A 230686-nucleotide genomic window follows, 5' to 3' on the forward strand; every position below is an offset into this window, starting at 1 on the left:
CGGAGGAAAAGGGAAAAACCCTGATCGCCGTAACTCGTCAGCTTGCGACGAAGACCGCTCGACATTGTTTCTCCCTCGTCCCTTAAAATTCATCTCAAGCCTAGTGAGATACACAGGATTGTCAATAAAGAACATGCCGCTGCATCCTCCCCTATGATCGCCTCATCGAAATTTCATAGATAAAACTGTAGGTAATGAGAGGTTTTTCGCCTTTTTTCCTCCAGTGTGCATTGGCTTTGTCAAAAATGGAGGCTAGATTATCGATAAAGTGATGTGGGATGGCTCATGGCAGAGGTTAAGCGAAGGCGCATCGGGATTATCGGGGCCGGCTGGGTCAGCGAATATCATCTGCCGGCATGGATGAAGCAGTCGGCACGCGCTGAAGTGGTCGCAATCGCCGATCCTTCCGCGGATGCGCGGGCGGCCAGAGCGAGGACTTTCGGCATTGCCCGGGACTATGCGAGCGCGGAAACGATGCTGGCAGAAGAAGTGCTTGATTGCGTCGATATCTGCGCGCCACGCGAGGTGCATGTGGAGCTTGTGCGCCTGGCGGCAGCAAGAGGCGTCGATATCATCTGCCAGAAGCCCCTGGCGCCCGATTTTGATCAAGCGGCCGCTCTTGTCGCCGGCCTGCCCAAGTCGGCCCGCCTGATGGTCCACGAGAACTGGCGGTTTCGTGCCTATTATCGCCATCTGAAGGCCTGGCTGGACGAGGGGCTGGCAGGGGATATCAGGCAGGTCCAGTTCGAGTTTTTCTCAAGCGGCATGATCGCCGGTGCCGATGGCAATAGACCGGCTCTCACCCGCCAGCCGTTTTTCCGAACGCAGCAGCGTTTGCTGGTGATGGAGGTGATGATCCATCATCTCGATACCTTGCGTTATCTGCTCGGCGAGATGGAGGTAGTCGCCGCGCGTCTCGAACGCAGCAACGACGACATTGTCGCCGAGGATGTTGCGTCAGTCGTTCTACGCAGGCTGGACGATGGGGTCATCGTCACGGTAAATGCCAATCTCGCCGTTCATGGTGCGCCGCCGGCGCCGCGTGATCATTTGCGGATCTTTGGGACGCGGGCAACGCTGGAATTGGAAGGAAGCCGTCTTTCAGCGAAGGGCTATGTTCAGCGCGAGGAAGAGTTCGATGCGGATGCCGTTTATCAGGGCGCTTATGATGCGACGATCGCGCATTTCCTCGATGGACTGGACGGCCACGTGACGATGGAAACGATGCCCGCCGACAATTTGAAGACGCTGGCTTTGGTCGAAGACATCTATCGGCTGAGCGGGTTCGACGCCCAGCATAAACCGCGATAAAATGACCCGCCCGCCGGAGGAGCTATTGATGCAGACGCGCGATGACATCCCTGAACAAGAGATCGAACACGACGATCTGAGCATTGCGCGTGCGCTCGAAGAGGACATCATCTTCGGAAGGCTGGCGCCCGGCGCCCGGCTGACGGAGGATACACTGCTCGCGCGCTTCCACGTCACCCGCCATTTCGCCCGCCAGGCGATTGTCCAGTTGGAAACGATGGGCATCGTCGTGCGCGAGCGCAACAAGGGCGCGACCGTCCGTTCACTGACATCGCGGCAGGTGCAGGAGATCTACGACGTCCGCGAACTGCTCCAAAGACAGGCGGCACTCTGGATTCCGCTGCCGGCGCCTGATGCGCTGATTGCCGAACTGATGGCATTGCACGAGGAGCATGGCCGGCACATCGAAGCTGGATACCTGCGTGGCGTGCATGAGGCCAACGACAGATTCCACCTGACGCTCTTCGGTGCCTGCGGCAATTCCCATCTCGTGCAGTCGATCGAGCTTTACATGCGCCTCAGCCTGCCCGTGCGCGCAAACTCGATGTCGAGCAAGGAATCGCTGCAGATCTCGCATGAACATCATCGGTTGATGATCGAGATGCTGAAGGGCAGGGACAATTGGGTTTTGGCACAGCTCTGTGTCGATCACCTGCAGCCGAGCAAGAAGCGCTATCTTGCTTATGTAAGCGAGAACTGAGGTTTGTTTCTTTTCAGAGGGTGACGGAGCGCAACCTGGAGGGTTGCGCTCTCTTTCTCCTGCCGCCTCACCAATCCAGGCGAAGCAGAGACACGCCCTGACGCGGAAGGGAGAAGTTCAGATCGATCTTGCCGTCCTTCACTGAAACCGATGCCTTGTCGTCGATTTGTGCGAGCTGGCCGGAGGTCTCGAGCTTGGCGTAATCGCCGCCGCTTATTTCCTGTGGCTTGCCCATTTCCTTCCAGATGCGGAAGGCGTTGGAATGCTGCTCATCCATCCGGAAATGCTTGAGCGCGCCTGGGCGGCTGCCCCAGCCATCGATGGAAAGGCTGACTTCAGCGGTGGGGCCGGCCTCGTCATCGTCATGATAGTGCCAGACGAGAACCGAAACGCCCTTGTCGTCACGTGTCGCCACGACATTGACATCAGGCTTGTCGCGGACGCCGTGGCTCATGATGTCCTCGATATCGCGACGATAGTCGCTGTCCGATTCCAGCCACTCACCGCCGAGCTTGCCGAGCATGCGGAAACCGTTCAGCACAGCCTTGTCGACGCCGTTTGTGGCCAGATCCCGAAAGCCGTCGAAATAGGGCTGATCGTCGAAGAGGAACGCCCAGGTCACCGCCCCTTCAATTTCGATATTGGCTCGGCGCGACAGTTCGTAGGTGCGGATCATGCTCTCGACGACATAGACGCCGTAGAGCGGGCCGTTGCGGTAGCCGTTCTGTGGGTGGACGCGCGCGGAGCAGGCTGCGCACCCCTCAGGATCGGATTCGCCGATGACGACCGGCAGGTGCCGCAGTTCGGGGAACTCGTTGATGATGGCGAGGTTGGCTTCGATATCACGCAGCTGCTTGTGCAGGCCCATGCGTACGTGGCCTTCGTAGATGACCGGATTGCCCTTGGCGTGGAAAGCAATGAAATCGAGCGGTGACTTGTTTTCGACCACATGGCGGAGGAAAGCGCGCAAGAATGTCTGTGCCCTCTCATTGGCAAAGGCGCCGCATGTGTGCGGGCCGCCGACACGTGCCTTCGGCAGGGCGCGCTTCACCGCATGCGCGCTCGCATAATACATGGCGCAGAATTCCGGGATCGTGCCGGTCCAGTAATGGCCGTCGGGTTCGTTCCATACCTCCCAAGGCCAGGAGGAGACGACGTCTTCACCATAGCGGTCGGCGAGGTGGCGCGCCCAGGCTTCGATCAGGTCGCCCCACTTCTTGAGGTCTTTCGGCGGAGCCGTCCAGCCGGTGGTGATCGTCGCGTATTTGTCCGCCGGCTCCCAATGATGCTTGTAGGGTCCGTCGAAATCGGAAAGCGCTTCCGGCGTGAAGCCGATCTGGATCAGCGGGACGTTGCCGGCCTCGACATAAGTGTCGAAGATCTGGTCGATGATCGTCCAATCATAGACAGGATTGCCGTTGGCGTCCTCGGTATAGGCATTGGTCGAGCCCCATTTCAACGCCGGCTTGCCGTCACCGCTGGTCAGCAGATTGTGCGCGCGGATGTGCGGGGCGGTGGCGCTGAGCGCCGACAATTCCTTCAGGAGCTTCTTGCCATGCGGAGAATAGGTGTAGTTGGGCTCGTCATAACCGAACCAGTTCCACAGCGGCTTATAAGGCCCTGTCGGCCTCCCGGCGTGAACGTTGATAGTCACGTCATAGGAACTCGTCATCGTCTTTTCCTCTTGAACGGTCACGCCTCAGCCTCCTCCTGAAGCCCGACCGACCAAATTGTGATGAAGCGCGGCTGTCTTGGGAGGGCGCCGCGCTCGTCGCAAAAACTAAGCGAAATGGCCATTTTGTCAATAATATAAAAAGACGACGCTTATCTTAAGATGAAAAACCTCGAAAAATGCAGGATTTTCCGGCATTGTCGAAATTACTTGTTGCTGTCTGCGCAAAAATTGTCGATAAATAGAGAGGCAAAGTTTTTCGTCTGGAGGAGACATATGGGTCTTAATGCCCCTGTGCAGACGCTTTTGCCGGTACGCGATCGATAACGGTTTACGGGAAGAGCCCGCCCATGCGGGCCGAAGAGGAGGAGCGTCCGATGAGGTTCCCTAGATTTGCAGTCATTGCCTTATTGTCTCTCGCCGCTCTGCCTGCTTACGCGCAGGATTTCATTGCCGGCATCCCGCGCAATGAAACCCTGATCATTCAGGGTACGCCGCAGCAGAATGCCGACTGGTTCAACGTTTGGGCGCCGGGTGGCGGCGCGGCGGCCAATCTCAACGGCCTGCAGCAGCTCACCACCGACACGCTCTGGTTCATCAATCCGGAGGGCGGGCCGGATGCCTGGCAAAACGCGCTCGCCGCCGAGCCGCCTGCCTACAATGCCGATTTCACCGAGATGACGGTGAAACTGCGCAAGGGCATCTACTGGAGCGATGGCGTCGAATTCACCAGCGACGACGTGGTCTATACGGTCCAGACTCAGATCGACCATCCGGGCATGTCCTGGAGCGCGCCCTTTACCGTCAATATCGCCAGCATGGAAAATCCCGATCCGCAGACAGTGATCTTCCATCTGAAGAAGCCCAATTCGCGATTCCACACGCTTTTCACCGTGCGCTGGAACGCCGCCTGGATCATGCCGAAGCATGTCTTCGAAAAGGCAGGCGATCCCTTGGCCTTCAAGAACAATCCCCCGGTCTCGCTCAGCGCCTATGTGCTGCAGAGCTATGACAAGGGCGGCAACTGGACCATCTGGAAGCTGCGCGACGACTGGCAGCGCACCTCGATCGGCATGGCCGCCAAGGAGCCGCCGCAGGTGAAATATGTCGTCTATCGTGCCGCCGGCAATCCGGAGGCCCGCGTCATCGAGCAGCGCAATCATAATCTCGACGTTATCAACGACATGGCGCCCGAGGGCATGTTCGCCATGATGCGTGACAGCAAAAGCGTCGCCTCTTGGCTGAAGGGTTTCCCCTACGCCCATCCGGATCCGACCCTGCCGTCCGTGTTACTCAACACCAAGAAGCCGCCTTTCGACAACAAGGATGTGCGCTGGGCGCTGGCACTGATGATCGATATCCGTGCTGTCGCACTGGGTTCCTATCGCGGTGCCGCCAATCTCGCTGCACTTGCGACGCCGCCGACGGGCTCGGCGCTGGACGCCTATTACGCGCCGATGCAGGAGTGGCTCACCAATTTCGAGCTCGATACCGGCAGCCGCAAGATCAAGCCCTACGATCCCAATATCTCCGCTCAGATCGCCACGATGGTGCGTGGCCAGTGGGGCGACCAGATCCCGACCGATCCGAAGCAACTGCAGCGCACTTTCGGCTTCGGCTGGTGGAAGCAGGATGTCCAGGCTGCCGCCGAGCTGCTGCAGAGGGCCGGCTTCAAGAAGAGCGGCAATCAATGGCTGAAGCCTGACGGCAAGCCGTTCACGATCCGCCTGCAGGTCGAGGGTGATGCCATTCCGACGCTGGCACGCGCCGGTACCGTCATTGCCCAGCAATGGAGCCAGAACGGCATTGCGACGAAGGTGGATGTTGCCGGCCCGACCAATGGCCAGCGGCTGTCCACCGGCGATTACGAGGCGGCAATCTACTGGAGCATCGAAACCTGGGGCGGCCATCCGGACCTGTCCTTCTTCCTGGACAGCTATCATTCGGAATTCATCAAGCCGCTCGGCCAGATCCAGCCGCCGCGCAACCTGCAGCGCTGGCAGGATCCGCGTCTCGACGACCTGATCGTGAAAAATCGGTCCATCGCCTTCGATTCGCCTGATGTCACCAAGGTCGGCCAGGACTTCCTGAAACTCGCCGTCGAGGAGATGCCGATGATCCCGCTGATGGCCTACAACAAGTTCGCACCGTTCGACACGACCTACTGGACCAACTATCCAAGTGCCGAAAATCCGTATTCGGCTTCCGGCCCGAACTGGTCGAACATCCGCTACCTGGTAACCGGCCTGAAGGCCAATCCTGCGGCTCCCAAGAACTGATCGCGTCGATATGGGGAGTGGCCGAGCTGTCGGCCGCTCCCCCTCTGCTCTTTGCATGCTACTGGAGGGTGAATGCCATGAATGGCTTTCTGATCTATGCGGGCAAACGTTTCCTGCAGTTCCTTTTCGTCGTCGTCACCGGCATCACACTCGCGTTTCTCATTACGCATTTCTCTCCGGTCGATCCGGTGGAACAGACCGTGTCGCTGCTGACGAGCTTCGGCTCGACCGACCCGCAGGCCGTCGATATCCTGCGCCAGTCGCTGCGGGAACTCTATGGAACCGGCGGTCCGCTCATCGACCAGTATCTCACCTTCTGGGGGCGGGTGCTGACAGGCGATTTCGGCCCGTCGCTGTCGTCCTTCCCGACACCGGTCATGACCGTCATCGGTCGCGCCCTGCCCTGGACCGTCGGCCTGCTGACGCTCGCGACCATCATTGCCTGGATCATCGGCAACCTGCTCGGCGCGCTTGCCGGCTATTTCCGTGACAGCCGGCTGCTCAAGCTTGCCGGCATCGTCATCATGGCGATGCAGCCGATCCCCACCTATATTGTCGGCCTCAGCCTCGTCATTCTCTTCGGCTTCATCTGGCCGATCCTGCCGATCAGTGACGGCGCACAGGTCAATCTCGCGCCGGCCTTCAGCTGGACCTTCATCAGCTCGGTCATCGAACACGGCATATTGCCGGCACTGACGCTGGTGCTCGTCGGCATCGGTGGCTGGTTCATCTCCATGCGCTCTCTGGTCTCGAACATCGTCACCGACGACCATGTCGTCTATGCCGAACTCGGCGGCGTGCGCTCGCGCAGCATCTTTTCACATTACGTGGCCCGCAACGCCATGCTGCCGCAGGTCACAGGTCTGGCGCTCAGTCTCGGCAATGTGTTCGGCGGCGCCGTCATCGTCGAATTCGTCTTCAACTATCCCGGTATCGGCAAGCTTCTGATCTCGGGCATCTATTCCGGCGACTACAGCCTGGTGCTCGGCGTCACCAGCATCGCCATCATTGCCGTCGCCGCGGCCGTCTTCGTGATCGACATCATCTATCCGCTGATCGATCCGCGCGTGAAACTGGGATAACCGCGATGTTCAAGATCCTCAGAGACCTGCTCCGCTATAACAAGGAATTCCTGTTCGGGACGATCCTGATCCTGATCATTGTCGGGTTGATCGTCTCCTCCTTCTTCTCGCCTTATGACGAGAATGCCATCTATGTCGTGATCCCCGACATGCCGCCGTCGGCCGAGTTCTGGCTCGGCACGACGTCGCGCGGCCAGGATGTCTTCTGGCAGATCGGCGCCTCGCTGCGCAACACGCTGCTCTTCGGCATCATCGTTGCCGTCATCAGCCGCCTCATTGCTCTCGTCGTCGGCCTGGTCTCCGGCTATGTCGGCGGGCGCACCGACCAGATCATCATGGGCATCAACGATACGCTTGGCGCACTGCCGAACATCCCGATCCTTTTGCTTCTGGTCTTCGTGCTGCGGGACCAGATGACGTGGTCGATGCTGGCGATCGTCGCAGCCCTGCTCGGCTGGACGCACGACAGTCGCCTCATCCGCTCCGTCGCGCTGTCACTGCGGCATCGTGAATTCACGCGCCATGCGGTATTCTCCGGCATGCGCACGCCGCAGATCCTCGTTCGCGAGCATCTTCCCTATGTCATGCCGATCGTCTTCTTCACGACGATGAACAACCTCATCTGGGCGATCGGCCTGGAGGTGACGCTTTCCATTCTCGGCTTTTCCGACATTAACCGACCGACGGTCGGGGGCATGATCTATTGGGCCAATGCCCATTCCGCCATGGTGGCCGGTGTATGGTGGTGGATCGCCTTCCCGATGCTCTTCGTGGTGATCCTCTTCCTCGGCCTCTTCATGCTCGCCATGTCGGTCAACGAATATATCGATCCGCGCTCGCGGCTGGCGCGGATGGGAGCCTGAGACGATGCAGAACCTTTTGAGGAAAGCGCCTTTGACCCTTGTCGAAAAATCCCGGGACACGCTGACGATCGACGGGCTGAAATGTTACTACGTCAACGACTATTTCGGCGTCCGTCGCGAGATCCGCGCCGTCGACGATATCAGCCTGACGGTGCGCAAGAACGAGATCTATGGCATCGCCGGAGAATCCTCGAGCGGCAAGACCTCGCTGATCAAGACGCTTGCCGGCGCCATCCGCCCGCCGATGCGGGTTGTCGGCGGCACGGTCAATTTCAACTTCGGCGGAGAGCCGATCGATGTCTATGGCGAACCGCAGAAGATGCGGGCCGCCCGCTGGCGTCATCTCTCCTATATCATGCAGGGCTCGATGAACGTGCTGAACCCGGTCAGGCGGGTGAAACACGCCTTCAACGATTTCGCCTTCCGGCACATGAACCTCGATCCCGTCGCTTTCCGCCAGCGGGTCGAGGCGCATCTTGCCCGCCTGCATCTCGATCCGCGTGTGCTCGAAGCCTTTCCGCACCAGCTTTCCGGCGGCATGCGCCAGCGCCTGACGATCGCGCTCGCAACCGTCTGCGAACCGGAATTCATCATTGCAGATGAGCCGACAACGGCGCTCGACGTTATCGTGCAGCAGGATGTCCTGGCGACAATCAAGGACGTGCAGACACGCATGCATTCCTCGGTCATCTTCGTCACCCACGATATGTCCGTCCACGCCGCGATTACCGATCGGCTGGCGATCATGTATGCCGGGCGACTTGCCGAGGAGGGGCTGACCCAGGCGATTTTCGACAATCCGCAGCACCCCTATACCGCCCACTTGATCGGCAGCCTGCCGCGCATCGGCGATACGAGAACGAGACGGAGCCTGCAGGGTAAACCGCCTGCACTCTCCGATCCTCCATCGGGGTGTCGTTTCCATCCACGGTGCCCGATCGCCGTCGACCGATGCTCGAAGGAGGTGCCGGTTATGCAGCCGAGTGCCACCGGCGGGCGTGTGGCCTGTTTCAGGGCAGGGGAGTACAAGATCCAATGAGCGGCGAGCATCTTCTCGAGCTGAACACTGTCAGCAAGTTTTTCCCGATCGGCGGCTTCTTCTCGCGCGCCAAAATGACGGCGGTCAACGAGGTCAGCTTCGCGCTGGAAGCCGGCCGGCCGGAAATCTTCACAATCGTCGGCGAATCCGGCTCCGGCAAGTCCACGCTCGCCAAGATGATCCTCGGAAGCGAGATGGCCGACCGCGGCACGATCCGCTTCGACGGGTCAGACATTGCCGGAATCCGCAGCCGCAGCGCCCGCGAGGCCTTCATGGCGGAAGTTCAGCCGGTTTTCCAGAACCCTTTCGAGGCTTTCAATCCGCTGACGCGTATTGACGAATATCTGTTTGCCACAGCCCATCGTTTCAAAGGGGCGAAGAGCCGCCCTGAGCGCGAAGCGCTCGCCGATAAGGCCTTGCAGCGTGTCGGTCTCTCTCTGGCCGAAATCCGCGGCCGTTACTCACACGAACTGTCGGGTGGTCAGTTGCAGCGCGTTGCAATTGCCAGGGCGCTCATTCCCGAACCGAAGCTGATCATTGCCGACGAGCCCGTTTCGATGGTGGATGCGTCACTGCGGATGTCGATCGTCAATCTCTTCCGCGAACTGCGTGACACGCTCAAAGTGTCGATCATCTACATCACCCACGATCTGGCGACGGCCTATTATATTGCCGACAGGGTTATCATCATGCGCAAGGGCGCGGTGGTCGAGAGCGGCGACGCGCGCACGGTGCTGGACAATCCGCAGCACGAATATTCGATCGCCTTGAAGAACGCCGTGCTGCCACCAGATCCCAGCGAGGCATCGGCAATCATTAGGGCTCGCGAAAAGACCGACAAAGCATTCCATACACTTTCCGATCAAATGGGGGACAAAGCATTTCTTCATCACTGATGATGAGGACAGTCGCCGATTGCTACCCGGCTGATCATCAGCCAGACATTGTAATCGCACCTATGCGATACGGTTGCGGCGCTACCAATTGCTCACAACATTTGCCGTTCGTAGCGCCATCGCGGCAACTGTCAGAGAAGGGTTTACTGCAGCAGACGTGACCAGGCTGCTGGCGTCGGTCACGAAAAGATTCGGGTGATCGAAAGCACGCCCGAATGGATCGAGCGGCGCCGTTGCTGGATCATCTCCAATCCGGATCGTTCCGCATTGATGCGACGTCGTGTTCCGATCAAACGGTCGCCAGAGCGTCATCTGGAACCCGGCAGCCTTTAGGCGTTCGGTCATCTTCTTTCTGAGGAGATCATGAGCCTTGAGGTTAGACCGCTGCCAGTCGAGAACGAGCCGATCTCCGTCCAGCCGGATACGGCTGTCCGGGTTCGGAAGGTCTTCGCTCATGAGCAGGATGTCGGCGGAGTGCTTGGCCCACAGGTTCAGCAACCATTCGGGAGCCCATTTGACGTTTGCCTTCATCACCGGGGCGGTGACGCGCCCGAACAGTTGAACATGCCCAAGAGGCGGGCCCTTGGCACCATCGTCCAGGTAGAAGTCGTTGGCGCTGAAGGTTTTCTGGTAAACGCTGTCGTTGTCGAACTTGCGGTCATACGCCAGCAGCGCCGTCAGATTGTGGTTCATGAAATGGCGGCCAACGGCACCTGATCGGTTCGCAAGACCCTCGTCGGATGATGAAAGTAGGATTTTTGTTGAGCGGACAGCCCCCGCCGCAAGGACAAATGTCTTCGCCTTCATTCGCTTTAATTCACCGTTCTGCCGGTATTCAACCTCGGCAATCGAACGACCGTCAGCACCAACAACAAGACGCAGAACTTCAGCGCCACTTTCAAGGCGGACATTGTCGTGCGCAAGTGCCGGGGTGAGGGCGCAGGTCTCTGCATCCATCTTGCCGGTACGGGCATCGGGAAATGCATCCCACGGAGTCTTGCCAACTGAAAGCCACCGGTCGATATCCACCCCGAGTGGCAGGGAGGCTGGATGCAGGCCGACCTTTTTGAAACGTGCCCGAAGCTCGGCAATGGCCGGTTCGTCTGGTACGGCCGGAAACTTGTAGCTGCCGGAATGCCGTGGTTCTGTTGGATCGTCGCCCAGCTCGCCACGTACGTTGAAGAGGTCCTCGGCTTTTTGATACCATGGTTCCAGCTCGTCATATCTGAACGGCCAGACTGGCGTAGTCCCTTCCAGGTGCTGAACGCCGTCGAAATCCTCAGCGCGATAACGCATGAGGACGGCTCCGTAGAATTTCGTGTTCCCTCCGTGATAATAGTAATTGCCCGGGCCGAACGAATTGCCCGCCTTGTCGTACCAAAGCTCATCAGTTCGAAAGTACCCGCGCTGAAAAATTGCCCGCGCGTCCCGGTTGTTCGGATGTGCGGGAAGCTGGTGCCCCTGTTCCAGGATAACAATGTTGGCGCCGCTGGGAGCGAGCGCGTAGGCCATACACGCTCCTCCCATACCGGACCCGATGATAACGATGTCGGGCGTCTTGCTCATGATCGATTTCTCTATGCGTGAATTTCGATTGCGGGCGAATGATGTCAGACGGCCACCGGAACTCGCGCACCTGATCGCCCGGATTGTACTGCAGCAAGCCCGGTTGCGAGAGACCACAGACCATCGTCGCCACTCGCAGCCGGCTTCCCGGTCCCCGCGACTGCTTCGTTGAATGCCCTCAGTCCGCGCTCGTACAGGTTCCCACGGTCAATGCTCAGCTTTTCCTCGCCAGCCTCGGTACGAAGCAGAACCTCGCCGATGGGATCCTGAGTCATGCAATCCGTGCCAATCAGCGACCCCTCTGTCCCATGGATTTCAAGGCTCGTCGGTGCATACTTCGTCGTGAACGCGTCGTGGGTATGCGCGACCAAACCGCTCTCGAACTCGATCAGCGTCATCGCGCCGTCCTCGACGTCACCTTTCGCAAGTGTGCCGGTCTGCGTCATGCAGAGAACGCTCTTCGGGTTATCACCCAACAGGAAGCGCAAGGAGTCGACATCGTGCGTGGTGATGTCCAGGATGACGCCTGCGCCTTTCTCGCGGTTCGTCAGACGCCAACCTTGCAGGAATTCCGGCAAATAGCGGGCATGAGCGACCTTGGCGAACAACGGACGTCCGATCCGTCCAGCCGCGATAGCCTCACGCATCGCCAAGTGGGTGCCGGAGTTCCTGAGGTGATGGTTGGTCGCGAACACAACGCCAGCGTTCTTCGCGGCTTCGACCATCTCCTTCGCTCCGGCATAGTCCAAGGCCAGCGGCTTCTCGCACAGGACGTGCTTGCCTGCCTTGATGGCGGCCAGGGCCTGAGGAACATGCAGCTCGTTCGTCGTGGAAATGTAAACCGCATCAATGTCGCCGCTTAGCAGCTCGTCCATATCTGTGGTGCCGAGAGGGATGTGCTTCAGGGCGGCAAAATCCCTGGCTCGTTCCGGAGACGACGAGAGAACGGAGGCGACCGTACCGCCGGTGTTTCGAAAAGCGGAGATCATCCAGTCCCGTGCAATGAATGTGGCACCGATCAGGCCCCAGCGAATGTTGGTCATGTTCTTCTCCCTTGATATTTTAGCCCAGGTTCTCTTCGGTTTCTGCGTCGAAGAGCATTGCCTGGTTCATGTCGAACAGGAACTCAGCTCCGGCGAGCGCCTTCTGGTCATCTTCCCTGCCGAGCCGGGCGGTCAGCTCGTGGCCCTGCCACCGAATAACGGCGAGCGTGTCAGGCCCGGTCGGTTCGAGGACCTCGATATGTGCATTGACCGATTGGAGACCGGGCCGCGTTGTCGGCGTGATAATACTTGATTCGATTGCCTCGGGACGCAGACCCAGGATGACTTTCCGGGCGTCGCGGAGGGTCGGAGCTATATGGTCTGGAATGATCAGCTTGGCGGTAGGGCCACCTTTGCTGTCACCAATCTCGAATGTTCGGCTGCTCGGATCAAAGCGACCTGGAATGAGATTGATCGCGGGCGAGCCGATGAACGATGCCACGAAGGTGTTTGCAGGCTTGTTATAGACCTCTTTCGGCGTGCCGATCTGCTGGATCACACCCTTTTTCATGATGACAATGCGCGTTGCGAGCGTCATCGCCTCGATTTGGTCGTGGGTGACATACACAATCGTCGCCCCCAGCCGCTGGTGCATCTTTTTCAGCTCGGTCCGCATCTCCACCCGCAGCTTGGCATCGAGGTTGGAGAGGGGTTCGTCGAACAGAAACACCTTTGGACTGCGCACCAAGGCCCGACCCATTGCCACGCGCTGGCGCTGGCCACCGGATAGCTGCGCGGGCTTGCGGTCGAGGTACTCAGTTAGTTGCAATTGGGCGGCGACGCGCTCGATCATGGCGTTACGTTCTTTGACCGGAACCTTCTGCATTTCCAGCGCGAAGCCCATATTCCGGCGCACGGTCATGTTCGGGTAAAGCGCATAGGATTGGAACACCATCGCAATGTCGCGATCCTTCGGTCGTTCCATGGTGATGTCCCGGCTGTCGATCAAAAGCCGACCGCTGGTGATGTCGGAAATTCCGGCAATGGCGCTCAACAAGGTGGATTTGCCGCATCCGGATGGCCCGATCAGCACCAGGAATTCGCCGCTCTCGACCTGGATGTCGATGTCTTTGAGAACGTGCAATGCGCCATAGTTCTTGTTCACGTTCTCGATGTTCAGTGCAGACATTGGTTTATCCTTTCACGGCTCCGGCCATCAGGCCGCGTACGAAATGTCGACCGGCCAGCACGTAGACGAGGAGCGTTGGAATTGCGGCGATCAGTGCGGCAGCCATGTGGACGTTGTATTCCCGGACGCCGGTGGAGCTGTTGACGAGATTGTTGAGGGCAACCGTCAGTGGCTGTGTGCCGCTCGCTGAAAACGTCGCCCCAAACAGGAACTCGTTCCAGATGTTGGTGAACTGCCAGATGACGGTCACGACGAGAACCGGGATCGAATTCGGCATGATGATCTTCGACCAGATTTGGAAGAAGCCAGCTCCGTCGACCGTTGCGGACTTCACCAGCTCCTGGGGGAAGGCGACGAAGCTGTTGCGGAAGAACAGGGTCGTGAAGGCCAAGCCGTAGACGGTGTTCACGAGGATGAGGCCGGGCGTCGATGAGGCGAGTTGCAGGACGCCAAGGGTACGTGCCATCGGCAACAAGACGATCTGGAACGGGATGAAGCAGCCGAACAGGATCAGCGCGAAGATCACATTCGCACCTCTGAATTTCCAGAGGGCGAGGGCGTATCCGTTCAGTGCCCCAATCGCGGTGGAGATAGCGACTGCCGGGATGACCATCTTGACCGAGTTCCAGAAATACGGAGCCATTCCGCCGCAGCTCATGCCGATGCAGGCTTCAGACCAAGCCTTTACCCAAGGTGCAAACGTCGGTGCTGTTGGTAGAGCAAGCAAATTTCCGGCCCGGACTTCGTCCAGGGTCTTGAATGACGTGATGACCATGATGAACAGCGGGAGCAGGTAGACCGCTGCAAACAGCCCAAGGACCAGAAACAAAATTAGTCGGCCGATACTGAGGGGTATTTTCCGGGTTGCTGTTGCGTCATGCATCACGCTTGTCTCCCCGGAGTTCGGAATAGAGGTAAGGCACCATGATCGCGGCCATGGTCGCGAGCATCATGATGGCGCTTGCCGCACCCACGCCAATCTGGTTGCGCGAGAACGTGCTCGAATACATGAAGGTGGATGGTAGTTCGGTTGAATAGCCGGGACCGCCATTCGTCAGGGCGATCACCAGGTCGAAGCTCTTGATCGCGAGGTGCGTGAGCAGCACGATCACCGTGATGAAGGCGGGTCGAACGATGGGGATGATGATCTTGAAGTAAATGGTCATTAGGCTTGCACCGTCGAGGCGGGCCGCATTGATCACCTCATCGTTCACTCCGCGAAGCGCCGCCAGGAACGTCGCCATCACGAAGCCGGAGGACTGCCAGACGGCGGCAACGACGAGGCAGTAGATGGCGTAGTCCGGTTGAACGATCCAGTCGAAGCGGAAGCTCGTCCAGCCAAGGTCGTGCATCAGTTTCGGAATGCCGAGACCCGGATCAAGTATCCATTTCCATGCGGTGCCAGTGACGATGAATGAGATGGCCATCGGATAAAGGTAGACCGTGCGCAAGACGCCTTCCGCCCGGATGCGCTGATCCAGCAGAATGGCGAGGAGCAGTCCAATCACTGTCGAGAATAGCACGAACAACGGACCGAAGATGAAGATATTCTCGACCGCAACGAACCAACGCGGCGTCGACCACAGTCGGATATAGTTCTCAAGGCCAACGAAGGTGTAGTTCGGCATCATGCGCGACGCGCTGACGGAGAAGTAGGCCGTCCACAGGATGTAGCCGTATACAAAGAAGAGCGAGATCGCGAACGTAGGGGCCACGACCAGTTGAGGCAGCGCGTTTTCGAACGAAAACCGTCTTTTTGGCGTTGCTGCGGTCTGGCTTGGCGACGACGTCGCCAAGCCTTTCCCGCTATGTGTAGCGATTTCCGTCATTGTGCGTTCGCGACAGCATCAACGAGCTGGGCTGCAGCGTCCTTTGAACTCATGTCGGAGTTGAAGAAGTGCGTGACGACGTCGAGGTAGGCCCCAACGACAGCCGGCGGTGCTGCGTGGTTGAAGGTCATGCTCGGCATGAAGCCGCCCTTCGCGAGCGCCTCCTTGCGGTCGTCGATGGACTTCTGGCCGCAGGCGTCAATGCCGGGTACCGAGGCATCGGTGCGGGCAGGGATGTTGCCCTTGATGATGCTGTATTCAGCCTCCACCTTCGGGTCCATCAGGACGGAGGCGAAGGTCTCCTGGGCCTGCTTGTCAGACTTCGAGTCCTTGAACATCGCGAACTGGTTGGTCAGGAACACAACATCCCCTTGCGTACCCGGATAGGAGATGCAGGTGATGTCCTTGCCGGGCGTAAGCCCGGCGCTGGCAAACTCGCCCTTGGCCCAGTCGCCAATGATCTGCATCCCGGCCTTTTCCTGCGTGACCATGGCGGCTGCCAGATTCCAGTCGCGATTGGTGAAGTCGCTGTCGACGAGACCCCGAAGCTCGCGCAACTGGTCGAACGCCTTGACCATCGTGTCGCTGCCGAGTGCTTCCGGGTCGAGATCGACGAAGGCCTTGCGATAGAAATCAGGTCCGCCGACCGCAAGAACCGCACTGTCAAACACGACGCCCTGCTGCCAAGGTTGCCCACCGATTGCCAGCGGCACAACACCGGCTTCCTTGAATTTCTTACCCAGCTCGATGAGCTGTTCAAAATTCTCGGGAGCCTTGCCGCCTACCTTCTCCATCAGCTTGGTGTTGATCCACACCCAGTTTGCGCGGTGCATGTCGAGCGGCGCAGCCACGTAGTGGCCGTCATATTTCGAGAATGCCTGCAGTTCCTTTGGAATGACCGCATCCCAATTTTCCTTGGCAGCGACGTCGTCGAGCGACATCAGAGCGCCGGTCTGTGCCCAGTCGGCGATTGCAAGACCAAGGAGCTGGACCGAGCCAGGCGGATCGCCAGCCTGAACGCGGGCTCGAAGAGCGGTCATCGCTGCGTCGCCGCCGCCGCCAGCGACAGGAGCGTCACGCCACTGGACTCCTCTGTCCTCGACGGCTTTCTTCACGACCGCAAGAGCGGCCGCTTCACTGCTGGATGTGTACCAGTGCTCCACTTCCACGTCGGCTGCGTGAGTGACCGTTGTCGGGATCGCTGTCGACGCAGCCAGGAAAGCTAGCAGCGTAAGCTTGTTTAGAATATTCATTTCTCCACCCTCTATTATGCGCGATGCGCTTGTTTTGCCGAGTTGAACTCGGCCCTCCAGTCGTCAACGCAAAACGTTTAGGTTCGTGCGTCGACGAAATTTGATGTGTCAGAGAACCTTCGCGAAACGCGGTGGCTGAACGGTCTTGCCGAGCACGGTGAACTTCGATGCTCCCCCTGCGGCCGGGATGTTGTTGGCCAGGCTGTTGATGTTGGCGTAGGCCAGCGTCGCGAATTTGACGGCTTCTTTGAACTGCGGCGGGATGCCGTATTCGTCCGAGGTGACCAGTTCGAGGCGGTTGAGGTGGCCAGCAAGGCGCTTCATCAGGAAGGCGTTGCGGACACCGCCGCCGCTGGCGATGACCTTCGAGACTTCGTCCACACCGACGACGTGCTCTCGGATCGAACGTGCAATCGAAATAGCGGTGTATTCGGTGAAGGTCGCCAGGATATCCTGTGCAGACAATGACTTGTACTCCGTGAGAACCGCATCCGCGTATTCAGCACCGAAGTCACGACGCCATGCGCTGCGGGGAACCGGCCGCTTGAAGAAGTCATGAGACATCAAGTAGTCGAGAAGCGGTTGATTGATTGTGCCCTTTGACGCTTCTTCGCCGTTGGCATCGTAGGACTTGCCGAGGAGAACCTTGCAAGCGTGATCGAGCATCACATTGCCTGGGCCGGTGTCGAACGCCATCATCTTGGAGCGGTCGGCCTGTGCGAACTGGCAGTTTGCGATACCGCCGATATTGAGCGTTAGCACTGGGCCAATGTCACGGAACGCAACGAAGTCGAGGTACTGCATCAACGGAGCGCCAGCGCCTCCAAGCGCGTGGTCCGACGGACGGAACTGCGTGACGGTCGTCACATCGCAGGTCGCTGCGACAATGGCGGGTTCGCCAATCTGAAGGCCACAAGGGAAGGGGCCGTCCTGCCAACGGGAGAGTACGTTCTCACCGTCCGCATAGTTCTTCAGTTCCTCGAAGCGAGCAGGCTCCTGATAGATCGTCTGGCCGTCGTAGCCGATCACCGCAACGTCTTCCGGCTTCAGGTTCATCTCCCGCATCAGCGAGCGGGCGCATTCCGCGTAGACCGCGCCGGTCGTGTAGTTGAGACGGCAAAGCTCGAAGATGCTCAGCTTGTTGTCGAATGCCCGCAAGACCTCGTCCGCGACGGCTTCCGGCCAGTCATAGCTGCGGCCATCAAGGAATTTCGGGCGTGACGGATTACCGTCTGAAGCGAGATCGATCTCGACTGCGACGACATCGATGCCGTCGAAAGATGACCCGCTATTTAGACCTAGCGCAATTACCATAAACGTTTAGCTCCCTTGGCAAGTTTTGACGCACCTGTGCGTCGATTTGAATTTCTATTTTCGGCGTGAGAGGTGAGCGGAACCGCAGCCACAAGACTGTCGGATACGCAAATTTGGCTTCAGGACGACGGACTGACCGTCCTTGTGCCCATCTTCCTTCAGGGCTCGCAGCAGGAATGAGCCAGCCGCGCGTCCGATTGTCTTGATGTCCTGGTCGACCACCGTGATCGGCGGATCGAGCATCTCAGCCCATTCGAAGTCGTCGAATGCAACGACGGCCATGTTTTTGGGAATGGAGACGCTCAGCGAACGCAGCGCTTCGAAGATGCCGTGCAGTAGGACTGTGTTAGACGCATAGAAGACCTCCGGCCACTCGCTGCGCGGGCGCTCGACGAGATAGTGCATCACCGCATCCCTGGACGTCGCACTTGAGTTCAGCCCTTCCAGAACGTCGACGGAGCACCCAGCCTCAGTTGCTGCTGCCTCAAAGCCTTTCTGGCGGGGCTCGCGGCTGCTCCAGGTGCCGGTGTGGCCAACAAAGGCCCAACGCTTGTAACCATGGCCAGCGAGGTGCATGCCCATCTCGAAGCTGCCTAGATAACTATCTGAATTTACAGACGAATATTGATCGAAGCCTTCAGGTGTTGTGCAGTCGACGAATATGAGCGGGACGCCCCAAGCCGCCAACGCCTTCATGTTGGCCTGGCTGAGGTTATACGTGACCACGACTGCCGCCACACGTTGAGCCATGATCGAGGCAACGAACCGATCTTCCCGAGACTGGGAATAGCTGCCGTTCAGAATGGCGTCCATCGTGATGCAGCTGTAGCCATCCTGCTCAATCGCGGATTCCAGGCTACTGACCAGCACTGCGTAGTACTGGTTTGCGATGTTGGCCGTAAGAACCGCGACGACGGTGCTTTGTGGGCTCTTCAAGTTGCGAGCGTGATGATTGGGGACGTAGCCAATTTGAGCGGCTATCTTTAAGACGCGCTCACGAGTCGTCTCGGAGACGCCAGTCCCACCGCTCAACGCTTTCGACACGGTGTATATCGACACCTGTGCCGCTGCGCTGACATCATGTAGGGTAGGCCTCTGCGACACGTAATGCTCCTCCAGCCAAAACGTTTAGCATGGATCGCATCTTTTCGCTTGGTAGTCAAGGATGCGCAACTCGCATTTGCTTGATCGCTAGGCGGTCGCCGCAGTGTTCGCTCCTTCGCGCCGCGCACCGTGGGGCAGCTCCAAATTCTAGAACTTGCGCGAGCAGGAACGGAGGGCATCGCCAACTCGTTGATAGCTGATCGATAGCATGGAGACGTTTTCGCATATCGCTATCTGACTTCGAGTTTCAGGTCTCGTTCATCTCGGGGTGCACTTCATGCTCGATGATTGGGTGGGTCCCGGCATGGACAACCCGAGGAGTTTCCATGCCGCTTTACGCATCATCGGGGATTAGATCATGCCGCCTCTGACTTCTGTGGAGCCGACACCTTGGCCCAAGGATTGGGCGGGAATGCGCCGTTGACGGCGAAGTCGCCGATCTGGCGGCCGCGATAGATGAGGGGATTGTGGGAGGCGATCGTGCGGGCGTTTCGCCAGAAGCGATCGAGACTTCTCGTGCGGCTTATAGCCGATGCGCCCAGCCCCCCGAAAAGGGCGGTCGTGGCGTCCAGGATCTGCGTCGCGGTGGAAATCTGTGCCTGGTAGACCTCGATCTCCAGCCGGGCCTGATCCTCGTCGGTGGCCGTGCCGGCAGTCAGCTTGTCGAAGAAACGTTGCGATGCGGCTGCGGCATGGAACGTCGCGCTGTTGGCACCATAGACTTTTGCGACGACATCGCCCACCACCTGCAGAATTTGAGGATCCTGCTGGGCGGCATCGCCGTTCCCGTGTGCATAAGTGCGCCGACGTTCGGCCAGATAGGTCGCGGTTTCCGCCGCGGCTGCGCGTCCGATACCTGAAAGCGTGGCGAGATGGATCAGTTGGTAGACGGCGGCGATGTGTGCCGCGCGGCCGACCGCAGGATAAATCTCGGACTCCTCTATCACGACATTCGCGAACCGCGCCGTGCCGCTTGCAGTCAGCGACTGGCCGAACCCGTCCCAGTCGTCGATGATCGTCACGCCATCCCGCCTGGTCGGAACGAGCACGGTGACAAGATCGTTGCCGCGATTGGCGGTAACATGGATCCAGTCGAGATAGTAGGCGCCGGTCGTGTAGTATTTCTCGCCGTTCAGCCGAGACGCGCTGCCGCTGCCGGTGACCTGCGTCGCAAAGCTACCATGTTGGGACTTCCCCGGTTCGGTGTGCGCCGGGGCAAACAGATCGCCGCGCGCCGCAAGTTTCAACCATTGGCGCCCCCAGTCGGTATCGGCCTGCGGCAGAACGATCTCTATGAAGCCGAAATGGCCGCGCAATATCTGCGCGAGATTGGAGTCGGCTTCAGCGAGCTCGGTCAGAAGTGCAAACAGCGTCGTCAAGCTCGTTCCGAAGCCGCCGAGCGGTCTCGGTATACGCAGCGCACCGAATCGGCTCTGGCGAAGCAGTTCGACGGCATCGTGCGGCAGACCTCGTTCCCGGTCCCGGGTGATCGCACCCTTTCGGATTTCTTTGAACACCGGTCGGAAATGGGCGGCCAGCGCCTCGAAATCCTCGGTCGGAACATGCGGCCAGACAAACCTCTTCTCGGTCATGATCACTCCATTGTGGTTGTCTGGTGACTCTAGAGAGCGGCGAACTTCACGCTAAGAATGTAAATTCTATAGTTATTATAGAAAATAGAATTGGATCCCTTATTGCTCCGGATGTATGCCCTATGATTGAGCCTCCGCAGACGCGAAACATCATAATCCCGGGCAGGCACGTCGTCCTGACGTCAGCCTTGATGATCTCCAACAAAGAAAAGGCTCCCTCGTGACACGTCGCCTCATTTACAACGGCTTCCTTCACCTCACGCCGAACCATCACAGCCATGGCTACTGGCGCACGCCGGAAGGGCAGGTGCAGTACGGCTACAGCAAGCTGGAGCCCTATGTTCACGTGGTGAAGACGCTCGAGCGCGGCCGCTTCGATACACTGTTTATTGCTGACGTGTCTGGCGTCTACGATTTCGAGCACACGATCCGCGCCGGCTCGCAGTTTCCGTCCGCCGATCCGATCACCATCCTCTCGGCGCTAGGGCTTGCGACGGAACATCTTGGCCTGGCGGTGACAAGCAACATCATTCAGAGCCATCCCTTCGCCTTCGCGCGGCAGCTTTCCTCGCTCGATCATTACACCAACGGCCGCGTCGGCTGGAACATCGTGACCAGCTACCTGACCAACGGTTTCCAGAATTTCGGCTACGATTCCATCGTGCCGCATGATGACCGTTACAAGTGGGCGCAGGAATATCTCGACGTCACATACAAGCTCTGGGAGCATTCCTGGGAAGACGGCGCGGTGCTGCACGATGCGGCGACCAATCGCTTCTTCGATCGAGATCGAATCCACCGCATCGATCACGTGGGCGATCATTATCGGGTCGCAGGCCCGCATATCGTCGAGCCTTCGCCGCAGCGCACGCCGGTTCTCTTCCAGGCTGGAAACTCTACAGCCGGGCGCGAATTCGCCGTGCGCAATGCCGAGGTCACCTTCCTCCCGTCCGTGACGCCGGAAGCTGCCGCGCACGACATCGCGATCCTCGACGATCTCCTGCGCCATAACGGTCGCGATCCGTCATCGCTGAAGAAGATCGTGACGCTGTCCACGGTCATCGGTTCGACCGAGGAGGAAGCAAAACGCAAGCAGGCCTATCTGCACGACAACACGGATTTCGCCGCCTTTCAGGCCTTCCTCAGTGGCAGCAGCGGCATCGATTATTTCAACGTCCCGCCAGAAACGAAGATTGGCGACTTGAAGCGGCAATACGAGGCGAGCGAGCATGTCCGCAGCGGCTTCCGCCGCCTGATCGACGCCAATCCGAACCTCGATCTCGATTCCACCTGGGGCGACCATCTCGTCAAGACGGCGCTGCTACCGGGCCGCTTCGCCGGCACGCCGGAGCAGATCGCCGACGAGGTGCAGCGCTGGGCCGATGCCGGCGTCGATGGCTTCAATGTTGTGCCGATCACCACTCTCGGCTGGTGGGACGAATGGGTCGACAACGTCGTCCCCGTTCTGCAGGCGCGCGGCCTCGCGCAGACCGAATATGCCCCAGGAACGCTGCGCCAGAAGCTGTTCGGCAACGGCGATCGTCTGTCCGACGACCATCATGCACGCAAGCTGACACTCGACGCGCCGCCAGCCAGAACGCAGGCGGCAGTGGCTTGAAACGATTTCTCTTAGGGCATTACGGGCAGATTCCATGACAATCAGACGCATCACCATGATGGCGGCCTCGCTGGCTGCAGCAACAACACTTAGTATCCTCGTGCTTGCGCAGAGCACCCGCGCAGAGGAGCGCCTCGAAGGCGGCACGATTATCTATGTACATGAACAGGAACCGCCCTGCCTCTGGGGCGGATGGGTGCAGCAGGCCTATCTGTCGCGCCAAGTCTTCGACTATCTGGTTAGCTACGACAACGGGCAGATCCGGCCCTGGCTTGCGACCGACTGGAGCGAATCCAAAGACCGCAAGACGATCACCTTTCATCTTCGCAAGGACGTCGTCTTCACCGACGGCGACAAATTTAACGCCGATGCGGTGATTGCCAACTATCCGGCCTGGGAAAAAGGCATCGGCTGGCACGGCTTCACCTACATGAAGGGTTTTACCAAGGTTGACGATTCGACGGTGGAACTGCATCTGTCGGACCCCAATCCGGAGATCTACAACGTGTTGGCCAACGGCCACTACGGCTTCCAGTCGCCGAAGTCGCTCGCCAACAATTCCAGCGAACAGAAGTGCTTGACCCCGGTGGGCACCGGCCCGTGGAAGATCGAGAAATGGACACGCGGCTCGGGCATCAGCTTCCTGCGCAACGATGCCTATCAATGGGCGCCGGCTAATGCGCATCACAACGGCCCGGCCTATGCCGAGCGGTTGGAATGGAAGTTCGTGCCCGATGCTACGACGCGCTGGGGCGCGCTGATCAGCGGCCAGGCGAATGTCGCCTACCAGCCGCCGTCGGTGCAATGGAAGGCGGCACAGCAGCGCTTCCAGACACTGGATTTCGTCGCGACCGGCCGTCCGCAGGGGCTGTCGTTCAACGTCGCACGCCCGCCCTTTGCCGATCAACGCGTCCGACAGGCCTTCACCTATGCGATCGACCGCAAGAGGATTGTCGCGGCGGTGTTCAAGGGGGCCGTGCCCTACGAAGGAAATGGTTCGCTGAGCAAGACCACGCCGCTCTACCTGAATGTCGACGACGGCTACACCTTCGATGTCGACAAGGCGAACGCGCTGCTCGATCAGGCCGGTTGGTCCAAGCGGGATGCCATGGGCTACCGGGTGAAGGACGGAAAGGTGCTGGAAGCGCGACTGCCGTTCAACCAGGCGATCATCGATTCCGAAGGCGCTATCGCGCTGCAGGCGATCCAGGATCAGGTGAAGGCGGTCGGCTTCAAGGTTGACCTCGTGCCGCTAACCCAGACGGAAGGGTTTGCTGGCGCCTATTCGAAGCCAGATCAAAAGGAAATCAGCTTCGGCTACTGGGTCTGGCCGTCGCCGAACATTCTCGACATCGTCTATAACCACCAGCTAAACGGCCGGCCGAACGGTAACAATACCAGCTTCTTTAACGACGAGGCGGTCGAGGCAAAGATCATCGATGCCCAGCGCGAAGGCGACCCTGCGCTACGCAAGGCCAAGTTCGATGCGCTCCAGCACTGGTTCTCCGACCAGGCGGTTGCGATCGGCGTCTACAATTTTACCTACAACGTCGCCGTCGACAACAGGCTGAAGGGCCTCTGGCAGGACCAAGGCAACGGCCTGTTGAACTTCAACGACGCCTATTTCGTCAAGGAGTGAGCGATGACGGTCCCGTCCTCCATCACAGACTCGGAGCCGGGGACGCGTGTCTCCCGGCGCCAGCGGGAAGCGGCCGTATGGCGGATGCTCCTGTTGCGACTCGCTTCCGCCCTCTTCGTGCTGTGGGGTACGGTGACCGTGACCTTCCTGGTGCTGGCGATCCTGCCGGGGGACCGTGCCACGATCCTGCTCAACATTACCTCGGGTCAAGCGATCGAGCGTACGCTCGAGGAACTGGCGCCAATCAACGAGCGCTATGGCTTCGACCGACCGATCGTCAGCCAATACGTGCATTATGTCTCAGGATTGCTGCATGGAGATCTCGGGACCTCCTACGAGCTGCAGCGGCCGGTTATCAACGTCATTAGCGAGCAGATCGCGCCGACCTTCACGCTTGCCTTTTCCGCCCTTGTGCTGGCCTGGCTCTTCACGGTGCCCTGGACGCTACTCACCGCAGGCAATGGCAGACGTGTTGGCGCATTCGGTGCGGCGGCCGAGACCATCATGGCCGGCCTGCCGCAATACTGGATCGGCATCCTGCTGCTCATCGTCTTTGCGATTCAGTTGGGCTGGTTTCCGGTGATCGGCGGCACAGGCTTTGCCGATACCGTGCTGCCCACCGTAACGCTGGCGATCCCACTTGCGGGCTTCATCGGCCAGTCAATTCGCAGTGAATTCGACCGCACCATGCAAGAGCCCTTCGTGCTGTCGGCACGGGCGAGGGGCATGAGCAGCGGTGGCGTGCGGGCGCGCCACGTCCTTCGTCATGCACTCATTCCGGCTATCACGCTGAGCGGTTGGGCGATCGGTCACCTCCTGTCTGGCACGGTGCTCGTCGAGACGGTGTTTGCCCGCCCGGGCCTCGGCTCAGTATTGGTAAATGCCGTGAGCAACAAGGATTTCGCGCTGGTTTCGGGGATCGTGATCCTCAACGCGTTTTTCTACGTCGTCATCAACCTTATCGTCGATCTCATCTATCCGATCGTCGATCCGCGGCTCAGAGGCACGATATGACCATAGATACGATCGATCACGTTCAAGCCATCAGGAAGCGACAGGCCGTTTCCACTACAGCACTTGCTTGGGCCTCGACCCTTGCTAGGCTCCCGCTCTCGGTGACGATCTCCGTCCTGATCGCGCTGTTCTTTATCCTTGGGGCGCTTGCCCCGTCACTCCTTTCGACGCACTCCCCCTTCGATACAGATCTGCTTGGCGCCTTGACGCCTCCTTCGGCGGCGCATCTGCTTGGCACCGATGATATCGGTCGCGATCTCTACAGTCGCATCGTCTGGGGCACGCGAGAATCGCTATCGATCGGCCTCGGTGTCATGGCGGTGGCGATGACTGGCGCCATGGTGCTAGGCTTTTCCGCGGCGCTTGGACCGCGCTGGATAAGTGAGCCGATCAACCGTTTCATAGAAGTGCTGCTTGCCTTCCCGACGCTGCTTTTGGCGCTGCTCTTCGTGGCGCTGCTTGGCGCGTCCGCGACGAGCCTGCTGATCTCGGTCGGGATCGGCACGACGCCCGGTTATGCGCGACTGATCCGGGCGCAGGCGCTCAAGGTGCGCGGCTCCGGTTATGTCGAGGCGGCGATCGCGCTCGGCCATGCGCGCCGGACGATTTTTCTGCAGCACATTCTGCCCAATGCCTTCCGGCCGCTGGTGGCGCTCGTCGCGCTTGGCATCGGGCAGTCGGTGGTCTGGGCGTCCGGCCTATCCTTTCTCGGGCTCGGTGTGGCACCGCCATCGCCAGAATGGGGCGCACTTCTGGAAGCGGGCAAGGCCAATATCACTTTTGCCTGGTGGTTGGAGATCTTTCCCGGTCTCGCCATCGTGCTCGTGGCGCTCTCGTTCACACAGATTGGGCGCTACATTCAGGATCGCATGGAAGGAAGCCGTTGATGACCGCATCTGCCGCAGCTCTGGCTGCCGAGCCGGAAGGCACTGAAACCATCCTCGCGGCGCGCAACCTAAACGTCTGGTTCTCAGACGAGGATGGCAAACGCAAGCATGTCGTGAAGGGCGTCAATCTCGACCTTCGTCGAGGCCGCTGCGTTGCCCTCGTCGGCGAGTCCGGTTCGGGCAAGAGCGTTACGGCGCGCGCGCTGATCGGCCTCGCTGGGAATGGCTCGATCGTCGAGGCCGATAGGCTTGAGATCGAAGAGGAGACCTTGCTTGGGCGTAGCGACGCCTGGTGGTGGCGGGTTCGCGGATCGAAGGTCGGCTTCATCCTGCAGGATGCGCTTGTTTCGCTCGATCCACTGCGGCCGGTCGGGAACGAGATCAATGAGGCGCTTTCCCTGCATGGCTGGGGTACCCGCGCCAGCCGCCGAGAAAAGGTGTTGCAGGGCCTCACCGAAGTCGGCGTGCCGGAGCCGGAATTGCGTGCTCGGCAGAGGCCTGGCGAACTGTCCGGCGGCCTGCGCCAGCGCGCCCTGATCGCGTCGGCGATCGCGCTGCACCCAGATATCGTCATTGCCGACGAGCCGACGACGGCGCTCGACGTCACCGTTCAAGCCCAGGTGCTCGAGGTGCTGCGACAGATGCTGGACCGCGGTACCAGCGTGATCCTGATCAGCCACGATCTCGCCGTCGTGGCGAAGCTCGCCGATGTTATCTTAGTGATGAAGGGTGGCACGATCGTCGAAGCCGGCGAAAGCGACGAAATTCTAAGCCGACCGAAGCATGCTTATACGCGGCAGCTCCTGAACGCCATTCCAAGCGAACACACCAAGGGAACGCGGCTTGCCGCGATCGACCGCATCCCGGCGCGCGTCCTCTTCTCATCCAGAACCCCTGCGCCCACGGAAAGCGCGCCGCTTCTCGACGGGCGCAACCTGGCCAAAAGCTTTCGCGGGCCGGATGGCCTGGATCGCACCGTTGTGAACGATGTGTCCTTCACGCTTGGGCGTGGCGAGACGCTCGGTATCGTCGGCGAATCAGGGTCGGGCAAGAGCACGCTCGCCCGGATTGCCCTGTCGCTCGAAGTGCCGGACCGCGGCGAGGTGAGCTTCCTCGGCCAGCCATGGAGCCATGCCGCATCGGCCAAGCAGCGCGAGATACGCAAGCGCATCTCGGTTGTCTATCAGGATCCGCTTTCGTCCTTCGATCCGCGCTGGCGCGTATCCCGAATCCTGACCGATGCCATTGTGCTCGGCGATCCGGCGCAGGCCTCGCGCGCCCGGGATCGAGCTGTGGAATTGCTGGAAGCGGTTGGGCTTGGCGCGACGCAACTCGACCAGTGGCCGTTGCGCATGTCCGGTGGGCAGAGGCAGCGCGTCGCGATTGCCCGCGCGATTGCCACCAATCCGGAAGTCGTTGTGTTGGACGAAGCCGTATCCGCGCTCGACGTTTCCGTCCAGGCACAGATCCTAGATCTGCTTTCGGACCTGCAGGCGGAGCTTGGAGTCAGCTACCTGTTCATCTCCCACGATCTTGGTGTCATCCATCACATGAGCGACCGTGTGCTTGTCATGAAGGACGGCCGCGCGGTGGAACAGGGGACGGCGGACGCAGTGTTTTACGATCCCCGCCACCCGTATACACAAAAGCTGCTGCAGTCCCTGCCGCGGCTGGAATATGCGAAATTGCGCGAGTCGATTGATGGATCGCGTTGAGAGTGGGGTCTAATCCGCACTTGCGAAGATCGATAGGCCGGTCTGGGCGTTATGCGCGTTGACCCGGCTGGACATCTCACACATTTCGTTGATCTTCCCGAAGGTGCTTCACCGGCCAACATCGCGTTCGAACGGGCAGATTCCGATTGCCTCTTTGGTCATGGCTCGGAGGTGCTGAGCGGCGTCGATTTGCCGAGAAACGCTTCTTCTAGCCGCGAGTCCTAGGGCTGGGAAGGGTACGTGGTGGGGTGGCAATCGGACGGGAATGCTTTCTGCGTGGTATCGAACGCCGCGCTTGCCGCCACCCGCGCCGAAAGCCGAACGGCCGAAGTTGTCTTCTATAATCCTCCCGGGGCCGAAAAGCCGGATGACTATCAATCGCGACTAGCGACCGCGTGCCGCCTTTGGATAGTTGATCTGCAGATAGGACAATAAAAGCTCGGTCGTGAACTTCAGCTCCTGCATGGCAAATTTTAATCTCTCAGGAGCGGCAGCAACCTGTCTCCCTGCCGTCTGATTTCCGCGAGGTAGGGCGTATCCGAGAGCACGAAGTGCGAAATGCCGAGATCCCGGTATTTGCGCAGCGACGAAGCGACATCTTCGGCCGAGCCGACCAACCATGTCGTTCCAGCGCCGCCGCCCCCAAATTTGCCGGGCGCGGTATAGAGGTTGTCGTCGAGCACATCGCCGCGCTCGTGCAAGTCCAGGAGGCGGCGCTGGCCGACCGCGACGGAGCCACGGTGGTCCTGCCAGCTCCCGCCCTGATTTGCGGCCATGGCGGCAACCTTCTTTTCGGCATCCGCCCAGGCTTCCTCGCGCGTCTCCCGCACGAGCGTGGTGATCCTCAGGCCGAACTCCAGTGGCGCAAGATCGCGGTCGAGATCACGGCTCAGGCCCTTTAGTTTGTCGATTCGTTCCCTGACACCGTCGAGCGGTTCCCCCCAGAACAGCTGGACGTCCGCCTCGGTCGCGGCGACCTTTTCCGCCGCCTCCGAGGCGCCGCCGAAATAGAGCTTCGGGTGACGGCGGTTGCCGTTTCCGGCAATGCGCGGCTGGACAGTCGAGCCGTCCACCCGGAAATGCTGGCCCGCCGCGCTGACATTTTCTTCCGTCCAGAGGCGGCGCACGAGGCGCATGAATTCCTTGGTGCGCGCATAACGATGGGCCTGATCGCCTTCGCTGTCGCCATAGGCAGCGAGATTGTCCTGCCCGGAGACGATATTAACGCGGACGCGGCCGCCGCTGAGGTGGTCGAGCGTTGCCGCAGCAGAGGCGAAGTTCGCCGGGCGCCAATAGCCGGGACGGACAGCGATCAGCGGCTCGAAGGTCGTGGTGCGTGCTGCAAGCGCCGCAGCAACCGTAAACGTATCCGGCCGTCCCCAGCCGGTGCCGATTAGCGCGCCTCTCCAGCCGTGATCCTCCAGTGCCTGCGCGTGCTCTGTCAGCGTCTCCAGGCTGTTGTGACCGACGGTGGCGCTGTCGCCGCGGTGACCGGCCTTGATGTCGTTCGGTATGTACCAGAGAAATGCGGAGCTTTTGGTCATGCCTATGCCTGCTGATTAATCTGCTGAATGACGCGAAGTTGCGCCTACTTGAGCGCGAAGCCCAGCTTTCGGATGACGCGCTTGAGAGCGTGGCGGCCTTTCAATGCTGCGACGGTTCCGATGCGGTTGCCGACCTGTTCGGTCCAGTCGATGCGCGGCATTCCCTGTTCCGCCTGGAAGGTTCCGAGTGCCTTGTTATATGCGTCGAGGGCAGCCCGGTGCGCTCCCGGATTGTAGCGGTTGCGATGGACGATCGTTTCCTGGCCCAGCCGTGGCTTGACGTCGGCAGGTTTGGCCGGATCGGGATAGCCGACCGTCAGGCCGAAGACCGGGAACACGCCGTCGGGCAGACAGAGTTCGCGTGCAACGGTTTCCGGATCATTGCGGATGGCGCCGATGTAGCAGGTGCCGAAGCCGAGGGATTCGAGGGCCACAACGGCGTTCTGCGCGGCAAGCGCGGCATCGACGACGCCGAGCAGAAAGCTCTCCACATAGTCGAGACCATCAGCCGTGCCGCCCCGCGTCTCAGCAATGTCGCGTGGGCGGGCGAGATCGGCCAGCCAAACCAGAACAAGGGGCGCCTGGGCGATCTGACGCTGATTGCCCGCAACGGAATTCAGGCGGTCCTTGATGTGCTTGTCTTCGACAACAATCACGCTCCAGGCCTGGAGGTTCGACGAGCTAGGCGCCGATTGGGCCGCTGCGATGGCAAGCTCGATCATATGTTCGGGCAGGGCGTGTGGGAGATAATCGCGCACGCTGCGGTGAGACAGGATTGCGCCCAGAGCCTCGTTCCATTCTCCCGACAAATTTCGATCACTGCGATATCGGCTCTTCGCAAGTGCAAGTAACCTGTCTTTTTGCGGCGCGATAGGCGCTGACAAAGTCATTCACGTCTCCTTGGACGGTATGCGGGCCGCGCCCGTGAGCTGGAACATGCCCGCTCCGGAGCCGCGGTTCCAACTACAAAAGTTCCTTCAGCACCATCTAAATAGAATATAATTTCTATAGATAATATTTTTTTGCCTTAGCCTGAGTGCTCTTTCGAACCGGAGCTTGAAATGGCTGAACGAACGCAACTTAAGCTTGGCGCGTTTCTCTACCCTACCGGACACCACATCGCCGCCTGGCGTCATCCGGATGCGCAGGCGGATGCAGGTTCCAATTTCGCTCATTATGTGGAGCTGGCGCAGCTTGCCGAACGCGCCAAGTTCGATCTGATCTTCATGGCCGATGGCGTTGGAACGCGGGGAACCGATATCGAGGCACTGAGCCGGACGGCGACGCGTTATGTCGCGCAGTTCGAGCCGATCACGCTGCTCTCGGCGCTTGCTGCTGTGACGCGCAATATCGGCTTCGTAGCAACAGCCTCGACATCCTTTAACGAGCCCTATCATATCGCCCGCAAATTCGCTTCGCTCGATCACATCAGCGGCGGCCGCGCAGGGTGGAACCTCGTCACTTCTTCCAGCGAACACGAAGCGCATAATTTCGGTCGCGATGAGCATTATGCCCACGGGGAGCGCTACCAGCGCGCCGAGGAATTCGCCGATGTCGTCACCGGGCTGTGGGATACCTGGGAGGAGGGCGCCTTCCCTCGCGATAAGCAGAGCGGCCTCTATTTTGATCCCGAAAAGCAGCATGTCCTCAATCATAAGGGCAAGTTCTTTAAGGTCCGAGGGCCGCTGAACGTCGCGCGTTCGCCCCAAGGACATCCAGTGCTCGTCCAGGCAGGCTCTTCCGAGCCCGGCAAGGAACTCGCTGCGCGCACTGCAGAGGTCGTCTTTACCGCGCATCAGACATTCGATGACGCCCGGACCTTCTACGCCGATCTCAAGGGTCGGCTAGGCAAATACGGCCGTCACCCGGATGATCTGAAGGTGATGCCCGGCATCTTTCCTGTCATCGGCCGCACGATCGCCGAGGCGGAAGAGAAGTTCGAAGAAATACAAGAACTGATCCATCCTGTTGTCGGCCTGGCATTGCTAAGCGGCATGACCGGTGGTGTCGATCTTTCCACCTATCCGCTTGATGGGCCGGTGCCGGCGCTGCCGGAGACCAATGCCAGCAAGAGCCGCCAGCGCCTGCTGCTCGATCTCGCTCATCGTGAGAACCTGACGATCCGCCAGCTCTATCTCAGGATTGCTGGTGCGCGCGGTCACCGGCAGATCGTCGGCACGCCGGCGCAGATCGCCGACGAGATGCAACACTGGTTCATCGAAGGTGCGGCTGATGGTTTCAACGTGATGCCGCCGCATCTGCCTGTCGGCCTTCGCGATTTTGTCGAACTCGTGCTTCCGGAACTGCGCCACCGCGGCCTGTTTCGCAGCGAATATGAAGGCAAGACGCTAAGGCAGAATCTGGGGCTGCGCACGCCTCAGCATCCGGCATCCGCCCCTCTTGCAGCCGAGTAGGATCACCATGAGCATCGCCCATCTCCAAGCCGATCACGTCACCCGCCGCTTCAAGATCGGCAGCGACACGCTGACCGCACTCGACGACGTCAGCGTCGACGTCGCCAAGGGCGAGTTCGTCACCATCGTCGGCGCCAGCGGGTGCGGAAAATCAACCCTGCTGCGGCTGCTTGCCGGCCTCGATGTGACGACCGCAGGGCGCATCCGCCATGGCGGCAACGAGGTTCACGAGCCGAGCCTCGACCGCGGAATCGTATTTCAGGAGCCGCGGCTCTTTCCCTGGCTAACGGTTGAGCAGAATGTCGCGCTTGGCCTCCTGAACACCAAGCTTCCAAAGGTCCGCAAGGCCGAGCTGGTGCACGAGCATCTCGAGCTTGTCGGCCTTGGCGGCTTTGCCACCGTCTATCCGCATCAGCTTTCCGGTGGCATGGCGCAGCGCGCCGGTATCGCCCGCGGGCTGGTCAACCGTCCGAACGTTCTGCTTCTGGATGAACCTTTCGGTGCGCTCGACGCGATCACCAAGGCTCGGCTGCAGGACGAGCTTCAGGAAATCTGGGCCAAGGAAGGCATCACCATGGTGCTCGTCACCCATGATGTCGAGGAGGCCGTCTATCTCGGCGACAGGGTGGTGGTGATGTCGCCGCGCCCCGGCCGGGTGCGCGAAATCATTCCGGTCGCGATCGATCGGCCCCGCCGGCGCACATCGGCGGCGATTGTCGCGGCGCGCGACGAAGTGCTCAATAGCCTGCATGCCACCGGCGAAGTCATCACTCCGGCAGCCTCGCGTCCGCTGCGGGCGCCCGAACAGGATCGGCCGCGGCCGGCGATCGCCATTGCACGATAAGCATCAACGGAGACCATCATGAAACGTACGACCTTCACCCGCCTGGCCGCTGGCCTCGCCATTATCCTTGCCGCAACGGCGACGTCCGCGCGGGCGGAAGATCCGCTCGTCATCCATGTCGGCTATGCCGCGATCGGCGTCGACAACCGGCCCTATGCGGAAGGCACGTCGGCTGCGACCGCGCGCGCCGGCGAATTCCTGGAGAAGGAATTTGCCAATGATCCGAGCATCAAGATCGAGTGGACCTTCTTCAAGGGCGCCGGTCCAGCCGTCAACGAGGGCTTCGCCAACGATCAGCTCGATTTTGCCTATCAGGGCGACCTGCCGGCGCTGATCGGCCGCGCCACCGGGCTGAAGACCAAGTACCTACTGGCAAGCGGTGCACGCAAGCCGCTCTATCTCGCCGTCGCCAAGGATTCCGGCATCAAATCGATCGAGGATCTGAAGGGCCGCAAGATTGCCCTGCAGCGCGGCACCAACGGCCACCTGGCGGCGATTAAGATCCTGGAAGCGCATGGCCTGACCGAACGCGACGTCCAGGTCGTCAATCTCGATAGCGCCGGCACCGTTGCAGCCCTGACCAGCAAGGATATCGACGCCGCTTTCGGCGACACGCAGCTGATCAATCTCGCCGCCAAGGGTGCCGCAGATGTCATCTATACGACCAAGGGCGATGACCCGCGCTTCGGCCGCAACGCTGGCATCATCGGCCGCGAGGCCTTCATTGATGCCCATCCCGAAATTACCCAGCGCGTCGTCGACGCTTTCGTCAAGGCCGCAAAGTGGTCGTCCGACGAGCCGAACCGCGCGGCGCTGTTCGAGCTCTGGCACAAGTCAGGCACCGCAATCCCTATCCTCGAAGAATATTTCAAGGGCGACACGCTGGCCTACCGCAATTCGCCGCTGATCGATGATCTCCTGGTATCGCAGTACTCGGAGCAGGCGGCCAAGAGTAAGGAATTCGGGCTGATCCGTCGTGAGGTCGATCTCAAGGGCTGGTTCGAACCGAAGTATCTCGACAACGCGATCGAGCGTCTCGGCTTCAAGAACTTCTGGCAGGCCTATGGCGCCGACGGCAAGCCTGTCGCGTCCTGATCTTACAGACTGAAAGACCCGGCATGGCAATCGATGTGGAGTTTGAAGGGGACGTGCGGCGGCGCAAATGGTCGCAGCATGCCGCTGTTCGCTGGATCATCAGGGGAGAGGCATTTCTTTTCCCGCTTGGTCTGATCGCCCTTTGGTGGATCGCATCGGCGCGTGGCTGGTTGCCGGAACAAATCCTTCCGGCACCCGCCTATGTCGTCGAGACCGGGCGCGACATGATCTCGACCGGCGAGTTGTTCTACCATGCCGGCGTCAGCCTGCGCCGCGTCGTCTTCGGCTTCGGGATCGGCGCCTCTCTTGGCATGGTGCTGGGAATTGCCATGGGTCTGTCCCGGCGCTTTGAAGACTATGTCAGACCGATCTTCCTCGCCTTTGCGCAGATCCCGACGCTCGGCTGGATTCCGCTTCTGATGCTGCTCGTCGGTATCGAGGAAACGCTCAAAATCATCATCATCGCCAAGGGCGCTCTGGTGCCGGTAACCCTGAACACCTTCTCCGGCATTCGCAGCGTTCCGGCCAAATATCTTGAGGTCGGGCGGGCGTTGCGCTTCAGCCGCCGGCAGACGTTGCGGCTGATCATCCTCCCAAGCGCCGTGCCGTCGATCTTCACCGGTATTCGCTACGGTCTGACCCATGCCTGGACGTCGCTCGTCGGCGTCGAGCTGCTGGCGTCGTCGGAAGGTCTTGGATACCTGCTGGTATGGGGCCGCCAGATGTTCTGGCTCGATACCGTTATCATCGCCATGCTCGTCATCGGCATCATTGGCTTTGCCATGGATCGCGGACTGGAAGCGTCCGAGGTGCTGATCCGGCGCTGGAAGCGACAGGCTGAGGACTGAGAGATGGAAGAGACATCAAACTTCGTCCGCATCCGCCGGGGATTGACGCTGCCGCTTCTGCTGCTTCTGACATGGGAAGCCTCCAGCCGCTTCGGCTTGGTCGATATCCGTTTCCTGCCGCCGATCGAGGACGTCATCGTTACCGCGAGGCAGGAAATTATCGACAACGGCTTGGTGGGCCAGCTTGGCTCGAGCCTGCTACGCAACATAGCAGGCTTCCTGATCGGTGCTATGCTCGGCATCAGCTTCGGTACGCTGCTAGCTGTCGTCGACATAGCCGATCGGCTGCTCATGCCGACCTTCAACGGCATCAAGCAGATCTCGCTGCTTGCCTGGATCCCTCTGATTTCCGTCTGGTTCGGCTTCGGCGAGCAGGCGAAAATCGTCTTCGTGGCGCTCGCGGCCTTCATTCCGATTGCGCTGAACACGCATGACGGCATCAAGGATGCGCCGCGCGAACTGGTCGAAGTAGGCCATGCGCTGCGTTTCAATTCCTGGCAGCGCATCAGTCGGATCTACCTGCCGGTCGCCTTGCCGTCGATCGCGACGGGTATCCATCTCGGCCTGATCTATTCCTGGCTCGCGACCGTTGGGGCGGAATATTTCCTTGCCGTCGGCCCCGGCATAGGCGGTCTCGTCATCGCCGGCCGAGAACGCTTCGACATGGCCCTTGTCATGGTCGGCGTGATCATCCTCGGCATTGTCGGCTTTGTGTTCAACCGGCTGGCGGGGGCTCTCGAGCAGCGCTTGTTGCGATGGCGGGAGTGATGGACAACTTCGGTTGCGCTCCATCGATCAGACCTCCAACTATCTCAAAATCCGAGAAGTGAATGACTGCATGCAAGAGGACGCTCGACTTCCGCTTGAGGATATTGGCGAGAGTGTAGGTCTTGCAAAAAAACCATGTCGGCGGCGTGTCGTGAACCTGGAGCACAGCGGCGTTACAAGCGACGTGTCGCGCTTCTCGATGCCCAAAGGGTGAACGTTGCTGTCACTGTCTTCGTCGCGATCCAGGCAGGCGAATATTGCGCAGAATGTATCTGCAGTGTTCTCAGCCGAGTGCTTGAAGTACACGACCCGCTTGCCACCTGAGTACTGCTAATCACCTGGAGCCAAAGTAAAAGGCCAAATGCATTCGATAGATCGACGGCGTTAGAATCTGTTCTTTTTAACGAGGTGTGCGAGAGCGGCTTGATTGGTCTTTTTGACGTCGTGCGCGGCGGAATACGGTTGGATTTCAGCAGTTTCAGTGCGTGATCATTGCTCGCTATGGCATAGATCCGATCGTGAAAGTCGTGGTTCAGTTTGAGCGCCTCGACGTAATCGCCTTCCGCTATCTTCTGACAACGTTCTTTCTCCAGCATCCCAGGCCCATTCATGCACTGATACGTCTCTTTTATGCAAGCCATACGGCTCCGAGAACGATTAGATCGTTTTTAAATCATCGAGGCTCTGCTGATGCGCTATTCCGCTTTTTCGCTCTTACTTAATGGTCTCAAGGGCAACAAGACCTGGAAACCGGCCTGGCGCGACCCACAGCCAAAGCACCATTATGACGTGATCATTCTTGGCGGCGGTGGCCACGGTCTGGCGACTGCCTATTACCTTTCAAAGCACTACGGCATCACCAATGTCGCTGTGCTGGAGAAGAGCTACATCGGATCGGGCAATGTCGGCCGCAACACGACGATCATCCGTTCCAACTATCTGCTGGAGGGCAATAATCCCTTCTACGAATTGTCGATGAAGCTCTGGGAGGGGTTGGAGCAGGACTTCAACTTCAACGCCATGGTCTCGCAGCGCGGGGTGCTCAACCTCTTTCATTCGGATGCCCAGCGCGACGCCTACACGCGGCGTGGCAATGCCATGCGCCTGCACGGCGTCGATGCCGAACTTTTGGATCGCGCGTCGGTGAAGACCATGCTGCCCTTCCTCGATTTCGACAATGCCCGTTTCCCGATTCAGGGCGGCCTCATTCAGCGGCGCGGCGGCACGGTGCGCCATGACGGCGTTGCTTGGGGCTATGCTCGTGGTGCCGACAGCCACGGCGTCGACATTATCCAGAATTGCGAAGTCACCGGAATCCGACGCGAGGCCGGAGAGGTCGTCGGCGTGGAAACAACGAGAGGCTTTATCGGCTGCGGCAAGCTTGCTTTGGCGGCCGCCGGAAATTCCTCCCGAGTGGTGGAAATGGCGGGCATTCGGTTGCCGATCGAAAGCCATGTCCTTCAGGCCTTCGTCTCGGAAGGTCTGAAACCCTTTATCGACAATGTCGTCACTTTCGGTGCGGGCCATTTCTATGTCTCCCAGTCCGACAAGGGTGGCCTCGTGTTCGGCGGCGATCTCGACGGCTACAATTCCTATGCGCAACGCGGCAACATGGCGACGGTCGAACATGTTGCCGAAGCAGGCAAGGCGATGATCCCGGCGCTTTCGCGCCTGCGCGTCCTGCGCTCATGGGGCGGTATCATGGACATGTCCATGGACGGCAGCCCGATCATCGACAGGACGCCGATCGACAATCTCTACCTCAATGCCGGCTGGTGCTATGGCGGTTTCAAGGCAACACCCGCCTCCGGACTCTGTTTCGCCCATCTTCTGGCGCGTGGAGAGCCACATCCGACCACTCGCCAGATGCGGCTCGACCGCTTCGAGCGTGGCTATCTGATCGACGAAAAGGGCCAGGGCGCCCAACCCAACCTGCACTGATGCGTCGAAGCTAAGGATATAGACATGGCGAGCCTCGTCACCTGCCCGCATTGCGGCGCCAGACCCAAGGAAGAATTCACCGTCAAGGGTGCGGCACTCACCCGCCCGGCACCAGACGCAGCCCAGGATACATGGTTCGACTATGTCTACCTGCGCGACAATCCGCGCGGGCGTTATGACGAATACTGGCACCACACATCCGGCTGCCGCCGCTGGCTGGTCATCACCCGCGATACCGCAACCCATGAAATCTATGAGAGCCGCGACGCTGCAGACCGTCGAGAGGTGAGCGCATGACCCCCTATCGACTTTCCACTGGCGGCCTTATCGACCGCGCAAGGCCCGTCTCTTTTTCCTTCGACAAGCGACGGATGGTCGGCTTCCAGGGCGACAGCCTGGCATCGGCTCTGCTGGCCAACGGCCAGTTGCTTGTCGGCCGCAGTTTCAAATACCACCGTCCGCGAGGCCTGTTGACGGCAGGTTCTGCGGAGCCCAATGCGCTGATGACGATCGGTCAGGGTGGACGTACCGAGCCCAATACCCGCGCCACCATGCAGGAACTCTATCAGGGTCTGGAAGCCCGAAGCCAGAACCGCTGGCCTTCGCTCGATTACGACATCGGTGCGATGAACAGCCTTCTGTCGCCGTTTCTCAGTGCCGGCTTCTACTACAAGACCTTCATGTGGCCGGCCGGCCTATGGGAAAAGCTCTATGAACCCTTCATCCGCCGCGCCGCAGGCCTTGGACGCGCGACATACGAAGCAGATCCAGACACCTATGAAAAGCAATGGTCCCATTGCGACCTTCTGATTATCGGCGGTGGCGCAACTGGCCTTGCGGCGGCCCTTGCAGCCGGCCGCAGCGGTGCAAGGGTCATCATTGCCGACGAGGGCTCGCGGCTGGGTGGTGGCCTCCTTTCTGAGACCGCAACCATCGACGGCAAGACCGGCCCGGCACTCGTGACCGACATGCTTGCCGAACTTGCATTACTCTCGAATGTCATCGTTTTGCCGCGCACCACTGTCTTCGGCTGGTATGACGGCAATGTCTTCGGCGCGGTGGAACGGGTCCAGAAGCATGTGGCCGTGCCCGCGGCTCACCTGCCGGTCGAACGGCTCTGGCGCATTGTTGCGACCGAGACCCTGCTTGCAACTGGTACCGAGGAGCGGCCACTGGTCTTCGGCGGCAACGACATCCCGGGCGTGATGATGGCCGGCGCCATGCGCAGCTATCTCAACCGCTACGCGATCGCTCCCGGCCGCAACGTGGCGATCTTCACAACCAATGACAGCGGTTACGCGCTGGCGCAGGATCTCGAGGCAGCGGCAATCCTGCCCGTCGCCATCATCGACAGCCGGACCGGACAGGTGCCGGCCTCCTATCGCGGCAAGGCACGTGTCATCACCGGCGGCATGGTCAGCGACGCTTCAGGCGGCAAGGCATTGTCCTCCATCACCGTACGCCACGGCAATGGAAGCGAGAGGCTTGCGGTCGATGCGATGGCCATGTCGGGCGGCTTCAATCCGATCATCCACCTTGCCTGCCATCGTGGCGGCAAGCCGCAATGGTCGGATGAGCATGCGGCTTTCATGGCCCCGGCCGATCTCGCCGGGCTTGCTCTCGCCGGCGCCTGTGATGGTATAGACGGCATAGCCGCCTGCCTTGAGCATGGTGCGAAAAAGGCGGTGGAGCTTGTCGCAAGACACGGTTTCCAACCGGTAGAACACCACTTCGGTGACGTGTCGGGCGAAATCCCCGCAGGTCTCGCAAGGCCGCTCTGGACCATTCCGGGCATCACCGGCAAGGCCTTCGTCGATTATCAGAACGACGTCCATCGCAAGGATCTCGGCCTTGCCGTGCGGGAAGGCTATGGCCATGTGGAACTTGCCAAACGCTATACCACCAGCGGCATGGCGACCGATCAGGGCAAGCTTTCCAATGTCAACGCGATCGCACTGCTGGCGGAAGCGCGAGGCATCTCGCCGGCTGAGGTCGGCACGACCACCTTCCGGCCTTTCTACGCACCGGTCTCCTTCGGTGCCCTGACCGGCGGTTCCGATGGAAAGCATTTCCAGCCGGTCCGTAAATCGCCGTTGCATGACTGGGCGAAGAATAACGGCGCCGTCTTTGTCGAGACAGGCCTTTGGTACCGTTCCTCATGGTTCCCGCGTGCCGGAGAAACAGGCTGGCGCGAAAGTGTCGACCGCGAGGTGAAGAATGTCCGTATCAATGCCGGGCTCTGCGACGTTTCCATGCTGGGAAAGATCGAGATCACCGGCGCGGATGCCGGCGAATTCCTCAACAGGATCTACTCCAACGCCTTCCTGAAACTCCCCGTCGGCAAGGCCCGCTATGGACTGATGCTGCGCGAGGACGGGATGATCTACGACGACGGCACGACGAGCCGCCTCGAGGAGACCCGCTATTTCATGACGACGACGACGGCCTATGCAGCTGGCGTTATGAACCATCTGGAATTCTGCGCCCAGGCGCTGTGGCCGGATCTTGATGTGCGTCTTGCCTCGGTGACCGACCAATGGGCGCAGATGGCGATCGCCGGCCCGAAATCTCGCCGTATTCTTGAGGCGATCGTCGACGCTGACATTTCCAACGAGGCATTCCCCTTCCTTGCCGCATCCGAGGTCTCCCTCTTCGGCGGCAAGCTCCATGGCCGTCTGTTCCGCATCTCGTTTTCGGGTGAACTGGCCTACGAACTTGCTGTTCCCGCAGGCTATGGCGAAAGCGTCGCCGACGCGATCATGGACGTCGGACGGGAACACGGGATCCAGCCATATGGCGTCGAGGCGCTTTCCGTCCTGCGCATCGAGAAGGGCCATGTCACCCATAACGAGATCAACGGCACCGTTGTGCCTTCCGATCTCGGCTTCGGTAAGATGGTCTCGACCACGAAACCCGATTTCATCGGCAGAAGAATGCTGGATCGTGAAGGCCTGAAAGACCCGGACCGTCACCAATTGGTCGGCGTCATGCCCCTCGATCCAGCGGTCGGGTTCCGCAGTGGCTCGCATATTCTCGCCAGGGACGCCGAGGCAAGGCTGGAAAACGATCAGGGTTATGTCTCGTCCAGCTGCTACTCGCCGCATCTCGGCCACGCGATCGGGCTCGCGCTCGTGCGCCGTGGTGCCTCAAGGCACGGCGAAGAGGTGCAGATATGGAACGGCCTACGCGGCGAATTCACCGCCGGCAAGCTGTGTAATCCGTGCTTCTACGATCCCGACAACACCAAACTGCATCTCTGAGACAAGGAAATTCACATGACTGAATTTCGTATAGTCGCCCGCGCCGCATTGGCTGGGCGTCCGGCCATCGTACGCACTGGCGTCCGTATTGAGGCCCTCCCGGATAGTACAATCTTGCAGATCATGTCGCGCGTTTCAGCAGATGAGCCGAGCGAGATATATGCCGATGCCTCGGCTGCGGGGCTCTCGCTGAGGCCTATCGCGCCGGGTCAATGGCTCGCGGTCAAGGATGCCGTTTTGCAGAAGGATCAGATCAGCGCATTTGCCGATATCCTTAAACCACGAGCCGATGTGGTCGATCAAAGCCATGGCAGGGTCAGAATACTTGTCTGCGGCCCAATGGTCACACGAGTTTTAGCCAAAGGGACTGCTGTCGATTTGTCGCTATCGCAGTTCCCGGTAGCCCATGCTCTGCAAACACTGTTTGGCCATATCGGTGTTCACGTAACGCGTACAAGCCAAGATGATTTTGAGCTGATTGTTTTGCGCGGCTTCGCCGAGAGCCTTTGGGATGAGCTTGCCCGGATGAGCCTGGAATTCAGTTGATTCACCTAAACAGGACCTTGAGCATGACCAATGTTATCGACGGCAAGGCCGTTGCCGTTTCGGTTATCGACGCCGTAAAAGCCCATCATGCCGTCTTAGAGAGCGAAGAGGGAAAAAAGGCAGGATTGGCCGTGGTGATTGTCGGTGATGATCCTGCCAGCCATGCCTATGTCGGCGCCAAGGGGAGAATGGCTAAGGAATGCGGCTTCCATTCGATTCAGCACACGCTGCCTGATGTGACCAGCCAAGAGGAAATCCTGGCCCTTATCGCTCGTCTCAACGATGATGATGGCGTTCATGGCATTCTCGTCCAGCTTCCTCTGCCACGACATCTCGACAGTGAAGCCATAACTCAGGCAATCAAGCCCGCAAAAGACGTGGATGGCCTGCATGTCGTAAATGCTGGAAAGCTAGCGACCGGCGACCTGGTGACAGGCCTTCTGTCCTGCACGCCGGCAGGCGCAATGCACCTGATAGCCAAAATCCACGGCAAGGATCTATCGGGATTGAACGCTATCGTGATCGGACGCTCCAATTTATTTGGCAAGCCGATGGCGCAACTCCTGCTCAATGCCAATGCAACGGTTACTATGGCTCATTCGCGCACGAGAGATCTTCCGTCCCTTTGCGTCCAGGCAGATATCGTCGTTGTCGCTGTTGGCATGGCGGAATTGGTAAAAGCTGAATGGCTGAAGCCCGGCGCAACCGTGATCGATGTCGGAATCAATCGGGTTCCGGCGCCCGAGCGCGGTGAAGGAAAAACGAAACTGGTCGGCGATGTGGATTTCGCAGCAGCAGCAGAAATCGCCGGATCAATTACGCCGGTTCCTGGCGGTGTCGGGCCGATGACCATAGCCATGCTAATGGCAAACACCGTAATCGCGGCTTACGGGCATTTTGGAAAGCTTCGACCGGAAATGTAGGGTGTCTTCCGGATAACCTCACCGTATCGCTGCACCATCTATGGATGACGATTACAGTCTCGAAAAATCTCCGCCAAAAATCCATGCAGCGGAAATAAAATGCACGGAACGAGTCATTTCGCCGAAGAAGGAAAAAAGGAGGCAGCCTGATGTAAGGACGCCGATTGCACGATAGCAATGTCTTGATGCATGAGGGAGCCATGGACACTACCGAGCTCAAAGCTACTCAGACAATTGGATTTTTTCTTACCGAAAATTTCGCTTTGATGTCGTTTGCGTCGGCAATCGAGCCGCTGCGGGCGGCAAACCTGATTGCCGGCATATCGCTCTATGAAGTTGTCCTGTTATCTATTGAAGGGCGGCCAATCACAAGCTCAGCCGGCCTTCCTGTTGTCTGCCAAGACCTGGATGATGTCGGCGGGAAATGTCACACGATATTCGTCTGTGCTGGCGGCAATTCGGCAGATTGGGTATCTTCCGTCGACGCTTATCCATCTCTTCGAAAATTTGCGCGCCAAGGCGTTCGATTAGGTGGCATTTCAAGCGGGTCTTTCATTCTGGCGGCAGCCGGGCTGCTCGAAAAGCGCGACTTCACAATCCACTGGGAGCATGCTGGTGTTTTGAAGGAAGCCTATCCGCATCTATCTCCTCGGCAGACCCGCTTTGTGATCGATATGGACAGGGTCACCTGCGCAGGTGGGGTTGCTCCACTTGATATGATGCATGCGATTATCGCCGAGCGCATGGGCGAGCACTTCGCAAGACGCGTCAGCGATTGGTATTTGCATACTGCGGTGGCGGAGCCGGGTGCTTCACAACGAGCGTCTGCTGCAGAGCGTTTTGGTACCCATCATCCGGCATTGCTTACGATTTTGGAGAAAATGGAGGCAACGATAGAGCAGCCGCTCGACCGCAAGAGAATGGCGCAGGTCGTAGGTATGAGCATTCGGCATCTGGATCGTCTGTTTGCCGAAAATCTGAATTCGAGTTTCCTCGAAACATACAGGTCCGTTCGTCTCACCCATGCGCGCAGGCTGCTTGAGCAAAGCCCGCTATCTATCGCCCAAATCGCATTCGCTACCGGCTTTTCCAGCGCAGGTCATTTTTCCCGTACATTCGGCATTCAGTTTGGTGCCACTCCGCACGTTTACCGGAAAAAATACTCGGCGCGATAGGACAAGCGTTTCAGGCGAGCCGTTAAAAATGTCCAGTGTAGGACATGGATGGAGACGCTCACCGAATAAGCATGAATGAGAGCTGGCGATGCACCACTAGAGGGCGGCGCGTATTTGACCAGACCCAGGGCGCGAACCGGCATGCTTTCTTTGCTCAAGATCGATTTGAACCTGACGGCCGATCTCTGCGGTGCCGTGCTGCTTGATACGCGCAAGGTGGCACGCTCCTTGCAACGCTTGGAGACCCCTTTAGCAAATATCAATGGTGGCGCAATTGAACGGACATCTCGCGGAGAATTTTGAACTGGAGCGCAGGTTCGTCTTCTTTGATGCAGACAAGGAGCGCACCGCCGACTCGAAATTCTTCGATCGCTTCAGCTCGAACGAACGGCAGGCCGTCAAGGATGCTGGGCGTCGTATGATATTGCGCCCGGGCCACAAGTTGTTTCGCCAGGGCACGAAACACGGCGGTATCTACATCGTCGAGAGCGGACGAATCCGTACCCACTTCACGGCCCGATCAGGGAAAGACATTACCCTGGCATATTGGGGCGAAGGCCACTTTGTCGGAGGTCCCGAGGTTTTTGGTCGCGGCCGCCACATCTGGTCCGGCACGACGATAGAGGAAACCAGGGTCCTCTATCTCAGTGGAGACATACTGGAAGATTTGATGATGCGGTGCCCTTCCGTCGCAATGTCCGTGATCGACGGGTTGATCCTGAAGGGACGAGCGTTCTCAAATCTCGTTCAGCTTCTGGGAACGCGCACCGCCGGTGCGCGGCTGGCTACCCTGATGATCAATCTATGCGAAACGTATGGCGAGCCCTCTGATCTGGGCCTCTCCATTGGCCACCGCTACACACATGAAGAACTGGCCAGCATGATCGGTGTAACCCGTCAATGGGTGAGCACGACGATTAGCAAGCTTCGTTCCGATGGTATTCTCGCCACGCGTGGCAAGGAGGTTTTCATTGTTGATCTCGCTCGCCTTGCATGCGTCATCAGGACTGTGTGCACGTCTGTAGCAGGATTGATACCGAGGCGTAGAAGCTGATCGCCGACTTCCTCGCATGGCGCGACCTTGATTATCGCCTGTTCGAGAAAAATGGGTTTGTCCACCGGGAGGTAGCGGGGGACAGAATTGCGCCAGGTGTCGCCACTGTCCACCATGAAATTGCCGTCGGGGTGCTGGATCAGGTAGCAATATATCGGCAACGGAGGCGTCCAGTTGGTGTCAGCGAACATGTCGCTCTTGCGCATTTTCGCGTCGTGTCCCTCTATCCCGGCGACTTGCAAGGTTTTGATGGCGACCGTGCCCGTCTTAATGGCAGTTATCCTGATCATCTTGTTTTCACTCCCGCATATTCGTAACAGTTTGCATTGCAATCAGTCCGCAGATGCAATCTGCGTAAATATCTTCCCTTCCAGTCTCGTCCTGCTGTCCGGGTCATGTGCAAACTGGGTGATGACCGGGTGTTTCCGACATAAGTCGCGTAGCCTGCGCGTCGAGTCCTTATGAGCTGCATAGTCACCTGCTACGCCGTCAACAATTCCCGCGACCAGCGCCTGTTCGCTATAGGCGGCATCGCCTGCGATCATGACGAGATGATCGTCCTATTCTATGATGACTGACTGGTGACCGGCAGTATGGCCTGGGGTGGGCACGATGCGAACCCTGCCATCTTTCGTCAGTCTGGTACTGCGCTCGAATGTTTCCCATGCACCGTCGCTATGGGTGATGCGTGTCGGATTGAAGCCGGCAGGGTAGTGCATGTTGAGAAATCCGCTCAGCGGGCCATTCCAAGCAAGCGCTGCTTCTGCTTCCGTCGCGCTCAACACAAACTCACTGTTGGGGAAGCTCGGGATGCCGCCAGCGTGATCCCCATGCATATGGGTCATGATGACCCACCGAACGTCTCGTGGATCGAACCCGAGAGCCCGGATCTGCTCTCCAGCCTCTTCCTTTGGATTTACCCAACGGCGTTCGCAAGTGAGCATGAACGGATGCCACCAAGGCTGGTAGTGATAGAAATTGGCCCGGGAGCTTTCTCCGGTGTCGATCATGATCAGCCCTTCTGGATGCTCCACCAGCCAGCAGCCGATAGGCAGGACCGGGCTCCAGCTCTTATCCCGCAACACCGCGATGGTGCGCTCGCGTCGAGAGATGCCATTTGAAATCTGATGCTTGCTCTTGATCTGCACGTCACCGGTCTGGACATAATGGATCTTCATCGGTAAATCCTAAAGCAACATATGTTGCGTTAAGAGATAAATCCGTCGCGGATTGGAGTCAATGAAGGATAATCCAGAATCGAAGGTCGAGCGTGCGACTCGGCCAGGTGGCCGTTCGGCGCGTGTCAGGGAAAATGTTCGCGCGGCTGCCCTCATGGAGTTGCGAGCCAAGGGGTTTGCGGGATTGTCCCATCGCGCGATTGCCGCCCGAGCCGAGGTCGACCCCTCCACGGTATATCGGCGATGGCCAACCAGGATGCGGCTCATCACCGACTTGATCGTCGGCCTATCCGATCATGAAATATCCGTTCCAGACACAGGCGATCTGGCGCTCGATCTTTCAGCATATCTAAATCAGGTGATAGAGCTAATCTCTGCACCTGAAATTCGAGCGCTTGGCAATGCTCTGCTGCAGGCCTCGTCAGATGAAGATGAGGATGTCGACAGCGCATTGAAGCTGCTTTGGGGAGAGCGTTTTGCGCGTGCCGCGATAATTTTCGACCGGGCAATCGACCGTGGCGATCTCCCAGCGCATGTGGAAGTTCATCTTATGATCGAGCTACTGGTCGCGCCGACTTGGTTTCGCATCTTGGTAAGCCGGCAACCGCTGGACGATCGATTTATTGAGACTTGCGTTGGCAATGTCATGATGGTTCTGCAGCGCGGAACGAATGAGCGCGGCAAATCGTGAAGGCCTTTTAGGGCTCGACTCCTACTCAACAGCGACAAGCCGACTTTCATTATTTCGTCGTCTCGCGGTCTCGTTCTCTAAGGGCAAAGTCGTTGCCGTCGGACGGATGAGCCACGGTTGGCGGCATTGCCACTCGGATGCAAAGTTATAATTGTTGTTGACCAACAACAATGTTTATGACAGTTTGAACCTGTTCCAATATCCGGGAGGGGAGTTTGAGTGTGAGCAATTTTGCGGATTTCGATGTGTTGGTGGTTGGTGCGGGATTTGCAGGTCTATATGCAATCCATCGTTTCCGCCGTCAGGGACTGAGCGTAAAGGTGTTCGAGAAGGCGCCAGAAGTTGGGGGGTGCTGGTACTGGAACAAGTACCCCGGCTGCCGTTGCGATATCCCCAGCGTCGATTATTCCTACGGCTTCAGTCCTGAACTTGATCAGGAATGGACATGGCCCGAAGCTTATTCCAAGCAAGCGGATATCCTGAATTACATTAAACACGTCGCTGACAAGTTTGATTTGCGCAAGGACATCCAGTTCAATTCGGAAGTCACTGCAGTTACGTTCCTTGACGATCAGAGGCTGTGGGAGATCACGACCGCAGACGGCGAGAAGACAACGGGCACCTATTGCGTGATGGCAACCGGAGGCCTGTCTGTTCCGACGAAGCCAAAACTGGCGGGCGTGGATACTTATGCAGGTCTCGAACTTCACACGGCAGCTTGGCCGGAAGGCGTTGACCTCAAGGGAAAGCGCGTCGGGATCATTGGAACCGGCTCGTCCGGGGTGCAGGTCGTTCCTGAAATCGCTCCCGAAGTTGAACACCTATATGTGTTTCAACGAACTCCTGCTTATGCAACGCCGGCATTTGAACCCACCATGACGCCAGAGATGATGGATCGGGTGAAGGCGAATTATCCCAGGATACGTGAAACGCAGCAGTTCACACCTCGTGCAGTCGCGAATTTCAACGCGCGCACGGGAGCCTTCGCGCCGCTGCCTGATGACTTCCTGACACAGGGTGGCCGCGTTGATTTTCGTGGAACAAGCGGCGGCAATATCAAGGGGTTGACGACGGAGGAGCTCGCCGAGCTCATCAAGAATTATGGTATCGGTCACCTTCTAAACTTCCAGGATATCTACTTCGATGAAGAGTCCAATGAGAAGGCAAGTGATATATTTCGGGGCTACGTGAAGTCGTCTGTTCGGGATCCGGAAACGGCTGACAGTCTCACTCCGAAGAACTATGGGATTGGCTGTAAGCGGCCCGTACGCGACCGCAGTTACTACCAAACGTTCAACCGCGACAACGTCACCTTGGTTGACCTCCAGAAGCAGCCACTTGAAGAGGTGAACCCTGCCGGCATCCGTACCAGTGCAAATCAGTACGACCTCGACGTACTGATTTACGCAACGGGATTCGACGCGCTGACCGGCGCTCTGCTGAAAGCCAACATTACTGGCAGGGGCGGACTCAAGCTCACTGAAAAATGGCAATACGGTCCGGTCGGTTATCTTGGCCTGCAAATTGAAGGTTTCCCGAACCTGTTTGCTGTTACAGGGCCAGGCAGTCCTTCAGCTTTGGCAAACATGGTCGTTGGTATCGAGCAGCACATCAACTTCATCGCGGACTGCCTCGCGTTTATGAAGGAAAAACACTACGCCGAAGTCGAGCCGACCAAAGACGCGGTCGATGAATGGGTCTCGATCTGCAACAAGCTCGCAGAGGGTACGAGCTATACCGCTTCTGGATGCAAATCATGGTATCTCGGAACGAACATCCCGGGGAAGCCTCAGGTATTCATGCCTTACATCGGCGGATATCACATATTCAAACAGCATTGCGACAATGTTGCCAGGAATGACTATGCCGGATTTGCTTTCAGATAAACGATTCCATTATTGATATTTATCGACCTGCAGAGGGCTGGCTCATGGATGGACCGGCTCTCTGTTGTGTCATTTAAGGATAGCCAAGGCCCATGAGATGCTCACTCAGGGCTGGAGCAGCGCGTCAACCGCATCAAAAAGTGTCGCCTTGACGGCCGAAATGTCTATCGCCTCGGGTTTTATCAGAGACTGCATCGTCACGCCGCGTAACAGAGCGACGATTGCAATCGACGCAGAAGGCACATTGAGGTTCTTGTTGAACTCTCCAGTTGCCTGACCATCCTTGATAATTTGGACGAACCTGGCACGCAACACATCGTCATGCTGAGCAAGCTGCGTGAGTGCTTCTGGAGTTCCCCCTAGCGCTTCCCCCATCAATACATACAGCGGTCTCAGCCGGCCTTTCCGGCTGCGGATCTCTTCAAGATACGTTTCGATGTACCGCCGAAGCGCATCTCTGGGCGAGGTTGCCAACGACAAACTGTCGAGACGCTCCTCCTTGAAGGATTTAATTATATGCTCCAGTACGGATTGCAGCAGACCTTGCTTAGATCCGAAACGCTGACTAACGAGGGTGCCCGTGTAGCCCGCAGCGGTGCCAACCTCGATCAATGAGGTTCGGTGGTAGCCCTTGGTGGAATAGAGCTCAATCGCTTCCTCGATGATCCGCCTTTCGGACTCAGCACGCCGCTCTTCCTGCGATCTTGATTTTTTTTTGACGGCTTCCACGAGTGACTTAGGTCCATGATCTAAAAACCTAAAGCTACAGAACTTTATGCTGGACAACAACCTTTCGACATCTCGTTGGTATCCAGCCGAACGACCTGTATCCACAGCGGCGCTGCCCGAACGCCATGAAGGCCCCGCAGAACCATCTTACAAATCGATTGCAGCGCGGATGAAGGTCGACCCTACACTAGTTGACTGATGGGGTGGATCCGTCGAGCAGGCATCATACGCCGATGCCGGCCGGAGGGGCTCCACCGCACGGAAGGCGTGTTCTTCGAACACTTCATCAAGGAACACGCGACGAACAAGGACGTGTTCACGCCGAGCCTGTTGGAACTTTATGCGAAATAACGGCGGCATGGGCCAATTCAGATTGTCGGGTGTCGATCATCTCGGCAATCTTGCGAAGGGGCGCCCTGCCTGCTGCCATGGCCGCGGTCCGACCGTCGTTGGCTCCGGCCAGATAGTGACGGTCATTGGAACTGATCGCTTCCGATATGTATCTGGCAGCAGGTCTGTCGCCAAAGGCATCATTCTCGCCAAGCGATCACGCCATCTCGGTTACAAAGTGATCGCGATGGCGCCGCACTTTCTTCAGATTGACAAGCCAGTCACCTTCGGCGGCCCTGTATCCGAGCGGCAAAATAACGACGCTGCGCAGCCCCTTGGTTTTCAGATCCAAAATTTCGTCGACGGCATCGGGCTCGAAACCTTCCATCGGCGTGGCATCGATCTCCTCGAAAGCTGCCGCAATAAGAGCCGCGCCGAGGCCGATATAGGCCTGCCGCGCCGCAGCATCGAAGTTGGCCGCTTTACCGCGATCGGCGACGATGCCGAGCAACATCTGGCGATAGTTTTCCCAGCCCTCGTTCTTGAAGCCGCGGACGTCGTTGGTCAGGTCGAACATCATGTTGATCCGCTCTGCGGTCATGTCGTCCCATGCGGCGAAAACCATCAGATGTGAGCATTCGGTGATCTGCGACTGGTTCCAGGCCGCGGCTTGAATCCTGGCACGGATCTCCGGATTGGTAACGATCAACAACTCGAATGGTTGGAGTCCGCTCGTGGTGGGGGCTAGACGTACGGCCTCGATAATCCGTTCGAGTTTATCGGCAGCGACGATTTTCGTCGGATCGAATTTCTTGGTGGCGTAACGCCAGTTCAGTCTGTCAATCACAGTTGTCATTTCGGTTTCCGTTTTTGGATCATTGTCGATCAGGTGGAGCCAAGCCACACGTCTCCTGCCTATGGGAGTTTGGATACCATGGGTTCGACGTCGCAAAAATCCTTGTCCTGTGCAGAACAATGCTGCAAGGCTTGCAGCAATGACCGTATTGCGCAGGGCGTTAAGCAGGCTTACCTTGCGTTATGGATCAGATTAACGGACGAGCTGATGAGCTCGCGGCTTTGCTCGCAGTCGCACGGGAAGGCTCATTTGTTGCAGCGGCTGCCGCCTTGCAACGCCATTCCACGGTCATTTCTAAACGTGTCGCCGCGCTCGAGCGGCGCCTGGGTGTTCGGCTGATCGAAAGGACAACAAGGCGACTGAAGATAACGGAAGCCGGTGAGCGGCTTGTGGATCGCCTGCAGATCGCGGCAGACATCATTTTCGAAGCCGAGCAGAATGCCGCTGCTGACGCCATCGAGCTACGAGGCAGGTTGCGCATTGCATTGCCGGCTGCGATGGGCCGGCAATGGCTCGCTCCGATTCTTCCCGACTTCGCGCGTCGCTATCCCCGGCTTGAAGTCGAGGTCGACTATGCGGAGCGTTATGTCGATCTGGTCGGAGAAGGTTTCGATGTTGCCCTGCGCATCGGCGCGCTGGGCGACAGTCGGTTGGTGGCCCGCAGACTTGGCGAGCACAAGATTGTCCTCGGCGCTTCGCCGCAATATCTGGAGCATCACGGGGTTCCCTTGTCGCCGGCCGATCTCGCGGATCATAATCTGCTGCGTTACACCGGGCCGGTCTCAACGCCAGAATGGCGGCTGCGCAACGGCAATCTGCGCGAGTCGGTCTTTCCAACGGGGAATTTCCGGTCGAATGACATCGGCGCGCTGCTGGAAGCTGCACGTCAAGGTATCGGAATAGTCGGCTTTGGAGACTGGTCGATGGCGCGTGACTTCGCGACTGGCAAGCTCGTGCGCGTCCTGCCGCATTGGTCTTTCGAGGTCGACGAGGGGATTTATCTCGTCCGTCCGTCCGGGCAATTCACGCCTGCGCGAACCGAAGCCTTTATCGAATGGGTGCTCGCACTTTTTTCTGATGGCCTTCCGTGGCATACAGATCTGCCTGCTCTACAAACAAGCTGAACCCAACCGGATTGTCACGGTCTGCTGCGTGCTGTGAAACGAGGAATAAGGCGCTGACAGCGACACCGAAGGATCGCAGCGCGCCTCTGCGAGCAACATGATAGCCGCGTTCGACTGTTTGGCTGACGAGGTGGTGGCTGTTAGAATGGCATAACGCCGAAAACCAGAATTTTCGGCGTTATGCTGGCATTTTTCCCGGCAGCTGAAATCGTCATGGCGTTGATTCTTGGACGAGCCGGCCACTTCTACGACTTACCCACCGCTTCCAGAGGGTGATATTCAGAGTTGGCCTTCCAAGGCCAGTTCACGCGTGCGTTTGAGAGTGGATAGCAGCGCGGCTTTATAACCCTTGTCGCTATCGAACTGCGCCTGTTCGGCCTGTTCCTCGGGGCCGCCTGGTAGCTTGCCGCGCAGGCCGATATAGCAATAGAAGCGAAGCTGCAGCGTGCCGGCCTCATCTTCGTAGAGTTCATTCACGATCGCACCTTCGCGTGGTCCCGAGGCTTGGAAGAACGTTACCTTGTGTTCTGGCTCCAGAGCGATGATCTCGCAAATATCCGTTCCGCCGATTGTGACTTCGCGGACAAAATGCGTGGGGCTTTCCTCAAGGACGTCGCAGCGGGTGCAAAGTCCCGCCGGGAGGAATAGGCGCGCATCGCGCGCCTTGAGTTCCAGGCCGGCCCACACCTGTGCACAGGTGAGTGGGGTTTCGCCTTCGGGGTTCACAGCAACGGTGGCCGTGGAATAGATCATGATCGATTTCCTCTTCGTTGTGTGATGATGGAGAGTTCAGGCCGAGGCTGCGAGCTGTGAAGCGAATTCGCGATAGACACGCAGCGGGCGGCGCAGAATCCGGGTCAGGCGTTCAACATCGCCAGCTTCGGGGATCATGCCATCGCTGACATAGCGTTCCGCCATCAAACGCATCTCATAGGCCATCCACTTCGGCATGATATTGGCCAGGTTCCGCTCGAAACCAGTCGGATCGTCACCGCCGTATGCAATCGGGCGTCCCAGGGTTTCCGTCCAGATGGCTGCGAGATCCGCACCTGTCAACGTATCCGGACCGACCAGATTGATCGTTTCGGTCGGCAGCTTTTCGGCGGCCTGATCGCGGCGGAGCAACTCGATCGCCGCAACCTCGGCGATATCTCTCACGTCGATCATGGCAACTCCCTTTCCGCCGATCGGCATCGGATAGACATCGTAGTTGAAGATGACATCCTTGATCATCAGGTCGTTTTCGATAAAATAGGCCGGCCGAAGGATCGTTGCGCTGAAATTCATCGCTTCGAGCATGCGCTCCGCACCGTATTTCACGGCGAAGTGTGGAACATTCACAGCGCGGTCGGCGTCAAACACCGAGAGAAATACAACTCTGTCCACACCTGCCTCGTGCGCAAGGTTCAACGTGATGATGGCCTGAGTGAATTCGTCGCCCGAGACGGCATTGAGCAGGAAAAGCGTTCTCACCCCGGTGAACGCGTCGCGCATTGCATCGATATCGAGAAAATCACCCTGCCGGACCTCTACCTCGGGCGGAAAATTTGCCTTGGAAGGATCGCGCACAAGGATGCGGACATTCGCGCCGCGCTTGTTGAGTTGCTCTACGACGTGGCGGCCGACTCGACCTGTTGCACCTGTCACGAGTATCGTCATTTCGTTTCTCCGTTATACGGTGTTGAAGACGGCTTCAATATGAATGGTTCACAGGCGGTCCAATAGTCGTTAATAATAGACACCTCGTCTCACAGATGGAACGATTAAGATGGATCTGCTTGCCCTCGCCGACTTTGTCACTGTTGCACGTCACGGCGGGTTCGGACGTGCCGCCCGAGCCTCAGGGCGCCCGAAGGCAACACTTTCTCGCCGCGTAACGGAACTCGAGGCCAGCCTCGGGTTGCGTCTCTTCGAACGAGGCGCGCGGATGCTGAAACTTACGGAGGAGGGAAGGATGCTGCACGAACGCGCCGGCGCCCTGCTTACCGAAATAGACGAGACCGCGGCAGCCATCGCATTTGGTGGCGGTAGCCCACGTGGCAAATTACGGATCAGCGCACCCATGCTTTTCTCGCAGACGGCGATGGGTAAGATCGCTGCTCAGTTCGCACTTCGATATCCGGAGATCAGACTGGAGATCACGACAGAGGATCGCGCTGTCGACATGATTGAAGAAGGTATCGATCTGGTGATCCGGGTCAATCCGGATCCAGATGACAATCTTGTCGGGCGGGTATTCCTACGCGATGGCTTGGCAATTGTTGCTGACCCGCGCGTACCGAAGCCTAGTCCTGGTGTCGCCGTACCCGTGGTTGTTCGCAGTTCCATCGCCCCGGCCACGACCTGGGGCATGACAACATCCGATGGACGAACCGACCTTATCGTAGACCCGGTTCTCTCAGTATCGTCATTGACCATGGTTCTGGATGGAGTGCGGCTGGGGGTTGGCGCAGGGCGCCTTCCTATCTCCTTGGTTAGCCATGACGTGCAGGTTGGAAGGCTGGTTCTTTGGGGAAATGTGGATGGCCCTGAAACTGAGCTTTGGGCTCTTTATCCGTCACGGCGCTTGCTTAGCGCGCGGGTATCCGCCTTTCTCGATTTTCTGAAAGAGGCTTTTCCTAATGGCACTTCCGCGGAACTCGCGGCCTATCTTTCCAAGTAGCACCTGTAGGCTGTGTGCACCTCATGGACCGGGCCATTCCGCAGATGTAGCGAAGCAACGCAGGGAAGGTTCGGCAACGTCGTGTTTGGTGACGCTGCGTCATGTCGCATGAGGCATCATATGATCACGTATCGGATCCGCTCGCCGTCTCTTCGAGGGCCGCCTCCGGGATATCGTCGAAGGAAGCGTAGTTCAGATTATAGAGCCGCGAGTAGAGCTTGCGGTTTTTCATCAGTTCCTGATGGTTGCCGCTCTCGATCAGCTCGCCGTTCTGCAGCACGATGATGCGGTCGGCCTCGCGGATGGTTGCCAGCCGGTGGGCGATGACGAGGCCGGTGCGGTTCTCGAGCAATTTCACCAGCGCCTTCTGGATCAGCATCTCGGTGTAGCTGTCGATATTGGCCGTCGCTTCGTCGAGCACCAGAATCTTGGCGTCGGCGACCAGCGCGCGGGCGAAACTCAGCAATTGGCGCTGGCCGAGCGAGAGATTGCCGCCGCGTTCGCCGAGCATGCTGTCATAGCCCTCGGGGAGCCGTATGATGAAGTCGTGCGCGCCGACCGCCTTGGCCGCCTCGATCACCTGCTCGCGCGTGGCCTCCCGTTTGTGGTAGCGGATGTTTTCGAACACCGTGCCGGTGAAGAGGAAGGGCTCCTGCAGCACCATGGCGATCTGCTCGCCAAGCGAATCCTGCGTCAGGCTGCGCACGTCATGGCCGCCGACCAGGACCTGGCCCTGCTGGACGTCGTAGAAGCGGTGGATCAGCGACATGCAGCTCGACTTGCCGGATCCCGTCGGACCGACCAGCGCGACGGTTTCGCCAGGGTTCACCTTGAAGCTCACATGCTTCAGCACCGGGTGGCTCGGATTATAGCCGAAGACGACGTCCTTGAATTCGACCGAGCCGTCCATGTCCTTCGACAAGGCCGTGGCATCGGGCGCGTCCTTGATGTCGACAGGCACGTCGAGCACCTCCGTCAGCCGCTGGCCCGAGGCCATGGCGCGCTGCATGACGGAATACTGCAGGGTCAGCGAGCGGATCGGGTCGAAGAAGCGCTGGATATAGAAAAGGAAGGCGACGAGCACGCCCACATCGAGCGCCTGGTTTAGCACGCGGGCGCCACCGACGACGATGACGAGCGCCATGGCGACGCCGGTTAGCGAATCCACGATCGGCACCATCACCTGCGCGTAGCGCGCCGCCGTCAGGTGGGCATTGAGATTGGCCTTGGCCTTGTCGTCGAACAGCGTGAAATTGACGCCCTGCCGATCCATCCCCTGAACGGCGCGAACGCCGTGGATCGCTTCCGCAAGCGCGCCGGCGGCGATCGAATTCATCTCATGCGCGGCCATGAAGGACTTTCGCGCCAAAGGAAGCCAGAAGAGGCGGACGATGAAGAGGATCGGCAGAACGGAAAGCGTCAGAAGGCCAAGCTTGAAGTCGAGATAGAGCATCACGAAGACGATGCCGAACAAGAGCGTGATATCGCCGACGGAGAGAACGGAGGTTTCGAGAAATTCCTGCATCGAGTTCACGTCGCCCTGCAGCCGCGACATCAACCGGCCGACCTCGGTCTTGTCCATGAAGGATAGCGAGACCCGTTGCAGGTGCGAGAACATCGCCTTGCGGATATCGAAGAGCACGTCTTCCGCAACGCCGCCGACCAGCGTCTCCTGCGCGTAGCTCGCGACATAATTGATCAGGATCGCAACGAGGAATGCGACCATTGACCAGAGCAGCGCGGAATGACCGACATCAGGCTTCATGCCGTGGTCGATCGCATAGCGGATGATGAGCGGGATAAGCAGCTGCATGGCCGTAAAGGTCAGGACCGCGATGACGGAGAGGATGACCTGCCGCCGATACGGACTGACGAAAGCCCAAATGCGCTTGATGATGTTTCCGTCGAAGGCCTTGCCGAAGATTTCCTCCTCGACACGATGCGAACCGACCACGGCGCGGGGAGGGCGCCGGCCGTCCTCGCGAACGTCGGAGCGCTCGGTTTCCACTTCCTCGGCCATATCGTTCCTCCTGCAGCAGTTCCGCTTTTCTTCGAACCGCGAAACAGCTCAATCCTTTGTTTGCACGCAATTCCGGACAGAAAACCGCTTCGCACTTTTCCTGGACTTGCTTTAAGCGCTCTTCACGTCGTCGCCCGGCCGCACCTGCAGGTCGTAGAGCGCCTTGTACTTTCCGCCCGCCGCCAGAAGCTCTTCATGGGTGCCGCGTTCGACGATCTCGCCGCCCTCGACGAAGAGGATCTGATCGGCATGCATCAGCGAGCTCAGCCGGTGCGCGACGATGACGGTGACGCGGTCGGCCGCGTATTTGCGCATGGCGGTGCGGATGCGTTGCTCGGTGGCGGCGTCGATCGCCGCGGTCGAATCGTCGAAGACCATCACCGCGGGCTTCAGCATCAGCGCCCGGGCGATGGAGAGCCGCTGCCTCTGTCCACCTGAAAGCGATACGCCGCGCTCGCCGATGACGGTATCGTAGCCGGTCGGCAGGCCAAGCACGTAGTTGTGCAGCTGCGCACTCTCGCTTGCCCGTTCAATGCGGGGTTCCTTCGCCCAGGGGTCGCCATAGGCGATATTGTTCTCGATCGACGTCGTGAACAGGAAGGAATCCTGCTGCACCACCGCGACGGCCTGGCGCAGCGACTGCAGCGTGACCTCGCGGATATCCTGGCCGTCGATCGTAATCCTGCCCTCGGTCACGTCGTAGAAACGCGGAATGAGATGGGCGAGGGTCGACTTTCCGCTGCCGGGAGGGCCGACGATGCCGATCGTCTCGCCGCGTTTGGCCTCGAAGGAGATATCGTGCAGAACCTCGTGCATGGGCGAACTCGGATAGGCGAAGCTTACGTTTTCGAAACGCAGTGTCCCTTCCGTCCGCCGCAGCTCCTTCGCCTGCGGCGCATCGCGCACGGCGATTTCGAGATCGAGCAGGTTGAACAAGCGCGTGCCACAAGTGGAAGCGCGGGCGAATGCGTTGACCATGAGGCCGAGCTGGCGCACAGGCATCTGCAGGATCGTCATGAAGGTCAGAAAGGAGGTGAGGGTACCGACGGTCATTTCGCCCGACATGACCTTGCCACCGCCAACCCACAGCACAAGTCCCATGGCGACAAAGAAGGAGAAAGTCATGGCGCTGGTGTTGACGACACGGATTCCGACGCGCCGGTGGGCGAGCGCAAGCGCGGTCTTGGAAGCCGCCTCGAACTTCATCAGCTCATAGGCCTGCGCGGCGAAAGCGCGGACGACGCGGATGCCGCCGAGGTTCTCTTCCATGATACGCGTCAGCACGGAGAGCTTCTCCTGAAGATCGAGCCATGTGGCGCGCAGGCGCAGTTGCGTGACGGACGAGCGCCAGGCGACGAAGGGCACGAAGCTCAGGGCCAGCAGGCCGAGCACGACATCGGTCGACAGCAACATATAGGCGCCGATCCCGATCAGGATCGTCAGCAGGATCATCCGCACCAGTGCGGTCGAGAAATACATGCGCACGCCTTCGAGATCGAGCAGGCCGATCGTGATCAGGTCCCCGGAGTGGACGCTGTCGTGAAAGCTGAAGGAAAGGCGCTGGATCTTTTCGTAGCAGGCGAGCCGGAGCTCGTAGCCCATGTGATGGCCAACGCTTTCGCTATAGTAGTTCTGCACCATGGTGAACATGCCGCGCAGCACGCTGGCGCCGAGCAGCATCAGAGCTGTGGTGAGCAGCGCGTCCTGCGCGATCTGCCCGGCCGCCCCGCCTTCAAGTGCTACCTGCGTGTGATCGACGGCCTGACCGAGCAACCGCGGGATCATCAGCTGGAATGCGGAAGCAACGAGGGTCGCGCCGATGGCGAAGCCCGATTGCCAAGGATGGCGGAAGGCCATGGCGGTAATGCGGACAAGCGTAAAGAGGCCCTTGCCCCAGCCGGCCGCACTGACATGCGCCATCGAAGCCGAAGGCTTCGCCGCATGTATTGACGCATCGCTGCTCACGGTATTGTTCCACGTATTCTTGCGGTCGGATGATGGATCCGAGAGATGGCATTTCAGGAAGGGAATGGTTAGCGCGCTTACTTTTGCCGATTCCAGCCGGGCGTTCAAGTCAATAATTCACCAACTGGTTATTTTAGACCGAAACGGTCTCGCATGCCGTCAATTCGTCCTCGGCGAACACCACGGCCGGGCAGTTTCCCTCTGATTTATAGGTGTAAAAACAGATGGTTGCATATAGATCCGTCGAGACCTGAAAATAAAGCGCTTGCGCAAATGTCGTTTTGGCGCTCTGATACACGACCAGTTTGATAGACAATTGCATTGAGGGAAAGCCGACATCTTGGCGCCCTGATGCGTAGCGGCCGAGCGTTTCCGGGCCGCTTGAACCTGCTCAACGCGTGAGGGTATTTCCCGCGTTGAAACCTTGATCGACACACAAACGATGCGGGCAAAGCCGCAAGGGAGTTGCGATGACGGTTCAGGGAATTTTTTCCGCTAAATCGAACGGCGCCGCGCGGATATCGGCGGTGCCGCGCATTGCCATAATCGGCCGAGGCTTTTCGGGCATGATGACGGCGATTGCACTCATGAAGACGGTGCGTACGCCGTTTCACCTGCAGCTGTTCGATCCGAGCTCATCGGTGAGCGGCGGACAGGCGCTGTCGTCGAGCAGATCATCGACGATCCTCAACACCCGTGTTCGCGATCTCTCGGTCGAGGTCGGCGATGCTGACGACTTCAACGACTGGCTCTGTAGCAACGCGGAATTCCGGGCCGCCGTGCCCGCCGCGATCCCCGGGTTCCGCCAGATCTTCGTTCCACGCGAAATTTTCAGCGACTACGTCTACCAGCGATTCTCCGAAGCGCTTGCCGCCCGCAAGGACATCACGGTCCAGGTGTGCAACGAGCCGGTCGTGACGATCCGCAGGAGCCATGGCGATCGGTTCCTGCTCGAGAGTACCAATCCGGCCAATCCTCTCTTCGATACGGTCATTTTCGCGACCGGCTACGGCCTGCCGTCTCCCGAGGCATCCGAAATGGAGCCTTCGCCGATCCGGGCGCAGCGGCTCGTTGCGCGTCCGCATACGGTGCTGCTCGGCAGCGGCATCAGGGTCGTCGATCAACTGCTGCAGCTTCGCGACGGCGGCTATACCGGTCAGGTCACGATCCTGTCGCGACGTGGATTCCTGCCGCAGAGCCACACGCCGAATTCGGCCGATCCGCTCTTTCCGGCCGAGGCTGTGCCGAGTGATCTGCGCGACATCGTCCGCTTCATCCGCGAGGCATGCCGGGAGGCGGACGAGCAGGGGCGCAGCTGGCAATCGGTGATGAACGGTCTGAGGAAACATGCGCGTTCGCTCTGGCGGTCGCTGCCGGCACGACAGAAGCACCAGTTCAACCGGCATCTTCGGGCCATCTACGACAGTCACCGCAACCGTCTTCCGGAAGCGATGCATGCGCGCCTGCGCGGCGAACTTGCCAGTGGCAACACCGTCCTGAGGCGCGGGGTCGCGGGCAGGCGGGGTTTGAGTGGGCTCTTTTTCCGCGCCGCCGGCAGTTCGGTGGATGAGGTCATCCACGCCGAACGCATCTTCGACTGCCGATGCCAGGCGCCGAATCTCGACACTCCGTTGATGCGGAGCCTGATCGAGCAGGGGCTGGCACAGCCGGACGAACTGGCGCTCGGCCTTGCCGTCAACCAGCGCGGCCAGCCGTGCCTGGAGGACGGCGCGACGGTCGACGGCCTGTTTGCGATCGGGCCGCTCGGCCTCGGCAGCCTGCCGGATATCGACCTCGTGCCCGAAATCGTCAGCCAGGCCTATATGGCGGCCGATTTGGTTGGCGAGCGCTTCTATCCGAAGAGCAAGGTCGGCTGATCAGGCGCGGCGGGCTTTCAGTTCGCTGCGGATCACGTAGACCAGAAGGCCGGCGACCATGATGGCGATGGCGAACCAGGTGATCGCATAGGACAGGTGACTGTTGGGGAAAACGACCTGCGTCAGGCCACCCTTGGGATAACCGCCCGGATTCTCGGTCGCGTCCGCGTCGATGAAATAGGGTGCGACATCCGATACGCCGCGCTTGGTGGCGATGGCGTGCACGTCGCGGGAATACCAGCGATCGTCATTGGGCGCATTCGAGCGGATGAAAGTGCCGCCCGGTTCGTCGAGGCGTAAAAGACCGGTGACCGTGATCGGGCCTGAAATCTGCCCTTCCGCGCGGGAATTCGGATCGCGCTTTTCGGAGGGGACGAAACCGCGGTTGATCATCACCGACGTCCCGTCTGAAAGCGTCAGCGGCGTGATCACCCAGTATCCGGCGCCGAGCGCGGTGGACGCGTAGACGTAGCTTTCCTTGTCGTTCCGGAGAACGCCCTCAGCCGACACGCGACGATATTCGTCGTCGGCGCGGTTGATCGCGGCCCAATCCGCCTTGGCGGGCGCCGTAACCGGCTCCGCGTGGATACGCTGGTCGACGCGGGCGATGAGGTCGCGTTTCCAGGCAAGCCGCTCGACCTGCCAGACGCCAAGCGCCGAAACTGCGCAGATGATGAAAACAAGAAAGCCGCAGAAAATCGTCAGCCCTATGCGCGAACGCTGGCGGGGGGCTTCGTCAATATTGGGAGTCGTCATTGTCTAAAACCACTTGAAACCACAACGGGCGGCTTTCGCCGCCCGTTCCTTGATGCCGGTTAAGGCATGTTCTTCATCATTTCGGGGTTCATCGGCATCATATTGGTGTTGAGGTGATGCATGACCCAGAGCGAACCTGACAGAGCGATGACGACGAGCAGGATCGTGAACAGCAGAGCCATCAACGTCCAGCCACCCTCGGAGCGCGGGTTCATGTGCAGGAAGAAGATCATGTGGACGACGATCTGGATGGCGCCGAGGCCCATGATCCAGGCAGCCGTCACGGCTGGGCTGGAGAACACTTCGGCCATGACCAGCCAGAACGGAATGGCCGTCAGGATGACCGACAGCACAAAGCCGATCATGTAGCTCTTGAAGGTGCCGTGACCGGCCTCGTGGCCGTGGCTATGGCCGTGATGCGCTTCGTGAGCGTCCTCATGTGCGGGTGCGTGCGGCGAACTCATCCGAGTACTCCCATAAGATAGACAAAGGAAAAGACGCCGATCCAGACCACGTCGAGGAAGTGCCAGAACATCGAAAGGCACATCAGGCGGCGGCGATTTTCCGGGATCAGGCCGTGCATCGAAACCTGGACCATCAGCGTAACCAGCCAGATGATGCCGAAGGTGACGTGCAGACCGTGGGTGCCGACGAGCGTGAAGAAGCCCGACAGGAAGGCGCTGCGGCTCGGGCCGGCACCTTCATGGATCAGGTGCGCAAACTCGTACAGTTCCAGTCCGATGAAGGCGAGGCCGAAAAGACCGGTCACGCCGAGCCAGAACAGCGTCTCGGCCTTCTTGCCGTGGGCCATCTGCAGCATGGCGAAGCCATAGGTGATGGACGACAGAAGAAGCATCGAGGTGTTGATCGCCACCAGCGGCAGATCGAAGAGATCCTTCGGCGATGGGCCGGCCGCATAATTGCGGCCGAGCACGGCGTAGGTTGCGAACAGGATCGCGAAGATCAGGCAGTCGCTCATCAGGTAGAGCCAGAAACCCAGATTGGTGCTGTTTTCCGGGTGGTGCTCTTCCGTCACGTAGAATTCGGGCTTTTCAGCCGTATCGATTGCAGTCTTGCTCATGTCTTACACCTGCCCGGCAAGCAGCTTGGTGCGCTTGTCTTCGGTTTCGATGACTTCTTCCACCGGGATGTAGAAGTCACGATTGTAGTTGAACGTATGCGCGATGGTGACCACGAGCGCGGCAACCGCTGACAGGACGACCAACCACCAGATGTACCAGATCATGGCGAAGCCGAAGACCACGCTGATCGCGCCGAGGATGACACCGGTGCCGGTGTTCTTCGGCATGTGGATCGGCTTGAAGCCTTCCACCGGACGCTCATGGCCGCGTGCCTTCATGTCGTACCAGCTGTCATGGTCGTAGACGATCGGCGTAAGCGCGAAGTTGTAATCCGGCGGCGGCGACGAGGTCGACCATTCCAGCGTACGGCCACCCCACGGATCGCCCGTGGTGTCGCGAAGCTGGTCGCGCTTCAGGAAGCTGACGACGAGCTGGATCAGGAACGAGCCGATGCCGAGCGCGATCAGGAATGCACCGAAGGCAGCGATGATGAACCAGATCTGCAGCGACGGATCGTCGAACTGCGACATGCGGCGGGTAACGCCCATTAGGCCAAGAACGTAAAGCGGCATGAAGGCGAAGTAGAAGCCGACCAGCCAGAACCAGAAGGACATCTTGCCCCAGAACGGATCGAGCTTGAAGCCGAAGGCCTTCGGGAACCAGTAGGTGACACCGGCCATCAGACCGAACACCACGCCGCCGATGATGACGTTGTGGAAGTGGGCGATCAGGAACAGCGAGTTGTGCAGCACGAAGTCGGCCGGCGGGATAGCGAGCATGACGCCGGTCATGCCGCCGATGACGAAGGTCACCATAAAGCCGATCGTCCAGAGCATCGGCACTTCGTAGCGGATACGACCGCGATACATCGTGAACAGCCAGTTGAACATCTTTGCCCCTGTCGGGATGGAAATGATCATCGTGGTGATGCCGAAGAACGAGTTGACGCTTGCGCCCGAACCCATGGTGAAGAAGTGGTGCAGCCAGACGAGATACGACAGGATCGTGATGACGACCGTTGCGTAGACCATCGAGGCGTAGCCGAACAGGCGCTTGCCGGTGAAGGTGGCGACCACTTCGGAAAAGATGCCGAAAGCGGGCAGCACGAGGATGTAGACTTCCGGGTGACCCCAGATCCAGATGAGGTTCACGTACATCATCGGATTGCCACCAAGGTCATTGGTGAAGAAGTTCGTGCCGGCATAGCGATCGAGCGACAGCAGCGCAAGCGTTGCGGTCAGGATCGGGAACGAGGCGACGATCAGCACGTTGGTGCAGAGCGAGGTCCAGGTGAAGACGGGCATCTTCATCATGGTCATGCCGGGCGCGCGCATCTTGACGATGGTGGCGATCAGGTTGATGCCCGACAATGTCGTTCCGATACCGGCGACCTGCAGGCCCCAGATATAATAGTCGACACCGACGCCGGGGCTATATTCGACACCCGACAGCGGCGGGTAGGCCAGCCAACCGGTACGTGCGAATTCGCCGACGAAGAGCGACATCATGATCAGGATCGCGCCTGCCGTCGTCATCCAGAACGAGAAGTTGTTCAGGAAGGGGAAGGACACGTCGCGGGCGCCGATCTGCAAGGGAACCACGAGGTTCATCAGGCCGGTCACGAACGGCATGGCCATGAAGAAGATCATGATGACGCCGTGGGCGGTGAAGACCTGGTCGTAGTGATGCGGCGGGAAGATGCCGGGATTGCCGTTGAAGGCCATCGCCTGCTGGGTACGCATCATCAGGGCGTCGGCGAAGCCGCGCAGCAGCATGACGAGCGCGAGAATGACGTACATGATGCCGATCTTCTTGTGATCGACGCTCGTCAGCCAGTCTTTCCAGAGGTAGGTCCAGAGTTTGAAGTAAGTGATCAGACCGAGCACCGCTATGCCGCCGATGGCCACCGCCGCGAACGTCGCGACGAGGATCGGCTCGTGATAGGGGAAGGCTTCGATCGTCAACCGGCCGAAGATCAACTTCAGTAGGTCAGGATTGGAAAACATGGAGTAACCCGTTCATTGGTGTCTTTTGGACGCAAAGCGCCAGGTTGAATTAGTTGCTAGGCGCAGGCGTCGTTGCGTCCGACGACGGCATTGCGTGGCCGTCATGCTGCATGTTCATGGCGGGAGCTGCCTCGGTGGCGGGCTTGGCTTCCATGCCGGGCATGTTGTCCATGCTATCGGCGCCATGGGCCGCACCCTCAGCACCAGGCGCGTGAAGATTGATGTCGATCGGCTCGCCGTCGAACTTCAGCTTGTCGCGGTTTTCGTGGCTTTCCTTGCCGCCGCCGCCCATCATGTCGATGTGCATCATCTCGCTGGCGCACATCTTGCCCGGTTCGGCGCACATGTTGACGATCGCGTTGAAGAGGTCGTTGTCGGCGCTCGCGAAGTAGCGGACCGGCTCGCGTTCGCTCGGACGGACCAGCTTCATGTAGGCGTCGCGGTTGAGCGCGGTGCCCTGGTTCTTGACCTGGGCGACCCAGGCGTCGAAGCCCTGCTGGTTGAAGCCGTGGAACTTGAAGCGCATGTGCGAGAAGCCCGGACCGCTATAGTTCGCGGAGAAGCCCTGGTAGACGCCTTCCTTGTTGATGACGGCGTGCAGCTTCGTTTCCATGCCGGGCATGGCGTAGATCTGGCCGGCCAGCGCGGGGATATAGAACGAGTTCATGACCGACGACGACGTGATCTCGAAATTGATCGGAACGTCGACCGGTGCGGCCAGTTCGTTCACCGTCGCGATGCCGAGTTCGGGATAGAAGAACAGCCACTTCCAGTCGAGCGCCACGACCTGAACGGTCAGCGGCTTCATGTCGGCGGGAATTGTGCGCTCCGCATCGATGCGATCGAGCGGGCGGAAAGGGTCGAGCTTGTGGGTGCTGATCCAGGTGATGGCGCCAAGAGCGATGATGATCGCAAGCGGGGCGGACCAGATGACCACTTCGAGACGCGTGGAATGATGCCATTCCGGATCGTAGGTGGCCGATGTGTTCGACTGACGATAGCGCCAGGCGAAGAACAGCGTCAGACAAATCACGGGGATGATGATCAGCAGCATCAGCAGCACTGACACGATGATAAGGTCGCGCTGTTGCACGGCGATATCGCCCGAAGGCGACATGACCACCAGATCGCATCCCGCCAGCGCCAGAAGCAGCGGCAGAATCACGAGATGGCGGGAAAACTTCGACAGTTTTTGCACGTCTCTATGCTCTTGTTGTTTTCGTCCCTTCTGCGACTAAAGCACTGTAACTGATAGCAACATGAGGTGTTTGGTCGCAGCGCAGCAGAATTGCCGCACTGCGGGATACGACGGACCGCAGCGGTTGTCAAAACGTAGACGCAGCCGGGATGGGATTTTTTGATCCGATCCACTTTTGAGCTGCTAATATATCCCGGCCTTGCTCGATGGCCACCTTGGACGCGCTTATTTCACGCCTCGGACGAAGTTTTTTTGATCTAGCTCAAGCTTTCGAAGTTTTCTGCGAACTATTTCGCGTGGCCGGACTTGATAAGCGTGACAGTTCGTTCAAAATCTCTGTGAGGCGCTTTGCCGCAAGCGCCTTAACGAGGGAGGCGTTTTTACATGGCAAATGCAACGCACTACGGTCCGTCGTCGACATCAATGGAGCGCGACGCCCGCCAAATTCATTCCGACAAGCCGGTATCACCCAGCAGTATTGCGCTTGGCGTGATCATCGGACGCATGTCCGAATTCTTCGATTTCTTCGTCTATGGCCTGGCATCCGTGCTGGTCTTTCCGCAACTCGTCTTTCCGTTCGCGCCGGATCGCTTGACGGGGACGCTCTATTCCTTCGCGATCTTCTCGCTTGCGTTTCTCGCGCGCCCCGTAGGCTCCGTCGTGTTCATGACGATCGACCGGCTTTATGGACGCGGCACGAAGCTGACGATCGCGCTATTCCTGCTCGGCGGATCGACGGCGTCGATCGCATTCCTGCCCGGCTATAACGAGATCGGCGTCTGGTCGATCGCGCTGCTGGCGCTCTTCCGCCTGGGCCAGGGCTTTGCCCTCGGCGGCGCGTGGGATGGACTGGCGTCGCTACTGGCGTTGAACGCGCCGCAGAATCGCCGCGGCTGGTACGCGATGATTCCACAGCTCGGCGCACCGATCGGTTTTGCACTTGCAAGTATTCTATTCGGATACTTCATCGCCAACCTGTCGTCGGAAGATTTCCTCAGCTGGGGTTGGCGCTATCCGTTCTTCGTCGCCTTCGCCATCAACGTGGTCGCGCTCTTCGCACGCCTGCGCCTTGTCATGACCAAGGAGTTCGGCACCGCGCTGGAACAGCACGAGCTCGAGGCGGCGCCAATCCGTGACGTCATCCGTGTGCACGGTCGGGACATCCTGATCGGCGCATTCGTTCCGCTGGCAAGCTTTGCGATGTTCCACCTCGTGACGATCTTCCCGCTGGGCTGGATGAGCCTTTACGGCAACCAGCCGATCGGCGAGTTCATGGTCGTGCAGACGATCGGCGCGATGGTCGGGCTCTTGGCGATCATCGCCTCCGGCATGATCGCCGACCGGATCGGCCGGCGCGGGCAGCTGGCGGTCTGTGCCGTGCTGATCGCGATCTTCAGCTTCGGCGGTCCGATCATGCTCGGTTCTGGTTCGGGCGGCCACGATGCCTTCGTGATCATCGGCTTCGGCGTGCTCGGCCTGTCCTTCGGCCAGGCCACCGGTTCGATCTCCTCGCGCTTCGGCCGCGGCTATCGCTACACCGGTGCTGCCTTCACCTCGGACCTCGCCTGGCTCGTCGGCGCCGGCTTCGCGCCCCTCGTGGCGCTCAGCCTGTCCAGCCGCTTCGGCCTGACGTTCGTCGGCTACTACCTGCTGTCGGGCGCGATCTGTACGCTGGCCGCCCTGGCCTTCAGCAAGGCGCTTGAACAGCGCGACTGATGTTGCCACAGATAGCGAAAGCCCGCCTGAAGTCACATTCAGGCGGGCTTTTTGCATTTTACTTGCAGGCTTCCAGGGCGCGGGTTCTAGTTCACCGGCTCCGGCTTTTTTGCTGAACGGGCGGCGGTCAACTCCGCCGTCGTGTGGTTCAGGCGGTCGGCCAGCACGCGCATGATCTCGACGGCCATCTCGGGAAAATCGCTGAGCAGCTTCAGGAAGTGTTCCTTGCTTATGCGCAGGACCTCGAGCGGCGAGGTGGCCCGGACCGTGGCGGTACGGGACACATCACAGAGAATGGCGATTTCGCCGACGATGGAATTCAGCTCCACATCCGCGACCTTGATGTCGCCTGCGGGGGAGTGAACCAGAATATCAGCGGTACCCGATAGCACCACATAAGCGGCATCGCCGGTATCGCCCTGATGGAAAAGATCCTGCCCTACATTGTAGGTCATCCGGTCGGAAGTGAATGCCAAAAGCTTGAGTTTGGCCGGTGCGATCCTGGAAAAGATCGGCACCCGCCGCAGCATTTCGACTTCATCTCTCAACAGCATGAGCGTACTTACCCCTTGCGGCGCTTCTCAACCGGTGCGCCCGCCAGAATCTGCCGCGCCCACCCGTGGGCGCCTATATCGCCACTGCCACTACGATATTACGATAACAGTTCCTTGAACATACCGTTTTGTTCGGAAAGTTCGGGAAAGTTGCCGGCTTCGGCCAATACACCCCTGTCGAAAACCAGGATTCGATCGAAAATCTCCGCCAGCTTGGCGTTCGAGAGCACCCAGATGATCGCCGGCCGCTCTCCTTCCGTGTGCAGATTCTCCACGACGTTGTGCGTGATCTGATCCTGAACGCGCTGGTCAAGCGCCGAAAGCGGGCGATTGAAGATGAAGTAGTCCGAGCGCTTCAGAAGCGAACGGGCGAGGTTGAGCTTCTGCCGCTGCACCATCGTAAGACGCTTGCCGCCGGAGCCGACGTCGAATTCCAGTCCGATGGAGAGCACGTCGTCGAAGAGACCGAGGCGATCAAGCAGTTCACCCATGATGGCGCGGATGCGGTCGGATGCATCTGCCTGCTGGTAGGCGATGCGGCCGAAGAGCACGTTGTCCATCAGGCTGGCGGAAGAGATGAAATGCTCGGGATCGTAACGTTCGATGACGGCGGCGAGATCATCCGGGATATTCTCGTGGAACTGCTTGCGGGCGCTGACGATCTTGTCCATCAGCTCGTTGCTCAGAAGACCGAAACGATGCCGCGGTTCGATATAGGCGAAGCTCAGGCGGATGATCGCGGACCGTTCTTCCGGTGCCGCGTCGTCGAACTTCCGGCTCTGCAGTTTCTGCAACAGGGCTTGGTACGTCGGAATATCATCCGGCGTCATGAAGGTCAGCTGCTGGAAGAACGGATGGTCCGGCGGCAGGTCGTGGAAGAGTTCGACGGCGTTTTCCGCGATCTCCAGACCCATGGCATAGAGATCGTTGCTGAGGCCGGTATCGCGGAACAGCGTCTGGAAATAGGGGTGAGCGGCGAGCCGCCGGTTGTTCATCATCGGCCGCCGCATGGAGCCGAAGAGCAGGTTTTCGCCAACGGTAGCCTGGACGTTGTAGGCATCGAAATCGAACGGCACGACGATATTGCCGAGGCCTGTGTCCTGCATCTGCTTTCGAAGCGCGGCGCGCAGGTCGACGATATGCGAGGCGAGCGCCACGTGGACGTCGGTATTGACGGTCGATCGCAATGCAAGATCGAGGATGTCCTGCGAAATCAGCACGGCGTCGAGTACCGGGCGGATCGCTGCCAGCAGGTCTTCCGGCCCGGTGGCGCCGGCCGAATTGTAATCGACCCAGTCGCTGTTGAGGTCGAGCGTCGGGTTGCCGGCTTTCACGGCCTCGGCAGCGTGCCACTTTGCTTCCGTTGCCATGCGTTCGTCATAGGCAGGCTTGGTCAGCGGCGCATGCTTGAGACCATAGAGCAGATTGTCGCGCAGCGTACCGTGGAAGAAATAGGTATCCGCCGACGCGTAGGACATGCGCCGGCCGGTGATCGATTCCGGCAGTTCGAGCAGGTCATGGCCATCGATCGTGACGCGACCGGAGTCGGGCCAGGTGATGCGGCCGAGCGCTTCGGCAAAGGCTTCGGCGCCACTGCTGTTCGGACCGACCACGGCTACGGTTTCGTTGGGTTTGATCTCGACGGAAACATGATCGACCAGGCGCGCGCCGCTGTCGTCGCTGAGCGTGAGGTTGGTCACGACCAGCGGCGCCGTCAGGCCGACGACGGCTGCGGTCGGGATGTCGTGGATCTTGCTGTCGATCAGCGGCTCGATGTTGAACTGCTCGTAGACCTGCTGATACTTCACCTGCACGTCCTGGCGCATCTGGTCCCAGTCGATCAGTTCCTTCAGCGGGCCGGGAAGATCCTTGTAGGCGCTGATGACGGCGACGAGCTGCCCGATATCGAGCCGGCCCTGCAGTGCCAGATAGCCGCCGATCGCGTAGAAGAGAAATGGCGTCACCTGGGCAAGGAAGTTGTTCAGGAATTTGACCAGAAACTTCCACTGGTAGAGGTCGTAGCGGATCGAGAAGATCAGCCCCAGGCGGGTGGCGATATCGGCGCGTTCGAGGTTCGACGTGTCGTTGCCGTGGATCGTGCCGATACCGTCGACGATTTCGCCGACGCGGCCGGAAAGCTCGCGCGCGGTCAGCTGGCGCTGGCGGCCCAGTTCGAGCAGGCGGCGCCGCATGCGCGGGATGATGACGGCCTGAACGCCGACGATAGCGGCGGCGATCATGCCGAGCCAGAAGTTCTGGACGATGATGAAGGCGAGCGCCGTTAGCGCCTGCCCGCCGAGCAGGGCGGGCGCCACGAAGGCGTCCCCGGTGAAGCCGCCCATCGGCTCGACTTCATCCTTGATCATCGTCGCGATTTCGGCGGACTTCACGCGCTTGAAGTGATTGGGCGGGAAGCGCAGCACCCGGTCGATCAGCTCGAAACGGATGCGGCGGAGCATGCGCTCGCCGAGCCGGCCCTTGTAGGTGTTGATGTAGAACTTGAAGAGGCCGTTGAGCACGACCAGTGCCAGGAACACCAGGCTCAAGGCCATCAGCATCTGCTGGCGACCGAGCGAAAATCCCTCGAAGAACTCGACATGACCGATCAGCGGCAAGTCGTAGGCGAGATGCATGAACTTCTGCGTCGCACCTTCGCCTTCGAAGCCCGATCCCTGGATCGGTCCGTTGACGATCTGCTTCGGCAGATCGAAGGAAAGGAAGTAAGGGATCATCGATACGGCGACGACAGTCAGAATCCAGAGCTGCTGCAGCCGGGTATTCGACCAGATGTACCGCGCGAGGCTTTTTTCCATTGCTAACCGTCAGTTGCCGGGAATTCGGGCAATGGACCTGTGGCTGGGACGGGAAAGAAATGCCACGAACAGGACCATGCAACCGGACTACCGGATATCATAACGAAAACAACGCAGACGGCTTGCACCCCGTTGCGTCGAATCTCGCCGGAAAGGCATTTATATCATAGGAATTTCATAAAGCGCGAGGGGTTCAGCCAATCATCGAGCGAATGATCGCGGCGGTTTTCTCGGCACCGTTGAGATCAAGTAACACCTTGGCTGTTCGCCGCGACGCAAGCGCGTCCTCGACGGCCTTACCAACCAGAGCGGGTGTAAGCTGGCCCTCCGGTAACACATCGGCAAGGCCCAGCGCCTTCAGGCGCTCGGCGCGCACGGTTTGCTCGGTCTCTCCGCCGGCGACGAAGGGAATGAGGATGGCGCGGCAATCCGTCTGCAAGAGGTCGCCGACGGTATTGTAGCCCGCCTGCGAGATCGAAACCCGGGCCCCACGCAGCAGCGAGGGAAAGTCCTTGCGGAAGCGTACGAGCGTCGCGTTCGGCGGTGTCATTTCCGCGAGCGCGGCGAAATCCGCTTCGGCGAGGTTGGGGCCGCTGACCAGAAGCCACTTCAAATCGGACGGCAGATTAGAGGCGGCATCGCAGGCCGCGCGCAGCAGATCGAGCCCGACGGCGCCTCCGCCCGCGGAAGCGATCACGTCGAACACTTCCGTTGGCTCCGGCGCGCGTGGCGCGACCACCATGCCGGTATAATGGACCTTGGCCGCGATCTCGCTCGTCAGCGGAAACGTATCCTGCAACTCGACGAAGCCGGGATCGCCGTGAACCAGGATGCCGTCGAAATGCTTTTGCACCAGCGCCACGGTTTCCTCGTCGCGCCCCGGCTTGCGATTTTCCTGCAGGATGTCGCGCACCGAGCTCAGCAGCTTCGGACGCGGAGTGGCGTTTTCGATCGCGTCGAGCAGCGGCAGCAGTTCGAAGCGCATCTGGCGGCGGCCGAACGGGAAGGCCTCGATGATGACCACATCCGGGCTGGCGTCGCGGAAAGCCTGCAGCAGCAGGTCACGGCGCCTTTCCAGAAACGCGCTGTCCGCCGCGACGCCATTGGCATCAGCAAGACCGGAAAAGCCAGCATTGCTGGCAACCACCGGCGGCAAGGCAATCGTCTTGACGCCGTCGCCGGGAAAGCCCGGAACGGGAAGGCCGCCGGTCACGACCGTAACGTCGCAGCCGTCTTTGGCGAGCGCATTGGCAATGCGGCTGGCGCGGGCGATATGCCCGATCCCCAAGAGATGCTGGACGTAGAAGAATACCTTGGGAGCGCTCATGATGCCCTCTGCCATTCCTGTTCGAAGAGTTCGCTGAGCTGCCGGATGCTGGAGTGATAGTCGAAATGCTCGCGCACGCGTTGTTCGGCGGCATCGCCAAGCTTTGATCGCAATGCCGGGTCGCGGATCGTTTCCAGAAGCGCTGCTGCCAGCGCTTCTGGGTTTTCAGGCGGCACGATCAGGCCGTTCTCGTGATCCGCCAGCAACTCGGGGACGCCCGATACCGCGGTCGATACACAGGGCAGGCGCTGGCTGGACGCCTCGACCAGGACATTCGGCAGCCCGTCGCGATCGCCGTTTGCCGCGATGCGGCATGCGAGAACGAAGAGGTCGGCGCTGCGGTAGTGCTCGAGGACCTCCTCCTGCGCGAGTGCGCCCTTCCAGGTGATCTTGTCGGCGAGTCCGAGTTCCGTGGCGAGCGTCTTCAGCTTCGACAGGTTATCGCCGCCGCCGATGTGCTCGAACCGCCAGTGCAGGTCGGCCGGAAGCAGGGCGAGCGCGCGCAGCAGCGTGTCGTATCCCTTCTTCTCGACGGCGCGGCCGACACTGAGGATCAGCGCCGGCTTGTCAGGATCGCTGCCGTCAGCCTGCGACCGCGTGCCGGCGAAGTGGCCGAAGCGGGCGAGATCGAGCCCGTGATAGCTCAGATGCACCGCATCCGGCCGCGATGTCAGCGTCCGCATGTGCTCGTAGCCGCTGCGGGTGCAGGTGACAGCCCAGCGTGCACTGGAAAGCTTCTCGTTCAGTTCCCAGTCCGGCGAGGTCCAGATGTCCTTGGCGTGGGCCGAACAGGTCCACGGCACCCCGGTGATGATGCTGGCATATTCCGTGACCGATGCTGGCGTGTGGATGAAGTGGGCGTGGAGCCAGGCGCCGTTATCAGGCCATTCGCGGGCAAGCACCAGCGCCTGGCCGAGCCGACGGAAGCGGTTGCGGGAGATATCGCGCGGCAGGTCCTTGAGGAACCGCCTGAGCAGAGCGCCAAAGCCCGGCCTCCTGAATCCGGCGAACAGGCCTTTCAGCACGCGGATGGGTTCCTCGTGGAGATATTCCGGGAGATAGACGACGCGCGCCTTGATCTCGTCGTGCACCGGATGCCGCTTCTTGTCGGTCGGCCGGCGCATCGAAATGAGGGTCAGGTCGAACCCGGCCTTTTCCAGCCCAAGCAGTTCCTGCGCGATGAAGGTCTCCGAAAGGCGAGGGTAGCCCTTCAGGACAACGAGTATCCGGCGGCGGTGCGGCAATGCTGTACTCTTCACTCGGCGCCGACGACCGACAGGTGCCGGCCGCGATTGTCGAGCCAGTGGCCCACGGTCTGCGAGATGTGGTTGAGACCCTCGAGCTGCATGTTGGAGCCGCTCCTGGATGGCGGCAGGCGATCCGGCAGCCGCTTCAGCGCGTCGGCCATGACCGCCGGATCAGCCGACTGGTCCGGAAGCAGCATGTCGACGAGGCCGAGTTCGCTGGCGCGCTGCGCCCGCAGCAGCTGCTCCTCGCGCGGCTTAACGCGCGGCACGATCAGCGCCGGCTTGTCGAAGGAGAGGATCTCGCAATAGGTGTTGTAGCCGCCCATTGCTACAACTCCCGTTGCGCCGGCAATTAGCTCTTCCATGTTGTTGTCGAATTCGATCACCTCGATATAGGGGATTTTCGCGCCCTTGCCGACAAGCCGGGTCCGCTCGGCGGCCGGCATGTACGGCCCGAGCACGACCAGTGCCTTCTGCTCGAGGGTCGGATCGTGTTCGTAGGCGTTCATCACGTCCTCGACGAGATCGGATCCATCGCCGCCGCCACCCGTGGTGACGAGGATGTAGTTGTCCGTGCGGGCGTTGATCGAGGTCTTGTTGGTGGACACGCTGCGCTGCAGGAAACCGACGAAATCCATCTTGCGACGAACGCTTGGCGGCACATCGAGGCCGACAAGCGGATCGTAGAAATCCGGCGGGCCGTAGACCCAGACGGAATCATAATACTGGTCGATCTTCTCCATGATGCCGTTTCGCTTCCACTCGGCATCGAGCAGGTGCGGGGCGTCCATGATTTCGCGCAGGCCAAGCACAAGGGTGGCGCCACGGGCCTTCAGATAGGCGAGCGTGTCCTCGACTTCGCCCTTCAGGCCCATCGGTTCCTTGTCGACGATGAAGATGTCGGGCTGAAACGTCTCCGCCGTGTGGCGGATACTGGCTTCGCGCATCTTCAGCGTCTCGTGCAGGTCGATGTGGCTTGCCATCGACGTGTATTCGCCGTTGCGCAGCTTGATGACGCTGGGGATCTTCACGAAGTCGACGCGGGCGCGGTAGTCGAAGGCACCGGCGATCGTCGCCCCCGATATGATCAGAATATTGAGGCCGCGATAATCCTCGACGAGTGCGTGCGCGATCGTGCGACAACGGCGCAGATGGCCGAGCCCGAACGTATCGTGGCTGTACATGAGGATGCGGGCATCTTCCAGGCGCCGGGCCATGGTCAATCCTTCTGGGCTGTATGTCATACGAGCTCCGTCGATCTCAACTGGCCGCAAGGGACCGGGCAAGCCGTGGGGCTGCCGGCTATTTGTAGGGATCTGCCGCATCGCGCAAGCCGTCTCCCAGAAAGTTGAACGCCAAAATCACCAGGACAACCGGTATAATCGGAAAAAGCAGCCACGGGTAGAAGGCAATGACGCTGACGCTCTTCGCCTCCGTCAACAGGATGCCCCAGCTGGTGATCGGCGGGCGAAGACCAAGCCCCAGGAAGCTCAGCGCGGTCTCGCCGAGGATCATTCCCGGGATGGAAATCGTTGCCGAAGCAATGAGATGCGACATGAAGCCGGGTACGAGATGCCGGCCGATGATGCGCGGCGTGCTCGCTCCCATGAGCTGCGCCGCCTGTACGTAATCTTCTTCACGCAGCGCGAGAAGCTTCGAGCGCACGGCGCGGGCGAGCCCCGTCCAGTCGATGATGCCGAGGATGACCGTGATCCCGAAATAGATGACGATCGGGCTCCAGGTGACCGGCATGATCGCCGCCAGCGCCATCCATAGCGGCAGGCTTGGCAGCGACTGCAGTACCTCGATCAGGCGCTGGACGATGAGATCGAAGACGCCGCCGCGGTAGCCGGCAAGACCGCCGATGACGATGCCGAGGCAGAAGCTGATGGCGATGCCGATCAGGCCGATGGTGAGCGAGATGCGCGCGCCGTAAAGAATGCGCGACAGCACGTCGCGGCCAAGGCGATCGGTGCCGAGCAGGAACATCTGACCACCCACCGCCGGGCAGACCAGATGCCGGTCGGAGGGAATGACGCCCCAGAGCTTGTAGGCGTCGCCGCGGCAGAAGAAACGGATCTTCTGCACATCGTTCGGCCGGTCGGCGTAGAGCCGGTGCAGCGTATCAATGTCGAGCGACATGCTGCGGCCGTAAACGAAGGGGCCGACGAACTTGCCCTCGTTGAAGAAATGGACGCGTTGCGGCGGCGAATGAATGAATTCGACGTTCTTGGTGTGCAGGCCATAGGGGGCCAGGAACTCGACGATGATGATCGCCAGATAGACCAGAAGCAGGAAGATGCCGGAGGCGAGCGCAAGCTTGTGCCGCTTGAACTTCCACCACATCAACTGCTTCTGCGACGCGAGATGGATGCGCGACTGCGTCGACGTCATCGATTCCGTCGCGAACGGATCGAACGGCGCCGTCGAGACATAATGCGGCATCGGCGCGCCGGGCGGGGGCAAGGGCGACATTATTTGGTGCTCCTGCCTTGAAGACGGATGCGGGGATCGAGGAAGCCGAGCGCGATGTCGGAGACGAGCACGCCGATCACGTTGAGGAATGCCAGGAACATCAGGAACGAGCCGGCGAGATACATGTCCTGGCTCTGCAGCGCCTTGATCAGCATGGGGCCGGTGGTCTCCAGCGACAGCACGATGGCGACGATTTCGGCGCCGGAGATGATCGAGGGAAGGATCGAACCGATATCGGCCACGAAGAAGTTCAGTGCCATGCGCAGCGGATACTTGATGAGCGCGCGCAGCGGCGGCATGCCCTTGGCGCGGGCGGTCACCACATATTGCTTCTGCATCTCGTCGAGCAGGTTGGCACGCAGGCGCCGGATCATGCCGGCAGTCCCCGCGGTGCCGACGATGATCACGGGGATCCACAGATGCGACAGGATCGAGCGCGCCTTTTCCCAGCTCATCGGCTCGTTCAGGAACTTCTGGTCCATCAGGTGGCCGATCGAGACGCCGAACCAGATGTTGGCGAAATACATCAGGATCAGCGCCAGCATGAAGTTCGGAATGGCGATGCCGAGCAGGCCGAAGAAGGTCAGGCCGTAGTCGCCCCAGCTATACTGGTGCGTGGCCGAATAGATGCCGATCGGGAAGGCGATCAGCCATGTCAGCAGGATCGTCGAGAAGGACACGAGGATGGTGAGCCACAGGCGGTCGCCGACCACCTCGGAGACCGGCAGCTGGTACTCGAAGGAGTAGCCGAAATCGCCGTGCAGCATGCCGCCGACCCAGTAGAAATAGCGGACGATCTCGGGCTTGTCGAAACCGTATTGCTTTCGGAGTTCCTCGATCTCCTGCAGGTTGGCGCTTTCGCCCTGCGCGCGCAGCTCGGCGATCTGGCTTTCGAAGAAGTCACCCGGCGGCAGTTCGATGATGGTGAAGACGAGCGCCGAGATGATGAACAGCGTGGGCACCATGGCGGCGATGCGCCAGAAGATATAACGCAGCATCGCTCAGGCCTCCTTGAACCAGAAGCTGTCCGGCATGTAGACGCCGAAGAAGGAGGTCGGGTCGAAGCCGTAGAGGGCCTCTTCCGGCACGTTTTGCAGCTTCGCGGATCTGAGGATCGGTTGCAGCGTGCTGTTGATCAGCCCGATGGAGAAGACCTGCTGGGTGTAGATCGACAGCATCTGGTGCCAGATGGTCTCGCGCTCCTCGAAATGCGTGGTCGCGCCCCATTGGTTGAGCAGATCGACGAGCTGTTGTGCTTCCGGCAGGTCCGGCGCGACACCTTCTTGGCCGGCCGAGAGATAGTACATGCCCCACAATGGCCATTGCAGCTGGTCGTCCAGCGTCGGCGCAAGCTGCCCCGGCGACATGTCGGCGGTGGCAACGCCGTTCTCCATGCCGAACCAGATCGACATCATGATCGTCCCGCTCATGGCGCGAGAGCGGAAGATGTCGCGCTGCGAGGTGCGGGTGAAAAGCGCGATGCCGACCTCGCGCCAGTGATCGCGCACCAGTTCGAGGACGTCGGTGTCGAGATTGCTTTCGCCCGCCGTCTCCACGGTGATCTCCGCGCGTCGTCCGTCCGGCAGCAGGCGGATGTCGTCGTCGTCGCGCTTGTCGAGCCCGAGTTCGTCGAGCATCCTGTTTGCAAGCTCCGGGTCGTGGGCGGTAAAGGCGTTGGCGTATTCCGGCTTGAACAGCGGGCTGTCGGGCAGCACGCTGTCGGCGCTTTCCTTGCCGAGGCCGTAGAAGGCGACCATGTTGATCTCGTGCCGGTTGACGGCAAGCGAGAGAGCGCGTCGGAAATTGGCTTCGCGGAACAGCGACCGCCAGACCTTGTCGGCGCAATTGAGGTTGGGTTGCAGCGCCACGCGCGAGCCGCGCGTCTGCTTCCAGAGGTTCACCTTGACGGGGAAACGTTTCTCCGCGTCCTTCAGGAAGGTGTAGTCGTTGAAGTCGACGCCTGTCGACTGCAGGTCCGACTCGCCGGCGCCGGCCTTGGCAGCGATGATCGAGGAGGAACTGACGCCCACCACGAAGCGATCGATATAGGGCAGCTGCTTGCCGTTCTCGTCGACCCGATGGAAGAACGGATTGCGCACGAAGACGAACTGTTCGGCCGGCGGCGCGGTGGTGTTCTGCCAGGGATCGAGCGTCGGTAGCGCCGGATTGTCCGGCCGCGAGGCGCGGGCCATCTTGATGTGAAGGTCGACCCACTTCTTGACCCGGTTCTCCTTCATGAGCGCCGAAAGCCGGAAATCGTCCTGATACTTCTTGTGGAACTGCTTGAGGTAATGGCCCGGCCCGTAGATGACGAGAGGCAGGGGACCGGCCAGCGCCGGCATGAAATTCGGGTTGGGCTTGTCCCAGCTGTAGCGGACGGTGACCGGATCGATCACCTCGAAGCGCGGCAGCTCGCCGTGCGGGCGAAGCTCCAGCGCACCGCCACCAGGCGTGAGATCGCTGTTCAGGATTACGTCTTCCCACCAATAGCGGAAATCGTCGGCGGTGAACGGTGCCCCGTCCGACCAGCGATGACCTTCGCGGAGGTGGAAAGTGAAGACGGAATCTTTTTCAGAGGTGAATCCGGCAAGGATATCCGGTTCGAACTTCAGGTTTTCGGCATAGCCGACAAGCCGCGAATACCCGTAGACCGTCATGTAGCGAATGTCTTTGGCGCTGCCGATGATCGTGCGAACCGTGCCGCCATAGACGCCGGGTTCGCGGCCCATCGCCTTCATGTTGACGATCCGCGGATGCGTCGGCAACCGATCCACCATCGGCGGAATGCGGTCGGCGCGCAGCCAGTCGCGCAGGAATTCGGGTTCAATGTCGCGATCGGCCGCAGCATTCAGGATGGATGGCGTGATCGCAGAGCCGATCAGCCCGCCGAGAAAGGTGCGCCGGCTTACCATGAGCGCAATTCCTTGACATCAGCGCCTTTGCGGGCACGCACCAGATGGCCGTTGCCGAGGTCGGCATAATCGAGTTCCGAAGCGTCGTCGTGCTCGGCGGTGAAGGTAATCCCCCAGTTCTGCTTGTCCGCGGCGCCGTTCCTGCGCAGCGCCTCGAAATCGAGCGGCCGGTTGAGATCGGGGAAGGGGACGGCCGCCAGAAGCGACTTGGTATAGGGATGTACCGGATCGCGCAGGATGATCTCGCGCGGGGCGATCTCGACGATGCGTCCCTTGCACATGACGGCGATGCGATCGGCCATGTAGTCGACGACGGCGAGATTGTGCGAGATGAAGAGATAGGTGAGCCCCAGCTCCTTCTGCAGGTCCTTGAGCAGGTTCAGGATCTGCGCCTGAACGGATACGTCGAGCGCCGAGACCGGCTCGTCGAGAATGATAAGCTTCGGGCCGAGCGCCAAAGCGCGCGCGATACCGATGCGCTGGCGCTGCCCGCCGGAAAAACTGTGCGGATAGCGGCTGAGGTAGCGCCGGTCGAGACCGATGGCGCCCATCAGCGCCTCCACACGCTGCTTGCGCTCGGCGCTGTCGCCGCGATCGTGGATCTCAAGCGGTTCGCTCAGGATGTTGCGCACGGTCATGCGCGGAGAGAGCGAGGACACCGGGTCCTGGAACACCATCTGGATCTTGGTGCGCATCTCCTGCAGTTCGTCGCCCTGGACGGACAGGACGTCCGTCACCTTGGTGCCGTCGTTGAAGATCACGGAACCGCTGTCGGGCGTGATCGCGCGCATGAGGATCTTGCTGACGGTCGTCTTGCCGCAGCCGGATTCACCGACCAGGCCAAGACACTCGCCGCGCAGGATGTCGAAGCTTACATCGTCCACGGCGCGCACCGCGGTTGCCTCGCGCGTGCCGAAAAGGCCGCGATTGCGCGTCTTGAAGCTCTTGGTGAGGTTGTTCACCGACAGCAGCACCTTGGGGCCTTCCGCCTTGACCTTTTTCTTGCCGATCAAAGACTCCAGATTGACGGGCACGTCGCGCAACGCCTTCAGCCGCTCGCCCGGCTTCATGTCGAAGTGCGGAACGGCCGCCATCAGCCCCTTGAGATAGGGATGCTGCGGATTACGGAAGATGGCATCGACCGGCCCGGCTTCCATGATCTCGCCGTGGTAGATCACCACCACTTCGTCGGCCATGTTGGCGACGACGCCGAGATCGTGGGTGATGAGCAGCATCGCCATGCCGAGCTTGTGCTGCAGGTCGCGCAGAAGTTCGAGGATCTGCGCCTGGATCGTAACGTCTAGCGCGGTCGTCGGCTCGTCGGCGATCAGGAGCGCCGGCTTGCAGATCAGCGCCATGGCGATCATCGCGCGCTGGCGCATGCCGCCGGAAAGCTCGAAGGGGTACATGTCGAAGGTGCGATGCGGATTGGCAAAGCCGACGAGCCCCAGCATCTCCTCGGTGCGCTCGCGCGCTTCCTTCTTGTCGGCATCCGTGTGGATCAGCAGCGCCTCGCTGATCTGGTTGCCGACGGTGTGCAGCGGCGACAGCGACGTCATGGGCTCCTGGAAAATTGTCGCCATGCGACGGCCGCGCAGGTCCCGCATCTCGGCGCTGTCGCGCGAGTAATGCAGGATATCCGTCGTCTTGCCGTCGAGCGGATCGGAGAACAGGATCTTGCCCTCGGCCGTGGCCGGGTTGGGAAGAATGCCCATGATGCTCTGGCTGATGACCGACTTGCCGGAGCCGGACTCGCCGACCAGCGCCGTCACCTTGCCCGGAAGAATGCGGAGATTGGCGCCCTTTACGACACGCAGGCGATCCCCAAAGATCGAGAAGGAAACGTCGAGATTCTCGATGCGTAACAGATCGGACGCGGCCGCCATGCCAATGAAATTCCCCAGCTTTTATTGTTCCCGATCAGGCACACTATCGTACCGTCAACTGGGTGTCCAGTTGATGACAGACGCCTGCCAATCGCCGCATTTCATACGGTCGGGAAAAATAAGGCTCTGGATGTTATCCGGCGTATAAATGCCTCTATTGAACGAACGTCTCGGGCGCCGGTTCCTTGGCCTGCTTGCGCGCGTCACGATGCAGCAGGATGACCTGCTCCGCTTCCGAAAGGCCGTTCTGCGCGATCTCGTCGAAACCGTCCGCAACAGGCATGGCGGGTGCCGGGGGGCGCGGTTGCAGCACGGTGACCTTCTGCCGGACGCCGCGCAGCTTTTCTTCGCCGAGCGTCGTCCACTCGCCGCCGCAATAGCCGGCGAAGGCCTGGCTCGCCACGACCTCGCGCGAATATTTCTTGGTCAGCGATTGCAGGCGCTGCACTTCGTTGACGGCCGATCCGAAGGCCGAGAACGTCAGCCGATCCTTCAAGCCGACATTGCCGAGCATGACGTTTCCGACGTGAAGGCCGATCCCGTAGGAGATCTTGTTGAAGCCCTTTTCCGCACGTTCGAGATTGAGCTCGGCGACCCGCGCCTGGGCTTGATGAACGGCGGAGAGCGCCGCCTGACAGGCCATTTTCGACGGGTCCTTGTGGCGCCCGCAGGGATAGACGGCAAGGAAACCGTCGCCGAGGAAGCTCAGGATCTCGCCGCCGTTGCGGTTGAAGGGGGCGGCGATCGCATCGAAGAACTGGTTGAGCGTATCGATATAGGCCTGCCGCCCTTCCTTTTCGGCATACATGGTGGATTGCCGCATGTCGCCCATGACCAGCGCCGCGCGAATGGTCTCGCCGTCACCGCGACGGATCTGGCCGTTGAGCACGCGCTTGCCGGCATCTCCGCCGAGGTAGGTGGTCAGCATGTTGTTGGCGAGTTTGCCGAGAACGGCCATCTTGGCGGCCACTGCCAGATGGTTCTGCATCCTCAATAGCGCATCGATCATGTCGTCGGAAAAACCGCTGTGGCTGTCGGTCGACCAGGAGCCCATCATCCCCTGCACCGAACCGTCGCCGAATGGCTGGACGAAGGCGAGATAATCGGTGATGCGATCCGCGCGCAGATCGAGAAAGACGGGGAATTCCGCCGGTCCGTCGGCCGGGATGCGGCGGCGGATGTGCTGGAGATTGTTGTCGAGCAGATAATAATAGGGGCTCTTCAGGAATCGTTCCGGCTTCTGGCCGGCGGCGTGCCGATAGCCCTCGATGGTGACGCCGCTCGATCGCTTCCAGGTGAAGCTCAACGCATCGTAGAGCGGATGCAGCATAGAAAACGTCAGATGCACCCGGGCAATCGGCAGGCCGGCGGCGGCAATCCGCTCACAGAAACCGCGAACGATGGTCTCCAGATCGTCGCCGGCCAGAGACGAGTTCGTCAGCCATTCCGCGACCTTGTCCAGAAGAATGGAAGAGACGCTGGTTTCGATGGTGCCCATTCTCGGTATGATCCTCATGATGCACCCATCCTTCAAAAGCGTCGGATACCCGTCCGCGGCATCGGTTGCGCGAGACGAGGGCGAGGATGGGCGGGTAATATTCTTGTGTCAACGATCCCGCCGGAAAACCGGCGAAAAGTCCATTTAAGCCGTTGATATATCGGCAGGAACGGTGCTTGGAGTCAGTAGGTTGTTATCCTGTTTAGATAGGTGCGCGCCCGTACCCTAACAATGGTGCCGGAGGATTTTTTCGGCCTTCAGATGCAGTGCCGCGGGCGGCGAGTCTTTTGGGCAACAGTCGCCTTCCGGCCGTCGAGCGGTCACGATCGCGTCAGGCGACCGCTTAGGGGGCACGTGCCGCGGGTTTCAATCGGCGCGATCTTGCATTAGATCAGGGCTCCATATCGCATTCAGATGAGACCAGCCTTGGCCAGTTCCTCCGCCTACGAAACGCTCTCGAAGAAGATTGAAGACCGCGCCGCCCGCGCCGGCGTCATAGGTCTGGGCTATGTCGGCCTGCCGCTGGCGATGGCGATCGCGCGCAGCGGCTTCGCGGTTACCGGTTTCGATATCGACCCGAAGAAGATCGTCGCGCTGGATGCCCGCAAATCCTATATCGACGCCGTCGGTGATGCGGACCTTGCTGTCGAGATCGACGCCGATCGGTTCGGCGCCACCACCGATTTCGCGGGGCTTGCGGCTTGCGACGTCATCGTCATCTGCGTCCCGACGCCCTTGACCAAGCACCGCGATCCGGATCTCTCCTTCGTCGAGGCGACGGCACGTGCCATCTCCGAGCATCTGCGCCCGGGGCAACTGGTCGTGCTGGAATCGACCACCTATCCCGGCACCACCGACGACGTGGTCAAAGTCATTCTCGAAAAGACCGGCCTGCGTTCCGGCGTTGATTTCTTCATCGGCTTCTCTCCCGAGCGCGAGGACCCTGGCAACCAGCATTTCAACACGGCGACCATCCCCAAGGTCGTGGCCGGTGACGGCCCCGAGGCGCTGGCGGTGATGAAGAGCTTTTATGGTGCTGCGGTGAAAACGGTGGTGCCGGTCTCCTCCAACGCGACGGCCGAGGCGGTGAAGCTCACGGAGAACATCTTTCGTTCGGTCAACATCGCGCTGGTCAACGAACTGAAGACCGTCTACGCCGCCATGGGCATCGACGTCTGGGAAGTCATCGACGCCGCCAAGACCAAGCCGTTCGGCTACATGCCGTTCTATCCCGGCCCGGGGCTCGGCGGCCACTGCATTCCGATCGATCCTTTCTATCTCACATGGAAATCGCGCGAGTACGAACTGCCGACGCGCTTCATCGAGCTTGCCGGCGAGATCAATTCGGCGATGCCACGCTATGTCGTCGGCAAGCTCGCCGAGGCGCTCGATATTCGCGCCGGCAAGGCACTCAGCCGCTCCCGCGTTCTGGTGCTGGGCCTCGCCTACAAGAAGAATGTCGGCGATATCAGGGAGAGCCCGTCGCTGCGGCTGATCGAGATCATCGAGGAGCGCGGCGGCAAGGCGGATTACCACGATCCGCATGTCGGCGAGATTCCTTCGACGCGCGAGTACCAGGCCCTCAAGGGGCGCAAGTCGGTCGATCTCAGCGCGGAAGCCGTGGCTGGCTATGATGCCATTCTGGTCGCTACCGACCATGACGGCGTCGACTATGCAGGCCTGGCCGAAAACAGCCCGCTGATCGTCGACACGCGCAACATCTTTGCCAAGCTCGGCCTTGCGGGCGAGAACATCGTCAAGGCGTAGGGCTTTGCTGTCATTCGATTGCCGGACAGCACGAAACCCCGCGCCGGAGAGCTCTCCGCGACGGCATGGCAGGCTGGGAATGGGCAGGCAACGTTGGGTATGAGGTAGTAGTGTCAGGCGGTGTCGCCTGCCCGATCATATCAAGGCTTCCGGATATCCAGACCGACAGGAGCGTCTCTCGGCCTTTCGCTTCCGGATGGACGGGAGATCCTGACGACCTCTCCATCCACCTCTCAACAACCATCACCGGACGCCGGGCTTGCGCCCTGATTTGTCAGATCCGGTTCGCGACCCGGCTCCCTGTCCAATGACGTCATCAGTATGGGATCACTGACAGACACGGGGACGGATGGGGACGATGCAATCGGCAATCGATTGAAATCGAAGAGATATTTTTCGCCACGCAAGATTGTTATCACCGCGCGACGTCGCAAACGGTGCAGCTGTTGCAAGGCTCAGGGCAACCGCAGGTTCTGCCCGCCGATCCAGGTCGAGGCGATATTCGCCTTCGACGCGGTGTAGATGATTTTCTGCAGGATCTGCTCGCCGGCATCGAGTTCGTCGAAGAGCCGGACGGAGCCCTTCTCCGCCTTCGTATCGATGACGATGGCATCGAAGAGGTAACCCGGCTGGAACTGGCCGACGGGAAGATCGAGCGCCACGCCGCCGCCCGTGGTGGCGATATAGAAGGCGTCGCGGAAATCGATCTGCGCCGGGCCGAATGTCGCCCGGGCCTCGCCGCCGAGATTGGGATCGACGCCGCTTTCCAGCGCCCGCGACATCAGGATGGCGCCGCGGCAGTTTTCCAGCATCGAAGCGCTGGGACCGCCGGAGATATCGGTTCCGAGGCCGACGTGCACGCCTTTGTCCAGTGCCGCGCGCAAGGGGAAGACGGCGTTGGCGAAATAGACATTCGACAGCGGACAATGCGCGACCGCCGCCTCGCGGGTGCGGACCCGCTCCATGTCGTCCGACGTGAGGAAATTCGCGTGGGCAAGCACGCTGCGGCGACCGAGAAGGCCGAACTGGTCAAGCATCTCGGCATCGGTCTTTCCGTGCCGCTGTTTTACGTAGCCATGCGCCCAGTCGCTCTCGGAGCAATGGGTCTGAACGTGGCAGCCGCACTCCCTGGCAAGCGCGCCCAGCCCTTCGAGGGTGGCGTCGGTGCAGGAGGGAATGAAGCGCGGCGTGATGACGGGCAGCACGCGACCGTCGCCATTATCCGGGTGAGCCCTGATATAGTCGATCAGCGAACGCGTACCTTCGATCGCAGCCTCTGGCGAGGCATCGCGATAGTAATCGGGACACTCGTCCGCGTTATCCATGGCGACCTTGCCGACCAGCGCGCGCTGGCCTTTCTCAAGACAGACATCGACCAGAACGCGCGTCGCGTCCTGATGGATGGTTCCAAAGTAGAGAGCGGTCGTCGTGCCGTTAGCCAGCAGGTCGTCAACCAGAAGGTTATAGCTCCGCTTGGCGAAGGCAATGTCCTCGTAACGGGCTTCGAGCGGAAAGGTGTATTTCTGCAGCCAGACCTCGAGCGGCACATCGAGCGCGCTGCCGAGCTGCGGATATTGCGGTGCGTGGACATGGAGGTCGACGAAGCCCGGGAGCAGGTAGGAGCCGGAAGGAAGCGTGACCAGTTCGCCGGTGTCTTCGCGGGCATCTCGGATTGTGCGGTAGTTCGGATCGCTGGGGCGATGCACGGCTCTGATCGCTCCGTCGGCGCCGATATCGATCAGGACATCGTCCAGAACGTCGATCTTACCGCGTTCCGGCGCATGAAAGCCGGAGGCGCAGAGCGTCTTGTTACGCAAATCCACTGCAGTATTCCCAAATTCACTCAATTGCCGGCTGCCCGCGCGTGATCAGCCACGGGTTGAAATCTACCGCGCTTTTCCGTGGCGTCCATGCCGGAAGCCGTGCGTTTTTCGCGGGGCAGCCTTGCGCCGCTGGTCTGGACTGTCGTTTTACGCCGACATTGCCGTGGTGCCGTAGGTGATGCCTTTCTCCTTAAGCCAGCGGCGGTAGGCGATCGAACTCGCATCGGCGCGCGTCGGGATTTCCGCGCGAGCCTCCATCGGCAGCAGCGACGGCCGCTGGTTCTCCAGAATGATGCGGTCCTGCAGGAAGATGAGCTGCTGGAAGTGCACGAGTTCCGTTGTCGTCGAGACGTCGTCGATCAGGAACATGACCGGGTGGGCAATGCAGCGGTCCGGGTCGAGCGGTTGCACGAAGAGGCAGATCACGTCGCTGCGGTTGGCGGAATTCGGGCATGTCTTGTAAAGCAGCGTCGTGAAGGGCGTCATGACGCGGTAGATGTAATCCGTCATGATGCCATCCGTCGCCGACAAAGCCGCCTGCGGCTGGAAGAACTGGCAGTTGGTCGCCCAGACCTCATCCACGTCGCGGCGGATCTCGGCATTGTAGTGCATGACCTCGGTGTGCGGCTCGGCGCCCAGGATGTCCGTATGGACGAATGGAAAGTGCGCCATGTCGAGAAAGTTCTCGATGATGCGAAGGCCGGATGCCTTGACCATGACCGCGCCGCAGTTGACCACCCGGCGATCGTCCTCGTCGGCTTCCGGCAGCGCGAAAAGCCCTTTGTTCGGTTTTCCCAGCGTCGCCCACAAGAGACCGAAGCGCTTGAGGATCGCAAGCGGCTCGGCACGGCCGGCGGCCTCGACCACGATCGTTCCGTCAGGCGATCGGTCGATTGCAAGCTCGCAACCCAACAGACGCGTTGTCGTGCGGCCGACGGCGAATTCCTTTTCGGTGCCGAGCGGATACCATTCGTCGAGGGCGGCCTGGTCGGAACACTGGTTCATGGAAACTCGCTTTCTTGGGAAGGAGGTGTGCGGTGGTCACAGTCTGATGGTTCGCCGGACCGCCGTCCACCTCTAATTGGCGCTGAAGCGTTCATCGGACGTCTCGATAATAGGGAACGCCGATCGCCGCCGGAGCGGCCATGATCCTGCGCATCCGCTGCCAGGCGAGAACCGGCACGATGATGAAGGCCATGGTGCCAAGATAGGGCAGCATGGAGAGAAACGCGGGTGCGACCGGCCATCCGCGCGCCTGCCCGACAAAGCCGAGCGCGGTGATGAAGCCGAAGAGCAGGCCGGACAGGACGGCCGGGACCGGCCGGTAGCCCGCGAAGATGACGAGCGCGACGGCGATCCAGCCGCGACCGGCGACGACGCCATCCGACCAGGACGGCACGAAGGTCAGCGTCAGATAGGCGCCGGCGCCCGCCGCCAGCGCCGAGCCGGCTGTCACGTAGGCAAAGCGGATGAGATTGACCGGGATGCCCGCGGCATCGGCGGCCGCGGGATTCTCGCCGACGGCTCTGAGGTTAAGCCCGTGCCGGGTGCGGAACATGATGTAGCTCAGGCTCACCGGGAGGATGATGAAGATGAGGTAGAGCAGGACGTTCTGCGAGAAGAAGGCGGGGCCAAGAACTGGAATCTTGCTCAGCAGCGGCATTTCGAACGGCGCGAAGGTGGCGCGCGCCGGCATGCCGGAATAGGCGCGGCCGATGGTGGACGCGATGCCGCTGCCCATCAGCGTCAGCGCCAGGCCGCAGAGAACCTGGTTGGCCCGCAGGATCACGGTGGCGAAGGCGAACAGGGCGCCGAACAGCGCGCCGACGGCGAGCGCCGCGACGAAGCCGATCGTCGGCGACGGGATCGCGGCGACGGTGGCGATGGCGGTGAGCGCGCCGAGCGCCATCAGTCCTTCGACGCCCAGATTGACGACGCCGACACGCTCGGCAAGCACTTCGCCGAGTGCTGCAAGGGCAAGAACGCCGCCCGCGAGGAAGGCCGTGGTGAAGAGGCCGGTCAACAGATCCATGGTTCTCTCTCCTCAAGCCTTGTCGCGGGCGATGCGGTAATGGGCGAGTTCGTCGCCGATCGCGGTCAGAAACAGAATAAGGCCGGTGATCGCCAGCACGGTCGAGGTGGTCAGCCCCTGCGTCTGCAGGATGATCCCGGAGTTCAGGATGAAGGCCATCAGGGCCGCCGAGAAGATGACGCCGACGGCGGAGCTTCGCGCCAGGACGGCGACCATGATGCCGAGATAGCCGTAATTGTTGGATATGCCGCCCTGCAGCCGATGCACCGTTCCGGCGACTTCCAGCATGCCTGCGAGGCCCGCGACCGCGCCAGACAGCAGCATGACCGTGATCAGATGCCGGCGAACCGGCATGCCGGCATATCTCGCCGCCGACGGGTTGGAGCCGACGAGGCGAACTTCGTAGCCCCAGCGGGAATAGGAAAGCAGGGCGGCTACCAGAAGCGCCACGAGGATCGCGACCGGCAGGCCCCAGTGGATCGAGCCCCACAGTTCCGGAATTTCCGCCGACAGGCGCGGCGTCGCCGAGTTCGACATCTTGTCGCGCCAGGCGCTCGTCGAGACGAAATAGACAAGCAGGATCGCCACGAAGTTCAGGAGAAGCGTGGTGATCAACTCGTTGACGTTGGCATAGGCGCGGGCGAGCGTCGGCACGAGAATCCAGATCGCGCCGCCGGCGAGGCCCGCCAGGAACATAAGAACGAGGATCAGGGCCGGCGGCCCCGGGACGAAGAGCCCGATGACGGCCGCAGCGAAGGCGCCGGCGTAGAACTGGCCCTCGGCGCCGATGTTCCAGGCGCCGATCTGCTGCGCGACGGCAACCGAGAGGCCGGTCAGGATCAGCGGGGTCACGAGGACGCCGAGATCCTCCATGCCGAAGCTTGAACCGAAGCTGGCGCTGACGACTTCGAGCGCAAGTTCGATCGGATTGGCGCCCGACAGCGCGAGGATCGCGCCCGCGAAGACCAGCGCCAGGACGATGGCGATGGCGCGGGCTGCGAGAGCGACGCCCGGCGAGGCAGAAGGCAGGCGCTGGAGACGGAAGGAACCAGCTGCCATGCTACGCGACCTCTCGGGCCTGAACGCGCCCGCCCATCAGCAGGCCGATCTCGTCGATATCGGTCTTGTCGTTGTCGACGATGCCCATGATCTTTCCTTCGTAAAGCACGGCAATGCGGTCGGAGAGGTTGAGAAGCTCTTCCAGTTCCTCGGAAATAAGAATGATGCCGGCGCCGGCGTCGCGCAGTTCCACGATGTAGCGCAGCATCGTGTTGATGGCGCCGACATCCAGCCCGCGGCTGGGATAGGCGGCGATCAGCACTTTGTGGGCGATGCGCATTTCGCGACGGGCCACGAGGCGCTGCTGGTTGCCGCCGGACAGGTTTCGGATCGGCATCGCGAAATCAGGAATGGCGACATCGGCCGCGCCGGCGATCTCCCTGGCAAGCGCTGCCGCGGCGCCGGGGCGATAGCTTCCGCCCGAAGACACTGGCGGCTTCTTGTATTCGCGCATCACGGCGTTGGCCGTGATGCTGAGCGCAGGGGCCAGGCCGCTGTGCAGCCGGTCTTCCGGAATGTGACCGATACCGCTCTCCGCGAACGCCGCCGCATTGCTCCGGTCGACCGGCCTGCCGTCGATCAGGATGCGTCCCGAGCTGGCGGCGCGGATACCGGTCAGCACCTGGCTGAGCTCGCGCTGGCCGTTGCCCGCGACACCGGCGACGCCGACGATTTCGCCGGCCCTGACATCGAGCGAGATGCCGTGCAACGCCGCCCGGCCGTTCTCGTCCAGTGCCGAGACATTTTCCAGCGACAGGACAGGCTCGGCCGACATGGGTGCAGCGCCGGCCGGGCGGCCGCGCATGTCCGCCAGCACGATGTCGCGGCCGACCATCAGCTTGGCCAGCATGCGCGGGTTGCAGTCGGCGGTCGCTTCCGTAGCGATCTTGCGTCCGCCGCGCAGGATCGAGATGCGGTCTGAAATCTCCAGTACCTCGTCGAGCTTGTGGCTGATGAAGATGACGGCGTTGCCGGCAGCTACGAAGGCGCGCAGCGCCTTAAAGAGCTCGCGCGCCTCGGCCGGGGTGAGCACGGCGGTCGGTTCGTCGAGGATGAGCACGCGCGCCTGGCGGGCCAGCACGCGCAGGATCTCGACGCGCTGCTGCTCTCCCGTCGAAAGATCGCTGACCCGGGCGCCGGGCCGTGTCTGAAGGTTGAATTTCTCGGCGAGCGCCTGGGTGCGCTGTTCCAGCACCTGCGCGGAAGCACGGCGCGGCGTCTCGGACCAGCCGAGGTGGATGTTTTCGGCGACGGTGAAGGCCTGCACCAGCTTGAAATGCTGATGCACCATGCCGATGCCGGCGGCGATCGCCTGCAGCGGGGTGGCGAATTCCTTCGCGTAGCCATCGATGATGATTTCGCCCGCGTCCGCCTGGTAGATGCCGGTGAGGATATTCATCAGCGTCGATTTCCCGGCGCCGTTCTCACCCAGCAGTGCATGGATTTCGCCGGGCATCACGTCCAGATCGACGTTCTCGTTGGCGATGACGCCTGGAAAGTACTTGGCGATGCCCTTCAGCTGAACGAGAGGCGGGGTGCCCGGAGGGGGCGAATAACGGGTCGCATTTTCAGTCATGGAATGGCACCGGAGCGTGAAGGCTGTAAGCCCGGCCGATCCTGGGCGGCCGGGCTCTTGGCTTGGGAGGCCAGATCAGGATGTCAGGCCGGTGACGCCTTCGACCGACCAATCCCAGTTGTACAGTTCGAGCTCGGTCATCTTCTGGCCGGCGGCGACGCGCACCTTGCCGGTGGTATCCTTCAGTTCGCCGGTGAACGGCGACCAGCCTCCCATGATCTTCTCGCGCACGGCATCGGCGGCGGCGGCAACATCGGCCGGAACCTTCTCGCCCCATGTATCGCGGTCCACACCGGCGCCCATGGCGAACAGCTGTTCGCTCGGCGTCCAGGTGCCGGCAAGGCGCTTGCCGACCTGATCGACATAGAACTTCTTGAAGTCGATGAGGATTGAGGAGACATAGGAGTTCGGGCCGTAGCGACGGATGTCGGTGTTCCACATCGCAGCCCAGACGCCGCGCTTTTCAGCGACCTGCAGATAGCCCGCCTCATCCATGATGCCGAACAGGAAGTCGCAGCCGTTGTCGATCAGCGCCGTGCCGGCCTGCGTTGCCGCCTGCGGGTCGAACCAGGAGTTGATGACGATCGTCTGCACGGTGGCATTCGGGTTGACGGTGCGCGCGCCCATCAGGAAGGCGTTGGTCGAGGCGTATACGGACGCGACCGGGAAGGAGGCGACGTAGCCGAGCTTGCCGGTCTTGGAGAGATGGCCGGCGGCGACGCCGAGAACATAGGTCGGGTACCAGTGGGCGAGGTAGTACCAGCCGAGATTGTCCATCGTGATGTGGCCGTTGCATTCCATGAAGGCAACGTCCGTCGCGCGCTTGACCACTTCATGCAGGAAGTCGCCGTTCGAGGATGTGTCGAAGATCATGTTCGCGCCTTCCGACACGAACTGGCGGTAGGTGCGCGTCGCGTCTGCCGAGTACGGGATGTTCTCGACCTCGAGGATCTTCTTCAGCTTCGGATAGGCTTCCTTCACCGCCAGCAGGCCCTGGTGGTGCGACCATGTCCAGCCTTCGTCGGAGATCGGGCCGACGTGGCCGAAGCCGATGACGGCGTCTTCTTCCTTGATCGCCGGCAGCGGCGAAGCGGCCATTGCCTGGCGGGCGAGGCCGGCCGGCAGCATCATCGCGGCGGCACCCGCCGCGCTCATGTTCAGGAATCCGCGGCGGGAAAGCGTACGCAAGTCGATCATGGTATCCCCTCTGTTTTTTGACGCGGCGGACCGCGCGGTTTGGCTTGAACACTTCGGTTCTGGTTTGTTCGACGCAACAATTATGCCAGTTGCCGACCGCCCATCACGCTCTCGGGATCCGGCCGGCAGAGCGCCATTTCATCGACCGGAGTAGAAATCCGGAACGGTCGCTCCCAAGCCGAGGCGGCAAGGCAAACGCAGAGTGACAAAGGGGAAATGTTCCGAATAGAGCGAATTTTCGGATGATATGGTTGCGTTAAAAGCAACAGCCTGGGGCGTGAAGCCACTTGAATTTGACGTCAGACAATGCCTAGAATGCACAAAAGTAAAGCATGAGTATTTTTTGTGCATGTTGATGCAAATGTGGACGCGGGATGAGGCAGGCGCAGGCGATGAGCAAACAATGTCCGGCATGATTCAGACGGCGCGTTTTACGTTTCGGGGGCAAATGATCGGCCAGAGCTTCACCGAATTCGCCCTGCATCGCGCGCGTCGGCTCGATCTGGAGATCGGCGTCGGCTTCTGCGACGCGGCACAAGCGACATTTTCCGTGAGGGGGCAGGAGGATCTCGTCGATGCGTTCGAGATGGCCTGCAGCCTCGGCCCTTATGATTGCATCGTATTAGAGGTTGAGCGCGCGGCGGCGTGACAAGGAGCATGATCATGAAGTTGAGTGAGGGGTGGGTGCCGGTTGCGCTCTCGTCGTCGATCGAGGCGGGTACGTCGGCCGGCGCGGTGGTCGAGGGCAGCGAGATCGTTGTCTGGCGTGACAACAGCGGCAAGGCGCATGTCTGGGAGGATCGCTGTCCGCACCGTGGCATGCGAATGAGCTTCGGTTTCGTGCGCGGCGATCACATCGCCTGCCTCTATCATGGCTGGCAATATGATACGGCCGGCCAATGTCGCTACATTCCCGCGCATCCGACGCTCGATGTGCCGCAGACGATCAAGGTGCCGACCTATCTGTCGCAGGAAAGATACGGGATCATCTGGAGCACGACGGAAGCAGAGAGCGTTCTGCCAGAAGCCGGGATCGACGGCGAGATCACGCCGGTGCGAAGCCTCTATGTCGATCGCGAAGTTTCTGCCGTCCTCGCCGCCTTCGAAAGTGCCGGGATGGTCAAGCTCTCCGACGAGGTCGGCACGCTTGCATCCGGTGGCGATGTCCTGCTGCTGGCGTTCCAGTCGGTCTCCAGCGAGAAGACCGCCGTGCATATCGTGATCGCCGGATCACCCGCCGTCTATGGTGGCGCGAAACAGAAGCACTACGCGCAGTGGGCGGAAGGGCTTCGCTATGCGCTCGAACAGGATGCTGCCATGGTGGAGGTCGCCTGATGTCCGGGATCACGCTCTACAACTATGAGCTCGACGAGCAGAGCTACCGCGCCCGCCTTGCCCTTTCGATATTCGGGCTCGAATGGACGACCATCGCCGTCGACATGTTTCCCGGTGCCGAGCAGAAGAAACCGCATATGCTGGCGCTGAACCCGCTGGGGACCTTGCCGGTCATCCAGGCCGGCGATCTCGTTCTGTCAGGAACGTCGGCGATCCTGCTTTATCTGGCTAAAACGCATGACGCTTCGAAACGCTGGCTTCCCGAGGAGGGCGCCGCATTCGGCTCGGTCGCCAAGTGGCTCGGCTTTTTCGAGACGGCCCTGGCGCCCGCCGTCGAGGCGCGGCTGCAGTCGCTCTTCGACACGCCCGGCGATGCGACGTCTCTGCGCCAGGCCGCGCGCAACGCGTTCCGGATCATGGACGATCACATGACGGCGCGTCATTTCGATGGCAAGGAATGGTTCGTCGGCGACGGGCCGACGCTTGCCGATCTCGCGCTCTTCCCTTCCTTCGCGCTCAGCCGTGACTTTGGCGTGGATCACGACGAATATCCGGCGCTGCGCCGCTGGATCCGCCGCTTCCGCACGGTGAAGGGCTTCCACACCATGCCCGGCATTCCCGATTATCATTGATTCCAAGAGGACGCTTTCATGAGTACGCTGACCCGCTTCTCCGTTAAGCCGTTGTCGACACTGACGCGGACGCTGGCCGATGTCGCCTTTGCGCGGCGGGATCCCGATCTTGTCATCCGGGGCGCGCGCGTGCTGTCGACCTATTCGGAGCGCATCCTCGGCGACAGGGAGATTTGGGTATCGAACGGGCGGATCGCCGCCGTGAAACCCGCGGGCAGTTATCGCGGCGGTTCCGCGAAACTCTACGACGCGCGAGGCGGCATCATCGCGCCGGGGCTTGTCGATCCGCATATCCACATCGAATCGAGCATGGTGACGGCCTGCGCCTATGCCGAGGCGGCGCTTCTCAACGGCACGACGACCATATTCTGCGACAGCCACGAGATCGGCAACGTCATGGATGTCGCCGGTGTCGAAGCGATGCTGGAGGACGCTCGCCATGCGCCGCTCTCCATCTTCCTGACGGTTCCGAGCACCGTTCCGGCCACATCGCCGGCGCTCGAGACCGCCGGCGGGGACCTGACGCCCGAGAAGATCGCGGCGTTGTTCGACCGGTGGCCGGAAGCCGTGGCGCTGGGCGAGAAGATGGACTTCGTGCAGGTGGCGATGGGCGACGAGCGCAGCCACGCGATCCTCGCCGCCGCCCTGCAGCGCGGCCGTCCCGTCTCCGGCCACGTCTATGGCCGCGAATTCGTTTCGGCCTATGCGGCTTCGGGCGTGACCGATACGCATGAGGCGATCGATCGCGAGATCGCCGACGATCTGCTCGAAGCCGGTATCTGGCTCTTCCTGCGCGGTGGACCGCCGACGACGCCGTGGCACAGCCTGCCGCATGCGATCAAGACCATCACCGAACTCGGCGCCTCCCACAAGCGTATCGCCGTCTGCACCGACGACCGCGACGCCGACGACCTCCTGCAGTTCGGTCTCGACTGGGTGACCCGCGAGGCGATCGCGGCCGGCATGACGCCGGAACAGGCCTGGGCGATGGGATCGCTGCATGGCGCGACACGCTTCGGCATGGAAAACGAAATCGGCGGCCTCGGCGGCGGCCGGCGTGCCGACCTCGTGCTGCTCTCCGACGACATGACGCCTGTCAACACATGGTACGGCGGCGAGCTGGTTGTCGAAGACCGCAAGGTGACGCCTGTCCTCGAAGAGGCGCTGTCGAAGCCTTATCGCTATCCCGATGCCGCCTATCATACCGTCAAGCTGCCGAAGCAACTTCAACTGACGCCGGACCTGCCGACCGAAAAGCTGATCGCCCATACGATCAAGACGGAGCTGCCCGGGATCACGCTCGGTCACGAAAGGGTCGTGCTTGAGCCGGCCAACGACTGGCAGACCCATTTCGAGCGGCATGGCCTCTGCTTCGTGACCGTCGTCGAGCGCCACGGCAAATCCGCGGGCAATGTCGGCCATGGCCTGCTGCACAGCTTCGGCCTGAAGAGGGGCGCGGTTGCCTCGTCGGTCGGGCATGACAGCCACAACATCATCATTGCCGGGACCAACGAGGCCGACATGCGGATCGCGCTCGATGCGATCGAGGAAAAGCAGGGCGGCGTCTGCGTGGTCATGGACGGCAAGGTGACGGCCATGGTGGCGCTGCCGATCGCGGGCCTGCTGTCCGATAAACGGGTGCACGAGGTGGCCGAAGAGGTGAAGGCGCTGAAGGTCGAGTGGGAAAAGGCGGAGTGCACCATCGCTTATATGGGCTTCAACCTCATCCCGCTCTCGGTCATCCCCGAAATCCGCATCACCGACAAGGGGCTGGTGCTCGTGCCTGAGATGGATATCCAGGCGCTGTTCGAGACGATTTGATGGATCCCTACCGCCTTGGCCTTGTCGCGACACGCATCCATTATTTTCAGCTGGTCGCAAGGCTTGGGTCGATCCGCCAGGCCGCGCAAGCGCTCAATGTGGCGCCGTCCTCGGTCAGCCGCATCCTGCGGCAACTGGAGGAGGAACTGGGCACGCCGCTGTTCGAGCGTGTGCGCCAGCGGCTGAAGCTCACCAGCGCCGGCGAACTGATGCTCTACCGCGCGCGCCTCAGCCTGTCGGAGCTCAACCGGGCCTGCAGCGAAATCAACGACTTGCATGGTCTGCATCGCGGAACGGTATCGGTTGCCGTGATCGAGAGCGTTTCGCGCGGCGTGATGCCGGAAGTCCTGCAGGAACTCTGGCAGCGGCATCCCGGCATATCGGTGAATGTCCGCGTCATGGGTTCGCAGCAGGCGGCCAATGCCGTGGCGGAAGGGGAGTGCGATCTGGCCGTCGTCTTCGACATCAAGGTGCCGCGCAATGTTCGACGCATCGCAACAGTGTCGTTGCCTCTCGGCGTGCTGGCGCTGCCAAACAGCCGTTTTGCCGCCAAGAAAGAACTCAAGCTGTTCGATCTGGCGGGCGAGCGGGTGATCCTGTCGGATTCCAGCCTGACGCTCGGCAGCTGGATCGAGGAGGCGTTCAGCCGTTCCTTCGTCGATCTCACGCAACGCGCCCGCACCAACTCGATCGGGCTGATGGTCGACCTCGCAAGGCGCGATCTCGGCACCATTTTGCAAACCCGGGTCGGCATCGAGCAGGAGATCGCTCAGGGCACCCTGACCTTCGTGCCGCTGCGCGATCCCAAGCTCAACGCCCGCAAGCTGATGCTCTTGTCCCGCTCCGAAAAGGAGATGTCGGACGCGGCCTCGGCGCTCGGCAAGCTCTTGTCGCAGTCGATCGAGCGCTCGGGCGAGAGCGGAATGTAGATGTTGCGTCCAGCGCATCACGTCGATCAAAAAACAAGGACTATTGCGAACACCTGCGGCTTGTCACTTTCGCTTCGAAATGAGGACGCACAATGAAGAAATCCGCAGTCGATGCCGTCATCCGGGGTCTTAAGAAAGCAGGCGTGAGCATCGTTTGCTATCTCCCCGATTCCCTGTTCAAGGAACTCTATCCGGCGCTCGATGCCGATCCCGATATCCGCACGATCCGGGTGACTAACGAGGGCGAGGGCGCCGCCATCTGCGGCGGCGTGTTTCTCTCCGGCAAACGCGCGGCGCTGATCATGGAGAATTCCGGTCTGCGGGCCTCGGTCGAGCCGCTCGCCCGCATGGGTCTCGGCGCCGGCATTCCCGTCGTCATGCTGATGAGCTATCGCGGCGAGCTCGGCGAAAACAACTGGTGGGCCATTCCCCACGGGATCACCATGGAGCCGGTGCTGGACGCCTTGCGCATTCCCTATCGCGTGGTGCGCGAGGAGGAGGCGATCGAGCGCGCGATCACCGATGCCTACGACTGGTCCTACGCCGCCTATTACCATTCGGCCATCGCGCTTGGCGGGGAGATCGTTCGATGAAGCGCTTCGATTGCATGACGGCGCTCGCCGCCCGCCTGAAGGACGAACTCGTCATCCTGTCGCTCGGCGGCAGCGTCGACGAATGGTACAACGCCGCTCCTCACATGCGTGAGGCCAGCCTCTTCCAGCAGCAGCTCGGCTGCGTCACGCCGCAGGCGTTCGGACTGGCGGCCGGGCTGCCGCACCGCCGCATCGTCTCGCTCGACACGGATGGGGGCATGATGTTCAACCTCGGCATCCTGGCGACGCTCGGAAACGAGCAGCCGAAGAACCTTCTGGTCGTCGTCTGGGACAACGAGATCTACCAGTCGATCGGCGGCCCGCCGACCCATACCGCCTTCGGCCGCGTCGATATCGCGGCGATCGCCCGGGGTTGCGGCGTCGAGAATGCCTATACGGCGCGTACTGTCGAGGAATTCGACGCGCACTGCGCCGCGGGGCTTGCCGCCGATGTCCCCTATGTCATCGTCGCCAAGGTCTCGGGCACGATGCAGCCGGATATCAAGCGCAAGCACAGCGACGGCCGCGAGGACAAGTATATCTTCGTGCGCCATGTCGAGGCCACCGAAGGCATCGTCATCATGGGCCCGAGCGAGCACAACTAGGAGCGCCGAAGCCGATGTCCGTGCCGATCGTACCCAGGAAACCCGTGGCGCGCGCCTACGACTATATCGTGGTCGGCGCGGGGTCCGGCGGGTGCGCGGTCGCCCGTCGCCTGATCGATGGCAGCGACGCCACCGTTCTCGTCATCGAGGCCGGGCCCGCTGGCATCGGCATTCCGGAGATCGACAACCCCGCCGCCTGGGTGCCGCTTGGTCGCGGCACCTATGACTGGGGATACGACTACGCACCGAACGCCGCTGTCAACGGTCGCACCATCGGCATTCCCCGCGGCAAGGTGCTCGGCGGATCGAGCAGCATCAACGCGATGATGTGGTATCGCGGTGATCAGAGGGACTACGACGGCTGGGAAGCCGGCGGCGCCGAAGGCTGGTCGTTCAAGGATGTCCTGCCGTACTTTAAGCGATCAGAAGACTGGGAAGGCGGCGAGACGGAATGGCGTGGCGCGGGCGGCCCGCTGCGCATCGAGCGCAGTCCGTCGCTGCATCCGGTGGCGCAGGCGATGATCGACGGATCCGGCGAACTCGGCATTCCCATCATCGACGACCCGAATGGCCCCGAGAACGAGGGCGCCAGCCGCGCGAACCTGAACATCGCCAACGGCCAGCGCTGGAGTTCCGCCCGAGGCTATCTCTGGCCCATCCTCTACAACGAGCGACTGACGATCCTGACCGATGCGCTGGCAATCGGTCTCGGCATCGAAAACGGCCGCTGCGTGTCGGTGCGTTATGTCGCTGAAGGCGACTTGCATGAGGTCAGGGCAACCAGCGGCGTTGTTCTGGCGCTCGGCGCGCTCGATACGCCACGCCTGCTGATGATGTCGGGGATCGGTAATCCGGCGGAACTGAAGCGGCTCGGCGTCGATGTCCATCTCGGATTGCCGGGTGTCGGGCAGAACCTTCAGGATCACCCGCTGGTTCAGGCCTGCGTCTTCCGCGCCAGCCGGCCGCTGGGTCCGCTCAGGGACAATGGCGGCGGTGCCGTCATCAACTGGAAGTCTTCGGCGTCCCTGCAGCAGCCCGATCTTCATGCCTTTCCGGTTCAGGGCAACAGCGCCGAGCCGCGTATCCGCGAACTCTACGATCTCTCCGGCGATGTCTTCTCGATCGGCTGCGGCCTGATGCGTTCGACAAGCGTCGGCTACATGCGGCTGCTGTCGGCGGCGCCCGGCGGGGCGATGGAAATCCAGCCGAACTATCTCGCCGAGAAAAGCGATCTCGACGCGCTGGTCATTGCCGTCGAAACGATGATGGAGCTTGCCGCGACCAGAAGCTATGCCGACTGGTTCGGCGGCTATGCCGCGCCCGCCCGCCGGCTCTCGCGGGCCGAGATCGTCGACTACATCAGGGACGCCTGCTCGACCTTCTTCCACGTCAGCGGCACCTGCAAGATGGGCAAGGACGACATGGCGGTGGTCGACAGCAGGCTGCGCGTTCAGGGCATCGAGGGGCTGACGATCGCGGATGCCTCGGTGATGCCGGTCATTCCCACCTGCCATACGCATGCGCCGGTGACGATGATCGGCGAACGCGCCGCCGACTTCCTGCTCGGAGCGGCTTGAAACTTGCATGGTTGAAATGAATGCGAAGCGGAGTGGACAAGACATGACCGACAGGCAGATCATCGCCGGCGACTATCTTCTGACGATGGACGCGGCAAACCGCGTCATCCCATCGGGCGCGGTCCTGATCGCGAACGGTCGGATCGAGGCGGTGGCTCCGCTTGATGCGCTTGCCGCGGCCAATCCCGATGTGACCGTGAAGCGGGTAGCCAATTCGGTGATCATGCCGGGCCTCGTCAACGCCCACGCCCATTCGGGCTTCCTGCGCGGCACGGCGGAGCACCTGCCGGTGTGGGACTGGCTGACGCTGCATATCAACCCGATGCACCGCGCGCTGCAGCCGCACGAGGCCGAAGCCGCGTCGTGGCTGTGTTATGCCGAATCCGTGCTTGGCGGCACCACGACCATTGTCGACATGTGGCGGTTCATGGAAGGCAGCGCGAAGGCCGCGAGCGCGATCGGCAACCGCCTCGTCGCCGTTCCCTATGTCGGCGAGCATCCCGAATACAGCTACTTCGACACGCTCGACATGAACCAGGCAATGATCGAGACCTGGCATCGCAAGGCCGATGGCCGCATCAACGTCTGGGTCGGGCTCGAGCACCTGTTCTATGCCGACGAGGCCGGCCAGCGGCGTGCGATCGAACTCGCGAAGAAATACGACACCGGCTTTCATACACACTGCAGCGAAGCGGAGATCGAACTGGCGGAATTCGACAAGCGCTACGGCAAGCGGCCGATGTACGCGCTTGAAGACCTCGGTTTCTTCGAGACGCCGCGAACGATGATCGCGCATGGCGTCTGGCTCGACTCGGCGGAAGTCGAATTCATTTCCAAATACAATGTCTCCATCGCCCACAACCCGGTGAGCAACATGAAACTGGCGAGCGGCATCGCGCTGGTCGGCGAGATGCTGGCGGCCGGCGTTCCCGTCGGGATCGGCACGGATGGCGAGAAGGAGAACAACAACTTCGACATGTTCGAGGAGATGAAGGTCGCCTCCCTGCTCGGCAAGTTGAAGGATCTCGACGCGGCGGCGATGGACAGCTGGGACGTGCTGCGCATGGCGACGATAACAGGCGCGAAGGCGATCGGCCTGGATCACGAGATCGGCTCCCTGGAAGTCGGCAAGCGCGCCGACCTGATCGCGGTGCGCACCGACACGCCGCGGATGACGCCGCTGTTCGGCGAGGGGCCGTATTTCAACCTGCAGCACAATCTGGTTCACGCCGTGCGCGGGGGCGATGTCAGCCTGACCATGGTGGAGGGCAGGGTCCTGGTCGAGGATGGCGTTCTCCAGACCGGCGACATGGCCGAGATCATCGCCGAAATCCACCGCATTGCACCGCCACACTTCGCCCGCCGCGCCGCCTGGCTCGCCGAAAACCGCGAGGGCACGGCGCAGTGGACCAAGGCCTGAGGAGACATCCATGGCAAAGACCACCGACAAGGCAGCATTGAACGAGTGGTACGCGGTCGAAACATCAGGCGATCTCACCGCGAAGCCTGTCCGCACGCGTCTGCTCGGACAGGATATCGAGCTCTTTCGCCGCGAGAGCGGCGAGGTCGTGGTGCGTGAGGTCGAGGCAGGCTGGCCGGTCGGGCCGGCCCTGCCGGTCGAGGAACGGTACGGCTGCATCTGGACGACGCTCGGCCACCCGAACAAGGGCATCTTCGACATTTCCGAAGCGCACGAGGCGGACCGGAGGTTCGTGCCCTGTGGCTGGGTGAAAATGCGCGCTTCGGGTCTGCGGGTCGTCGAAAACTTCCTCGACATGGCGCATTTCCCTTTCGTCCATGCCGATATTCTCGGCTCCGAACCACATACCGAAGTGCCCGGCTATCTGAGTGAGATCCGCCGTGACGTCGATGAGGTGTGGGCCACCAACTGTACCTTTTTCCAGCCGCGCATCGCCGCGACGGAAAGCGAAGGCGCCTTCGTGCAGCTGACCTATCGCGTTCCGAGCCCCTTCGTGGTCATGCTCTACAGGGTATGTCCGACGGCCCCGGACCGCCTCGATGCCATCGCGCTATTCATCCAGCCGCTGGAAGAGGATCTTTGCCGCGCCCAGCCGGTGATGTATCTGGTCGACAGCTCCTCGACGCAGACCTCGCTGCTCAACTTCGAGCAGGTCATCTTCCTGCAGGATCGCATCATCGTCGAGAACCAGCGCCCGTTGCTACTGCCTCTGGAGCCGCGTCAGGAAATCCCCACCCGCGCCGACAGCTCCTCGGTTGCCTACCGTCGATGGCTCAAGGAGAAGGGCGTTCGCTTCGGGACGACGATGGGAGCGGGCTGAGCATGCGACCGTCGCTCGACGTGCTTCATCCCCGATCCGTCGACGATGCGCTGCGCATGATGGCTGATCGTGCCGACGCGCGTTTCGTCGCCGGCGGCACGGCCCTGCAGCTGGAATGGGCGAAGGGGATCGCCAAGCCACGGCATCTGATCAACCTCGCGGGAATCGAGGGGTTGGCTGGCGTGTCGGAAGAGCCGGGCATCCTGCGCATCGGCGCTCTGACGCTGCTGGCGAACCTTTGTCGAAGCAGCCTCGTTGCCGATCGATCGCCGATACTGGCCGCGGCGGCGGCAACGGTAGCGGCTCCGTCCGTGCGCAATCTGGGCACAGTGGGCGGAAACATCGCGGGTCGATCGGGTTGCCTTTTGCCGGCACTGCTGGCCCTCGATGCCGAGTTGGAAATAATGACGGCGAGCGGCTCAAGACGTGAGGCGCTGGTCGCCTGGCTGCAGCGTGACCCGGGCGCCGCCGACATCATCGCGGCGGTGCGCATCGCATCTTTCGTTGGGGCATGCAGGTGGACGCACCGGAAGATCGGACTGCGTGCGGCATTCACGCCAAGCGTCATCGGCGTCGCCGGCCTTCTTGAGCTCGACGGCGAAACGATCTTGAGCGCCCGCCTTGTCGTGGGTGGCGGCATCGTTACGCCTGCGCGGCTGCCAGAGGTGGAAGAGCGGCTGCGAGGAGCGCGATATCAGGCGATCGACTGGGAGGATGTCCGGGCCGCGCTTGCCGCCGGGATTTCCGCGCCCGAGGACGCCTTCCGTACGGCGCGCTATCGCAGCGCGGTCGCTGCCAACGCCTTGGCCTATGGCCTCGGCGGCCTTCCCCCGCACGGGAGAGTGGAGGCGCCGAAACAGATCGCCGGTCAGCCGCCGATGGGCGAGATCAGGATCGGGCATGTCGAGCAGCCGCAACGCTGGCATGTCCGTCCGGATATCGCGCCCAAGGTCTCCGGAACGCTGAGCTATCTCACCGACAGGCGCGAGCCCGGGATGCTGGTTGGCCGTATCCTGCGTGCCGGCCGGCCGCATGCCCGCATCATTTCGATCGACACAAGCGCCGCCGAAGCCATGCCCGGCGTCGCTGCCGTGGTCACGCATCGCGATGTGCCCGGCCAGAACGCATTCGGCATCGTCGTGCAGGACCAGCCGGCCTTCTGCTTCGACAAGGTGCGCTATAGCGGCGATGTGGTGGCCGCCGTTGCGGCGGTGGATGCGACAACCGCCGAGGCGGCCCTTGCGGCGATCTACGTTGCTTACGAGCCGCTTGCCGTCGTCGACGATCCCGAACAGGCGCTGAGCGACGATGCGCCTGATGTCCATGCCGGCGGAAATCTACAGAGCGTCCTGCATTTCGCGAAGGGCGATATCGAAACCGGTTTTGCCGCCGCCGCGCATATCGTCGAGCGTACCTACACCACATCGCGGCAGATGCACGGCTTCATGGAAACAGAAGGCGGATATGCCAGCGTTGATGACGACGGGACGCTTGCCGTCTTCGTCGGCGGCCAGCATGGCGCGCGCGACCGGCTGCAGCTTTCGCGCATTCTCGGAATGCCGGAGGAGCTGATACGCGTGGTGACGAGCCCGACCGGCGGGGCGTTCGGCGGCAAGGATGAGCTCACGGTCCAGCCGGCGCTTGCGCTGCTTGCGATCAAGTCGGGGCGGCCGGTGCGCATGCAGCTGTCGCGTGCGGAATCGGTCGTGGCGGGCATACGCAGGCATCCGATGAAGATCCGCATGCGTACGGCGTGCGACGCCGAAGGCCGGTTGCTGGCGCAGGAAGTGGATGTCTTGGCCGATGCGGGGGCCTATGCCTCGCTCGGGCCGGGCGTTCTGGAAACCGCGATGGAACACGCCGCCGGTCCATATGTCATCGACAACGTCGCGACGCGGGGCCGCCTTGTCTACACCAACAACGGTGTGTGCGGCGCCTTCCGTGGCTTCGGGGCCAACCAGATGACTTATGCCATCGAGTGCCAGATGGACCTGCTGGCCGAGCTTTGCGGCCTGACGCCGATCGAGATCCGCCGCCGGAACCTGCGCCAGCCGGGCAGTCCGGGCTATCTGGGCCAGGTCGTGGCGCCTTCGGAGCGATTGTCGGAGATGCTGGCGGCCGCGGCGGCTGATCCCTTATGGCACCGCGCGGCCGACGGGGGTGGTCCGGAGGAGATCGTCGGCGTCGGGGTGGCGCTCAATTACCAGGGCAACGGTCTGGGGTCGGTGGTCCCCGATCCGGCAGGCGGACGGTTGCGCCTGACGGAAGATGGAATGATCGAAGCTGCTTACGGTCTCGACGAGATGGGGCAGGGTCTCCTGACGTCGATCAAGGCGGCCGTCGCAAAAGCGCTTGGCTGCGCCCGCGACGATGTCCTTCCTGTGATCGGCGACACGAAGCTTGCGCCGGATTCCGGCTCGACGACGGCGTCTCGGGGCGGCTACGTCGTGTGGAGGGTTGCCGATATGGCGGGCCGAACATTCACACGGGAACTCCTGCAAGCGGCCTCGCAGCTTCTGCAAAGGCCGGCCGAGAGCCTGCGGCTGTCATCGGGTGGTCTCGTCGACGCCCATAGCAACAGCGGAGAGCTGTTGCTCGGATACCGCGAGCTGGCGCAGTCGCTCGGTACCGACAAGCGCCCGTCCGTGACCGTCGATTTCGCCTTCCCGAAGACGGACTACGACGCCGGCAACGCCCGCTATATCTTCGCCTTCGGCGCCTGTCTCGTGCGGGCGGCCGTCAACCGCGTCACGGGCATGGTCCGCGTTCTCGATATTCACCAGCACACCGCCGCAGGGCCTGTCATCGATATCGCCGCCTATCTCGGGCAGATGGAAGGCGGGGCCGTTCAAGGACTTGGTTTTACGCTCACGGAAAACGCCGTAATGGTCGGTGGCGAATACGTGACCGCCAATCTCGACGGCTACATGCTGCCCGGCATACGCGACACCGCGCAGCGGATTTCGGTGTTCGCGCTCGAGGATCTGGATGCCGGCGATGAACTCGGCCCGCGCGGCGCCGGCGAGCTCGGCATCGGCGCGATCACCCCGGCAATCGCCAACGCCGTCGCCGATGCGATTGGCTACAGGCCGCTGAAGATCCCGTTTGCCCCGGAAGGCATTCTCGATGCTCTGGGGAGAGGCCGATGAGCGACGCCGGGAACATCAAGGTTTCATTTCACCTCAACGGAACCGAGCGTCACCTTGAGGTTGCCCCGGAATATCGCCTCGCGGACATTCTGCGCAATGATCTGTCATTGACGGCGAGCAAGACCGGGTGCGGCATTGGCCGGTGCGGCAGCTGCATGGTGCTGATGAACGGCCGGGCGGTGAACGGGTGCCTGCTCATGGCCTGGCAGCTGGAAGGCGCCGATATCGTCAGTCCGGAAGGGCTGGATGCATTTGCGACAGCGCGGATCGTGAAGGCAGCGCTGGTGGAGGAAAATGCGTTTCAGTGCGGCTACTGCGCGCCGGGTATCACCGCGACGCTGACGGCTCTCATTCTCGAACACCCGTTCGCCGGCGAGGCGGATATCATTGCAGCCCTGGAAGGCAATATCTGTCGCTGTACGGGCTATCATTCCATTATACGCGGGGCACTGGCCGCTGCCGAGCGATTGCGCGACCAACCCCATACCGGAGAGCATGCTTATGACCTTGACCGTAGGATCAATCGAGCCGTCCAGCCAAGCCGCCAAGGCGTTCCTGTCGAGATCGCGCCAGAAGCTGCTGATTGACGGAGAATGGATCGACGCCGCCTCCGGCTCGACCTTTGCGACCCATGATCCGGCCACCGGGCGGCATCTGGCCGAGCTGGCCGAGGCGGGCTCGGTCGACATTGATGCGGCCGTGGCTTCGGCGCGGCGAACCTTCGGGGGCGAGGCATGGCGGGGGATGACGCCGTCCGCGCGGGGCAAGCTCCTGTGGCGGATCGCCGACCTCATCGACGCGCATGTGGACGAGCTCGCGGAACTGGAGACGCTCGATCAGGGCAAGTCACTGAAGACGGGGCGATTTGGAGAAATTCCGGCCTCCGCCGAGCAATTCCGCTACTTCGCGGGTTTTGCCACCAAGATCCTGGGTACGACCATCCCGACGTCGATCGGATATCAACCGGCGGGCAAGAAGATATTCGCCTACACCACGCGCGAACCGATCGGCGTCGTCGCCGCGATTACTCCGTGGAACTCCCCGATGCTGATGGCGGCGATGAAGCTTGCGCCGGCACTGGCGGCCGGTTGCACCATTGTGCTGAAGCCTGCCGAAGAGACGTCGCTTACCGCGTTGCGTCTCGGCGAACTCATGCTGGAGGCGGGGTTGCCTGCCGGCGTGGTCAATATCGTGACCGGCCTCGGCGAGACCGCGGGCGCGGCGCTGACGGGGCATCCCGATGTCGACAAGGTCGCCTTTACCGGATCGACGGAAGTCGGCAAGCTGATCGTCGGTGCCGCGCGCGGAAACCTCAAGAAGCTGACGCTGGAGCTCGGCGGCAAGTCGCCGGCGATCGTCATGCCGGATGCGGATATGGTTCTCGCCGTGCCCGGAATTGCCCGCGGCATCTTCGCGAATGGCGGCCAGGTGTGCGTTGCCGGTTCCAGGGTCTACGCTCATCGCAGCGTCTACGAGCAGCTGGTGGAGGGACTGGCGGCGGAGGCGGACAAGCTGAGGCTGGGACATGGGCTCGATCCGCTGACGGATCTCGGGCCCCTGGTGAACAGGAAGCAGGCCGATCGCGTCGCGGGGTTCGTTTCCGAAGGCACGGAGATGGGCGCCGAGATCGTGGCGGGCGGGTCGCAGCTCGGCGATGAGCAAACCTTCTACCGACCGACCGTGGTGACCGGTGTCCGGCAGGATATGCGGATGATGCGGGAGGAAATATTCGGGCCCGTCGTCGCGGTCACGCCTTTCGAAGAGGCGGATGAGGCGATCGCGTTCGCCAACGATTCTCTCTACGGTCTTGCCGCCAGCGTGTGGACGGCGGATCTCAGCAACGCGCATCGTCTCTCGGCGCGGGTGCGTTCGGGCACGGTGTGGATCAACTGCCACTCCTATTTCTCGCCGGAGCTCCCGAAGGGCGGACACAAGCAATCCGGCTGGGGCTACGAGAACGGCGCGCCGGGGCTTGAGAATTATCTGGAGCTGAAGACTGTCTGCGCCGTGATCTAGAGCAATTTCAGGAAAAGTGCGAAGAGGTTTTCCGTCCGGAATTGCGTGAAAACAAGAGGATAGAGCTGTTCCGCGACTTGAGGAAAAGCGGAACTGATCTAGGGAGCCGGACGGTATCGCGCCGTTGTCATCATGTGATAGCGTCCTTGTCCGATACGTCCGGTCTGGAGCTTGCCGGATGAATGGAGGCATGGACGTGACATTTCCCCTTTTCGATCTTGCCGGAAGACGCGCGCTGATCACCGGTTCGTCGCAGGGCATTGGCTTTGCGCTTGCACGTGGACTTGCGCAGCACGGCGCGTCCGTCGTTCTGAATGGTCGCAACCGATCGAGGGTGGAGGAAGCCGCCTCGGTGCTCAAGGATGAGGGCCATGACGCCGTGGGGTGCGACTTCGATGTCACGGACGGCGATGCGGTAAGGCGTGGCATAGATAGTCTGGAGGCGGATCTGGGGCCGATCGATGTTCTTGTAAACAATGCCGGGATGCAGTTTCGCGCGCCGCTGGAGGATTTTCCCGCGGATCGCTGGCAGCAGTTGCTGACGACCAACGTCTCGAGCGCCTTCTTTGCCGGGCAGGCCGTGGCCCGGCACATGATTCCGCGCGGACGCGGAAAGATCATCAATATCGCGTCGGTCCAGAGCGAACTGGCACGTCCGGGCATAGCGCCCTACACCGCCACCAAGGGCGCGATAAAGAACCTGACCCGCGGAATGTGCGCGGACTGGGCGAAGCACGGGCTGCAGGTGAATGCCATTGCGCCGGGCTATTTCAAGACGCCGCTCAATCAGGCGCTTGTCGATAGCGAGGAGTTTTCCTCCTGGCTCGAGAAACGCACACCCGCGGCACGGTGGGGCAATGTCGAGGAACTCGTGGGCGCGGCAGTCTTCCTCGCCGGCAATGCGTCTTCGTTCGTCAATGGGCACACGCTCTATGTCGACGGCGGCATCACGACCTCTCTCTAACATTGGCTAGGTTTTCGCGCCAAGCCGCCGGGAAAGCGTGCTGGCGCAATCGACCACATAGGCCCCCAAACGCTCCATCGCTTCGGGAGTGGCATGACTGGAGTGCATGCTGAGGGCGAAGCCGCCGACCGCGTTCTCGCCGGAAAAATCGAAAACCGGCGCGCCGAGGCAGATCATCCCCTGGCGAACCTGTTCGTTGTCGATGGAGAAGCCACGCTGCCGGGTCTCCTGCAGTTCCCGCTCCAGCGCGTCCAGCGAGGCCACGGAATTCGACGTCAACGCCGCCGGCAAGCCGTCGGGGTAGAGGCCAAGCGCAACGCTGTGCGGCATCGTGCTCATGATCGCCTTGCCGGTCGCGGTGAAGGCGGCAGGCAGGCGCATGCCGTTGCGGAAGGTTATGCCGAGCGGATCCTCGCCGTGGCGCGACGCGATATAGACCACCTCGTTGCCGTCGAGGATCGTCAGCGTCGCAGTCTCGGTCTTCAGGCCGGGCACGCAATCCCACAGGCGAACGAACTCGGCCACCATGTCGGACTTGGCGATGAAGGCGTTCGCCCAGAGCATCACATGACCGCCGATCCCGAATCCCTGGCCCTTGCGTTCGAGCAGGCCCAGTTCGATCAATGTGCCGCAAAGCCCGTGGACGGTGCTTTTCGCCAGCCTCAGCTCGCGCGCGATGTTGCTGACGGTTGCGGTCTCTCCGCTGGCGGCCACGAGATCGAGGATGCGCGCGGCGCGTTCGACGGCCGGAGCCGTACTCTTCGTCTCGCGTGCTGTGTCGATGTCGCTCACCTGCGTCGATCTTTCCCTTGCGCTTCAGTGATAGCGATTGTACAACATGTCGAACATTGTTCAATAGGTTGAACGATGAGACGTTTCCCTAATTCATGAGTGTCTCAATGCATTCATGATCTCGCAAGCGAGGACATATTCGATGCTGGAATCCATCAAGGCGGCCGGTTGGCTGAGAGAGCAGAACATCGTCGGCGGAAAGTGGATCGCGGCCGATGGCGGGGAGACGATCGAGGTCAACAATCCTGCGACCGGCGAGATCATCGGCACAATCCCGAAATCGGGCAAGGCCGAGACCCGGCGTGCGATCGAAGCGGCAAGTGCTGCTTTTCCCTCCTGGTCGGGACAGACCGCCGCCGAGCGTGCCGCCCTTTTGATGGAGATGGTGCGGCTCATTCGCGACAATGCCGATGCGCTCGCGCAGATGTTGACCCTCGAGCAGGGCAAGTCGCTGGCCGAGGCCAAGGGCGAAGTGATGATCAGCGCGGCCTATGTGCAGTGGTTCGCGGAAGAAGCAAGACGGATCAATGGCGAGGTCGTGCCGTCGCCGTGGAAAGATCGCCGCATTCTCGTCGTTCGCGAACCGGTCGGTGTGGTTGGCGCGATCACGCCGTGGAACTTTCCGTTCTCGATGATTGCCCGCAAGCTCGGCGCCGCACTGGCCGCCGGCTGCACCATCGTCGTCAAGCCCGCCGAGTTCACGCCCTATTGCGGGATCGTCTGGGGCCTGCTGGCCGAAAAGGCCGGCATTCCCGCCGGAGTGGTGAATATAGTCACCGGCGCATCGGCGGAGATCGGCGGGGAGCTCACCTCCAACCCCATCGTCCGCAAGATCACCTTCACCGGTTCGACGCGTGTCGGCAAGCTGCTCTACGAACAGTCCGCCGGCACGATGAAGCGGCTGTCGATGGAACTCGGCGGCAACGCACCTTTCATCGTCTTCGATGATGCCGATCTCGACCGCGCGGTCGATGGCGCGATCGCCGCCAAATACCGCAATTCCGGCCAGACCTGCGTCTGCACCAACCGCTTCTACATTCAGGACGGTATCTATGACGCCTTCGCCGAGAAGTTCGCGGCCAGGGTCAAGGCGCTGAAGGTCGGAAACGGTTTCGACAAGGGAACCGAGCAGGGGCCGCTCATCAACGAGGCGGCCGTGAAGAAGGTGGAAGAACACGTCGCCGACGCGCTCTCGAAGGGCGGCAAGGTCCTTGTCGGCGCCAGGCGCCATGCGCTCGGCGCGACCTTCTACGAGCCGACCGTCATCGCCGATGCCACCGCCGATATGGTCGTGGCGCGCGAGGAGACGTTCGGCCCGCTTGCCGCGCTCTTCCACTTCAAGGATGAGAGCGAAGCGATCGCCGCGGCCAACGCCACCGAGTTCGGGCTCGCCGCCTATCTCTACACCCGCGATCTCGCCCGGACGTTCCGGGTGTCGTCGGCGCTGGAATACGGGATGGTCGGCATCAACGAAGGCATCATTACCTCGGAAGTCGCCCCGTTCGGCGGCGTCAAGGACAGCGGCATGGGACGCGAGGGTTCGGTCCATGGGCTCGATGACTACCTGAACATGAAGTATCTCAGCATCGGCGGCCTGTAGGCCGTCCTTCACGTTGTCACAGAGCCGCCGGCCGTCGGTCTGCGGCTCTGGCGGGCACCACAGCATTCCTTGTATTTCAGGCCTGAACCGCAGGGACAGGCGTCACTGCTGCGGCGCTGCAATCGGCCGATCAGCGGCAGCAGCAGCGCCGACGGAACGATCCTGGCCGTCAGCGCCGCCAGTTTCGCAGACAGGCCGGGGATGACCAGCCGCTTACCGGCCTTGAAGCCGCGCCATGCGTGCTCCGCCACGTAATCCGCATCCGCCTTCGGCAGGCTCTTGAACAGCCACGAGCGGCCGGCGCCTGATTTCTCGAGGAATTCGGTGGCGACGGGGCCGGGCGCCACGCAGGTCACGGTCACGCCCGTGCCGCGCAATTCCTGGTGGAGCGCCTCCGAGAACGTGCGCACGAAGCCCTTGCTGGCATAGTAGAGCGCCATGCCCGGACCTGGCGTGAAACTCGCGATCGAACCGAGGTTGATTACGCCGCCGCGCTTGCGCGCCACCATCTCGGGCAGGAAGTGAAGCGTGAGTTCGGTAAGCGCCCGGATGTTGACATCAACCATCCCAAGCTGCTCACCGATCGGCAGCGCGGTCGCGGCGCCGCGAAGGCCGTAGCCGGCGCTGTTGACGAGAACGTCGCAGAACAGACCGTTCGCGCTTAGGAAGTCTCTGAGCGACGGGACAATGTCCCCGGTCGTCAGATCGAGCGCCAGTGTCAGAGGTTGTCCGCCAGCCTGCCGCACCTCGTTCGCGGCGGCTGCCAGGGCATCGCCCGAGCGCCCGAGCAGCACCACGGCACCGCCGCCGCGCGCCGCGACCTTGGCGATCGCCCGGCCGATGCCGCGCGATCCGCCGAGGACGACGACAGCCGGTCTCGTCTGGTCCGGGTTCATGAAGCCTCTCCTGAAATTGTCATGACGGAGGACGATTCCGTTTCCGCGAGACGGCGCAGTTCCTGGGTCACCTCGCCGTTCAGTATGGCCTCGAACCGCTCCAGCGCCCGCGCCACATTTGCGCCATCCATGACCCGGTGGTCATAGTGGATCCGGACGGTAACGGACCCGTCCTCATCGATCGGGCCGTAATTGAAGATCGTCGTCAGCGGCGTGAGCGGATTGAGCGATTCGGCGCCAAGCCCGGAATAGACGGAAAGCTGGAAAGTGCCGAAATACCGGCCCCGCTTGCGGCCGATGTTCAGCCCCAGCCACATGATTATCCATCGGATCGGCCCGGGGGCGCGCGCAATCTTCAGTGCGCGCCGGAATTCCTTGATATCGAGCACCGGGCGCGTTCTTGCGGCCTGCATCAGCGCGCCGATCTCTGAGATCGTGCGGCGTTCCGGGGCCTTGATGGTGCTGAGCAGCACGGCACGCTCGCCCTCATATTCCCGCTCGTGCGCGACGGATGCCACGCTTTCGGGATACTCATAGAGATGCGGTCTCGGAAATTTCACATAGGCGCGCCGCAGGTCCGGCGTCTCGCGCGAGAGCAACGCATAGCCCTTCAGGAAAAGGGCTGTCCATGACGGCTTGGCGATGAGAGCCCGTCTGGCGGCAAGCAGGGGCGCGAGGTTCATGCGGCGCTGCACGGTGACCCTCGGCACCTTGATGGAAAACCGCATCAGATCCCCGACGAGACGGCGGGGCGCCGAAAGCTTGATGGCTCGGCCTCGCATCGTGCACCTCTAGTAGAGATAAGGAATCAGTCGCTTCGTTCTCTGCATGTAGTCGCCGTATTCCGCGCCGAAGATCTCCATCATCATGCGCTCTTCCTTGTCGACGCGCAGGAAGAACAGGATCGCGAAACCCAGCAGCCCGGCAAGGCCGGCGAACCAGTTGGGAATCAGAAAAGCCTGGCCGATGCCCATCAGCATGAAGGACGTGTACATGGGATGGCGTACGAAGGCGTAGGGCCCGCCCGAGATCAGCTTGTGCTTCTCTCGGATCTCCAGCGTGATCGACCAGTTGCGGCCAAGTTCCTTGTGGGTTCGGCGAAACACCCACATCGCGGAGAAGAACACGACGGCGCCGACGATCACTGCCCAGATATGGGCCGGGTGATCAAGTGCTCTCGGGACGCCCGTCGCCACGTAAAATCCCGGAATGACCGCAAGTCCGACGAGCGCCGAGGCAAGCCCCACGGCCTCGTTGCCCGAGCGCCTGCTGCTGACCACACGCACGCGTTTGGCACGACGCTCGAACGGAAAGCGAATGACGTACCACGCAATGATGCCAAGAACCCAAATGCTCTCCCCAGCCGCAGCTACCGACATGCTCAATTCAGGTCACCGGTGCCTTTCCGTATTTGATCACCAACGTGATCGTCCACCCTAACCGCCATTCATCTCCCGAAGCTTGGTGATGAATTGCTGTGGCCGCAGCCATATCCCCGGTGCTTTATAGCCCATGGAGCGCGCGATGTCCGCGACAAAAGCGTTGCAGTTGTACACGGATGCCTGCCAGAACTTCGATTTCGCCTTGAGTTGCCGGATATAGGCGACCGTCTTGTTGTACTCCGCCTCGGTCAGCATCACGCGCCAGCTGGCGGAACGGTACTGTTCTTCAAGGTCGCCATCGCTTGCGCCGGTTTCCGCGGGCACCGGAATGAAGTGTCCGATGACATAGGGCGCGGCATCAAGCGAGGCCGGTGCAAGGCCGGCCACCTCTTGGGTGGCCGCGCCGCCGGATTTGTTCAAGCGGCCGAAGATCACGTAGGAATGACCGTAGGTCAGCGCATAGCGTGATCGGAACTCGATATAATACCGGTTTTCGGTGTTCTTCGTATTGGTGTAGGCGGGAAGGGCGCTGCCTGCGTAATTCGATACGAAACGGGGCTGTGGTGCCTTATCTTCCGATTGACATCCCGCGGTCGCGAGCGCGAGCAGAATGGCGAGTGATAGCCGACCTGTCATGCGTTGCATCCTAAGCTCTATCTCCCGAGCCTTAGGGAACATGAAGCGCGACGACGGCCCTTGGCATTCACCGACGGTGAGACCAGCCGCGAGCCGGTCCAGCCCCAACTGAGAATCGCTAAGGAAGGGCCGTGAGGCCCTTCCTTGTTGGTGAAGGTCAGTGCTTACTTATAAACGGGTGCCGGTTCCGCAGCGACTGGCGGCGGCGCCTTACCTTTGCCCTTGCCGATAGAGCCGCAGGCGCTCAAGCTCACCGCGGAAACCAGGGCAACAATCACGATTAGAATTCTGCTCATCAGTAGTCCTCTCCTAAGCACGGAATAGATTATCGAAGGCAACGATTCCACTTATAGCGACAAAGCTCGTATATTCCAAGAGCTTAAAATATTGCTTGCTTAATTGCTGGGCGTTTCCGAGTGGCCAAGCGCCACCCCCACGTGCAAAACTGTATCGATTCGAGCCGGATGTTTCCGTCTAAATGACCAGCACCCGTGTGCCGACCGGGGTGCGGCGATAGAGATCCACGATGTCGTCGTTGGTCAGACGCACGCATCCGTTCGATACGGCCTGTCCGATCAGCCATGGCTCGTTGGTTCCGTGCAGCCGGAACATCGTGTCCTTGCCGCCGCTGTAGAGATAGAGCGCGGCCGCGCCGAGCGGATTGTTGGGGCCACCGGGCACGCCGCCGGCATATTGGGCGAGACGCGGCTTGCGTTCGATCATGCTTGCGGTGGGCGTCCATGCCGGCCATTCGGCCTTTCGGCCGATCGTTGCAAATCCCTTGTAGGTCAGGCCTTCCTCGCCGACGGCGACGCCATAGCGGGTCGCCCATCCATCACCCTCGACGACGTAGAGAAAGCGTTCCGAGGTGTTGACGACGATCGTACCGGCAGGCTCGCTGCCGTCATAGCGGACACGGCGGCGCCGATAGCGCGCGCTTACACCCGGAGTGGAAGAGAAGGGATAGTAGAAAGGTTCGGTCAATTGACGCATCGTCGACGTGCAACCGGACGTCAGGAGAGCAGCGGCGCCCAGCACAAGCGCTCGGCGCGTCATATGGGAGTTGTCCATGTTTACCTGCTGTCTATGAATGTGCCCTTATATTTCGATTCTCTTTAGCACTGCCCGCGGTTTCGGCCAAGTCTTGGCGAGAAGAGTGGTTGACGAAGGCGGAAGAACGATAGCTTTGGTTCGGCCGGACAGGCATGTTTGAAGACGGCCCAAGAAGAGTAGAATGAAAGGGCGTGGCGTTGAAATACGGGGGAAACCTGCGTCTACTTCAACCGGAAGCATTATCCGGCAGTACTTCCCAGCCGGGAACTGAAGCATTGCTAAAACTCGAAAATGCTGAAAATTCTTGCGGTAAGCGTCTGTCTCTGCTCGATTATGCAACAGCATGCAGGGAGGTGGGACCATGGAGCTAGGCTTCGAAGGTAAAGTCGCGGTTGTGACCGGCGGCGGTTCGGGGATCGGGGCTGCAATTTCTCGCAGGCTTGCGCAAGAGCGTGCGGAGGTAATTGTCGCGGATGTAGATGCCGCCAAGGCGGGCGCCGTTGCTGAGGGCATCCGTGACGCCGGCGGCAAGGCGCACGCCTTCACGGTGGATGTCACCGATCCCGAAGCCGTGCGGGAAATGATTGCCTATGCCGTTCGCGAATTTGGACATCTGCATATGGCTGTGAACAATGCCGGTGCGCACTGCGCCCGCACTGCGACCGCCGACTGCGCGATCGACGTCTGGCGGACGACGATCGACGTCAACCTCAACGGGGTCTTCTACTGCATGAAGTACCAGATCCCCGCCATGCTTGAGGGTGGCGGCGGCGCCATCGTCAACATGTCCTCGGTTCTTGGTGCCGTGGCACTTCCCTTCACCTCGGCCTACACCGCCGCCAAGCACGGCGTGCTCGGGTTGACCAAGGTGGCGGCGATCGAATATGCGCGGCTGGGGGTGCGGATCAACGCCGTCGGCCCCGGCTGGATCGAGACGCCGATGCTCTCTGAACATGCCGACGCGGCGAACTCACGACGGATGGCTGCCCTGCAGCCGATGGGGCGACGCGGCCAGCCGGAGGAGGTCGCGGCGCTGGTTTGCTTCCTGCTTTCTGATCAGGCGAGCTTCATCACCGGCAGCTATTATCCGGTGGACGGCGCCTACACCGCCCACTAGCGGGCGGTGTCCGTCAAGCGTTCAGGCGTCTGCGGGTACTGGCTGTCTTGCGAGATTGCGGTAGCGCGCACCGGGATGCGGCGCCTGCAACCTCGGACCGTGGCCGGACAGTTTTTCGCGCAGGGTGCCCTGGCGATAGTCCTTCTTGTAGACGCCGCGCTTCTGCAATTCGGGCACGAGCAGGTCGACCGCGTCCTCGAAGCTCTCGGGCGTGATGGCATAGGCGAGGTTGAAGCCGTCGACATCGGTATCCTCGACCCATTCCTGCAACAGGTCGGCGACGGTCTGCGGCGAGCCGACGAAGACCGGGCCGAAGCCGCCGACGCCCACCCAGTCGGCCATTTCGCGCACCGACCAGACCTTGTCCGGGTCGATCGTCGTGAAGGTCTCGACGGCGGATTGCACCGCGTTGGTGTAGCGGTGGCGGAGAGGTTCGTCGGGGGAAAACTGGCCGAAATCGATTCCAGTCCAGCCGGAAATCAGCGTCTGCGCCCCCTCGAAGGAGGCGTAGCGGCGATAGTCGTCGAACTTCTTCTTCGCTTCCGCATCGGTCTCGCCGAGGACGACGGTCTGTAGGTTGAAGGCGAGGATTTCGCGCGGGTTGCGGCCGGCACGTTCGGCTGCCTCGCGGACATTGGCGACATAGCGCTTCAGCACCGGCTTGGAGGGTGCGGCGACGAAGATGCACTCGGCATGCTCGCCCGCGAAATCCTTGCCGCGGCTGGAGGCACCGGCCTGGTAGAGCACCGGCGTGCGCTGCGGCGAGGGTTCACTGAGGTGAATGCCGGGCACCGTGAAGTGCTTGCCCGAATGACCGATCGGGTGGACCTTTTCTGGATGCGTGAAGATGCCGGCGGCGCGATCGCGAACGACGGCGTCGTCTTCCCAGCTGCCCTCCCAGAGCTTGTAGCAGACCTCCAGATATTCCTCGGCGAGATCGTAGCGGTCGTCATGCTTCGTCTGCGCGGATTGCCCGATGTTGAGCGCGCCGCTGTTGAGATAGGAGGTGACGATGTTCCAGCCGACGCGGCCCTTGGTCAGATGGTCGAGCGTCGAGATGCGCCGGGCGAAGGTATAGGGGTGCTCGAAGGAGAGCGACGCCGTCAGGCCGAAGCCGAGGTGCTCCGTGACATAGGCCATGGTCGGGATCAGCTGCAGCGGATCGTTGACCGGCACCTGCGCGGAATGGCGCAGAGCAGCATCGACATTGCCGTGCAGCACATCGTAGACGCCGAGCACGTCGGCAATGAACAGGCCGTCGAACTTGCCGCGCTCCAGCGTCTTTGCCAGATGAACCCAGTAGTCCATGTCCTTGTAGGTCCAGGACTTGTCGCGCGGATGGCGCCAAAGCCCTGGCGACTGGTGCCCGACGCAGTTCATGTCGAAGGCGTTCAACCTGATTTCACGGCTCATGTCATTCTTCCTGCGTATTGTCTGGGCGCGCGCCGATCAGGCGCCGCCGGTCTTTCTGTTGATGAAGCTGAAGGCGAGAACGGCGAAGATGAGCGTGCCGGTGCCGACCTGCTGCCAGTAGAAATTTAGCCCGGTGAGCAGCAGCCCGTTGGCGACGATGCTGAGCAGCAGCACGCCGAGAACCGTGCCGGCGATATTGGGGCGGCCGAGCGGCGAAAGCGTCGTGCCGATGAAGGTCGCGCCGATTGCGTTCAGGAGAAACGCGTTGCCGGAGGAGGGGATGTAGACGGTTACGGTGGCCGTCAGGATCAGGCCGGCAATGGCTGCGACCGCGGCGGTCAGAATGAACGTCACCGCGACATGCCGGCCAAGGCCGATGCCGGAATAGCGCACGACGCTCGGCTGGATGCCGATCGCGAGTACCACGCGGCCGAAGCGCGTGCGGGCGAAGATGAATGCGGCGGCGGTAATGACGACGATCGCGATCAGCAGCGGCAGCGGAAAGCCTGATATCGTGCCGTGGCCGATGAAGCGGAAGGCGTCGGGCACGCCCGATGGCGGCAGATAGACCGGGTTGCCGCCATTCGTCAGCAGTTGCTGGACGCTGCGGCCGATGAACAACGTTCCGAGCGTCGCCAGAAATGGCGAGACGCCGATCCCCGAGATCAGCACCGCGTTGAACGCGCCGACGATCGCGCCGGCGGCAAGGCCGCCGAGCAGGCCGATTGCAACCGGCTGCCCTGCAAGGACCAGCGAGACGAAAGCGAAGCTCGCGAAATCGACCGCCGTCCCGACCGAGAGATCGATGCCGCCGGCCGATACGGCGAAGGTCATGGCCACGGACACGATCGCGAGCAGGGTGAAGTTGTTGACGAGAAGGCTCTGCAGATTGCGTGCTGTCAGGAATGTCGGCGTCGCCAGGGAGAAGGCGGCAACGACGGCGACGAGCGCCAGGATCAGCCCGTATCGCGCAAGACCGGAAAGCACACGGTGATGCCAGGGCGCAATGGGAGAATGGGAAGCTGAAAGCGACATGGTCAGATCTCCCGCTTGCGCAGCAATGTCGTCGCCGAGACGACGATCAGGATGAGAATTCCCTGGACGCCGCTGACCAGCGTGCTGGAGAGGTTCAGCAACTGGAAACCGTTGACGAGGAGGCCGACGAGGAGCGCGGAGAGCAATGTGCCTGATATCGTCGGCACGAGCCTGCGGGAGAATACCGCGCCGAGCAGGGCCGTGACGACGACGGGCAGCAGCATCTCGCTCGATCCCGTCGTGCTGCCACTCAGGTAGGACACCGACAATATGCCGGCGATGCCACCGCACAGGCCACTCGCCAGGAAGGCGCCGGCGAGCAGGCGTTTCAACGGCAAGCCGGCGGCGCGCGCGGCATCCGGAAACTCGCCGATTGCATAGAGCCGGAGGCCAAGCGGCGTGTATTGGATGATTGCGATTACCACGGCGGTGAAGCCGAGCAACACATAGGCGAGAACGGGAATGCCGAGGGCATCGGAGGCGGACAACGCCGTCAGGAAATCGGAGGATGCGGGAACGACGGTGTTCTGGGTGAGCACGAGTTCCAGGCCCGCCACGACGTTCATGACGGCGAGCGTGGCAAGCAGCGGCACAATGCCGGCGAAGACGACGGCGGCGGCATTGACCGCGCCGATCGCCAGTCCCGTCAGCAGGCTTGCGGCAACCGCTGCGGGGTCACTGTAGCCGAGCTGCGTCACCGTCGCGTAGACGGCGGCACTGAGACCCATATTGGCGGCAAGTGACAGGTCGATCCCGCCGGTGACGACATTCGCACCGCCAGCGATCAGCACGATGGTCAGGCCGATCGCCAGCACGCCCGAGATGGCCGATTGGCCAAGCACGTTGCCGATATTGCCGACGCTCAGGAAATACGGCGCGGTGAGCGAGAACACCGTGAGGATGACCGCGAAGGCGATCAGCGAACCGAAGCGCAGCGATGCCGCCGCCAGATTACGTGCCGAGCGTTCCTTGCTCTGCCCAGCGGTAAAGTCGGCCAGATCGCCGATGTGGATGTCAGCCGACATGGCGCAATCTTTCCGAAGCGCCGGTCGATTCCGCCAGTACTTCATCCGTTGTGGTTTCCGAAGAGATGAATTCGCGCGTCACGCGGCCGCGAAACAGGACCAGGATCCGGTCGGTGATGCCGATCAACTCCGACAGGTCCGAGGAGAGAACGATGATGCCGGCGCCGCGTTCGGCAAGCTCGCCGATCAGCGTGTAGATCTCGACCTTGGAGCCGATATCGACGCCGACGGTCGGCTCGTCGAGCAGGTAGATTTCCGAGTGGCGGCTCAGCCACTTTGCAATCGCCACCTTCTGCTGGTTGCCGCCCGACAGCGTACGGACCAGCGCATCGCGGCCGGCGGTCTTGATCTGAAGGCGCTTGATGAGGTCGTCGCTATCGCGCTTTTCGCGCCTGCCGTTCAGCACGCCCAGGCTGGTGTAGCGATCAAGGCTGGCGAGCGTGATGTTCTCGGCGACGCTGAGGTCTAGCGCGACGCCGTGACCCCGTCGATCTTCCGGAACCAGTGCGATCTGCCTGTTGACCGCAGCCTGCGGCGTGGGGCCCCGGTCGGCGGTTCCCGCAACCTCTATGCGGCCGGACTGTGCGCGTTCAAGTCCGAACAGCGTGCGCACCAAATCCTTGGCGCCGGAGCCGAGCAAGCCGGTGATCCCAAGCACCTCCCCACGCCGGACGGTGAAGCTCACGTCGGAGAAGCGGTTCGTCGCGGTCAGTCCCTCGACCTTCAGAAGGTCCTCGCCGAATTCGACCCTTCGTTTGGGAAACATGTCGGCGATATCGCGCTCGACCATCAGGCGGGCGATGGCGTTCGCCGATGTCTCGGCAATCGGCGTCGCGGCGACGTCGATGCCGTTGCGCAGCACGGTGACGTGGTCGCAGAGGTCTTCGATCTCATTCAGATAATGCGAGATGTAGATGATCGTGACGCCCTCGTCGCGCAGGCGGCGGATCAGGCGGAAGAGGATGTCGGCCTCGCGCCGGACAAGGGCCGCGGTCGGCTCGTCGAAGACCAGTACCTTGGGACGATCGAGCAAGGCGCGGGTGATCTGGACGATCTGCTTCTCGGCGGTCGAGAGCTCGCCGATCAGGGCGTGCGTGGGCAGCTTGATGCCGAAGTAGTCGGCCAGCGTCTCGCTCGCCTGTCGCTGCATCTTGCGACGATCGAGGAACGGTGTTCCCGGGAGGCGTGGTTCTCGCCCGAGAAACAGCGCTTCGCCGACGGTGAAGGTCGGAACGAGCAACCGGTCCTGGTGAATGAAATGGATGCCGTGTGTTTCGGCGAGATGCGGCGTGAGGTGCGCGATCGTCTCACCCTCGATCTCGATCGTGCCTTCGTCCTGCTGGTGCAGGCCGGCGAGGATCTTGATCAGCGTCGACTTCCCCGCACCGTTCTGTCCGACGAGGCCGTGGATGGTGCCGCGTCTGATCGCCAGCGAAGCGCCGGCCAGCGCCTGCGCGCCGCCGAAGCGCTTCACGATGCGGTCGAAGCGAATGATGTCGTCAGGCCGCTTGGCGGGCCGCGGAGCAAGTATTGCCGTCATGTCGGGAACCCCAGTGGAGACGAGGGTGAGGCGGCGGCTGCCGCATCACCCGTCCGCAATCAGCCGATGCCGAGCTTCTTGGTGATGTCGTTGACGTTGGCCTTGTTGGCGAGCAGCGCCGGCACGTAGGTTTCGCGCGGCAGCGTCTGGCCGGCGAGCAGCCTGGCGACATTGCGGATCGCCGTGCGGCCGATTTCGGCGGGCTGCTGCGCGGCATTGGCACCGGCGGGCGAATTCGGGTCGGCGACGAGCTGCAGGACCTCGGGGCTGCCATCGACGCCATAGGTGCGGATCTCGGTGCGGCCGGCAGCCGCAAGCGCCTGGGTGGCGCCGAGCTGGGGAATATCCCAGGCCGACCAGATGGCCTTGATCGAGCCCTTCTCGGGGTACTTGTTGAGGATCGCGGTGATCTGCGTGAAGGCGTCCTGAACCGTGTTCGGGATGACGTCGCGCAGTTCCGGCTGAATGATCTTCACCTTCGGGAAATACTTCACGACATTGACCAGCTGGTCGTAGCGGATCGCGCAGGGTGTCACCCCGTAGAAGCCGTTGAAGACCACGATGTTGCCTTCGGCGCCGATATCGGAGACCAGCTGCAGCGCCAGATCCTTGCCGATGCCCCAGTTGTCCGAGGTCGTGTTGTTGATCGAGTTGGTGGAGCCGACATCGACCGTGAGAACGGGAATGCCCGCGTCGCGTGCCTTCCTGAGCCAGGGGTCGATGACGCTGAGCGTGCCGAGAATCTGGACGATCGCATCGGGCTTCTGGGCCACCAGCGTCTGCAGCTGGGCTACCAGCTTGCCGTCATTGCGGCCGGCATCCACCGCGATCGGTTCGCCGCCGAGCCGCTTCACTTCCTCGATCTGGGCATTGTAGGCCTGCAGGTCGAAATAGTGGTCGGTGCCGGTGGCGCTGATGGCGATGCGCTTGCCCTTCAGGGAGAGGCCTTCGTCGTCCGCTGCACTTGCCGTGCCTGTCCCGGCAAGAAGGCTGGTGCCGGCAAAGGTGGCGCCCGCCACGGCGGCGAACTTCAGGATTTCGCGGCGGCCCAGGCCTGCAATGGTGTGCTCAGTCATTTCGATGTCCCTCGATGATTAATGTCTATAGAATAAGTAGATTAAATCGGATTGAGAGAAACGCTTTTCCAAAAGGCGACGGTAAGAGGAAATGAAGCGGGGGAAGACGAAACGCCGACAGACGTTTTCCGCTACGGCTGGCTAAGGTCCGAACGAAGCGCCAGGCCAGATGATGAAACGGGTCCGGCTTGGCCAGCTTGCAGGTTGGGATCGTGCGGGCGGCGGCGCCGCGATCGCGCCCGCGGCGCCCGCGCTTCATTACAGCACTCTCCGTCATGGGTGTTCGTTCAGGGGGTGGCGCGGCCGAGGCCGTATGTGAGTGCGAGCGCGCCCGCCAGAACGGCGCCCTTGACGAAATCCTGGGTGTAGTAGGGGGCATTCAGCATCGTCAGGCCGTTGAGCAGGACACCGACGAAGACGGCGCCGACAATGGTGCCGAGCACGTTCGGACGGCGGAGCCCCATGACGGTGAAGCCGATCAGCGAGGCCGCGACGGCGTCCATGAGCAGCGAGCCGCCCGAAGACACGTCGCCGCGCCCGACGCGGGCGGCAACGATGATGCCGCCGAGCGAGGCGAGCGTTCCGGAGATGACGTAGGCCAGCGTCTTCAGTCGTGTCGTGGAGGCCCCGGCCAACCGGGTGGCGACTTCGTTGCCGCCGGTGGCAAACAGCAGCCGGCCGATGCGCGTGCGCTCCGTCAGGATATAGAGAACCACCGCGACGAGCAGCATCAGGACAACGGCGACCGGAACGGTGCCGGCGATGCTGTAGCGGCCAATCAGCAGGAAGCGCGGGTCGTAGACGCCCGGCGCGGCCGAGCCGTCGGGCAGGATCAGGCCGGCCGAGATCGAACGGCCTGCGGTCGGGATCAACTGCAGGCCCGAGAGCAGGAACATCATCGACAGCGTCGCCAGCAGATCCGGCACTTTCAATCGGACGATGACGAAGGCATTGATGAGGCCGATAAGTGCACCGAAGGCGAGAACCAGCGGAACGGTGGTGAAAGCATCGAGGCCGAGCACGATCATCGCATAGCTGGCGGCCATGACGCTGGAGGCGGCGACGGCACCGATCGAGAGATCGAAGCCGCCGACAGCGAGCGTGACCGTGACCCCGGCGCCGAGGATTGCGACGACCGACACGGCCTGCAGGATGCTCATCAGGTTGTTGATGTTGATGAAGGCCGGTTGCGCAACGGTGAAGCCGATCACCAGTGCGATCAGGAGCAGGAACACCGCCCCGGAGCGGATGATCGCCGCCAGCCGGTTCAGAAACGCGCCTGCGCCCTGCGGCGAAGGTCTCTCGCCAATAGTTTCATCCTGGATGGAGCTCATGCTGGAATTCCTTCGGCAGCGGTTTGGTCTTCGTGTTCTTGTGCAGGGCGAACGCTATGGTGATCGACGACGAGGATGCGATCGGCGACCTCGAAGGCCTCTTCCGGATCGGAAGTCGCAATCAGCGTGGCGCGATCACTCCGCGCCCTGATGGCCTCGATGATGTCCTGCCGGGCGCCGACGTCGACCCCCTGGAACGGCTCGTCGAGCAACAGCAGCCGGCTCGGCTCGGCTTCCCAGCGGGCGAGTACCGTTTTCTGCTGGTTGCCGCCGGAAAGGGTCCAGATCGATGCATCGGGACCGGAGGCCTTGATGCGCAGCCGCCTGATCGCCTTCTCCGCCTCGCGCCTCTCGCGGTTGCCCCACAGGAACCCATGCGGGTACCATGTGCGCAGGTGCGGAAGACTGATCGTCGCCGCCACACTGTTTCCCGGCCATGACGGAGGCATGAGGGAAGAATGGTGCCGATCCTCGGCCGCCATGACGACGCCGGCGCCGATGGCAGCCGCGGGGCCGTTCGGTTGGTACGGCTGCCCATCAAGTGTCATCGTGCCCGAGGCCAGCGTTCCCGTGCCGAAGATGGCCGACAGCAGTCGGCTCTTGCCGGCACCGAGCACGCCCGTGATGGCGACGACCTCGCCCTCGCGGATGGCCAGGTCGAACGGGGCGCTGGTGGCAAGAAGTCTGGCACCGGTCATCTCGAAGATGACACGACCGCTTTCAGGTCGTGAACCCGGCCGGGCCGACTCCAGCTTGCGACCGATCATCGTCTCGATCGCCGCGCTGAAGTCTATCGGCCTCTCGAAGGCGCCGACGACACGGCCACCGCGCATCACCAGCGCCCGATCGGCGATGGCCTGCAAGTCGGCGGTGCGGTGCGAAATGTAGAGCACGGCGAGCCCCTGCGCACGCAAGCGCAGCAGGATCTCGAACAGCCGCTGGCTTTCCTCGATCGACAGGCTGGCCGTCGGCTCGTCGAGGATCAGCAGATCCGCCTTGTTGGCAAGGGCACGGGCGATAGCCACCAGCTGCCGGTCGGCCGCTCCGAGGTCCGCGAAATCGCGATCGAGCGGAAGGGCGAAGCCTGCCGCGTCGAGCATCGCCTTTGCCCGCGTGCGTACAGCGCGTCTCGAAGTGAAGAACGGCTCGCTGCGGTCCGCAAACCGGTTGAGCAGCAGAACATCGGCGACCGTCAGCCCCGGCGCTCCGATAAGGTCGGTCGATTGGTGCACGGTCACGATACCGCGCGTCGCGGCCTCCGCCGGCGTTCGCGCCACATAGGGCCGACCTCGGAGGGTCACGTTCCCGCCGTCGGCGGAAAGCACGCCCGACAGGATTTTCACGAGCGTCGATTTGCCCGCGCCATTCGCGCCCATGAGGGCAACTATCTCGCCACGGGCTATCGAAAGCGAGGCGCCGGACAGCGCACGCGTCGATTCAAAGCGGCGGGTCAGATTTTCAACGGAAAGCAGAGACATGGCCGGGCTAATGATCTGGATGCTGGTGTCGACGGTTGCGGTCAGCACATCGTCTTGAAGTGAGTGCCGTGCCCGCATCGCCGACAAATTGCGCCGGAACCGAGCCGGACAACAGGCAAAGTGTTTCTTGCCCCGAACGCAAATCGCACAAAGTTTTCCCGCCGTTCAAAAATATCGAACCAATTTATCTACTAAAAAGGTAGAAAATACCACCTAATGAAAATGCGGAGGAAAGCCGCGGACAACTTGATCTTTTTAGGAGCGCATAATGAAGACTTTCAGCCGCCTGGCGCTTTCTGCCGCCGCAATCTCATTCGTCGCCCTGGGTGCTGCCAACGCCGAAGGGCTGGCCGGAGCGCCGGCGCCCTTCGACAAGGGGGGCGTGAAGCTTGCCCTGATCAGCTACATCTCCGCCGGCGATTTCTTCCAGGCCTATCAGGCCGGCGCCGAGGCGCAGGCGAAGGCGCTCGGCATCGATCTCCGCATCTTCCCCGGCCGCCAGAACGCCGCCGAGCAGCGCGAGCAGATCCTGCAGGCCGTCAATCTTGGCGTTCAGGGGATCGTCGTCGATCACGGCTTGCCGGAATCGCTTGGCGACGTCGTGCAGCAGGCGCTCGACAAGGGCGTGAAGGTTGTCGCCTTCGACGTCAACTTGAACAATCCGAAGATACCCCAGGTCGAGCAGAGCGATCATGAGCTTGCCAGGCAGGCGCTCGAACAGGCAGTGAAGGAGAACGGCACGAACTTCAATGCTGGCTATGTCTATGTAGCCGGTTTCGCGCCGCTCGACCGCCGCAACGAGGTCTGGGAGACATTCAAGGCCGACAACAAGGGCGTCGTCGAGAAGGCACGCTTCGGCAATGTGAGCGATACGACCGCGACATCAACGGCGGACCAGGCGAAGGCGGCGCTGACGGCCAATCCCGACATCAGCGTCGTCTTCGCTCCCTATGACGAATTCGCGCGTGGCGTGAAGCTGGCTGCCAACGACCTCGGCATCGCACCCAAGCTGAAGATCTATTCCGCCGATGTTTCCACCGCCGATATCCAGGAGATCACCGAGGAGGGAAGCCCGTGGGTGGCGACCGTCGCGACCAATCCGGCTGTCGTCGGCGCCGTATCCATTCGCGCCGCGGCCCTGCAGATCGCCGGTGAGGATGTTCCGCACAACATCACCGTGAAGCCGACGCTGCTGACGCAGGAGGCGCTGCGGTCGGCGAACGTCAAGACAATCGAGGACCTGGCGAAGAAGTTGCCCGAGTTCAACACCAGCGACGTGGTCACTGCGCCCTGGATCCCGGCGAAGCTTTTCTGACAGCAGACATGCAAGGCCGGCGGCTTGCCTGTCGGACCGCTCTATCTCAATGGGAGTTTTTGATGAGCCAATCCAATGTCATCCACGTTGCCAGCCGAGGCGCGACGAGAGCCGAGCTTTTCGCGCGAGCGGAGGAGATATCAGCCGACCTCGCGCGGCGTGGGGCCGAGCTCGATCGTGACGGTCGGCCGCCGCTCAACGAGATCGTCAAGCTCAAGAACGCCGGGCTGCTCAATGCGCTGCACGCGCCTGGCATCGGCGGCGGCGGGCTCGACTGGGTCGACGGGCTGCAGCTCGTACGCATTATCGCGCGTGGGGAAAGCTCTATCGGGCAGCTGCTCGGCTATCACTATGTCAACAGCCAGTACGTATACTGGGCGATCGAGGATGCGGCCAGGGCCAATGCTCTTGGGACTGAAACGGTCACCAAGGATCTCTACTGGGGCGCCGCCGTCAATCCGCGCGACCCCGGCCTTACGCTGACAAAGCGTGGCAACGGCTACGTGCTGAACGGCAGAAAATCCTTCTCCACGGCGGCGCGAATATCGGACTATATCAACGCCAATGCGACGCTTGACGGAAAGATCGCGAGCTTCGCGGTTCCCACCAACCGGCCGGGCTATATCGCCAATGACGACTGGGACAATATCGGCCAGCGTCTTTCCGACAGCGGTAGCGTCGAGTTCCGTGATTTCCCTGTCTATGAGGAGGATCTGATCGGCACGCCGGTGGAGGAGGGCACCGCGCCCAACGTGCTAGCAAGCTTCAATACGCCTTTGATCCAATTGGTTTTTGTGAATTTCTATCTGGGGACGGCGGAAGGCGCATTGCGACAGGCGGTCGACTATGTGCGCACGACCACGCGCCCCTGGGTCACGTCGGGCGTCGCCCGCGCGCAGGACGATCCCTATATCCTCGAGCGCGTGGGAGAGTTCACCGCGTCGCTGAAGGCATCCGCGGCACTGGCCGATCGGGCCGCCGCCGCGGTTCAGGCCGCGTTGTCGCGAGGTGCAGAAGCAACAGCGCGCGAGCGCGGGGAAGCGGCGGCGGAAGCCTACGCCGCCAAGGTGCACGCGACGAATGTCTCGCTCGATATCACCTCGCGCGTGTTCGAGCTGACCGGCGCGCGCTCGACGGCAGAGCCCTATCGTTTCGACCGCTACTGGAGAAACGTGCGGACGCACACGCTGCACGATCCCGTCTTCTACAAGGCCAGGGAAGTCGGCGACTTCGTGCTCAACGACAGGATACCCGAGGTCAGCCTCTACAGCTAAACAGCGGTCCTCCCGACGCTGCGAGCCCCGCCGCATCTGATGCGACGGGGCTCTTTCGTGCTTGTCAGAGCGCGCCGCTTCTCGGGGGCTTGACGCCGTTCAAGTGGTAGTTGCCGACCACGTGGTATTTCCAGCGTACAGGATCGTGCAGCGTGTGGGTGCGGGCGTTTCGCCAGTGCCGGTCGAGATTGAGGCCGGTGCCGGTGGCAGCCGTGCCGGAGAGCTCGAACAGGGTGTTGGAGGCGTCGAGCGCGATTTCTGAGGTCAACACCTTGGCCGCTGCAACCGCGAGTGTCGCCGTAACCACGTTCTCCTCGGTGGTCTCGATCTGGGCGATATCGACCTTAATGCCGGCGCGCTCGACGAGCGCGGTGGCGGCTTCCAGCCGGATGGCGATTTCGCCGACCTTGGATATCGTCAGCGGGTCTTCGGATGCCTTGTCGACGCCGCTGTTCGTCCACGGCCGCGACCGCGTGTTTACGAAATCGAGCATGTCGGCGAAGGCCGCGCGGGCGATGCCGAGATCGATGCCGGAATGGATGATCTGGCCGACGGAGCCAATGGTCGTCGGCCGCTCGAAGCCCTTGTGGTGAAAGACGACGGCATCCGCCTGGACATAGACATTGTCGAGAACGGTTGTGCCGCTGCCTGTCGTGCGCTGGCCAAATCCGTCCCAATCATCAATGATCTCAATGCCTTCCGTGCCTTTCTGCACAAAGGACATCGTCAGGTTCTCGTTTTCGTCGAGCGCGAATATGGTGACCCAGTCGGCGAAAATCACGCCGGTGGAATAGAATTTCCGCCCGTCGATCCGGTAGCCGAGTCCGTCCTTGCGGATGCGGGTGTTGTAGTGCCCGACCGTCTTCGTACCGCGCTCGGACAGTGCGTTGCCGAACCGGTCGCCGGCAAGGGCACGGGTGAAGAAGAACTTCTTCTGCTCCTCGCTGCCATCCGTTCGCAGCGCTTCCAGAATGTAGAAGTGGTTCTGCGGAATCTGTCCGATCGATCCGTCGGCCTCGGAAAGTATGGCCGTCACTTCGGCCAGTACGACGTTGGAGACGTCGAGACCGCCATACTCCGCGGGTACGGTTATTCCGAGCAGGCCGGATTGCGACAGCGTGTCCAGTTCCTGGAACGGAAGAATGCGATCGGCATCGCGCTTCGAGGCTGCCAGTGCGAATTCGCCCGCGAGCCTGCGCGCGGCGGCCAGCACCTGTTCCTCATTCGCAAGACGTGCGGCGGTCGGGCGGATTCGGGTGGCGTCAAGTTGAACAACTTCCATTTTTGTCTCCCATCGGATGTCCTCCGAGAGGTGCAAGAGTGGCAAGTGAAAGAAAAGAACATTAAAACTATAAACTATTAGAATAACGAAACGTCTTTCTCATCCCGTGGAATGGCTTTCATTAGCCTTCCGGCATTATCGCTGTGAGAGCAGCGGTGTTGATTTCTAGCATAAGGCGTTTCACGTAACTGTGTATCGACGCAGCACTTTTCGTTCTTTAGTCCGGCCGTCGTCCAGCAAATGCGGCGGACCAAAGCCTCCCAAGGCTGCAACCGCGGTCGGTCACCTCGCTTCGCCACGAGCGGGTGCCGATTGCGGTTGTCGAGGGCCTGGTCAGCGCCCCTGAAGTGCTGCCCACAGCTTGTCCGTCGTTCCTCCGTCGAACTTCGCTTCCGCCAGCATCTGGTCGGAGAACAAGGTACCGTTGCCGAGGTCGGCGCGGCGGTCCCTGACGTGGTCGAGGATGGTGCCGGTCTGCAGATCGATCCGCATGCTGTCGCTGATCGTGCCTTCCTTCGAAGTGCCCCATATGCGGATGTCGATCGATACGGTTCCAACCGGCGGCCGGCCGATGATCATGCCGCCGTGGGTCATGCTCATCCAGTCAGGCAAGGCGCGGCCATCGGCAAGGGTGACACTGAAGGTCGCGTCTTCGACGTCGCCGCTCGATTTCGGCATGATGTAGAGGTAGTCCTTGTGGAAGATGGTATCCACCGTGAACCACGTGCTGTCCTCACCCACACCGGCCAGATGGATGTTCGACCCGCCCTTGAAGAAGCCGATATGCAGATCGTCGAGACGGCGGCCGCTTTCGATCCAGTCCGCGATCTGATGTACCGCATGAAGCACCGCGCCCTCGCGAGGCAGCGATCCTATCCCGTTCAGAGGTTGCGCCGCATTGATCACGCTGTCGATCGGGCCGTCGGCGGTGATGTCATCGGAGATGGCGCCGAGATCGTCGAGCACGTCCTGCATGCCGGAGCCCAGGCCATCACCATCGTCGTCGAAGTCAGGTCCTCCCGGATCGTTGGGGTCGACAGGGAACTGAACGGGTGGATCCCGCTCGAGCGGCGGGCGCTCCGCCGGCGGCTCAGCGCTGCCCACCGAGATGTTGACGGTATAGGTCGACGTCGCGTCACCGTCGGAGACCGTGAAGGTAAAGCTGTCGGCGCCTTCATATCCCGAGGCCGGCGTATAGGAGTAGGTGCCGTCGGGATTGATCGTGAGGGTCCCGTGCGCGGGGTTCGAGCCGACGCCGTAGACGACGGGTGTTCCCTCGACGTCGAAGGCCGGCGGCAATCTGCCGGTGACGGTCTGGTCGCGACCGGCGGCAATCGAGGTGCCGGAACCGACCGGCGCATCGTTGACCGGCGTGACGGTGACGATCACCCGGTAGACCACGGTCGCCCGGCCGTCGCTGACGGAGTAGCTGAACTGGTCGGGGCCGTTATAATTGCGGTCGGCGATGTAGGTGTAGCGGCCGTCCGCCATGATGGTGACGGTGCCATGCGCCGGATTCCCGGCAAGGCCGTAAGTGACGGCGTCTCCGTCGGGATCAGTGGCCGTGGGCAGACGGCCCATGAAGGGCGTGTCCTCGGCGACCGTCAACGCGCCATCCTGGCCGACCGGCGCGCCATTGGCGGCGCCGACAGAGACAGTGACGGTATAGGTCGAAACGGCGCTGCCATCCGAGATCGTGTAGGTGAACTGGTCGGTTCCCGCGAAGCCGGGCGCCGGCTGATAGGTGTAGGTGCCGGTCGGTCCGACCGTGACCGTGCCATGCGCCGCCTGGGCGCCGAGGCCGTAGGTCAACGGCGAGCCTTCGACGTCGAAGGCCGGCGGCAGGTTGCCGGTAGCCGTCGTGCCCTGTTCGGCGGAAATCGAGGTGTCGGAACCGACGGGCGCATCGTTGACGGCGCTGACCGTCACCGTGACGCGGTAGACGTTGGTCGCCGAGCCGTCGCTCACCGAATAGCTGAAGCTGTCCGTGCCGTTGAAGTTGGCATTGGGGACATAGCTGAAAGTGCCGTCGGCATTGACCCGCACGGTGCCATGGCCGGCGGCTGCCGCCAGGCCGTAAGTGACGGCGTCGCCATCGGCGTCGGTTGCCGGCGGCAGGGTTCCCGAGAAGGCCGTATCCTCGGCCAGCGAGATGGCGGTGTCGGCGCCGACCGGTGCGTCGTTGACGGCGCGCACGGAGACGGTGACGGTATAGCTCACCGTCTCCGTGCCGTCCGACAGCGTGTAGGTGAACTGGTCTGGGCCGGAGTAGTTCGCGACCGGCGTATAGGTGAAAGTCCCATCCGGATTGACGGTGACCGCGCCGTGAGCGGCCGGCGTTCCGAGGCCGTAAGTGACGGTGTCGCCATCGGCGTCCGAGGCCGGCGGCAGCGATCCGCTGAAGGATGCATCCTCGGAAACGGATATCGCGAGGTTCGATCCGGTGGGCGCATCGTTCTCGGCGCCGACATTGACCGTGACGGTATAGACCGATGTGACCTTGCCGTCGGAGATCGCATAGGTGAACGTATCCGTGCCGTTATAGTTGGCATCGGGCGTATAGGTATAGCGTCCGTCCGGCTGGACCGTCGCCGTGCCGTGGCTCGCCCCGGTCTGCAGCAGGTAGGTCAGCGGATCGCCGTCGGCATCGACCGCGCGCGGCAGGCTTCCGGCAGCCGTCCCGTCCTCGTCGACCGTTATCGAGACGTTGCTGCCGACAGGCGCGTCGTTGACGGCGGTTACGGTGATCCTGACTGTATAGGTCGAGACCGCTTCTCCGTCCGACACCTGGTAGGTGAAGCTGTCCGCGCCGTTATAATCGGCGGCGGGAACATAGCGGTAGCTGCCGTCGGCATTGACCGTAACCGTGCCGTGCTGCGCCTGGGTGCCGAGCGCGTAAGTCAGTTGGTCGCCATCAGGATCGCTGGCCGCCGGCAGGACGCCGTTGAAGGGGCTGTCTTCCGAGACGGTAATCTCGGTGTCCGAGCCGACGGGCGCGTCGTTGACGGATGTCACGTCGATCGTCACCACATAGGTCACGACATCGAGGCCATCGGACACGGTGTAGGTGAAGCGGTCGGCGCCGTTGTAGTTGGCGGCGGGGCGATAGCTGTAGGTGCCGTCGGCGTTGACGACAACCGTTCCGTGAGACGGTGCCGCGCCAAGGCCGTAGGTGAGCGGATCGCCATCCGGATCGGTGGCAACGGGCAACCGGCCGCTTGCCAACCCGTCTTCCGCCACCGTGATCGTGGCATCCGAGCCGCTCGGAGGGTCGTTGACCGCGCCGACGTTGACCGTGACGGTGTAGGTGACTGTCTCGGTGCCATCGGAGATGCTGTAGACGAAACTGTCGGCGCCGTTGTAGCCGGGAGCCGGCGTATAGCTGTAGCTTCCGTCGGCACGCACCACGGCAACACCATGCGCGGCCTGGGTGTCGAGACCGTAGGAGACGGTGTCACCATCGGCGTCGGAGGCGGGCGGCAGCTGGCCGCTCACCGTCTCGTCTTCCTCGACTGAGATCGAGGTGTCGGAGCCGACGGGCGCGTCGTTGACCGATGTGACGGAGAGCGAAATCGTATAGGTCGAGACGGTCTTTCCGTCGGAGACGGTGTAGGTGAAGCTGTCCGCGCCGTTGTAGTTCGCGGCCGGCACATAGCGATAGCTGCCGTTGGCATTGACGGTGACCGTGCCGTGCTCGGCTTGGCGGCCGAGGCCGTATGTCAAGCTGTCGCCGTCAGGATCGGTGGCCACGGGCAGCCGGCCGTCGAGAGGCTGGTCTTCGGTCGCGACAGCGGTTCCGTCGGATCCCACCGGCGCGTCGTTGACGGCTGCAACCGTCACCGAGATCGTCACCGTCGTCACGCCGCCCTGACCGTCGCTAACGCTGATGTCGAAGCTGTCGCTGCCGTTGAAGTTCGTGTTGGGCGAATAGAGATAGCGCCCAACCGCGTCGATCGTTGCGGTGCCGTTGCGGGGGCCGGATGCGACGGCGAAGCTCAGCGGATCGCCGTCGGGATCGGTCGCCGAAACCACACCCGAAACCGGCGTGTCTTCCTGCGTCTGGATCAAGGAACCGCTGGCGACCGGCGGATCGTTTTCCGCGGCGAGGATGATGGTCGCCTGATCGGTGTCGGTCTGAGTGCCGCCCGCGCCGCTATTGCCGCCGTCGCTGGTGATCATGGTCAGCGTAACCGGCGCATTGGAGTTGGTTGCCGGCTGATAGACTGGCGCGGAAGTACCGGCAAGGTAGGCGTTTATGTCGGCCAACCGGCCGGTCAGCGTCAGCGCGCCCGAGCCGCTGCCGGTCACCTGGACGTTGCCGCCCGCAAGCGCGCTCAGCGTTCCCGCATCGACCCGTAGCGTGACGGTCATGACGCCTGTCCCGGCATCGACGTCGGAAATCGATATGCCGGTGAGCGGCAGCGGCGTGTCCTCGGTACCATTGAACGTTGTCGGCAGGCTGTTCACCGGGGCGTCGTTGACAGCGGTGACGGTGCCAGTGACTTGGCCCTGTGCGGACAGGCTGCCGTCGGAGACGGTGTAGTTGAAGCTGGCGTTGCCTGTGTAGTCAGGTGCCGCCGCGAAGGTCAGCGTGCCGTTGGCGTTGAGTGTGACGGTGCCGGAGGCGAGCGTGACGCTGCCGCCGGGCGAGATTGCCTGACCGTCGATCTCGGTGATCGAAAGCGTGTCGCCATCGGGGTCGCTGTCATTCGCGAGCACCGCGATGGTGGTTTGGCCGTCCTCGGTCACGGTGAAGCTGTCGTTGCCTGCGACCGGTGCGTCGTTGACCGATGCGACAGAGATGGTCGCCGTTGCGGTATCGGTTCCGCCATTGCCGTCCGAAATCCGGTAGACGAAGCTGTCGGTTCCGTTGAAGCCCGGTGCCGGCGTGTAGGTGAAGGTGCCGTCGGGACGCAGGACGAGCGTCCCGTTCGCCGTCGTGCTGACGAGCGAGACCGCCAGCGGATCGCCATCCGGGTCGCTATCGGCGCCGTTGCCGTTGTCGGCAAGGACCGATCCCGAAAGCACGGTGTCCTCGTCGACCGAAAACTGGTCGTTGACCGCTGTCGGTGCAGGGTTGGTCACGGTCCAGGCGAAGCTGCGGGCCGCCGTTCCGCCGACGCCGTCGTTTGCCCTGACGGTCACCGTGTATGTGCTGCTGCCGGTCGCGCCCGAGGCATCGGGCAGTATCCTGCCGGTGATGTCGCCCGTCTGCGCATTGAAGGCGAGGCCCGGCGGCAGGCCGGTGACGGTGAAGGTCAGCGGACCGCCGTCGATGTCGGTGAACTGCGCTCCGGCGGCGACCGAGACTGTGTCGCCGTCGAGGCTGGTCTGCGGCGGCAAGGCCGGTGCCGTCGGCGCGTCGTTGGTACCGGTGACGGTGACCGTCAGCGTCGCGGTCGCCGTGCCGCCATGGCCGTCGGAAATCGTGTAGGACACCGAGGCGGTCGCTGTCTGGCCGGCGGCCAGTCTGTCGAAATCCGCTCCCGGATCGAATGTGTAGGAGCCATCGGCCGCGATGCGGAAGGTACCGCCGCCCTGGCCGGGCACCGCAGCGCCAACGCCGCCGCTGGCTGCACCCACGCCGACCACCGTCAGCGTGTCGCCATCCGGATCGCTGTCCGCGCCGGGTCCGCCGACGATGACGTTGCCGGATACAGGCGTGTTTTCACTCGTGCTGGCCGCGTCATCGGCAGCAACAGGCGCATCGTTGACGGCGCCAACAGAGACTGTGATCGTGGCGACGGCGCTGGCGCCGCCGGGGTCGCGGACGATCACGGTGAAGCTGTCGGTGCCGTTGAAGTTGGCGTTGGGCGTATAGCTGTAGGTGCCGTCGGCGTTGACCACGGCCGTGCCGTTCTGCGCGGCGGTCTGAAGCCCGTAGGTAAGCTCGTTGGGCGCATTGTCGGCATCGGTCGCCGCAAGCTGGCCGGAAGCGGCTCCATCCTCGTCGACGCTGACCGCAACGTCGGCAAGCACCGGCGCGTCGTTGACGGCACCGACATTGACGGTGACCGTGTGGGTGACGACGGCCCGACCATCGGAGATCGTGTAGGTGAAGCTGTCGGTACCGTTGAAATCGGCGGCCGGCGTATAGGTGTAGAAGCCGGCGGCATCGACCGTGACACTGCCATGGCTCGGTTGCGTACCGGCGCCATAGGTCAACGTATCGCCGTCGGCGTCGGTTGCCGCGGGCAGCCGGTCGCTGAGAGGGGTATCCTCGCTGGTGGAAACGGTGACATCCGTGCCGACGGGCAGATCGTTGGCGCCGGTAACCGTGACGGTGAAGGTCGCCGTCGATGTGCCGCCCTGGCCGTCCGATATCGTGTAAGTGACGCTGGTCGTCCTGGTCTGGCCGACCTGCAGGTTGTCGAAGTCCGTCCCCGGGACGAAGCTGTAGCTGCCGTCGGCGCCGATGATGAAGCGCCCGCCGCCCGAACCGGTGACCGAAGCCCCGACACCGCCGGCGTTTCCATTGACCGCGCTGACGACGATCGTGTCGCCATCGAGGTCCGAATCTGCTTCGTTGCCGTTGTTGGCGAAGACGGAGCCGGCAATGTCGGTGTTCTCACTCGTGGTCGCGGCATCGTCCCTGGCGATCGGCGCCGGGTTCGAGACGCTGATCGTGAAGACCTGTTCCGCCGCGTTTTTGCCGTCGCTGGCCGTGATGCGAACGGTGTAGATGCCGCCATTGACCTGCGACGCATCGGAATTAACCTGACCGGTGATGATGCCGTCGGCGGAAATCCCAAGACCGGCAGGAAGGCCGCTTGCGGCGAAGGTCAAGTTGGGCGTGTCGACGTCACTGAAGTTGCCGGAAACATCGAGGCGCACCGTCTGCGCATCAGCAAAGGACTGGTTGCCGATCGGCGTGCCGATTGGCGCGTCGTCGACCGGAACGACCTCGATCGCGATCGTGTAGGTGACCGTCGAGCGACCGTCCGAGACACTGTAGGTGAAGCTGTCCGTTCCGTTGAAATTAAGGGGCGGCGTGTAGGTGTAGCGGCCATCAGCGCTTATGGTCACGACGCCGTTCGATGGCGGGGTTGATATCGCGTAGGTGAGCGCATCGCCATCGGGATCGGTCGCAACGGGCAGGCTGCCGCTCGCGACCGTGTCTTCGTTGGTGCGGATGTTGCCGTCGGAGCCCACGGGTGCGTCGTTGACCCCCGTTACCGTGACCGAGAGCGAGGCCGAAGAGGTGCCGCCGTGGCCATCGGAAACCTCGTAGGTTACCGTGCTGACACGCGTTTCGCCTGCCTTCAGGGCCTGGAAATCGGCACCCGGATCGAAGCGATAGCTTCCGTCCGCGTTGATGACGAAGGTCCCGCCCGCGGAGCCCGCGACTGTCGTGCCGGGGGCCGCGCCGCCGACGGACGACACGACGAGCGCATCGCCATCCGGATCGGTATCGTTGCCGAGCACGCCCGGCACGGCGCCGGCAATGGCGGTGTCCTCGTTGGTCGTTGCCGTATCGTTGTTGGCGACGGGGTCGTCGTTGACCGCGCCGATGGAGATTGTCGAGACGGCGGGGTCCGATGTCGCTCCACCGTCGTCGGTGACGGTCACCGAGAAGGTTCGATCGCCTGATGTCGGGTTGTCGCTGGTGTTTTCATACTGAAGCGCGCGGATAAGCGCGGTCGCCGAAGCATTCTCGATCGCGCCTCCGGAAGCATTGGTGAAGGAAACGGCATTGGCGCCGTCATAGGTGAAGCTGAACGTCGTGCCGCCGAAGCTGATGGTGCCGCTGCTCGCCGTTCCGTAGACGATGTCGGCGGAACCGTTCAGATGGATGACTTCCGATCCGCGATCGGCAAAGCCGCCGAGAGCGACATTGAGCGCAGTCAGTCCACCCTCCGGATCGAAGATGATCGCGTCGCCGCTGGCGATGGAGACGGGCGCGTCGCCCTCGTCGAAGCTGCCGGAGATGTCGCCGCCGGGTGCCGCGCCGTTGAGATCGACCACCGCGACGTCGTTGACCGAGGCCACGGAGATCGAGATGGACGCGTCCGCGAAGCCGCCATTGCCGTCGCTGATGCGATAGGTCAGGGGAACGGTTCCGTTGAAGTCGGCCGTGGGCGTGAAGGTGAGCGAGCCATCGAGATTGAGCCGGATGGTTCCGCCGGTCACAGCCACCGTGCCTTCGGCCGCGATCGTCTGGCCGTTGATCGCGACGATCGTCAGCGGGTCGCCGTCGGGATCGCTGTCGGCGCCGCCGTTGGTCGTGCCTTCGCCGGTAATCGGGTTGAAGGTGACGGCGGTATCCTCGTTGGTCGCAACGGTGTCGTTGTTGGCGATGGGGGCTGGGTTGGTGACGGCGAAGGTGAACGCCGTCGATGCCGTTCCGCCGTGACCGTCATCGGCCGTCACGACCACGCGATAGGGGCCTCCCAGCGACGCATCCCGATCGATCGTGCCGCTGATCAGCCCGGTGTCAGGGTGGTATTCGAGACCCGGCGGCAGGCCGGTGACAGCAAGGGTCAGTGTATCACCGTCCACATCGGTGAAGAAGCTTGTCACGTCGAAGCTGACGTCTGAGCCATCAGCCTGCGAATGATCGGGGATCGGGTTTGCCACCGGCGCATCGTTGACGCCCTCGACCGTGACGACCACGGTCGCCGTGTCGGTGCCGCCGTTGCCGTCGGACACCGTATAGGTGAAGGACGCCGTGCCGACGTAGTCGGGTGTGGGTGTGAAGCGCAGTTGCTGCACGCCGCCCACGAGAACCAGCTGAACCGAACCGTTCGCGGTCGGCACGGCCGGTCCCCCGACGCTGACATTGACGCCGTTCACGAGCACGATCGTGTTGGTGTCGCCGTCGCTGTCGACATCATTGGCGAGGACGGGGATGTCGACCGGCTGGTCCTCGGATGTCGTTGCAGTGTCGTTCATCGCATCCGGCGCGATGTTACGGATGGTGTAGGTGAAGGTGGTGTCGGCGGATTTCCCCTCGGCGTCCGTGGCGGTGACCTTCACCACGTAGCTCGACAGGCCCGTCGGGCCGGAGGCGCCCGCGGAAATCCGGCCGCTGATGACGCCGGTGGTGGCGTTGAACTCCAGCCCCGGAGGTAGCCCTTCCACGTCGAAGGTCAGCGCGCCGCCCTCGGGATCCGCGAAGTAGCTCGAGATGTCGAAATTGATCGTGTCGCCGTCGTTGCGTTCCAAGTCGGCGATCTCGCCGGCGACGGGCGGGTCGTTCTCGGCGCCGACGGTGATCGTCAGGATGCCGGTGCTGAGGCCGCCCTGGCCGTCGGTAACGCGGTAGACCACGGTGTCGATGCCGTTGAAATCGCGGTCCGGCGTATAGTTCAGCGTGCCGTTGGCGTTGACGGTAACCGTGCCGTGCGCGGCTTTCGGCGGGAAACTCGGGTCGATCGACAGAGGATCGCCGTCGGGATCGGTATCGTTGGACAGCACGTCGATGTTGAGCAGCGGCGTGTCTTCGGTCGTGCTCGCGGTGTCGTTCACCGCGATCGGCCCAGGATTGGTGACGGTGAGGCTGAACGTGACGGCGCGCGTGCCGCCATGGCCGTCGTTTGCTGTGACGGTCACCTGGTAGGGACCACCCTGCGAGGCGCCGGTATTGATCACGCCTGTTATCACGCCCTGGGCGTTCATGGACAGGCCTTGCGGCAGGCCTGTGGCGCCGAAGGTCAGGGTATCGCCGTCGACATCGCTGAAGAAGGCGCCGACACCCACCGGGTTGTCGGTCAGCGATTGCCCATCGGCAAAGGTCATGCCAGGGATCGGCGTGGCGACAGGCGCGTCGTTGGCGCCGGTCACGGTCACGGTGATGGTGGCGGTATCGCTCTCTCCGTCGGCGTCTGTCACGCGATAGGTGACGCTTGTGGTCCGTATCGCACCGGCAGGCAGATCGGCGAAGTCGGTGCCTGGGTTGAAGGTATAGGCACCATTTGCGCCGACGGTGAATGTGCCGCCGTTCGATCCCGTTACGGCCTGGCCGACGCTGGCAGCCTGGCCATTGACCTCGTCGATGACGAGCGGATCGCCATCGGGATCGCTGTCGTTGGTCAGCGCGTTGCCGCCGCCGCTCTGGTTCTGCCCGACGGAGAGGACGTCATCGACGGCCTTCGGCGGGAAGTTGCTGATAATCCAGGTGATCGTCCGCGAAATCGTACCGCCGTTGCCGTCGGAGACCGTGATGGTCGCCGTGTAGGGCGTCGGCCGCGATGCGTCGTTGGGAAGGGTGCCCGAAATGACGCCGGTCGTCGGGTTGATCGAGAGGCCGGGCGGTAGGTCGGTCGCCGTGAACGACAAGGCATCGCCGTCGCGGTCGGAGAAGTAGGCGCCGGCGTCGAAGGACACCTGCTGGCCATCGCTGTCGCGCTGTGTCGGGATATCGCCGTCGACATCGGGACCGTCGTTGACCGCGTTGATCGTGATCGTCACCGTCGCCGAGGAAACGCCGCCCTGGCCGTCGGAGATGGTGTAGACGATGGTGTCCGTGCCGTTGAAATCCACAGGCGGTGTGTAGGTGATGGCACCGTTTGCGGTGAAGGTTAGCGTTCCCTGTCCGGCCGATGCCGAGATCAGGGTGAGCGTGTCGCCGTCGGGATCGGTATCGGCGCCATCGTCGCCGCTGTTGGTGCCCTGGCCGGTGATGACGTTGAAGGTGGCGCTCTGGTCCTCGTTGATGACGACGCTGTCGTTGACCGCCGTCGGACCCGGGTTGGTGACGGTCAGCCGGAAGGTGCGCGAGATTTCCTCGCCGGTTCCGCCGGGACCGTCATGCGCCGTGACCGTGATCGTATAGACCCCGCCCGCGCCGCCCTGGCTCGCATCATGATCGATGGTGCCGAGGATGATGCCGGAGGCGGCATCGAAGGTGAGGCCGGCAGGCAGGCCGGTGATCGTATAGTTGAGCGTATCGCCGTCCGGATCGCTGAAGAAATCGCCGACGCGGTAGACGAAGCTCTGGCCGTCCCCGCGGACCCGGTCGGGAATGGGGTTCGGACTTTCCGGCCCGTCGTTCTGCGGCAGGATGGTGACGGTGACCGTGGCGGTATCCACGCCGCCGTTGCCGTCGTCGATCGAGTAGGTGAAGGTTTCCTGGCCGTTATAATTGGCAACGGGCGTAAAGCGCAGAACCGGACGATCGCCGGGGCCGGCAACGAGTCGGACCGAACCGTTTGCGGTCGCGACGGAGGCGCCGTTCAGCTGGAGCACGACGTTGTTGACGCGAATGACCTCGTCATTGTCCCCGTCGGGATCGCCGTCATTGGCAAGAACGTCGATATCGACGGGTGTATCTTCATTGGTCACGGCCGTGTCGTCCTGCGCGACGGGCGGCAGGTTCCGGACCGTGTAGTTGAAGGTGAGCGATGTCAGGCCGCCATGGCCGTCGGACGCCGAGACGGTGACAGCGTAGATCCGCTCACCCGTCGGTCCCGACGCGTCCGCGGCGACGCGACCGGAAATCCGACCGGTGACCGGATCGAGCGTGAGACCTGACGGCAGGCCCGTCACGGAGTAGCGCAGCGCGTCGCCGTCGGGGTCGCTGAAGAAGGCGCCGAGGTCGATCGTTTCCTGGTCGCCGTCGTTGCGGGTGCGGTCGGCGATCGGCTGACCGACCGGGTCGTCGTTGACGCCGGCGACGGTGACGGTGACCGTGGCGCTGGCCGTGCCGCCGTTGCCGTCGGAGATAGTGTAGACGATCGTATCAGTGCCGTTGAAGTTCGCATTCGGCTGGTAGGTGATCTGGCCGTTCGAGCCGATCGTCACCGTGCCGTTGGCAGCGCTCGCTGCCGTTACGGTCAGGGGATCGCCATCGGGATCGCTGTCGGGAATGCCGCCGCTCGCCGAACCATCCAGCACGTTGATGACGATGGCTGTATCTTCGTTGCCGGTCGCTGTGTCGTTGACGGCGATGGGCGCCGGGTTGGTCACGGAGAAGTTGAAGGTCTGGCTCGTCGTTCCGCCATGTCCGTCATCGACGGCGATCACGACGGAATAGACGCCATTGCCGGATGGGCCGCCAATGCTCGCCTGACGGTCGATCGTGCCGGTGACCACGCCGGCGGAACTGATCGCCAGCCCGGTGGGGAGCCCGGTTGCCGTGTAGCTGAGCGTGTCGCCGTCCGCGTCGGAGAAGAAGCCGGAAAGGTCGAAGTTCACCTGCGCGCCGTCGGCGCCGGAGCGGGTGGGAAGCGGCGTTCCGACCGGCGCATCGTTCACGCCGGCGACGTTGACGGTCACTGTATATTCACTGCTGCCGCCCTTTCCGTCGCTGACGACGAAGCTGAAGCGGTCTGTGCCATTGAAATTCGCGTTCGGCCGGTAGCTGTAGGTGCCGTCGCTGTTGACCGTGAGGCTGCCGTTCGCCGGCCGCGTCGTGCCGGCCGCATAGCTGATGCTGTCGCCATCAGGATCGCTGGCAGGTGGCAGTGTGCCCGACAGCACGCCGTCCTCGTCGACGGAGACGGTGGTGTCGGACGAGATCGGGGCATCGTTGACCGGCGTGACCGTGCCGTTGACGGAGGCGGTCGCCGTGCCGCCGTTGCCGTCGGAAACGGTGTAGGTGAAGCTCGGGCTGCCGTTGTAGTTGAGGGCAGGGGTGAAGGTGAGGGTGCCATCGGCGTTCAGCCGCACGCTGCCGCCGGTCACGGTAACCGAACCACCGATCGCGATCGACGTGCCGTTGATCGCCGTCACGCTCAGCGGATCGCCATCGGGATCGCTGTCGTTGGCGCGGACGTCGAGTGTGACGGCCGTGTCCTCTGATGTCGTGAAGGTGTCGGCCGCGGCGATAGGTGCATCGTTTACGGGTGTCACGGTGCCGGTGACGGTGGCGGAGGCGCTGCCGCCATTTCCGTCGGAAACCGTATAGGTAAAGCTCGGCGTCCCGTTGAAGTTGGCCGACGGCGTAAACGTCAGCGTGCCGTCGGCGTTGAGCCGCACGCTGCCGCCGGTGATGGCGACCGAGCCGCCTGCGGCGATCGCAGCGCCATTGATCGCCGTCACGCTCAGAAGATCGCCGTCGACATCGCTGTCGTTGCCGCGCACGTCGAAGGTGACGGCGGTGTCTTCTGGTGTCGTGAAGCTGTCGTTAACGGCGACAGGCGCGTCGTTGACTGGCGTAACGGTACCCGCGACTGTGGCAGTCGCCGTGCCGCCGTTGCCGTCGGAGACGGTGTAGGTGAAGCTTGGTGTGCCGTTGAAGTTGGCCGATGGCGTGAAGGTCAGGGTGCCGTCCGCGTTAAGCCGTACGCTGCCGCCGGTCACCGCGACCGAGCCGCCGATCGCGATATCAGTGCTGTTGATCCGCGTGATCGTCAGCGCATCGCCGTCAGGGTCGCTGTCGTTGGCGAGAACGGAGATGCTGACGGACTGGTCCTCCGCCGTGGTGAAGCTGTCGTTCTGGGCGACGGGCGGGTCCTGGACGGGGTTCACCGTGCCGTTGACGGTTGCCGTGGCGGTGCTGCCGTGGCCGTCGGAGATCGTGTAGCTGAAGCTCGGGGTTCCGTTGTAGTCGGCCGATGGCGTGAAGGTGAGCGTGCCGTTGGCATTGAGCCGGACGCTACCGCCGGTCACCGCCACCGAACCGCCGGAAGCGATGCTCGTGCCGTTGATCTGGATGACCGAAAGCGCGTCGCCGTCGGGATCGCTGTCGTTGCTCCGCACATCAAAGGTGACGGCGACGTCCTCGTTGGTCGTGAAGCTGTCGTTCTGGGCAACCGGCGGGTCCTGCACCGCGTTGACGGTTCCGGTGACGGTCGCGGTCGCCGTGCCGCCCTGGCCGTCGGAGACGGTGTAGGTGAAGGTCGGCGTGCCGTTGTAGTCGGCAAGCGGCGTGAAGGTGAGCGTGCCGTTGGCATTGAGCGTGACGGTGCCGCCGGTGACGACGACCGAGCCGCCGGAGACGATGCCGGTGCCGTTGATCTGCGTCACGGCCAAGGTTCCGCCGTCGATATCACTGTCGTTGGTGCGCACATCGAAGGTGACGCTGGTGTCCTCGTTCGTCGTGAAGGTGTCGGGAGCGGCAACGGGCGCGTCGTTCTGGCCCGTGACGGTGACGGTGACGGTGGTGGTCGAGGATCCGCCCTGTCCGTCTGATATCGTATAGGTGATCGTCGTTGCCCGCGTGGCGCCAGCTGGGAGATCGTCGAAGGCGGTGCCCGGGTTGAAGGCGTAGGTGCCGTCGCTGTTGATGGTGAAAGTGCCGCCATTCGAGCCCGCGATCGGTTGACCGACCCCGCCAGCACTGCCGCCGACGGCCGAGACGGAGATGGGATCGCCGTCCGGATCCCTGTCGATCCCGTTGCCGTTGTTGGCGAAGACCGAGCCGTTGATCGATGCGTTCTCCGTCGTGGAGAGGTTGTCGGCGGCGGCGATCGGAGGCGGGTTCAGAACGGCCCAGGTGAAGCTGCGGCTGGCGGTGGCGCCGCCGCGGTCGGTGGCCGTGACGGTCACGGCATAGGGGCCGGTGACGCTGGCGCTGCGGTTGATGGTGCCCGAGATCTCGCCGGTCGCCGCGTTGATCGTCAGCCCCGGCGGCAGGCCGGTGGCGGAGAAGGTGAGGGTATCGCCCGCATCCGGATCGCTGAAATTGCCGGCGACCGAAAGCGAGACCGCCTGTGCTTCGTTGCCGGTCTGGTTGGCGATCGGCGTAGAGATCGGGGCGTCGTTGACGCCAGTCACAGTGACGGTGAAGGTTGCGGTGGAGAAGCCGCCGTGGCCGTCGGAGAGCTGGTAGGTCACGCTCGACGTGCGTTGTTGCCCGGCCGGCAGATCGTCGAAGGCGCTGCCCGGATTGAAGATCGCGTTGCCGTCGGCGCCGATCGTGAAGCTGCCGCCGTTCGACCCGGCGACCGCGACGCCGACATTGCCGGCAACGCCGTTGATCGCGGAGACCTGCAGCGTGTCGCCGTCGACGTCGGTGTCGTTGGCGAGAACATTCAGGCTGGCCGTCAGGTCGGCGTTCGTCTGGGCGGTGTCGTTGACGCCGACGGGTGCGTCGTTGACCGCATTGACGGTCACGCTGACCAGATATTGGACCGTGACCGTTCCATCGTTGATGCTGTAGGTGAAGCTGTCGGTACCGTTGAAATTGGCTGCCGGTGTGTAGGTGTAGGTGCCGTTCGGGTTGACGACGACGGTGCCATGAGAGGGCGCGATGGTCCCGGCGCCATAGGTCAGCGTGTCGCCGTCGACATCGGTCGCGACCGGCAGGGTTCCCGAGAAGACGCTGTCCTCGTTGGTGGAGATCGCCACGTCGGATCCGACCGGCGCGTCGTTGACGGGCGCGATGGTGATCGTCGCGGTGTCCGTATCCGATAGCGCGCCGCCACTCCCCGTATTGCCGTTGTCGTTGGTCACCATGGTGAGCGTGACGGTGCCGTTTCCATTGGCAACCGGGTTGAATGTCGGGCGCGTGCCGGCCGCGGCCAAGAAGCCGTTGATATTGGCAAGCGTGCCATTCAGCACAAGCGTGCCGCTGCCCGATCCGCTGACCGTGACACCTGCACCGTTCGCGGCCGTTAGCGTCCCGGAATTGACGCTGAGCGTCACCGTGATTGCGCCCGTGCCTGAATCGACATCCGTAACCTGGATGCCGGCGAGCGGCAGCGCGGTATCCTCGTTCGTGCCAAAAGTGGCGGGCAATGTGTTGACCGGTGCGTCGTTGACCGCCGTGACGTTGAAGGTGAAGCTGTTGGGCGTCTGGTCGGTGTCCTGGCCGCCATTGGCCGTTCCGCCGTTGTCGCGCACCTGGAACGTGAACGAGGCGAGACCCGTGCCGTTGGCATTGGCGGCCGGGGTGAAGGTGAGATTGTCGAAATTCGCGGCGGAGATGACCTGTCCCGCCGTGACCGGCGTACCGCCGAGCGAGAGCACGCCATTCGTCGGAAGCGTGGTGATGACGACGGCGGCGAAGCTGTTGGCCGGGCTGTCGGCGGCGTCGCTGAAGCCGAAGCTTGAGGCTGAGAAGGTGTAGGTTGCATCCTCGTTGATGGTCACGGTGTTATCCGTGCCCGATGGCGCGTCGTTAACAGGCGTAACCGAAATCGTCGCGGTGTCGATATCGACCAGCGCCATGCCGCCGGTATTGCCGTTGTCGTTGGTGGTCATCGTCAGCGTGACGCTCGATGTCGAATTGGCTGCCGGCGTGAAGCTCGGGCGCGTCGCTGCGGCGAGATAGGCGTTGATATCGGCGAGCGTTCCCGAGAGCGTCAGCGACTGCGAGCCGGAACCGGTCACGTTCACGCCGCCGGCGGCCAGCGCCGAGAGTATGCCGGAGTTCACCGAGAGCGTCACGGTCATGGTGCCGGAGCCCGCATCCTGGTCGGAAATCTGCAGTCCCGCGAGGCCGAGCGCCGTGTCTTCTATCGCTGTAAATGTCGGAGGAAGGGTGTTGACCGGCGGCGTATTGACGGAGGCGACAGCAACCGTCACCTGCGCGGTTTCGGTGGTTCCGCCAGAGGTCACCGTATAGGTGAAGTTCGCCATGCCGTTGTAATCGAGGGTCGGTGTGAAGACCAGCTGGCCCGAGCCATTGAGACGCACTGAGCCGTTGGCGACCGTCACGGCGGCGCCACCTGCGGTGATCGCCTTGCCATCGACGGCGGTGATCAGGCGTCCGGGGTTCTCGAAGCTGTCGTTGGCGAGAACGGAGATGACAACGGGCACGTCCTCGTCGGTGGATATGGAATCATTGGCGATATCGGCGACCGGGGTGATGTCGACCGCGATCGTGCTGTTGTCGGCGAGCGAGCCGTCGGAGGTGCGCACCGAAATCTGAGCCGGACCATTGTAATCCGCGGTTGGCGCGTAGTTGGCGCCGGCAAGAGCTGCGTTGATCGCCGCCGCCGTTCCGGAGAAGGTCATCGTCTGATCCGACGTGCCGTCGCCGGCACTGAAGGAGAGGCCCGACGTACCGGAGAGCGAGAAGGCGCCGTTGGTGACCGTGACGGTGACCGTCAGCGTGCCGCTGTCGATATCGGCGACCGTGATCGCGTTGCCGCCTGATGGCGAGAAGATGATCGACGTATCTTCCGCCGTCGTCTGCGCGCCGGGAACGGTGTTGACGGGCGCATCGTTCACGGCGGCGACGTTGACCGTGACGGTCGCGGTTTCCGTCACGCCGCCTGACGTGACTGTGTAGGTGAAGCTGGTGGTGCCGTTGAAGTTCGCGGCGGGGGTATAGGTGATCGTGCCATCGGCGGCGAAAGTCACCGTTCCCTGGCCTGATGGCGGCTGGGTGACAGAGGAAATGACCCGGTCCGGGTTCTCGAAGTTGTCGGCGGAGGCGCCGTTGGTGCCGGTGATCGCGTTGAAGGTGATCGCGGTATCTTCGTTGGTCGTCACGGTATCGGCGACGATGTCGGCAACCGGGGTGATCGAAATCGCAACGGTGTCGGTATCGGTCGCCGTGCCGTCGAATGTCTGGATCGTCAGCTGTGCGGCGCCGTTGTAATCGGCGGTAGTGGTGTAGGTCAGGCCGGCGAGCGCAGCGTTCACCTGCGCGGCGGTGCCGGAAATCCGAACCGTTGCGGTGCCGTTGCTGGTCACGGTCGCGCCGGAGCCGGCGGCGACGTTGGCAATGCCGTTGGTGACGGTGACGGTCGTGGTCAGCGCGTCGCCATCGACATCGGCGACCGATACGCCGCCGATCGCAAGCGGGGTATCCTCGGCGACGGTTTGCGCGCCCGGAACGGTGTTCACAGGCGCGTCGTTGACGGCGATGATGTTGACATTGACCGTTGCCGTTTCGGTCACGCCGCCTGATGTGACCGTGTAGGTGAAGCTGGTATTGCCGTTGAGGTTGGCGGATGGCGTGAAAGTGAGCGTCCCGTCGGCATTAAGGCGCACGGTGCCGCCGGCCACGTTGACGACGCCGTTGGCGACGATCGCGCCGCCGTTGATCGCGGTGATCGTGTGGCCGGAGTTCTCGAAGCTGTCGTTGCTGTTGACGTCGATGACGACGGCGGTGTCTTCGTTGGTCGAGACGCTGTCGTTGGTGATGTCGGCGACCGGGGTCACGGTGATGGTCTGCGTATCGGTATCGGTCAACTGTCCGTCGCTGCTGGTCATGGTCAGCGTCACGGAGCCGTTAAAATCGGCCACGGGCGAATAGCTCGGCCGGGCGGTTGAGGTGAGGAAGGCATTGATATTGGCGAGCGTTCCCGAGAGCGTGATCGTGGCGGTGCCGGAGCCGCTGACGGTCACGCCGGATCCCGTGGCGGCGCTGAGCGTGCCGGAGCCGACGGATAGCGTCACGGTCGTGACGCCCGTTCCCGCGTCGGGATCGCTGACCGAAAGGCCGGTAAGCGAGAGTAAGCCGTCCTCGGCGATGCTCCAGCCATTGGCGGGCAGGCCGTTCACCGGCGGATCGTTGACGGCGACAACGGCGACCGTCGCGATCGCGGTATTGGAGGCAAGTGCCCCATCCGACACCGTCACGCTGATCGAGCGCGCGGTCGTGCCCGGATCGTCCGAGGCGGAGGCGTAGCGGATTTGGCCGAGCGCCGTCTGGTAGGCCGCCTTGCTTGCCGAGCCGCTGAGAGTCAGCGTGAAGGTCGACGGGTTGTAGCTGGCGGTGATGCCCGTCGGCAGCGTCCCTGCGATCGACAGCGCATCGCCGGTCTGGGCATTGGTGATGACGACGGTCGCGGATGCCATGTTGGCGCTGTCGATATCGCTGACCAGTACGCCGGTGTTGACGATCGCGACGCCGGCACCGTTCTCGGTGTAGCTCGTGGCGTAGCCGGTCCCGGCGGCGGATGCGTCGAGGTCGAGGGTCGGTGCGTCGTTGACCGGGTTGACCGTGATCGTTGCTGTATCGGTATCGGTGAGTGCTCCGCCCGATCCGGCGTTGCCGCCGTCGTTAGTCGTCATCGTCAGCGTGACGGCGCCGTTGAAGTCTGCCGTCGGCGTGAAGAGCGGCCTCGCGGTCGAGGCGAGATAGGCGTTGATGCTGGCAAGCGTGCCCGACAGCGTGAGGGATGAGGTTCCCGATCCGGTGATCGTGACGCCGGCGCCTGACGTTGCCGTCAACTGACCGCCGCTGACACCGAGTACGACGCTGACGGTGCCGTTGCCGGCATCGACATCGGCGATGGAGAGGCCCGACAGGCTGACGGCAGAATCCTCGTCCGTCGCCCAGCCACCCGGTGGCAGCGTGTTCACGGGCGCATCGTTGACAGCGTTGATGGTGATCGTGCGTGTGTCGGTATCCGTGAGGATGCCACCGGTGCCGGTATTGCCGCCATCGCTTGTGGTCATGGTCAGCGTCACCGCGCCGTTGGCATTGGTGGCGGGCGTGAAGACGGGCACGGATGCGGAAGCAAGATAAGTATTGATCGCCGAGAGCGTGCCGGAAAGTGTCAGCGCGGCCGATCCGGAACCGGCGACGGTGACGCCACTGGCTGAGGTTGCCGCCAGCGTTCCACCGCCCACGGCGAGCGTCACGGTCATCGTGCCGTTGCCCGCGTCCACGTCGGAAATGGAGAGGCCGGAAAGCGCGATGCCGGTGTCTTCGTTTGTCGTCCAACCCGAGGCCGGAAGCGTGTTGACCGGGGCGTCGTTGACGGCGGTGACGTTGACCGTCACCGTTGCCGTCTCGGTGACGCCGCCTGATGTCACGGTGTAGGTGAATGTCGTCTGGCCGTTGAAGTTGGCTGAAGGCGTGTAGACAAGCGTGCCGTCGGCGGCGAAGGTGACGCTGCCCTGTCCGGCAGGAGGTTGTGTGACGCTCGTCACGGCGCGGCTCGGGTCCTTGAAACTGTCTGCTGTCGCTCCGTTCGTGCCTGTCATGACGTTGAAGGCGAGGGCGGTATCCTCTGATGTCGTCACCGTATCGGGGGTAATATCGGCGACCGGATTGACCGTGATCGCCACTGTATCCGTATCGGTCAGCGACCCGTCCGATGTCACGACCGTCAGCGTATCCGAGCCGTTGAAATCAGCCCTGCCGGTATAGCGCAGCGAGGCCAGGACGCTGTTTACCTGTGCCAGGGTGCCGGAAACCGTCACGGTACCCGTGCCGTTGCCTGATATCGTGCCGGCCGTGACGGATGGCGAGAGGGTGCCGTTGGCGACCGTAAGCGTCACGGTGACCGAGCCGCTGTCGACGTCGGCGACGGAAATGCCGCTGATCGCGGTCTGCACGTCTTCGTCGAGCGTGAGGGCGCCGGGAACGGTGTTGACCGGCGCGTCGTTGACGGAGATCACGTTGACCGTGGCGACCGCGATGTTCGAGGTTGCGGCGCCGTCGTTGACGGAGACGTTGATGGTGCGGGGCGTGGTCGAGGGATTGTCGGAGCTCGAGAGGAAGCGGATCTGCTGCAGCGCCGCCTCGTAGCTTGCCTTGGTGGCCGAGCCGCTGAGCGTCAGCGTGAAGGTCGAGGCGTTGTAGTTCGCGGTGATGCCCGCGGGCAGCGTTCCCGATACGGCGAGGAGATCGCCGGCCTGGGCATTGGTGATCATGGCAGATAGCGATGCCATGTTGGCGTTGTCGACATCGGTGATAACGCCGTCCGTGTCGGCGATGGCAACGCCCGCTCCCTTTTCCGTGTAGGTGGTGGAGAAGCCGGTGCCGGCGCCCGATGCATCGAGGTCGAGTATCGGCGCGTCGTTGACGGCCGTGATGTTGATCGTTGCCGTATCCGTATCGGTCAGCGGCCCGCCGGTCCCGAAATTGCCAAGGTCACTGGTCGTCATCGTCAGCATGACGGCGCCGTTGGCGTCGGCGACCGGCACGTAGATCGGAGCCGCCGTCGATGCCAGATAGGCATTGATGTTGGCGAGCGTTCCCGTCAGCACCAACGTGCCGGTCCCGGAGCCAGTCACGGTGACGGCCCCGCCGGAGGCAGCGGTGAACAAGCCTGTCGGCACCTGAAGCCGGACGGTCATGTTACCGGTTCCGGCGTCCGGATCGGCGATCGACAGGCCGGTGAGAGTGACGCTGGTATCCTCGTTGGTCGTCCAGCTCGTCGGCAGCGTGTTGACCGGCGCGTCGTTGACGGCGGTGATCGCCACGGTGGTGATCGCGCTGTTGGAGTTCAGGCTGCCGTCATTGACGGTGACGCTGATGTTGCGCGAGGCAGACGCGCCGTTCAGCGTCGGGTTATCGGAGTTCGTTGAGTAGAGCACCTGCCGGAGTGCGGTCTCGTAGGCGGATTTGGTCGCCGAGCCCGTCAGCGTCAACGTGAAGGTCGAGGCGTTGTAGCTTGCGGTAATCCCGGCGGGTAACGTTCCCGCCACCGCCAGAAGGTCTCCAGCCTGGCCGTTGGTGACGACGATCGAGGCGGAAGCCATATTGGCGTTGTCGACGTCGACGACGCTGCTGTTGGTGTTGGAGATGGCGACACCGGCACCGTTTTCCGTGTAACCGACCGAATAGCCGGTTCCTGATGTCGAGCCGTCGAGATCGAGCACCGGCGCGTCGTTGACCGCAACGATGGTGATATTGCGGGTGTCGACATCGGTCAGAGCGCCGCCGGTGCCGGTGTTGCCGTTGTCATTGGTCGTCATAGTCAGCACGACCGAGCCATTGGCGTCGGGCACGGGGACGTAGACGGGCGCCGAGGCTGACGCGAGATAGGTGTTGATGCTGGCAAGCGTGCCCGTAAGGACGACGTTGCCCGTCCCTGATCCTGAAACCGTGACGCCGCCGCCGGATGCGGCCGTGATCGTGCCGGTCGCGACGCCCAGCGTAACGGTCATCGACCCGGTACCGGCGTCGAGATCGGTGACCGAGAGACCAGTCAGCCCGACGCTCGTATCCTCGTTGGTGGACCAGCCGGTTGGAAGCGTGTTGACCGGCGCATCGTTGACGGCGACGACTGAGATTGTCGAGGTCGCTATGGCGGAAGACAGGCCGCCGTCATTCACCGTCACGTTGACGACGCGCGGCGTCGTGCCCGGGTTGTCGCCGGTGTTGGAGAAGGTGATGGCCTTGATCGCGGCGGCATAGCTCGCCTTGGTGGCCGAACCCGTCAGCGTGACGGTGACCTGACCGGCAACGGACGTATCGACGGAGCCGCTGATGCCTGCGGGCAGCGTGCCGACGGTCAGCAGGTCGCCCGCCTGTGCATTGGTGAGCACGATGGTCGCCGAGCGCATGTTGGTGCTGTCGAGGTCGCGCACATCGGTCGCGGCACTGCTGATCGAGACGCCGGCGCCGTTTTCCGTGTAGGTCGTCGCGTAGTTGACGCCCGCGATAGTGTCGACGTTCCTGAAGGCGCTGACATTGTCGATGAAAATGTCGTCGGTGCTTGGCGTCAGCAGGCCGCCGGCGGCGGAATAGCTGAAGACAAGATCGCCGGTCGCAACCACCGTCGAAGGCAGGTTGATGGTGACGGGGGTGCGGTTCCAGGCGGTCGTGCCGGCGGTCGACGCGGCAACCGTGGAGGGCGAGCCGGTCGCGCCGTTGAAATAGGTGATGGTCGCGGTGTTGGGCGTTCCGTTCAATGTGCCTGTGGTGATCCGCGCGTAGAGCACGCCGCCGATCGTCACGTCGAGGGTTGAAGGTGTGTTGTTGTCGTTGGAGATGCCGAGCAGCAGGTCGTTGCTCCAGCCGAGATCGAATGTGAGCTGCGCGGCGCCGGAGGGGGCGAGGCCATCGGTCCAGCCAGACACGTTTGCTTGGGTAAGCGTGCCGGTTCCGCCGTTGAGTGTCCAGGCGAAGCCGCCATTGGCGGTGGCGCCGGTGCCGCCGACCGCCCAGCCGGTCGTGCCAGGTGTACCGCCATTGGTAATGATCTGCGTGGGCGTGGTGCCGGAATTCAGGTCAACGATCGGCGCCTGGACGACGTAGCCGAAGTCGGCTGCGAGATTGGCCGCGCCGATGGTGGCGAGCGCGAGGGACTGGGTCGTGCTGCCCGTGGTGTTCGGCGCCGCGCCAAGCACACCGTTCGCATCGGTCACGCGGACGATATATTGGCCGGGCAGGACGCCGGTGAAGAGATAGTTGCCGTTGGCATCCGTGGTATCAGTGGCGAGCACGCGCTCGCCGGCACTGACCAGCCCGTCGCCGTTGACGTCGTCGATGAGCTGCACCGTGACATTGCCGATGCCGCCGTCGCCGGCGTTGAAGGTGCCGCTCTTGTCGTTGTCGGCGAAGATCTTGTCGCCGATCGTCCCCGTCGGCGGCGTCCAGCGCGCGGCGTCGGAGATGCCGGTCAGCGCGGTCGTTCCATTGGTGGTGATGGTAATGGCGGATCCGATGGCCGCACCGGTTACCGGATTGATCTGCCGGATTTCGGTGCCGACCAGATAGGTGTTGCCGTTGATGTCGCCGCCGCCCTGTGCGCTGGTGCTGCCGCCGACATTGGTGACGCTGTCGATGATCGCGCCGGTCGCGAGATTGTAGCGAGTGATTGTCGATGCGTTGACACTGAGGAGGGCGTTGTTGGCGGCGTCGATGGCGAAATCGCCCCAGTCATTGGCCGTCGTGATCAGCGCGCCGAAGGTCGTCGCGCCGGCCATCGTGCGACCGTTGTTGCTGAAGGTGATCCGGTAAATCTGGTCGCTGCTGCCGGTCAAATTCTCGACGCCGAGATAGAGCCCGCCGTTGTAGAAGGTCGCCGCACCACCGCCCACACCGGTCGATCCGGTCGAAATATTGGTCGCGGCACCCGTCGTCAGGTCGGAATCGACGAGGATGTGGGTGTTGTTGATGTAGTCATAGGCGAACAGCGCCTTGTTGCCCGCATCGGTGCTGCTGTCGACATAATAGATCAGACCATTGGCCTGGTCGGCCGCGAGAGAATTGATCACATTCGAAACGTTGATGCCGCCGACCGAGTTCGGCACGGTCGTGATCATCGTCGCCTTGCCGGTCAGCACGTCGACGCTGTAGATCGACCGGCCGGCCGACACCAGCAGGGCGCCATTTCCGTTCGAGGTCGCGACGTTCAGCGTATCGACGAAATCAGCGTGGCTCTTGTCGGTGCCGATCACGTCGGATGCGATGTCGCCGTCATGATATTCGAGATCCCAGTTGCCGCCGAGCGCGGCATTTCCGGTCGGGTCGGTCGAGGCCGCGACGTCGGCGCCGGTGAGATAACCGAGCATCTTGACGGCGCCGGTCCCCGCATCACCTTCGGCGAAATTGCAGCCATAGACCAGAATGTCCGCGTCGGCGGTGAGGGATGAGCGCAGCGAGGTGAGGTCGGCGGCATAGTCGGTCGCCATCGTCTCCGTCGTCAGCGAGGCATTGCCGAGCTGCAGGAAACCGTCCTTGCCATGCGAAATGATGTGGATCGCCTCGACGTCGTGCATGGAGGAGAGCGTTTCGGCGAGCTCGTGCACACCGTTCTCGTTGGGGTCAACGACGATGACCTTGAAGTCCTGGCCGAGATCCTTGACCAGCGCGTCATAGTCGGGAACGGTCGAATCGACGACCACGACCTGTCGCGGCTGTGTTGCCGCTGACGAGGCGTCAGGCGCTGCCGAACTCGCCTGGTGGTCGGCCAGCGCGGCGACAAGCGCGTCGTGACCGTCATTTCCGGCGTCGTGGCTTTCGGCGGGGGCATCGCCGTGATCGCCTTGATCCTGATGACTCTTTTCTTGGGATTTTTCTACGGTTGCAGCACCAGCGGCATCGAATGCGATCCGTTGCTCCAACTCCATCAGCATGGAGCCGTATTTTGTTTTCTTTTTCTTGGCCGGCACCTTCTCGATGCGGTCAGAATCGGGGCGAACGTACCGTTCGTTCATGGGGTTTCCTCCACGACAACGCGTTTCATTAATCCGGGCGCCCTTGATCCCGGCATTGCTCATTTAACTAGTCTTCCTCAGCCGGTTCCCAGGCCGGCTTCGCAACCCTAGTAAGCAGATCCCTAACGAAATCCTAATTTTCGACCATAAGATTTAGTTTTGACTAAATCAACCTATGCAGGCTCTTGTCGTTAGATCTATCCGACACACCTTCTGGGGAGGCAAAACGAATAATACCCCGAAAAATTGTGTTTTGTTAAGTCTCGATTAACCATGTTCGCAAAGACTTAACAATGATCGGCGAGGGCTTTTGGTTCTGATTTGTCGTCAACGCCGGCGAATTTTCGCCCAGTAATTTGCATATCCGCTGATGTTGGCTACCTCACCTATTGGTCGCATGCGGACAGGTTCGAGGAACGTCGTTGATGAAAATTCCAGTATTTCTCGTAGTTTCCGTCAGTCTTATAGCGACAGGATGTACGGTCACGCCCAAGCCGCTACCCCCGGAAGCGCATGCTAGCTTCGGTACAGAGAAGCTCGCCCTTGCCACAGCCAACCAGGAGCCCATCTCCAATACGATCGATTTGTACGAAGCGATGGCGAGAGCCTTAAAGTACAACCTCGATACGAAGGTGGAGGTCATGGAAGCGGCGCTGAAGATGAGAGAGGCTGATCTTGTTAGTTACTCAGCTCTCCCAAAAATTGTGGCGGGGGCTGGTTATGCAGGTCGCAGTGAACCGGATGCGAGCGAGCCGTCTACTCGCGATGATAGCATCGTCACGGCCGATCTGACGGCGTCCTGGAACATCCTCGATTTCGGTCTCTCCTATGTCCGCGCCAAGCAGGCGACCGACGAAGTGCTCGTCCAGAACGAGATGAAACGCCGCATGGTCAATAAGGTGATCGAGGACGTTCGCACCGCCTATTGGCGCGCTGTCAGCTACCAGCGTCTGGTCGGACGGATGCGCGCGCTTGAGGGCCGTGTCGCACGGGCGCTGAAGGATACGCGCAATCTCTCGTCCAACGGCGAAACGTCGCCGCTGGTGGCTTTGACCTACGAGCGCGAGCTGATCGAGATCAAGCGCGAGGTCGAGTTGCTGGAAGGCGAACTGCTGGTCGCGAAGACGCAGCTTTCCTCGCTCATGAACGTCAAGCCGGGCACGCCGTTCACTCTCGAAGCGCCGAAGCGGCGCGATACGCAGCTGAAGCTGACCTACACGTCGGAGGAGATGTTCAACATCGCCGCCACGAACCGCCCGGAGATGCGCGAGATTTCCTACCGGTTGCGGATCAACGAACGCGAGGTCGACGCGGCCTTGCTCGACCTGCTGCCGGGCATCAATTTCTATGCCGGTCCGAACTATGATTCGAACGAGTTCATCGCCACCAACGATTGGGTATCCTGGGGTGCCAAGGTCAGCTTCAACCTGATGAAGCTCGCCACCATGCCCGCCGTCGTCAAGAAGATCGACGCGCAGAAAGAGGTGCTCGACACCCGGTCTCTGTCCGTTGCCATGGCTGTGATGACGCAGGTCCATATCAGCCGCGCCCGCTACGCCCATCTGAAAAAGTCCTACGGCACCGCGGCGGCGCTATCGAGCGTCTCCCACCGTATCCTGACGCAGGTTCGCACCGAAACGGACGCGCAAAAGACCAGCGAGCAGATGCTCATCCGCGAGGAGATGAACGCACTTCTCGCCGATGCGAAGCTCGATATGGCCTATGCCGACCTGCAGAACGCCTACGCGAATATCTACGCGTCCCTCGGTATCGATCCGTTCCCGCAGACGCTCAGCACCGATCAGCCCGTCAAGCAGATGGCCGGCGAGTTGAGGGAGATGTGGCTGGAGCGCGGGGAGCACAAGACTGAACTCGTTGCGGCCAAATAAACGGCCGCGGAAGGAGCCCGCAATGAAGCGAATGATGGCGTCCATCCTGCCGGTCCTCGTTCTGGTAGCAGGCAGCGCGCTCGCGGCGGGCGATGAAGCGGCAAATCGGGATAGTTCGCTGGAAGGGCTGCGCGGCATCGTTCGCGCCGCCGACGAGGCCTCCATCTCAAGCGATCTCGGTTACCCCATCGCAACGCTGCCCTTCAAGGAAGGGGACAGCTTCAGGAAGGGCGATGTGCTCGCTACCTTTGAATGCGGGGACATCCAGGCGCAGCTCAAATCGGCCGAGGCGGCGCTTGCCGCGGCTCAGATCGCCGTCGCCAACGACGAGAGGCTGGCGCGCTCCAATGCCGCCGGCAAGTTCGAGGTGGAGATGTCTCGCGCCAAGGCCAACCAGGCCGCCGGCGAGGCCGATGCCTATCGCAGCAAACTGGGACGTTGCACCATCGCCGCACCCTTCGATGGCCGGATCGGCGCCATGCCGTCCCACGCGCACGAAACGCCGGAGCCGAGCCGCCCGATCATGCATATCGTCGCGAGCAACGATCTGCTCGTCGATGTGCTGGTCCCTTCCGTTTGGCTCCGTTGGCTGCGGGACGGGGAGGAGTTCGCGCTCAATGTCGATGAAACCGGCACCACGCTTCCCGTCGAGATCATCCGCGTCGGCGCGACGGTCGACCCCGTGAGCCAGACGGTCAAGGTGACCGGTCGGTTTTCGGGGCAGGCGACAGGCGTTCTGCCGGGAATGAGTGGGCCAACGTTGTTCAAGAGCCAAGGCGAGTAGGTCGAGTTATGCAAGGGACGGAAAAGCCGCTCGGCGAGCCGATAAAGCTGCAGCATACCGCACCCGCGGGGGGCCAGGCTTACGAGGTGCTGCTGCGGATAGAGGCGGAGGCCCGGCGCGTCGACAGCGTCGCCGAGTTGCGGTTCCTGATCGCCAACGAAACGATGAAGCTGACGAAGGCGCGCCAGATTTTCGTCCTGTCCGTTTCACGCGGCGCAATCAAGGTGGAAACAGTCTCGTCGATCGGCGCGGTGGATCGAAACTCGCCGCGCATACGCTTCATCGAGAGCCTGATGAGGGAGCTTCAAAAGCAGGCCGGGCTTTCAGAGATCAAGGCCTTCGCCCTTCCTGCCTATTGCCCCGCGGGCGAGATCGAGCAGGACAGCTATCCATTTCCCTTCATGGCTTGGCTACCGTTCCGCCTTCGCGACGGTCACGTCTTCGCGGGCATGCTTCTGGCGCGCGACATGCCCTGGCAAGAGGCTGATCTGCTGCTCGCCAACCGGCTGGCTGAAACCTATGCCCATGCCTGGCGCGCGCTGAGTGGGCCGCGGCGGCTGAAACGCAACGTGCCCATCAAACCCTTGCTTGCGGTAGCGGCAATCATTGCCGTGGCCGCGATGTTCGTGCCGGTCCATATGACCGTTCTGGCTCCGAGCGAGGTGGTGCCGGTGGCGCCGGAGATCGTGGCAGCGCCGCTGGATGGCGCCATCGAAGAGATCATGGTCAACCCCAACGAGCGCGTCACCAAGGGGCAGCCACTGTTTCGGCTGGCGGACACCGCGCTTCGCAATGAGTTCCAGGTTGCCGAACAGGACGTGAAGGTTGCTCAGGCACGGCTGATGCAGATCAGCCAGCGCGCCATCGCGGATGGCGAGGCGCGCCGCGATCTTGCCGTGACCCGCAGCGAACTCAGCGTGGCCGAGGCCAAGCGAGATTATGCGGCCGACATGCTGGCGCGTTCGCATGTCAATGCCGAGACGGATGGCGTCGTGATCTTCACGGACAAGCGGGATTGGATCGGGCGGCCGGTATCGATCGGGGAACGCGTGATGGAAGTTGCCGATCCCGACCGGGTACAGTTGCGCATCGACGTGCCTGTCGCAGATGCGATAGCCGTCCGGAATGGCGCCCGCGTTAGCGCCTTCCTCGATTCCAATCCGCTGAGACCGGTCGACGCGAAGACGCTGTCCTCCTCCTTCGATCCGCAGATGATCGAAGGCAACGTCCTTGCCTATCGCGTCTATGCCGGTTTCGATGGCACTACGGAAGACACTCTGCGTCTCGGTATTCGCGGCACGTCGCAGATCTTCGGCGACAAGGTGCCGCTTGCCTACTATCTCTTCAGGAGACCGATTGCCGTGATCCGGCAGCGGTTGGGACTGTGAACACGGTCCCGCAGGATCTCAGGCTTCCGGCTCTGCGAGAGGATCTGCAGATCGTGCGTGGCGGAACGAGCCTTTCCGGCGAGCCGGTGTGGATCGTGCTCGACCCGATCCGGAACCGCTTCTTCCGCATCACGTTCGAGATGTTTCAGCTGCTGAGCCTCTGGAATGTCGCCCGCTCCATGCGCGGCCTCGTTCAGGCGGTGGAAGCAAAATTCGGGCGGCAGCCGGATCAGGAAGAGGTGCAGGCTGCCATGCGGATGCTGGAGGCGAGCTTTTTCGTCAGCGAACCCATGGTGGGCTCGTGGCGCGCGTTGCATGCAGGCGCCACGAAGCGCCACTCGCTCTTCATGCGGCTTATTCACAACTATCTTTTTTTCCGCATACCGCTCGTGCGCCCGGATCGTTTCATCCGGCGCACGGCGCCTTATGTGGAGTTCGTCTTCAGCCCGGTTTTCCAAACTCTGACGGTGCTGGCGGCATTGCTCGGCCTCTATCTCGTCTCGCGCCAATGGGACGCGTTCATCGGGACCTTTCCCTATGTCTTCACCCTTGAGGGGCTGGTGATCTCCGTGATTTCGGTCGGCTTCATCAAGTCGATGCACGAACTGGGGCACGCCTATGTGGCGCGCAGGCATGGCTGCCGGGTACCGACAATGGGCATTGCCTTCATGGTGCTGGTGCCGTTGCTCTATACCGATGTCAGCGATGCCTGGCGGCTGAAGTCGCGGTTCGATCGCCTCAAGATCGACATGGCGGGTGTGCTCACCGAGATTCACATCGCGGTCTACGCGCTGCTTTTCTGGGTATTCCTTCCGGATGGACCGCTGCGATCGGCGGCCTTCGTGCTCGCGGCTACTGGCTGGGTGCTCAGCCTGATCGTCAACCTCAACCCGTTCATGCGGTTTGACGGCTACTACATCTTCGCCGATCTGCTCGGCGTCGAAAATCTGCAGCCGCGCGCCTTCAGACATTTGCGCTGGCGTATCCGCCACCTGCTTTTCAACACCGACGAGGAGAGTCCGGATCGTTTCGGGCCGAAGCTCGATCTCGCCGTCACACTCTATGCGATCGCCACGGCGATCTATCGGCTGTTCCTCTATTTCGGCATCGCGCTTCTCGTCTATCACTTCACGATCAAGATCGTGGGCGTGATGCTGTTTGCCGTTGAGATCGGTTTTTTCATCATTCGACCTGTCTGGTCCGAACTGCGGGAGTGGTGGCAGATGCGCCATGACATCAAGGCAAGCCGGCGAACCTACCTGTCATTTGCTGTTTTCATCGGCCTCATCTTGCTGGTTTCCTTGCCGATTTTCAAAAACGTCTCGGCTCCGGCCGTGCTCTACCCCAATGTCTTCGCAAGACTGTTTCCGATGGAGCCGGGAAAGATCGAGAAGATAGAGGCGAAGCGCGGCGCCGTCGTGAGAAAGGGCGATGTCCTCTTCGTGATCAGCCGGCCCGAACTGCAGCAGGAGCTTCACACCACCGAGATCGAGGCGGAACTGACTGGCTACAAGCTGGCGCGTGTGCTTGCCGACCCGCAAAATCTGATCGATCGGGGCATCCTGCAGTCGCAATTGGCAGCACTTGAGACCAAGCGGGACGGGCTCGCCCGACGTCAGACTTCGCTCGTCGTGCGCGCGCCATTTGACGGAATCATCGTCGATATGGCGCCGGAAATTCACGTGGGGCGCTGGATCAGCCGCAAGGATCAACTGGCGACGGTATCGGATGCCTCGGCCACTGCCGCGCGCGGCTATGTCAGCGGATCGGATCGGGGGCGGCTGGAAATGGGCGCCGAAGGCTGGTTCGTGCCAGACGATCTCACCCTTGCCGCGATGCCCGCCGTCCTGACGTCCGTCGCATCGTCGGGCGCCGACGAAGTCGACATCCCGCAACTCACGTCCGAGTTTCACGGCGAGATCGCGGTTCATCCACAGAACACCCATGAACGCATGCGGCTCAGTCCTGTTTCGGCACAATATGCCATTACCGTCGATGTCGGAGGCCCGTCGCCGCAGCAGACGGTTCGAGGCGTCGTCACTCTCAGGGGCAAAGGCGAGAGCATCGCAGGTCGAGTGTGGCGTCAGGTTGTAAAAGTGCTTGTGCGCGAGGCCGGCGCTTAGGGTGAAGATAATAACTCTGAAACCATTGAGAGCATCAGGCGTTTATCATGCAAATCAAAGATCGTATTTTGATGCGATCGAAGTTTCGCGAAAGAATGACGGAAATGCGCTTCTTCAGAAAGAAGATGAGTTATGCCAGAGGACGATGGCAACGTGACGACGCCGGGCAGGCTTATGCCAGTCACGGTCGTTTTCGGCTGACGATCAAGCAGGCAAACGAGCGCTGGTTCTATCGCGTATCCGATCTGAACGGAGAGCTGCCGCCGGTCGACAGTCGGCCTTTTCCGAGCGAGGAAGAAACCCTGAACGCCGCCCAGTCCGAGCTGGATGACCGCGCAGGTGAGCCGGAAATGCGGCCCGAATACTGATCGCAGTCGGCTGATCAGCAAGACCGGTCGGCGTAGGGGCTGTGCTCGCGGCAGAAGTCCAGATCGGCAGGCATAAAGGAAGCAGAGCCGACCGTTTCCGAAACCGATCCGACCGTCGCATTGTCGATCGAAGAACCCGCCGGTCCGGCGAAGTGGGCCATCACTCCGGCGGCGCTCAATAGCAGGAGCGCAGCGACGATGATAAAACGCTCGGCAATCGTCGGGCGGTTGGCAGTCACCCGCTCCGCATAGGCTCGCCCGGCTGAACCGCTTTGTTCCGTGTCCGCTGAAAATCTGATGGCGTCGCAGTGGGTGGAATTATCGTTCTCGAAAATTGTCATCTTTTTTACTCCCGCCAATTCGGTATCAGCCCCGTTCATCAGGCGATGTGTCGCGGCTTCCGTCAGGCAGGCTGCATGTGTGCCCGATGAGGCCGGATTAGAAGACCAGATCGCCGAACTCACTGTTCATAAAATCGAACCAATCGGTTCAATCAGGTTTAAGGGCTTGGCTTGACGACGAAATTCGGCTTAGGTCTGTTGTCTGCAGGTTCATGGATATCGTTATGGCGAACTCCTTCGGTGCGATGTCGATCGCGCAACTATCGCTCCTTATTCAACGCGGCGCTGTCGATCCGGTCGAGGTGGCCGAGAGTGTCTTCGACGCTATCGCCACACATGGCGACCCCGCCATTTTCACGGTGCTGCTGAAAGACCGGGCGATTGAGGAGGCGCGGGCATCGTCGGCGCGGTTGAAGGCTGGTCGTTCGCTCGGATTGCTCGACGGCATTCCGGTCGCCTGGAAGGATCTCTTCGACATCGAAGGCATCGCGACCACGGCCGGATCGAGGATTTTCAAGGCCAGCCCCGCTGCTACGACGGATGCGGCAGTTGTCACGACGCTGAGAAAGGCTGGTATGATCGCCATCGGCCGGACCAATATGAGCGAATTCGCGTTCTCGGGGCTTGGTATCAACCCGCATTACGGCTCACCGCGCAATCCGCGAGGGACGGATGTTCCGCGCATCACCGGCGGATCCTCTTCGGGCGCCGGCGCGGCGGTGGCCGCCGGTCTGGTGCCGGTCGCGATGGGCACGGACACCGGCGGCTCGGTCCGTATCCCCGCCGCCTTCAACGGCATCGTCGGCTACAAGGCGACGCATGGGCGCTATGCGATGGACGGGGTGTTCCCGTTGTCTAAGACGCTGGATTCGCTGGGACCGCTTTGCCGCACGGTGCAGGACGCGGTCTGGGTCGATGCGGCCATGCGTGGACAGAGCGTGTCGGCGATCGGGCTGCGTGCGGTGAAGGATATCGATATCGTCGTGCCCGAGAATGTGGTGTTCGACGGTGCGGAAGTCGGAGTTGTGGCGGCATTCGAGGCGGCGCTGGAGCGGCTCGCCACCGCCGGTGCATCGGTCCGCCGCATCAAGATTCCCGCGTTTGACGATCTGCTCGCGGTCATGGCGAAGCACGGTGCCCTCGTTACCGCTGAGGCGTTCGCCTTGCATCGCGAGCGGCTTGTCGGTCCGCAGGCCGCCGAAATGGACCATCGTGTGGTTGTGCGCACGCGGCTTGGCGAAAAGATCAGCCTGCCCGATTACCTTGCGATCCTCGACGCGCGCGAGCGCCTGATCGCAGATGCAAGGCGCCTGATCGGAAGCAGCTTCGTGGCCTACCCATCGGTCGCTCACGTCGCGCCGCCGATCGCGCCGCTCGAAAAGGATGACGACCTTTTCTTCGCGACGAACGCCAGAACGCTGCGCAACACGCTGTTAGGAAACTTCCTTGACTGGTGCGGCGTGTCGATCCCTTGCGGCACGGGCGATGCCGGGATGCCGGTTGGTTTCCTGCTGTCGGCGGTCGGCGGCGACGACGAGGCACTTCTTTCTGCGGCACTTTCGACCGAGGCGATGATCCGAGGAGATTTCGGTTGAGAGACCGGGAGATTGCCGCCTAGATAGAGACACGACTTTGGAGGAGGAGTTGATGGCTTTGGAGTATGGACGCTTCGCGGTGTCAACGTGGTCATTGCACAGGCTTCTGGGGGTGACTTATCCCTACAGCCCCGACCCGGGTAAAAGTGGGGAGCGGCGCGAGACCTATGGACCGGAGGGTGCTGCATTGCTGGATATCCCGGCGCGGCTTGCGGAACGCGGCATGTATCGCTTGGAAATCTGCTCGTTTCATCTGCCGAGCCTCGATCCAGCCTACCTCGCGCAGTTGCGCGGCGCGCTGGATCGCGCCGGCGTGCTGCTGCAGACGCTGCTCGTCGAGGATGGTGATCCCAGCAATGCCGATACCGCCGAACGCGACATCCGCTGGATCGCCGAATGGATCGGAATCGCGTCTGCATTGGGCGCCAGGCACATGCGCGTCATCGCCGGCAAGCAGGCGCCGACGGCTGAGAATCTTGAACGATCGGCCAAACATCTCGCCTGGCTCGCCGGGCAGGCGGAGGGAAGCGGGGTCCGCGTCGTCACCGAGAACTGGTTCGCTCTCCTGCCTTCGCCGAAGGAAATGAACTGGCTGCTCGACGCGCTCGATGGCACGGTCGGGCTCAATGGCGATCTCGGGAACTGGGCCGCGCCGGCACGATATGCCGGCCTTGCCGACATCATGCGCCGCGCCGAAATCCGCCACGCGAAGGCCGAATACGATACATCGGGCCTCGACGCCGCCGACTACCGCAAGTCCCTCGAGGCCTGCCGCGCCGCCGGCTATGAGGGGCCGTATACGCTGATCTACGATTCACCCTTCTTCAGCGACGAATGGGACGGCATTCTGCTGCAGAAGGCCTTCATCGAGCAAATTCATCAGGAAAAGCAACTCGCGACCGGCTGAGATGCAAAGGAGACTGGCATGAGCAGTGCAGTGATGATCGACGACTTCGCCAAGCGTGTGAAGGCTGAGGATGCCGGGCTGATATCGGCCTGGATCGGCATTCCCGACCCGTTGTTCGTCAATCATCTGGCTCAGGAAGCTTTCGACGCCGTCGTGCTCGACATGCAGCACGGCATGTGGGACATGACCTCGGCAGCCAACGGCATTGCGCAGGGCAGGCTGGCTGGCAAGCCGGTGGTGGCGCGCATCCCGGTCGGCGAGTTCGCAACCGCCTCGCGGCTACTGGATGCGGGTGCGGCCGGCATCATCGCGCCGATGATCAATTCGGTCGCGGACGCCGAAGCGCTTGTGAAGGCCACCAAATATCCGCCGGTCGGCGAGCGCAGCTGGGGTCCGACACTGGCAATGAACCATAGCGGCTTTTCCGGCAGCGACTACCTCGCGACAGCCAACGAGAAGACCTTGTCGATTGCCATGATCGAGACCCGCGTCGCGCTCGACGCTGCCGACGAGATACTTCGCGTCGATGGCCTCGACGGCGTTTTCATCGGCCCATCCGATCTCTCGATTGCGCTTTCGAACGGCGCGAAGCTCGCTCCTGATACGGCTGACATGGATGCCGTACTCAAGCATCTTGTCGCCCGCTGCCGGGCGCACGGCAAGTTCGCCTGCGTCTTCGGCAGCAATGGCGAGCGCGCCGGCGCGTTGCTGAAAATGGGTTTCCAGTTCGTGATCGCCGGCGCCGATACGCAGCAACTGCGCGCTGGTGCCGCCAGCGCAATCGCCGCTGCTCGCAGCGTCCAGAAGCGCTGACCTATTTCGTCGCGAGCCAGATGACGTGGCGGGCGCCGCCACGTTTTCCGTTCGCGCGCACATTGATGGCTTCCGCTGTAAAGCCGCTGTCGCGCAGGCGGCGTGTGAACTTCGGATCAGGGCCGGACGACCAGACGGCGAGCACGCCGCCGGGCTTCAAGGCGTCGCGGGCGGCCTTCAGGCCGGAAAAATCGTATATCCGGTCGTTCGACTGACGCGTCAGTCCGTCCGGGCCGTTGTCGACGTCCAGAAGAATGGCGTCGAACGTGGCCTTGGAGGAGCGGATCAGCTCGCCGACGTCGCCTTCATGAACGACCGTTCTCGGATCGTCCAAGCAGCCCTTGAAGACCTCGGTCATTGGTCCGCGTGCCCAGCGCACGACGGCGGGAACGAGTTCGGCAACGGTGACTTTGGCGTCTCTGGGGAGGACGGCAAGTGCTGCGCGCAGGGTGAACCCCATGCCAAGCCCGCCGATCAGCATCGTCGGGCGGGGGCGGCCTGATATGCGGTCGAAAGTAAGCGTTGCGAGCGCTTCTTCCGAGCCGCTGAGCCGGCTGTTCATCAGCTCGTTGGCGCCGAGCATGATCGAGAATTCGCTGCCGCGCTGCTTGAGGCGCAATTCCCCCGCTTCTCCGGGAATGGGTGCGGAATCGAGCTGGATCCAGGGGAGCATATTGTGTGCCTCGCGTTTGCGCGGCTCACCTAGCACAAAAAATCCTGTGCTGCGAACCTGCAAAGCAAGGCGAAGCCGTTTCGCGGTTCAGAGGCGAATGTCTACCGGTTGTCGATGCACGCCTGGCGCGTTGAGACGTCGCCCGCCGTGCGTTTCTGGCAGCGCGTCCACTGGATATTGTTCGGGTTGCCGGTGCTCTCCGTCGTGAAACTGTCGATCGGGATCGAGAGGCCACCGCCCGTCTGCTGGTCGTCGGGCACCGTTCCGAGCGGCGGCGATCCGTCGAAGCGCCCGCTGGCATCCATGCCCATGTTGGCCTGCGCGAATGCCGCGCCGCCGAAGCCAAGGACCACGAGGGAGGTCATGATGATAAGCCTGCGCATGGTCGAAATCCCTTCAGGTTGAGACCCTTTGGGAGATAGCGCGCTGTACGCATTTTCCAACAGTGGTCGTCTAGCAAAGAGAAAGGCGCGGGAAATGCCCGCGCTATATTGCGCCGCAGGATTTACGGGTTACCAGGCTGCATGGGAGGCGGCGGATACCGGGCGGAATATCCTCGCGCTTCGACAGTTGGAGGATGGCGAGGCCGGCCTGGCGGCCGAGTTCCTTGAGTTCCATGTCCACCGTCGTCAGCGATGGCCGCGTCTGCCGCGCCACGACTTCCCAGTTGTCGAACCCGACGACCGCAATGTCGGAGGGAATGGACAGATCGAGATCGCGCAAGGCATCGATGACACCGCGGGCAATCTCGTCGCTGCCGCAGAAAATCGCATCGGGTTTGAGGCCGGCGCCGCCGAAGACGCGCTGGATCGCCTCGTGTCCCCATTCCTCCGACCAGTCGCCGAACATGACCTCCGCGCGCTCTCCCAACACGTCTCGATAAGAGGCGGCGCGGATTCTGGCGGCGAGATAGTCTTCGGGGCCGGTCACGTGCAGGATTCGCGAGCGGCCGGCTTGCAGAAGATGCTCGACGGCGAGCCGCGCGCCCTGCGCGTCGTCGGGAACGAAGGAGACGCTGTCCTCGGGACCTTCGGCGAACGCGTAGACGATAGGGACCGGAAGCCGGGACAATTCCATGGGCGGCTTCAGGTCCATGCGCGTCGCCGTGAAGATGATGCCATCGACCTGCCTGTCGAGAAGCGTTTCCAGATGAAGCTTTGCCAACCGCGGATCGTTGTCCGTCGCGCAGAGAAACACCGACATCCCTTCTTCGACCAAAACCTCGGAGACGCCGGCGGCCATCGGCAGCGTCAGTCGCCCGTAGGTGTCGTTGGTGATGATGCCGATGGCATGGCTACGCTTGCTGAGCAATCCGCGCGCCAGCGCGTTGGGCCGAAAACCGATGTCCTCGGCTACACGCCTGACGCGTTCCCTCGTTTCCGGATTGGTTCGGCCGGTGCCGTTCAGCGCGTTGGAGGCCGTAGATATGCTGACGCCCGCCGCTCTCGCGACGTCGTGGATCGTGCGTCTTCGGATATCTTTTTCGACCAAATCACATAGCCTCAGTGTATTTGCCGAAACCTTTTAGCAGAAAAAATCGTGGTGTTAAAAGGTTTTATCAGATTCATGGCGGAAAGCTGCCTACATACTGTCGACATCCAAAAAAATGTCGACTAACGTTTTGGCCACGCCATCGGGAGGCTGCTGGCGACAAAGAAAAGGGGAACCTTCATGCTCAAGTTAAAGTTGACGCTTTCCGCATTCTCTCTTCTGGCTAGCGTTTCATTTGCCAACGCTGCCGAGCTTACTCTTTGGGTGCGCACGTCGTCCGGCGCTGTCCTTCAGGGGCTTGCCGACAAGTACAATGCGTCGCATTCCGACAAGATCAATGTTACCCAGATCACCGCCGAACAGATGGTGCCGAAGCTCGGCGCGGCGATCGCCGGCGGTGCCGCTCCTGACGGTGCGGTGCTGGACCTGATCTATCTTCCGACCTTCGCCGCTGCCGATGGCCTTGAGGACATCACCGATTTCGTCAAGGGCGCTCCCTATTCGTCATCGATGAGCCCATCCCATATCCGTCTCGCGACCTACGACGGCAAGATCTACGGCGTCCCGGCTCTCCCTGATGCATCGATCATCGCTTACAATACCGACCTGTTCAGCAAGGCAGGACTCGATCCCAATAAGGCGCCGGCCTCCCTGGAGGAGATCGCCGCCGATGCCAAGAAGATCGCGGCGCTTGGCAACGAGACCTACGGATTCTATTTCGTCGCCAATTCCGGCAGCTGGCTGATCTACGACTTCCTGCCGCATCTGTGGGCAGCGGGTGCCGATGTGCTCAGCGAAGACGGCAGGACGGCGACGGTCGATACGCCGGCTCTGCGGGAGACGGTTGCCGCCTATCGCGACATGTGGAAGGCCGGCGCCATTCATCCGACCTCGCGCTCGGGCAACGGCAACAACGCCGTCGAAGCCTTTGCATCGGGCAAGGTCGGCATTCTCATGACCGGCTCCTACATCGTGAACCTGCTGACTTCGAAATATCCAGACGTGAAGTTCAATGTCGCTCCGATCCCCGGTCCCAAGGGTGGCGAGTCGAGCTTTGCGGGGGGAGACACCTTGGCGCTCATGAAGGGTATCAGCGACGAGAAAAAGAAGGTCGCTCTCGACTTCGTCAACTTCTACATGGAGCCGGAGCAGCAGGTCTACATCACCAAGGAATCGGGCATGCCTTCGCGCACCGACCTCGCCAAGGAAGCATACGCCTCCTTCGACCAGCGCAATATTGTCGCCTACGACATCCTGGCCAAGGCGCGCACGCCGTACACGTTCTCTTCCGATGAGCTGTTCGTCAGCCGCACCGGTCCGTTCCTGAACCTCATCCAGGGCGCGATCTTCGGCGACGACGTCGACGGAACGATCACCAAGACGCAGGCTGATTTCACCCGCATCCTGGATCGGACCAACCCTGAATGATCGGATAATCTCGTGGGGCGCTTCAAGGCGCCCCGCTTTTTCAAAATCTGACTTGCAGTAGCGAAAAGGGAGCGTTGCCGTGATATCCTCGGTGCGTCGTCGCGGCACGGCCGCAATATCGACCGGTGATGCCGAGCCAAAGGGATGGCTGGGCCTTGCGTTCATCCTCCCGGGCTTCCTGTTCATCGTCGTGCTCTTCCTAGTGCCGCTCGTGATGACGGTGTGGATGAGCTTCTACAATTGGCCGCTTCTCGGGCGGGCAAAGTTCATCGGTCTCGACAACTACATCGAGTTGATGAACGACACGCAGCTCTGGCACTCCTTCGGTTTCACGCTGCTCTACACGGGGCTCGTCACCACGGCGATTTTCGTTGTCGCCTTTCCGCTGGCGCTGCTGGTTGACCGGCCGTTGCGTATTGCCGGCTTCTTTCGCACGATCTATTTCATGCCCGTGGTTATCGGCTTCGGCGCCGCCTCGACGCTCTGGATGTGGCTGCTCAATCCCGATAACGGCGTCTTCGCCCAGTTGCTGAGGGGGATCGGCCTGATCGACAGCGCGCCGCGTCCGCTACAGAGTTTCTGGCCGGCGCTGGCCGTGATCATACTGATGGTGGTCTGGAAGACCGCCGGATTTACGATGGTCATCCTGCTGACAGGGCTGCAAAGCATCTCCAGCGACGTGATCGAGGCTGCCAAGATCGATGGCGCCAATGTCTGGAGCCGTTTCCATCGCATTACCCTGCCATTGATGCGCAACTCCGTCATTCTGGCGCTGCTGCTAAACGTCACCTCGTCGATGCTCGCTTTCGACCAGTTCTTCGTCATCACCCAGGGCGGACCTGAGAACAGCACGATCTCGGCGGTGTTTTCCATCTACCTCGCCTCGTTCTCGTCATATCGGCTTGGCTACGGCTCGGCGATCTCCTTCGCCCTGCTTGTCGTTCTGGTGGCGATCAGCACGATCCAGTTCGTCTTTCTTCGCCAGCGTCCGGAGGAGGGCTGATGGACCGCTTGACCCAAAACACGGGATCCCGGCCGGCCGGCGAGTGGCTCGGCTACGCTGCCTTCATTCTGGCGGCCGTGATCTTCGCGATCTTCTTCATCATGCCGATCGTCTGGTCGTTCGCCAATTCGTTCAAACCCGCGGCCGAGGCTCTGGCCAACCCCGCGGCGCTGTTCTCAAAGGCGTTCTCACTGGAAAATTACCGTCGGCTCGAGCATGTCGGCGCCGGCTGGTACGTCTATGCGGGCAATTCCGTGCTGATCGCGCTTGGAACGGTGCTGTTGACCGTGCTGGTCTCTGTGCCCGCCGGCTACGGCTTCTCCAAGTTTCGGTTTCCCGGTCAGTCGATACTTTTTGTGCTGATCATGGCGACGATGATGATCCCGTTCCAGTCGATCCTCACGCCGCTGTTCCTGATCCTCAAGTTCTTCCGCCTGCAGAACAACCTCTTCGGCCTCGTCCTGATCTACGTCACCTTTCAGCTGCCTTTCTCGGTGTTCATGATGCGCAACGCATTCGACGCCGTGCCGAAGGCGCTGATCGAGGCGGCCCGCATCGATGGCGCCTCGCAGACGACGATCCTGCGGCGGATCATGCTGCCGATCGCGCTTCCGGGCGTCGCGACCGTCGCCATGTTCGCCTTTCTCAATTCCTGGAACGAGTTCCTGGCGGCGCTGATTTTCCTGTCCGATCAGAACAAGTTCACGCTGCCGATCATGCTCGTCAACGTATCCTCGGGGATCTATGGCATCATCGATTGGGGCGCGCTGCAGGCCGGCATCGCGGTGACCATGGTCCCCTGCATCGTCCTCTTCCTTCTTTTGCAACGCTACTACGTGCGCGGCCTGACGGCCGGCGCCGTGAAATAATCGCGGCCAAGCCGCCCAAGGAGTCTTCATGTCCACATCCACCCGTGTTCAACCGGCCCTGCCGGAAGCGCCCCAGCGATACGTGCCGGCAGACCACGCCCGCGTCAGCTTCGATGGAGGGTTCTGGCAGAGCTGGACCCGGACAGTCCGTGACGTCACCATCCCGACCCAGCACATGCGGCTCGACGAGGAGGGTTTTCTCGAGGTTCTCGATTTCGACAAGCCCGCCGGACCGCTGGCCCGCCCGATCCAGCCCAGCGGCCTTTCGATGCAACACTTCTTCGATTCCGACTTCGGCAAGTGGATCGAGGCCGCAAGCTACACGCTGAAGGCTCATCCCAATCCGGAGATCGAGGCCAAGATCGACGACATCGTCGCAAAACTTGAAAAGGGGCAGATGACCGACGGCTATCTCAACAGCTGGTTCATTCGCCGCGAACCGGAGAAGCGCTGGACCAACCTGCGCGACCTTCACGAGATGTATTCGATGGGCCATCTGCTCGAAGGCGCGGTGGCCTATTTCGAAGCCACCGGAAAGCGGCGCTTTCTCGATGTCATGATCCGCGCCGTGGATCACATCATCGACACCTTCGGCCGCGAGCCCGGAAAGTTGCGAGGTTACGACGCGCACGAGGAGATCGAACTGGCGCTCGTCAAGCTTTACCGGGTGACGCGCGATCCCCGCCATCTGGAACTTGCCACCTACTTCGTCGACGAGCGCGGCCAGATGCCGTCCTATTACGATGGAGAAGCCATCGCGCGCGGCGAAAAGCCGGAGGATTACGTCTATCAAACCTACGCCTACAGTCAGGCGCATATGCCTGTCCGCGAGCAGGAACAGGTCGTGGGCCACGCCGTTCGTGCCATGTACCTCTTCTCCGCCATGGCGGACCTTGCGTTCGAAAACAGCGATCCGACGCTGGAAGCGGCATGTCACCGTCTCTTCGACAATCTGACGGGACGCCAGCTCTACGTGACCGGTGGCCTCGGCCCGTCGGCCTCGAACGAAGGTTTCACCCGCGAATTCGACCTGCCCAACGAAACGGCTTATGCCGAAACCTGCGCCGCCGTCGCGCTCGGCTTCTGGAGCCATCGCATGGCGCAGATCGACCTCGACGGCAAGTTCACGGACAAGCTGGAGACGGTGCTTTTCAACGGCGCGCTTTCCGGCATCTCGCGCGACGGCGAGCATTATTTCTATGAGAACGTGCTTGAGAGCCACGGCCAGCATCGTCGCTGGAAATGGCACTATTGCCCCTGCTGCCCCACGAACATTGCCCGCTTCATCACCTCGCTCGGTCAGTACTTCTATTCGACCAAGCCGGACGAACTCGCCGTGCACCTCTATGGCGAGAACGCGGCCGAACTGAACATCGGCGAGAGCTTCGTCCGCTTAAAGCAGGAGACGCGCTATCCATGGGACGGTGATGTCGCGCTGCGCTTCGCAATCGATCGTCCTAGCCGCTTTACGCTCAGGCTACGCATTCCCGGCTGGTGCCGTGACGCCAAGCTGTCGGTCAATGGAGCGGCGGTGGATTTGAGCGGCTGCGTGACGAAGGGTTATGCATCGATCGAACGCGAATGGACTGACGGCGACGAGGTGCGGATTGCGATGCAGATGCCGGTCGACCGCCTTTACGCTCATCCCGCGGTCTCCGAGGACGCGGGGCGGGTCGCGCTGCGACGTGGCCCCGTGGTCTATTGCGTCGAGGAAGTCGACCTCGGCACAGAGCCGCAGCGCCTTCGTCTGCCGACGGCATCCGACATTGCCGCCCGGTATGAGCCCGATCTACTCGGCGGGGCGGCCGTTCTTGAGGGCGTTGCGCTCGAGGCCGATGCGTCGGCCTGGGGAAATGCGCTTTATGGTGCCGCATCGCCGGCCCTCAAGGCACGCCCCTTCAAGGCAATTCCCTATCACCTCTGGGCCAACCGCGAAGCCGGCGCGATGGCGATCTGGCTGCACGAAGTCTAGGAGATCACGATGGCACCCTTGGCACTGAAGAACGTCGTCAAATCCTATGGCATCTACGAGGCCGTGCGCGGCATCAATCTGGAGATCGAGGACAATGAGTTCGTCGTCTTCGTTGGGCCCTCGGGGTGCGGCAAGTCTACGACGTTGCGGATGATCGCGGGACTGGAGCACATCACCGGCGGCGAGATCGTCATCGGCGATCAGGTCGTCAACCGGCTTGGGCCGGGCAAGCGCGACATCGCCATGGTCTTCCAGAACTACGCGCTCTATCCGCATATGACCGTGCGGGAGAACATCTCCTTTTGCCTGGAACAGCAGAAGCTCGCGAAAAACGAGATCGAGACGCGTATAGAGCGGGCTGCCGAAACGCTTCATATCACCGAGCTGCTTGGCCGCCGGCCCGGGCAACTGTCGGGCGGGCAGCGCCAGCGCGTCGCCATGGGACGCGCGATCGTTCGCAATCCCAAGGTCTTCCTGTTCGACGAGCCGTTGTCGAACCTTGACGCCAAGCTTCGCGTCCAGATGCGTACCGAGATCAAGCGCCTGCACCAGCTTCTGCCGACAACGACGGTCTACGTTACCCACGACCAGATCGAGGCGATGACGATGGCGGACAGGGTTGTCGTCATGAACGGTGGCATTATCGAGCAGTCAGGCCCGCCGCAGGAACTCTACCATCGCCCGGTCAGCCAGTTCGTCGCCGGCTTCATCGGCTCTCCCGCCATGAACTTCATGTCCGCGACGTTGCTTGGCGACAGCTCAGGGCTGGTCGTAAAGCTGGCCGATGGAAGCGAACTGCCTGTGCCTGTATCCCGGATGGTCGAGTATGCGCGCCATGCCGGAAAGCCCGTTGTTTTCGGCATTCGACCGGAGTCGATCTCTGGCCGCCAAGCCCGGCAGGGCTTCGCCGATGTCGAGGCTCGGATTGATCTCGTCGAGCCTCTGGGGCCGCAAACCATGGTCTACTTCGGCATCGGAGAGGCAAATCTCTGCGCCTGCATCGATCCCGAGCAAAGTCCGCGTCCGCTGTCGACCATGCCGCTTTCGTTCAACATGAACCAGATGCATCTGTTCGATCCGGCGAATGGTCGATCCATGGCGCTTGTCTGAGAGACAACGCGATTGCCGTGCCGGTCGTCTTGCTCAAACCAGTGAAAAGGAAATAGTAGAGTCCGGCGTTCGAAGAAGGGCAGGATATGCGGGACGATGACTTGGAAAATGTTCGGGTGCGCGGTTCGGGCACGCAAAGTGTCTATGTCACCCTGCGCCAGGAAATCCTGTCCATGGCACTGGAGCCCGGCAGCCCGCTTGACGAGGTAAGGCTCTCCGAGCGGTTCAGGATGTCGCGAACGCCGATCCGCGAAGCACTGCTGCGGCTTGCCGCCGATGGTCTCGTCACCACGCTTCCCAACCGCAGCACGATCGTTGCGGTCATCGATTTCGCGGGTCTACCGACATATTTCGAGGCGCTGACCCTCATGTACCGCGTGACCACGCGTGGTGCGGCCGGGCGGCGCGATCCCGAGATCATGGCGCGCGTCCGAGCGCGCCAAAGAGAATTCGCCGATGCCGTTGTTGCCCATGACGCCTATGCGATGATCGAGGCCAACCGCGAGTTTCACGTCGCCATCGCCGAACTGGCCGGCAACCCCTACTACACGACCTTCTTCGCCCGATTGCTGGACGAGGGGCGGCGAATTCTCCGGCTCTACTATTCGACCTTCGACGATCGTCTGCCGCGCCAATACGTGGACGAGCATGAGGAGATGATCGCGGCGATCGAAGCCGGCGATGTCGAGCGCGCTGATCGGCTGGCGATCGATCACGCCGCGCAGATCGTCCGGCAGATCCAGGAGTATATTGCGCGCGATCTCGACCGGCCGGTCGAGATCGCCATTCCCTGAGCCGGCGGCGGGTACTAGACCCCGTCGCCGAAACAGGGTTTTCGCGAGACGATCAGAAGTCTTCCCAGCTCGGCTGCTGAGCGGCTGCAGTCGCCGTCCGACCACCGAAGGCGGCGACGATCTTGCTGCCGAGCGCACGGGCCGGAGAGGAGGCGGGACGGTTGGCTGGCGAAGCAGCCTTTGGACCCGAGGGCAGGGCTGCAACGCGCCGCTCTTCCTCGCCCAGCTTGAAGCGGGACAACAGCTGGTTCAACGAAGCCGCTTCCCGCGCAAGGCTGTGGCTCGCCGCGGTCGACTGCTCGACCATGGCAGCATTTTGTTGCGTGCCCTGGTCCATGGCATTGACGGCGGTGTTGATCTCCTGCAGCCCGATCGACTGCTCGCGCGCCGCTTCCACGATCGCATCGACGTGGCGGTTGATTTCCTGGACCTCGGCGACGATCGCTTCCAGCGCGGTCCCGGTGTTGCCGACGAGTTCGACGCCGGACCGGACGTGATCGCCGGAGGTTATGATCAGCGCCTTGATCTCCTTCGCGGCCTGGGCCGAACGCTGAGCGAGCTCACGCACTTCCTGCGCGACGACGGCAAAACCCTTGCCTGCTTCGCCGGCGCGCGCGGCTTCGACGCCCGCGTTGAGAGCAAGCAGATTCGTCTGGAAGGCAATCTCGTCAATCACGCTGATGATGTTGGTAATCTCGCCGGAGGAGCGTTCGATCTCCTTCATGGCGACAACCGCGTCCCGCACAACCATACCGGACCGTTCGGCACCGCTGCGGGCGCGGGCCACCAGCGTGCCCACGTCCTCGGCGCGCTTGGCGGAGTCCTTGACCGTCGTCGTCACTTCTTCGAGCGCCGCTGCCGTCTCCTCGACAGAGGCCGCTTGCTGTTCTGTCCGCCGCGAGAGGTCATCGGCGGCCGAGCGAATCTCGTTCGCCCCGGCATCGATGCCGCGGGCATTGTTGCCGACCGCGCGCAGCGCGTCGTTCAGGTTTGACGCGGAGTTGTTGAAGTTCGAGCGTAGCGCATCGAGATGGGGTACGAACGGCGTCTCGATACGGTAGGCGACATCGCCCTGCGCCAACTGGTCGAGCGCTTCTCCCAATCGATCGACCGCGAATTGCGTGTCGGACGCGTCCTTTGCCTTCTGCGCATCGCGCGCGACACGCTCCTTTTCGGACAGGCTTCGGTTCGCCTCGGCTTCCTGCTCCAGCCGCATACGTTCCAGCGCGTTGTCGCGAAAGACCGATACCGCCTTCGCCATCTGGCCGACTTCGTCCCGACGTTCCTGACCGTCAACAATTTCTTCGGTTTCTCCCGCTGCCAGCGACGTCATTCGCTCGCGAAGGCGTGCGATCGGCAGGGTGATGCCGCGCGACGATACAAACAGAGCGGCGGCAATACTGGCAGCAAAGACGATCGTAAGAGTGACGAGCGAAATCATGATCGTCGAACTGGTCTGCCGCGTGAGTTCTTCGGCCCGCGTATTGATATTCTTCTTCATCAGCGTCGTGAGGTCGCGCATGTCCGAAAGCAGTGGGATGATAAGCGCATCCGCCTTGGCCAACTCAACCTTGGCCTCGGCATCCTGCCCGGCGGCGCCGAGGCTGACACCGGCGTCCGTCTGTGCGATGAGTTGCTGCGATCTTGCGATGAACGCATCGATCGCAGCGGAATCCTGTGGTCTGCCTCCCTTGGATTGCTGAAGCCTGGCGATGAGGCTCGCCGTATTCTCCTTGTAGAAATCATTCGCGGCTTTGAATGCAGGATCCTGCTCGTCATAAACGAGGGTCTGGTAGGCGGCGTAACCCATGGCGACCAGGCTCCTGGTCGAGGCGACCAGATCCACTTCGGCTTGGTAATCCTTGGCAATGAATTGCGAATATGTGCCGTCGACCTGTTTGAATTTGTCGGACATGAAGAGGGTCGCGCCGATTCCGACGATACAGATTGGTATGATCAAAGAAAGAATTTTGGTTCGAATACCTGAATTTTTGAGAAACGACATGTGGCCTCTGATTGATGAAACGATGGCCGACTGTCGCGAGACCACACTTGCACGCAGGAATGGCTAGGCCAGTTGCGCAGGCGATATGGGTCGCCTGGCGGGCCGCGCCTTTGCCGCTTATTGAAGAGTGCCTTAACAATTAACTCGGATGGCAGTCGGGTTATGGGGCATGCTCGGAAGTGGACATGGCAGAGATCGTGGCCATCATGGCGGCTTGGGGAGCTTCTACCGATTACACATCAACCCAAGGCTTGGTTCTCAACCCGCTTCAAGATGCATTCCCAACGAGCCAAAAGAAGAGCCGTTTTGCATCTTAAATGAAATACGAGCGTGGACACCGCGGCACGATCTAACCGCTGGTACGCTGAATTTAAAATCAGTATTTGCTGGAAGCAGCTTTCACGGGATTGAAATCCGGCCAGTCAGGCAGGGCTCACGAGGTGATAGGACCGCCACGCTGCTTGACGAGGTTGGTCAACCTGTTGAATACGGCCGGCGACTGGCGAACGCCGTCATGCTCGAATTCGTTCGTCACCCAGGCCTGCAGATTGCCGACATGCCGTGCGGTTTCCAGTGACAGCCCCGCATCGACATACATGTCGTCGTGATAGACAACGGCGGCGACAGGAACGTCGTTCGCGGCAAGGCGAACCGTATCGTAAAGCGGTTCGTAGTGTTCGCGCGCGGCAAGTGCCTCGACGCCCGGTTGAAATGCGCGCAGAGATCGGATCTCCTCGAACATCCAAGGATACATCATCTCGCCGGTGAGAAGCAGCGGGCGGGCCTTGCTCTCGAAGGCCGGATATTCCGCACGGATGCGGTCGGCCGCCCATGCCGTCGGCACGGTGCCTTGGCCGTAGATGCTCTCCTGCAGCGCCGCAAAGAGCGGGTTTTCGTCGAACGAGGTCAGCGACATCACCTGTGCGAGGAAACGATCGGACAGCCGATCCTCCTTCGGGCCGGAAAAGGCCTCGTCCAGCAGCCAATGTACGTTCTCATAGCCCGGCGCCATTCCGAAATCGATACCGATGGTCTGCAGCCGCCGCACCGAAAGCCGGTCGCCATCCGGCAGACGGACATCGTTGGCTTCGATGAAGTCGGCAATGCGCGCCAGACGTGCCGCGTCGAAGGGGTAGCGCTTGTGGTAACCGGCATTCTTCTCGGCGACGCGCGGATAGGTGCGACGGTAGACATCATCGGCTGTCGCCGTGAGCCCGGCGAGGCCACCGGTCACATAGCAGGCCGCAAGTCCCTCCGGCGCCTTCGACAGATAGGTCAGCGTCAGGAAGCCGCCGTAGCTCTGGCCGAGCGTTTCCCAGCGACGACCGCCGAAAATCGTCTTTCGAAGGTGCTCGCAATCGGCGATGATGCTGTCGGCGCGAAACAACGCCAAATAGTCGCCGGCCGCTTTCCCGTCGGTGAATGCCTGCATGGTGGCGCTCTCGATGCGGCTGCTACGTCCCGTTCCGCGTTGATCGATCAGGATCACACGGTGCGTCTTCAACGCTTCCGCGAGCCATGATGGGCCGCCATTGGAAGGGCGAGGCGACTTGCCGCCGGGTCCGCCCTGCAGAAAGGCGAGCATCGGCAGGGATTCGCGCCGGCGCACGGGATCGCAGACCTCGCGGGCGAAGATCTTGATGGTTCTTCCATCCGGCTTCGACCAGTCGAGCGGGACATCCACCACGTGATCGCGCATGTGCATGCCGGGGATCGTATATTCGTGGAGGAGCATGGGTCTCGCCTCTTGATTTCGTTGTCGACATATTGCCTACAGGCGCGGTAGTGTTTGCGCAAGAGGCACCGCGGGCTCTCGCCCGCCCGCCAATCAAGCCCAATCAGAACTGGAAAACAACATGTCATGGTCCCATCCCGTCCCTCGCATCTCAGACGACGAACGGCGGGCTCGGCTGGCTGAGCTGCGGCGGTCGCTGGCCGCCGGAGGGGTGGCCGGCATGCTGCTGGGATCCACCGATAGCCTGCGCTACTACACCGGCCTCGTCTGGCACCAGAGCGAGCGCTTTCTCGGCGCCCTCGTGACGGCTGATGGGCTGCATTACATCGTGCCGGGCTTCGAGCGCAGCCGTGTCGAAACGCTGCCACGGCTCGCAGGCGACATTCACATATGGGAGGAAGAGGAGAACAGTGCTGCGCTTGTTCTCCGGCTCATGGGCGAGAAGGGCACGCTGGCGCTCGACGACGACCTCCCTCTGTTTTTCTATCACGCGCTGGTCGCCAAGCTGGGGGCTGCCCGGCTCACCGATGGCGGCCCGCTGATCCGCAGGCAGCGCCGCATCAAGTCCGCCGCCGAGATCGCGTTGATTCACTACGCGATGGGCTTGACGCTCGACATTCACAAGCAGGCACATGCCCTTATGAAACCTGGAATAAATGCTTCCGAGGTCATCGACTTTATCGAACATCGTCACCGGGCGGTCGGCGCTGACGGCGGCTCGACCTTCTGCATCGTCTCGTTCGGAGCGGCGACGTCTCTGCCGCATGGCGCGGACGGCGACCAGACGCTGGAAGCCGGCGAAGTCATTCTCGTCGACACCGGTTGCCAGATCGACGGCTACCATTCGGACCTGACGCGAACCTACATGCTTGATGGTGGCAACGCCGAATTTGAGCGCGTATGGCGGATCGAGCGCGAGGCGCAGCAGGCGGTGTTCGACGCCGCGAGGCTCGGCGCACCGTGTTCCGATCTTGACGATGCTGCCCGCGCGGTGCTTGCCGGGCACAGGCTCGGTCCGGACTATCGGCTTCCCGGCCTGCCGCACCGCGCTGGTCATGGCCTCGGCCTGCAAATCCACGAAGAACCCTATATCGTCCGCGGCAACGCCACGCCGCTTTCGGCAGGCATGTGTTTCTCGAACGAGCCGATGATTGTCATACCTGGCAAGTTCGGCATTCGCCTCGAGGATCATATTTACATGACCGAGAGCGGCCCGCAGTGGTTCACCAAGCCGGCAGCGGGGCCGACGGAGCCTTTCAGTGGCTAGTCGCCGCTGAAAGCAGTTTCACTTCCATTCCCATAGCAGGTTGGAGCTGAATGGGCGCTGCTCGACGATCACGCCTGGGCGCGCCAGCTTCTGCATGTAAACGCTGGCGTCGCCTTCGCCGTTCAGGCCGACGAAGTGCATGCGGGTGGACATAGCCTTGGTCTGCCCCTTGCGCCGGTAGGCGAAGTGGACGGCGCAGACGGGATATTCCCAGTTCGCCGTCAGCATCTCCGCGAACTGCTTTTCATCGAGCCCTTCGGTCTTTCCGGTGAAAGCCAGGAACTCGCCGAGGCCGAAGAAGCCGGAGAAGACGCCGTAGGCCGTCTGCTGCTCCATCTGCCTGCCTTCGCCCGATGTCGTGTCGCGGCGGTAGAACAGGCTGTCGGCCTGTCCCTTGGCCTTTTTCATCGAGTAGCTGACCAGCATCTTCTTGGCCAGCAGTTCCATTGTCAGTTCGTAGGTCTGGTAGCTGTCGGTGTCGGCATGCAGGTCGTCGATCCTGGCTTTCAGATCGATAACATAGTCTCGGAAAAATGCGGCGGTCATCACGGCTCCTGGTGGTGTCGCGCGCTTGCTAGCAGAAAACCGCGAATTCGCAAAAGGTTGGGACCGATGTCTGGCAGGAGACGTCAGATATCGTCGGTCGTGCACTCGTAAAGCGTGGTGCCTGTGGCATCGTCAAGACCGACAAGGCTGACGCCATAGCCCCACAGGTGCCGGACATGCTTCATCGTTTCGTCGCGACTGCGCTCGTCGAGCAGCACGCCATGCCTGACATTGTGCTGCAGGCGGAGACGCCGGTCGCCCAGGAGATCGACATCGACCACCTGGATATCGGGTTGCCGTGCGGCGACATCGTAGCTCTGCGCGAGGCCCGATCGCACGGCGGCATAGCCGCGCTCGTTGTGGATCGAGCTGATCTCGCTGTAATTGTCGCCGGCGCGGTCGGACAACAGGAACAGCCGGAATTTTCGCATCATCGCCGGGCTCAGATACTGGAGGATAAAGGATTCGTCGCGGTGGTTCGCCCAGGCATCGAGCAGCGTGCCCTTCGGGTCGTTGTTGCCGGCGAAGGAGGGAAACCAGTCGCGGTCCTCGGCGGTCGGTTCGGTGCAGATGCGCTCGATGTCCTGCATCATGGCAAAGCCCAGCGCGTAGGGATTGATGCCGGAAAACCGGCGATCGTCGTAACCCGGCTGGAAGACGACGTTGGAATGGCTGTGCAGCAGTTCCAGCATGACACCTTCGCTGAGCTTTCCCTGCTCGAACAGCCGGTTGATGATGGTGTAGTGCACATAGGTCGCACAGCCCTCATTCATCACCTTGGTCTGGCGCTGCGGATAGAAATATTGCGCGATCACGCGCACGATACGCAGGATCTCACGCTGCCATGGATCGAGAATAAGGCTATGTTTTTCAAGGAAGTAGAGCAGGTTTTCCTCGGGAAGCTTTAACGCTTTCTTGCGCTCCGTCGCATCCCGCTCGGCCTCCTCATGATTGTGCGTTTCGGTGGCAAGCGGCAGTGTCCGCCACAAGTCGCTATAGGTCTGCTCCTCGTATTCGAGCCGCTCGCGCGCCCGCTCCCTGACCTTTTCGGAGGAAAGGCGTGGCGGCCGGCGATAGCGGAACACGCCCTGGTCCATCAAGGCATGCGCGGAATCCAGCACCGCTTCCACCGCTTCCGTGCCGTGCCGCTCCTCGCACTTGGAGATATATTTCTTCGCGAAGTCCATGTAGCTCAGGATCGCGCCCGCATCCGTCCACTGCCTGAACAGGTAGTTGTTCTTGAAGAAGTGGTTGTGGCCGAAGGCGGCATGCGCCGTCACCAGTGTCTGCATCGCCATGGTGTTCTCTTCCATGAGGTAGGTGATGCAGGGATTCGAATTGATGACGATCTCATAGGCGAGGCCGCGGTGTCCCTTGCGATAGGAGCTTTCCTCGTAGACGAAGCGCTTGCCGAAGGACCAGTGTTGATACATCAAAGGCATGCCGACGGAGGAATAGGCGTCCAGCATCTGCTCGGACGATATGATCTCGAGCTGGTTGGGGTAGACGTCGAGGCCCATCTCGTCGAGCGCGATGGTTTCGATCGCATCATAGGCACGCGAGATGGTCGCGAAATTCCAGTCGGAACCATGAAACAGCAGATCGGACGTCGTGCGTTTCGCCATGTCTTATTCTTTCACTTACGCGCCTGCACGGCCGCCTGCCGGGTGAAGAGCCTGCGGAAGACGGGGTAGATATCGGCCGGGCGCGCGATACGTGCCATCTGGAAATTAGGCACTTCGCCATCGACCGCGCGATAGGCCCGCCAGAGCGACGTGCCGTTATCGGTGGCGCCGAAAATCTCTGTCTCCCGCTCGTCTAGGATTTCGACATAGGCGTAATACTGGCAGAGCCGCATAAGCGGGCCGCGCAGCAACGAGGCGCAACGATCGGAATCGCCGCTGATGTTGTCGCCGTCCGAGGCCTGGGCGGCATAGATGTTCCATATATCCGCCGGATAGCGTTCCTCGATCACGCGCAGCATCTCTTCCAGCGCGGTGGAGACCACGGTCCCTCCGCTCTGGCGGCTGTAGAAGAACGTTTCCTCATCCACCTCGCGCGCTTCGTCGGTGTGTCGGATGAAGACGATGTCGATACGATCGTAGCGACGCTTGAGAAAGAGATGCAGCAACACGAAGAAGCGCTTCGCCAGATCCTTCTCCCGCTCTCCCATGGATGCCGACACGTCCATGAGGCAGAACATCACGGCGCTGGCATTGGGCAGGGGTTGCCGCTCGAAGCGGTTGAAGCGGATATCGACGGGATCGACATAGGCGATACGCCGGCGTCGGCGCTCGAGATCCTTCAGTTCCTCGCGCAACGCCTGCAGTTCCCGTCGCTGCTGCGCGGATGGTTCGTTGACCTGTTCGAGCAGCGTGATTTTCTCGGCAAGCGCATTGAGGCTCGCCTCGCTCGGCCGCTGCAGGGCGATGCGGCGGCCGAAGCTGTTGCGCATGGTGCGGCCGACATTGATGTTGGTCGGCGTACCGGCCGTGGTGAAACCGACGCGGCGCGGCTTGAAGGTGACCGTCTCCTTGAGATTGAGCTTCACCATATCGGGAAGTTCGAGATCTTCGAAAAACAGGTCGAGCACTTCCTCGCGCGAGAGGATGAACTGGAACTCGTCGTCGCTGCCGCCCTGACCGCCGGTGCCGCCATTGCCGCCGCCTTGTCCGCCGGGGGGCTTGGGCAGCCGGTCGCCTGCCATGAACTCCTTGTTGCCGGGAAGAACGAACTGCCGGTCGCCAACGCCGGGAGCCGGCTGGAATGTCGGCTCGCCGGCGCCGCGTGCCGGCATGGGAACGCCATGCGCGGCATCGACATCGGCGATCCTGTCGGATTTAACTTGTTCCTTGATCGTGCGCTTGAGTTCCTCTCGCGCACGGTTCAGGAAACGCTGACGATTACCGAGGCTCTTATCCTTCGGATTGAGCCTCCGATCGATGAAATTCGGCATCTGCCAATCCCCCGGTTCGGCAGCGTCAGCCGGCCTTGTTTACGCGCATGTACCAATCCACCAGCCGCCGCACCTGCCGCGCCGTATAGCCCCGCTCGGTCATGCGCTGGACGAACTCGGCATGCTGCTTCTCGGTCGAACTGTCCTTCTTCGAGCCGAAGCTGATGACCGGGAGCAGATCCTCGACCTGCCCGAACATCCGCTTCTCGATCACTTCGCGCAGTTTTTCGTAGCTCGTCCAGGACGGGTTGCGCCCGTTGTTGCGGGCTCGTGCGCGGAGCGTGAACTTCACGACTTCGTTCCGGAAATCCTTGGGATTGGCGATGCCCGCGGGCTTCTCGATCTGCGAAAGCTCGCTGTCCAGGATCTCGCGGTTCAGGATCTGGCCGGTATCAGCGTCCTTGTAGTCCTGATCCTCGAGCCAGGCATCGGCATAGGAGATGTAGCGATCGAAGAGGTTCTGTCCGTACTCGCTATAGGATTCGAGATAGGCCTTCTGGATTTCGTGTCCGATGAACTCGGCGTAGCGTGCTGCCAGTTCGGACTTGATGAAGTCGAGATAGCTTGCCTCGATCTCCTTCGGGAACTGCTCACGCCGGATGGCCTGCTCCATGATGTACATCAGGTGCACGGGATCGGCGGCAACCTCCTTGGTGTCGTAGTTGAAGGTTTCCGACAGCACCTTGAAGGCGAAACGGGTACTGATGCCGGTCATGCCCTCATCGACGCCGGCGGCGTCACGATACTCCTGAACAGACTTGGCCTTGGGATCAGTATCCTTCAGGTTCTCGCCGTCATAGACACGCATCTTGGTGTAGAGCGGTGAATTCTCGTGGCGGGCAAGCCGCGTCGATACCGTGAAGCGGCTGAGGTTTTCCAGCACTTCCGGCGCGCAGGGGCTCTTGGCAAGCTCGCTTTCGCGCAGCAGCTTTTCGTAGATCAGTCGCTCTTCCGTCACGCGCAGGCAATAAGGCACCTTCACGACCAGGATGCGGTCGAGGAAGGCCTCGTTGTTCTTGTTGTTCTTGAACTGCAGCCACTCCGATTCGTTCGAGTGGGCGACGACGATCCCCTGGAACGGGAAGGCGCCGAAGTTTTCTGTGCCGTTATAGCTGCCTTCCTGGGTCGCGGTCAGCAGGGGGTGCAGCACCTTGATCGGCGCCTTGAACATTTCAACGAATTCCAGGAGCCCCTGTGTGGTACGGTTTAGACCACCGCTGTAGGAATAGGCGTCGGGGTCGGCCTGGCTGTAGTTTTCGAGCTGGCGGATATCGACCTTGCCGACAAGTGCCGAGATATCCTGATTGTTTTCGTCGCCCGGCTCCGTTTTGGCGATGGCGATCTGGCGGAGCCGCGAGGGCGTCAGTTTGACGACGCTGAACTTCGAGATGTCGCCGCCGATCTCATCCAGTCGCTTGGTCGCCCAGGGCGAAACGAGGCCGGTGAGACGGCGCCTGGCGATGCCGTACTTATCCTCGAGCAAGCTCGCCATGCGGTCGGGGTTGAAGAGCCCAAGCGGCGACTCGAATACGGGGCTGATCTGGCCGTTTATTGCCAGCGTGTAGATCGGCTGGCGCTCCATCAGTTTCTTCAGGCGCTCGGCAAGCGACGACTTGCCGCCACCGACGGGGCCGAGCAGATAGAGAATCTGCTTGCGTTCCTCCAGTCCCTGCGCCGCGTAGCGGAAGTAGCCGACGATCCGCTCTATGGTATCCTCCATCCCATAGAAATCGGCGAAGGCCGGATAAATCTTCACGGTTCTGTTCGAAAAAATTCTGCCGAGGCGCTCGTCGGCGCTGGTGTCGATCAAGGTCGGCTCGCCGATGGCTTCGACCATCCGCTCCTGCGCCGTGGCATACATCCGCTTATCGTCGCGGCATGCCAGCAGGTATTCCTGCAGGCTCAACTCTTCCTGTGCTGTGCTGGTATAGATCTCCGAGAACAGGTCGAAGACGTCATTTTCGCTTTTCTGCATCATCTCACCCGCGGCCAGTTGTTTGAAACGGGGATCGCTGCGTGGAGGCTCGCTCATATTACTGAACGGTGCAGGCGACCGTTAGTTCATTCAAATACTTACGCGAAGTCAAAAAAAGTGACCGAATAGGAAAACCGCAACGAGAGGCGATATGTCTTCCGGGGCGGAGCAGGCGACTCGGCCGCTTTATAGTGAGAGAGTAAGACCAATCAGGCCGGAGCGCTAACGCTTTTTGTAGCTCTCTGTAACGATCTTGTGACGGACGTAACGTTCCGGCATTTCGGCTGCCATTTTCGGACGCGTGACAGCCTGCGGCGTCTGACGCTATAGCTGCCATAGAGATGAAACCGGCGAACCGAGCGCTCCGTGACCGACGATGTGACAGACACCGACCTGCCCACCAAGCGCATGCTTAGCTGGGCCCGCAACTCGACGATCTATCGGCTCGAGCGCCGCATGATGACCGAGAAACAGCTGTTCGATGCGATCAGCCGCAAGGCGAGGGAGAAGTTCGAGGATGTCACCGAGGCTCAAGTAAAGGCCATGGCGGATTTCGCCGTGAAGTTCGCCTACGACCAGGGCGCGCTGAACGACGTCGCCTATGCCGAGATCAGTACGCGCTCCGCCGTTCGCGGCGGCAAGTCGAAACGGATGATCGCCCAGAAGCTCGCGATCAAGGGAATCAGCCGGGAGATCGCCGCGATAGCGCTGGAGGAAGCCGATGATCTCTATGCCGCCGTCGCCTTCGCCCGCAAGCGTGCCATGGGACCCTTCCGGCGCGATGAGGCCGATGAAAAGCGGCTCACCAAGGAAATGTCCGCCTTTGCGCGAAACGGCTTCGGTTTCGGCCTCGGCAAGACCGTGATGGCCATGAGCCGTGACGATGCCGACGACATCCTCAGCGGGCCGCGTCCGTAGCGAGTTCGCTCGAGACGATCGGCCTCGGAAGGCGGTTTTGAGCGCGCTTGCGAGCATCCGCCCGCACGGTGGCGCTTTTGTTATGCAGCGTTGATGCACGGCTGTGCACTAAAATGGTCGATACGCTCTCATCTGTCATGTCGGTGTCATGGGCCGGCGGTAGCTAGCCTATGACAGATCAAGCCGGGGCGAGGCCCCGACATCGAACGGAGAGCGCTATGAACAGACGCGAATTTCTAGTCACTTCCTCGGCCGCCGCAGGCCTGCTGGCGTTCCCCGGCTTCGCATCGGCCGCCGCCAAGACGATCGACCTTTATAGCGGCTCCGACGCCAACATCGTCGATTTCTGGAACAACATCGTGCGTCCAGCCTTCGAAAAGGCTCATCCGGAAGCGGCCGTCAAAATCACCGACGCCGGCGATAATACGGGCCTTCGTGCCATCGCCGACCGCGCTCTTGCCGCTTTGAAGACGAACACCGATCCGCAGGCGGATATCTTCGAACACTTCGACCCGCGCCTGCCGGCAGGCGGCATCGACGCCAATCTCTGGGTCAAGTTCACGGCCGAGAACATCGAAGGCTTCGGCAACGTTAATCCGCTCAGCGTCGACAGCCCTTACTCGCTTCCCTATCGCGGCTCGCAGGTTCTCCTCGCCTACGACAAGACGAAGCTCGACCCGAAGGATGCGCCGAAGACCTGGGAAGCCCTCGTCGCCTGGATCAAGGCAAACCCTGGCCAGTTCATCTACAACCGTCCCGACAAGGGCGGCTCCGGCGGCAACTTCGTTCGCCGTGCCATCCATGAAGCCAACGGTCGCGATCCGGAGAAGTTCAAGATCGATAACTTCACGGCTGACTACGCCCAGCAGACGTTGACGCCGGCCTGGGCAATCCTCAACGACATCGCGCCTTCGCTTTACGAGAAAGGCGCCTACACCGCCGGCAACACACAGTCGATCCAGCTCCTCGCGCAGGGCGTCGTCACCATGACGCCGGTCTGGTCCGACCAGATCCTGCAGGCGATCTCGCAGGGCGTGCTGCCAGAGACCACCGGCCTCGTGCAGCTCGGCGACCTCGCCCTTTGCGGCGGCTTCTCGCGCATGACGGTTTTCACCAACGGCGCCAACAAGGATGAGGCGCTGAAGCTCGCCGCGTTCCTGCTGACCAAGGAAATGCAGGAAGCGATTATCACCGAGATCGGCGGCTTCCCGGGTATCTCCTGGGATCACATCTCGGATGAGCTGCGCCAGAAGTATGCGGATGTCATTCCGAAGACGATCCCGACCTTCCCGAGCGGTGACTGGGAAAGCACCATCAACGACGGTTGGTACCGCAACGTCGCCCCGGGCATCAGCCGCACCTGATGCGTAGGGGCATGACATTGCCGTGGCTGGCGCGCACACGCGCGCCGGCGAACGGCGCCAATCTCGCAGGGCTGCTTCTCGTGGCCCTGCCGGTGTTTCTGCTGGGTTGGCTGATCGTCTATCCGATCTTCTCGGCCGTCATCACCACCGTCTTCGTTCGCCAGCCGGACGGAGCCACGACCCTGTCGCTGGCCTCCTATCGCTTCTTCTTCAGTGACGGTTACAGCCGCGCCAACCTTTGGCTGACGCTCTGGACGACGCTTGTCTGCGGCGTGCTGCTCTTGGCCATCGGTCTGCCGATTGCGCTCTACCTGCGGTTCTCGCAGGGACGGTTGCCGGCCTATGTGCAGGGGCTTGCGATCTTTCCGATGTTCGTTCCGTCGATCATCCTGTCCTATGCGCTGATCCGCACCATCGGACCGAACGGCACCGTCGATATTCTGCTCAACGCCATCGGCCTCCCAAAGCTGCCGACGCCCTATCTCACCCCCTGGGGACCGGTCATCGGTCTCGTCTGGGACAATCTTCCGCTGACCGTGCTGATGCTGACGGCGGGCCTTGGACATATTCCGAAGAGCTCGATCGAGGCCGCGCGCGATGTCGGCGCATCGCCGCTGCGGGTTTTCATTTCGATCCTTCTGCCGCGCATGGGCAACTCACTGCTGGTCACGGCGTCCTTCGCCATTCTCGGCATATTCTCGTCTTTCACCCTGCCTTACGTGCTTGGTCCGGCATCGCCGGAGATGATGGGGCCGTTCATGCAGCGCACCTTCTCCGATCTCAACGATCCGCTGAATGCGCTGACCCAGGCTGTCATCACCTTCGGTTTCTGCCTGTTCTTCGGGATATTCTACGTGCGCTCCATTGCGAAAAACCGGGAGGGCGGCCGATGAATGCGCGCCGCGTTCCCCTGATTGCCGATGTCGACTGGATAGGCCTGCTGTTTGCAGCGCTGCTTACGCTCTTCATCGTCCTGCCGCTGGTCGTGGTCGGCACCTGGGCCTTCACAGAGGTCTGGCGCTATCCCTCCGTCATTCCGCAACAGTTCGGCCTGCGCTTCTGGTCTCAGACGCTGTCGCGCTCCGATGTGTGGGAGGCGCTTTTCCTCAGCCTCCGGCTGACGACGACCGTGACCATTCTCTCGGCGATCATCTGCCTGCCGGCGGCTTACGCATTCGCCAGGATGAATTTTCCGGGCCGCAACGTGCTGTTCCTGTCGTTTCTTGCCTCGCACGCGTTTCCGAAATTCGGGCTCCTCGTCGCCATCGCCGGTATTTTCCTGCAGCTCGGCCTGATTAGCACCTTCTGGGGCGTGGTGCTGATCCAGCTCGTCGGTACCTTGATGCTGATGATCTGGATTCCGGTCGCCGCGTTCCAGAACGTGGACCGGCGGATGGAGGAGGCGGCGCGCGACGCGGGTGCGACACCCTTGCGGGTGTTCTGGTCGATCACCCTGCCGCAGGCCGCGCCGACCATCGTGGCGGCCCTGCTGCTGACCTTCGTCGGAACTTTCTATGAGACGGAAGGCGCCTGGCTGATCGGCGCGCCGCAGATCCGTACCATGCCGGTGCTGATGATCACCTTCATCAACAACCAGATCGTGGTGCAGTATGGCGCGGTGCTGTCGGTCATGCTGTGGGTGCCCTCGTTCATCGCGCTGATGTTTGCCCGCCGCGTTGTCGGCACGGGCGCTTTTGCCCGAGGTTTCGGTGCATAACGATATGTCGGGCGCTGCCCGAGGAAAGGCTTGATATGGCACGCTTGACGATCCATGGGGTCTCCAAGAGCTTTGGTGCCTCGTTCGCTGTCCGCGATTTTTCGCTCGATGTCGAGGATGGCGAACTGGTCTGCCTGCTTGGTCCGTCGGGATCGGGCAAATCGACCCTGCTGCGCATGATCGGCGGCTTCGAGAAGCCGACCGGCGGCGCCATCCTGATCGACGCCAAGGATGTCACCTCGCTGCCGCCGGAGAAGCGGCCGACAGGCATGGTGTTTCAGAGCCACGCGCTCTGGACGCACATGGACGTCTTCAACAACATTGCCTTCGGCCTGAAGCTCCGGCGTCTGCCACGTCAGGAAATCCGGGAGCGCGTGGAGAACGCCCTTGCCCTCGTCGGTCTTGCAAACCACGGCAAGCGCATGACGACGCAGCTGTCCGGTGGCCAGCAGCAGCGCGTGGCGCTCGCCCGCTCGCTGGTGCTGGAGCCGAAGATCCTGCTTCTCGACGAACCATTCGCCAGCCTCGATCAGCATCTGCGTGAGCGGTTGCGCGAGGAGGTTCGCGACATCCAGCAGCGGCTCGGCATCACCACGCTGTTCGTTACCCATGGCCAGGATGAAGCGCTGGCTCTTGCCGACCGGATCGTTGTCATGCGTGACGGCGCCACCGAGCAGGTCGCGGCACCCGACCAGATCTATCGTGAGCCGACGACTGAGTTCGTCGCCGGCTTCATCGGCTCGATGAACTTCGTGCCGACCGAGGTAAGCGGGAAGGTGAGCCAGCACGCTGCGTTCGCGTTGCCGGTGTCGGTTGCCGACGGCAAGGTCGTTCTCGCTTTTCGGCCCGAGGCGCTCTCACTTCGTCCCGCGCAGCATCCGGCGGCCGCGATCGTCCATCGCAGCATCGATTTCGGCACGCACAAGCTTGTTGATATAGACCTTGCGGATGGAACGCGCTTGAAGGCCATGACCTCACCGGATAGCAACTGGACCAAGGGCATGGCGGTCGAGCCGATCGTCCGGGCCTATTACGCGTTCCGCGACAACCAGCTGGTGCACCAGTCGGTGCCGTCCAGCGAGATGAATGACAACAGAGTATTCGCCCATGTCTGACCGTAGAGGAATCCTTCTTGAAACCGGCTCGCACCGCACCTGGTTCAAGTGGCACCGCGGCCATCGCTTCGCGCAAGACCTTTCCTTCACGCGCGAACGCATAGCCGAGGCGATGAACCTCGGCGCCAGCGTCGAGATCGACCTGGTCCGCTTCGATGGCGATGGCTTCGCGGTTCTGCACGACGAGACGCTGGATCAGGCAACGACCGGCAGCGGCCCGGTATTGAACGCATCGGCCGATTATCTTCGACGCCTCAACCTGCGCGACAAGGCCGGCGCGCCGACGATGCACCCGGTCATGCTGATCGACGATCTGGGCGCGCTGCTTGCGGAGACCGAGCGCAATGCCGATGCTGTGCTGCAGCTCGATCTCAAGGAAGCATCGTCAAGCATTCGCGACAGCGACATCGCCGCGTTTGCAGCCGCCATCGCGCCGGTCTCTCAGGCCGTCATTCTGTCGGGTGGCGATGCCGAGGCCGTCGAACGGTTGTCGCGGGCGGTGCCGGATATGCCAATCGGCTATGACCCCTGCCATGACGGTGCGATGGAGCGGTTGATGGATAGCCGGGATTTCGCAGGTTTTGTGGAAGGGGCAATCGAGGCGTCGCCGCGCGCTGAGATGATCTACCTTCATCACGCCCTCGTGCTTTTCGCGGACAAGGCGGGCTATGATCTCGTCGATGCGTTTCATCGTGCCGATCGACGCGTGGATGCCTACACCATCAATGCGGCGGTACCGGCGGTGCTTCCCGCCGTCCGCCGCCTCATCGAGCTGAAGGTCGACCAGATCACCACGGATGATCCGGTTGGCCTCGAGGCGCTTCTTTCCACTTAGATCACTTTAGGCCTTCGGCCAGCCAGGGGTGAAGCGCCGTGTTGGCGGCGAGAATGTCGCCATTGGCGGTAACGGGGCGGCCATTGAAGGCGGTGACCGTTCCGCCGGCTTCCGTCACCAGCAGTGCCGAGGCGCCGTAGTCGTGCAGCGACAAGCCGTCCTCAAAGAACCCATCCAGGCGGCCGCAGGCGACATAGGCGATCGACAGCGCCGCCGAACCTAGACGGCGGACGCCGGCGGTGTTCGCCATCAACCGCTTCAGCGCGTCAAAATAGATCTCTTCCGAAACTGCTTTGACCTGACCGGGAACCGGCAGCCCGGCTCCGACCACGACGTTTTCGATGTCGCCGTTCGCCACGCACTCGATCCTGCTGCCATTGAGATAGGCGCCGCCACCGAGTTCGGCGCTGAAGAGTTCGTCCAGCATCGCATCATAGACGACACCGGCGACGAGGATACCGTTTTCGACGATCGAGATCGTCATGCCGAAGTGGGGAATACCCCAGGCGAAGTTCGTCGTTCCGTCGATCGGGTCGATATAGATGACGGGCGTCCCGGCGCTGCCGTCGCGGTTGCCGACGGCTTCCTCGCCCTTGATCGCGTAGTCGGGAAACTTTTTGGTCAATTCCTCGACGATGATCCGCTCGACGGCCACATCGATCTCGGTCTGGTAATCGCGCGGTGCCTTGGACAGCATCTCATTGACCAGGCGTCTTTTGAGCGAGGCTTTGGCGGTGGCGCCGGCCTTGAGGACAGCTTCAGCAAGAATGATTAGGCGGGGAGAGGCTGCAGGCGAGAGCCGGGCGGAAACAAGAGAAGATGTCATGTATGATCCAACAATATGTGCCGCCCTCCATCGCAGAACCGCGTGACGTTTTTGTGAAGGGCAGGGCGGCCGAGGCAACCAATGATGGTCCATTTCGAAACATGGGAGCGACCCGTGACGGTTCGCTTTGACACGCCGGGCCCCCTACGCCTTCCGCCCCTGATCGCGAGCGGCCTCAGCACTTTATCGCCGGGCGGCGCTTTTTCCGTGCTGTGCCAAAACGGTACATGTCTGGCTTTGCTCGGCTACCATCTGTTAAGTGTGCACTGCAAGAAGATCGAAGTTTCCCCTGAAAAGATCAGCAGAAGTTGCCAATCTTATGCATACTACTTTCGGTTAAGGGTGACGCGTCCGGATCGGAGCGTTGCCGGAATTCATGAAGAATGACGCGCGACCAGCGCGCGAATGACGTGAGCGAGGTCCTTTTGTCCAAAAGCACGCAACCTCCAACGACGTTCCTTTTTGCCGCATTGTCTCCTTTTCGCACGGCGGTCTTCGGCATCGGCCTGACCAGTTGCATCGTCAATCTACTGGCGCTCACCGGCTCGTTCTTCATGCTGCAGGTCTATGACCGGGTCATTCCCGGGCGCAGCCTGCCGACACTGGTCGGGCTGATAATCATCGCAGGCACGCTTTTCGCATTTCAGGGCGTCCTTGAGCTTCTACGCTCTCTTTTGCTGTCTCGGGTCGGGCAATCGACCGACGAGCGGTTCGGGCGGCAGGTGTTTCGCGCACTTGCGACCGTGCCGTCGGACGAGGTGACAGCGCGGCAGGGCGTGCAGCCGGTCCGGGATCTGGATACGATCCGCGGCTTTCTTTCCGGCCCGGGACCGACCGCCCTGTTCGATCTGCCCTGGATGCCGTTCTATCTCGGTCTCTGCTTCCTGTTTCACGTGTGGATCGGTGTCACGGCGACCGTCGGTGCCCTGCTGCTCGTGGGGCTGACCGTTCTTGCCGAGACTAAGTCCAGAGAATCCGCCCGACAGGCGGCGGTAATTGGTGCCGAGCGGATGGCGTTCGCCGAGGCGGCGCGTCGCAACGCCGAGGCTGTTACGGCGATGGGGTTCGGCCGGTCGCTGGCGCAGCGTTGGGCCGAGGTCAACGACCGCTACCTCGCGAACCACCTGCGCGCGGCAAATGTCACGAACACGCTTTCAACCCTGTCCCGCATCGTCCGCCTGATGCTGCAGTCGGCGGTGCTCGCGGTCGGCGCGGCGCTCGTCATCCGGCAGGAGGCCACGGGCGGCATCATGATCGCGAGCTCGATCCTGGCGAGCCGGGCGCTGGCTCCGGTGGAGCTCGCGATCGGGCAATGGAAGGGGTTCACGGCAGCGCGGCAGAGCTGGTCGCGCCTTGCGGCGTCGCTCCCCGGCGCGGCAGAAGCCAAGCCAAACATCGCGCTCCCCGCACCGTGCTCCAGCCTCAAGGCGGCGGGGCTCTATCTCGCGGCTCCCGGGGCAACGCTCGCGATCGTCCGCAACGTCTCCTTCGACCTTGCCGCCGGAGAGGCGCTCGGCATCATCGGCCCGAGCGCATCCGGCAAATCGTCTCTCGCTCGCGGGATTACCGGTCTCTGGCAGCCGCTTGCGGGCACCGTGAGGCTCGATCAGGCGTCGTTGGCGCAATGGGACCGGGACGATCTCGGCCGCCACATCGGATACCTGCCGCAGGAAGTGTCGTTGTTCGACGGCACGATCGCTGACAACATCGCGCGGTTCGACCCGCAGGCCTCATCCGAAGCCGTCATCGCCGCCGCAAGGGCCGCGGGCATCTATGACATGGTGGTCAAGCTTCCTGACGGCTTCGATACGGGGATCGGCGAGCAGGGGATGGTTTTATCCGCCGGACAGCGGCAGCGCGTGGCGCTGGCGCGAGCGCTTTACAACGATCCGTTCCTCGTCGTGCTCGACGAGCCGAATGCCAATCTGGATTCCGAGGGTGATGCGGCACTCTCCCGCGCGATCATGGGGGTACGGGAGCGGGGAGGCATCGCCATCGTCATCGCGCACCGGCCAAGCGTGCTCGCTGCCGTCGACAAGGTATTGGTGCTGGCGGCGGGCGAAGTGAAGGCCTTTGGTCCGAAGGAAGACGTGCTACGGGCGACGACGGCGCCTGCCGTTTCGCCCGTGCGGCTGCTGCATAAGGAGGCTGCGCAATGATCGGTGATCCCGCTCCCCTGGCGGCCGGCGCCATCCGCAAGCTGGCGTTTCTGGTCCTTGCCATGGTCATTCTTCTGGTTGGCGTTATCGGCGGCCTGGCGGCGACTATTCATCTCAACGGCGCGGTGATTGCATCGGGCACGCTTGTCGTCGACAGCTATGTGAAGCCGGTGCAGCACCAGAAAGGCGGCACCGTCGGCAAGGTCCTTGTGCGCAACGAGGAGAGGGTCGAGGCCGGTCAGATTCTTGTGCATCTCGACGACACGCAGTCGCGCGCCAATCTGGCGATCATCAGGCGGCGCTTGCAGGAATTTTCGGCCCGGACCGCGCGGCTCGTCGCCGAGCGTGACGGCAAGGACCACATCGAGCTCCCCGCGTCCCTGCCTGACGACGAAATGCAATCGACTGTCGCAGGCGAGCGGAAGCTCTTTGACGATCGTCGGACCTCGCTCAGGGGTCGCGAGGCGCAGTTGCGCGAGCGTATTCGCCAGCTCGACCGTCAGAGCGACGGTCTGGTCGCCCAGCAGGATGGCAAGCGGCGCGCGATCGAGATTATCCAGAAGGAACTCGCCAGCCTGCAACCACTCTACAAGCAGGGGATCATTCCCGCGACGCGCATCTATGCGCTGGAGCGAGACGCCGCCGACCTCTCGGGCGAGCTCGGAAGCCTTGTCGCCTCGGCCGCCGAGATCCGCGGCAAGATCGCGGAGACGGAGCTGCAGGTGATCCAGGTCGGAGACGACCTACGCAGCGAGGTGTCCGACCAACTACGGCAGACGGAAAGCGACACCGGCGAATATTCCGAACGCCTGGTCGCGGCCGAAGACGATCTCAAGCACGTCGATATCCGCGCGCCGCAGGCCGGTATTGTCCACCAGCTGGCCGTTCATGCGGCAGGCGCCGTGGTGACGCCGGGCGAGGCGATCATGCAGATCGTGCCGGATCAGGATGCGCTGACGCCGGAGCTGCGGCTGTCGCCCGACGACATCGATCAGGTTGCGGTCGGGCAGGAGGTCGCGCTGCGTTTTTCGGCCTTCAACCAGCGTACCACGCCCGAGTTGCGTGGACACGTCCTGAGCATAGCGGCCGACATCACCAGCGACCAGCGCAGTGGCCAGAGCTTCTACAATGTCCGTGTTCGCGTGCCGCAAAGCGAATGGGCGCGGCTGGGCACTCTGGTTCCGGTCGCCGGCATGCCGGTCGAAGCTTTCATCGAGACAGGTGAGCGCACTGCGCTAGCCTACATGGCCAAGCCCTTCGCCGACCAGATGGCCCGGGCATTTCGAGAGGAGTGAACAGAATGTCCCACTTTGGGGCCGAAGTCTAAACGCCGACCATGGCCGGAGGAGCGGCCAGCCAGATTTAGGGGGAGGACCGAAGATATGCGCGGCGGCAGCTTTCCCGCGCAAGGCAACAAAAGGAGATAGCCATGGCCCAATCCATACAGAACGCAGTCGGACAAACACTCTTTTATAGCGGCGCTTCGACTGCCTGGCTTTCAGCGACAGGCTCGGGACCGACCCTCAACGGGACTGCCGGTAACGATTCCATCTGGGGCGATGCCTCGGTCAACGTGACGATGAGCGGCGGGACGGGCGACGATATCTACTATCTCTACTCGGCCATCAACCGCGCCGTGGAATCGCCCGGCGGAGGGGTCGATACGATCAATACCTGGATGAGCTATACGCTTCCGGAGAACTTCGAGAACCTGACGGTCACGGGCAATGGCCGCTATGCCTTCGGCAACAGTGCCGACAACATCATCTCTGGCGGCTCAGGCAGCCAGACGATCGATGGCGGCGCCGGCAACGACGTGCTGATCGGCGGTGGTGGGGCCGACACCTTCATCTTCACCCACGGCAACGGCAGCGATCTCATTGTCGATTTCGGCAGCGACGACACCATCAGGCTCAACGGTTATAGCCTCTCCACCTTCGATCAGGTGGTCAGCCACTCGACTCAGGAGGGCGCGAACCTCAGGCTCGATCTCGGCGGAGGCGAGAGCATTCTGTTCGCCAACAAGACGGTTGCCGATCTCCACTCCGACCAGTTCCAGCTGACGCTGGATCGCTCCGTTCTCAACCTGACCTTCTCCGACGATTTCGACAGCCTCTCGCTTCGGAACGGAGATCAGGGAACCTGGGATGCGAAATACTGGTGGGCGCCGGAAAAGGGCGGCACGCTGAGCGGAAACGGCGAGTTGCAGTGGTATGTCAACCCGAACTATGGCCCGACCGCATCCGTCAATCCCTTCTCCGTCCATGACGGCGTGCTGACGATCACCGCCGCTCCCACGCCCGATGCGATCAAATCCGAGGTGGATGGCCACGACTACACCTCGGGGATGCTGAACACGCATTCGACCTTCGCCCAGACCTACGGCTATTTCGAGATGAGGGCGGACATGCCGGGCGAGCAGGGCGCATGGCCTGCCTTCTGGCTTCTTCCTGAGGATGGTTCCTGGCCGCCGGAACTGGATGTGGTCGAGATGCGCGGGCAGGAGCCGAATATTGTGCACGTGACGGCCCACAGCAACGCCGACGGCACGCATACGATGGATTCCACGGCGGTGAATGTGCCGAGCACGGATGGCTTTCATACTTACGGCGTGCTGTGGGATGAAGACCAGATCGTCTGGTACTTCGACGATGTCGCCGTCGCTCATGCCGATACGCCCGATGACATGCACGGTCCGATGTACATGCTGGTCAATCTTGCAGTAGGCGGCATCAGCGGTACGCCGGCCGGCTTCGAGGACGGTGCGCAGATGCAGGTGGACTATATCCATGCCTATTCGCTCGATGACGCACCTGTCGCGAATGCCGCGCATACAGCAACCACCGACTGGCATAGCTGAGGCTCAGGATCAGATGTGCAAGGCGTGCCCCAACGCCTTGAACACCGCCTCCTGAAACGCTTCGCCCCGCGTCGGGTGCGCGTGGATCGTGCCGGCGATATCTTCCAGCCGCGCACCCATCTCGATCGCAAGTGCAAAGGCGGTCGAGAGTTCGGAGACGCCGTTTCCGACAGCTTGCGCGCCGATGACGAGATTGTTGTCGGCGCGCGCAACGATGCGCACGAACCCGTCCTCAGCCTGGATGGTCATGGCCCGTCCGTTGGCGCTGAACGGAAACTGGCCGATGCGGACCTCATATCCCTGCGCCCGAGCCTCGGCAGGAGAGAGCCCGGCCGTGACGATCTCGGGATCGGTGAAGCAGATCGCGGGGATGCAGCGCTTGTCCCAACCCCGTTTCCTGCCGGCAACGATCTCCGCCACCATCTCTCCCTGTGCCATGGCGCGGTGGGCCAGCATGGGTTCACCGGTAATGTCGCCGATCGCGTAGATGCCGCGCATGGAGGTCCGGCATTGGTCGTCGATGCGCAGATAAGGGCCGGCGCGGTCGAGGTCGAGCTCTTGCAGCCCAGAGCCCTCCGTTCTCGGGCGTCGTCCGACGGTTGCCAGAATACGGTCGGCCGGCAGCTCTTCTTCCCGGCCGGCGGATGTTTCGATCAGTAGCGCATCGCCGGCGGCGGACAGCCCCTTTGCCTTCGCGCCGGTCATGACACGAACACCAAGCTGCTCAAGCCTTCGAGAGACGGGTCTGACGAGTTCCGAATCGTATAGCGGCAATATTTGCGGCGTCGCCTCGACCACGATGACCTTGGAGCCGAGCTTGGCAAAGGCGGTGCCGAGCTCGAGCCCGATATAGCCGCCGCCCACTATGACAAGTCGCTCCGGCAGATTCGTGAGCGAGAGCGCGTCGGTCGACGTGATGACGCGCCCGCCGAACGGCAGGTCGGGGAGCGAAACAGGTTCCGAACCGGTCGCGATCACGATTGCCTCGGCCCGGATGATCTGCACGCCGGTCTCGGTCTCGACCGCCACGGTCTTGCCGTCGCGAAATGCGGCCCGCCCGTGGACGATCTTGACGCTCGCCTTCTGCAGGAGTGCCGCGACCCCGCTGTTCAACCGCCCGACGATGCCGTTCTTCCAGGCGACCGTAGCCGCAAGATCGATGGAGCAGCTCTCGACGCGAATGCCGATCGGGCTCCTGGCCTGCTGCATTCCCCTGATCGCGCAGAATTCGTCGGCTGCATGGATGAGCGCCTTGGAGGGAATGCAGCCGACATTCAGACACGTTCCGCCCAGTTTGCCAGCCTCGACGAGGACGGTATCGACTCCGAGCTGGCCCGCGCGGATGGCGCAGACGTAGCCACCGGGACCAGCACCGATGACGAGCAGTTTGCAGAGGATTTCCTTCATGGATGTCATCCTTCGATGAAGATGAGGGCCGGCGTCTCCAGGAGCACGCGGATACGCTGGATGAAGGTCGCGGCATCCCATCCGTCGACGATGCGGTGATCGAAGCTGGAAGAGAGATTCATGATCTTCCGCGGCATGAACTGCGTGCCGTCCCAGACCGGGCGGACCGCGATCTTGTTGACGCCTATGATCGCCACCTCTGGATGGTTGATGACGGGCGTCGAAACGATCCCGCCGAGCGCGCCGAGCGAACTGATCGTGATCGTCGAGCCGGAGAGTTCGTCGCGCGTGGCGGTGCCGGCGCGGGCGGCGTCGGCGAGCCGGATGATCTCGCCGGCGCAATCCCATATGCCGCGCGCCTCGCTATGGCGCACGACCGGCACCAGCAACCCGCCCGGCGTCTGCGTGGCGATGCCGATATGGACGGCGCCATGCCGTGTCAGCGCACCGGCGTCATCATTGAAGGTGGCGTTGAGATCGGGTTGCTCGGCCACGGCCTTGACGATGGCGCGCATCAGGAAGGGCAGGATGGTCAGCTTCGGCTGCTCGGGTTTGCGATCGCGGTTCATCCCCGTCCGCAACTCCTCCAGCGCCGTCATGTCGATTTCCTCTGCGTAGGTGATGTGAGGAATCCGAGACGTAGATAGCGACATCCGCTCGGCAATCCGCCGCCTGAGGCCGGTGAGCTTGATCTCCTCGGTCGAGGTCTTCTTCGCGGCGCCCGTCCTGGCGCTGGGTGCTGCGGCGCCGACGACGAACTGCTCGACATTCTCTCTGAGAACACGGCCGGCGGGCCCGGTCCCCTGGACTTGGCGCAAATCCACACCGTGCTCGCGGGCAAAGAGCCGGACGGCGGGCGACGCGAGAGGTTTTTCAGCCGGCGCTTGTGGCTGTGGTGCCGGCGTCACGTTTGGCTTCGACTTCGGTTCCACCGGCAACGCCGGTTCGGCAGATGAAGTTGCCTTGCCTGTTTCGGAAACAGCAGGCGGCGTGGTTGCTGATGCCGCAGCATCCTCGTCACTCGCACCCGTCTCGATCCGCACCATTGGCGATTTCACCGCCAGCTTGTCGCCGATTTCGGCGCCGAGCCATGTCACCGTACCGGTGACGGGCGAGGGGATCTCGACGGTGGCCTTGTCCGTCATCACGGCGCAGATCACCATGTCCTCGCGAACCGGATCGCCTGGCTTCACATGCCATTCGACGATTTCGGCCTCGGCCACGCCTTCGCCGACGTCGGGCATCCGGATGACGAATTCGCCCATCTCTCACGCCTCCATGATTTCGGTGAGCGCGCGCCCGACGCGGGCCGGGCCGGGGAAGTAGTCCCATTCCTGCGCATGCGGATAGGGCGTGTCCCAGCCGGCCACACGCACGACCGGCGCCTCGAGGTGATAGAAGCAATGCTCCTGCACGAGTGATGCTACCTCGGCGCCGAAGCCCGATGTCAACGTCGCCTCGTGCACGACCACGCAGCGGCCAGTCTTGGAAACCGATTGGACGATGGTGTCGAGATCGAGTGGTAGCAGGCTGCGCAGGTCGATCACCTCGGCGTCGATACCCGTGTCGGCGGCGGCGGCGAGCGCGACATGCACCATAGTCCCGTAGGCGACGACAGTCACCGCCGAGCCGGCGCGCCGGACCTCGGCCTTGCCGATCGGGATCGTATAATGCTCCTCGGGGACCTCGCCGAGTTCATGCTGTGACCATGGCGTGACGGGCCTATCGTGATGGCCGTCGAAAGGGCCGTTGTAAAGCCGCTTGGGCTCGAGGAACATGACGGGATCGGGATCCTCGATCGAGGAGATGAGAAGGCCCTTGGCATCGTAGGGGTTGGAAGGCACGATCACCTTCAGGCCGCAGACATGGGTGAACAATGCTTCAGGGCTCTGGCTGTGCGTCTGCCCGCCGAAGATGCCGCCGCCGGTCGGCATGCGCAGCACGATCGGGCAGGTGAAGTCGCCCGCCGAGCGGTAGCGAATGCGAGCGGCCTCCTGGGTAATCTGGTCGTAGGCCGGATACATGTAATCGGCGAACTGGATCTCGACGCAGGGCTTCAGCCCGTAGGCCGCCATGCCGATCGCCGTGCCGACGATGCCGGATTCGCTGATCGGCGTATCGAAGCAGCGGGTCCGGCCGTATTTTGCCTGAAGCCCCTGCGTGCAACGAAAGACCCCGCCGAAATAACCGACGTCCTCGCCGAAGACCACGACGCTATCGTCGCGTGCCATAGAGACGTCCATGGCGCTGCGCACGGCCTCGATCATCGTCATCCTGGGCATATCAGTACCCCGCCTTCTGCCGCTGGCGGCGGATATGCGGCGGCATCTTGGCATAGACGCCCTCGAAGATGTCACGAACCGATGGTTTGCCGCCGGCATGCAGCGTACCGTGATGCTCGGCCTGTCTCTGGGCCTCGATAACCTCGTCCATGATCTCGGCTTCGGCCTGGGCATGTCGCTCTTCCGACCATGCCTGCTTGAGGATCAGGTGCTTCTTCAGCCTGAGCACGGGATCGCCGAGCGGCCAGGCTTCCGATTCCGTCTTTGGGCGATAGGCGCTCGGGTCGTCGGATGTCGAATGGGCGCCGACGCGGTAGGTGACATATTCGATCAGCGTCGGGCCGAGATTGCGCCTCGCCCGCTCGGCGGCCCAACGCGCGACGGCATAGACCGCGAGGTAGTCGTTGCCGTCGACCCGCAGCGCCGGGATGCCGAAGCCGAGACCGCGGGCGGCGAAGGTTCCCGAGCCGCCGCGGGCAATCCCCTGGAACGTCGAAATCGCCCATTGATTGTTGACGATGTTGAGAATGACCGGCGCCTTGTAGGTCGAGGCGAAGACCAGCGCCGAGTGAAAATCGGATTCCGCCGTCGAGCCGTCGCCGATCCAGGCGGCGGCGATCTTGCTATCGTTGCGGATCGCTGATGCCATGGCCCAGCCGACGGCCTGCACATATTGGGTCGCGAGATTGCCCGATATCGTGAAGAAGCCGTGTTCCTTCGATGAATACATGATCGGTAGCTGGCGGCCGTGCAAAGGATCGCTCTCATTGGAGAAGATCTGGTTCATCATGTCGATCATCGGGTAGCCGTCGGCAATCAGCAAGCCGGCCTGGCGGTAGGTCGGGAAGTTCATGTCTCCCTTGTTCAACGCCTTGCGAAAGGCACAGCTCACCGCCTCCTCGCCCAGATGCTGCATGTAGAAGGAGGTCTTGCCCTGCCGCTGCGCCATCAGCATTCGGGCGTCGAAGGCGCGCAGCGTCATCATGTTGCGAAGGCCGGTCAGCAATTCGTCGTTGGAGAGCGCACCAGCCCAGGGGCCGACGGCCTCGCCATTGCGGTCGAGCACGCGGATGATGGAATAGGCGAGGTCGCGAATATCCTCCGCCGCCACATCGACCGCGGGCCGCGCCACGGCGCCGGCGGCGGCGATCTTCACATTGGAGAAATCAGGCTGGCCGCCCGGTCGAACCGCGGGCTCCGGAACATGCAGGCTCAGGCGAGCATTGTCGGTCATGTCTTGGCTTCCTCCCTCCGCAGCGCTGCTCCTCTCCTCAGGAAGCAAGCGCCGCCTCATGCCTAAAGATTACGCGCGATCACCATGCGCTGCACATCGCTGGTCCCTTCGTAGATCTGGCAGATCCTGACATCGCGGTAGATCCGCTCGACCGGATAGTCCGCCATATATCCGTAGCCGCCGTGAATCTGGATGGCGTCGGAGCAGACGCGCTCGGCCATTTCCGACGCGAAGAGCTTCGCCATCGACGCCTCAGAAAGGCAGGGCAGCTCGTTCTCCCGCAGGGCGGCTGCGTGCAGCACCAACTGCCGGGCGGCCTCGATCCTCGTCGCCATGTCCGCAAGGCGAAAGGCCACGGCCTGGTGTTCGATGATCGGCTTGCCGAAGGACGTACGTTCGCGCGCGTAGTCGCGGGCAGCCTCGAAGGCCGCGCGGGCCATGCCGACGGCCTGCGCGCCGATGCCGATGCGCCCGCCCTCGAGGTTCGCCAACGCGATCCGGTAGCCTTCGCCCTCCTCGCCCAGCCGGAGTGCAATGGGAATGCGCATCTCGTTGAAGGCGATCTGGCAGGTGTCGGTCGAGTGCAGGCCGAGCTTGTCTTCGACACGGGCGACCTCGTAGCCTGGCGTATCCGTCGGCACGATAAAGGCGGTGATGCCCTTCTTGCCTGCCTGCGGATCGGTTGCGGCGAAGACGATGATGACCTGGCCGTTCTTGCCCGATGTGATGAACTGCTTGGCGCCGTCGATGACGTAATGATCGCCGTCTCGCTTTGCGCGTGTGCGCAAATTGGAGGCGTCCGAGCCCGCCTGCGGTTCCGTCAGCGCGAAGCCGCCGATCCAGGCGCCGCTGGCAAGCGATGGCAGAAACCGCTGCTTCTGTTCTTCGGTGCCGAACTTCAGGATCGGCACGCATCCGACCGAGCTGTGAACGCTCATGATGGTGGAGCAGGGGCCGTCGCCAGCGGCGATTTCCTCGAGTGCCGCGGAATAGGCCACGGTGCCGGTCTCCGAGCCGCCATAGGTTTCCGGAACGAGCATTCCGAGCAGGCCTAACTCCCCCATCTCCTTGAGTTCGGCGCGCGGGAAAGCATGCTCGCGGTCGCGCGCCGCCGCTCCCGGCAGAAGCCTCTCCCGGGCGAAATCGCGGGCGAGGTCCCTGATCTGAAGTTGCACGTCGGAAAGGATCATCGCGCGCGCTCCTCAGTGCCGTTCGATGGCAATGGCGGTGGCTTCCCCGCCGCCGATGCAGACGGCCGCCATGCCGCGCTTCAGACCATGGCGCTGGAGTGCCGCCAAGAGCGTCACGATGATACGCGCACCGGAGGCCCCGATCGGATGGCCAAGCGCGCAGGCGCCGCCGTTGATGTTGACCTTCTCGTGCGGCAGATGCAGATCGCGCATCGCTGCCATGGCAACGACGGCGAAGGCTTCGTTGATCTCGAAGAGATCGACGTCGGCGAGCGCCCAGCCGGTCTTGTCGGAGAGCGTGCCGAGCGCGCCGATCGGCGCCGTCGCGAACATGGCGGGCGCCTGCGAATGGCCGGCGTGGCCGACGATCGTTGCAAGCGGCTGCAGGCCACGCCGTTCCGCTTCGGATCGCCGCATCAACAGCAGCGCGGCCGCGCCGTCCGAGATCGAACTGGAGTTGGCGGCCGTAACCGTTCCGCCCTCGCGAAAGGCCGGTTTCAGGTAAGGTATCTTGTCGAGGCGGGCCTTGCCCGGCTGCTCGTCGCGCTCAATCGTCCGGTCCTCTCTTCCCACCTTCACGGTCACAGGAACAATTTCGCTGTCGAAGTCGCCGGCCTCGATCGCCCGTTGCGCACGCGTAAGCGAGGCGACGGCATAGTCGTCCTGCGCCTTGCGGGTGAACTGGTAGGCCTCGGCGCAATCCTCCGCGAACGTGCCCATCAGGCGCCCCTTGTCGTAGGCGTCCTCAAGCCCGTCGAGGAACATATGATCGATGACGCGGCCGTGGCCGAGCCGGTAGCCAGCGCGTGCCCTGTCAAGCAGATAGGGGGCGTTGCTCATGCTTTCCATGCCGCCGGCGATCACCGTCGAGACACTTCCCGCGGCGATGAGGTCATGCGCAAGCATGACGGCCTTCATGCCGGAGCCGCACATCTTGTTGATGGTCGTTGCGCCCGTGGAGACCGGCAGGCCGGCCGCGATTGCCGCCTGTCTTGCCGGTGCCTGGCCCTGGCCCGCTGCAAGCACGCAGCCGAAGATGACTTCGTCGACGTCGTCGGGCGAAAGCGCGCTTCGCTCGATCGCAGCCTTGATTGCCGTGGCGCCGAGCTGCGGTGCCGTAGCCTCCCTGAAGTCGCCTTGAAGTCCGCCGATCGGCGTTCGCGCCGAACCGACGATGACCACCGGGTCCTGCAGTGCCATGCGATACCCTCCCAAGCATACACACAGACCATATATGGCGCAGTCGCGCCCGAAGTCAGCAGGTCGTCATGCGCGCGCGGCCCAGGAAAGCCCGCGCCGCAGAATAAGCCGCATATGCGGGTGCTCGAATTCCGCGGCCACATGGCCCAGCGCCGAGTAGAAAACGCGGCCGGCACCGAAACGCCGCTTGAAGACCACGGGCATGGTGACGCCCTCGGCTGCGGGATCGTGCTCGCCGCTGAAGGTCGTGGTGGCGAGAACCTCGATCGTGGGGTCGTAATGCAGGTAATATTGCTCCGAACGATAGGAGAAATCCGGTATCGCAGTCATGACGGGATCATCCGGGCGGATGACGTCGACGCGAAAATCGATGACGTTGCCGGGATGCGCGACCCAGGTGACGCCGGAGACATAGCGGAAAGGCGCGCTCTCCTTGAAGGATGTGGCAAGTGCTGCGTGCGGGCCGCCGAGGCCGAGACCACCGCGAACGGCTTCGACCAGCGCATCGGCATGGGCCTTCTCGATCTTTTCGCCGGTGATGATGGGGACGAGCAGATCACTTGCTGCGATGGCAGAGGAACCGAAAATGTCCAGGTCCCCGGTAACCTCGACCGCGAATCCGTCCTCCCTCAGCAGGTCGGCGACGATGGCCGCGCATTGCTCGGGCTCATGTCCCTTCCATCCGCCCCAAACGATGATCGCCTTGCGCATTCCTGCCTCCTCCTGCCTTCGGTCTCGAACGCTGGCGCCGCCATTTCCTCTGTGACGCGCCGGCGATTCCCAACAGAGAGCTTATGCTTATCGAAGCAATACCGCCAACCCGCGGTTCGCCTTCGTCAGCCTCGAAGCTTTTATGACTTGGCGCCGGTCTCGCCGGATTCTGAAATCTCGCTTGGTTCCGCGAGAGCCAGCATGTCGCGATAGATGCCGGGAACGGAGCCTTCGATCGGGATGGCGCCGACGCTCCTGCGATAGAACTCCATCGGTCCGGCACCTCCGATCACGCCGTAGGCATAGCCCTGCGCATGCATGTCGAGCAGCGTGGTCAGAAGCAGGGCATGGCCGACGCCGTTGCCGCGTGCGGAGACATCCACGCCCGTCGGACCGAAGAAGCCTTTGGCGGTCGCTTCATGGCAGGCGAAGCCGACGAGCTCGCCATCCTTGATGGCGATGAAGCAGGAGGGCGGCTGGCGCATCGTCGCCGCCGTCGCCTCGGCCGCCCAGCCGGCGCCGAAGCGCGGCTCGATCCACGACGTCAGGGCATTGAGCTCGGGCGCCAGCACGCGACGGATCGTGAATCCGTTGTCGGTGATCCGCTTGTTCAGCGCGGGATTCGGTTCCAATTCGTAAAGTTTTACCAGCATGTCCATGATATTATTCCTTTATCATCCCTTGACGGCACCGGCCGTGAGGCCCGCCACGATGCGGCGCTGGAAGAACAGCACCAACAGGATCAGCGGAAGCGTAACCGTGACCGATGCCGCCATGATCTGGCCGAAGGGATATTCGTACCGGCTGTTGCCGGCGATCAGCCCGATCGCCACGGGTACCGTACGGTTCTCGTCGGTCAGCGTGAAGGTGAGCGCGAAGAGGAACTCGTTCCACGCAAGGATGAAGGCGAGGATGCCGGTACTTGCCAGCGAAGGTCCCATCAGCGGCAGCAGGATCTTCATCAGGATGCGGAAATGCGAGCACCCGTCGATGATGGCGGCCTCCTCAAGCTCCCTCGGAAACTCGCGGATGAAGGTGGTGAGGATCCAGGTCGTGAATGGCACCGTCGACAGCAGATATGTCAGGACCAGCGCGCTCGGCCGGTTGAATAGGCCCATCCAGTTGATCAATTCGAACATCCCGGAAAGCACGACGACCTGAGGAAAGATCGAGATCATCAACACGATCATCAGCATCGCGCGCCGCTGCGGAAAGTCGATACGCCCCAGCGCATAGGCCGCGCTGAGGCCGATCACGAGCGACAAAAATGTGGTCGATACAGCGACATAGGCGGAGTTCAGGAGAGATCCCATGAAGACCGGATTATCGATCAGCTGGCGATAATAAGTGAAGTCGAGCGCCGGGACGAGGGCGGAGCGATAAAGTGCCGCGCCCTGCTTCGTGGACGAGACGAAGGCCCAGTAATAGGGAAACAGCGTGTAGATCAGCACCAGAAGCAGGGCCGCGCCCTGGAAGAAGCGCACGATGCGCCGCCGCATCCTGTAGTAGGCGGCGGGCTTGCGTGCGGGACGGTAGATCGAGGCGTCGGTCATGGTCTCAATTCCCCGCTGCGCGATCGAGACGCAGTGCGCCGATGATGATGATGGCGATGAGGCCGACCAGCAGGAAGACCCAGGTCGATGCGGCCGAGCCGACGCCCAGCTCCTGGAAACTGATGAGCCTGTCGCGCGCGTAGATCGATACGGTCATGACGTTCTCGTTGCTTGCCGCCATGACGTAGGAGAGGTCGAACATGCGCAGAGCGTCAAGCACACGAAAGAGCACGGCAACGCCGATCGCCGGGCGCAGCATGGGCAGCGTGATCGACCAGAAACGCTTCCAGGCGGGAATGCCGTCAACTTCGGCCGCCTCGAAGATCTCCGGCGAAATCAGCTGCAGGCCGGCCAGGATCAGGAGAACCATGAAGGGCGTGGTCATCCAGACGTCGACGAAGATTACGACACCCATGATCAGCGAGCTGCTCGCTGTCCAGGCGATGCCGTGATCGATGAAGCCGAGGCCGATCAGGATCTTGTTCAGCACGCCGAACTGGTCGTTCAGCATCCATTCCCAGATCTTCGTCGAGACGACGACCGGGATCGCCCAGGGGACAAGAATGGCGGCGCGCACGAGTCCACGCCCGGGAATGGCCTCGTTGATCAGCAATGCGATGGCGAGGCCGAGAACGGTCTCGATCGCCACCGAGATCACGGTGAAGACTAGAGTGTTGCGCACCGCGATCCACCAGCTCCGGTCGTTGATCACTTCCAGGAAATTGTCGATGCCGACCATGGCATACGATGTCGGATCATCGAGATAAGCATCGGTAAAGGCAAAGAAGAATGTCCGCCCCAGCGGCCAGACGGCCACCACGAGCATGACAAGGACGACGGGGATGAGGAACATCCATGCGGCCAGATGGTCGCGGCGGGCGAGGCGGGTGCTCATCGTTTCTCCGCCTCTGTCGTGATTTCCACGCTTCCCCGATGGCCGATGCGCTGTTCGGCCGGGTCGAAGACGAAGACGGCGTCGTCGCCGAAGCTGAGGCCGATGCGCGTGCCGATCACCTCCTTCGCGGGGGCGACGTTCACGCGAATGACCCAGACGACGTCGTCGGTTATCCGGCAATAGGCGAAATGCTCGTGGCCTAGATCCTCGACACGCTCAAGCGTGCCGGCTAAGCGCCCGGCGCCGTCGGCGACGATGGTCAGGGCTTCCGGGCGAATGCCGATCGATGCCGCCTCAGCGCCGGCGGCAAGAAAACCGGCTGGGAAGGAAAGGCCGCCTGGACCGGAGACGATGCCCGCCTGCGTTGTCACGGGCAGGAAGTTCATGCGCGGGCTGCCGATGAAACTGGCGACGAAGCGGTTGTCGGGCGTGTGATAGAGCGCCTGCGGCGTGCCGACCTGCTCGATCTTTCCATGGTTGAGCACGACGATGCGATCCGCCAGCGTCATCGCTTCGGACTGATCGTGCGTCACGTAGATCATGGTTGTCTTCAGCTCGTCGTGGAGCTTGGCGATCTCCATGCGCATTTCCATGCGCAGATCGGAATCGAGATTGGAAAGCGGCTCGTCGAAGAGGAATATTTCCGGCTGACGGACCAGCGCACGGCCGATCGCAACGCGCTGCCGCTGGCCGCCGGAGAGTTCACGAGGGCGGCGGTCGAGCAGGTGATCGACCTTGAGCATCCGGGCAACCGTCTGCACCTTGGCGCTGATGGCGTCGCGGGCAAGGCCCAGCGTCTCGAGCGCGAAACCAATATTACGTGCCACGCTCATGTGTGGGTAGAGCGCATAGGACTGGAACACGAAGGCGACGCCGCGTTTCGAGGCGGGAACGTCGGTCACTTCCTCGCCGCCGATGCTGACCGTACCCTTCGTGGTCGAGACGAGGCCGGCGACGATGCGCAGAAGCGTGGACTTGCCGCAGCCCGATGGGCCGACGAAGACGACGAACTCGCCATCGCCGATCTGAAGATCGACATTCTGGATGACAGAATGCGTGCCATAGCTCTTTGAGACGGAATCCAGCGAAACCGATGCCATTGTATATCCGGACCTGAAACTGTGCTGAGAAAACGGCCACCGGAGTGGCCGACTGCGCTGCAGGGACGAGCCGATGGCGCGAACGGGTTCCGCCCGCGCCGGCTTGTCGGAAGGCGGGGCCTAGCGGCTTTCCTTCAGCTTCTCGAGCCGCGCGGCAAGCGAGGTCAGCCCGGACTTGATATCACCGCCGCCCGACAGCATGTCGTGGACGGAGCGATAGAAGGCCTGCGAAACGCGGTTATAGCTGGTGCCGGTGTAACCGGAGGGACGCACCGCGCTATCGGCGAATGCCTGCTGGTTGTCCTTGAGGAACGGTATCTTGGCCAGGACATCCGGGTCGGAGTAGAGCGCCGGGATGGACGGATTGACCGCCGCTTCGATCGCGCGCTTCTTCTGCATTTCCTGACCGGTGATAAAGTTCACGAAGTCGGTTGCAGCATCCGCCTTGGCGCTGAACTTGGAGACGCCGTAGTACATCGGGCCGAGGCAGCCGCTCGACTTCTCGCCTGCCTTCCCGACCGGTAGCGGCATGACGCCGACCTTGTCGATGATCGCGCTGCCCGGGGCGTGGGACGTGCCCCAGACATAAGGCCAATTGCGGTGGAACACGGCGTTGCCGGATTCGAAGATGGCGCGCGAGGCTTCCTCATCGTAATTGAGTACGCCCTCGGGGCTGATCGTGCCGATCCAGCCCTTGGCGCGTTCGATGGCCTCGGCCGCCTGCGGGTTGTCGATCGTTACCTTGCCATCGTCGGAAATGATCGTGCCGCCGCCGTTCGAGGCAACCAGTTCGATCGCGTCGCAGGTCAGGCCTTCATAGCTCTTCGCCTGCCAGGCGTAGCCCCAGAGATCGGCCTTGCCGTCGGCGCGTTCTTTGTCCTGGATCTCCTTGGCCGTTGCCGTCAGTTCGTCCCAGGTCTTCGGCGGCTGCTTGCCGTATTTCTCCAGAAGATCCTTGCGGTAGAACATCAGGCCGACGTCCATGTAAGCAGGCATGGCGACGAGCTTACCGTCGAGCTTGGCCGCGCCGAGCGTCGATTCGAAATGCTTGTCCTGGTCCGCCTGCGGAATGGTCTTGGAAATATCCAGGAGGTTGTTCTTGAACATGCCGAGCCAGATCACGTCTAGGAACAGCACGTCGACATCGGTGGATTTGGCGGCCAGCAGCTGCTGGTAGAGCGGGATCGCATCATCGAGCAATGCCGGCATCTTGTTGATCTTGGCTTCGTTGCCGGTCTTGTCCTTCCAGGCTTTCGCCACGGAAGTGCAGAAATCGAATTCAGTCGGCGCGCAGAATGCGGAGATGGTTTCGGCATGCGCGCTGCCGGCCCAGATGCCGGCGGATATGGCTAAAGCAGCAAGACTTCTCTTCAACATGAACTGTTCCCTTTTTGTAACGCTTCGGTCTCTCGTGAAACTCTTCCGGTTTCTTGTGGGATAATAGGACTGGTTATATCCAGTCATGTCAATATGGACTTTCACGAGTTTTACGTGGAGAGTGAATCCGAGACCGTCAGCAGAGGAAGATATGATTTGAACAAGCGGCAACTGGAAACCTCGCTATCCGGCATGCCGCAAAGTCTGGTGGATCGTGAGGATCCCCGGCCACTCCACAAGCAAGTATATGACGCGCTTCTGACCTCGATCCGAAACGGCAAGCTGCCGCTACGTGGAAAGCTGCCTTCCGAGCGCGAATTGGTCGATCTCTTCGATGTCAGCCGCATCACCATCCGCCATGCGATCCGCGAACTGATGCAGCAGGGCGTGGTGACCAGCCAGCCGGGCAAGGGCCTGTACGTCGCCGAACACAGCGGCGGGTTCGAACTGCAGGTACTGAAGAGCTTTACAAGCACGGCCGTCTCGAACGGCCGGGTGCCGGGAAACCGGCTGATCGAGGCGCGGATCATCCGCGCACCGCTGGAAATCAGCCGTCCGCTGTTTCTGCCGCCGGGCGCGGATGTGGTCGTGTTGTCGCGGTTGAGACTGCTGGACGACGTGCCTGTCGTCATCCAGACCGACTGGCTGCCGGCGGGGCGTTTTCCCGGGCTTCTGGATCTCGATTGGTCGATGGGAAACCGTTCGCTTTACGCAGAGTTGCGCAATCATCATCATATCCATCCCGCCCGCGGACAGACGACGCTGAGCGCGCGGCTCGCTTCGACTGAAGAGGCGGGCATGCTGGACCTTCAGCCGCCTGCAGCAGTCCTGACCGTCGATCAGATCGCCTTCGACGATCGGAACAGGCCGGTCAACCTGACGGCGCTCATCCATCATCCTGAGCGCTATCCATTGACGCTCGCGCAATCGGAAACCGGCGATATCGAGCAGTATTGAGACCGGTTCGGCCTCTTACAGCACGTGATAGTCGCGGTTGAAGTAGATCAGGGCCTGGCCGCCGTCGTTCTCGCAGATGGCGGTCACCTCGCAGATGAGAATGTCGTGCGTGCCGCCATCGGCCACGGTCTTGATCTCGCAGTCGAACGACATGAGCGCATTTTCGAGCACCGGAGCGCCCGTCGCCAGCTTCGACCAGGTCGCGCCTTCGAAGCGCTCCTTGACCGGCGTCTTGCCGCCGAAGAGGCGGCTCAGATCCGCGTGCTCTCCCTCCAGCGTGTTGACGCATACGACGCCGTTGGCGGCGACGGCGGCGTAGGCAGACGATGAGCGATTAAGGCAGACCAACAATGTCGGCGGGCTGTCGGTGACGCTGCAGACGGCGGTTGCCGCGAAACCCGCAACGCCGGCCGGACCATCGGTGGTAACGATATGGACCGCGGCACCGAGACGCGCCATGGCATCACGATATTCCTGCTTCATGTCTTTCGTTGAAGGTGCGGTTGCGGTGGCCGTGGGCAACGGTGAAACCGACATTCAAATCTCCTTCTGCAAGCGAGCCTGCTTATGGCGGATGCGTCTTCGAAGCTCAACGGCGGGCATGCGGTTTTCGAGAGCTGTCTTGTCTGACATCGCCAGTACTACTGTTCATATGTCTTCGGCGTCGCGCGCAGGAAGCGCAGGACGGTGTCGTTGAACGAATCCGGCTGCACGACATTGACCGCGTGGCCGCCGAAATCGGTCAAGGCGAGTTCACCATTCGGCAAGCGTTCGGCCAGCCTCAGGGAACGGGTGTAAGGCACCAGCAGATCGTCGCGGGTGCCAACGACAAGTGTCGGGATCTCGATCTCCGAAAGCCGTTCATCGATGTCGAAGGCGCGCAGGGCTGCGATCCGCCGCAGGATATTGGTCTTGCCCTGGAAGGTCGCAACGCCGTGCCGTTCGTCGGCATCCATTCGTTCGGCATTCTCGGACATCCAGACAGCGGGATAGAGAAACAGTGGCTGCGCCTTGACGAAGGCCGAGACGCCTGCGTGTTCCAGCAACGCGATGCGAACGTCGAAGCATCGGCCGGAATGCGGATCGGCTTTGCTCCAAGCGTTGACGAGAACAAGACGTTCGATCAAGTCAGAGCGGCGCAGGGCGATATCGAGGCCGATCAGGCCGCCAAGGGCATGTCCCATGAAATCGAAGCGTTCAAGCTTCAGTCGATCGGCAATCTCCAGCACATCGTCGGCCATGGCGGTGATCCCGGCCGCCTCAGGCACCTCGCCGCCGCTGCGGCCGGTTCCTCGGTGATCATAAGTCAAGATCCGGTATTCCGCCGAGAGCGCCTCGATCTGAGGCGCCCAGTAGCCACCGGAGCCGCCGAGGCCCGACGACAGGATGATCGTGCGGGCATCGGCTTCGGTCCGGCCATGAACGTCGAAATGCATCTCGCTTACTTCTTGCCGATATGGGCAACGGTGGCGATCTCGACCAGCGCGTCGGGCTTCACCAGGCCGCACTGAACGCAATAGCGAGCCGGCTTGTCGCCGGGGAAATACTCGGCATAGACGGCGTTGACGGCCTGGTAATTCGCCCAGTCGGTGACGAAGATGTGGTTCATCGTCACGTCTTCCATCGTGCCGCCTGCCGTCTCTATCACCGACTTGATGATCTCGAGCACATGGCGGGTCTGGGCGCCGGCGTCGCCGACATGGACGACGTCGTTGTTCTTGTCGAAGGGCAGGGTGCCGGACACATACACGATGCCATCGGCGAGCGTTCCGGGCGAATAGGGGGCGATCGGCTTCTGCGTTCCCTCGGGGACGATAATGGATTTCGGCATAACGTCTTTTCTCCTTGGATGTATGGGATCAGGCTTTCGCGGGCGCCGCTTGGCTGATGACGCCGCAGAAGTCATTGACGGTGGCGACCCAGCCGAAGAACTTCTCGACGTTGTAGACCGTCGCCTGCTGGATGAAGTCGGGACCGAGATGATGGGTCGCGTCCTCCAGCATCACGCCGAAATATTCGAGGTGGAAGGCATCGCGCAGCGAGCTCTCGACACAGACATTGGTGGCGATGCCGACGAAGACGAGGTTGCGGATGCCGCGGGCGCGCAGCACGCTGTCCATATTGGTGTTGAAGAAACCGCTATAGCGGGTCTTCGGAACGAGGATGTCACCCGGCTGCGGCTGCAACTCGTCGACGATGGCGTAATCCCAGGTGCCTTTGGCGAGTAGCTGTCCCTGTAGTTCCGGATTGGCGCGCATGTGCTTGAGCGCATTCGACTTGTGGTAATTCGGCGATCCCGGCCCACCAGCCTCGACATAATCCTTGTCCCAGCCGTTTTGGAAATAGATGACCTGGACGCTGGCGGCGCGCGCCGCATCCAGCGTTTTCTTGATGTTCGATATCGTGCCCTTGGCGCCGGAGATGTCGAAGCCGGCCAGATCGACGTAGCCGCCTTCGGTCGAGTAGGCGTTCTGCATATCGACGACGACGACGGCAGTCTCGCTCGGCTTCAAGGTGATCGGCTCGGGGCGGGCAGGGAGGGTGACGCTTTGCGTGCGCTCGAGCGGCGCCTCGTATCCGACGGGTGCGACGCTCATTCGGCGGCCTCCAGCATTTCGGCCACATGGCGGCGGCTCTTCATCAGCGGCTGAACGTATCTGCCGAATTTCTCGACGCCCTCGACGAAGTCGTCGAACGTCAGCATCACGCCGCCGGTGCCGGGCACTTCGGCCATCTCGTCCAGCATCGCCGCGACTTCCTCGTAGGAGCCGATCAGCGTACCCATGTTGATGTTGACCGCGGAAACCGGGTTCGACATATGGCGGACGTTGGTGTCCGAGCCGGACTTGGTATCGGCCGCACTCTGCAGGCCGAGCCATTTGATGGCCTCCTCGTCGGCGCCCGCCTTGTAGTGCTCCCACTTCGCCCAGGCGTCTTCCGATTTCTCCTCCGCAAGGATCATGGTCAGCACGAAGGAACGCACGTCGCGGCCGGTCTTTTCGGTAGCCGCCAGCAGACGTTCGTTGGTGGACGCGAAGGCCTTCGGTGTGTTGACGCCGACACCGAAGCAGAAGCTGTAGTCGGCGTATTTGGCCGAAAAGGCCATGCCCTTGTCGGAGGACCCAGCGCAGATCAGCTTGACGCTTTCCGGAACCGGCTTCATGCGGCAATCGTCCATCTGGAAGAACTTGCCCTTGAGATCGGACTGGCCCGTCGTCAGCAGGTCCTTGAGGACGGTCGTATATTCGCCGAGATATTCGTAGCGGTCGCCGAAATAATCGTCGCCCGGCCACAGGCCCATCTGGCTGTATTCCGGCCGCTGCCAGCCCGTGACCAGATTGACGCCGAAGCGGCCGCCGGAAATGCTGTCGATCGTGGTGGCCATACGCGCGACGATGGCCGGCGGCATGACCAGCGTGGCGGCCGTGCCGAAAAGCTTGATCTTCGAAGTCACTGCCGCAAGCCCGGCCATCAGCGTGAAGGATTCGAGATTGTAATCCCAGAATTCGGTCTTGCCGCCGAAGCCGCGCAGCTTGATCATCGACAACGCGAAATCGAAGCCATACTTTTCCGCCTTGAGCGTAATTTCCTTGTTGAGTTCGAAGCTCGGCTTGTACTGCGGGGCATTTTCCGACAGCAGCCAGCCATTGTTCCCGATTGGGATGAAGACACCGATTTCCATGTTGCTCTCCTGATTGAGCGAACGGCCTTGCCGTCTAGGGTTCGGTGAATTGGATGCAGTTTGCGTGCCAGTTGAGAAAAGCAAACGAAAATCAAAGGCCGCGAAGCGCCCACCGGCCATAAATTTATCAAATGGTCAAAAATTTATCGAATGATAAATTTTCCGCTGAAAAGATGATACTCGTGCCCAAGAATTCGGCATCGCCTGTTTATGCCGCAGTTTCCGGTGTCGACGGCGGTTGGGCCGCGCTCCTTCGCGCGCCGCGCCACTCTTCGATCCTTTGAAGCACTACATAGAACGCCGGTACGAAGAGAACGGCAAGGCAGGTCGAGGCCAGCATGCCGCTGAACACTGAGATGCCAATCGACTTGCGCGCGGAGGCGCCGGCGCCGGTCGCGAGAACCAGCGGAAGAACCCCCAGGATGAATGCGAAGGATGTCATCAGGATCGGACGAAAGCGAAGGCGGGCCGCCTCGATCGCGGCCTCGACGATTTCCATTCCCTCCGCGCGCTTCTCGCGCGCATATTCAACGATCAGGATGGCGTTCTTGGACGACAGGGCGATCAGCAGGATCAGGCCGATCTGCGTGTAGAGGTTGTTGGCGACATGAAAGCTTGTCAGCGCCCCCACCGTGCCGAGCAGCGCGAGCGGCACGGCGAGAAGCACGGCGAGCGGCAGGAGCCAGCTTTCATACTGCCCCGCCAGCACGAAATAGACGAGCAGCATGGCAAGCCCGAAGACGAAGTAGATTTGCGACCCCACCGCTTTCTCCTGATAGGACAGCGCGGTCCACTCGAAGCCCGCCCCCGGGGGCAGCGTCTGGTTGGCGATCTGCTCCATGACGGCGAGCGCCTGGCCGGAACTGAAGCCGGCCGCCGAGCCGCCGACGATGGTAGCGGTCGGGTATAGATTGTAGAGGCTGATCAGCGACGGCCCCTGCGTGTCGGTGATATCGATCACCGTGCCGAGCGGCACCATGGTTCCGTCACCCGCCTTCACCTTCAGGTTCTTGATATCCTGGGAGCTTACGCGAAAATCCGGCGCCGCCTGCACATAGACCTGGAACGTCCGCCCGAACTTGCTGAACTGGCCAACATAACTCGATCCGACATAGCCTGATAGCGCCGAGAACACCTGACCGACCGAGATGCCCAGCGTCTCCGCCTTGATGCGGTTGACCACGACTGAGAATTGCGGCGTCTGGGCGCGGAAAGGCGATCCGACCGCCTGTAGCGAGGATTGCGTGCCGCCGTTGCGAACAATCGTATCCGCGAGTGTCTGAAGCAGTGCATAGTCGAAATTCCCGTCACGCAGTTCCACCTGCATCGTGAAGCCGTTAGCATTGCCGACGCCTTGGATCGGCGGCGGTACGAGGACGTTGGTCTTGGCCGACAACAGGTTTTTCAGCGAACCATTGAGGTGCTGGTAGATCGACAGGAGATCCTGTCCCTTCTCTTTGTTGCGGATATCCCAGTCGCTGAGAACGACATAGGCGACGCCGGCGTTCGGCAGGCTGGCACTGTTGTCGAGGACCGACATGCCGCTGATCGTCAGCACGTCACTGACGCCGGGCGTATCGCGCGCGATCTTGCTCACATCGGCCATGACAGCATCGGTTCGCTCTTTCGAGGCTCCGTCGGGAAGCTGGGCGCTGATCAGCACATAGCCCTGGTCCTCAAGCGGCAGGAAGCCTGTCGGCAGCCGCGTGAGCCCCCAGATCGCCGTAGCCATGAGCGCCAGCGCCACGATGACGGCGATAAAGCTGTGGCGCGCCAGGCCGCCGATTACACGGGTATATCCGCGCTCCGCGCTGTCATAGATCCGGTTGAAGCCGCGGAAGAAGAAGTTCTTCTTCTCGTTCGGAACCGGCGGCCGAAGCCAGAGCGCACATTGCGTCGGATTGAGCGTCATGGCGCTGACGGCGCTGATGAAGGCGGTGGCGGCGATGACGAGCGCGAATTGCCGGTAGAGCTGGCCCGTCAGCCCCGGCAGGAATGCGGCCGGCACGAAAACAGCCATCAGCACGAGCGTGATGCCGACGATCGGTCCGAACAACTGGTCCATGGCCTTGCCCGCCGCCTCCTTGCGGGACATGCCGGCCTCCATGTTGCGCGCGACACCCTCGACGATGACGATCGCGTCGTCGACGACGATGCCGATCGCAAGCACGATGGCAAAGAGCGTCGAGAGGTTGACCGTGAAGCCGAGCGCGGCCATGGCGGCGAAGGCACCGATGATCGTGACCGGTACGGTGGTCGCGGGGATGAGCGTTGCCCGCCAGTCCTGCAGGAAGATCAGGATCACGATCAACACGAGAAGGCCGGCTTCGATCAGCGTGACATAGACTTCGTCGATCGACGCCGTCACGAACTTGGTCGTGTCGAACGGCACCTTGTAGGCAAGACCTTCGGGGAAGGACTTCGCCAGCTCATCCATCTTGGCATAGACCTCCTTGGCAACGGAGATCGCATTGGCCTCGGGCAGCTGATAGATCGCTATGCCCGCCGCAGCCTGGCCGTTGAAGGTGAAGGACTGGCTGTAGGTTTGCGCTCCAAGCTCCACCCGACCGATATCGCGGACACGGGTGATGCGTCCGCCATCGTCGGGATCGACCTTGACGATGATGTTGTCGTAGTCGGGCGCGTCGCTGAGCCTGCCGTTGATGTTGAGCGTGTACTGAAAGTTCTGTCCCGCCGGCACCGGCGGCAGGCCGACCTGGCCCGCGGGAACGTCCTGGCTCTGCTGCTGGACGACGTTGATGACGTCTTGCGGCGTCAGGCTTCTCGCCTGCAACAGGTTCGGATCCATCCATATCCGCATCGCATATTGGCCGGCGCCGAGCACGCTGACGCCACCGACGCCCGGAAGGCGGGCAAGTTCGTTCTGCAGGTTGATGACCGCGTAGTTGGAGAGAAACAGGCTGTCGTAGCGGTTATCGGGAGAGGTGAGGCCGATGAAGCCGAGGATGGAGGTCGATTTCTTCTGCGTCGTCACGCCCTGCAACTGTACGGCCTGCGGCAGTGACGACATGGCGATCGCCACGCGGTTTTGCACCAGCACCTGCGCCTGGTCGCCATCGGTTCCGATCGCGAAGGTGACGATCAGCGAATAGGTTCCGTCGCTGGCGCTCGTCGACTGCATGTAGAGCATGTCCTGCACGCCGTTGACCTGCTGTTCGATCGGCAGTGCGACTGTCTCGATCAGCGTCTGGGCGCTGGCGCCGGGATAGCGCGTCGTCACCTGCACGGTCGGCGGCACGACGTTGGGATACTGCGCGACCGGCAGCTGGAACACGGCCACCGCGCCGATCAGGATGATAACGAGGGCGAGTACGTTTGCCAGCACGGGCCTGTCGATGAAGAAGCGGGAGATCATGGTGGTCGCCTCAAGCGTTCACGGGGAAGATCATGGCGTCGTCGCTTTCGCAGGAGGCGTCGGCGGTGTTTCCGCCGATGCAATCTCGACCTTCTGTGGCTCGACCTTCGCGCCGGGCGCCGCCTGCTGCGTACCCTGGACGACGACCAGATCCTGCGGCTCAAGCCCGGCCTCGATTACGCGCAGCGAACCGTCTCGCTGTCCTGTCTTGACCGGCCTTTGCTTCAGCACGTTGTCCTCGCCGACGACGAGGAGATAGCTGCCCTGCTGGTTGGTACCTATCGCCGTATCGGGGACCAGCAGCATGTTGTCGCGGCGACCGACGGAAACGCGGACTCGAACGAACAATCCTGGCAGCAGCGACTGATCGCGGTTTTCGAACACGCCGCGCACCGAAAGCGTGCCGGTCGAGGCATCGACCTCCGGCGCGGCATAGTCGAGATGTCCCTTGTGCGGATAACCCTCTTCGCTCTGCAGTCCGATCTCGACCACGATGTTCGGCAGGTCGATTTGCTGCAGGGTCCGCCCCTGCCTCACCAGTTCCTGCCGGATGGCCAAGACCTGCGCCTCGCTGACGTTGAAGTAGACATTCAGCGGGTCCATCTGCACGAGCGACGCGAGCTTGGTCGGGCCGGAGACGCCGACCAGTGCGCCGACATCGACAAGGTGATTGGTCGCCCGGCCGTCGAAAGGCGCGGAAACCGTGGTGTAACCGAGATTGATTGTCGCGATATCCAGCCCGGCCTTGGCATTGAGGATGTTGGCGTTTGCCTCGTCCAGTTGCGCCCGGGCGGAATCGACGCTGGTCTGCGTGGTCACCTGCTGGCGAGATAGATTGATCTGCCGGTCGTACTCCTGCTGTGCGCCGACCTGCGAGGCCTGCGCCGAGGCGAGCGATGCTTTGGCCTGTTCCAGCTGCGCCTCGTAGGCGTCCCGCTGGATGCTGAAGAGCTGATCGCCCTTCTTGACTGCCGTGCCATCCTGATAGTCGATGGATGTCAGGAAGCCTTGTACGCGGGCTTCGATATCGACGGAGTTGACTGCCACGGTGTTGCCCGTCAGCTCCAGATACTGATTGACGGTTTGCTTCAAGGGCATTGCCACATGCACCACGGGCGGGGGTGGGGCGACATATTTGTTGTCACTGTCGCAGGAGGAAACCGCGGCGGTCGCCGTGAGGCCGAGAATGAGCAGTAGCCGTTCATGCCATCCGTTGAGCATCGTCTTCTCTGCCTCCGGCAGTTGTGATTTCAGGTTATTCGCAAACCCGGTCCATTCTCAAAAGGTCAGTAATACTTCGCGCTCGATCAGTCCTTGTGCGGTAGGAAAGCAGTGCCGAAAAAGCCGCGAAAGTACGTTACGGTTAAATCACGTTGGACAAGTGCATCCACATGCGGTGCGAACGTTCGACCAATCGAAGCGCTCGCTCAAACTTACTGGTGACCCATGCGCGACAATGCGATGCGCAAGGGCTCGTCCGAGACGTAGATCAGCCCGCCATAGGGGTGGGCCATGTCATTGACGATGAAAATCGCGCCGCCGACTGACAGCGCGCAGACCGTGATGATCGATATGACGGTCGCGTTGTGAGGCGATAGCAGTCCGAACGTGTAGAAGATGACGGTCAGCCAGAACGTCAGCACGACAAGGAAGGCGGTCGGCAGACCCTCGTTGCCGCTTTCGAGCACCAGCCAGTGAGCTTCGGCAATGGCGCCGCTGACCTCCAGCGCTCGCGCCTTGATGAGAGATTGGACGTCGTTTTGCGGGCTGAGCAACCTGAGTTGCCGCTGGACGGGCTCGATACCGAGATCGTCGGCCAAGACGCTTCGGGGCTCACCCCCACCAGAGACATCCCAGCCGTCGGCGATCCGGTTTGCCACCAGCTTCGCGAGCTGTTTGCGCGCGTCCGCCGTCTCGGACCCGTATTGCGCCATGATGCGGTCGAGGAGCACGAGGCGCGCGCCCGATCCCCGCAATTCGGTCTCGGCGTCGTCGAAGCGGGATTTGGCGGATGCCACGAGAAAGCCGAGCGCCAGAGCAGAGAGCGTTCCGACCACGGCTGTCGCAAGTTTTATCGCGTCCTTCGATTCCGTCGACAGATGATGGTGGGGCAGGTGACGGCTCGTCCAGGCGCCGGCAAGCGTCGCGCCAGCCAGCAGTACCGCTACGATCCCTCCGGTTTCCAACGCCGTCATAGACGCGCCCCCTCTGAGATCGAGGATAAGCGAAATCAGATATTCTAGTAAAGCGCGTAAATCGAGAAGCTGAAAAGCAATTTATGATCCCGCACGGCGTATGCTGGTCAGCCGGTCGCCCGGTATCTGCGGATGGCAAAGCCGGCGACCAGCAAGGCAAACGCGGCGGCGAGTGCGATCAGCAGGTGGAGATGCAGCGACAGCCGACCCAGCAGGCTCTCGACAGCCTGGCCGAACAAATAGCCGACGCCGACAAAGAGTTGTCCCCAGACGATAGCGGCCACGGCATTCAGGATGAGAAAACGTGCTGCTGGTATCGTTGTGGTGCCGATCACAACCGGGCTGATGGTGCGCAGGCCGGGGAGGAACCGAAAGGCAAGGATAAAGCCGGTTGGGTGGCCTTCATGCAATGCGTTCACTTGTCGTACGGCAGGCTTGCTGATGATCCGCTGAACGATCTTGAAGCGGCGCATATATCGGCCGGCGTAGAAAAACGTCTGATCGGCGCAGAATGAGCCAACCGAGGCGGCAATCGATGCGGCCGCGTAGCCCAGTAAATGCCGGTGTGCCGCCACACCGCCCAAAAATGCCGCCGTCTCGCCTTCGAAGGCGGTACCGAACAGGATTGCCACCAGGCCGTAGTTTTCGATCAGGCTCTCAAGCTGCAAGCGAAATCTCCTGAGATCAGCGCGGGCCTTCGAATATGAGCAGGAAGTACGCGACGAACAGGACCAGATGCACCGCGCCCTGCATGAGATGCGTGCGGCCGCTGGCGAAGGTTATGATGCTGAGCGCGAGCGTCAACAGCAGCATGACGGTGTCGGTGTGCTCCAGGCCGAGCACGACGGGATGGCCGCTCAGATGGCTGATCATCAGCATGGCCGGAACCGTGAGGCCGATCGTGGAGAGAACCGATCCGAGGAAGATGTTTACCGACCGCTGCAGGTGATTGGCAACGGAGGCGCGCACGGCGCTGATCGCCTCGGGTGTGGCAACGAGCACGGCCATGGCAACGCCGCCGAGCGCTGCCGGTGCGTGAAGCGTTTCGATGAAGTAATCGATCGGCGGCGCAAGTTGTTCGACGAGAAACACCACGAGCCCCATGTGCGCGAACAGCAGGATGATGGTCGGCCAGAGCGAACCTGGTTTGCCGTCTTGATGGGCAGGCTCACCAGCGACCATGTTGTCATCGATGAAAAAGCCACGGTGACGGCCGGTCTGCAACGCAAGAAAGACGCCATATAGCCCGACCGAAATGAAGGCGAGCACCGTCTGCTGGATGGGCGAGTAGGCGGGGCCGTTGGTTGGATGGGTGAAATTCGGCATGATCATGCTGAGTGTCGCCAGCGGTACGATGACCCCGAGATAGGCGTTGGCCCCTTGCAGATTGTGGTGCTGTTCATGCCGCCGCCAGCCGCCCACGAGCAGCGAGAGACCGACCATGCCGTTGAGGATGATCATGACGACGGCAAACAGCGTGTCGCGGACGAGCGTCGGGTTGTTGTCGCCATGAAACATGACCGCCGATATAGCGGTTACCTCGATCGAGGTGATGGCGAGCGTGAGGATCAGCGTTCCGTAGGGCTCACCCAGCCGTTCCGCCAGATGATCGGCATGGCGGACGACCGCCAGCGCCGAGGCCAGCACGACCGAAAACAGCCAGAAGAATATGACCGTCAGCCAGAGCGGATTTTCAAGCAGCGTAAAGAGCGGTCCGGCGTAGAAGAGAAAGAAGAGCGCGGTGCTGATGCTGGCCACGAGCAAGCGTTCCCGCCGCAGGATGTGAACCAATCCGCCATGCTCCGCTCTGCTTGTTTCCGCTGTCACTTCCCCGTTCTTCCGCAACATTGGATCAAAGCGTCCTGATCTGCACTTGGAGCAGGTCATTTAAAGCGAATTGAGATCGATCACGATCGCATATTCGACTTTCCTATTGTAAGTTGTATTTACACTGTATTTTCCGGCGACGCCATGAAAATTGCCGGTATATGACTGAGCATACTTTGGACTTGCGGAGAGGATTGCGCTCGGTCACAAGCGGGGTAACTCCGCAGGAGAGGCGCATGCGACACATCAGCATCATCGGTATTGGAACCGGGAACCCGGAACACGTTACCATTCAGGCGATCAATGCCATGAACGCGGCCGATGCGATTTTCATTCCAACGAAAGGGGAAGAGAAGGACAGGCTGGCAGAAGTGCGCCGGGAAATCTGCAGGCGATATGTCACCAACGCGGCAGCTGGCTTGGTCGAATTCGCAATCCCGAAGCGCACGACGGAGGACAGGACCTATGTGCGAAGCGTCGACGAATGGCACGCGGCGATCGCTGAGCGCTATGTCCGACTAATCGGAGACCTGCCGGAAGGCGGCAAGGGCGCCTTTCTCGTCTGGGGCGATCCCAGTCTCTATGACAGCACCATCCGCATCATCGAACGTGCCAGGCACGCGGGAGCGCCGGAGTTCGAACTCAGCGTCATTCCAGGCATAACCAGCATCCAGGCGCTCGCCGCCAGCCACCGGATCCCGGTCAACCTGATCGGCAAGCCCGTAGAGATCACGACGGGGCGCCGATTGCTTGCCGACAAGGACCACGGCGAAAGCATGATCGTCATGCTCGATGGCGAACAGGCCTTCTCCAAGATAGACGATCCCGACGCCGAAATCTTCTGGGGCGCCTATCTCGGTACCGAGGACGAGATCATTCTCTCCGGCCGGCTCGGCGATATCTCCGAGGAGATCGTCAGAACCCGGGCCGAGGCGCGTGCGCGCCATGGCTGGATCATGGACATTTATCTTCTGCGCAAGGGTCGAGATTTCGACGACCTTTGATCCCTGTCATGGTTTTGCGCTGATTGCTTCGATCATGTAAGGACGTGTCGAAGGGGTTGTGGCAATGACTTTGAAGGAACAGCGTGCGCGAGATATGGGCGTGGCCAGCGTATCGCCGGCCATGCGTCGCGGTGCCTGCCCGACATTGAGCGCGCCGATGCCGACAGGCGATGGGCTGCTTGCCCGCCTGCGGCCCGCGTCCGGCAATCTTACGATCGGGCAATTCCGGCTGCTTGCCCTGGCGGCTTTTAGATCCGGTAACGGCATTATCGAGATCACGGCGCGCGGCAGCCTGCAGATCCGCGGCGTGCGCGCTGAAACCATCGCGACGCTTTCGTCGGATGTCACCGCCGCCGGCATCTCCGTTCCGGCCGGCCCCGCTATCGAATTGCCTACGCTTCACGGCATTGACCCCGATGAACTGGCCGATGCCGCGGATATGGAGCAACGCATTCGTGAGCGGCTCGCGCCGACGCTTTTGCATCCGGCTCTGGCGCCCAAACTAGCGATCACCGTCGATGGCGGTGGAGCTTTTGGGCTTTCGGCGGTCAAGGCCGATATCCGGGTGACCGCGCTCGCGCAGGATAGGTGGCAGGTTGCCGTCAACGGCGATGCGCGGACGGCCGTTCCCGTTTCGGTGGGGTCCATGGATGATGCGGTCGAGGCGGTGGGCCGGGTTCTCTGTCTACTGCTCAGTCTTGGCAGGCAGAAGCGCGGCCGTGATCTGACCCGTGAGTTGCTGTGCGAGGCATTTCCGCTCATGAATGAGATCGGCATCGCCGCGCCAACAGCGAGCAAGCCCGCTATCGGCCAGCACATACTTTCCGACGGGCGGGTCGTGCTTGGCTTGCGCCCGCGCTTCGGGCAGCTGCGTGCGACGGATCTCATCAGCTTCCTGACGGCGGCGGAGGCGCTGGGTGCCACCGATGTCAGGCCGGCGCCGGAAAGAGCACTCTTTATAATAGGGCTCAACGAGCAGGCAGCCGAGGCGGTCGCCAAGATTGCCGAAGGCTACGGCCTTTCGGCCGACCCCGACGATATTTCCGCGCGGATTGCGACCTGCGCGGGGGCAGGGGCGTGCGCGTCCAGTCATTATTATACCAAATCGCTCGCGGCCGCGATCACCAGGCCAGCTGCTGTCTTGCTCGATGGATCGATGACGCTGCACCTCTCCGGCTGCGCCAAGGGCTGCGCGCATCAGCAGCGGGCTTTGACCATCGTCGGCACCAAGAGCGGCTACGGCCTCGTCCTCGATGGTCTGGCGTCCGATCGGCCGGATGCATACATCGCTGGCGGCGACATCGATTCCGCTATACAGAGGCTCGCCCGTCTCATCGAAAACGAAGCACATGCTGGCGAATCGGCGGCGGCCTGTCTTAGACGGCTCGACAAAGCCGGCGTCGCGAAGGCGCTGCAACAGGAATAGGTATGCCAGACTACGACTACATCCACAGCGGCGACGCGATCTATGAACGATCCTTCGCGATCATCCGCAGCGAGGCCGACCTCTCGCGTTTTTCCAGCGAAGAAGCCGATGTCGCCGTGCGCATGATCCATGCCTGTGGGCTGGTGGAAGCCGCGGAGCATTTTGCCTTTTCGACCGGGTTCGTCAGCGCGGCCCGCTCGGCGCTTCATGCCGGCGCACCGATCTTTTGCGATGCGGAGATGGTTGCGCGCGGTGTCACGCGCTCGCGCCTGCCTGCCGGCAACGAGGTGTTGTGCACCCTGCACGATCCTCGCACCGCGGAGATCGCCAAGGAGATCGGCAATACGCGCTCGGCAGCCGCGCTTCGTCTATGGGTCGATCGTCTCGGCGGCAGCGTTGTTGCCATCGGAAACGCGCCGACTGCACTGTTCCACCTGCTCGAAATGCTGCGCGACGGCGCACCGAAGCCAGCCGCGATCATCGGCATGCCTGTTGGTTTCGTCGGCGCCGCGGAATCCAAGGACGCCCTGGCTGAGAACTCCTACGGTGTGCCCTATGCCATCGTTCGCGGACGCCTGGGTGGCAGCGCGATGACGGCGGCGGCACTGAATGCACTCGCGAGGCCCGGCCTATGAAGATCACCGGTCGTCTTATCGGTGTCGGCACCGGACCCGGGGATCCAGAACTCCTCACCGTCAAGGCGGTCAAGGCGATCGAGACCGCCGACATCGTCGCCTATTTTGCCAAGCAGGGCAGGAATGGAAATGGTAGGGCGATCGTCGAGCACCTGCTGAGGCCAAGCACTATTCTGCTGCCGCTCTACTATCCCGTGACCACGGAGATCGAGAAGACCGAGGCCGAATACATCAGCCGGATTACCGACTTCTATAATCGCTCTGCCGAAGCCGTCGCCGAACATCTCGAGGGCGGACGAACGGTTGCGATCCTGAGCGAAGGCGATCCTTTGTTCTACGGCTCCTACATGCACCTGCATGTCCGGCTCGCCGCGCGTTATGCCACCGAGGTTATTCCTGGCATCAGCGCGATGTCCGGCTGCTGGTCGCTGGCCGGCATTCCGATCGTCCAGGGAGATGACGTGCTTTCGGTGCTTCCGGGCACGATGGCTGAAGCGGAGATGCAGCGGCGATTGGCCGACACGCAGGCGGCCGTGATCATGAAGGTGGGGCGCAATCTGCCGAAGATCCGCCGGGCGCTGGAAGCATCCGGCCGCCTCGCCGAAGCCGTCTATGTCGAGCGAGGCACGATGGCGAATTCGTCGATGACGAAGCTCGCCGATCGGCCGGATGGAGAAGCGCCGTATTTTTCGCTGGTGCTCGTTCCCGGATGGGAGGGCAACCGATGAGCGGCAAGCTCTTCGTGATCGGCACGGGTCCCGGCAATCCAGATCAGATGACACCGGAGGCGGTGGCCGCGGTTGCGCAGGCGACGGACTTCTATGGCTATGGACCATATCTCGACCGATTGGCGCTTGGTTCCGGGCAGCGACGTCATGTGTCGGACAACCGGGAAGAGCTCGACAGGGCAAGGGCTGCGCTCCGCTCGGCCTCGGACGGTGCGATTGTCTGTGTCGTGTCCGGCGGCGATCCTGGTGTCTTCGCCATGGCTGCGGCCGTCTGTGAGGCGATCGACAATGGACCCTCGGAATGGCGCAACGTCGAACTCATTATAATACCTGGCATCACCGCGATGCTTGCCGTTGCCGCTCGCATCGGTGCTCCACTGGGACACGATTTCTGCGCGATCTCGCTTTCGGACAATCTGAAGCCTTGGGACGTGATCGAGAACCGGCTGCAGATGGCGGCGAAGGCGGGCTTCGTCATTGCTCTTTATAATCCGATCAGCAAGGCCCGCCCGTGGCAGCTTGGCAAGGCGTTCGAGTTGCTTCGCTCAGTTCTGCCCGGTGAAACGCCCGTTATCTTTGGCCGTGCGGCCGGAAGGCCCGATGAGCGGATTGCGATACAGCGCCTGCAGGACGCCGATGCGGCGGTTGCGGATATGGCCACCTGTGTCATCATCGGCTCGGCAGAGACACGTATCATCTCTAGGGACGGCCAGCCCGACCTCGTCTATACCCCGCGGTTCATCTCGGGAGGAAACAGGTGATCGATCGCGTCAAGCGCAGCATCGACAGTGGTGACCGTCTGCATGGCAGTGGCCGGTGCGCGCGCGATCATGATCACATCGAGGCCAAGGCGGCGGGCCGCTTCGATCTTGCCGTAGGTGGCGGCCCCGCCGCTGTTCTTGGCGATGACGACGTCGATGTAATTGCTCTCCAGAAGGACCGCCTCGCGTTCGACATCAAACGGACCGCGGTCGAGCAGGCACTGTACGTTGGGAAGACGCAGCGGCGGATCGACGGGGTCGACGCTACGCACCAGATAGAAATGCTGCGGCGCGACTTCGGCGACGTGCGCCTCCTGGCGGCCGATCGCCAGAAAGACACGGCGCGGCGCGGCGCCAATTTGCGTGATCGCCTGTGCTGCGGTGGCGACATGCGTCCACCGGTCGCCGGCCTGTTCGATCCACTGCGGACGTCGAAGCGCGAGCGCGGGGATGTCGAACTTCGCGGCAGCCTCGCTCGCGTTCCTCGAAATGCGCGCGGCGAACGGATGCGTGGCGTCGATCAGAAGATCGAAGGCTTCCTGTTTGAGGAAGTCGGCGAGTCCTTCGGCTCCGCCGAAGCCTCCGGTACGTGTCGGGACGGGCTGTGCGGCTGGGGTATCCGTGCGTCCGGCCAGGGAAAGCAGCACGCCGTGGCCGCGATCGGCCAGTGCCTGTGCAAGAATGCGCGCTTCTGCCGTCCCGCCAAGCATCAGTATGCGGATGCTGCCCATGCCTGATCTGCCCTCCGCTTCCAGCCAACGCTGGCTGACTATTATAGGGATGGGCGAAGACGGTCCAGATGGGCTCGGCGCGGAAGCCCGGCGGCGTTTGGAAGCCGCAACGGTGGTCTTCGGCGGTGCCCGGCACCATTCCCTTGCGCCTTCCCTTGTCCGGGGAGAGCGCCTTGAATGGGAGAGCCCGTTCGAAAAGTCGGTCGAGGCGGTCGTCGCGCGCCGTGGGACGCCTGTTGTCGTCCTCGCTTCCGGAGATCCATTTCTCTACGGCGTCGGCGCAACGCTGTCCCGCTACGTCCCTGTCGATGAGATCCATACGATCCCGGCCCCCTCGGCGTTCAGCCTTGCGGCTTCGCGGCTCGGATGGCCGCTCCAGGATGCCACTGCCATTTCGCTTCACGGCCGTCCGCTGGCGCTGATACGCCCGCACCTGCATCAGGGCCGAAGGATCATCGCGCTGACCTCGGACGCACAATCGCCGGGTGAGTTTGCCAGCTTGCTGACGGCTGCTGGTTTCGGCCAGTCGCGCATGCATCTGCTGGAAGCGCTCGGCGGCAAGCGCGAGAGAGTTCGAGCCTGTTTGGCAGCCGATTTCAATCTCGACGACATCGATGCGCTGAACGTCTGCGCGCTAGAGGTCGTGGCGAGCAGCGACGCACGATTGATCGCCTTCACGCCGGGGCTCGACGATGCACTCTTCGAACATGATGGGCAGATCACCAAGCAGGAGGTGCGGGCGTTGACGCTCGGCGCGTTGGCTCCTCGTCACGGCGAACTGCTTTGGGATATCGGTGCCGGATCCGGCTCGATTGCGATCGAGTGGATGCTTGCGGATACGTCTCTGCGGGCGATAGCGATAGAGCAATCCGCCGAGAGAGCGGCGCGCATTGCGCGCAATGCGGAAGGGTTCGGCGTGCCGGCGATGAAGGTGATCGAGGGAACCGCGCCGGATGCACTGGCCGGCCTTCCTCAGCCGGACGTCATCTTCATTGGCGGCGGCGGGAGCGAGGCAGGTGTGACCGATGCGGCAATCGCGGCGTTGAAGACCGGCGGCCGGCTCGTCGCCAATGCAGTGACGCTCGAGATGGAAGCAAAGCTGATTGCGCTGCACGCAGGGCTTGGCGGAAGCCTGACACGGATCGAAATCAGCCGCGCGGCCCCAGTGGGCGGCATGAGCGGCTGGCGGCCGGCGATGCCGGTTACGCAGTGGCGCTGGACGAAAAACTGAGGTGACGAGATGACTGTGCATTTCATCGGAGCCGGCCCGGGCGCCGCCGACCTGATAACCGTTCGTGGCCGCGATCTGATCGGGAAATGCCCCGTTTGCCTCTACGCGGGGTCGATCGTTTCTCCGGAACTGCTGCAATATTGCCCTCCCGGCGCACGCATCATTGATACGGCGCCCATGTCACTCGACGAAATCGAGGCCGAATATGTTCGCGCGGCTGACGCCGGCGAGGATGTGGCGAGGCTGCATTCCGGCGACCTCTCCATATGGAGCGCCGTCGCCGAGCAGATCCGCCGGCTGCAAATGCACGGCATCGACTATACGATGACGCCTGGGGTGCCTGCTTTCGCGGCTGCTGCGGCGGCGCTGGGCCGCGAACTCACAATCCCGGCCGTGGCACAAAGCCTGGTGCTGACGCGCGTGTCAGGCCGGGCTTCGCCGATGCCAAACGATGAAACGCTTGCGAGGTTCGGTGCGACCGGCGCGACACTTGCCATCCATCTCGCCATTCACGCGCTTGCAGATGTCGTTGGCGAACTGACGCCGATCTATGGCGCAGAATGCCCGGTGGCCGTCGTTGCTAAAGCGACATGGCCGGATGAGCGCATCATTCGCGGCAGTCTCGGCGATATCGAAGCCACGCTTGCAGAAAATCCGATTGAACGCACCGCGATCATATTCGTCGGCCCTTCGCTGACGGCAGCGGATTTTCGCGAGAGCTCGCTTTATGATCCTGCATACCAACGACGGTTCAGAGGACGTTAGCTGGAATAGAGAGCTTCAGGACTACACCACCATTGGCGTAGCAATATAGGCTCTCGTTGAAGGTTATCCCAGCTACCTCGATGTTGGATTGGGAACTCCGTCGCGAATTGCTGCCGGAAAGTAACCATAATAACTATATTTTGAACGCCCCTTCGCACGCAATCGAGAGGAGAATCTCGATGGAATGCCAGTTGAGCGACAGTGGAAAAATCCCATTAAAATGCTGATATGTATTTTTCGTGGACGTTTATTTCCAAAAAAACGTTAATTCGGTCGCATTTTCTTGGAAATACTGCCCCACTGCGCCAAGGGGGCTCAAAATGGGATATATATTGGTAAATTTTTATATACTAATCATTATTTTGTTTTGACCGGTCGAGAGTTATTTTTGTATTGCGAATTAGTAGTCGAAAATGTAGTCTAATTCATAAGTAGAAATTCGAAGCTTAAGACTTCTTAAGCGACGGTTTCGAGAAGACTACTTTCGCATTCGACTTAAGGGGATCATCAAACTTCAGGGGGTCGTCGCATCCGCTGCGTTGATTTTCAACGACCACCTCCAACATCATCAGGTATGAGGCTAGTATGAATTACGTACCTCCGGAATTTGAAAACGGGCGAATTGCACTCAACAGATTTCGCCCAACGGCGATCCCCGCGAGTGTGCGAGGCGGTCGAGAGCTGTTCGACAGCGAGCAGGCGCTTGATAGGTGCCTGCTGATCATCGACCCAAGAACGCTCGAGCGTGAATGCCTTGCAACATCCCTGATGACAAACGGTCTCGGTATGAACGCTGTCGCGGTCGGTTCCGTTGCCGAATGGAAGCAGCGTAAGGGCGGCGACCAGACCGTTGGAGCCGTTCTTCTGAATATCGCTGGTCACAAGGCCTCCGATACCTCTCTGTCGGAACAGATCGCAAGTATTACGGGGGAATGCGCACCTGCACCTGTCGTTATTCTTGCGGACGGTGACGATCTCAATCAGATGCTTCGTGTGCTCGAATACGGGGCTCGCGGGTTCATTCCGACATCTGTTGGAATTGAAGTGTGCGTGGAAGCAATCGCGCTCGCTGTTGCCGGCGGGACATTTCTGTTGGCCGGCAGCGCTTTCCCAGCGGCTGCGCCGGTTGAGGAAAGCCAGCAGAGGCCGAAAGAGTTGGCGCGCATGTTCACGCTACGCCAGGCGGAGGTCGTCCAAGCCCTGCGCAAGGGTAAGGCAAACAAGATCATCGCCTATGAGCTCAATCTTCGTGAAAGTACGGTGAAAGTTCATATCCGAAACATCATGAAGAAGCTCAAGGCAACAAACCGAACGGAAGTCGCCTATAAGCTGAATGATTTGCTGCGAAGCGAAACCAAGTGGAATGTTCCCGCCGAATAGCGCGGGGAACAACGACACCACAATCGAAACGGCGCGCCAGGCAGATGGCGCGCCGTTTCGCCTTTAAAATTTCCATGGCATTGCGGCAGAAGTAAACACAGTCGCTACCAGTAGCAATCGATCGCATGTGATGGTGGCGCGCCTCCCATTGTCAGCGGGCGATCTTCTTGATAGGCGGTGATGGATTCACATACCCCATCGCAGGCCTCCCATGTCTATCCCATCCCCGGATCACCAACAGAGCCCTCTTTTGGGGATTGCCCTCGCTTGTTCTGGCTATTCGCTTTTCGCGATCCAGGACGCGGTGGTTAAGTGGCTGGTGGCGGACTATGCAGTACCGCAGGTTCTGTTCATGCGGAGCATCGTTATCGTTGCTATCTCGGGCATTATGGTGCGTCGGCTGAAGCACCCGTCGATACTGGCCAGCCCGCACCGCAACTCGCTGCTTCTTCGTGCGGGACTGATGTTGGCGGCGTGGATGGCGTTTTACTCGGCGGCAAGACACCTTGGTCTCGCCGAGATCACCACGATGTATTTCTCGGCGCCGGTTATCGTCGTCCTGCTTTCCATTCTTATCTTGAAGGAGAAAGTCGGCCCCATCCGTTGGTTTTCCTGTATCGGCGGATTCGTGGGCGTCCTTCTGGCCGCAAACCCCACGGAAGCGCCCAGTCTCGTTCCGGCGGCCATGGTGATTTTTGCCGGTTTTTGCTGGGCGTTGAGCACAATTCTTGTTCGCCTCGTCAGTCGAACGGAAAGCACTCTCAGTCAGATGATGGCGACCAGTTTTCTGTTCGTGGTCGCTTGCGGCGCCACGTTGCCGTGGTTATGGAAAACGCCGGATGCGTCCGGCTGGGCTCTTATGATCGGTCTTGGCGTCGTGGCGTGCGCGGGGCAGTACCTTCTCTACGAGGGTTTCCGACACGCGCCAGCATCCGCGCTAGCGCCGATGGAATACAGTGGCCTCGTATGGGCGTTTCTCTATGGATACCTTATATGGTCGGAGGTGCCGACGGCAAATGTCGTTGCGGGCGCAGTTCTGATCGTGTCATCGAGCCTCGTCCTCGTGTGGTGGGAGCGACGTCAAGTGATCGCAACCCGCCGCCTGACGGCATAAGATCGGGCATCTGCTTCCTGCCGGGAAGGCGCAAATGGGAGTGCGCTGGAAGCTAGCCAAAAGGACTACCCGGTATCGGTCGATCATCGCTTGACTTATCCGAGGCCGCAATGATGCCGATCGCCCGGTGCGCAGATTGGCGCAGGCCCCGCCGAATTGGGAAGAGAAACGCCAGCGGATTTTTCGCGATTTCGCTTATCCGACCATCCTTTCATCGGAACAGGGTGGGTTTTAAGCAGTAAGTCCGGCGCCTTTCTCAATGTATACTGAGGTATGTATAGTCAACGCTTCGTTACTAGTGGCGTATTGCTTAAAAATGTCGATATGTGGCTCTGTCGTTATCATTTTGTATTCATTTATCGATGAATTTTTCGTGGTCAGGCGCGCACCCGCCTCATAGGTGCGGCATATAGCAGAGTGTCGATAATATTTCCGTGAAGTCATCCGATCTCTACATTTAACTATACTCCATTAAGTGCTGTTCTAAATCCCGTTCAAAACATGTAGTGTAAATTTGCTGCTGTTCGGTCGGCCGTGAAATAGAACGCTTGAATTTCTGGAGCGCTGCATGCGTTTTGCATCCGTTATCGCTTGTCTGTTGTTTGTGTTCTCTATGGACAGGGCATACGGACAGGAAAAATACCTGCTGCAACCTGGCGACAGCCTGGAAATTTGGGTTGCGCAGGAGGAAGATCTTCGTCGAACTGTAGTCGTGGAACCCGACGGCTGGGTATCGTTCCCCTTGGCGGGTCATATGCAAGCCGCAGGTTCGACCGTTACCGAGATTGAAGCGGCGTTCAGCGAAAAGCTGCGGCCGTTCTTCAAGGAGAAACCCAACCTCACCATCATGCTCCGCCCGGATCCCTTGCATCGGCCCAGCGTCTTTGTCGCAGGCGAGGTGACGACGCCCGGTTCTTTTCCTTATCGACAGGGCATGACGGTTCTGCATGCCATCAGTGTCGCCGGTGGTATTTACCGTAAGGAGGTTTTGGCGGCGGACCAGGACCGTTCAATCATCGTAAGGCGCACAGTCGAGGCATCGCAGGCGAGGCTGAAACAGCTGGCGGCCAGGCATGCGCGTTTGCAAGCCCAGTTGGATGGGTCAAGCACAATCGATATCGCCGCAGAAGATCGAGACGACGATGTGGTGACCCAGGAACAGAGCATGCTTGATGCCTACCAGAGCGGCATCGGCGCGCAGGATACGGCCCGCGTCGAGGCTGTGAATCTCGGCAAACAGAATGCCGGCGAGATTAAGCGGCAGATGGAAATCGTCGATCGGCGGCTTGAGCTCGCAAAACAGCGTAGTGAAGCGACAACGGCGCTGGTCGAAAAGGGCGCGCTTCAGGCCGGTCAGAAATTCGATCGCGACGGGGAGGTCGCAACGCTGGAAGGTGCAAGAAGTCAGTTGCAAACGCAGCTGCTCGCCGCCCAGCGGACACTGCAGGCGGATCTAGCCCTCATTGATAACGCGGCTCAGAGCAGGAAGGAGAAGCTTCTAGCGGACATCGTGGACGTGGAGCGAGATCAGAAAGCGACCCGCGAAAGCTTGGCCGACGCGGAGGATGTGCTGAAGGTTTATGAGAGCTCATCTGCGGCAGGCAAGAGAGTAAGCCAGAAAAAGATCAGCTACAGGATCGTCAGATCGGCCAACGGCGAGCCGCGCGAGTTCGAGGCGTCCGAAATGACGCCCATTCGACCCGGTGATCTTGTTCGCGTCGTTGTCGATGCCCCGCCACTAGCGGTCGAAGGCGCCGAGCTTACGCTTCAGAGCGATCCGGATCAGCAGTCGGCGCCGGCCGACGGCACCCAGTTGAATGTACAATAGTTAATCAGGCGAGCCATCCTGCACACGCTGGAGCATGCCAAAAGGGGTTCGGTATGACAAGAGATCTGATCCGTCACGCGGTCTACTATCTGGAGCTTGTGCGGGAGAAGAAGATTTTCTTTCTCATTCCGGCCGCGTTGGTCCTGATCATCGGAATTATCGTCGTCTATTCGATGCCCAAGATTTATTCGTCCGAGGCGGTACTTATCGTTGAAGGCCAGCAGATTTCCTCGAACCTGGTGTCTGCGACGGTTACCAACGAACGATTGCAGCTGATCGAGCAGCGCGTTCTTGCGCGAGACAATCTGATTGGCCTCGCAGAACGCCATGACCTTGTTTCCGGCGCCCGCCAAGGGCTCTCCAATGTGCAGATCGCGGATCTCGTTCGTCGTAACATAACGATGACGACCGAAACGCCGGAGGGGTCCGATCAGTCCACCGCGAGTTCGATTGTCCATATCGGTTTCAAATATGACGATCCGGAGCTTGCGGCAGCTGTCACCTCAGATCTCGTGGACATGCTGATGAATGAAACAAAGCGGCTTAGGATTTCCCGCGCGACCGAGGCGACGCAGTTCCTAGCGCGTGAGTCCAGTGAGCTTTCGGCTCAACTGCGCGCAAAAGAAGCTTATCGAAACAAATTCGTTGAAGACAACAAGGATTCGATGCCGGGTCGGATACCTCAGCTGACACTTGAGCTGGGGGAGAAGGAGCGCGCGCTTTCGGTCGTCGAAACGTCAATCACCTCACTTGATAGAGACAACAGCCTTCTGGAGGCGCAGCTGCGGCTTGGGGTGATGAACACCAACGGCGACGCTCTACGGCGAACGCAACTGGCCGCGCTCAAGGCGCAGATCGACGAAAAACTTCTCGTATATTCCGAAGATCATCCGCAAGTTCGGGCGCTGCGGCAGAAAATGCAACAGCTGGAAGCAATGCAGGGGGGTGTCGCGAAGGACGTCGCTTCGCCATCGACCGACGCCGAACTTCGCGATCCGGACAGCCTCCCGGCCGATCTCGCTCTGATCGCGCAGAGGATAGCGATCGCCAAGGAAAGTCTGGCTGGCCTTGCGAAGCAGAAGGATGAGCTTACGGCACGCATTGGCTCGCTAAAGTCGATTATGGCCCGTGCGCCGGAAGTGGAACGGCAACTCACCGCCATGGAAGTCGATCGTGTGAGCCTTCAGCGCAGCGTCGACGATATGAACGGAAGGCTGGATACGGC

The 230686-nt window shown here is 61.7% G+C and carries 179 protein-coding genes (2 of these 179 cut by a window edge); 87 read left to right on the top strand and 92 right to left on the bottom strand.

Annotation, left to right across the window (positions count from 1 at the left end; genetic code table 11):
- Nucleotides 1-65, bottom strand: partial view of an IlvD/Edd family dehydratase gene (locus QTL95_RS02220; RefSeq protein WP_289718327.1) — the beginning only. The gene continues 1651 nt to the left of window position 1, outside the view; 65 of the gene's 1716 nt are visible here — the first part of the coding sequence; it begins with the start codon at nt 63-65; its stop codon lies beyond the left edge, outside the window.
- Nucleotides 66-285: 220 nt separating this feature from the next.
- Between QTL95_RS02220 and QTL95_RS02225 the strand changes: the two genes are divergently transcribed.
- The gene (locus QTL95_RS02225; protein WP_289718328.1) at nt 286-1311 is read left to right on the top strand and encodes a Gfo/Idh/MocA family protein; all 1026 of its coding nucleotides are present in this window, start codon (nt 286-288) and stop codon (nt 1309-1311) included.
- Between the two features lie 28 nt (nt 1312-1339).
- Nucleotides 1340-2011 (top strand): GntR family transcriptional regulator, encoded by a 672-nt coding sequence (locus QTL95_RS02230; protein ID WP_289718329.1) that lies wholly within the window; start codon nt 1340-1342, stop codon nt 2009-2011.
- 67 nt (nt 2012-2078) lie between these two features.
- On the opposite strand, the gene QTL95_RS02235 is transcribed toward QTL95_RS02230, so the two are convergent.
- On the bottom strand, nt 2079-3707 hold the full coding sequence (locus QTL95_RS02235; RefSeq protein ID WP_289718330.1) for a GH39 family glycosyl hydrolase: 1629 nt from the start codon (nt 3705-3707) through the stop codon (nt 2079-2081).
- Nucleotides 3708-4060: 353 nt separating this feature from the next.
- Here QTL95_RS02235 and QTL95_RS02240 point away from each other — a divergent pair, with 353 nt between their 5' ends.
- The 5 genes from QTL95_RS02240 to QTL95_RS02260 all read left to right on the top strand — a co-directional run bounded on the left by QTL95_RS02240 (nt 4061) and on the right by QTL95_RS02260 (nt 9842).
- Entirely contained in the window at nt 4061-5962 is a 1902-nt protein-coding gene (locus QTL95_RS02240; protein WP_289718331.1) for an ABC transporter substrate-binding protein, read from the top strand.
- Nucleotides 5963-6039: 77 nt separating this feature from the next.
- Entirely contained in the window at nt 6040-7044 is a 1005-nt protein-coding gene (locus QTL95_RS02245) for an ABC transporter permease (protein WP_289718332.1), read from the top strand.
- Nucleotides 7045-7049: 5 nt separating this feature from the next.
- Nucleotides 7050-7907 carry an ABC transporter permease gene (locus QTL95_RS02250; RefSeq protein WP_112533424.1) on the top strand — a complete coding sequence of 286 codons (858 nt, stop codon included), beginning with the start codon at nt 7050-7052 and terminating at the stop codon, nt 7905-7907.
- 4 nt (nt 7908-7911) lie between these two features.
- Nucleotides 7912-8946 (top strand): ABC transporter ATP-binding protein, encoded by a 1035-nt coding sequence (locus QTL95_RS02255; protein WP_289718333.1) that lies wholly within the window; start codon nt 7912-7914, stop codon nt 8944-8946.
- Nucleotides 8943-9842, top strand: coding sequence for an ABC transporter ATP-binding protein (locus QTL95_RS02260; RefSeq protein ID WP_289718334.1), 900 nt, complete (start codon nt 8943-8945; stop codon nt 9840-9842). The genes QTL95_RS02255 and QTL95_RS02260 overlap by 4 nt, the downstream gene beginning before the upstream one ends.
- Nucleotides 9843-9923: 81 nt before the next feature.
- Here the strand turns inward: QTL95_RS02260 and QTL95_RS02265 are convergent, their stop codons facing one another.
- The 9 genes from QTL95_RS02265 to QTL95_RS02305 all read right to left on the bottom strand — a co-directional run bounded on the left by QTL95_RS02265 (nt 9924) and on the right by QTL95_RS02305 (nt 20672).
- Entirely contained in the window at nt 9924-11408 is a 1485-nt protein-coding gene (locus tag QTL95_RS02265) for an FAD-dependent oxidoreductase (RefSeq protein WP_289718335.1), read from the bottom strand.
- Nucleotides 11409-11452: 44 nt separating this feature from the next.
- Entirely contained in the window at nt 11453-12451 is a 999-nt protein-coding gene (locus tag QTL95_RS02270; RefSeq protein ID WP_289718336.1) for a Gfo/Idh/MocA family protein, read from the bottom strand.
- 19 nt (nt 12452-12470) lie between these two features.
- Nucleotides 12471-13580, bottom strand: a complete 1110-nt coding sequence (locus QTL95_RS02275) for an ABC transporter ATP-binding protein (RefSeq protein WP_289718337.1) — start codon at nt 13578-13580, stop codon at nt 12471-12473.
- 4 nt (nt 13581-13584) lie between these two features.
- Nucleotides 13585-14463, bottom strand: a complete 879-nt coding sequence (locus tag QTL95_RS02280; RefSeq protein WP_289718338.1) for a carbohydrate ABC transporter permease — start codon at nt 14461-14463, stop codon at nt 13585-13587.
- Nucleotides 14456-15295 (bottom strand): carbohydrate ABC transporter permease, encoded by an 840-nt coding sequence (locus QTL95_RS02285; RefSeq protein WP_336622271.1) that lies wholly within the window; start codon nt 15293-15295, stop codon nt 14456-14458. The genes QTL95_RS02280 and QTL95_RS02285 overlap by 8 nt, the downstream gene beginning before the upstream one ends.
- A 110-nt stretch (nt 15296-15405) precedes the next feature.
- On the bottom strand, nt 15406-16662 hold the full coding sequence (locus QTL95_RS02290; RefSeq protein ID WP_289718341.1) for an ABC transporter substrate-binding protein: 1257 nt from the start codon (nt 16660-16662) through the stop codon (nt 15406-15408).
- 108 nt (nt 16663-16770) lie between these two features.
- Nucleotides 16771-17976, bottom strand: a complete 1206-nt coding sequence (locus tag QTL95_RS02295; RefSeq protein ID WP_289718342.1) for an anhydro-N-acetylmuramic acid kinase — start codon at nt 17974-17976, stop codon at nt 16771-16773.
- A gap of 54 nt (nt 17977-18030) precedes the next feature.
- Nucleotides 18031-19080 carry a LacI family DNA-binding transcriptional regulator gene (locus tag QTL95_RS02300; RefSeq protein ID WP_289718343.1) on the bottom strand — a complete coding sequence of 350 codons (1050 nt, stop codon included), beginning with the start codon at nt 19078-19080 and terminating at the stop codon, nt 18031-18033.
- Nucleotides 19081-19436: 356 nt separating this feature from the next.
- Nucleotides 19437-20672, bottom strand: coding sequence for an acyl-CoA dehydrogenase family protein (locus QTL95_RS02305; protein ID WP_289718344.1), 1236 nt, complete (start codon nt 20670-20672; stop codon nt 19437-19439).
- 220 nt (nt 20673-20892) lie between these two features.
- On the opposite strand from QTL95_RS02305, the gene QTL95_RS02310 reads away from it, so the two are divergent.
- Genes QTL95_RS02310 through QTL95_RS02330 form a run of 5 tightly spaced genes read left to right on the top strand, consistent with a single transcriptional unit; the run spans nt 20893 to nt 27545 of the window.
- Nucleotides 20893-22290 (top strand): NtaA/DmoA family FMN-dependent monooxygenase, encoded by a 1398-nt coding sequence (locus QTL95_RS02310; protein WP_289718345.1) that lies wholly within the window; start codon nt 20893-20895, stop codon nt 22288-22290.
- A 34-nt stretch (nt 22291-22324) separates the two neighbouring features.
- A complete protein-coding gene (locus tag QTL95_RS02315; protein WP_289718346.1) occupies nt 22325-23929 on the top strand; it encodes an ABC transporter substrate-binding protein in 1605 nt (534 codons plus the stop codon).
- Nucleotides 23930-23932: 3 nt separating this feature from the next.
- Nucleotides 23933-24943, top strand: a complete 1011-nt coding sequence (locus QTL95_RS02320) for an ABC transporter permease (RefSeq protein WP_289718347.1) — start codon at nt 23933-23935, stop codon at nt 24941-24943.
- Nucleotides 24940-25830, top strand: coding sequence for an ABC transporter permease (locus QTL95_RS02325; RefSeq protein WP_289718348.1), 891 nt, complete (start codon nt 24940-24942; stop codon nt 25828-25830). Before QTL95_RS02320 ends, QTL95_RS02325 begins: the two co-directional genes overlap by 4 nt.
- Complete coding sequence (locus QTL95_RS02330) at nt 25830-27545, top strand: dipeptide ABC transporter ATP-binding protein (RefSeq protein ID WP_289718349.1); 1716 nt, start codon at nt 25830-25832, stop codon at nt 27543-27545. The genes QTL95_RS02325 and QTL95_RS02330 overlap by 1 nt, the downstream gene beginning before the upstream one ends.
- A 473-nt stretch (nt 27546-28018) precedes the next feature.
- On the opposite strand, the gene QTL95_RS02335 is transcribed toward QTL95_RS02330, so the two are convergent.
- Complete coding sequence (locus tag QTL95_RS02335; protein WP_289718350.1) at nt 28019-29089, bottom strand: LLM class flavin-dependent oxidoreductase; 1071 nt, start codon at nt 29087-29089, stop codon at nt 28019-28021.
- Nucleotides 29090-29133: 44 nt separating this feature from the next.
- Nucleotides 29134-29979, bottom strand: a complete 846-nt coding sequence (locus QTL95_RS02340) for an NADPH-dependent oxidoreductase (RefSeq protein WP_289718351.1) — start codon at nt 29977-29979, stop codon at nt 29134-29136.
- 171 nt (nt 29980-30150) lie between these two features.
- Between QTL95_RS02340 and QTL95_RS02345 the strand changes: the two genes are divergently transcribed.
- From QTL95_RS02345 to QTL95_RS28620, 6 genes are all read left to right on the top strand, one after another.
- Nucleotides 30151-31503 (top strand): LLM class flavin-dependent oxidoreductase, encoded by a 1353-nt coding sequence (locus tag QTL95_RS02345; RefSeq protein WP_289718352.1) that lies wholly within the window; start codon nt 30151-30153, stop codon nt 31501-31503.
- A 7-nt stretch (nt 31504-31510) separates the two neighbouring features.
- Complete coding sequence (locus QTL95_RS02350) at nt 31511-32347, top strand: ABC transporter ATP-binding protein (RefSeq protein WP_289718353.1); 837 nt, start codon at nt 31511-31513, stop codon at nt 32345-32347.
- An 18-nt stretch (nt 32348-32365) separates the two neighbouring features.
- Nucleotides 32366-33442 (top strand): ABC transporter substrate-binding protein, encoded by a 1077-nt coding sequence (locus QTL95_RS02355; protein WP_289718354.1) that lies wholly within the window; start codon nt 32366-32368, stop codon nt 33440-33442.
- A 23-nt stretch (nt 33443-33465) separates the two neighbouring features.
- Nucleotides 33466-34290, top strand: coding sequence for an ABC transporter permease (locus QTL95_RS02360; protein WP_289718355.1), 825 nt, complete (start codon nt 33466-33468; stop codon nt 34288-34290).
- A 3-nt stretch (nt 34291-34293) separates the two neighbouring features.
- Nucleotides 34294-35058 carry an ABC transporter permease gene (locus tag QTL95_RS02365; protein ID WP_289718356.1) on the top strand — a complete coding sequence of 255 codons (765 nt, stop codon included), beginning with the start codon at nt 34294-34296 and terminating at the stop codon, nt 35056-35058.
- A 70-nt stretch (nt 35059-35128) separates the two neighbouring features.
- Nucleotides 35129-35272 (top strand): AsnC family transcriptional regulator, encoded by a 144-nt coding sequence (locus QTL95_RS28620; protein ID WP_442981251.1) that lies wholly within the window; start codon nt 35129-35131, stop codon nt 35270-35272.
- Here QTL95_RS28620 and QTL95_RS02370 read toward each other — a convergent pair.
- Nucleotides 35232-35654: a hypothetical protein gene (locus tag QTL95_RS02370; protein WP_289718357.1), complete on the bottom strand. Its 423-nt coding sequence runs from the start codon at nt 35652-35654 to the stop codon at nt 35232-35234. The two genes, QTL95_RS28620 and QTL95_RS02370, sit on opposite strands and share 41 nt — an antisense overlap.
- Nucleotides 35655-35748: 94 nt before the next feature.
- On the opposite strand from QTL95_RS02370, the gene QTL95_RS02375 reads away from it, so the two are divergent.
- From QTL95_RS02375 to QTL95_RS02405, 7 genes are all read left to right on the top strand, one after another.
- On the top strand, nt 35749-36999 hold the full coding sequence (locus QTL95_RS02375; RefSeq protein WP_289718358.1) for a sarcosine oxidase subunit beta family protein: 1251 nt from the start codon (nt 35749-35751) through the stop codon (nt 36997-36999).
- Between the two features lie 24 nt (nt 37000-37023).
- Entirely contained in the window at nt 37024-37296 is a 273-nt protein-coding gene (locus QTL95_RS02380) for a sarcosine oxidase subunit delta (RefSeq protein WP_289718359.1), read from the top strand.
- A complete protein-coding gene (locus QTL95_RS02385) occupies nt 37293-40259 on the top strand; it encodes a sarcosine oxidase subunit alpha family protein (RefSeq protein WP_289718360.1) in 2967 nt (988 codons plus the stop codon). Before QTL95_RS02380 ends, QTL95_RS02385 begins: the two co-directional genes overlap by 4 nt.
- Before the next feature lie 15 nt (nt 40260-40274).
- Nucleotides 40275-40805 carry a sarcosine oxidase subunit gamma family protein gene (locus QTL95_RS02390; RefSeq protein ID WP_289718361.1) on the top strand — a complete coding sequence of 177 codons (531 nt, stop codon included), beginning with the start codon at nt 40275-40277 and terminating at the stop codon, nt 40803-40805.
- A 23-nt stretch (nt 40806-40828) separates the two neighbouring features.
- Nucleotides 40829-41728: a bifunctional methylenetetrahydrofolate dehydrogenase/methenyltetrahydrofolate cyclohydrolase FolD gene (folD, locus tag QTL95_RS02395; RefSeq protein WP_289718362.1), complete on the top strand. Its 900-nt coding sequence runs from the start codon at nt 40829-40831 to the stop codon at nt 41726-41728.
- Nucleotides 41729-41928: 200 nt separating this feature from the next.
- Nucleotides 41929-42903 carry a GlxA family transcriptional regulator gene (locus QTL95_RS02400; protein ID WP_289718363.1) on the top strand — a complete coding sequence of 325 codons (975 nt, stop codon included), beginning with the start codon at nt 41929-41931 and terminating at the stop codon, nt 42901-42903.
- 262 nt (nt 42904-43165) lie between these two features.
- Nucleotides 43166-43957: a Crp/Fnr family transcriptional regulator gene (locus QTL95_RS02405; RefSeq protein ID WP_289718364.1), complete on the top strand. Its 792-nt coding sequence runs from the start codon at nt 43166-43168 to the stop codon at nt 43955-43957.
- Nucleotides 43958-44517: 560 nt separating this feature from the next.
- Here QTL95_RS02405 and QTL95_RS02410 read toward each other — a convergent pair.
- Nucleotides 44518-45135 carry an N-acyl homoserine lactonase family protein gene (locus QTL95_RS02410; RefSeq protein ID WP_289718365.1) on the bottom strand — a complete coding sequence of 206 codons (618 nt, stop codon included), beginning with the start codon at nt 45133-45135 and terminating at the stop codon, nt 44518-44520.
- Between the two features lie 61 nt (nt 45136-45196).
- On the opposite strand from QTL95_RS02410, the gene QTL95_RS02415 reads away from it, so the two are divergent.
- Both QTL95_RS02415 and QTL95_RS02420 read left to right on the top strand, forming a co-directional pair.
- Nucleotides 45197-45826, top strand: a complete 630-nt coding sequence (locus tag QTL95_RS02415; protein ID WP_289718366.1) for a TetR/AcrR family transcriptional regulator — start codon at nt 45197-45199, stop codon at nt 45824-45826.
- A 221-nt stretch (nt 45827-46047) separates the two neighbouring features.
- A complete protein-coding gene (locus QTL95_RS02420) occupies nt 46048-47712 on the top strand; it encodes a flavin-containing monooxygenase (RefSeq protein WP_289718367.1) in 1665 nt (554 codons plus the stop codon).
- A gap of 105 nt (nt 47713-47817) precedes the next feature.
- Here the strand turns inward: QTL95_RS02420 and QTL95_RS02425 are convergent, their stop codons facing one another.
- Both QTL95_RS02425 and QTL95_RS02430 read right to left on the bottom strand, forming a co-directional pair.
- A complete protein-coding gene (locus QTL95_RS02425) occupies nt 47818-48441 on the bottom strand; it encodes a TetR/AcrR family transcriptional regulator (RefSeq protein ID WP_289718368.1) in 624 nt (207 codons plus the stop codon).
- A 547-nt stretch (nt 48442-48988) separates the two neighbouring features.
- Complete coding sequence (locus QTL95_RS02430) at nt 48989-49627, bottom strand: NAD(P)H-dependent oxidoreductase (RefSeq protein WP_289718369.1); 639 nt, start codon at nt 49625-49627, stop codon at nt 48989-48991.
- A 182-nt stretch (nt 49628-49809) separates the two neighbouring features.
- Here QTL95_RS02430 and QTL95_RS02435 point away from each other — a divergent pair, with 182 nt between their 5' ends.
- A complete protein-coding gene (locus QTL95_RS02435) occupies nt 49810-50751 on the top strand; it encodes a LysR family transcriptional regulator (protein ID WP_289718370.1) in 942 nt (313 codons plus the stop codon).
- Nucleotides 50752-51030: 279 nt separating this feature from the next.
- Here the strand turns inward: QTL95_RS02435 and QTL95_RS02440 are convergent, their stop codons facing one another.
- Nucleotides 51031-51504 carry an AtaL-like protein gene (locus tag QTL95_RS02440; RefSeq protein ID WP_289718371.1) on the bottom strand — a complete coding sequence of 158 codons (474 nt, stop codon included), beginning with the start codon at nt 51502-51504 and terminating at the stop codon, nt 51031-51033.
- A gap of 36 nt (nt 51505-51540) precedes the next feature.
- Nucleotides 51541-52410 carry an SDR family oxidoreductase gene (locus tag QTL95_RS02445; protein WP_289718372.1) on the bottom strand — a complete coding sequence of 290 codons (870 nt, stop codon included), beginning with the start codon at nt 52408-52410 and terminating at the stop codon, nt 51541-51543.
- A 109-nt stretch (nt 52411-52519) separates the two neighbouring features.
- Here QTL95_RS02445 and QTL95_RS02450 point away from each other — a divergent pair, with 109 nt between their 5' ends.
- On the top strand, nt 52520-53413 hold the full coding sequence (locus QTL95_RS02450; protein WP_289718373.1) for a LysR family transcriptional regulator: 894 nt from the start codon (nt 52520-52522) through the stop codon (nt 53411-53413).
- Between the two features lie 124 nt (nt 53414-53537).
- Here the strand turns inward: QTL95_RS02450 and QTL95_RS02455 are convergent, their stop codons facing one another.
- Together QTL95_RS02455 and QTL95_RS02460 are read right to left on the bottom strand one after the other, a co-directional pair.
- Nucleotides 53538-55433: an ABC transporter ATP-binding protein gene (locus QTL95_RS02455; protein WP_289718374.1), complete on the bottom strand. Its 1896-nt coding sequence runs from the start codon at nt 55431-55433 to the stop codon at nt 53538-53540.
- 111 nt (nt 55434-55544) lie between these two features.
- A complete protein-coding gene (locus QTL95_RS02460; protein ID WP_289718375.1) occupies nt 55545-57506 on the bottom strand; it encodes an ABC transporter ATP-binding protein in 1962 nt (653 codons plus the stop codon).
- A gap of 362 nt (nt 57507-57868) precedes the next feature.
- On the opposite strand from QTL95_RS02460, the gene QTL95_RS02465 reads away from it, so the two are divergent.
- Complete coding sequence (locus QTL95_RS02465; RefSeq protein ID WP_289718376.1) at nt 57869-59275, top strand: FAD/NAD(P)-binding protein; 1407 nt, start codon at nt 57869-57871, stop codon at nt 59273-59275.
- Here QTL95_RS02465 and QTL95_RS02470 read toward each other — a convergent pair whose 3' ends face one another.
- Genes QTL95_RS02470 through cyoA form a run of 5 tightly spaced genes read right to left on the bottom strand, consistent with a single transcriptional unit; the run spans nt 59276 to nt 64317 of the window.
- A complete protein-coding gene (locus tag QTL95_RS02470; protein WP_289718377.1) occupies nt 59276-60031 on the bottom strand; it encodes an SURF1 family protein in 756 nt (251 codons plus the stop codon).
- A gap of 59 nt (nt 60032-60090) precedes the next feature.
- On the bottom strand, nt 60091-60495 hold the full coding sequence (gene cyoD / locus QTL95_RS02475; RefSeq protein WP_112532846.1) for a cytochrome o ubiquinol oxidase subunit IV: 405 nt from the start codon (nt 60493-60495) through the stop codon (nt 60091-60093).
- Nucleotides 60492-61112 carry a cytochrome o ubiquinol oxidase subunit III gene (gene cyoC / locus QTL95_RS02480; protein ID WP_289718378.1) on the bottom strand — a complete coding sequence of 207 codons (621 nt, stop codon included), beginning with the start codon at nt 61110-61112 and terminating at the stop codon, nt 60492-60494. The genes cyoD and cyoC overlap by 4 nt, the downstream gene beginning before the upstream one ends.
- Nucleotides 61113-61115: 3 nt before the next feature.
- Complete coding sequence (gene cyoB / locus QTL95_RS02485; RefSeq protein WP_289718379.1) at nt 61116-63119, bottom strand: cytochrome o ubiquinol oxidase subunit I; 2004 nt, start codon at nt 63117-63119, stop codon at nt 61116-61118.
- A 49-nt stretch (nt 63120-63168) separates the two neighbouring features.
- Nucleotides 63169-64317, bottom strand: coding sequence for a ubiquinol oxidase subunit II (gene cyoA, locus QTL95_RS02490; protein ID WP_289718380.1), 1149 nt, complete (start codon nt 64315-64317; stop codon nt 63169-63171).
- Between the two features lie 384 nt (nt 64318-64701).
- Here cyoA and QTL95_RS02495 point away from each other — a divergent pair, with 384 nt between their 5' ends.
- Entirely contained in the window at nt 64702-66033 is a 1332-nt protein-coding gene (locus tag QTL95_RS02495; RefSeq protein ID WP_289718381.1) for an MFS transporter, read from the top strand.
- An 86-nt stretch (nt 66034-66119) separates the two neighbouring features.
- Here the strand turns inward: QTL95_RS02495 and QTL95_RS02500 are convergent, their stop codons facing one another.
- The 10 genes from QTL95_RS02500 to QTL95_RS02545 form a co-directional block, all read right to left on the bottom strand.
- Nucleotides 66120-66587: a cyclic nucleotide-binding domain-containing protein gene (locus QTL95_RS02500; RefSeq protein WP_289718382.1), complete on the bottom strand. Its 468-nt coding sequence runs from the start codon at nt 66585-66587 to the stop codon at nt 66120-66122.
- 98 nt (nt 66588-66685) lie between these two features.
- Entirely contained in the window at nt 66686-69400 is a 2715-nt protein-coding gene (locus tag QTL95_RS02505; RefSeq protein WP_289718383.1) for an ABC transporter ATP-binding protein, read from the bottom strand.
- 193 nt (nt 69401-69593) lie between these two features.
- Entirely contained in the window at nt 69594-70742 is a 1149-nt protein-coding gene (locus QTL95_RS02510; RefSeq protein WP_289718384.1) for a glycosyltransferase family protein, read from the bottom strand.
- On the bottom strand, nt 70724-71971 hold the full coding sequence (locus QTL95_RS02515) for a glycosyltransferase (RefSeq protein WP_289718788.1): 1248 nt from the start codon (nt 71969-71971) through the stop codon (nt 70724-70726). The genes QTL95_RS02510 and QTL95_RS02515 overlap by 19 nt, the downstream gene beginning before the upstream one ends.
- Before the next feature lie 11 nt (nt 71972-71982).
- A complete protein-coding gene (locus tag QTL95_RS02520; RefSeq protein ID WP_289718789.1) occupies nt 71983-73191 on the bottom strand; it encodes a glycosyltransferase family protein in 1209 nt (402 codons plus the stop codon).
- Between the two features lie 85 nt (nt 73192-73276).
- A complete protein-coding gene (locus QTL95_RS02525) occupies nt 73277-74449 on the bottom strand; it encodes an ABC transporter permease (protein WP_289718385.1) in 1173 nt (390 codons plus the stop codon).
- Nucleotides 74449-75447 carry an ABC transporter permease gene (locus QTL95_RS02530; RefSeq protein WP_289718386.1) on the bottom strand — a complete coding sequence of 333 codons (999 nt, stop codon included), beginning with the start codon at nt 75445-75447 and terminating at the stop codon, nt 74449-74451. The genes QTL95_RS02525 and QTL95_RS02530 overlap by 1 nt, the downstream gene beginning before the upstream one ends.
- Nucleotides 75448-75450: 3 nt before the next feature.
- Nucleotides 75451-77361 (bottom strand): ABC transporter substrate-binding protein, encoded by a 1911-nt coding sequence (locus QTL95_RS02535; RefSeq protein WP_289718387.1) that lies wholly within the window; start codon nt 77359-77361, stop codon nt 75451-75453.
- Entirely contained in the window at nt 77355-79247 is a 1893-nt protein-coding gene (locus tag QTL95_RS02540; protein WP_289718388.1) for an ABC transporter ATP-binding protein, read from the bottom strand. Before QTL95_RS02540 ends, QTL95_RS02535 begins: the two co-directional genes overlap by 7 nt.
- A 154-nt stretch (nt 79248-79401) precedes the next feature.
- Nucleotides 79402-80745, bottom strand: a complete 1344-nt coding sequence (locus QTL95_RS02545; protein ID WP_289718389.1) for an adenylate/guanylate cyclase domain-containing protein — start codon at nt 80743-80745, stop codon at nt 79402-79404.
- A 414-nt stretch (nt 80746-81159) separates the two neighbouring features.
- Between QTL95_RS02545 and QTL95_RS02550 the strand changes: the two genes are divergently transcribed.
- On the top strand, nt 81160-82512 hold the full coding sequence (locus tag QTL95_RS02550; RefSeq protein WP_289718390.1) for a nucleotide sugar dehydrogenase: 1353 nt from the start codon (nt 81160-81162) through the stop codon (nt 82510-82512).
- Nucleotides 82513-82967: 455 nt separating this feature from the next.
- Here the strand turns inward: QTL95_RS02550 and guaD are convergent, their stop codons facing one another.
- The 6 genes from guaD to QTL95_RS02580 all read right to left on the bottom strand — a co-directional run bounded on the left by guaD (nt 82968) and on the right by QTL95_RS02580 (nt 90199).
- Entirely contained in the window at nt 82968-84335 is a 1368-nt protein-coding gene (gene guaD / locus QTL95_RS02555; protein WP_289718391.1) for a guanine deaminase, read from the bottom strand.
- Between the two features lie 147 nt (nt 84336-84482).
- Complete coding sequence (locus QTL95_RS02560; protein WP_289718392.1) at nt 84483-85340, bottom strand: aromatic ring-hydroxylating oxygenase subunit alpha; 858 nt, start codon at nt 85338-85340, stop codon at nt 84483-84485.
- Nucleotides 85341-85431: 91 nt separating this feature from the next.
- Complete coding sequence (locus QTL95_RS02565) at nt 85432-86367, bottom strand: ABC transporter permease (RefSeq protein ID WP_289718393.1); 936 nt, start codon at nt 86365-86367, stop codon at nt 85432-85434.
- Between the two features lie 12 nt (nt 86368-86379).
- Nucleotides 86380-87426: an ABC transporter permease gene (locus tag QTL95_RS02570; RefSeq protein ID WP_289718394.1), complete on the bottom strand. Its 1047-nt coding sequence runs from the start codon at nt 87424-87426 to the stop codon at nt 86380-86382.
- Nucleotide 87427: 1 nt separating this feature from the next.
- Entirely contained in the window at nt 87428-89002 is a 1575-nt protein-coding gene (locus QTL95_RS02575; RefSeq protein WP_289718395.1) for an ABC transporter ATP-binding protein, read from the bottom strand.
- 75 nt (nt 89003-89077) lie between these two features.
- A complete protein-coding gene (locus QTL95_RS02580; RefSeq protein ID WP_289718396.1) occupies nt 89078-90199 on the bottom strand; it encodes a BMP family ABC transporter substrate-binding protein in 1122 nt (373 codons plus the stop codon).
- A 403-nt stretch (nt 90200-90602) separates the two neighbouring features.
- Between QTL95_RS02580 and QTL95_RS02585 the strand changes: the two genes are divergently transcribed.
- The 14 genes from QTL95_RS02585 (at nt 90603) to QTL95_RS02650 (ending at nt 106120) form a co-directional block, all read left to right on the top strand.
- Nucleotides 90603-90848 carry a hypothetical protein gene (locus QTL95_RS02585; RefSeq protein WP_289718397.1) on the top strand — a complete coding sequence of 82 codons (246 nt, stop codon included), beginning with the start codon at nt 90603-90605 and terminating at the stop codon, nt 90846-90848.
- A 14-nt stretch (nt 90849-90862) separates the two neighbouring features.
- Complete coding sequence (locus tag QTL95_RS02590; RefSeq protein ID WP_289718398.1) at nt 90863-91534, top strand: Rieske (2Fe-2S) protein; 672 nt, start codon at nt 90863-90865, stop codon at nt 91532-91534.
- Nucleotides 91534-92166 carry a glutathione S-transferase family protein gene (locus tag QTL95_RS02595; RefSeq protein ID WP_289718399.1) on the top strand — a complete coding sequence of 211 codons (633 nt, stop codon included), beginning with the start codon at nt 91534-91536 and terminating at the stop codon, nt 92164-92166. The genes QTL95_RS02590 and QTL95_RS02595 overlap by 1 nt, the downstream gene beginning before the upstream one ends.
- 18 nt (nt 92167-92184) lie before the next feature.
- Entirely contained in the window at nt 92185-93987 is a 1803-nt protein-coding gene (locus QTL95_RS02600) for an adenine deaminase (RefSeq protein ID WP_289718400.1), read from the top strand.
- Complete coding sequence (locus tag QTL95_RS02605) at nt 93987-94916, top strand: LysR family transcriptional regulator (protein ID WP_289718401.1); 930 nt, start codon at nt 93987-93989, stop codon at nt 94914-94916. The genes QTL95_RS02600 and QTL95_RS02605 overlap by 1 nt, the downstream gene beginning before the upstream one ends.
- A 92-nt stretch (nt 94917-95008) precedes the next feature.
- A complete protein-coding gene (locus QTL95_RS02610; protein ID WP_289718402.1) occupies nt 95009-95509 on the top strand; it encodes a thiamine pyrophosphate-binding protein in 501 nt (166 codons plus the stop codon).
- Nucleotides 95506-96114 (top strand): thiamine pyrophosphate-dependent enzyme, encoded by a 609-nt coding sequence (locus tag QTL95_RS02615; RefSeq protein ID WP_289718403.1) that lies wholly within the window; start codon nt 95506-95508, stop codon nt 96112-96114. The genes QTL95_RS02610 and QTL95_RS02615 overlap by 4 nt, the downstream gene beginning before the upstream one ends.
- Nucleotides 96115-96128: 14 nt before the next feature.
- Nucleotides 96129-97691 carry a GMC family oxidoreductase gene (locus QTL95_RS02620; RefSeq protein ID WP_289718404.1) on the top strand — a complete coding sequence of 521 codons (1563 nt, stop codon included), beginning with the start codon at nt 96129-96131 and terminating at the stop codon, nt 97689-97691.
- Between the two features lie 43 nt (nt 97692-97734).
- The gene (locus QTL95_RS02625) at nt 97735-99111 is read left to right on the top strand and encodes an amidohydrolase family protein (protein ID WP_289718405.1); all 1377 of its coding nucleotides are present in this window, start codon (nt 97735-97737) and stop codon (nt 99109-99111) included.
- Nucleotides 99112-99121: 10 nt separating this feature from the next.
- Complete coding sequence (locus tag QTL95_RS02630; protein ID WP_289718406.1) at nt 99122-99991, top strand: aromatic ring-hydroxylating oxygenase subunit alpha; 870 nt, start codon at nt 99122-99124, stop codon at nt 99989-99991.
- A 2-nt stretch (nt 99992-99993) separates the two neighbouring features.
- The gene (locus QTL95_RS02635; protein ID WP_289718407.1) at nt 99994-103140 is read left to right on the top strand and encodes a molybdopterin cofactor-binding domain-containing protein; all 3147 of its coding nucleotides are present in this window, start codon (nt 99994-99996) and stop codon (nt 103138-103140) included.
- Nucleotides 103137-103727 carry a (2Fe-2S)-binding protein gene (locus tag QTL95_RS02640; protein WP_289718408.1) on the top strand — a complete coding sequence of 197 codons (591 nt, stop codon included), beginning with the start codon at nt 103137-103139 and terminating at the stop codon, nt 103725-103727. The genes QTL95_RS02635 and QTL95_RS02640 overlap by 4 nt, the downstream gene beginning before the upstream one ends.
- Nucleotides 103642-105156, top strand: a complete 1515-nt coding sequence (locus QTL95_RS02645) for an aldehyde dehydrogenase family protein (protein ID WP_289718409.1) — start codon at nt 103642-103644, stop codon at nt 105154-105156. The genes QTL95_RS02640 and QTL95_RS02645 overlap by 86 nt, the downstream gene beginning before the upstream one ends.
- A 190-nt stretch (nt 105157-105346) precedes the next feature.
- Entirely contained in the window at nt 105347-106120 is a 774-nt protein-coding gene (locus QTL95_RS02650; RefSeq protein WP_289718410.1) for an SDR family oxidoreductase, read from the top strand.
- A 6-nt stretch (nt 106121-106126) separates the two neighbouring features.
- On the opposite strand, the gene QTL95_RS02655 is transcribed toward QTL95_RS02650, so the two are convergent.
- Entirely contained in the window at nt 106127-106912 is a 786-nt protein-coding gene (locus QTL95_RS02655) for an IclR family transcriptional regulator (protein ID WP_289718411.1), read from the bottom strand.
- Nucleotides 106913-107054: 142 nt separating this feature from the next.
- On the opposite strand from QTL95_RS02655, the gene QTL95_RS02660 reads away from it, so the two are divergent.
- A complete protein-coding gene (locus tag QTL95_RS02660) occupies nt 107055-108512 on the top strand; it encodes an NAD-dependent succinate-semialdehyde dehydrogenase (protein ID WP_289718412.1) in 1458 nt (485 codons plus the stop codon).
- An 8-nt stretch (nt 108513-108520) separates the two neighbouring features.
- On the opposite strand, the gene QTL95_RS02665 is transcribed toward QTL95_RS02660, so the two are convergent.
- The 6 genes from QTL95_RS02665 to QTL95_RS02690 all read right to left on the bottom strand — a co-directional run bounded on the left by QTL95_RS02665 (nt 108521) and on the right by QTL95_RS02690 (nt 112497).
- Nucleotides 108521-109408 (bottom strand): SDR family NAD(P)-dependent oxidoreductase, encoded by an 888-nt coding sequence (locus tag QTL95_RS02665; RefSeq protein WP_289718413.1) that lies wholly within the window; start codon nt 109406-109408, stop codon nt 108521-108523.
- Nucleotides 109405-110190, bottom strand: coding sequence for a hypothetical protein (locus QTL95_RS02670; protein WP_289718414.1), 786 nt, complete (start codon nt 110188-110190; stop codon nt 109405-109407). The genes QTL95_RS02665 and QTL95_RS02670 overlap by 4 nt, the downstream gene beginning before the upstream one ends.
- A 9-nt stretch (nt 110191-110199) precedes the next feature.
- Nucleotides 110200-110787 carry a protein-S-isoprenylcysteine O-methyltransferase gene (locus QTL95_RS02675; RefSeq protein WP_289718415.1) on the bottom strand — a complete coding sequence of 196 codons (588 nt, stop codon included), beginning with the start codon at nt 110785-110787 and terminating at the stop codon, nt 110200-110202.
- Between the two features lie 57 nt (nt 110788-110844).
- Nucleotides 110845-111435 (bottom strand): hypothetical protein, encoded by a 591-nt coding sequence (locus QTL95_RS02680; RefSeq protein ID WP_289718790.1) that lies wholly within the window; start codon nt 111433-111435, stop codon nt 110845-110847.
- A gap of 155 nt (nt 111436-111590) precedes the next feature.
- A complete protein-coding gene (locus QTL95_RS02685; protein WP_081931598.1) occupies nt 111591-111722 on the bottom strand; it encodes an ABC transporter in 132 nt (43 codons plus the stop codon).
- 178 nt (nt 111723-111900) lie between these two features.
- On the bottom strand, nt 111901-112497 hold the full coding sequence (locus QTL95_RS02690) for a L,D-transpeptidase (RefSeq protein ID WP_289718416.1): 597 nt from the start codon (nt 112495-112497) through the stop codon (nt 111901-111903).
- Nucleotides 112498-112840: 343 nt separating this feature from the next.
- On the opposite strand from QTL95_RS02690, the gene QTL95_RS02695 reads away from it, so the two are divergent.
- Nucleotides 112841-113596, top strand: coding sequence for an SDR family NAD(P)-dependent oxidoreductase (locus tag QTL95_RS02695; RefSeq protein ID WP_289718417.1), 756 nt, complete (start codon nt 112841-112843; stop codon nt 113594-113596).
- Nucleotides 113597-113617: 21 nt separating this feature from the next.
- Here the strand turns inward: QTL95_RS02695 and QTL95_RS02700 are convergent, their stop codons facing one another.
- From QTL95_RS02700 to QTL95_RS02730, 7 genes are all read right to left on the bottom strand, one after another.
- On the bottom strand, nt 113618-115009 hold the full coding sequence (locus QTL95_RS02700; RefSeq protein ID WP_289718418.1) for an LLM class flavin-dependent oxidoreductase: 1392 nt from the start codon (nt 115007-115009) through the stop codon (nt 113618-113620).
- 36 nt (nt 115010-115045) lie between these two features.
- Nucleotides 115046-116044: an ABC transporter permease gene (locus tag QTL95_RS02705; protein WP_289718419.1), complete on the bottom strand. Its 999-nt coding sequence runs from the start codon at nt 116042-116044 to the stop codon at nt 115046-115048.
- 2 nt (nt 116045-116046) lie between these two features.
- Nucleotides 116047-117069, bottom strand: a complete 1023-nt coding sequence (locus tag QTL95_RS02710; protein ID WP_289718420.1) for an ABC transporter permease — start codon at nt 117067-117069, stop codon at nt 116047-116049.
- A complete protein-coding gene (locus QTL95_RS02715) occupies nt 117059-118609 on the bottom strand; it encodes a sugar ABC transporter ATP-binding protein (RefSeq protein WP_289718421.1) in 1551 nt (516 codons plus the stop codon). The genes QTL95_RS02710 and QTL95_RS02715 overlap by 11 nt, the downstream gene beginning before the upstream one ends.
- A 59-nt stretch (nt 118610-118668) precedes the next feature.
- Nucleotides 118669-119685 (bottom strand): sugar ABC transporter substrate-binding protein, encoded by a 1017-nt coding sequence (locus QTL95_RS02720; protein ID WP_289718422.1) that lies wholly within the window; start codon nt 119683-119685, stop codon nt 118669-118671.
- Between the two features lie 287 nt (nt 119686-119972).
- Complete coding sequence (locus QTL95_RS02725) at nt 119973-121019, bottom strand: ABC transporter permease (RefSeq protein ID WP_289718423.1); 1047 nt, start codon at nt 121017-121019, stop codon at nt 119973-119975.
- Nucleotides 121016-122497, bottom strand: a complete 1482-nt coding sequence (locus QTL95_RS02730; protein ID WP_289718791.1) for a sugar ABC transporter ATP-binding protein — start codon at nt 122495-122497, stop codon at nt 121016-121018. Before QTL95_RS02730 ends, QTL95_RS02725 begins: the two co-directional genes overlap by 4 nt.
- Before the next feature lie 268 nt (nt 122498-122765).
- Between QTL95_RS02730 and QTL95_RS02735 the strand changes: the two genes are divergently transcribed.
- The gene (locus QTL95_RS02735; protein WP_289718424.1) at nt 122766-123812 is read left to right on the top strand and encodes a substrate-binding domain-containing protein; all 1047 of its coding nucleotides are present in this window, start codon (nt 122766-122768) and stop codon (nt 123810-123812) included.
- A gap of 62 nt (nt 123813-123874) precedes the next feature.
- The gene (locus QTL95_RS02740) at nt 123875-125086 is read left to right on the top strand and encodes an acyl-CoA dehydrogenase family protein (RefSeq protein WP_289718425.1); all 1212 of its coding nucleotides are present in this window, start codon (nt 123875-123877) and stop codon (nt 125084-125086) included.
- Nucleotides 125087-125150: 64 nt separating this feature from the next.
- Here the strand turns inward: QTL95_RS02740 and QTL95_RS02745 are convergent, their stop codons facing one another.
- Nucleotides 125151-126368 (bottom strand): SfnB family sulfur acquisition oxidoreductase, encoded by a 1218-nt coding sequence (locus tag QTL95_RS02745; RefSeq protein ID WP_289718426.1) that lies wholly within the window; start codon nt 126366-126368, stop codon nt 125151-125153.
- A gap of 333 nt (nt 126369-126701) precedes the next feature.
- Nucleotides 126702-151046 (bottom strand): Ig-like domain-containing protein, encoded by a 24345-nt coding sequence (locus tag QTL95_RS02750; RefSeq protein WP_289718427.1) that lies wholly within the window; start codon nt 151044-151046, stop codon nt 126702-126704.
- Between the two features lie 425 nt (nt 151047-151471).
- Here QTL95_RS02750 and QTL95_RS02755 point away from each other — a divergent pair, with 425 nt between their 5' ends.
- The 5 genes from QTL95_RS02755 to QTL95_RS02775 are packed head-to-tail and all read left to right on the top strand — an operon-like array spanning nt 151472 to nt 157598.
- Nucleotides 151472-152935 carry a TolC family protein gene (locus QTL95_RS02755; protein ID WP_289718428.1) on the top strand — a complete coding sequence of 488 codons (1464 nt, stop codon included), beginning with the start codon at nt 151472-151474 and terminating at the stop codon, nt 152933-152935.
- Nucleotides 152936-152957: 22 nt separating this feature from the next.
- The gene (locus QTL95_RS02760; protein WP_289718429.1) at nt 152958-153719 is read left to right on the top strand and encodes an efflux RND transporter periplasmic adaptor subunit; all 762 of its coding nucleotides are present in this window, start codon (nt 152958-152960) and stop codon (nt 153717-153719) included.
- Nucleotides 153720-153727: 8 nt separating this feature from the next.
- Entirely contained in the window at nt 153728-155107 is a 1380-nt protein-coding gene (locus QTL95_RS02765; RefSeq protein ID WP_289718430.1) for an efflux RND transporter periplasmic adaptor subunit, read from the top strand.
- Nucleotides 155104-157230, top strand: a complete 2127-nt coding sequence (locus QTL95_RS02770; protein WP_289718431.1) for an HlyD family efflux transporter periplasmic adaptor subunit — start codon at nt 155104-155106, stop codon at nt 157228-157230. Before QTL95_RS02765 ends, QTL95_RS02770 begins: the two co-directional genes overlap by 4 nt.
- 47 nt (nt 157231-157277) lie before the next feature.
- Nucleotides 157278-157598 carry a hypothetical protein gene (locus QTL95_RS02775; RefSeq protein ID WP_289718432.1) on the top strand — a complete coding sequence of 107 codons (321 nt, stop codon included), beginning with the start codon at nt 157278-157280 and terminating at the stop codon, nt 157596-157598.
- Between the two features lie 14 nt (nt 157599-157612).
- On the opposite strand, the gene QTL95_RS02780 is transcribed toward QTL95_RS02775, so the two are convergent.
- Nucleotides 157613-157939: a hypothetical protein gene (locus QTL95_RS02780; RefSeq protein WP_289718433.1), complete on the bottom strand. Its 327-nt coding sequence runs from the start codon at nt 157937-157939 to the stop codon at nt 157613-157615.
- Nucleotides 157940-158163: 224 nt separating this feature from the next.
- On the opposite strand from QTL95_RS02780, the gene QTL95_RS02785 reads away from it, so the two are divergent.
- Genes QTL95_RS02785 through QTL95_RS02795 form a run of 3 tightly spaced genes read left to right on the top strand, consistent with a single transcriptional unit; the run spans nt 158164 to nt 161254 of the window.
- The gene (locus tag QTL95_RS02785) at nt 158164-159534 is read left to right on the top strand and encodes an amidase (protein WP_289718434.1); all 1371 of its coding nucleotides are present in this window, start codon (nt 158164-158166) and stop codon (nt 159532-159534) included.
- Nucleotides 159535-159586: 52 nt separating this feature from the next.
- Nucleotides 159587-160441 carry a sugar phosphate isomerase/epimerase family protein gene (locus QTL95_RS02790; RefSeq protein ID WP_442981244.1) on the top strand — a complete coding sequence of 285 codons (855 nt, stop codon included), beginning with the start codon at nt 159587-159589 and terminating at the stop codon, nt 160439-160441.
- An 18-nt stretch (nt 160442-160459) separates the two neighbouring features.
- Entirely contained in the window at nt 160460-161254 is a 795-nt protein-coding gene (locus QTL95_RS02795) for an HpcH/HpaI aldolase family protein (protein ID WP_289718436.1), read from the top strand.
- 1 nt (nt 161255) lies between these two features.
- On the opposite strand, the gene QTL95_RS02800 is transcribed toward QTL95_RS02795, so the two are convergent.
- From QTL95_RS02800 to QTL95_RS02810, 3 genes are all read right to left on the bottom strand, one after another.
- The gene (locus QTL95_RS02800) at nt 161256-161927 is read right to left on the bottom strand and encodes a spermidine synthase (RefSeq protein ID WP_289718437.1); all 672 of its coding nucleotides are present in this window, start codon (nt 161925-161927) and stop codon (nt 161256-161258) included.
- A gap of 101 nt (nt 161928-162028) precedes the next feature.
- On the bottom strand, nt 162029-162310 hold the full coding sequence (locus QTL95_RS02805; protein ID WP_289718438.1) for a hypothetical protein: 282 nt from the start codon (nt 162308-162310) through the stop codon (nt 162029-162031).
- A 103-nt stretch (nt 162311-162413) separates the two neighbouring features.
- Nucleotides 162414-163418 carry a LacI family DNA-binding transcriptional regulator gene (locus QTL95_RS02810; protein WP_289718439.1) on the bottom strand — a complete coding sequence of 335 codons (1005 nt, stop codon included), beginning with the start codon at nt 163416-163418 and terminating at the stop codon, nt 162414-162416.
- Between the two features lie 180 nt (nt 163419-163598).
- Between QTL95_RS02810 and QTL95_RS02815 the strand changes: the two genes are divergently transcribed.
- From QTL95_RS02815 to QTL95_RS02840, 6 genes are all read left to right on the top strand, one after another.
- Nucleotides 163599-164846 (top strand): ABC transporter substrate-binding protein, encoded by a 1248-nt coding sequence (locus tag QTL95_RS02815; RefSeq protein WP_289718440.1) that lies wholly within the window; start codon nt 163599-163601, stop codon nt 164844-164846.
- A gap of 82 nt (nt 164847-164928) precedes the next feature.
- On the top strand, nt 164929-165849 hold the full coding sequence (locus QTL95_RS02820) for a carbohydrate ABC transporter permease (RefSeq protein WP_289718792.1): 921 nt from the start codon (nt 164929-164931) through the stop codon (nt 165847-165849).
- The gene (locus tag QTL95_RS02825; protein WP_289718441.1) at nt 165849-166718 is read left to right on the top strand and encodes a carbohydrate ABC transporter permease; all 870 of its coding nucleotides are present in this window, start codon (nt 165849-165851) and stop codon (nt 166716-166718) included. The genes QTL95_RS02820 and QTL95_RS02825 overlap by 1 nt, the downstream gene beginning before the upstream one ends.
- A gap of 28 nt (nt 166719-166746) precedes the next feature.
- Nucleotides 166747-168690 (top strand): glycoside hydrolase family 127 protein, encoded by a 1944-nt coding sequence (locus QTL95_RS02830; protein WP_289718442.1) that lies wholly within the window; start codon nt 166747-166749, stop codon nt 168688-168690.
- 9 nt (nt 168691-168699) lie between these two features.
- Entirely contained in the window at nt 168700-169800 is a 1101-nt protein-coding gene (locus tag QTL95_RS02835) for an ABC transporter ATP-binding protein (RefSeq protein WP_289718443.1), read from the top strand.
- Between the two features lie 86 nt (nt 169801-169886).
- The gene (locus tag QTL95_RS02840) at nt 169887-170594 is read left to right on the top strand and encodes a GntR family transcriptional regulator (protein ID WP_289718444.1); all 708 of its coding nucleotides are present in this window, start codon (nt 169887-169889) and stop codon (nt 170592-170594) included.
- Nucleotides 170595-170646: 52 nt separating this feature from the next.
- On the opposite strand, the gene QTL95_RS02845 is transcribed toward QTL95_RS02840, so the two are convergent.
- Nucleotides 170647-172599, bottom strand: a complete 1953-nt coding sequence (locus tag QTL95_RS02845; RefSeq protein ID WP_289718445.1) for a methyl-accepting chemotaxis protein — start codon at nt 172597-172599, stop codon at nt 170647-170649.
- A 185-nt stretch (nt 172600-172784) separates the two neighbouring features.
- On the opposite strand from QTL95_RS02845, the gene QTL95_RS02850 reads away from it, so the two are divergent.
- Entirely contained in the window at nt 172785-172916 is a 132-nt protein-coding gene (locus QTL95_RS02850; protein WP_289718446.1) for a hypothetical protein, read from the top strand.
- Between the two features lie 116 nt (nt 172917-173032).
- On the opposite strand, the gene QTL95_RS02855 is transcribed toward QTL95_RS02850, so the two are convergent.
- Nucleotides 173033-174334 (bottom strand): alpha/beta fold hydrolase, encoded by a 1302-nt coding sequence (locus QTL95_RS02855; protein WP_289718447.1) that lies wholly within the window; start codon nt 174332-174334, stop codon nt 173033-173035.
- Nucleotides 174335-174455: 121 nt separating this feature from the next.
- Between QTL95_RS02855 and QTL95_RS02860 the strand changes: the two genes are divergently transcribed.
- On the top strand, nt 174456-175601 hold the full coding sequence (locus QTL95_RS02860; RefSeq protein WP_289718448.1) for a M24 family metallopeptidase: 1146 nt from the start codon (nt 174456-174458) through the stop codon (nt 175599-175601).
- Between the two features lie 18 nt (nt 175602-175619).
- Here the strand turns inward: QTL95_RS02860 and QTL95_RS02865 are convergent, their stop codons facing one another.
- From QTL95_RS02865 to QTL95_RS02880, 4 genes are all read right to left on the bottom strand, one after another.
- Nucleotides 175620-176147 carry a hypothetical protein gene (locus tag QTL95_RS02865; RefSeq protein WP_289718449.1) on the bottom strand — a complete coding sequence of 176 codons (528 nt, stop codon included), beginning with the start codon at nt 176145-176147 and terminating at the stop codon, nt 175620-175622.
- 83 nt (nt 176148-176230) lie between these two features.
- Nucleotides 176231-177772, bottom strand: a complete 1542-nt coding sequence (locus tag QTL95_RS02870) for a SpoVR family protein (RefSeq protein WP_289718450.1) — start codon at nt 177770-177772, stop codon at nt 176231-176233.
- An 11-nt stretch (nt 177773-177783) separates the two neighbouring features.
- On the bottom strand, nt 177784-179103 hold the full coding sequence (locus QTL95_RS02875; protein ID WP_289718451.1) for a YeaH/YhbH family protein: 1320 nt from the start codon (nt 179101-179103) through the stop codon (nt 177784-177786).
- A gap of 25 nt (nt 179104-179128) precedes the next feature.
- Nucleotides 179129-181078 (bottom strand): PrkA family serine protein kinase, encoded by a 1950-nt coding sequence (locus tag QTL95_RS02880; protein WP_289718452.1) that lies wholly within the window; start codon nt 181076-181078, stop codon nt 179129-179131.
- A 366-nt stretch (nt 181079-181444) separates the two neighbouring features.
- Between QTL95_RS02880 and recX the strand changes: the two genes are divergently transcribed.
- The 6 genes from recX to QTL95_RS02910 all read left to right on the top strand — a co-directional run bounded on the left by recX (nt 181445) and on the right by QTL95_RS02910 (nt 187027).
- Complete coding sequence (recX, locus tag QTL95_RS02885; protein WP_289718453.1) at nt 181445-181996, top strand: recombination regulator RecX; 552 nt, start codon at nt 181445-181447, stop codon at nt 181994-181996.
- 218 nt (nt 181997-182214) lie between these two features.
- Nucleotides 182215-183360, top strand: a complete 1146-nt coding sequence (locus tag QTL95_RS02890; RefSeq protein WP_289718454.1) for an extracellular solute-binding protein — start codon at nt 182215-182217, stop codon at nt 183358-183360.
- An 11-nt stretch (nt 183361-183371) separates the two neighbouring features.
- The gene (locus QTL95_RS02895; RefSeq protein ID WP_289718455.1) at nt 183372-184253 is read left to right on the top strand and encodes an ABC transporter permease; all 882 of its coding nucleotides are present in this window, start codon (nt 183372-183374) and stop codon (nt 184251-184253) included.
- Nucleotides 184250-185077, top strand: coding sequence for an ABC transporter permease (locus QTL95_RS02900; protein WP_289718456.1), 828 nt, complete (start codon nt 184250-184252; stop codon nt 185075-185077). The genes QTL95_RS02895 and QTL95_RS02900 overlap by 4 nt, the downstream gene beginning before the upstream one ends.
- A 35-nt stretch (nt 185078-185112) precedes the next feature.
- A complete protein-coding gene (locus QTL95_RS02905) occupies nt 185113-186192 on the top strand; it encodes an ABC transporter ATP-binding protein (RefSeq protein WP_289718457.1) in 1080 nt (359 codons plus the stop codon).
- Entirely contained in the window at nt 186185-187027 is an 843-nt protein-coding gene (locus QTL95_RS02910; protein ID WP_289718458.1) for a glycerophosphodiester phosphodiesterase, read from the top strand. Before QTL95_RS02905 ends, QTL95_RS02910 begins: the two co-directional genes overlap by 8 nt.
- Before the next feature lies 1 nt (nt 187028).
- Here QTL95_RS02910 and QTL95_RS02915 read toward each other — a convergent pair whose 3' ends face one another.
- Entirely contained in the window at nt 187029-187853 is an 825-nt protein-coding gene (locus QTL95_RS02915; RefSeq protein ID WP_289718459.1) for an inositol monophosphatase family protein, read from the bottom strand.
- Nucleotides 187854-188236: 383 nt separating this feature from the next.
- On the opposite strand from QTL95_RS02915, the gene QTL95_RS02920 reads away from it, so the two are divergent.
- The 3 genes from QTL95_RS02920 (at nt 188237) to QTL95_RS02930 (ending at nt 192872) form a co-directional block, all read left to right on the top strand.
- Nucleotides 188237-190012 carry a type I secretion system permease/ATPase gene (locus QTL95_RS02920; RefSeq protein ID WP_289718460.1) on the top strand — a complete coding sequence of 592 codons (1776 nt, stop codon included), beginning with the start codon at nt 188237-188239 and terminating at the stop codon, nt 190010-190012.
- A complete protein-coding gene (locus tag QTL95_RS02925) occupies nt 190009-191307 on the top strand; it encodes an HlyD family type I secretion periplasmic adaptor subunit (protein WP_289718461.1) in 1299 nt (432 codons plus the stop codon). The genes QTL95_RS02920 and QTL95_RS02925 overlap by 4 nt, the downstream gene beginning before the upstream one ends.
- A gap of 134 nt (nt 191308-191441) precedes the next feature.
- On the top strand, nt 191442-192872 hold the full coding sequence (locus QTL95_RS02930; protein ID WP_289718462.1) for a family 16 glycosylhydrolase: 1431 nt from the start codon (nt 191442-191444) through the stop codon (nt 192870-192872).
- A gap of 9 nt (nt 192873-192881) precedes the next feature.
- On the opposite strand, the gene lpdA is transcribed toward QTL95_RS02930, so the two are convergent.
- From lpdA to QTL95_RS02990, 12 genes are all read right to left on the bottom strand, one after another.
- Entirely contained in the window at nt 192882-194279 is a 1398-nt protein-coding gene (gene lpdA, locus QTL95_RS02935) for a dihydrolipoyl dehydrogenase (protein WP_289718463.1), read from the bottom strand.
- A gap of 5 nt (nt 194280-194284) precedes the next feature.
- Nucleotides 194285-195544 carry a dihydrolipoamide acetyltransferase family protein gene (locus tag QTL95_RS02940; RefSeq protein ID WP_289718464.1) on the bottom strand — a complete coding sequence of 420 codons (1260 nt, stop codon included), beginning with the start codon at nt 195542-195544 and terminating at the stop codon, nt 194285-194287.
- A 3-nt stretch (nt 195545-195547) separates the two neighbouring features.
- Nucleotides 195548-196561, bottom strand: coding sequence for an alpha-ketoacid dehydrogenase subunit beta (locus QTL95_RS02945; RefSeq protein ID WP_289718465.1), 1014 nt, complete (start codon nt 196559-196561; stop codon nt 195548-195550).
- A 1-nt stretch (nt 196562) separates the two neighbouring features.
- The gene (locus QTL95_RS02950) at nt 196563-197795 is read right to left on the bottom strand and encodes a thiamine pyrophosphate-dependent enzyme (protein ID WP_289718466.1); all 1233 of its coding nucleotides are present in this window, start codon (nt 197793-197795) and stop codon (nt 196563-196565) included.
- 62 nt (nt 197796-197857) lie between these two features.
- Nucleotides 197858-198985: an acyl-CoA dehydrogenase family protein gene (locus tag QTL95_RS02955; protein ID WP_289718467.1), complete on the bottom strand. Its 1128-nt coding sequence runs from the start codon at nt 198983-198985 to the stop codon at nt 197858-197860.
- Between the two features lie 12 nt (nt 198986-198997).
- On the bottom strand, nt 198998-200185 hold the full coding sequence (locus QTL95_RS02960; RefSeq protein ID WP_289718468.1) for an acetyl-CoA C-acyltransferase: 1188 nt from the start codon (nt 200183-200185) through the stop codon (nt 198998-199000).
- A gap of 66 nt (nt 200186-200251) precedes the next feature.
- Complete coding sequence (locus QTL95_RS02965; protein ID WP_289718469.1) at nt 200252-200896, bottom strand: ThuA domain-containing protein; 645 nt, start codon at nt 200894-200896, stop codon at nt 200252-200254.
- A 140-nt stretch (nt 200897-201036) separates the two neighbouring features.
- Nucleotides 201037-201555 carry a GNAT family N-acetyltransferase gene (locus tag QTL95_RS02970; RefSeq protein ID WP_289718470.1) on the bottom strand — a complete coding sequence of 173 codons (519 nt, stop codon included), beginning with the start codon at nt 201553-201555 and terminating at the stop codon, nt 201037-201039.
- A gap of 15 nt (nt 201556-201570) precedes the next feature.
- Nucleotides 201571-202449 carry a carbohydrate ABC transporter permease gene (locus tag QTL95_RS02975; RefSeq protein WP_442981245.1) on the bottom strand — a complete coding sequence of 293 codons (879 nt, stop codon included), beginning with the start codon at nt 202447-202449 and terminating at the stop codon, nt 201571-201573.
- A gap of 4 nt (nt 202450-202453) precedes the next feature.
- Nucleotides 202454-203344, bottom strand: a complete 891-nt coding sequence (locus QTL95_RS02980) for a carbohydrate ABC transporter permease (protein ID WP_289718471.1) — start codon at nt 203342-203344, stop codon at nt 202454-202456.
- Complete coding sequence (locus tag QTL95_RS02985) at nt 203341-204444, bottom strand: ABC transporter ATP-binding protein (protein WP_289718472.1); 1104 nt, start codon at nt 204442-204444, stop codon at nt 203341-203343. The genes QTL95_RS02980 and QTL95_RS02985 overlap by 4 nt, the downstream gene beginning before the upstream one ends.
- A 120-nt stretch (nt 204445-204564) precedes the next feature.
- A complete protein-coding gene (locus QTL95_RS02990; protein WP_289718474.1) occupies nt 204565-205821 on the bottom strand; it encodes an ABC transporter substrate-binding protein in 1257 nt (418 codons plus the stop codon).
- A 192-nt stretch (nt 205822-206013) separates the two neighbouring features.
- On the opposite strand from QTL95_RS02990, the gene QTL95_RS02995 reads away from it, so the two are divergent.
- A complete protein-coding gene (locus tag QTL95_RS02995; RefSeq protein ID WP_289718794.1) occupies nt 206014-206778 on the top strand; it encodes a GntR family transcriptional regulator in 765 nt (254 codons plus the stop codon).
- A gap of 15 nt (nt 206779-206793) precedes the next feature.
- Here the strand turns inward: QTL95_RS02995 and QTL95_RS03000 are convergent, their stop codons facing one another.
- From QTL95_RS03000 to QTL95_RS03045, 10 genes are all read right to left on the bottom strand, one after another.
- A complete protein-coding gene (locus tag QTL95_RS03000) occupies nt 206794-207261 on the bottom strand; it encodes a flavin reductase (RefSeq protein WP_289718795.1) in 468 nt (155 codons plus the stop codon).
- A gap of 158 nt (nt 207262-207419) precedes the next feature.
- The gene (gene rutD, locus QTL95_RS03005; protein WP_289718475.1) at nt 207420-208214 is read right to left on the bottom strand and encodes a pyrimidine utilization protein D; all 795 of its coding nucleotides are present in this window, start codon (nt 208212-208214) and stop codon (nt 207420-207422) included.
- A 5-nt stretch (nt 208215-208219) separates the two neighbouring features.
- Nucleotides 208220-208609 (bottom strand): pyrimidine utilization protein C, encoded by a 390-nt coding sequence (rutC, locus tag QTL95_RS03010; protein ID WP_111565069.1) that lies wholly within the window; start codon nt 208607-208609, stop codon nt 208220-208222.
- Between the two features lie 28 nt (nt 208610-208637).
- Complete coding sequence (rutB, locus tag QTL95_RS03015) at nt 208638-209375, bottom strand: pyrimidine utilization protein B (protein WP_289718476.1); 738 nt, start codon at nt 209373-209375, stop codon at nt 208638-208640.
- Nucleotides 209372-210460, bottom strand: coding sequence for a pyrimidine utilization protein A (gene rutA / locus QTL95_RS03020; protein WP_289718477.1), 1089 nt, complete (start codon nt 210458-210460; stop codon nt 209372-209374). The genes rutB and rutA overlap by 4 nt, the downstream gene beginning before the upstream one ends.
- Before the next feature lie 208 nt (nt 210461-210668).
- The gene (locus QTL95_RS03025; protein WP_289718478.1) at nt 210669-213836 is read right to left on the bottom strand and encodes an efflux RND transporter permease subunit; all 3168 of its coding nucleotides are present in this window, start codon (nt 213834-213836) and stop codon (nt 210669-210671) included.
- A gap of 30 nt (nt 213837-213866) precedes the next feature.
- Nucleotides 213867-215057, bottom strand: a complete 1191-nt coding sequence (locus QTL95_RS03030) for an efflux RND transporter periplasmic adaptor subunit (RefSeq protein WP_289718479.1) — start codon at nt 215055-215057, stop codon at nt 213867-213869.
- Between the two features lie 212 nt (nt 215058-215269).
- Nucleotides 215270-216031, bottom strand: a complete 762-nt coding sequence (locus QTL95_RS03035; RefSeq protein WP_289718480.1) for a bestrophin-like domain — start codon at nt 216029-216031, stop codon at nt 215270-215272.
- A 107-nt stretch (nt 216032-216138) separates the two neighbouring features.
- A complete protein-coding gene (locus QTL95_RS03040) occupies nt 216139-216699 on the bottom strand; it encodes a DedA family protein (RefSeq protein WP_289718481.1) in 561 nt (186 codons plus the stop codon).
- A gap of 16 nt (nt 216700-216715) precedes the next feature.
- The gene (locus QTL95_RS03045) at nt 216716-217879 is read right to left on the bottom strand and encodes a calcium:proton antiporter (protein ID WP_442981246.1); all 1164 of its coding nucleotides are present in this window, start codon (nt 217877-217879) and stop codon (nt 216716-216718) included.
- A 215-nt stretch (nt 217880-218094) separates the two neighbouring features.
- Between QTL95_RS03045 and cobF the strand changes: the two genes are divergently transcribed.
- From cobF to QTL95_RS03070, 5 genes are all read left to right on the top strand, one after another.
- Nucleotides 218095-218862 carry a precorrin-6A synthase (deacetylating) gene (gene cobF, locus QTL95_RS03050; RefSeq protein ID WP_289718483.1) on the top strand — a complete coding sequence of 256 codons (768 nt, stop codon included), beginning with the start codon at nt 218095-218097 and terminating at the stop codon, nt 218860-218862.
- A 64-nt stretch (nt 218863-218926) separates the two neighbouring features.
- Nucleotides 218927-220288: a precorrin-3B synthase gene (gene cobG, locus QTL95_RS03055; RefSeq protein WP_289718484.1), complete on the top strand. Its 1362-nt coding sequence runs from the start codon at nt 218927-218929 to the stop codon at nt 220286-220288.
- Nucleotides 220289-220290: 2 nt separating this feature from the next.
- Nucleotides 220291-220923, top strand: coding sequence for a precorrin-8X methylmutase (locus QTL95_RS03060; RefSeq protein ID WP_289718485.1), 633 nt, complete (start codon nt 220291-220293; stop codon nt 220921-220923).
- Nucleotides 220920-221651 (top strand): precorrin-2 C(20)-methyltransferase, encoded by a 732-nt coding sequence (locus QTL95_RS03065; protein WP_289718486.1) that lies wholly within the window; start codon nt 220920-220922, stop codon nt 221649-221651. The genes QTL95_RS03060 and QTL95_RS03065 overlap by 4 nt, the downstream gene beginning before the upstream one ends.
- Nucleotides 221648-222412, top strand: coding sequence for a precorrin-3B C(17)-methyltransferase (locus QTL95_RS03070; protein ID WP_289718487.1), 765 nt, complete (start codon nt 221648-221650; stop codon nt 222410-222412). The genes QTL95_RS03065 and QTL95_RS03070 overlap by 4 nt, the downstream gene beginning before the upstream one ends.
- Here the strand turns inward: QTL95_RS03070 and QTL95_RS03075 are convergent.
- Nucleotides 222376-223143, bottom strand: a complete 768-nt coding sequence (locus QTL95_RS03075; RefSeq protein WP_289718488.1) for a cobalt-precorrin-6A reductase — start codon at nt 223141-223143, stop codon at nt 222376-222378. The genes QTL95_RS03070 and QTL95_RS03075 overlap by 37 nt on opposite strands.
- On the opposite strand from QTL95_RS03075, the gene cbiE reads away from it, so the two are divergent.
- The 6 genes from cbiE to QTL95_RS03105 all read left to right on the top strand — a co-directional run.
- A complete protein-coding gene (gene cbiE, locus QTL95_RS03080) occupies nt 223142-224374 on the top strand; it encodes a precorrin-6y C5,15-methyltransferase (decarboxylating) subunit CbiE (protein ID WP_289718489.1) in 1233 nt (410 codons plus the stop codon). The genes QTL95_RS03075 and cbiE overlap by 2 nt on opposite strands.
- Before the next feature lie 9 nt (nt 224375-224383).
- A complete protein-coding gene (gene cobM / locus QTL95_RS03085) occupies nt 224384-225139 on the top strand; it encodes a precorrin-4 C(11)-methyltransferase (protein ID WP_289718490.1) in 756 nt (251 codons plus the stop codon).
- Nucleotides 225140-225724: 585 nt separating this feature from the next.
- On the top strand, nt 225725-226519 hold the full coding sequence (locus QTL95_RS03090; protein WP_289718491.1) for a response regulator transcription factor: 795 nt from the start codon (nt 225725-225727) through the stop codon (nt 226517-226519).
- Between the two features lie 211 nt (nt 226520-226730).
- Nucleotides 226731-227633 carry a DMT family transporter gene (locus QTL95_RS03095; protein WP_289718492.1) on the top strand — a complete coding sequence of 301 codons (903 nt, stop codon included), beginning with the start codon at nt 226731-226733 and terminating at the stop codon, nt 227631-227633.
- 568 nt (nt 227634-228201) lie between these two features.
- On the top strand, nt 228202-229461 hold the full coding sequence (locus tag QTL95_RS03100; RefSeq protein ID WP_289718493.1) for a polysaccharide biosynthesis/export family protein: 1260 nt from the start codon (nt 228202-228204) through the stop codon (nt 229459-229461).
- Between the two features lie 53 nt (nt 229462-229514).
- On the top strand, nt 229515-230686 hold the 5' portion of the coding sequence (locus tag QTL95_RS03105; protein WP_289718494.1) for a GumC family protein. The gene runs 367 nt beyond the window's last position; the window shows 1172 of its 1539 coding nt (coding positions 1-1172); it begins with the start codon at nt 229515-229517; the stop codon falls past the right edge of the window.

It is taken from the genome of Rhizobium sp. S152 (assembly GCF_030380735.1).
Classification (GTDB): Bacteria; Pseudomonadota; Alphaproteobacteria; order Rhizobiales; family Rhizobiaceae; genus Rhizobium.

Bases quoted from the DNA above. Each gene is read 5' to 3' on its own strand.
- QTL95_RS02765 (WP_289718430.1), top strand. From the start codon at position 153,728: ATGCAAGGGACGGAAAAGCCGCTCGGCGAGCCGATAAAGCTGCAGCAT.
- QTL95_RS02720 (WP_289718422.1), bottom strand. From the start codon at position 119,685: ATGACTGAGCACACCATTGCAGGCCTGGGCCGCCGCGAAATCCTGAAG.
- QTL95_RS02920 (WP_289718460.1), top strand. From the start codon at position 188,237: ATGACGCGCGACCAGCGCGCGAATGACGTGAGCGAGGTCCTTTTGTCC.
- QTL95_RS02430 (WP_289718369.1), bottom strand. From the start codon at position 49,627: ATGACAACTGTGATTGACAGACTGAACTGGCGTTACGCCACCAAGAAA.
- QTL95_RS02610 (WP_289718402.1), top strand. From the start codon at position 95,009: ATGAAGAAATCCGCAGTCGATGCCGTCATCCGGGGTCTTAAGAAAGCA.
- QTL95_RS02565 (WP_289718393.1), bottom strand. From the start codon at position 86,367: ATGGATCTGTTGACCGGCCTCTTCACCACGGCCTTCCTCGCGGGCGGC.
- QTL95_RS02370 (WP_289718357.1), bottom strand. From the start codon at position 35,654: ATGCTGGAGAAAGAACGTTGTCAGAAGATAGCGGAAGGCGATTACGTC.
- QTL95_RS02955 (WP_289718467.1), bottom strand. From the start codon at position 198,985: ATGATCCTTTCCGACGTGCAACTTCAGATCAGGGACCTCGCCCGCGAT.
- QTL95_RS02315 (WP_289718346.1), top strand. From the start codon at position 22,325: ATGACAATCAGACGCATCACCATGATGGCGGCCTCGCTGGCTGCAGCA.
- QTL95_RS02895 (WP_289718455.1), top strand. From the start codon at position 183,372: ATGACATTGCCGTGGCTGGCGCGCACACGCGCGCCGGCGAACGGCGCC.
- QTL95_RS02960 (WP_289718468.1), bottom strand. From the start codon at position 200,185: ATGGCACTGCAGGACCCGGTGGTCATCGTCGGTTCGGCGCGAACGCCG.
- QTL95_RS28620 (WP_442981251.1), top strand. From the start codon at position 35,129: ATGCAAGAGGACGCTCGACTTCCGCTTGAGGATATTGGCGAGAGTGTA.
- cobG (WP_289718484.1), top strand. From the start codon at position 218,927: ATGACTTTGAAGGAACAGCGTGCGCGAGATATGGGCGTGGCCAGCGTA.
- cyoC (WP_289718378.1), bottom strand. From the start codon at position 61,112: ATGAGCAAGACTGCAATCGATACGGCTGAAAAGCCCGAATTCTACGTG.
- QTL95_RS02860 (WP_289718448.1), top strand. From the start codon at position 174,456: ATGTCATGGTCCCATCCCGTCCCTCGCATCTCAGACGACGAACGGCGG.
- QTL95_RS02970 (WP_289718470.1), bottom strand. From the start codon at position 201,555: ATGGACATGCTGGTAAAACTTTACGAATTGGAACCGAATCCCGCGCTG.
- rutD (WP_289718475.1), bottom strand. From the start codon at position 208,214: ATGCATTTCGACGTTCATGGCCGGACCGAAGCCGATGCCCGCACGATC.
- QTL95_RS02665 (WP_289718413.1), bottom strand. From the start codon at position 109,408: ATGAACCCGGACCAGACGAGACCGGCTGTCGTCGTCCTCGGCGGATCG.
- QTL95_RS02645 (WP_289718409.1), top strand. From the start codon at position 103,642: ATGACCTTGACCGTAGGATCAATCGAGCCGTCCAGCCAAGCCGCCAAG.
- QTL95_RS03095 (WP_289718492.1), top strand. From the start codon at position 226,731: ATGTCTATCCCATCCCCGGATCACCAACAGAGCCCTCTTTTGGGGATT.
- cobF (WP_289718483.1), top strand. From the start codon at position 218,095: ATGCGACACATCAGCATCATCGGTATTGGAACCGGGAACCCGGAACAC.
- QTL95_RS02530 (WP_289718386.1), bottom strand. From the start codon at position 75,447: ATGCTGCGTTATATCTTCTGGCGCATCGCCGCCATGGTGCCCACGCTG.
- QTL95_RS02965 (WP_289718469.1), bottom strand. From the start codon at position 200,896: ATGCGCAAGGCGATCATCGTTTGGGGCGGATGGAAGGGACATGAGCCC.
- QTL95_RS02335 (WP_289718350.1), bottom strand. From the start codon at position 29,089: ATGACCAAAAGCTCCGCATTTCTCTGGTACATACCGAACGACATCAAG.
- QTL95_RS02385 (WP_289718360.1), top strand. From the start codon at position 37,293: ATGACCCCCTATCGACTTTCCACTGGCGGCCTTATCGACCGCGCAAGG.
- QTL95_RS02440 (WP_289718371.1), bottom strand. From the start codon at position 51,504: ATGATCTATTCCACGGCCACCGTTGCTGTGAACCCCGAAGGCGAAACC.
- QTL95_RS03045 (WP_442981246.1), bottom strand. From the start codon at position 217,879: ATGTTGCGGAAGAACGGGGAAGTGACAGCGGAAACAAGCAGAGCGGAG.
- QTL95_RS03075 (WP_289718488.1), bottom strand. From the start codon at position 223,143: ATGGGCAGCATCCGCATACTGATGCTTGGCGGGACGGCAGAAGCGCGC.
- QTL95_RS02700 (WP_289718418.1), bottom strand. From the start codon at position 115,009: ATGAGCCGTGAAATCAGGTTGAACGCCTTCGACATGAACTGCGTCGGG.
- QTL95_RS02870 (WP_289718450.1), bottom strand. From the start codon at position 177,772: ATGGCGAAACGCACGACGTCCGATCTGCTGTTTCATGGTTCCGACTGG.
- QTL95_RS02325 (WP_289718348.1), top strand. From the start codon at position 24,940: ATGACCATAGATACGATCGATCACGTTCAAGCCATCAGGAAGCGACAG.
- QTL95_RS02255 (WP_289718333.1), top strand. From the start codon at position 7,912: ATGCAGAACCTTTTGAGGAAAGCGCCTTTGACCCTTGTCGAAAAATCC.
- QTL95_RS02575 (WP_289718395.1), bottom strand. From the start codon at position 89,002: ATGACTGAAAATGCGACCCGTTATTCGCCCCCTCCGGGCACCCCGCCT.
- QTL95_RS02455 (WP_289718374.1), bottom strand. From the start codon at position 55,433: ATGGCCGAGGAAGTGGAAACCGAGCGCTCCGACGTTCGCGAGGACGGC.
- QTL95_RS02495 (WP_289718381.1), top strand. From the start codon at position 64,702: ATGGCAAATGCAACGCACTACGGTCCGTCGTCGACATCAATGGAGCGC.
- QTL95_RS02840 (WP_289718444.1), top strand. From the start codon at position 169,887: ATGCGGGACGATGACTTGGAAAATGTTCGGGTGCGCGGTTCGGGCACG.
- QTL95_RS02730 (WP_289718791.1), bottom strand. From the start codon at position 122,497: ATGTCTCTGCTTTCCGTTGAAAATCTGACCCGCCGCTTTGAATCGACG.
- QTL95_RS02915 (WP_289718459.1), bottom strand. From the start codon at position 187,853: ATGACATCTTCTCTTGTTTCCGCCCGGCTCTCGCCTGCAGCCTCTCCC.
- QTL95_RS03100 (WP_289718493.1), top strand. From the start codon at position 228,202: ATGCGTTTTGCATCCGTTATCGCTTGTCTGTTGTTTGTGTTCTCTATG.
- QTL95_RS02900 (WP_289718456.1), top strand. From the start codon at position 184,250: ATGAATGCGCGCCGCGTTCCCCTGATTGCCGATGTCGACTGGATAGGC.
- QTL95_RS02905 (WP_289718457.1), top strand. From the start codon at position 185,113: ATGGCACGCTTGACGATCCATGGGGTCTCCAAGAGCTTTGGTGCCTCG.
- QTL95_RS02225 (WP_289718328.1), top strand. From the start codon at position 286: ATGGCAGAGGTTAAGCGAAGGCGCATCGGGATTATCGGGGCCGGCTGG.
- QTL95_RS02510 (WP_289718384.1), bottom strand. From the start codon at position 70,742: ATGGCAGAGGGCATCATGAGCGCTCCCAAGGTATTCTTCTACGTCCAG.
- QTL95_RS02360 (WP_289718355.1), top strand. From the start codon at position 33,466: ATGGCAATCGATGTGGAGTTTGAAGGGGACGTGCGGCGGCGCAAATGG.
- QTL95_RS02875 (WP_289718451.1), bottom strand. From the start codon at position 179,103: ATGCCGAATTTCATCGATCGGAGGCTCAATCCGAAGGATAAGAGCCTC.
- QTL95_RS02735 (WP_289718424.1), top strand. From the start codon at position 122,766: ATGAAGACTTTCAGCCGCCTGGCGCTTTCTGCCGCCGCAATCTCATTC.
- QTL95_RS02815 (WP_289718440.1), top strand. From the start codon at position 163,599: ATGCTCAAGTTAAAGTTGACGCTTTCCGCATTCTCTCTTCTGGCTAGC.
- QTL95_RS02980 (WP_289718471.1), bottom strand. From the start codon at position 203,344: ATGAGCACCCGCCTCGCCCGCCGCGACCATCTGGCCGCATGGATGTTC.
- QTL95_RS02930 (WP_289718462.1), top strand. From the start codon at position 191,442: ATGGCCCAATCCATACAGAACGCAGTCGGACAAACACTCTTTTATAGC.
- QTL95_RS03035 (WP_289718480.1), bottom strand. From the start codon at position 216,031: ATGACGGCGTTGGAAACCGGAGGGATCGTAGCGGTACTGCTGGCTGGC.
- QTL95_RS02305 (WP_289718344.1), bottom strand. From the start codon at position 20,672: ATGACCGAGAAGAGGTTTGTCTGGCCGCATGTTCCGACCGAGGATTTC.
- QTL95_RS02670 (WP_289718414.1), bottom strand. From the start codon at position 110,190: ATGCGAGGCCGAGCCATCAAGCTTTCGGCGCCCCGCCGTCTCGTCGGG.
- QTL95_RS02345 (WP_289718352.1), top strand. From the start codon at position 30,151: ATGGCTGAACGAACGCAACTTAAGCTTGGCGCGTTTCTCTACCCTACC.
- QTL95_RS02380 (WP_289718359.1), top strand. From the start codon at position 37,024: ATGGCGAGCCTCGTCACCTGCCCGCATTGCGGCGCCAGACCCAAGGAA.
- QTL95_RS02975 (WP_442981245.1), bottom strand. From the start codon at position 202,449: ATGACCGACGCCTCGATCTACCGTCCCGCACGCAAGCCCGCCGCCTAC.
- QTL95_RS02890 (WP_289718454.1), top strand. From the start codon at position 182,215: ATGAACAGACGCGAATTTCTAGTCACTTCCTCGGCCGCCGCAGGCCTG.
- QTL95_RS02880 (WP_289718452.1), bottom strand. From the start codon at position 181,078: ATGCAGAAAAGCGAAAATGACGTCTTCGACCTGTTCTCGGAGATCTAT.
- QTL95_RS02600 (WP_289718400.1), top strand. From the start codon at position 92,185: ATGAGTACGCTGACCCGCTTCTCCGTTAAGCCGTTGTCGACACTGACG.
- QTL95_RS02500 (WP_289718382.1), bottom strand. From the start codon at position 66,587: ATGCTGTTGAGAGATGAAGTCGAAATGCTGCGGCGGGTGCCGATCTTT.
- QTL95_RS02925 (WP_289718461.1), top strand. From the start codon at position 190,009: ATGATCGGTGATCCCGCTCCCCTGGCGGCCGGCGCCATCCGCAAGCTG.
- QTL95_RS02845 (WP_289718445.1), bottom strand. From the start codon at position 172,599: ATGTCGTTTCTCAAAAATTCAGGTATTCGAACCAAAATTCTTTCTTTG.
- QTL95_RS02685 (WP_081931598.1), bottom strand. From the start codon at position 111,722: ATGAGCAGAATTCTAATCGTGATTGTTGCCCTGGTTTCCGCGGTGAGC.
- QTL95_RS02470 (WP_289718377.1), bottom strand. From the start codon at position 60,031: ATGACGACTCCCAATATTGACGAAGCCCCCCGCCAGCGTTCGCGCATA.
- QTL95_RS02620 (WP_289718404.1), top strand. From the start codon at position 96,129: ATGTCCGTGCCGATCGTACCCAGGAAACCCGTGGCGCGCGCCTACGAC.
- cyoB (WP_289718379.1), bottom strand. From the start codon at position 63,119: ATGTTTTCCAATCCTGACCTACTGAAGTTGATCTTCGGCCGGTTGACG.
- QTL95_RS02365 (WP_289718356.1), top strand. From the start codon at position 34,294: ATGGAAGAGACATCAAACTTCGTCCGCATCCGCCGGGGATTGACGCTG.
- lpdA (WP_289718463.1), bottom strand. From the start codon at position 194,279: ATGAAGGAAATCCTCTGCAAACTGCTCGTCATCGGTGCTGGTCCCGGT.
- QTL95_RS02605 (WP_289718401.1), top strand. From the start codon at position 93,987: ATGGATCCCTACCGCCTTGGCCTTGTCGCGACACGCATCCATTATTTT.
- QTL95_RS02740 (WP_289718425.1), top strand. From the start codon at position 123,875: ATGAGCCAATCCAATGTCATCCACGTTGCCAGCCGAGGCGCGACGAGA.
- QTL95_RS02450 (WP_289718373.1), top strand. From the start codon at position 52,520: ATGGATCTGCTTGCCCTCGCCGACTTTGTCACTGTTGCACGTCACGGC.
- rutB (WP_289718476.1), bottom strand. From the start codon at position 209,375: ATGAGCGTCGCACCCGTCGGATACGAGGCGCCGCTCGAGCGCACGCAA.
- QTL95_RS02550 (WP_289718390.1), top strand. From the start codon at position 81,160: ATGAGACCAGCCTTGGCCAGTTCCTCCGCCTACGAAACGCTCTCGAAG.
- QTL95_RS02590 (WP_289718398.1), top strand. From the start codon at position 90,863: ATGAAGTTGAGTGAGGGGTGGGTGCCGGTTGCGCTCTCGTCGTCGATC.
- QTL95_RS02350 (WP_289718353.1), top strand. From the start codon at position 31,511: ATGAGCATCGCCCATCTCCAAGCCGATCACGTCACCCGCCGCTTCAAG.
- QTL95_RS02945 (WP_289718465.1), bottom strand. From the start codon at position 196,561: ATGCCCAGGATGACGATGATCGAGGCCGTGCGCAGCGCCATGGACGTC.
- QTL95_RS03025 (WP_289718478.1), bottom strand. From the start codon at position 213,836: ATGATCTCCCGCTTCTTCATCGACAGGCCCGTGCTGGCAAACGTACTC.
- QTL95_RS02695 (WP_289718417.1), top strand. From the start codon at position 112,841: ATGGAGCTAGGCTTCGAAGGTAAAGTCGCGGTTGTGACCGGCGGCGGT.
- QTL95_RS03065 (WP_289718486.1), top strand. From the start codon at position 220,920: ATGAAGATCACCGGTCGTCTTATCGGTGTCGGCACCGGACCCGGGGAT.
- QTL95_RS02340 (WP_289718351.1), bottom strand. From the start codon at position 29,979: ATGACTTTGTCAGCGCCTATCGCGCCGCAAAAAGACAGGTTACTTGCA.
- QTL95_RS02415 (WP_289718366.1), top strand. From the start codon at position 45,197: ATGAAGGATAATCCAGAATCGAAGGTCGAGCGTGCGACTCGGCCAGGT.
- QTL95_RS02775 (WP_289718432.1), top strand. From the start codon at position 157,278: ATGCAAATCAAAGATCGTATTTTGATGCGATCGAAGTTTCGCGAAAGA.
- QTL95_RS02830 (WP_289718442.1), top strand. From the start codon at position 166,747: ATGTCCACATCCACCCGTGTTCAACCGGCCCTGCCGGAAGCGCCCCAG.
- QTL95_RS02780 (WP_289718433.1), bottom strand. From the start codon at position 157,939: ATGACAATTTTCGAGAACGATAATTCCACCCACTGCGACGCCATCAGA.
- QTL95_RS02785 (WP_289718434.1), top strand. From the start codon at position 158,164: ATGGCGAACTCCTTCGGTGCGATGTCGATCGCGCAACTATCGCTCCTT.
- cyoD (WP_112532846.1), bottom strand. From the start codon at position 60,495: ATGAGTTCGCCGCACGCACCCGCACATGAGGACGCTCACGAAGCGCAT.
- QTL95_RS02320 (WP_289718347.1), top strand. From the start codon at position 23,933: ATGACGGTCCCGTCCTCCATCACAGACTCGGAGCCGGGGACGCGTGTC.
- QTL95_RS02835 (WP_289718443.1), top strand. From the start codon at position 168,700: ATGGCACCCTTGGCACTGAAGAACGTCGTCAAATCCTATGGCATCTAC.
- QTL95_RS02280 (WP_289718338.1), bottom strand. From the start codon at position 14,463: ATGCATGACGCAACAGCAACCCGGAAAATACCCCTCAGTATCGGCCGA.
- rutC (WP_111565069.1), bottom strand. From the start codon at position 208,609: ATGCCGAAATCCATTATCGTCCCCGAGGGAACGCAGAAGCCGATCGCC.
- QTL95_RS02760 (WP_289718429.1), top strand. From the start codon at position 152,958: ATGAAGCGAATGATGGCGTCCATCCTGCCGGTCCTCGTTCTGGTAGCA.
- QTL95_RS02250 (WP_112533424.1), top strand. From the start codon at position 7,050: ATGTTCAAGATCCTCAGAGACCTGCTCCGCTATAACAAGGAATTCCTG.
- rutA (WP_289718477.1), bottom strand. From the start codon at position 210,460: ATGGAAATCGGTGTCTTCATCCCAATCGGGAACAATGGCTGGCTGCTG.
- QTL95_RS02705 (WP_289718419.1), bottom strand. From the start codon at position 116,044: ATGTCGCTTTCAGCTTCCCATTCTCCCATTGCGCCCTGGCATCACCGT.
- QTL95_RS02505 (WP_289718383.1), bottom strand. From the start codon at position 69,400: ATGGAAAAAAGCCTCGCGCGGTACATCTGGTCGAATACCCGGCTGCAG.
- QTL95_RS03060 (WP_289718485.1), top strand. From the start codon at position 220,291: ATGCCAGACTACGACTACATCCACAGCGGCGACGCGATCTATGAACGA.
- QTL95_RS02290 (WP_289718341.1), bottom strand. From the start codon at position 16,662: ATGAATATTCTAAACAAGCTTACGCTGCTAGCTTTCCTGGCTGCGTCG.
- QTL95_RS03090 (WP_289718491.1), top strand. From the start codon at position 225,725: ATGAATTACGTACCTCCGGAATTTGAAAACGGGCGAATTGCACTCAAC.
- QTL95_RS02355 (WP_289718354.1), top strand. From the start codon at position 32,366: ATGAAACGTACGACCTTCACCCGCCTGGCCGCTGGCCTCGCCATTATC.
- QTL95_RS02410 (WP_289718365.1), bottom strand. From the start codon at position 45,135: ATGAAGATCCATTATGTCCAGACCGGTGACGTGCAGATCAAGAGCAAG.
- QTL95_RS02635 (WP_289718407.1), top strand. From the start codon at position 99,994: ATGCGACCGTCGCTCGACGTGCTTCATCCCCGATCCGTCGACGATGCG.
- QTL95_RS02570 (WP_289718394.1), bottom strand. From the start codon at position 87,426: ATGGCAGCTGGTTCCTTCCGTCTCCAGCGCCTGCCTTCTGCCTCGCCG.
- QTL95_RS02795 (WP_289718436.1), top strand. From the start codon at position 160,460: ATGAGCAGTGCAGTGATGATCGACGACTTCGCCAAGCGTGTGAAGGCT.
- QTL95_RS03070 (WP_289718487.1), top strand. From the start codon at position 221,648: ATGAGCGGCAAGCTCTTCGTGATCGGCACGGGTCCCGGCAATCCAGAT.
- QTL95_RS02800 (WP_289718437.1), bottom strand. From the start codon at position 161,927: ATGCTCCCCTGGATCCAGCTCGATTCCGCACCCATTCCCGGAGAAGCG.
- QTL95_RS02540 (WP_289718388.1), bottom strand. From the start codon at position 79,247: ATGGCGGCCGCGTCCGATCTGTTACGCATCGAGAATCTCGACGTTTCC.
- QTL95_RS02660 (WP_289718412.1), top strand. From the start codon at position 107,055: ATGCTGGAATCCATCAAGGCGGCCGGTTGGCTGAGAGAGCAGAACATC.
- QTL95_RS02535 (WP_289718387.1), bottom strand. From the start codon at position 77,361: ATGGTAAGCCGGCGCACCTTTCTCGGCGGGCTGATCGGCTCTGCGATC.
- folD (WP_289718362.1), top strand. From the start codon at position 40,829: ATGACCAATGTTATCGACGGCAAGGCCGTTGCCGTTTCGGTTATCGAC.
- QTL95_RS03000 (WP_289718795.1), bottom strand. From the start codon at position 207,261: ATGAAGCAGGAATATCGTGATGCCATGGCGCGTCTCGGTGCCGCGGTC.
- QTL95_RS02755 (WP_289718428.1), top strand. From the start codon at position 151,472: ATGAAAATTCCAGTATTTCTCGTAGTTTCCGTCAGTCTTATAGCGACA.
- QTL95_RS02465 (WP_289718376.1), top strand. From the start codon at position 57,869: ATGACGGTTCAGGGAATTTTTTCCGCTAAATCGAACGGCGCCGCGCGG.
- QTL95_RS02710 (WP_289718420.1), bottom strand. From the start codon at position 117,069: ATGTCGGCTGACATCCACATCGGCGATCTGGCCGACTTTACCGCTGGG.
- QTL95_RS02245 (WP_289718332.1), top strand. From the start codon at position 6,040: ATGAATGGCTTTCTGATCTATGCGGGCAAACGTTTCCTGCAGTTCCTT.
- QTL95_RS02750 (WP_289718427.1), bottom strand. From the start codon at position 151,046: ATGAACGAACGGTACGTTCGCCCCGATTCTGACCGCATCGAGAAGGTG.
- QTL95_RS02595 (WP_289718399.1), top strand. From the start codon at position 91,534: ATGTCCGGGATCACGCTCTACAACTATGAGCTCGACGAGCAGAGCTAC.
- QTL95_RS02240 (WP_289718331.1), top strand. From the start codon at position 4,061: ATGAGGTTCCCTAGATTTGCAGTCATTGCCTTATTGTCTCTCGCCGCT.
- QTL95_RS02865 (WP_289718449.1), bottom strand. From the start codon at position 176,147: ATGACCGCCGCATTTTTCCGAGACTATGTTATCGATCTGAAAGCCAGG.
- QTL95_RS02525 (WP_289718385.1), bottom strand. From the start codon at position 74,449: ATGTCGCCCTTGCCCCCGCCCGGCGCGCCGATGCCGCATTATGTCTCG.
- QTL95_RS02330 (WP_289718349.1), top strand. From the start codon at position 25,830: ATGACCGCATCTGCCGCAGCTCTGGCTGCCGAGCCGGAAGGCACTGAA.
- QTL95_RS02625 (WP_289718405.1), top strand. From the start codon at position 97,735: ATGACCGACAGGCAGATCATCGCCGGCGACTATCTTCTGACGATGGAC.
- QTL95_RS02825 (WP_289718441.1), top strand. From the start codon at position 165,849: ATGGACCGCTTGACCCAAAACACGGGATCCCGGCCGGCCGGCGAGTGG.
- QTL95_RS02445 (WP_289718372.1), bottom strand. From the start codon at position 52,410: ATGACGATACTCGTGACAGGTGCAACAGGTCGAGTCGGCCGCCACGTC.
- QTL95_RS02640 (WP_289718408.1), top strand. From the start codon at position 103,137: ATGAGCGACGCCGGGAACATCAAGGTTTCATTTCACCTCAACGGAACC.
- QTL95_RS02545 (WP_289718389.1), bottom strand. From the start codon at position 80,745: ATGGGCACCATCGAAACCAGCGTCTCTTCCATTCTTCTGGACAAGGTC.
- QTL95_RS02725 (WP_289718423.1), bottom strand. From the start codon at position 121,019: ATGAGCTCCATCCAGGATGAAACTATTGGCGAGAGACCTTCGCCGCAG.
- cobM (WP_289718490.1), top strand. From the start codon at position 224,384: ATGACTGTGCATTTCATCGGAGCCGGCCCGGGCGCCGCCGACCTGATA.
- QTL95_RS02560 (WP_289718392.1), bottom strand. From the start codon at position 85,340: ATGAACCAGTGTTCCGACCAGGCCGCCCTCGACGAATGGTATCCGCTC.
- QTL95_RS02405 (WP_289718364.1), top strand. From the start codon at position 43,166: ATGGTGGCGCAATTGAACGGACATCTCGCGGAGAATTTTGAACTGGAG.
- QTL95_RS02435 (WP_289718370.1), top strand. From the start codon at position 49,810: ATGGATCAGATTAACGGACGAGCTGATGAGCTCGCGGCTTTGCTCGCA.
- QTL95_RS02265 (WP_289718335.1), bottom strand. From the start codon at position 11,408: ATGAGCAAGACGCCCGACATCGTTATCATCGGGTCCGGTATGGGAGGA.
- QTL95_RS02850 (WP_289718446.1), top strand. From the start codon at position 172,785: ATGGCAGAGATCGTGGCCATCATGGCGGCTTGGGGAGCTTCTACCGAT.
- QTL95_RS02275 (WP_289718337.1), bottom strand. From the start codon at position 13,580: ATGTCTGCACTGAACATCGAGAACGTGAACAAGAACTATGGCGCATTG.
- QTL95_RS02745 (WP_289718426.1), bottom strand. From the start codon at position 126,368: ATGGAAGTTGTTCAACTTGACGCCACCCGAATCCGCCCGACCGCCGCA.
- QTL95_RS02675 (WP_289718415.1), bottom strand. From the start codon at position 110,787: ATGTCGGTAGCTGCGGCTGGGGAGAGCATTTGGGTTCTTGGCATCATT.
- QTL95_RS02940 (WP_289718464.1), bottom strand. From the start codon at position 195,544: ATGGGCGAATTCGTCATCCGGATGCCCGACGTCGGCGAAGGCGTGGCC.
- QTL95_RS02990 (WP_289718474.1), bottom strand. From the start codon at position 205,821: ATGTTGAAGAGAAGTCTTGCTGCTTTAGCCATATCCGCCGGCATCTGG.
- QTL95_RS02650 (WP_289718410.1), top strand. From the start codon at position 105,347: ATGGACGTGACATTTCCCCTTTTCGATCTTGCCGGAAGACGCGCGCTG.
- QTL95_RS02520 (WP_289718789.1), bottom strand. From the start codon at position 73,191: ATGGCCCGGCGCCTGGAAGATGCCCGCATCCTCATGTACAGCCACGAT.
- QTL95_RS02855 (WP_289718447.1), bottom strand. From the start codon at position 174,334: ATGCTCCTCCACGAATATACGATCCCCGGCATGCACATGCGCGATCAC.
- QTL95_RS02630 (WP_289718406.1), top strand. From the start codon at position 99,122: ATGGCAAAGACCACCGACAAGGCAGCATTGAACGAGTGGTACGCGGTC.
- QTL95_RS02715 (WP_289718421.1), bottom strand. From the start codon at position 118,609: ATGACGGCAATACTTGCTCCGCGGCCCGCCAAGCGGCCTGACGACATC.
- QTL95_RS02390 (WP_289718361.1), top strand. From the start codon at position 40,275: ATGACTGAATTTCGTATAGTCGCCCGCGCCGCATTGGCTGGGCGTCCG.
- QTL95_RS02910 (WP_289718458.1), top strand. From the start codon at position 186,185: ATGTCTGACCGTAGAGGAATCCTTCTTGAAACCGGCTCGCACCGCACC.
- QTL95_RS02985 (WP_289718472.1), bottom strand. From the start codon at position 204,444: ATGGCATCGGTTTCGCTGGATTCCGTCTCAAAGAGCTATGGCACGCAT.
- QTL95_RS02580 (WP_289718396.1), bottom strand. From the start codon at position 90,199: ATGATCGACTTGCGTACGCTTTCCCGCCGCGGATTCCTGAACATGAGC.
- QTL95_RS02585 (WP_289718397.1), top strand. From the start codon at position 90,603: ATGTCCGGCATGATTCAGACGGCGCGTTTTACGTTTCGGGGGCAAATG.
- QTL95_RS02260 (WP_289718334.1), top strand. From the start codon at position 8,943: ATGAGCGGCGAGCATCTTCTCGAGCTGAACACTGTCAGCAAGTTTTTC.
- QTL95_RS03030 (WP_289718479.1), bottom strand. From the start codon at position 215,057: ATGCTCAACGGATGGCATGAACGGCTACTGCTCATTCTCGGCCTCACG.
- QTL95_RS02805 (WP_289718438.1), bottom strand. From the start codon at position 162,310: ATGCGCAGGCTTATCATCATGACCTCCCTCGTGGTCCTTGGCTTCGGC.
- QTL95_RS02295 (WP_289718342.1), bottom strand. From the start codon at position 17,976: ATGGTAATTGCGCTAGGTCTAAATAGCGGGTCATCTTTCGACGGCATC.
- QTL95_RS02270 (WP_289718336.1), bottom strand. From the start codon at position 12,451: ATGACCAACATTCGCTGGGGCCTGATCGGTGCCACATTCATTGCACGG.
- QTL95_RS02680 (WP_289718790.1), bottom strand. From the start codon at position 111,435: ATGCAACGCATGACAGGTCGGCTATCACTCGCCATTCTGCTCGCGCTC.
- QTL95_RS02950 (WP_289718466.1), bottom strand. From the start codon at position 197,795: ATGACCGACAATGCTCGCCTGAGCCTGCATGTTCCGGAGCCCGCGGTT.
- QTL95_RS02995 (WP_289718794.1), top strand. From the start codon at position 206,014: ATGCCGCAAAGTCTGGTGGATCGTGAGGATCCCCGGCCACTCCACAAG.
- cbiE (WP_289718489.1), top strand. From the start codon at position 223,142: ATGCCTGATCTGCCCTCCGCTTCCAGCCAACGCTGGCTGACTATTATA.
- QTL95_RS02400 (WP_289718363.1), top strand. From the start codon at position 41,929: ATGGACACTACCGAGCTCAAAGCTACTCAGACAATTGGATTTTTTCTT.
- QTL95_RS02790 (WP_442981244.1), top strand. From the start codon at position 159,587: ATGGCTTTGGAGTATGGACGCTTCGCGGTGTCAACGTGGTCATTGCAC.
- QTL95_RS02690 (WP_289718416.1), bottom strand. From the start codon at position 112,497: ATGGACAACTCCCATATGACGCGCCGAGCGCTTGTGCTGGGCGCCGCT.
- QTL95_RS02375 (WP_289718358.1), top strand. From the start codon at position 35,749: ATGCGCTATTCCGCTTTTTCGCTCTTACTTAATGGTCTCAAGGGCAAC.
- QTL95_RS02230 (WP_289718329.1), top strand. From the start codon at position 1,340: ATGCAGACGCGCGATGACATCCCTGAACAAGAGATCGAACACGACGAT.
- QTL95_RS02615 (WP_289718403.1), top strand. From the start codon at position 95,506: ATGAAGCGCTTCGATTGCATGACGGCGCTCGCCGCCCGCCTGAAGGAC.